This window comes from Eudoraea sp., from assembly GCF_039969275.1.
Lineage (GTDB): Bacteria > Bacteroidota > Bacteroidia > Flavobacteriales > Flavobacteriaceae > Eudoraea.
In genome coordinates this window covers 230,439-422,924 of the sequence record NZ_JBDVOC010000014.1, presented here as the reverse complement: position 1 = coordinate 422,924, position 192,486 = coordinate 230,439, and the positions used below count along the sequence as shown (strand labels likewise).

Below are 192,486 nucleotides of genomic sequence, written 5' to 3'. Positions count from 1 at the left end.
GTATGAGTGGAAGCCATAACAATGTGAGATGCATCAAATTCAGAAGTTGAAATCCTAGATGAAACTTCTTTTCTAATTCTAACTAGTGCGGGATGAAGCATCCCAATACAGTCGTATACAACAATTGCCATTGTATTCTTTGAATCGGACAGAACCATTGCTTTAACATATAAAGAGTCATGTACAGTTGTAAAACGACGATTATTTTTGTCACCGGCAATAAACGCACCTATTTTAGGTGTGATAGATTGGTAAGAAACGCCCACCCTTAATTCTCCATATTCATCTTTTTTTTGATTACAACCAAAGAATAATAGACTGATAAGTAGTAATGTTAATTGCTTCATTTATAAATATTTTATAATCTTTTAGCTTGATAATTAATTATTGAGTAACCGCTAACGGTTTGTGTATGGTTTCGTTGCGTTGCTCTAAGATAGCAAAATGGCAAGAACCCATTGTTAAGCAGCAAAGATTTTCCGATTAGGAAAATCAGAGCAATGAACTATACATGTTGTTGGCGGTAGTTTTTTTATTTAAAGTTTGGAGGTATGGTTTTTTTTAATATATTTGTACCAAAAGAACTAAAATAGTACATATTATATTTATGAATGTTCGAACGAGAATATTAAAGATAGCAAAGAAAAAGTTTTTAAAAAACGGCTTCTATAAAGTTTCAATGGATAGTCTTGTTAAAGAACTAAGAACAAGTAAAAGTAGTCTCTATAATCATTTTGCTTCAAAAGATGAACTTGTAAAAGCTGTTATTGATCAATTAAATATTGATATTAATTCTGCTTTGGATGAAATAGTAAATAATGATAAATTAAGTTTTAAAGGAAAGTTAATTGAAGTATCTGAATTTACTAAAAATCTCCTTAGCAATGTAAGTGAAGAGTTTTTGAAAGATTTAGAGATTAACACTCCAGACATTTGGGACTATTATCAACAAACAAGAATAGAAAGAATCAACAACTATTATAAAAAACTATTTGTAAATGGTGTTGATGAAGGTATTATTAGAGATGACATTAATATTAATGTTATTCTTACGGTATATATGAATTTGATGGAACTGCCTCTAAAAACGCAATATCAAGAATTTTTAGGTCTCCACAATCAAAACATTTATGAGTTAACCACCGATATATTTTTAAATGGAATAATAAGGAAATAATATTTTTTGCCATATAAGTACTAAAAATACCAAAATAGTACATAAATATTAAAATTATGAAAATACTTAAAATACAAACGGGAAAAGTAAGAATTAAAGAAAACCAAATAAGTAAGTCCAAAGGATATGTTCCTCAAATGCTTAAAGTTTTATTTGGTAACAAATGGGCAGATTGGGTGCCTATATATGCTTGGGTTATTGATCATGAAGAAGGGGTTATAGTTGTAGATACTGGTGAAACTTATAAAACGAGTGTAAGAGGCTATCTTCCTAAATGGCATCCTTATTATGCCTTAGCAGTAGATTTTGATGTTAAACCAGAAGATGAAATTGGTCCTCAGCTACTAAAAATGGGAATCAATCCGGATAAAGATGTTAAAAAAGTAATAATGACGCATCTTCACACGGATCATGCTGGAGGATTACATCATTTTCCAAATTCGGAGATAATAATTGATAAGAATGAGTATCAAAATGCGTCTGGATTAAAAGGGATATTAGCCGGTTATTTACCACATAGGTGGCCAAAGTGGCTTAAACCTACATTAATAGATTTACCAAACAATCGTTATTTTACATTTAACAAGAGTATGCCAGTGACTAGAGATGGTAAAGTAATGATGGTTGCAACTCCAGGTCATGTAGAAAACCATATATCTGTGATTGCAGAAGTTGATGGACTGTATTATTTTATGGCCGGAGATACTTCATATACAGAAAAAAACTTACTTGAGTTAACCCCTGATGGTATTGGAACTAAACGGAGTATAGATACATTGAAAAGCATAATATCGTTTTCAAAAATCAATCCAACAATTTATTTGCCATCTCATGATCCTATAGTTCCACAAAGAATGGCCAATAAAGAAATTATTTCATTTTAGAAATGATTAAACTTTCAAAAGAATTAATGTAAAAACATAGAACAATAAGAATAATTGTTAACTATAAAAACAAATATTATGGAACGAATTACCTACCAAGACATTCCAGCTGGAATGTTCGAAAATTTAATGACAACCGAGAAATTTATTAATCAATCTACCTTAGAAACTAAACTACTTGAATTAATAAGGTTACGAGTTGCTCAAAAGAACGGATGTGCATATTGTGTAGATATGCATCACAAGGAGCTTAAACATCTTGGAGAAACCGATTTAAGACTGTCATCCTTATGTGTTTGGAAAGAAACACCATATTTTACAGAAAAAGAAATGGCAGCTCTCAGCTTAACAGATGTGCTTACTAAATTAAGTAGAGATCCTTTACCAGAAATAGTTTTTGATGAATTGATACCTCATTTTAACAAAGAGGAAATCTGTTATCTAACCTTAGCTATATCTCAAATCAATACATGGACCAGATTAATGAAGACATTCAAATTTACACCTGGTAATTATCAGGTCAAAGAATTGGCATAGTTCAAAATATAGATTAATAGTAGCGGTTTTAAAAATATTAAACCGCTATTGCTTTTTGAAAACCATTTCTTTTCTAGGGAACAGCAATTACCGCCAACGGTAAGTAATAAGGGCTTTTTCATTGATCACCGAAGCCTTTCAGCCTTCGTAGCCCAGCTACTTGTGCCTCCGCTAAAGCTTCAGCGATACGCGGTCGGCGAAGTAGGCTGGCGAAGGTGATATGCCATTTATACATTGTTGGCTGTGGGTTAAATTATATAGGATATTTTTCAACTTGCATTCCTAAATATCTTTCTTTGATTACTTTAATATGGCTCAATTCATGACCAGCTATATGATATAGTAGAGCTCTAACAGTTCTCTTGTTTGCCATTTTTCCATTCTCGTCAATCATAGTTCCTGTCCGTATAAAAGCCTCTTCTGGTAAATATTGAAATAGCTTTAAAGTAGAGAGTCTTACATTCCAATATTCGTCAAAGATGCTATCTAGACTTCTTTGATTAGCCATAGAATAAATCGCATAATCCTTTTCCTCAAAACCAGGTAGCGAAGTTTTGTCATTTCTTGCATAACTCAAAGCTCTGTAAGTGAAAATTCTTTCATCATCGATATTGTGAACCAATATTTCTTTAATGGTCCATTTATTTTTAGCGTACCTATAATTCAGCTTTTCAGATGGCAATGAATAGATTAATTCTTTTAGTTTGATGAAATTGTCATGTAGTTCTTGAAGTATGTTTTCATCAGTTTTGATTAGGTCAAAATATGGTTGCGAATAGGGAGGATATTCTGATTTTTCTGGTCTTCGTATTTTTCTAAATTCTTTCATTTTTTTTCTAATTACAGCCAACGGTCTAGTATATGAAAATTAGCAGATTTCCGCACTAACTATTCGGTTTAAAACAAACCATTATTTATGTCGACACACTTGTTTTAGCACTTTCTTCGCTATTTTTTATACATTGTTATATTCAGTTTTTTATTCTAATAATTTCTAGTTCTTCAAAGTCCACATCAAGTAGGTCTTCCTGATCAAGTTTAAGGCCTGTGACCTCATGTTGTGAGTTGAAATTGAAGGTGAGAAATCCATCGGGCACCCGAATATCATACCAATCAATTTTAAAGGTGTCGAACTGCCAATGAATCAATCGTCCTTTGAACAAGGGTGTATGAGAGAAGGAAAGCTCTAATTTATTATTAGAAAGTGAGATGTTGATATCCCCATACATCTTATCGTTATAACTGCCTGCATAATTGCTCAGAGCTAAAGACGGATAAGATTCTTTTGGCCTGACTTCGTTCGCAGCTGCTTTTTTTAATTTCTTTATTAAGCCCTTACGATACTCTATTCCTCGATCATAAAAATCAAAAGATTTATCGTTGAAAATTAGCTCCAGCAATTTGGCTTTTAGTAAAAATGAGGCAGGCTCTTTCGATACATTTGTTAAAATGACAACCCCTATATCAAGATCTTTTACCATAAACAGCTGTGCGGACATTCCATCGATCCCACCACTATGTTCTATGATCTTATGACCATTCCAGGGAGTTAGCCACCACCCGAAACCATAGGAAGAGAACTCGTTACCAAATGGAGGGCCACTATTTTGGAATAATGTCTGAGGTTTAAAGAGTTCATCGACCACGTCCTTGCTCACAATGGTATCGTTCTTAAAAACACCATCATTTAGCAGTAGTCTCATATAACTATTCATATCCTTTGCTGAAGAATATATGAAACCTCCAGGTCCAAGATTATCTCCATTTTCCTGTTTTATAGCAACTTTCTTATATGCTGCATTCCAAATATGAGGTTGGGCCAAATTACTGGTTGCTTCTCTGTCCTTGGATAATGAAGTACTGTTATTCATTGCTAGCTTGTTAAACACTCTTGATTTGAGAAAATCATCCCAGGGCATTCCCGAAACTTCTTTTACAATTTCGGAAGCTACCACAAACATTACATTCTGATAGGCAGGTTTCTCTCGGAAGCCAGAGACGGGTTCAAGATATTTAAGTCGTTTTATGATTTCAACTCTGGAATAGTCAGAGTGATACCAAAGAGTTCCGCCACTAACGTCCTTCAGCCCGCTTCTGTGTGTGAGCAGATCTCTAATAGTAAAGTTTTCCGTTACATAGGGGTCATATAATTCAAAGTAGGGCAGGTAATCCTTCACTCGGTCGTCCCAAGTTATTTTTCCTTCATCTACGAGTATTCCAAGCGTTAATGCAGTAAATGATTTAGAGATTGAGCCTATTCCGAACAAAGTTTGGTTATCAACCTTTTGGGTTTTCCCAATCTCTGTTAGTCCAAATCCTTTTGAGTAAATAATTGAATCATTCTGAACAATACCAATTGAAAGACCAGTTACTTCAAAATCATCCATCAGGGTATCGATAAAAAAATCGAGTGAGTCTAAACGTATGTTTTGAGCATATGATTTGCTCAACATGCCTGCGCAAATTACTATAAAAAAAAGCGTCTTAATTTTCATTTATTAATGTGTATTACAGTTTATACAGGAGCTGTTTTATTGGCTTATATAGGTTGTTATGCCTAGTTTTTATTTCTAATTTCAGTCGTTTTTATTACTTCTAGTATATTATTCAAAGCCTTGTCATTCCCCTTAAAATAATCTATTGAAGATAGACTAACCGGGATATGAGGCGCAACCCATTTACGATTGTCTTCAGCTATAGAAGTTTGATGATATTGTGAAGATACTACTCCCATTAAACCCGAATATGGTAATTTAAACCATCCGGCTTCTCCTATATGGTTGGGCTTTGACCCACTAGGTTCGCCTACTAAAATTGGATTTGTGCGTTTAGTGATTTCCGTTAATAAGTTGTGCCCCGCAGAAAAGGTTCCTCTTCCCATTATTACATAAATGCTTCCCTTAGGATTCATCACTTCAAAACTACTGAGGGTTTTTAGTATTGGAGGTAATAAGGAACCGTCTCCTCCATAATTATGTCTTAAATCTAAAATTACATTTTGTGTTTTGTTTTGTAAAATTTGATTGCGTACTTCGATATTAAAATCCTCAAAAGATTGCTCTTTCTTATTTGTAACTAAGTTATATTGTATATACATTACATTATGCTCAGGCACTATTTTTGACCAATAATAATCTTGTGTTTTTGATAAAAATAAAGGTTGATGTTCTATTTTTAGTTTTGGTAATCTTGGGAAACCAGTAAACCTCCAAGAAATAGGATTCATTGTTACTTTTTCAGACTTTCCTTTTACATCACTTAAAGTTAGTGTTACTTTATTCGCGTTTTTAATAATTCCTAAACCTTTTAATACATCTGGCAATCCCAAATAATAAGGGCCTAACCAAAGTGTTTGCATATCATTATCCCTAGCATTTACGGCATTTGTATTTTGAAGTGCAGCTTCAATAGGTGTGTTTTCAATGAACTCTACTTTATAGCCAATCCATTTTTCGAAGCCTTCGTCAGCGTCAACAATAAATAACCCATCACTAAACTGATAAAACTGAACGGGTAGTTTTTTTAAAGCGCCTTTGTTTGGAGATGAAGGTATGATTACATTATGGCCACTTCCTAAAGCTCCGAATACTCTAATTATTTTGAAAACAATTTGTTCATCAGACAATGAGGCTATAGTTGTTTTTATAGCTTGAAATTCTTTTGATAAATCTGTTTTAGAAATAGCGTGATTAGGGCTATAACGTAGCTCATTAATTCGTTTTTCTAAATAGATAATATCTCTGGACCAAGCTTCTTCTCTGGTGATATCTTTTAGAGTATCATTCCCAAATAACTCTAGAAAATCTTCATCTTCATTGAAGCTTTTAAAAGCAGCACTGCCCCTTATGAAAGGTTTTTCGTCATAACGTGCTGCAAAGCCTTTTCGCAGCCATAACAAGGCATTATTTTTATCTCCATCTTCAGCATATGCTTCAGCAATTTTTATCATAATATCATTTGAAGGTGCTGCACCTGTAGGAATTCCTGTTAAGATAGTTCCGCCAAGGTCAAGGGTTTTCTTTAGTGCCGTAATGGCGTTTTGATACTGCTTAACTTGATAATACGAAAGTCCTAGTACATAAAACAAATCGGAATCGTTTTGATAGTAATCCGTTAGACTCCCTAAAATTGGAATCGCCTCTTGCCATTTTTCATTCTTTACTAAAGTTAGGGCTTCATTTCTCTGATGAAGGTATGCAGCTGAGTTTTCTATAAGGCTATTTTTCACTTGAGAAAAAACGCTGGAAGCAGTTAGAAAAACTAAGAGGATTATACCTAGAATTTTGATCGAATTTGGTTTGATATTAAACTGATACATTCTCTTATTTATATGTTTTTTTTGATTATCAGGTTCTGATACCTAACTCGTTTATCCACTTTGAACATCAAACATTATTTTTCATTTTTATTTCTAATTCCATTTCAAATTGATCTATCGAATTCTTTAACCCAATTAAAATAAGATAGTTCAGTTTATCCGTGAGTCGCTCATCTACATTAATGACTTTTATTTTGTCCGAAAATTCTTTTATTGCTGAAAAAAGACGATTCCATCCTCTATTTTCGGTATTCAATATATCAAATTGAGCCAAATAACCATTTATTCTATTAATTATAAAAAATGACTCTATTTCTCCTTTATTGAAAACCTGAACAAAGGTGTAATTACCCTCTAATAGGGTTTCTTTTTGAAAATCCCATGAATAGTATTGCTGGTTAGGTAATTTTCCCCAGTCTATATCTTTTAGTGCTATTTCTTTTAAATCTAACTTATCGGAACATTTAACTTTAATATCTCCTGTATAGCACTTATATTTTTTTGAAACGATAAACCCAACTTTTTCATAACACCTAATTGCCTTTTCATTCTTTCTTATTACCTCTAACGTACTTTTCTCTACTCCTTCCGTCCATAAATCCTTCAGTGCATATTCATAAATCGAATTCACTATTCCTTTACCTCTATATTCAGGCAGAACTCCTGTGCCTGTATTAAATGCTGTTAATATCCCAAACCTCTTATCTATAGCATGAATTATGAAACCAACTAATTTCCCTTTGTCAAACATGCCATATGAAAAATTCAAGTCAACCTTTGCTGCTTTCCATCTTTCTTTATAATAATTTCTTTCAGAAGGCATTTTAACATAGTAACCTTCAAATGCTTTTAAAAAGCAATCTATTAATTCATTAACTGATATTTTTGATAAATTATTTACTATCATTATCTAATTGGTGGTAATGGTCTTGAGTATAGCTTGTTTCAATTGGCTATACACGGGAAGATATTACGTTATTTCTTCATTGCCAAAAAGTAAGTTCAGGGGCTCATCATTTTTGTTCATCTATAGATTTTGTGATTTCCGTGGACACCTCTCCGGTATGTAAGGTTGTTTTATTTTCTATCAGCATAAGATGGCATTCGTTTTGGGAGCTCACTTTATGATTTACACCTCTTTTTACAATATATAAGTCTCCCTTATTCATTTGAAATGGGGGTTTATTTTCAATTTCCATTTCAAGTGTCCCCTCCAGAATGTAGAAGAGCTCATCTTCATCTTTATGATTGTGCCATGGAACTTTTTCGCCCAATATTTTTACAATCTTGATATAAACATCATTCAACTCACCAATAATCTGGGGAGAAAAATGATTAGAAATATCATTTAAGGCAACTGGTATGTTTATTTTTGATTCCATTTTTATTCTTAAGATAAAAGGACTTAAGCGGCTTTCCAACCACATTTGAATAGAGGCAAACAGATTACTATATCTAGTTTTTTAACTGTTTTATGTTTCTTTATTTTCAATCCCCAGCTTTTTAATAACCTCCGTTTTGTCCAGTTTTTTATAAATCAACAGGCCAATAATAAACAGTGGTAAGAACAATATTATTGGTGCAATGGACACTGTTTCGACAGTCTCAACCTCCTCTGTTTTCAGGCCTGGCAAAAAAGCCAGTGAAAAGAAAAAATTAATAAGTCCGTGGGTAATTGCAATAGGAATTAGCTTATTGGTTTTCAGTAACAATGCCCCAAAAAAGAATCCAATAAATATGGCATAGACCACCTGAACCATCACTTGACCAGTATTATCGTTCTTGGCCAGGTTTAGGAGATGAAATACACCAAAAAACAAAGATGCTAAAAGGATACTCTTAAATATGCCGTTTTTACCTGATCCATATTTCTTTAGGAAGAGCGATTGTAATAAACCTCTGAAAAGATACTCTTCTGCAAAACCAACCATAAGACAGGCAATAAGCAGTAGCATTAAGTTGGTTGGAGCGATTTGTGAAAAGTTTATAGGAAAAATACTGAGAACCCCAATGATGAATAAATAAACCGGGATTAAATTCAAATATTTAAATTTCCATGGGAATTGCTTTGACAAACCAGCAAGCGGTTGAATCTTCAGCTTTCTAATGAAACTGTAAGCTATGAGAAATAGTAAACCCATTTTGAAGGTGAGAGCTACGTACTCTAACACAAAATCATCATTAAAGACTTTGGCGAACATAGCTTCAGTAGGAATAAGCATAATGAGCGCAATAACGGAAAGCATGGCTATTCCTATAATGAATGGGGATTGATTTTTAATGGATGTTATCATATTAAAATGTTAAATCTAATTGCCTAAAAACAATATTGCTGACAGGACATGAATACAAATAACGATATAAAGTATATATTTGACAAGTACATACTTTAATGTACTGTACATACTAAAAGTATACTAATGTTGAATATCAGCGTATTATAATTATAATAAACATGAAAATAAATAATGAAAAGGCACATTGCCCCGTAGATTATGCCTTTAAAAGGGTTGGAGGTAAGTACAAAGGAAGAATCTTATGGGTACTTAGAGATGGTTTTTTACGATATGGAGAATTAAAAAGGGCTATTGTGGGAATCACCCCTAAAATGCTTACACAGACACTCAAAGAATTGGAATCCGATGAGTTGGTTTCAAGAAAAGTATATTTGGAAGTTCCTCCTAAAGTTGAGTACTCACTTACCAAAACAGGTAAAGAATTGATTCCATTAATTAGACAATTGAGGAGTTGGGGAGAAAATCAAATGTCTCGGAATAAATTTTAATTTATAATGAAATAATTCTTTTTTGGTTTTTGTTTTTAGAACTAATCGGTTAGATATTTTGAATTTTATCATTGGTTAGTTGTTTCTAGAAAGGTAGGACAATTAATTAACTCGTGTTTTTATTTCTTAATAAGGCTTTAAGAGTAATGAAATTTGTTGAAAAACCATTTTTAAAGTCTAGCTAGAATAACTCCTGACAAGGTAGGCTAATTCAGTCCAATACTCACAGTTTTCCCATAAAAATGATTGCGGATAATCTTTGATTTCCTCCCATGGAGTAGACGCTAATCGTGGTTCTAATAAATAATTGGCATGAAGTTCATCTAATAAAGAAAAGATTCTGAAAAAGAGTGCCCTTTTTACTCCTTTATCGATTGTGTAGGAAAGTTTATTTTCGATAAGTGAAAAAATATCTTTGGCGATTGTCGCATTACGATTCTCTTTCAATTGCCATTTTTCTCTGAACTCATAACCCATTTTCATCCAAGTGGTATCCACTTTCGGATAGACAAGAGACATTGTTCTTGCATCTTTATAAGTCCATAAGCTCCAAGAAATTCTATGTTTCTCAAATAGATCAATTCCTTCCTTGATCAATTTTATTCCATCATCCAACTTGTTTTTTGGGAAGAGGCCTCCTGTTTCCCCAACCCATAGAGGCATACCGGTCTTTTCTCTTAATGATGTATAAACCAATATTTTCTTTTCAAGATCCAATTTCCTTTTTTCCGATTCTCCAAATAAGGAAACATGCTGTCCAGGATAAAAATGAAAAGACAAGGCAATCTGTTCACCCTCTAGTTTATTAAAAATACTAAAGTCTCTGGCCCAGTTATCCCCTTCAAGAAATAGTATGTGTTTTTTGTTAACTTGGCGAATATTGCTAATCAATGATTCATAGAAATCATTAAATGCGGTTTTACTAGCTACAAAACTAGGCTCGTTCACAAGATCAAAACCTGCAATAATGGTTTCGTCGACATACCTTTCAGCTATATAAACCCATAAATCAATTATAACTTGACGCAAAGCACCATATTCCCAGAATAAAGCGACACCAGTATCACTCCCGGAATGAAAATCAGGATTTTGTCCGCCAGGAGTTGAGTGCATATCCAAAACTGCATAAATTTCATACTTCTTGCATAAGTTTAATACACGATTAAGGTGAGTGAAGGCATCCTCAGAATACGTACTAGGATTTTGGTCATCAATAAAATGTCTATAGTTGAGTGGGATTCGAAGCATATTTACTCCCAGTTCTTTCAAGAATTCAAAATCTTCTTCTGCAATAAAATAAGTTAGGAAGTCATCAAAAAACTGGGAGGCATTTTCTTCACCATATACTTTTGCAAAAATATTTCGAATACTTTTCTCAGTTCCAGGAATTCTGACCATAAAATTCTCAATGTTCATCCATGAACCAATGGCAAAACCCCTAAATAATATTTGATTTCCGTTTAAAATAAAACTTCCATCTTTTGCTTGGATATACATATGGTTATATATTTTCTAATTTATGGTTTCAAGGTCAAGATGCGGCACAACGGTCTAGTATAACCGCCAGATTTAATTACGGTTATACATTGTTGTATGGCGTTTTCTTTTCATTGATTATTCTCAGGTAGTCTATTTCTTTTTACAATCAACCAGATACTTAGTGCAAGTTCCGCAATGGCCATAATAAACATTATACTCATCATAACTGTTTTAGGTAGATTGGTGTCTACAAAAAAAACAATATACGTGAACGATGCAAACATCAATAAGACGCCAAGGCTTTTCGGTATATATCCTGACTTGAAAACCGAATAACCAAGTACAAGAATATGTAGGGCAAAAAATATATATCCAATAAGTTTTATAGACGCATAGCTGTAAACATCGATAATTTGAAATGCCAGAGCAAACAATCCAATTGTCAAAGTGCAAGCATATAGCAGCCTAAGAACTCCTGTCAGCAGCGCAAGGTTCTTATTGGCTGGTTTGAGCACTACATAGAGTGCGAGACCAATAATAGAATCAAGGGCAAGTACGAGAAGATAACCAACAATAGCAAAACCAAATAGCTTCCCGATAGTCTCAATATCCCTGGCTAATGCTGCCGTATCTCCAGGAACAATAAAATTTGCTAAAAGAAAATCATCAATTAGGGTTACTATTACAACCGAGATTATAAAAGCAACCCCTACAACCGTTGCAGCTTTTCTTGACGACATTTTAGAGATAAAAATCTTCATATATAATCCCTCTATTTGAATCGAAGTTTGATGATTTTACGCTTTCAAATTCTATTTAATAGAATGCCATACAACGTGTTCGTGTATGATTTGTGCGGAATCAGACGTTATTCAGATTCGGCTGCAAATCAGAGTTGGATAAAGTTAGGAATTTTATTTGAAGTTAATGTGAAAGCATTAATTACACACGTTGTTGTAGCTAGTTTTATTTAATTTGGCTTATTCTTTAAATTGAATGAGAAAACATCTGGCCTTGAATAATGTCCGACAACATCAAACATTCGTTTAGCTTTTATAATTTGTTGAAGATCAATATCTGCATATAAAATACCTTCTTCAGCTTCTAGAGGACCTGCTAAAAACTGACCATTCGGTCCAATAATAGAGCTGTTGCCAATATTAATCCATTCTCTTCCATCTGGATATAGTTTTTTAAACTCAAACTCATCAGGAATATCATCCATTTTTAAAGCCATACAAGTACTAATTACAAATAGGCCACCTTCTCTTGCAATATGTTGCATTGATTGAATCCAATTTGGACTTTTATCCCAAGTTGGAGATGCTAATATTTGAGTTCCAAATTCATAGATAGTATTTCTAGCTAATGGCATAAAATTTTCCCAACAGATTAATCCTGCTATTTTTCCAGCTGACGTATCATAAGAGCATAATGTGCTACCATCACCTTGAGACCATATAAGACGTTCCCCACCTGTTGGAATTAACTTTCTGTGTTTTCCCAGAATAAGTCCTTTATCATCTATAAAAAGTAAGCTGTTAAATAAACTAGCATTACTCGTTTCAGTATTACGCTCATGCATACCAATTACCACATTAATACTAGCTGTTTTTGCAGCTTTACAAAGTTTTATGGTGCTGTCGTCAGGAACAGAAACAGCATTTTCAACAAGTTTTAAATAAAGTTCATTTAGATCAGCTCCTTTGCTATTTGGAATTAGCCAAACCCAATCTGGATAACCAGAAATAAAAGCTTCTGGAAAAACAATTAATTTCGCGCCATTTTCTCCAGCTTCTAAAATGGCTTTACAGGCTTTTTCGACAGTTTTTGCTTTATTTAGAAATATAGGCGAAAGTTGAGCTGCCGCTACCTTCAATTTTTCATTCATATATGTTGTTTTAATTTGCTATAACGGTCTAGTATATGAAAAGTAAGGGGTTTACGAACTAGATTTTCGGTTTTTAATTGACTTTTAATTTATTACTTGTCTTTTGTTTAAACACTAAAACCGTTATTTTTTATATACGTTGTTAGGCACTGCTTTTTTAATCTTTTTTATTGCATCAATTACTTTTTCATTAGAGGTTGCAATATTCATTCGCATAAATAAAGCTCCTTCTCGCCCAAACCAATGTCCGGCATTAAGTCCAATTTCCGATTTTTTTGTTAAATGATTGAACATTTCCTTTGTGTCGTTATAGACTTTTCTAAAATCTAACCATACTTGATAAGTTCCTTCAGGTTTTATAAGTCCAATTTTTGTATTCACTAATTCCCTTTCTATATTTTTAATATTAATCTCAATTAAATTAATTACATCATTCAACCAAGGTCTTCCATTATTGTATGCCGCTTCTAAAGCAACCCGTGTTAGCGCATTGGTTCTTCCCAAATTGTATTTTTTAAATGTCTTTAAAACTGAGTTTTTAATGTCTTGGTTTGGAATAATTGCCATTGAATCTGCTATTCCGCATAGATTGAAAGTTTTAGCCTCAGATGTACAGACAGCTATTTTATCATAATCACTAATAAATTTTAGAGCTGAAGTAAATTCATTGTCAAAAAGGATGATGTCTTTATGAATTTCGTCTGAAATAAGAAGTAGGTTATTCTCTTTACAAATTTTAACTACTTCTTTTAGTTCATCTTTAGTCCAAACACGACCAACTGGATTATGAGGATTGCAAATAATTAAAACCTTATTGTTTTCTTGTTTTGCTTTATTCTCTAAATCTTCAAAGTCAATTAGATATTGGTTATCTGCTAGTTTTAGAGGATTTTTAGTTATTCTACGTTTTGTATTTCTAATCACATCTCTGAACTCCATAAATACTGGAGGTTGAGTAATTATCCCATCATTTTCTGATGTGAGATTTTCAATCAAAACAGAAATCGTGGTAGTAATACTTGGACTATAAATAAGGTGGTCTTTGTTTAGCTTAATTCCATAATTATATTGATACCAATTATTTTGAGATTTAAAAAAAGACTCAGGTTTATATTCATATCCAAATCCTGAATTAGCAATTCGTTGCTTTAGCGATTCTTGAATGGGTTTAGCAATTTGAAATTCCATATCCGCAACCCACATTGGCTCAATATCAGTTTTTCCAAATAGCGATTCCAATGTTTTTGGATTAGATTTGGTAAGAGGTAATTCCTTTAATTTTTTGTCAATCTCCATTGGTCTGGTAGAGTTGTGCCTAACGGTTTCGTGTATGGTTAGCTGCGTTGCTTAAGCACCTAATTTAGCAAATAGTAACCGACTTGAAAATCCGCAAGGATTTTCAGAAGTAGGCGAGAACAAGCAATTACTTATAATCATTGTTGTGTTTAGTGTTTTTCTTTCAAATTAGTCAATTCTTGACCTCGTTCTGAATCAACTCTAAATAATTTATATCTGTTGTTCATCATTATTTCACCGTCTTTATACATATCCATCCATACTTTATAACCTGTATCAGTTTTAAGTATATGATAACCATGCATATGAAATTCATCATGGTTAGATGTATTACCTACTTCTCCAGTACATAACAGATTTATATCTCCTTCTCCTGAATTAACAGCTATAAGCTTAGGTTGATTTTGTAATTGACAGAAATGACTAGCTTTTAAAGTTTTATGTTCAACGTTATAAACCGTTAACATTTCTGTTGGTATATCAGTTCTTAACCTCTCAATAATTACATTATCTCTTGCACTTAGAATGTATTCAAAACCATATAGGCTATTGTTACCCTCAAGTGTAGCTAACCATTCTCCTTCTAGTCCTCTGAGGTAGCTCATTGCATCTTCTGTATTCGTAATAGAATCTTGGATTTCAGTTTTCTTGTTCGAACATCCGCTAATACCTATTAAGATTAAAAGTAAAATCAAGTGTTTTATTAAACGTGTTTTACTATTCATAGTTTGGTTAATTAATAATTCAAATTATGTTATTTGTCCACATTAAACACAATGGTTCGGCTATGATTTCGCTGTGGTATCATCCTCAAGATTATTCCGCCGAAATCCAGCCGTTTGATTTATAAACTCTAATGTAGGAATTTTTTATAAGCGGAATTGGGTGAAGGGATGAATTATAGGCATTGTTGTGAGCTGTTCTTTATTCCAATCCAATTTCGTAAATCCTTGATTCCGCTTTCCAGGGGTGATAGCCCTGTCCGATATATTCGAAACCATATTTTTCATAGTAGCCAATATGCTCGGTACACAAATACAAGTTGTCATATCCTGATTTTTTGGCATCACTTTTTGCTTTGTTCAATAATAGCGAACCATAGGCATTGCCTCTCTCTTTTTCGTCAATAAATAGTGCACAAACCCAGGGATACAAATCTCCTCTGCTAATAAAGTCATTGGTTATTAGTCCGGCGCAACCAATTATCTCATTCTCAACTGCCAATAAATACCATTGAGGCAAATCATTCTTAGCACCAATACAATGATTAATGGTGTCCTCATATATTATGGGCCACACGCTTTTCCAGTTCTGCTGAAAATATGTAATGGCTATGTCTTTATAACCAGGTTTTTCTCTTATGGATATAATTTGCATTTCTATATCAAGGGAATATTGTAGTCCAATCTAATTGCCCACGACGATCTTGTATATCAGCCGTCCCGGAAGGATATGGGCTATATGAATAGTTGAACTCTGTTATTCTTCTATACGATTGTATTTTTTTAAAGTTTGAATAAGCAGATCATGAGGAATTGCATATGCCTTATTTCCATTAATGCCTTCCATATCTTCTGCTGCGATCATGGCATTTATGATTGCTTCCTCTACTGCCTCCGCAGTACTTTGAAAAAACCAATTCATTTGATCATTTGGCAAACTCTCAATGCCCACAATTTCTTTTCTGTTAAAAGCATTTTCATTGGCAGTTGAGAAAGCAATAAAGATATCTCCCGAACCATTAGAACCCCGGCCGCCTACATTTCCTATTCCAATAGGGATCCTTTGGGCAATCCTCTTTAGTTGATGTGGAAGCAGCGGAGCGTCTGTAGCGATTACAACAATGATAGATCCATCACCTTCCTTTCTTGTAGATTTTGGTGGTTTTCTCATTTCGTAATTCAATGTATCTTTCAATTCACGTCCAACTGGCACCCCAGAAATGGTAAGATTGAATTTGGCCCCAAAATTTGCCTGAACTAAGGCGCCTAAAGTATAGGTTGAATCTGCAATTTTAAATTGCCGTGAAGCTGTCCCGGTTCCTCCTTTAAAGCCCAAGCACATCATTCCTGTTCCACCGCCTACATTTCCTTCTATAATTTCCCCACTCGAAGCATTATTGATAGCCTCCAAAACATGTTCTTCTTTGACATGAAAACCATAAATGTCGTTTAGGAACCCGTCATAAGTTTCCGCTACCACAGGATAGGTATACCACCAATCTTCTCCTTTATACCAATCTGTATCTACGTACCATTTTAACACTGCGTCTCTAACAACCCCAACACTATTTGTATTTGTTATCATAATGGGGGTTTCCAGAAAGCCTGATTCCGTAATCCAGGTTGTTCCTGTCATTTCACCATTACCATTTAAGCTATACCAATTGGCATAAACAGGACTGAATTTTTTTGCTTTTCCTCTTGGAAATATTGCGGTAACTCCTGTTCTAACAGGACCTTCTCCGATAATATTTTCACCTTCTCCGGTGATAATTGTTGAATAACCGACTTCAACCCCCTTGACATCCGTAATTGAATTTAATTTACCTGGTTCACCAAAAAAAGGAACGCCTAAATCTCTTGCCCTTGGTTTTTGTCCGAAGGACTGGAAACAAATGCTCGCTATTATTAAAAGTATAAATATGTTTTTCATAGGGGTTGGTTTTAAAGCGTTACAACGGTTGGTGTATGCTTAGTTGCCTGGTTTAGCCACTAATTTAACAAAAATGAAATGAACCAAAAGAAAATCCAATCTGCCTGGTTTTGAGGGGTGAATTTTCCAGGTAGATTTGAACCTAACAATTAATTATACAAGTTGTTAGCAAATGTTTTTTTTAGATTTTTAACTAATTGAAGGTTTACGTATCATAAATATCCCAAGCCATAAGAACCAAATTATTTGACTTATTCCAAATATTTCTGTAAAAATCTCTATCGGATATATAGTTAAAACTCCTGCTGTTCCAACTAAAATACCAAGAAAAATTAGTGGTTTAGGAAATAGCTGTCCTTTAAGAGCTATAATACTTAGCAACAACACCCAAATTCCACCAACGATTTCGTTTCCACCACCAAGTCCCTCAGAAATGACGCTGACGTTAGACCATATTAACATTGCCTTCTCAGGTTCTTTAGAGCCCATTTCAATTACGGTGTTTAGACCTATGTTTGATATCATTCCACTTGCAATAACCAGTCCAACCCAAATTATCCCAAAAACAGAAGCTAAATTTGATAATGTTGGTGAATAGTTTTTTAGTCTCTGATGAATTGCCAGAACTAATACTGCCAGTATAATTCCAAATAGGACATAGCTGAACAAATTTAATACTGACAAAGTGAAGTAATTATCGGATAGAAAATTCAATTCTTCTATCGAACCAGAATTTTCATTTGGGTAAACCAATATACCGCCATAAACAATGAAAGCTGTTATGTAGATGAACGCTTCAAAAATGGCACATACACCACCAATTTTTTGTAATTTTTTTCCCTCCATATTTTAGAACCTTTTCAATCAAGACGATTTACATCTGATACTGTTACTAGGTTTTATGTTTGCTAACGGTCTCGGCATACGTTGATTCAGAAAGATGACGAAAAAGACAAAGTTTTGTCACGTGTACTTTGGTTTTTAATTGTTGTCAACGTTCCTGGCTTTATTCGATTTTATTTCCCCTTATAATTAATTTCAACCCAATTAATCCAATAATTAATTCCAAAATCAGGTAAACGATCAATAACCAATGCGGGATTCCGTCTAAAACCAGGCTCAAAACTCTACCTGTTGCCAATCCTAGCATAAATACAACCAAACAGTACATTGCAGGTCTTCTAAATTCATTTTTGAAAGCACCCAGAAGCCAAATAACAATTTGGCCAAAATACAGTCCCATTACCGCTCTCATGATGTGTTTTAGATTTATGTTGTCAACAGAAAATCCATAGAGAGGCGTTAATGTCTTTTCTGGCATAAAACCATATCCCAAAGCGATTGGAATTAATCCAATAGCTGCAATAATTAAAAGTGTTTTTTCAGCTTGCTTTCTAGTCATTTTTTATAAGTTTATTTTTATGTATTGTGAATACACCAGTGTGCTGGCTTTTCACTATTCATTTTCAGTCCAAGGGTTGTATGAACCAAAGTTCCAGATATAAAAATCCAGTCTCCATCAACAACTGCTCTGGAATATCCAATTTCTTATTCAAAAGATGATCCTGAACTTATTAATTTTCTTTCCATAGTTGGTTTTTTCGCATTAAAGGTAACGGTTTTGTATATGAGCCGTACTTATGTGATTGCTCATATACGTTGTTGGCTTTAGTTTTTTGCAAATTCTACTAGAGGCTTAATGTTTCCGTTGTCAGCTTCCTTCAAAGTGTTTATATACTCTTTTCTTGTTTTATCTGCTTTGACCATATTTGATCGATGCCAAGTAAACACCTCTTTGTCAAATATAGACTCCATAATTATATCGGCCATCATTCTTGAATGTCTTCCGTTACCATTCGGAAAACAATGAATTGATACTAGTCGATGTTTGAATCTAATGGCAATTTCATCTGGTGAATAGGTATTATTTTCAATCCAATATTTTGTATCATCCAGCAAATTTTTTAATTCAATTCCGATTCGGGTCCATGTAATACCAATGTTTTTTTCAGATTTACGGAATTCTCCTGCCCACTTCCACACATCGCCATACATTTTTTTATGTAAGTCCTTAATAAACTTTTCAGTCAATATTTTCTCAGCTCTTAAATTTGCATGAATAGTCGATTCTACAGCCTTTTCAATGTTCAACTGTTCAAATTCATCCAACTCTTCCTGGGTTGTTATCGATTTTATTTTCAGATCTTCCTTTTCTTCTTTGTCTAAAGGAGTTTGTCCCTCATCATATTTTAACTCTAATCCCATAAAGATTTTCTTACCTCTCTTTTTATTTCATTTGCAAGGTCTTTTATTGTTTTATCGATCTTTTCATCTCCAATTCCCTGGTCCTCCAGCTTCATATTTTGATTGGTCCTCAAAACTATTTTTCGGGCTAATTTTTCCGATTTTAGGCTAATTAAATTTTCAATGGACCCATCATTTGGAACAAATCCATACACAAATTTCATATTTAGGCCCTGGCCTACATCTTTTAATTTATTAATTGTTATTTGACCGGAAGCCTCTCTTTCTTCAATCTTTTGTATTGCTCCTTTAGTCATTCCAAGTTTGGCACCCAATTGGTCCCGAGTCATATTTAGTGTGGTCCGAATAGTGTTTATCCATCCCTTTGTTGGGACCAGGACCATTGCTGAATCTTGAAACTTCACTAATTTCTGGTCCAGTTGTTCAATTAGAAGTTGTTTTTTGTTTCTCATCTTTCTAAAATATACATATATGAATCACTAAACTCATTAAAAGTATACAAATATATATAAAAAATAAACAATAAGAATACTTATATGTATTCTTTAGAAATACAAAGTATACAAATATGTATGCATTTGAATATTAAAAAATAGGCGGTCAAAATTAAAGCCAACTCGTTATATCAACACTAAATATACTTATATCCGGAAAATGGTTCTGGATAATAGTACATTTCTATGCTTTTTATCTCATAATGTAACTACGTTTATTTGCACTTTGACAACAGCCCGGTATTTTCATCAGTTCAATCAAGTAAGCTTTTATTGAGTCAATTACACTTTTCCATAGACGGGGACAATAAAATTCCCGTTTAAAAATCGCTTAGGATCTATTTGGCTTTGCAGGACAACACCACTGCAAGGGAATTCAACCAACAGTTGTGCCGACTGTAACAGGCACACTGCCGTGGTTAATTGGATAGCCCGCAGTTGATGCCTCCCTACGGTTTGCGGGAATATAAGTTTGGTAACCTCTCGTCTGCGCAAAGTACCACGTGTATCCTTACCCTCCACAGCTGCATACAAAATGATCCGGTCATCTTCGTTGTGTGGTATCATCGCCTCCATTTTTTGTTGTAAGGCAGCTATAGCTTCACGAGTATTTCCGAAACCGGCAAGTTGTTCTTCAACCCATGCATAATGTCCGGGATATCGTAATGTCTTGTAGTCGAGCGATCTCACCTTTCCAGCTAATGCATCAGGTAGGTCAGCGGCACCTCCGGAAGTCAGGCCCTCTTCATAGGTAATGCCTTCTATAACTATGCTGGCTCTTTCTGACAGTGCAGGAAGTCTTGTTTTCTTAAAATCTCGAAGCACCAAAGTATCTTTTAAGTATTCGGTAGCCACACCGACCGGACTCCAGGTGAATCCATAATAATGTGGGGAAACAGCATGGTCGGTCAGGGCACCTACTTTAAACTCCAGCTTGTCCACCTTGTCTACTTCAAAATCGCTGCAAAACCGTTGCAAAAGTTGGTTGGCCAGGATATTGATGTAGCCTGGAGCAAGACCGGTTTGAAGAACGAAACCCGTTGTGGCATCCTTTGCCAATACCATTATTTCGGTGGTTTCTGCAACATACTCGGTCATGTTTGCATAATGCAGGTGAAAGTCTTTGGCCAGCCGGGCTATTTTCGGCGCCAGGTAACCAGGGAGGCAATCGAGGAGTACATTACCCTGCCCCAGGATTTCTTTCATTTCCTCTGTAAGGCCTTCCTCGGGAAGATGAAATGCCGTAACGGAACAGGGTTTAATTGTACCCTCTTCTATCCATCGGGCCACCTTTTGTGCTTTTGAAAGTGTTCGATTTCCTATAAAAATAGTAGGCGGCACTGCACTCCATTCCATCAGGAGCAGACCGGCTGCTTCTGCGATTCCGCCCGCTCCGGCAATAATGATGTTACAGTGCTTATTCATTCCAGAAATATAGCATTTTTACTGAGTTTTATTTTCTGCCTGCACCCCAGGTATTGTGTTAAGCCGCTATTCCCTTTTATCTATGGATAGCGGAAGCAATTCCTTTATTTTGAGCGTAATACTAATCGTTGTTTGAACTATCAAGAACTAGACTGGGGTTTTTCATAGTAGTCGTCGCTCTGCATCTTTTTTAATGTCTTTTTATGTTCTATTAGGTACTTTATGATGTTATGCTGATGAAATTGCCTTGCGAAACTTAATGTGGTTTTGCCTTTGTAAGTCGCATTAAGATCAGCGCCCTTTTGTACCAGATATCGGACCATTTCCAATTGTCCGTATTTGGCCGCATACATCAAAGGTGTTTTATCTGCGCAAACGCCCTCTATATCGGCGCCGTTTTCAACAAAATAGCGTAAGGATTTCATCGATTTTAACTTGATGCTTATTGCTAAATAATTATATTTTTTGCTGTCTGCTACTCCCACACATTCATTTATGTGGTCTGCAGTAATTAAATGGTTCAAATTTTCAGTTCGGCCATTCTTTATACTCCATGCAATTTCATTCGTTAATTCTTGCCCATAAGATGCGATTCCTATTAGTGAAATTAATGTTATTAAAATCAGTTGTTTTATACGTGAATTCATGATTGAGATTAATCTATGCACAACAATTGAGTAAAGCGATTTATTCGCTTTATATCTCAAATATAGGGGATAAAGAGCATTATTCCCATCACCTGTTATTTACACTTATGTTAATAGTATAAGAGGGAATTGTTTATTTGAGCTTTTAACAGATCTTCTATGATTTCGTCACACCAGAGGCTTCATGAATTTTAGTATTGCTGAGCGTTCGTGATATTGAGGAGAAATTGACTGGTCTATTTAGACAATGGACCAGCGGTAAAACCCTTTTCAAGTTCAAACGTTGCACCCACGGAACCGACAATAGATTCGCCCCGCTTTAGATCCAACAATTCCCTTATCTGGTACACCGGTTCTATGCCGGTACAGTGTGCACCCATAAAATAGCTGAGACCAACTTTTTTCAAGTGCTCAGCTGTCCACTTGATTTGCTCATCGGTGTTTTCCAACAAATGGAAACCACCAATTGCCGCTATTACAGGCTGCTGTTGTAAATTATTTTGAATATGAGAGATCGTATTGATGAGTCCTGAGTGTCCGCATCCTGCAAGGAGCACCAGCCCATTTTCCGTACGCACAACAAGCGACATGTCTTCCGGAACAATGTCATCAACTATATTCCCCATTGCATCTTTCTTCTTCCTGATGTTACCCCCAATTGTATAATTTTTTTCCGGGTATGGTCTGGGCACAGGGCCAGTAAGAAAAACTCCGGGATGAATTTCAATAAAGTTGTCATGAACCTTAACATGGCCCCCTGCCTCGGTATAAAGGAGTGAATCTTTTTTACGATAACTGTTTTCCTCGCCCCTGGAAGAAATGCGGGTATCAAACAACCCTCTTCCAGCATGCGTAAGCGATAAAGCACTCGGATTTTTGGCTTTCACAGCATTACGTAGCGGAAGCCAGCCACCTGTATGATCTTGGTGGTTATGGCTAAGAACAAGCGTAGGTACCGAAGAGAGGTCAATGCCTAGTTCTTTACTATTTTCCAATACAGTTCTTTCCCGGGAACCGGCATCAAAGAGTATTCGTACTGAATCTGCTTCCACCAAAGCAGAAAAGCCCCATTCACCTATACCCCAATCGCTCAACATTGTGCTGAGAATTGTAATTTTTAATTTTTTGACGGTATAGTTTTCCTGTTGGGCTATAATCTCGCTGGTAACGAAAGTAAGAAGGATCAGTAGCTGAAGTTTTCTCATGGCGGGTGTTTAGCAATTAATTATGGTGCTATTAAAGTTACGTTATTAAATCTAATGCCTCAATACGTCTCGTGTAAAGGCAGCAGCCGAGGAATCCGGTCGATTGACGTTTTACACATTGTTGGGCGATCGTATTTCTATCTGGATTATTAAGCTTTATTGAATTCACTTATTTAAGTTTTTTTATCAATGTTTTGAAGCGTGGCTCATTCCGAAGAGAATCATAATCTGGATCATGCTCAATCCATTCTTTGTTCCCATATCCTTTTTCTATAGTAATTTCCAGCAAGCTCATCGCTTTATCCTTATTGCCATCTTTTGCAAAAAGACATATTCCGTTAAATAAAACTCCACCATCTTCTGGGTACAACTCTAAAGCCTTGTTTATCCATTTTAAAGCTTCCTCCTTTTCTCCACTTTCAAAAAGCGAAACAGATCCCAAAGAAAGTGCTCTTCTATCTGTTGGATTAAGTTCTAATTGTTTCCTGACTCTTTTGAGACCTTCTCTCCTTGCGTCATGTTCTTGATTGTCTCCAAGTATTTTTAATGACTGAGCAAGAAGGAGTAAACTTTGAAAATCTTCCAGGCTAACTTCCGATGCTTTAAGAAACATTTTAGCTGATTTTTCAATCTTACCACGAGCAAAGCACAACCTTCCATATCGATAATATGCATCAAATGAGTTAGGGTTTAATCTTATAGCTTCAACAAATTCCTTTTCAGCTTCATCATATCTTTTATGTAGTAAGAGAACAAAACCATATGACGAATGACTTTCGGCCATGTTTGGAGATAAAGAAAGTGCTTTTACACCATGACTTTGGGCTGTCACCAAATCTGCATTATTTCCTCCATACCATTGATAAATATAGGAATGCACATTTGAAAGACCAGCATATGCAGGAGCATAACTATGATCAATTTCAATCGCTTTTTCAAACATTTTTTTTGATTCCCCCAAATCTAATTGGTGAAGTAATTCACGTCCTTTGAGAAAATATTCATAGGCTTCAATAACTGTTTTCTGAGGCCGGATAACCTCTTTTTCATTCCTGGTTAAGAAGCCCTTTAATTCAGTAGCAACATTTGTTGCAATATCTTCCTGGATTGAAAATATATCTTCAAGCTCACGATTATAACGGTTCGTCCATAATTGAGAACCATCAGAAACTCTCACTAGCTGTGTGGTAATTCGCAACTGCTTACCTGATTTGCGTACACTGCCCTCTAGAAGAGTCAGAACATCTAGAGTTTTTCCAATTTCACGAACATCGAGGTTTTTTCCTTTGAATGAAAATACAGATGTCCTTGCAATAACGCGTAGATTGTTTAATTGAGCTAGTGTATTAATTATCTCCTCAGATATTCCATCGCAGAAATATTCCTGTTCGGGGTCATTACTCATGTTGACAAAAGGCAAAACCGCTATACTGTTATCCACTGTTGGAGCAGCTGATGTAACATGTGCGACAATCTCACTCCCCTCCATCAATACCTGATACAATCGTACAGGTCGGCTGACATTCTTGAGATGCTCCTCCTTTACAAAATGAGTCTTTACATCCTGTTTGTTTGCAAGATTGTTATGAACAGTCTCTGAGATAAAAATAGATCCCGGAGCAGCTGAAGATTGAATTCGTGCTGCGATATTGACATCATTGCCGAATACATCACCATTCTCAAAGACCACTTCTCCCAGATGAATACCAATGCAAAGTTGAAATTCATTTGTAGTATTGCAAACTTCCATTATTTTGATCGCAGCACTGACCGCATCCGATACATTATTAAAGGTGGCCATCACCCCATCACCCAATTCTTTGATCCATCGGCCATTGTATTCCTTGATGATGGGTTTATGGATTTGCCTGTTCTTTTGTAATATTTCGAAGGTCTTTTTTTCATCACTACCCATCAAAGCCGTGAAACCTACGATGTCGGTGAACATAATTGCGGCAAGTTGGCGAGATTGTGACATTTAATATAGGTACATTATTTCTTAAATATAAATATTAATTTATTAGTTAAATTGAAAATTGAATGACGAACAACTCGTTATATCTTAATATTTAATATCGCTTGTCACAAGATTCAAAGAGCTAAGACTTTTTTCAATTTTATTTTGTCTATTGAGGTATTCAAACTCTTAAAGTTAATGTTATTGCGCCAATATAATTAAATGGATAGTATGGTCAGTAACCCGGCTTAGAACTTCTTGCCTTTTTGCAGCCCCTTTGCAGTTGGTGCCCATATATTGTTAAACCAACGGTATTCAAGAAAAAGGAATCAATTTTAGCATTATAGAATTATGAAACAGGTTTTTCCTAAAGAAATCCTGGAAAGTACCGCTGAGGTACACCAGTTTAAGCACAGTAACAAAAGTAAAAGCATATACCTTATCATTCTGCTTATGCTAATAGGTGTTTTTATGTCGCTGCCCTTTTTAAGAGTAGATGTGGTTTCAACAGCCAGGGGCATTATTAAACCCAATAAAGAACGGGTACACATTAGCCTCATTAGTTCCGGCCAGGTTCTTTTTAGTAATCTTGCCAATAATAAGAAAGTAGCAAAAGGAGATACGCTATTAATCTTAAACGACAAGGGAATAGACCAGAAGCTAAACCTTTCAGCTTTTCAAACCCGCGAAACCCTTTCCTATATCAATGATCTAACCCTGCTTTTAAATCAAAAAAGGGTGCGGCTTTCTGAACTCTCTTCACCAGGATATCAAAAGGATTACCTGCAATACAATCAAAAACTCAACGAACTTCAAATTAGGGTGCAAAAGATAAAACGCGACTTTGAGCGCTATAAACTTTTATATGAAAAAGGGGTTATTGCCAGGGCAGATTACGATAATTACAAATTTGAATTTGATCTGTCATTATCCGAAATAGTACAACACAGAAAACAGCAACAAAATTCCTGGCAGGCAGATCTGTCGCAGTACAACAACACCCTAAAAGAGTTGCTTTCAAGCAAAGAACAGCTTATGGAAAGTAAAAGCAGGTTCGTAATCACGGCCCCAGTGAGGGGAACCTTGTTTAGTTTAAATCAGCTGGAGGCCGGAAGTTTTATTACTGCGGGTACGGTACTGGCTCAAATTTCCCCTGACACAGATCTATTGGTGGAGTGCTATATAAGTCCGGCTGAAATTGGTCTTATCGGGGAACAGGACCCAGCTAACTTTCAAATAGACGCTTACAACTATAACCAATGGGGCCTTGCGTCTGGGCGGGTGATTGAGATAGGAAAAGACGTAGAATTTCTGGAAGACAAATCTATCTTTAAGGTGCGCTGTAGTCTGGACCAGAAATACCTTCTGCTAAAAAACGGATTTAAGGGAAACCTAAAAAAAGGGATGACACTGAACGCAAATTTTAAGTTGAGCAGACGAACGTTGTTTGAATTGCTCTACGATAAAATGGACGATTGGTTAAACCCGACCAATAATTCTATCGCTCACCAATAATTTTAAATCTGGATGCAGGTGTTATGCGGTGAATATCATGATCTTAGCATGGATCAGATCATCCAGGTGCGCAATGGAGGGTTTATAGCTAAATGTGTAATTAAAAATTAAAAAAATGGAAGAATTGACTTTATACGAATTGAGAAATACACAAGGAGGAGTACTATTTGGTGCACCACCCAGGTTTATAATAAACGTCGCCATAGCGGTGGGCAAATCTGCTAGTGCCTTTTGGGCAGGATTTAAAAATGGAACGGAATTTATATAAGTTATAAAAGCATAAAGAGCATGAAATATTTAGATAAAAATGAATTGAAAAATATAGTGGGCGGTTATAAGGCGGCCTGGTATGAAATAGCAGCTTTTATGGCTGGCGATATGGCCGGGAGAGGCCTTGATTTTGCCCATGGGTTTTGGGATGGGATTAATGGAGTTGAACGACATTAAATAATTTGACATATATAACTATAAAAACGTAAAAAAATGGGATTAGAATATATGAAATTTGAAGAAGCAATAAGAATTAATGGCGGGGTCAAAAGTGACTACAATTTTGGTCATGCTGCTGGTAATCATATTCGACATGGCGTGCAGACTTTTGGCGAAATAGTATCTTGGTTTGCCGGGCTTATACACGGCTAATAAGTTGGCGTAATCTAAAAGTCACTCTTTAAATTTAGGGTGACTTTTTTGACATACTGATACTGGTCCTTTTGCTCATTAAAAGAATTTTTTAGAAATAAGGTTAATTACCTGATTTAAGAATAAATCCAAATATGAAAGGCAAGGTGTAAATCCTAATGTCAAATAATTAAATTTAGTATTTATCCTTTCTCTATGAAGAATAAAAGTAAAAACTCCGTCAAAGAAGTAATTGTCCAAAAAATTAAGGCAATAGTCAATTTTGTAAAGAATCCTGATAACAAATTGAGCAGATCTTATGATATCAAAAAGAACCTTAAATCTGTTCTCACATTTTATTTAATTAAATTATTTTTTTTATCTCTATGGATTATAGTAATGATCCTGTTTCTCGATTTCGAACCAGCTCCGGTTGTAGAAATAAGAAATAAGATGTCACCTCTAAGTTTTTTATTATATGCTTTACTATTAGGACCTATTCTGGAGGAAGCAATATTTAGATTGTCACTTGTTTTTAAACCATGGTACATTACAATTTCTGTTTTACTTCTTACTTATGTGCTTACCTCTAAATTGGTTTATGGGATTGGTCACCTAAATATTGAAGATCATTTATTAGTAAGAATTCTAATATCAATTCTTTTTGCGTTAATCACCTATTTTTTTGCAAATAAATATTTAAACTATTTTTTAAAATTTTGGAATGTAAATTTTAGATGGATTTATTATTGTTCTATTATCTTCTTTGCTTTACTTCATTTAAATCTTCTTGAATTAACGTTCAACAAATTCCTGCTTTTCCCGTTACTTACTTTTCCTCAATTACTTGGTGGTACAATAAACGGTTATATTAGAATTAAATACGGCTTTATTTATTCTTGCCTATTTCACGGCATTAATAATATTTTGCCCGCTATATCAGTTTTGTAATAAAATGAGAGTTAAATGCGAAGTTTATAGAGTGGATACTATGATATTAGCATAAATGAATCATCACCTTGCTTACTGAAGGATTTATTAATTAATGCTTACTTAATATTAACATATAGAAATAATGACGATAATAGAATTAAAAACAAAGGATCTTCAAAAAATTTATGGAGGCACAGAAAAAGAATATAACAATGGACACGAATTAGGCGCAAAATTACTGAATGTTCTAAAAAACGCAGCTTCTTATCATTTTAGGCATTGTTATTTATATTAAAATATTAGCAGCGTATTAATAAGAAAACGCCTCCTTAAATGGGGCGTTTTTTGTTTTATTTAAAATGCAATTTGCAACCCTTCTGCAGCCAGCCACGCTACCTTATTCCCATAACGATTCCCGCTTATGGCCAGGAGAACAATAAAACAACACGATATTACAGATTGCGGTGCAGCCTGCCTGGCCTCCGTTGCCGCACATTACCAACTGCAGATTCCAATAGCCAGGATCAGGCAATATGCGGGTACCGATAAAAAAGGCACTAATGTTCTTGGCCTTTTGGAAGCCGCCCAAAAACTTGGATTTGAAGCTAAAGGAGTGAGGGGAGATTTTGAAAGCCTTTTTAAAATACCTAAGCCGGCCATAGCACATGTTATAGTGAAAGAAGTATTGCATCATTATGTGGTAATCTATGAGGGGTCTAAAAAGCATATTACCATCATGGATCCTTCCTATGGTAAGCTCCAGAAAAAGACTCATGACGAGTTTCGAAAGGAGTGGACAGGGGTTTTGTTGTTACTACAGCCTGAAGAAAATTTTGTAAAAGGCAATGAAAAAGTCTCCGTTTACAGACGCTTCTGGTTCCTCTTAAAACCTCATAAATGGGTGCTCCTGCAGGCATTTGCCGGAGCTGTTGTTTATACACTTTTGGGGTTTTCTACGTCTATTTATATTCAAAAGTTAACCGATTTTGTTTTTGTTGGCGCGAATACCCGGCTATTGAATTTATTGAGCGTCATCATGCTGGTATTGCTTATACTTCAGCTGTTAATTGGGATATTTAAGGATGTTTTTTTGATAAAATCGGGTCAGCAAATTGATGTGCGACTAATACTGGGTTATTACAAACATCTTTTTAAACTACCTCAACAGTTCTTTGACACTATGCGAGTAGGAGAGATCATATCCCGTATTAATGATGCTGTAAAAATTAGAGCCTTTATTAATGGGGTTTCATTGAATCTTACCGTAAATGTGCTTATTGTATTCTTTTCTTTTGGCCTCATGTTTTCGTTCTACTGGAAACTGGCGCTAATCATGTTAACGGTTATTCCGATATATGCAATAGTCTATTTGGCGGTAAACAGGTTGAACAGAAAAACGGAACGAAAGATCATGGAAAAATCCGCAGAACTGGAAAGTCAGCTGGTAGAGTCTCTGAATTCCGTTGGAACCATTAAGCGATTTGGGCTGGAAGGTTATGCCAATATTAAGACGGAAACCAAGTTTATAAGTTTACTGAAAACAGGGTATAATTCTGCATTAAATTCGGTTTTCTCTTCAGTCAGCAGCGGTTCAATTTCAAAATTATTTACCATCATACTATTATGGAGCGGCTCCTACTTTGTTATTAAGCGAGAAATTACCCCGGGAGAACTGATGTCTTTTTACGCTATTGTAGGTTATTTTACCGGGCCTGTTGCCAGCCTTATCGGCGCCAACAGGGAAATACAGAATGCCCTGATTGCAGCAGACCGTTTATTCGAGATTATGGATCTGCAAAGGGAGGAAACCGAAAACAGGATTTATATTAAAAGGGAAAACCTTGGAGATATACAGTTAAAAAATGTAAGCTTCAGATACGGAACAAGGGTTGAGGTTTTTAAAAAATTAAATTTAATTATTCCAATGGGTAAGATTACAGCCATAGTGGGAGAAAGTGGCTCAGGAAAATCTACGCTGATATCTTTGTTGCAAAACATGTATCCCATTCAAAAAGGAACCATTACTATAGGGGAAATTGACCTGAAATATGCAGATAATACAAGTCTAAGGGATATTGTTTCTGTAGTTCCCCAGAAAATAGATTTGTTTGCCGGTAATGTGATAGACAATATTGCCGTGGGTGAATTTGCCCCGGAAATGGAAAGGATTATTCTTATCTGTAAAAGGATTGGCATTCTTGATTTTATAGAAAACCTCCCCAACGGATTTAACACCTATCTGGGTGAAAACGGCGCAACCCTCTCCGGCGGACAAAAACAGCGGATGGCTATTGCAAGGGCGCTTTACAAAGAACCCGAAGTTTTAGTGCTCGATGAGGCAACTTCCTCTCTCGACAGCTGTTCAGAAAACTATGTACAAAGAGCTATCGCAGGCCTCAGACAAGCTAACAAAACCATAATCCTGATTGCGCATCGGTTAAGTACGGTGCTACAGGCAGATAAAATAGTAGTATTGAATAAAGGCAAGGTATTGGAGGAAGGTTCACATAAATTTCTTTATCACTCACAAGGGCATTATTACCGGCTTTGGAAACAACAAATGCCAGTAGCAGATGTAATGCAACAGCAAGAAGTACCCTTAGCTAAGTTAGAAAGTGAATAGAACCAATAGTTTTTGGTTTATAAGTTAATTGATATGGCCACCACCAGGGCTATCGCACTGAGGATCATTATTACCGAAATAAGTTTTAAAGCAAATTTAAACCAGATATCAAAGGAGATCCCTGCTATAGCCAAAACAGCCATTAAGCCCCCGTTGGTAGGGATGATAAGGTCCATCATCACGGCACCATATTGATAAGCCAAAACACATACTTGCCTGGAAATCCCTATTAGATCAGACAAAGGGGCCAATATGGGCATCGTTAAAACTGCCTGACCCGAGTAGCTGGGTACAACAAAATGAAGTAACGATTGAGACACCATCATGGAAATGGCCGACAAGCTTTTCGGAAGATATTGCATAGGGGTAAAGAGACCGTATATAATGCTATCAATAATCATCCCCCGCTCAAGGATTATAGAAATACTGCTTGATAAGCCAACAATCATTGAGGCAAAAATCATGGCTTTAAAGCCTTCAATATAAGCTCGACTAGTGCCATTTACTCCAAGTTTTCCAATTAACCCCACCACTAAGGCAAGTATAAAAAACTCGGCAGACATTTCATTAAAACCCCAATTATGCTGTAATATGCCTATAATTAAAATCACAAATGCCAATGCTACCAATCCAAGGATTATGGCACTTCGGGGATTCAGGTTCTTTTTTTCAAAAACGTGCTCTTCTTCATCAATAACCTTGTTTTTATTTGCATATCTGATCACCATAAACATCCATAGGCAAAATGCAATGGCCATTATAACCAAACGGAAACCACTACCCGATAAAAACTCCAGGCCTGTTTCTTTTTGCGCGATAACTACGGCAAAGGGGTTAATAGGACTAAAAGCCGCTCCCAATATTGCAGAACCATAACTTATAGCAACTGCCACAAAAGAATTGTAACCCAGTCTGGATGATAAATACAAAAGCACAGGAGTCATAGCAATAATTTCTTCCTGTAATCCGCTTAATGCACCCCCGGTAAGAAAAGCCAGGGAGACCACAATTAAAGCTATTTCTTCCTTTCCTTGCAAAAGCATCGTTAAAAATTCAATGCCGTCTTTTAAAGCTCCGGTTCTTTCTATAACATAAAAACTACCACCAATTAAAAGTATAAGTGCAATTAAATCTGCCCTGGCAATAAACCCTTCCGGAATGGACATGAAAGTATCCCATACAGATACAGATGGCGCATCTATCTCCTGGTAGGAATTGTTTACAACACTGAGCTGATTGGTATCCGGATTGATTACCCTCTGGTATTCCCCCTGGGGAATGATATAGGTTAATATCGCAGCAAATAGAATAAACCCAATCATAATGACAAGGGCATTTGGGAAGTTTTTCATTTATTGGGAAGTTTTAGGATTAAAAAAACAAGCCTTCATTGTCTTATGAAGGCTTGTTCATTTTTTTAAACAAGATAAAATTAATTATTGCTGCTTAGATACATCATCAATCCGGTGAAATCTCCGTAAACCTGTTGCGTTAAGATTTTACCCTCGGCGTCAAAATCGAAAGACTCATATAAATTAATAACGCCGGTTTTGGCTTCGGTTGAATCTGTCGCAGGCATTGTCACTTCCCAGACGCTGTAATGGCGAACGGAACCATCTGGCATTCTGGTATCCGCATTAACTCCAGGCAATAAAACGGGCGGATCAGTTAACATTTTAAAATCCAAAGTTTCCCACATTTGCTTGTCGCTTGCTTTCATTTCATCCAGGGTGATGGATTCTTTTTCAGCTCCAAAGGTAGTTTCGAGCATGGTAAATTCTTTTGCATACATTGAGTAGTCCAAATTTTCATTTTGAAACCCATCCAGATTAGCCAATACCGTTTTTGAATTTGCTTCAAAAGCCTCGTTGGCAGAATTGTCAACTTCAGTTTTGCATCCCAATAAAATAAGAGCAAAACACAGATAAAAAAATAAAATTCTCATAATGTTGATTATTAGGTTGATTTAAGCCAGAAAGTTAGCAATAATAATTTTTGTAATGGAAGTAGCCGATAAAATATTAAGGGAATGCAGTTATTTTCTTTTTAGAATTTTAAACAATTAGCCAGGGAACTGCAAAACCAAATAATATTGAAATTTAAATGATTATATTTAAGAAGGCCGAAAATGGAAATATGAAAAGCCATACAACACTTATCTTTCTCCTGCTTTATTTGTCAACTGGCCATTTCATGTTTCCCCAGCAGGCTTATAACGAAAGTTTTGAAGAAACTACAGAGTTATTTAAAAATCAGGAACAGCTGCCTTTAAAACTAAAATTCTCTACTAAAAACCTCAGGGAGAATACCAACGACAGCACGTATGTAACATCAGTGTTATGGTACAAGGATGCAAATACAGTATGGGATTCAATAGATATAAAACTCAGAGCCAGGGGTAATTTCAGACGGAATAACTGTTACTACGTCCCATTGCGGATCAAACTAAGAAAATCTGAAGCAAAAGGAACCCTCTTTCAAGGGAACAAAAAACTTAAGGTTGTCTTACCCTGCCTGGAGGGTAGAAATGGTAATGACTATGTTATAAAGGAATATTTGGCCTACAAATTATATGAAGATATTTCACCCTATCATTTCAAAACCAGATTATTGGAGCTTGAATTCCTTGAAGAGAAAGGACAGCGAATAAAGAAGCATCAAATACAAGGGTTCCTAATCGAAGACATAGATAATGTAGCAGACCGTGTACATGGAAAGCAAATTAAAAGGGTTATTCATCCGCTACAACATGATGCTACCTATGCGGTAGAAAATTCATTTTTTGAATATATGATAGGTAACACCGACTATTCCACAAGAGTTCAACACAATCAACGGCTTTTGTTCATAGATGATAAAATTATTGCGATTCCCTATGATTTTGATATGTCGGGACTGGTTAATACCCATTATGCCACAGTCTCAAACATCCAGAATATCCCCACTAAAATAGACTATGTTACACAGCGTGCCTATAAAGGCTACGAACGTGATGAAGCGCTATTTCAAGAAGTGCGTAAAACCTATTTGGAGCATAAAGATCAAATATTCGGGACCATAGATAGCCTTAAGACCTACTTTCAGGATCCACAACAGCTATCGACAGCCCGTGAATTTATTGAAGGGTTTTACAAAATTTTAGAGGATGACAAAAAATTCGAGAGAAATATACTTAACCGCAGCAGGGTTAAATAAGAACGATTATCAAAAGCAGAAAGCCGGTGCAGATTTGCTTTTAACTTTCTTTATAGTGTCATAAAAATTAATCTTTTGCAAGCTCCTCATCAATTAAAGCCAGGATATCGTTTATTTCTGTTATAGCTGAACTATAGGTCTGATTTTTTTCTTTCATAACCCTGATCAATAAAATCACAAGGTTTTGAAATTCGTTGGAAAAGACAAGGTCCGGGTCAACGACTTCAGCGGAAGCAAAATTTACGGCTGAAGTTATATTGGGGGCGGCGAAGTTCATCATCACATCGTAATGAATATTTTCCATTCTGTTAATATAATTATAGCGTTGTTCCAGGATTCTAACCTTGTTGATAATCCTTTGGTTGCGCAATAATTGTATTTTCCCACTGTTTACCAAAGTCTCATAAATATTGCCTTCACGATCAAAATCGGAATAATTGGCAAGTTTTGTAGCTATAATGCCCAGGGTATCCATTTTGGTGTGGTCATTGGTCAAAATAATTTCTTTGGCATATTCAAACTGCACCATATAGCGATTGTTATAACCTGTCTGATTCTGAATTAGTTCTTTATCTCCAAGTATTTGGTTTCTGATATTTTCATAGGTTTTTATCTCTGCATTTTTTTTAACCCTGTCTTCATTCCAATTATCTGCTTGAAAGGCAAGAGTTATGCCAATCATCACTAGCAGTATTTCACCAATGGCATATAGCAGGTAATTTTTTACGTTTTTTTCCTGAATCAATTGCTGCCTAATCCCTTGAAATAATTTCATTTTGGTTTAAATTTTAATCTATTCAGTTGAAAGATAAACTTTATGAATTTACTAAAGTATTTTGGGGAACCAAAGTTTTGCTAAGTGGTTTCTTTATAAACAGATAGTTCCGCTTTAACTTTAGAGGATCGGCCTTTAAACTAAACACCCAAAACAATAAACTTCCTGCTCATCTACTTATTTTACCAAAAGTAACAGATTGAAGAAGGGAAAGCAGCCCTAAAAAGGGATAAAAATTTTTGTAAATTGAAATTTGATAACTTGAGTATTTAAGCCTGCAAATTTCATATACCTCAATATTATATTAACGGGTAAAATGTATTGAGCCATTCTGTCATGGATATCGATTTGGACTTCTAAATGGAGAATAGTAACCCTTGTTCTCACAAAAATATTACATTATGTAGCGGAAGGCATGCGCAACCGGGAAATTGCTGAAAGACTTTTCAATTCTGAGGAAACCATTAAGAAACACATTTACCATATGTTTCAGAAGTTGGAGGTAAAGAACAGAATCAGCCTGGTAGCAAAAGTTAAAGAAAAAGGGTTTGTAGTTTGATAAATAGAGATATGATAGCTTATCTTAGTAAAAACATATTGCAAAATGAACTTAAGTTTTAAGATAATGAGCAACTTTCAGTTGTTTGATTTCCTTCCCCTGTGGATTATTTTCTTTTGTCTAATCGGGTTTATTTTGTTATCTACCTGGATTGGTGTAGTATTTGTTCGTTCAAGAAAAGAAAGCCGTAAGAAGAGTACTGAATTCGGTCATTTGAACTCAGTAGTTGGGGCAATACTTGGATTAGTTTCGTTAATTCTTGCCTTTACCTTCAATATTACATTAGCACGTTTTGATGCCAGGAAAGACTATCTTCTTCAGGAAGTGAATGCTATTGGAACAACCTGGTTAAGAGCCGGATTTATCAGTGAACCACGAAGCTCTGAAGTAAAAGATTTATTGCTGGAATATGTCAGGCTTAGGGTTGAAGCGGGAAAACAGACCGAAAAAATTCTGGAAGTAATTCCCCAATCCAATAAAATTGAAACTAAAATATGGTTCCATGTTAACGAACTATCAAAAAATGAACCCCGCAATGATATTTTCAATGCTTTATTTATTGAAGCGGTAAATGAAATGTTCGACGATCAAACCAAAAGAACAACCGCAGCCCTATCTTATCGAATTCCTACATTCATTTGGATTTCATTCTTTTTTCTGATCGGGATTTCAATGTTTGGGGTAGGTTGTATTTTTGGTAAAAAGAAACAAATAAATTGGCATATAATCCTTGTATTAGCTCTCGCTTTGGGAATAGTTATTGTGACCATCATTGATCTTGATAGCACATCAGGGTTAGTTCATATCAACGATGCCCCAATGTTTGATTTGTACCAAGGAATGTTGAATGAATAGACTTCTGATTTTGCTGAATATTTTTTGGGCTATTACTGTCTAAAGTTTTGTTTTGAGGTTGATACTAAAGACCTGGGGCAATCGGTTATCTCTTACTTGATTTTGCCATATTTTTATACAAAATTGAGTATTTCTTTCCGTGATTTTAGCAATCCACCCTGCTTTGTTCCATTTTAAATGAAGCATCAGCTTTAAGGCATCTCTATTTTCAGATCGTATGTGCTTTATTAATATTAAAATACTTTTAAATTTCAATTGAAGGTTTGAACCAAATGAATAATTTGGGATTCTTACTCATCAATCATACTTATTTTCTAAACCTTGGATTTAAACACCTGATGTTATGTTTTAACTAGTTAACTTGCCGTTTTTTATCTTTCTTTTACTTTTGATTTTACAAATTTCCATCCAAACACAAATTTTAGTTTACTGGAATTCATGGACCCCTTATTTCCATAACCAAGTGTCCAAAAATCCAATACATTTTCGGCATGAAATTCCATATAAAACTTAGGAGTATTATAACCCAAAACTATGTTTGCATAGGCAAACATCTCCCATGGTTCATCAGCCTTGTAGCGGATTGTTTCTGTCTGGATATTTGAAAAATGAATTCCGAAACCGGGAGTAAGTACAGCAAGTACATGGAATTTTTTTGAGAGTTTTAGAAAATAGGCATATCCTCCGGAAATGCCTACCGCAAATTTTTCCACATCCACTATTTGCGCCTCATCATTGAAAAGATCTTTAGATGATTCTGTAACAATAGTTGAATCTCCCTTTACTCTATGATAATTGAAATAAGAACCTGCAAGAAAACTGCCGTCACTTTTTGGATTATTGTTCACTCCTGTTTGGATATGATTGAAGGGCTGTACCTCTGAATTAAATATATGCAGGTAACTCAGAGAAGTTACGAATGAACTTATGTCCCTTCTGAAAATACCCGGGTCATTAATAGAAGTATTCCTTACGTTAAAGCCCTTATAGTGCTGTATCTGAAAAACGAAATATTCCTGCTTTAACAGAATATTACCCTGTACATCAAACCGATCAGTAACTTCCTCCTTATTCGATTTTATATTCAGGATCAGATCAAGAACCAGCTTTGAAGATGCAAATCCAACTCCTACGCCACCTGGATTATTGGGAGTATATAATAAGGTGTTTTCGGAGTTGCTTAATTTGAAATTATCATCTTTAAAATTGGCAAGAGCACGGATAGACATATGACTTTTATCCCCGTCAATAAACATAGTATCAATTAAAGCCTTAATTCCTTTTCCTTTTTTATGCTGAAGCGAGTCTTAGCCAAAAAGCATTCTTGGAAAAGGAGTCATTACCAGAATAAAAAACACCAAACATCGATAGAAGCACATGCGACAAACTGTATTTAATGACCATAAATTAAATAAAAAATAGCGCAACCATAACTAAACCGCATAAAATCTACCACTTTATGAGGTTTGCCAATCCCCTGTTAGCAACTATTTTTTCTCTAAGCACGTTACAGAGATTTGCTTTAAAATATTAGAAGATGAAAGTTGAGAAAGAAAATGAATTCAGTTTTATAAAACCAGCTATTTATAAATTAAAGGTATACGGTCGTTTAAACAATAACTGGTCCGAAAAATTAGGAGGAATGCGAATTACTGAAACACGATCAAAAGAAAATAATACAGTTTCCGTACTTGTAGCCAAATTAATGATAAGCAGCGTTCACTTTTGATTTGCACAGAAGGTTTATTGGGAAAAGCATGATTATTATCATAATACATGATAGATATCATAGTAAGAGTGCCATAATCACTACATTTTTGTATTAAATCTTGGGTAATATTATACTGAAAATTAAGTTAAAAATTAACCTTAAATAAATTGAATAATTATTCAATTAACACTAAAACTTTTATCATGAAAATCAAGAAATTTTTTACACTATTATTATTGACAGGACTTGTTTTTTCCTGTAGTGACGATGATCCGCCCCCGCCGCCGGCGCCAGTTCTATCCACTGAAGCAAATATCCTGACTTTTACCCTGACGGATCAGACAGGCCCGGCTACCCTTAATGCCTCCGCTGCGACAGTGGAAATTGAAGTCGAAAACGGCACGGATTTGTCGAGTCTATCTCCTGCCTTTACAGTTTCTGCAGGGGCTTCAGCCTCTCCTGCAAGTGGAACTTCAGGCGATTACAGCAGTGCAGTAACCATCACGGTTACGGCCGAAGACGGTACAACCACCAAGGAATGGACCGTGAATGTGACCGAAGCTCCTGCTAGTACCACTGATATCCTTACCTTCACAATGCCGGGACAAACATCGGCAGCAGACATTAATAGTGATGATCACACCGTGACTATCGAAGTTGCTGAAGGGACCGATGTAACAAGTCTTGCTCCAACATTCACCATTTCCGAAGGAGCAACATCAGATCCTGTAAGTGAAACAGAGGGAGATTATACCAATCCTGTTATCATCACAGTTACAGCCGAAGACGGAACAACCTCACAAGATTGGACAGTAACTGTATCCGTAGCGACTGGCCAGGGTGATGGAACAGATATCCTGACGTTCAACTATGCTCATGAGCAGCAACCTGCGGTTATCGATGCTGTTAACCATACAATCGATTTGGTTGTGAAGAATGACCAGGATTTAACGGACCTCTATCCTTATTGGAGCATGTCTGAAGGAGCAACCTCAGTACCACTCTCCGGCTCATTCGATGACTATAGCAGTCCATTCATCATTACTGTCACTGCCGAAGACGGTACTACTACCCAGGAATGGACCGTGAATGCCAGCATAGCAGATCCTGGTAATGACACAGATATCCTGGCATTTAACATAGCGGAGGAAACGGGAAATGCAATAATTAACGACATTGCTCACACCATTGCCATTGAGGTAGAGAACGGTACTGATTTAACTGACCTCACACCTATTTGGACCTTGTCTGACGGAGCAACCTCCTCTCCAGAAAGTGGTACAACTTCTGACTATAGCAGTGAATTCACCATTACCGTAACGGCTCAAGATGGCACGACCACCCAGGATTGGGCAGTGAATGTAACGGAGGCGCCAGGCGGTGACGCCACTGATATCCTGCTCTTTCTATTGAATGAACAAACATCCCTGGCTGACATTAACGATTTCACCCATACAGTAGACATCGAGGTAGTAAATGGAACAGATCTGACAAACCTGACACCTACATTCCTTCTGTCCCCTGGTGCTACATCTAATCCAGTAAGTGGTACGGCTGGTAATTATAGCAGCCCGGTCACTATTGCAGTGACAGCCGAAGATGGTACAACCACCCAGGATTGGACAGTCACAGTTAATGAGGCTCCTGGGGGTACTATTAGTTCAGAAACGGACATTCTTACATTTGAAGTTCCTGAACAGACCGGTGATGCTGTGATTAATGGTATCAAGCATGAAATCACTGTTGAAGTGGCCAATGGTACTTATTTGGGTATATTAACTCCAACCTATACACTTTCCCCAGGTGCTACATCTGTTCCGGCAAGTGGTACTCCCTACAATTACTTTGATTGGGTCACCATTTTCGTCACTGCTGAAGATGGAACAACTAGGCAGGAATGGTTAGTGAAGGTTACTGAAGCAGATTGATAGTAATTTTAATGCCAGTCTCTTTTGTGATGAAAATCTGTGTGTAGATAATGAAGACTTACAGCAAGAGTGCCAGGATTTTCTCCTGGTACTCTTTGCAACTGAGTCTGGGATTAATTACGATGAATGCCTGATTGGAGCTCTCGCTATATGGAGATATTATTAGGAAAAAAAAGGTTTAAAATGCAAATTTAATTTAACAATATTTCGTATATTTAAATAAGACACATTACTTAAAATAAGGCACATTACTTAACTAAATATAAATAATTATGATAGTTGGAATCGCCACATTATTTGCCATGCTCTTCGGAGGAGGCTCACTTGATTATTACTACATCGACAAAATAGAAGAAGGTGTAAAAAAGGAAATTGTGGATAAAGACCGCAAGAAAGAGTTACAGGCTGAACTTAAAGCCTATACTAAAGTTGTTAAGGAATTTTACAAGGTTAGAAATAAGGACTTCAAGGTACTAAAAACAAAGAACCTTGAGCGGGGTATTAACGAGGATTATTATCTTGACTTTTTTGACAAGCGTATGCAAGAAAGGGTTAAGCTGCAGGAGACAACTCTTGAATCACGGCTGGCACTTCAGGAAAAAATCACGGATGATGAATGGGATGCCATAATGAAAAAAGCATCTAGCGCAGAAACTAAAGAGGAGGAGAAGGCGCAGCGAAAGAAAGCGAAGAAGGACGACAAGAATGCTTTCCGTGAACAGGAAACTGCTATAGTGCAAAATGTTGCAGATCAGGATAGAAGAGCAAATCTATTAGAAGGGTTAGCTATATATGAAGCAACCTATAATCAAATTCATGAATCATATGAAAGTATAAATGTGAATGAAAGTGAAGCCTTAATAGATAAAAACCTAAGCAGGGAGAAAATTATTGCCATAGGCGAACAACTGAACGAACAGCGGATTACACTATATAAGGGCTTTTCGGTATTTATTATTACCGCTAAAGCAAACTCAACAGAAGAAGATTATAAGGCCATTATGAAAGCATTTAACAAGCTGATTAAATAAAATTTATGATATAGGTAAAACAAGAAAAAAGTTCCCAGACACCATATAAATTAGAGGTCATGAAAAAAATAATTCAAATTGTATTAATTAGTATTATGTTTGGGTACAGTTCAATAGCCCAAACTAATGGAGAGCCGGGCAATGGAGAAAATGGCCCCAATCCACTAAAGAACGTGTACTTTGGTGAAGAGCACATGCACACCCGTAATTCTTTTGACGCTTTCACAGTTGGTGTCTCTGCAACTTGGGATGATGCTTACCGGTTTGCAATGGGCGAAGAAATAGAGCTTTCTACCACAGGGGAAAAGCTGAAACGCAGAACACCTTACGACTTTGTGACAATAACGGATCATTCAGAATACTTCGGAGTACTGAAGGACCTCGTGAATCCAGAAAGTCCGCTATCAAAAACAGATTTGGCGAAGCAACTTGCCAAAGGCAAAACAGATCCGGATGCCGCTAAGGCAGCTGTATCTATGTTAATTGGATCTTTGGTTTCAAATTCACCCCTCGAGCAATTTGTTACTCCTGAGCTGCTTTTATCAAATTGGACAAAATTCGTAGCTGTTGCAGATAAATATAACAAACCCGGGGAGTTCACTACTCTTTATGGTTTTGAGTGGACGTCCATCCCAGATGGTCGTAATATGCACAGAAATGTGTTTTTTCGGGAAACGCCTCCTGTGGTGCCATTTTCGTCCTTTAATTCCATCGAACCGGAGGATCTATGGACCTACCTGGAAATCCAGCGTAATCAGGGCATCCAGTGTTTTGCGATTCCCCACAACAGCAATGTGTCGAACGGCTGGATGTTTTCCGATCGGAAATTCCAGGGGAAAGTTGGGACAGATGGAGGAAAGATTGATGCACGTTACGCAAGACGGCAGCAGGAGAATGAACCTTTATTTGAGATGTTTCAGACCAAAGGTGGATCAGAAGCACACCCGCTACTTTCTCCCAATGATGAATTTGCTGATTTCGAACAATTTCCCAACTTGATAAATCTGGGCGTTCCTGCAAAGATCACTTCAGGAGCATTTGCGCGCCAGGGCCTTGTTGTAGGTATGCGAATTGAAGACGAAGTAGGCTATAATCCATATAAAATGGGTATAGTGGCCGGTGCCGATGTACACTCTGGCTACCAGGGCAATGAGGAATTTGATTGGAAAGGGGCTCATGGAAACCAGGATGATACGATTGAAAAGAGACTTTCGCCAGTTCCCAATGCTTCTGGTGACAAAGGGTATGCGGTAAGCTCTGCAGGTACAACAGCTGTTTGGGCAACTGAAAATACCCGGGAGGGTATTTTTGATGCCATGAAAAGCAAGGAGACCTATGGAACATCCGGAACCTTAATCAGACTGCGTTTCTTTGGTGGCTGGGATTATGATGATAACCTGACCATTGATGCTGATTTTGTAAAGAAAGCCTATGAAGCTGGCGTGCCAATGGGGCAGGACCTGAAACAGAAACCTGCTTCAGCTGAAGCACCGACATTTGCGGTTTGGGCACTAAAAGACCCTGAAAGTGGAAATTTAGACCGGGTTCAAATTATTAAAGGATGGGCGGATCCCGTCACAAGTTATCCACGTGAAAAGATTTATGAAGTAGTTTGGTCAGATGACCGTGCCATTGATGCTACAACAGGAAAATTACCTCCGGTTGGAAATACAGTAGATGTAAAGAAAGCTAGCTATAAAAATTCCATTGGAGATTCTCAGCTAAGCGCTGTTTGGACAGATCCTGATTTTGATCCAAAAATGAAGGCAGTTTACTATGTGCGCGTTCTTGAGATCCCGACACCCAGATGGTCAACGTATGACGCTGTGAAACTGGGCGTTGAACCACCAAAGGATGTTCCTGCCAGCATTCAGGAACGGGCGTGGTCATCGCCGATTTGGTATTCACCAGAAAAAAAGTAAAATAGGTAACGACATAAATTGAACTCATAAACTCATGAAAAACAGACAGTCTATATCATTGCTTATACTATTACTCCTTTCTATCGGTATCTCCTATGGACAGGAAAAAAATCCATGGGATCGGGATGTATTTTTTGGAGAACAACATTTGCATACCCAGGACTCTCCGGATGCATTTTCAATGGGTGTCCGGAATAGTCAGGACGATGCCTATAATTTCCTTAAGGGAAAACCCATAGTAAAAAAGGGATTAGGTTATGAAGAAGAAGGGGTGACAGTTCAAAAGAAAACGCCCTATGATTGGGGAGCTACTACTGATCATGCGTTGTGGTTAGGCCTTTTGCCATTGACATTAGACCCCGACAGCCCCCTGGCAAAGACAGAGGTTGCAAAACTAATTTCTCAGGGTACTCCTGAGGCTTTAGACAAGGCTTTCGGATATATCATGGGTTATGCTCAAAAAGGGCAATCGCCTCCAGGCATGGATGATATGAGTCTTCAGAAATCTGCCTGGGAAAAGCAGAAAGAAATTACCAATAAGCACTATGAACCTGGTAAATTTACTACGCTGATTGCCTTTGAGTGGACTTCTATTCCGCAAGGGCAAAATCTACATAGAAATGTATTCTTCAGAGATTCAGAAGGGCCGGATGAGGTATTTTCTCAATTTGATTCCGACAGACCGGAGGATCTTTGGACCTACCTGGAAATGCAGCGCAAGATGGGTCATGACGTATTTGCTATCCCTCACAATGGAAATGTTAGCAATAGTATGATGTATGCTCCATGGACTTCGAATATGGGAGAAATCACCCCAGGCTGGGCAAAGAGAAGACAGCTCAATGAAGTAGCTACAGAAATTATTCAAACTAAGGGACAATCAGAGACACACCCGGCATTATCACCAAACGATGAGTTTGCTGACTTTGAAATGTTTAAGCATTTATTGGGCACAGGAGGTCAGACAGGACAGGTAGATAACAGTTATGTTCGTCAGGGCCTGATCAGGGGAGTTGGCTTTCAGGAAGCGATTGGTGCTAATCCATTTAAATACGGGATCGTTTCAGGAGCAGATGCGCATACGGCATTTTCTGATAACGAAGAATTCAATTACACAGGTGTACATGGTGTAAATGATGACTCACCGGCAAGACGTCTTTCAGGTGCTGCACAAACAGCTGGAGAATCAGCAATCTTGTTTGGTACACCGGGAACAACAGCCGTATGGGCAGATGAAAATACCCGTGAAGGAATTTTTGATGGAATTAAAAGAAAAGAATCATATGGTACATCGGGTACCTTTATTCGTTTAAGATTTTTTGGCGGCTGGGATTATACCAGCGATATGCTGGATGATGAGGACATGATAAAACAAGCCTATCAGAAAGGTGTTCCGATGGGAGGAGATCTTCCAGCAATGTCAACCACGGCAAAAGCTCCTACTTTTGTAGTTTGGGCATTAAAGGATCCTGAAAGTGGCAATCTCGATCGGGTACAGATTGTTAAAGGATGGTATGCCGCTGGCTATGGCTGGGAAAAAGTGTATGACGTCGCCTGGTCCGACGATCGCAAACCCGCAAGTGCTAAAGGTGAGAAGATCAAGATAGTTAGCACGGATGGTGTTAATGTATCTACAAATTATCACACAATACCAGCTGGTAAACTACCTCCCGTTGGTAATACAGTCGACGTAAAAAACGCGACTTATACTAACACAATTGGTGACTCACAATTAAGCGCTGTATGGACAGATCCTGATTTCGATCCTTCCCAACATGCTGTATATTATGTAAGAGTTATAGAAATACCTACACCACGCTGGTCCACTTACGATGCAAAAGAATTGGGCATTGAGATTCCTGAAGGAATACCAGCTTCAATACAAGAGCGGGCATGGTCGTCACCAATCTGGTATACACCTACTCCGGATAAGATAAAGAAGGCAGTTTTTTATCCGGGATTGTACAAAAGAATTCATTGATTAAGTATTTGTACAAAAACGTTTATGAATAAGATAAAATCCATTTTAAAGGAACCGGTATTTCACTTCCTGCTTATCGGCTCACTGCTGTTTGTCACCTACCAGTCGTTCAATAATTATTTGAATCGTGACAAACATGTTATAGTGGTAAATAATGATGAAATTCAAATGCTAGAACAAAGCTGGGAAATGAGATGGAATCGACCGCCAACAGCTCAGGAAAGGGAAGGGATGATCAATGGGGAAGTCAGGGAAAAAGTCTTATACAGAACAGCCATTGAAATGGGCCTGGACAAGCAGGACCGGGTCACCAGGAGACGTCTGGCCCAACAGGTTGAACTTTTAGGGGCCGGTATGATCCAGTCGCCACAACCTTCTGAAGCGGATTTGGTAAAATATTATGAGGATCATAAGGAAGAATTTAGAAATCCGGAAACAGTTACTATTACCCAAATATTTTTTGATCCGGACAAGAGAGGAGATGCAACACTTGATGATGCAAATGCAGCACTAAACAGCTTGAACTTACAGAATGATCCAAACGGCAATTTTTCAGCTATTGGTGATGCATTCATGTTGCCAAAATATTTCCCGAATAAGACAGAAATGGAAATAAGGCGGCAATTTGGCACGGGCTTTACAAAATCGGTATTTGAGCTTGAGGCTGGGAAATGGCATGGACCAGTGCTTTCAGGCTACGGCACTCACCTTGTCTTTGTACACAATCATGAAATAAATGAGCTGCCGGATTATACTATGGTCAGGGATTTCCTCAGAGATGAATGGATGGCACAAAAGAAAACTGAACTGGAAGAACAATATATTGAAGGTCTGATGGCCAGGTACGTGGTAGTTATAGAGAATTAGGGTTCTTAAGCACAATAAAAGTATAATCAGGATTAGCAATGTAATGCAACAGAGGAATATGAAGAACCCTATATGGAAAGTACCTTTTATTTGTATAGCCAGAATCTCACCATCAATCCTTGTCTTCTTTTTGTTTTTAATAGTATGTATCCCCAAAGCTCATGCAGATGACACTGGCATTACCTCCGCCCGTTTAATTCAGGTTTCTGATAATACTTATGTTTTTGAAATTGATGCAATTCAGGCGGTGCTTTGGGCCATTAAAGCCCCGATCTTCCCAGACCGGTTCACAGTTTCTCAAATGGAGTATTCTGAGAATGCAGGGTGGATTGTTGCCAGGGTAACAGCCTCAACCTCTGGAGAAGAACTAAACTACAAGGACAAAATCTTGTTACCATGGGCACGCAATGGAGTCAGCCTCACGGTTCAGTGGAAGGATGGTACTTTGGAACGGGGATTTTTCAAGCGCTCGCTCGAGGGGATTCAAATTCCCATGAGCGTACTTATACAAGCAGAAAAAACTGATCTGGAAATTAGCAGCGAAAGCTTTATCCTTGGATTACAACATATAGGATTTGGCTTTATACATATTCTTCTTGTTGTTGCTCTTTTTCTTATACTTCCCGGAAGGTTGGTATTTATTAACCTTTTATGGTATGCCTTTGGGCAGGGTCTTTCTTTGTTCCTGATTGAATTTGGAATACCGGGTTTTGACTTCATTTTTATAGAGATTTTGATTTTACTTCTGGTACTGATGTTCTCAATCTCAGCTTCCAGGAATAAACATTTCAACTATGTCTCATGGTTGCTACTGCTCCTGGGGTTGCTTCATGGGTTGTCGGCAAACATGGAACTGGCAGACCTTAATTTGGATGTATATCAGAAGACAATTGCGGTATTTATGTTCGACATAGCAGTAGATGTGGTTCAATTTGGGTCTGCTCTTCTGTTATTTCCCATCTTTGAAACCCTGAATAATAGAAAAACGTCATACAAACCTATTATTTATACTGCAGGAATATTTTCCGTGGCATTAGCGATTGGGATATTTAATCAAAAAGTTCTGCCAGGAGATACGGGGGTTATTGAATTTCAAACAGAGACAAATGTCGTTCAAAACTCTTTACCAAAAAGCCAGATTGCACAATCAACGGCCAACCGGCCTCAGGCTGCCACACAGTTAACAACACCGATTATGAGCTACCTTTCGGTGGAACCCTTTGAAGTCAGGCATGAAATACTAGTCAATGCAGGAACCGCTTTGGAGTTGATTGGAATGGAAGAATCGTGGACGGGCAGTATACCCGAGGAAGAACAGGAATTGATTAAGCAACAAGCCCTGGAACTGTTTAAAGGAAACAATCGAACCCTGATAGATGGCAAGGAAGTTACGCCTGTCTTGACACTTATTGACTTTGTGACCTTAGGACAGACTGGCGTCTTTATCCGACCTGAGCCCGTCAGGGAAGGCCTCGAAGATGGTATCATAGGAATAACGCTCGTATATGAAACTGAAACCTTGGCAAAAGACATTTCAATCAATTGGGATTTGTTTACAGAGGATATGGGGCGTTTAGAAGCAACAACTGTCGATCCTTTTGGAGGCGCTACCTACATAATCACAGCTGAAGACAATCTGCTGCAATGGGAACAATCGTTGAGTGGCTATGAGGTGCCCAAAGTGGAAGAAATTGCTATTGAAAAACCAAAGCTACCCGTTGTCTCATTCGTATTATTCATTATTGCGATTGTTCTTTGGATAATATCTGGAAGGAAATATAGAATGACTTCAATAATTCTTGTAGGGATTGCATTGGTCATTTATCCTTTCATAAGATTTTCAATGAATATTAGCTTAATTAACCAGTGGAAGCCATCTGTAGAAAGAAGCACAAGAATTATAGATGGACTGCTCACGAATGTATATCGTTCTTTTGACTACCGAAATGAGGAAGCAGTGTATGACCGACTCGCTATTTCAGTGATTGGTGATCAGCTTGTTCAAATATATATTGAGCAAAGAAAAGGGCTTGAAATTGAGAATCGTGGAGGTGCCAGTGCTAAGGTAGATGATGTGGATGTCATTAAGATTCATAATGTTATTTCAGGGGAGGTAAACCAATATGGTATTGAAACCACCTGGACCATCAATGGATCTGTAAGCCACTTCGGGCACATGCATTATCGCCAAAATCGATATCGGGCTATTATCTGGATAATCCCCAAAGATGGAAGCTGGAAAATCCAGAACATCGAGATGCTCGATGAAGAACGTTTACTATAATTTCTTAAAAGAATTGATCCGGATTAGATTCAAAAGATTGTTTAAATTTATTCATTGTTTTACTGAATTCATCAATCACTTAAATGATTCAATTAAAGAAAATTCAATTTAGATACCCCGAATCAGATTTTGAGCTGTTTATCAGCGATCTAACATTTCCTGAAAGCAGTAAAACAGCCGTGATTGGGCCAAGTGGATTTGGTAAAACAACCATGCTGAATTTGATTGCAGGAATCTTACTTCCCGATAAAGGAGAAGTAATTGTCAATAATGCCATCCTCAATTCACAATCGGATAAGGAAAGAAGAAACTATCGAATTCAAAACATTGGATTCATCTTCCAGGATTTCAGACTAGTCCCATATTTAAGTGTTTTAGACAATATTCTTTTACCTTTTCGAATTAACAGTATAATAAAACCGGATGCAGACGCTTCTTCACGTGCTAAACACATTTCGGAAGACTTAAACATTGGAAAACTCATTAAGAAATACCCTGCAAAACTGTCTCACGGAGAAAAGCAGCGTGTTGCTATCGCAAGGGCTTTGATTAATAAACCAAAAGTTTTGCTGGCTGATGAGCCTACAGGCAACCTGGACCCCGTCAATAAACTGAACATTAAAGACATACTTTTTGACGTTGTGGGGAAGTATAATACCACATTAATTACTGTTACACACGACCATGAAATGCTGGATGGTTTTGATAATGTGATTGATTTTAAAAACTTTAAAAAGGTGACTGAATCATGAAACAGAGTCTCTACCTGGCGTATTGTTACCTTGTTTACCACCGCTTTCGTTCGCTGGTCCTTGTCACGGCAATCGGACTTATCATTTTTCTGCCAATCGGCTTAGAAAAGTTAATATCAGATAGTGAGAAGGAAATGATGGCACGAGCCGAAGCATTCCCTTTAATTATTGGTGCAAAAGGAAGTTCAACCGATCTTGTGATTAATGCTATTTATTTCCAGCAGCAGGAAATGGAACAGTTGAACATGGAGGTGGGTAAGCAACTTGACAAAACCAATTTGGGCCATTCGATTCCGCTATTAACAATTTTCAAATCCCGTAATTTTCCAATTATTGGTACCAGTATTGACTATTTTGAATTCAGAAAACTTGAAATAGCAGAAGGAAAAAATCTTCAATTGGTAGGTGAATGCATCATTGGGTCTTCTGTTTCAGAGCAATTAAATCTTTCTCCTGGTGACAGCTTAGTATCATCACCTGAGAATTACTTCGATATGGCAGGAGTTTACCCATTAAAGATGAAAATTGTTGGTGTATTGAAAGCATCAGGATCAGCCGATGATAAAGCAGTTTTTACTGACCTCAAAACAAATTGGATCATCATGGGCCTCGGCCACGGCCACCAGGATGTCGTTGACTTAAAAGATCCTACCCTTGTTATGCAAAGTGACAGTAGTAATGTGAGAACCACAGCAAAACTTTTTATGTACAATGAGATCGATGGCGAGAATATGGATAGTTTTCATTTTCATGGGGATACAGATAGTTATCCTGTCTCCGCTTTTATTTTTGTATCAAACAATGAGAAATCTTCAACAATCCTCAGGGGACGATTTGTGTCTGGAGAATTGCCTGACCAGGTGGTCGTCCCTGTAAAAGTTGTTGAGCATTTGCTCCAAAGTATATTCAGGATCAAGTATATTTTTAATACGGTCTTTGTTCTTGTTGGAGTGGCTACTTTGTTAATTCTTGTTTTAATCGTTACACTCTCACTTCGACTCCGGAAAGATGAAATTCATACGATGTTTACGATGGGGAGCAGCAGACACAAGACATTTGAAATACTTGGGCTGGAATTGCTAATCCTGGTATTTTTGAGTACGGTTGTTGCAGGAATTCTGTATTTAATAACAGGCTATTTTGTTGATGACTTTATTCGTTATTTTATTTTATAAATTAATTGGACTATGAAAAAATCACTGAACGTTTTACTTATATTATCCCTTATTTTATCTGCTTGTGAGAATGCCAATAAAAAACAGAAAGCTACAAACCCGGATCAGAAATTAAAGGTTTTTACGGTTAATTATCCTTTGTACTATTTTGCCGAAAGAATAGGGGATGAGTTTATTGATTTAATTTATCCAATCCCCAACGATGTGGACCCTGCATACTGGGTGCCTACCCAATCATTGGAGGATATACAGTCATGTGATATAATTCTCGCCAATGGTGCCGATTATGCAAAGTGGATGGGGAAGGTAAGCCTGCCATCAGCTAAAGTTGTTAATACCTCAGAGGCCTTTACTGAAAGTTTCATAAAAATTGAAGAAGGGTCCACTCACAGCCATGGAGCTTCAGGAGAGCATGTGCATTACGGATATGCATTTACAACATGGCTGGATTTTAAGATTGCACTTGGCCAGGCAGAAGCAATTAAGGATGCATTCATTGAAAAATTACCTAAACATAAAGCTGCCATAAGTGAAAATTTTGATGAATTGAAATCTGAATTAACAGAACTCGACAAATCAATGGTTTCAATAGGTAACGAATTACAAGGACAGACCTTGTTTGCTTCCCATCCGGTATACCAATACCTTGCCCAGGCTTATGGTTTGGATATTATCAGTGAACATTGGGAACCGGGTGAAATGCCTGATGATAAACAGTGGGATGACTTTAAACATAATCTTGATCACAATGTATCCAATTTTATGCTCTGGGAAGGTGAACCCGGCCAGGACATAAAAAATAGCTTAAAAAGTCTTGATATTACAACTATTGTATTTGTGCCTTGTTCCAATAAACCGAAGGCTTCAAATTTTATGGAAATTATGCGCGAAAATGTCAAAAATATGATGGCAGTCATTTCCGCTGACATGAAATAAGAGAGGATGTAAGACCCATCAATAACTGAATACCCATTTCCAGCCCTATCTAAGGAAGTTACATGGCATATCTAAGCCTTATTACGGAATAAACGCCTATTAAGTTTTTATCTGTATTAAAAGAAGGATTAATGGTAAATTGAATATCCGGCATTATATTTAAATTTTGAGTGAGTTGAAGGGCATAAAAAATATCAACTAATAACATCTATATAAACAACCTTTTCTGATCATATTCTTTAGGCTACCAGAAATCGTAACCTACGCCTAAATTGAAAGTATTCATAAAACCATTACTGTAATAGCTGTTAGACAAATATGCCCATTCATAATCCAGATTAATGTAGAATTCATCACTAATAAAAAACATAGCGCCCACTGAAGCGCCTCCATAAAAACCGACATCATTATCCTTAAATTCAGCAAGATTACTTATTCGTTTATATGATGAAAAATGCATACCAAGTGCCCCCTTAACAAAAGGTTTAAAGTTGCCACTTCCAAAAGTAAATTTAGGTGCATAATACATGGGCACGTTATTCAATTTATATTCTAATTGTTGACCGTTTGATGAATTTGCCGTGGTACCTATATATCCAATAGAGAAGCCATGTGAAAGTACACCATCGTTAGGGTTGTATTCAAAGAGCCCATTGATACGAAACCCGTTTGCATTAGTATCTGATTCTTCAAGGTTAGCCAGTGCATAACCTCCGGTAAGTGTAATATAGGTTGTCTGAGACCATATCGTCGTAACCACAAACAATCCTAATGTTAAACTAATTAAAGTCCGTTTCATAATTTTAATTTTTTTAAAAGATTTTACTTCTATATTTAAATTACTATATGGCTTGATTTTTAGATTGTAATTGAAATTAATCCACAACCTGAAATAGTTCTATAAAAATAGGAAGACTAAGAGAGATATATATTACCTGAAAGTTGTATAAAAGTTGTATATTCTGGCAGGAATTGCTGTATAAAAAGGGGAAAGAGGGATTCTTAAATTTTATGATTCGTTTTGTTAAAAGTGTTAAGCAGGCCGCCTGTTAAAGTGCAGATTCAATATCAATACCGGCTTCCAGTAAAAGATTAAAAATAAGGCGGTATTCATCATCATTAAACTCTCCATCGGCGTTGGCCATCTCACTCAACATAATTCCTAACGCGTGTTTTTTATTGTCTGGCATGGCCTTGAGGACTTGTATACATTCTTTAGCCGTAATTTTTCTGGCTTCTTCTATGAGAACACGGTCAAATTTTAGAATATCCATTAATTGGGTAAGGAAGTCAATTTCACGTTTATCAACTTTTCCGTCTACCAGAATAACCTCATCAATGGCTTTTACTATGGCTAATTTTTCGGCTAAATTAAATTTCATTATTTCTTTTTCTAGAATTGATATGAAGATTTTACGTTAATAGATTATGTACTACAAGGTAATTAAAAAAAGTTATTTTCACGTCCTTTTTTAACGGCATTCGATCAAAGGAAACAATAAAAAAAGTTTTGTACCTTATCTAATGTAAACCCAAAATAGTATTGCATGTTAAATAAGCTTACGATCCCTTGGACTGCTATCATGCTATGCATATTCCTCATGTTAAGCTGTAATAATCAAAAATCTATCGAGGATAAGGAAAATGGATTAAATGAAGAGATCCAGGTATCTCTTACGAATTCCGAGTTGTTGGATATGGTTCAGCAACAGACCATTAATTATTTCTGGGAAGGCGCAGAACCAGTCTCAGGTCTTGCCAGAGAGCGTTTTCATACAGACAATAGCTACCCCTACCATTCAAAAGATATTATAACATCCGGTGGCTCCGGATTTGGATTGATGGCTATCCTTGTTGGCATTGAACGAGGTTTTATCAACAGGGAAGAAGCTATTGAACGGTATATAAAAATCGTCGATTTTCTGGAAAGAGCAGACCGCTTTCATGGAGCCTGGCCGCATTGGTTGAATCCGGATGGTACTGTCTATCCTTTTAGTCCCACTGATAATGGAGGTGATCTGGTTGAAACCGCTTTTTTGGTGCAAGGTTTGCTTACGGTTAAGGAGTATCTGGATGAGTCTGAACCACTGGAAAAGGACCTGGCTGTGAGGATAATTAAGCTTTGGGAAGACGTTGAATGGGATTGGTATACCAGGGGAGGAGAGGAAGTGCTTTATTGGCATTGGAGCCCTCAATTTGGCTGGGAAATGAATTTCCCAATAGGGGGCTATAATGAATGTCTTATTCTATATGTTCTGGCCGCTGCTTCGCCAACTCATGGAATTGATAAAAAGGTATATGATAATGGATGGGCCAGGTCAGGGGATATTCTTGATGACATTACCTATTATGGACTGGAGACAGAATTGGATCATTATGAGTATAGCAATGAACCGGTTGGGCCTTTGTTCTGGGCGCATTATTCTTATTTAGGATTGGATCCCAATGGGCTACAAGATACTTATGCAGACTATTGGAAATTAAATACCAATCATGCACTTATACATTATAACTATTGTCTGGACAACCCAAAGGGATTTGAGGGTTATGGAGCAAATCAATGGGGGCTAACTTCAAGTTATTCAATAGACGGCTATTCTGGACACAGCCCAACAAATGATCTGGGGGTTATTTCACCCACCGCTGCTTTATCTTCTATGCCTTATACTCCGGAACAAAGTATCGATTTTTTAAGACAACTGTATTCGGAACAGGATTCACTTATGGGAATATATGGACCATATGACGCCTATAGTAATGAGTACAACTGGTATTTGCCCAGGTATCTGGCAATAGATCAGGGCCCTATTCCGGTAATGATAGAGAACCACAGATCGGGCCTGTTGTGGAATTTATTTATGAATAATGAAGCAGTGCAAAATGGCTTGAGGAAATTAAACTTTAGCAGCCCTCACTTGCAATAATATACTTGAATTATGATACGAAGAACCCTTTTATTTCTGATGCTGTTTTTGTTTATAGGACTAAATTCAAACGCGCAAAGTATTACCGTAATGTCCTATAATATCCGTTTGGATGTGGCTTCTGATAGCCTTAATCGCTGGGATAATAGAAAGGATTTTTTAATTGGTCAACTCAACTTTTATGAACCCGAGGTTTTTGGAATTCAGGAAGGCTTACTCCATCAGTTGGAGGAAATTAAGAATGGGATGCCCGGTTATAATTATATTGGTAAGGGAAGAGAAGACGGACTTAAAAATGGTGAGTTTTCGGCAATTTTTTATAATCCCGATAAGTTGGTGTTACTGGAAGAAAATACCTTCTGGCTTTCCGAAACACCCGAAATACCCTCCAAAGGATGGGATGCAGCCATAAAACGGGTCTGCACCTACGGGTTATTTAAATCCAAAGGAGGAAGCCAAAACTTCTGGGTATTCAATACGCATTTTGACCATATTGGAGAGGAAGCCAGAAAGGAAAGTGTATTCTTAATCATAGAAAGAATAGAAGAATTAAATAAGCAGGGTTACCCGGTAATACTAACAGGCGACCTTAACCTGGAGCCGGATCACCCGAGTATTTTATTGCTCTCCAGTGCCATGCAGGATGCCCATATGCTTGCCGGGGATAAGGCTTTTGGACCTGAAGGAACATTTAATGGCTTTAATTTTTCAGAACCCATAATACGAAGAATAGATTATATTTTCCTGTCCAAAACAGGATTTCAGCTTCTTAAATATGCAATTTTGAGTGATTCGAAAGACTTGAGATATCCTTCAGATCATTTCCCTGTTCTCGCTAAATTATCTATTACCGGAACAGAATGAGAATGGCCCCTATGGCGGTTAAAATCAGGATTAATTTCCTGTAAAAATTTTCGCGAATAATTTTAACCAGGCGTACGCCAATAAATAGCCCTAACAGAATTCCGGGGATTAGTTTTAAATCTATCACCAATGTTTCCCAACTAATAGTTTTCCAGACAAAAATGTGAAAAGGTAGTTTTATGGCATTTATAATTAGAAACAGCCATGCCGCGGTACCTATAAATACGTTTTTAGGAAGTCGCATGGCCAAAAAATAGATATTTGAAAAAGCCCCGGCTAAATTTCCTATCATAGTGGTAATACCCGCCATCACTCCCATAAATCCACCGAATGCCCAATGTGAGGGGACAGATTTTGATTTGCGCAGATCCCACCAATACATAAGCATTACGCTCACCAGAATAATACCCGACATTCCAATTTTAAATGTCTTTTCGGGAAGGTCTTTACCAATCAGGACCCCTATCAATAGTCCTAATACCATCCAGGGTAGAAAGCGCAAAATATATTTCCATTGTGCGTGTCTGTTGTAATAAATTACCGCAAAAATATCACCGACCAAAAGCAATGGTACAATGAGACCTGTAGATTCTCTGGCTCCGAATGCGAGTGCCATAAGGGTAACGATAATAATGGCGATACCTTTTAGGCCAGCTTTAGAAATCCCCAGAATTACCGAAGCAGAAAATGCCAATATCCAGGAAGTAGTGGTTATTTCCAATAGAGGAGGTTAAAGAGATTTATAGGTTTATAAAACAAAAAACAAATGTATCCTAAAAAATAATATCTTTATGCCTTGACCAAAACCAAACTATGGAACTAAGCACTTTAGACTACTCGTTTATAATTGTATTTTTCTCGATTGTTCTGCTTATCGGAATTCTTGTTTCAAAAAAATCAGGGAAGAATACCTCAGAATTTTTCTTATCCGGAAGGACTATGCCATGGTGGTTATTGGGACTTTCCATGGTGGCAACCACATTTTCTACAGATACTCCAAACCTGGTGACTGATATTGTAAGGACGAACGGCGTTTCAGGAAATTGGGTCTGGTGGGCCTTTCTTATTACCGGCCTGTTAACAGTATTTGTCTATGCCAAACTATGGAGAAAATCTAATGTAAATACCGATCTCGAATTTTATGAATTACGTTATGGTGGTGCTCCGGCAAGGTTTTTAAGAAAATTTCGCGCTGTTTACCTCGGGGTTATTTTTAATGTAATCACGATGTCTGCAGTTACCCTGGCAGCAATTAAAATAGGGGGAATAATGCTTGGGTTGGAACCCTGGCAGACGGTAATAAGCGCCGGATTAATTACAGTAACTTTTAGTGCACTAGGTGGATTTAAAGGTGTTGTTTATACAGATTTCTTATTGTTTTTTGTAGCAATGGGAGGTGCAATTGGTGCGGCACATTATTTAGTAAATTTACCCGAAGTAGGAGGAATACAGGCACTAATGGCCAATGAAAATGTGGTAGACAAACTCTCTATTCTGCCAGATTTCAGCAATAAGCAGGCTTTGATCACACTTTTTATTATACCTCTTGCAGTACAATGGTGGAGTTCATGGTACCCCGGAGCGGAACCTGGTGGTGGAGGTTATATTGCGCAAAGAATGCTGGCGGCAAAGGATGAAAATCATGCTATTGGTGCTACCTTTTTCTTTAATATTATGCATTATGCTTTAAGGCCTTGGCCTTGGATTCTTGTCGCTTTGGCTTCATTGGTGGTTTATCCCGATATTGCTAGTATTCATGAGGCTTTTCCAAACGTGGCGGATGATAAATTAGGACATGACTTGGCGTATTCCGCCATGCTAACTAAATTACCCAGCGGGCTTCTTGGTCTGGTTTTAGCGTCTTTAATTGCTGCCTACATGAGTACAATTTCTACTCAACTAAACTGGGGATCATCTTATATAGTCTATGATTTTTACAAACAGCAGATCAACCCCAATGCTTCAGAAAAAAGATTGGTTGCGGTAGGGCGATTGTCTACAGTAGGCCTTATGGTGCTTAGTGCTCTTCTAGCTTTATTGCTACAAAATGCACTTCAATTATTTGAAGTACTTTTAGTTTTTGGTGCCGGTACCGGTTTAATTTTTATTTTAAGATGGTTTTGGTGGCGCATTAATGCCTGGAGTGAGATCACTGCTATGTTCGCCTCGGGAATAATATCTATTGTTCTTAAGCTTACAGCCCTGGGGCCATTTTTATTTGCGGCAGATACCGGTGTTTTCCCGGACTGGTCAGAGTATATTTTTGTTGTTTTGGTAACTACAATAATTTGGATGACCGCTACTTTTATGACTCAGCCCGAATCAAAAACAGTGTTAAGAGACTTCTATAAAAAAATTCAGCCAGGAGGGCCCGGCTGGGGTAAGATTATTAAAGATGCAAATGCAGATGGGGTTGTAATTTCCGATCCTAATGAGAAGTGGAGTGTTCCACAGGGAATTTCAGCAATGCTATTAGGTTGTGTGCTTATTTATACCTGTATGTTTGCTACCGGATATTGGATTTACGGGGATACTAAACCAGCAATCATATTAACTGTAATAGCAATTATTTCGGGGGTTTTATTAGCAAAAGTCTGGAATCGAATGAAAGAAAATATATTGTAGTTCTATGAAGGAAAGAATAATATCTGTTGATATTTTTCGGGGCCTTACCATAGTACTAATGATTTTGGTAAACACACCAGGCACCTGGTCCAATATTTATGCACCTTTTTTGCATGCCGACTGGCATGGATATACGCCTACTGATCTTGTTTTTCCATTTTTCCTTTTTATAGTAGGAACCTCAATAGCTTTTTCTTATAACAACAAAAAGGCTACAAAGGCTACCTACAGGAAAATTACGGTAAGGACTTTAAAATTGATAGGATTAGGCCTTTTTCTGGGAACATTTACAATACATTTTCCCTTTTTTAAGGATTTTGAAAGTATCCGGTTTCCGGGCGTATTGCAGCGCATTGGGGTTGTATTCTTTTTTACGGCAATTTTATTCATAAATTTTAACTGGAGAATACTTCTTGGAATTTGCATTACAATATTAATTGGGTATTGGATATGGATGGGTTTTATTCCTGTTAATGGTATGGAGCCAACTTTTGACAGGGCAGCCAATAACTGGGCTAACTATATTGACCTTAATGTATTAGGATCCCATATGTATAAGGAAGACTATGATCCCGAAGGATTATTAAGTACTCTGCCTTCCATAGCAACTTCTTTGATGGGCACATTTACGGGTTTGATACTCTTGTCTAAAAGAACTAATAAGGAAATTTTACTATTTGTATTAGGGGTGGCTCTTGTTCTGGTTGGGCATATTTGGGATCTTGTATTCCCAATTAACAAGGCTCTTTGGACTAGCAGCTTTGTATTGGTCACTGCGGGATGGGCTAATATTTTGCTGGCTTTAATTTATTATATCACGGATGTAAAAGGAATTAAATTTGGGAGTGTCTTCCGTTACGCCGGCTCAAATGCGATTACAGTATATTTTTTATCAAGCTTTGTGACCAAAATATTCTATTCCGTAAAAATAGATGAACAAACCACACTTCATCAGTGGTTGTTTAAGAAGATATACCTTCACGATTTTATGTCGGCTGAGTTATCTTCGCTCCTGTATGGACTAACAGTTGTTTCGTTTTATTTGCTGTTAGCTTATGTAATGCACAGGCGCAAAATATTTATTAAGGTATAAAGTTCTTGGCATACTCTCAATACTGTCTAATTTAGGATGAAGACATGGTATTCATGACTGCAACTCCAGATACCTGGCTACGTACTTGCCAATAACATCGAACTCCAGATTCACTAGAGAGCCAATTTCGTATTCTTTAAACCGCGTATTTTCATGAGTGTAGGGAATTATTGCTACACTAAAGGCATTCTTTTCAGAATTAACGACCGTTAAGCTAACCCCGTCTACGGTAATGGATCCCTTTTCTATGGTAATATTATTGAGCTTCGGATCGTATTCAAAAGTAAACATCCAACTACCATCATTTCTGGTTATTTTTCTACAAACAGCCGTTTGGTCTACATGGCCCTGAACCAGGTGTCCGTCTAGTCTCGAGCCCATAACCATGGCTCGTTCCAGGTTAACCACCTGCCCCTCTTTTAGTTCTGAGAGGTTGGTCTTTTGCAGGGTTTCATCAATAGCTGTAACTGTATAATAAGGGTCTTCTTTTTCAACAACCGTCAGGCATACCCCATTGTGTGATATACTTTGGTCTATTTTTAATTTGTCTGTAATTAACGAACTAACCGTTATGTGTAGATTACTTCCTTCTTTTCGCAATCTGTATATTTTGCCTAAAGTTTCAATTATTCCAGTAAACATGTATCGTTTAAAATAAGTAGTTTTGCTCTGTAAAAGTAGAAATAAAGAGTTTGATAACATGGAGGAAAAGGTAAAAATAAGGATTGGGATATCTATTGGCGATTTGAATGGTATAGGATGTGAAGTTGTCCTAAAAACATTTGAGGATCCCAGAATGATGGATTTTTGCACCCCAATTATTTTTGCTTCAAACAAAACCATATCTAAACAAAAGAACGATCTCGGAATCAATATTAACTACAATGGAATTAAAGAAGTTTCAAGGGCAATAACGGGTAAAGTTAATGTAATTAATGTTTGGAACGAGATTCCAAATATACACTATGGAAAAGCTACTGAAGAAAGTGGCACCTATGCTTTAAAGTCGCTTCGGGCAGCGGTAAATGCATTAAAAAAGAATGAAATAGATTTACTTGTCACGGCGCCAATTAATAAAAACAATATACAAACCAGGGATTTTAACTTCCCGGGTCACACAGATTATCTGGCGAGTGAACTTGAAGGAGAAAGTTTAATGTTTATGGTTACTGAGAGCTTAAGGATAGGATTACTAACAGATCATCTGGCTGTAAAAGATGTACCCGCGGCCATTACACCTGAACTTATACGTAATAAAATCCGGATCATGGAAAAAGCTTTAAAAATGGATTTTGGCATACGAAAACCAAAAATTGCCCTTTTGGGGATTAATCCCCATAGTGGAGACAACGGGGTCATTGGCAAAGAGGATGATGAGGTATTAAAACCTGCTATTCGCCAATTATCGGATGAGGGACACTTGGTATACGGCCCTTATGCAGCAGACAGTTTTTTTGGATCTGAAGGATATAAGAGCTTTGATGCAATTCTGGCAGCTTATCACGATCAGGGTTTAATCCCCTTTAAAACGCTTTCTTTTGGGAAGGGTGTCAATTTTACTGCGGGTCTTTCAAAAGTACGCACATCTCCTGATCATGGCACGGCCTACGAAATAGCGGGTAAAGGTGAAGCTGATCCCGGTTCGTTTAAGGAAGCAGTTTTTATGGCAATAAATATTTTCAGGAAAAGGAAAGAGTTTCAAAAACTCATGAAAAATCCATTGCAAAAACAGAAAATCAAACGAGCATGAACTTAATATAACTCCATTAGTTTATTACATAATACCTGGGAAATATATTTCCTTTTTAATTGGGGTTTTAGAAAAAAAAAGTATCTTTGCACGCCTTAAACTAGTGTATAAAGTGATGAAGAATAAGGAATACAGTATTCCTTTTGCAGGATTAAAACAAGGGAAACACAAGTTTGAATATCAAATAGACAATACGTTCTTTGAATCTTTTGATTACCATGAATTTAATGATGCGAAGATTAAGCTTCACATTGTATTAGACAGGATGTCAACAGTTCTTGAGCTTGAAATGAGGACAAAGGGTACTGTAAATCTCTATTGCGATCTTACTAATGAACCTTTTGATCAAAAAATAAAAGCTTCTTTGAAGCTTTTAGTAAAGTTTGGGGACGTCTACAATGACGAAGATGATGAGATACTCATTATTCCACATGGAGAACATCAGGTTAATATTTCGCAATACGTTTACGAAATGATAGTATTATCAGTACCTTCCAAACGTATACACCCGGGGGTATTAGACGGGACATTAAATTCGGAAGCACTTAAAAAGCTTGAAGAATTGCAACCAAAAGAGAATAAGAAAGACAAAAATAAAATAGATCCCAGATGGGAGGCATTAAAAAAATTACTAACGGATAAATAGATTACAAAATGGCACATCCTAAAAGGAAAATATCCAGAACAAGAAGAGATAAGAGAAGAACTCACTATAAGGCAATAGCGCCAACTCTTGCAAAGGATCCGACAACAGGAGAAATGCATCTTTATCACAGAGCCCATTGGCACGAAGGTAAATTGTATTACCGCGGGCAAGTTCTAATTGATAAGACAGAAGAAGAAACAATATAGTATATCTTGCTATAATTTTAAACTCCCACTTATATTTGATGGGAGTTTTTTTATGGGGTAGACAAAAATCTTTATAAATCAGCTTTTTTGGCAAAAAGTCCTAAAAAATGACTATTTTTCACGGATTTTCGACCATTTTTTAAGGTTTCTTGATAAAAACCACACTTACTATGGGTAGAATAACAGCAGCAATAACAGCTGTAGGGGCTTTCGTTCCGGAATTCAGGTTAACCAATAAAATGTTGGAAACCATGGTGGATACCACAGACGAATGGATAACCACAAGGACAGGGATTAAAGAAAGAAGAATACTAAAAGATAAGGATAAAGGGACTTCTTTCCTGGCTATTAAAGCAGCTGAAAATTTAATTAGTAAGTCTAATTTAGACCCTGCTGAAATTGATCTGGTAATTGTTGGAACTGCAACACCAGATTTACCAGTTGCCTCAACATCAGCCTATGTTGCTTCACAAATTGGAGCTGTAAATGCTTTTTCCTTTGACATGCAGGCCGCCTGTTCAAACTTTTTATTTGGGATGGCTACAGCGGCACGCTATATAGAATCTGGCAAGTATAAGAAGGTTCTGCTGATAGGAGCAGATAAAATGTCTTCTATTCTTGATTATACTGAAAGAACTACCTGTATTATTTTTGGTGATGGGGCAGGAGCGGTTCTCTTTGAACCCAATTTTGAGGGATTAGGTTTGCAGGACGAATTTTTGAGATCTGATGGTACGGGAAGAGAGTTTTTAAAGATTGAAGCTGGGGGATCTTTAATGCCTGCTTCTGAAGAAACTTTAAAAAATAAGAAACATTACGTTTTTCAGGACGGGAAATCGGTTTTTAAATTTGCCGTATCCAATATGGCCGATGTGGCTGCCAAAATAATGGAGCTTAATAATCTCACGCATGATGATGTGGATTGGTTAATACCACACCAGGCGAACAAAAGAATTATAGACGCTACGGCAAAGAGAATGGAATTGGAATCTTCCAAGGTGATGATGAATATTGATAAATATGGGAATACAACTTCGGCAACATTACCACTACTGCTTTCTGATTACGAAAAGAAACTTAAAAAAGGAGATAATCTGGTATTTGCTGCTTTTGGCGGTGGCTTCACCTGGGGATCCATATATTTAAAATGGGCATATAATGGCAATAACGAATCAAAATAGAATTCCATGGATATAAAAGAAATTCAAAGTCTAATTAAATTTGTAGCAAAATCTGGAGCTAGCGAAGTAAAGCTTGAAACTGATGAAATCAAGATTACTATTAGGACTGGAGCATTTAACTCTCCACCTGAAACTACGACCTATGTACAGCAAATTCCGGTAAGTACTGCTCCGGTGGGTCCATCTTTGACTCCTGCATCAACTGATGGCGCAATCGCTTCCGAAACTAATGCCGACACATCCAGCCCGGAGGAAGATTCCAGATATATTACCATTAAATCTCCTATTATAGGTACTTTTTACAGAAAACCATCTCCGGACAAACCGCCATTTATTGAGGTAGGTGATAATATAGGACAGGGAGATGTATTATGTGTAATTGAAGCAATGAAACTATTCAATGATATTGAATCTGAAGTTTCAGGTAAAATCATAAAAGTATTAGTTGAGGATTCTTCTCCGGTAGAATTTGACCAGCCATTGTTCCTGGTAGATCCCTCATAATTTTATTTATAAGAACCCGTAATCAAAAACACTTTTAAGTATTTGAATTCGGCTTCTTGAGAATTCTATAGTAAAAGCTATGTTTAAAAAAATACTAATTGCAAATCGAGGTGAAATAGCCTTGCGTATTATTCGGACCTGCAAGGAAATGGGCATTAAAACTGTGGCTGTTTACTCCAAAGCAGATGAAGAGAGCTTGCATGTTCGGTTTGCGGATGAGGCGGTTTGTATTGGGCCGGCACCCAGTAGTGAGTCCTATCTGAAAATACCCAATATAATTGCGGCAGCAGAAATTACAAATGCAGATGCAATTCATCCCGGCTATGGATTTTTATCTGAGAATTCCAAATTTTCTAAAATTTGTGCAGAGCATGATATTAAATTTATTGGTGCTTCGGGAGAACATATAGATAGAATGGGTGACAAGGCTTCTGCCAAGGAAACCATGAAAAAGGCAGGTGTACCTACAATTCCTGGCTCGGCAGGTTTACTGAAAGATATTGGACATGCCAAAAAAGAAGCAAAGAAAATGGGATATCCCGTAATGCTAAAAGCTACTGCCGGTGGTGGTGGAAAAGGTATGCGGGCCGTTTGGGACGAAGAGAATATTGAAGCGGCTTTTGAAAGTGCTGTGCAGGAAGCAACGGCCGCCTTTGGAAATGGCGGGATGTACATGGAAAAACTTATTGAAGAACCCAGGCATATTGAAATTCAAATTATCGGGGACCAATATGGGAATGCATGTCACCTTTCAGAACGAGATTGCTCAATCCAGCGTAGACATCAGAAACTCACTGAAGAAACCCCATCTCCTTTTATGACAGATGACCTTAGGGAAGCTATGGGAAATGCTGCAGTAAAGGCGGCGGAGTATATAAAATATGAAGGTGCCGGGACAGTGGAATTCTTGGTGGATAAGCACCGGGAATTTTATTTTATGGAAATGAATACACGTATTCAGGTAGAACATCCCATTACAGAACAAGTAGTGGATTATGACTTGATTAGGGAACAGATTCTTGTAGCTGGCGGAGTACCTATTTCAGGTAAAAATTATGTCCCAAAACTTCATGCTATTGAATGCAGGATTAATGCGGAAGACCCATATAATGATTTCAGGCCTTCACCTGGGAGAATAACTACATTACACACCCCTGGAGGTCATGGTATTCGATTGGATACACATGTATACAGTGGATATATAATTCCTCCGAATTATGATTCCATGATAGCCAAACTAATTACATCGGCCCAGACCAGGGAAGAGGCAATTAATAAAATGAAACGAGCACTGGACGAATTTGTAATTGAAGGAATAGCCACAACTATTCCCTTTCACAGGCAGTTAATGGACCATCCTGATTATCTGGCGGGGAATTATACCACTAAATTCATGGAAGATTTTAAAATGGATCCTAAACCAGAAGAATAGAATATGAACTCCGGCCATCGTCGGAGTTTTTTATAGCACGATGAATCTTAGTTATTGGGAATATAAAACTTGGTTATCCAACATTGATTTTACTATTGTTGGGAGCGGTATTGTGGGCCTTAATTGTGCTTATTATTTGAGCAAAAAATATCCAAAAGCGAAAATTCTTATTCTTGAAAAAGGGACTTTGCCCCAGGGTGCAAGCACAAAAAATGCAGGTTTTGCATGTTTTGGTAGTATCTCAGAAATTGTTAGTGACCTTAAAACCCATTCTCAGGAAGAAGTGCTGGAACTGGTGAGAAGCAGATGGGAAGGGATTCAATTATTGCGCAATACTCTAGGGGATTCCAAAATAGATTTTCAACGGCATGGAGGGCATGAACTTTTTTTAAATGAACAAACTAAATTATTTAGTGATTGCTCTGAAGCTCTAAGTAATATTAATAAGTTGCTTAAGCCTGTTTATGGCGAAGATGCTTATTATTTCCATTCCAACACTTTTAACTTTAACAAGATTCAAAATCAATATATCAGCAGTAGGTTTGAAGCACAAATCAATACCGGAGCCATGATGAATTCTTTGCTTTCATTGATCCGTAATGCTGGAGTGAATATATTAAATTCAATTAAGGTTACCTCTTTTGATGACACTCATGGAAGCGTAAAGGTTTGTACTAACCAGTTTGAATTTGAGACAAGAAAACTTATAATCGCCACAAATGGATTTGCAGCTCAGCTTCTGGATGAAGAAGTTAAACCCGCAAGGGCACAGGTTTTGATTACAAAACCAATTAAAAACCTTGAGATTAAAGGGACTTTTCACCTCGATGAGGGATTTTATTATTTTAGAAATATTGATAATCGTATTCTTTTGGGCGGTGGGAGGAATCTGGATTTTAAAACGGAAGAAACATCCGAATTTGGGCAAACAGAACTAATTCAGAATCGCCTGGACAGCATGTTGCAAGAAATCATTTTACCTCACACAGATTTTGAAATTGAACGCAGATGGAGCGGAATTATGGGAATAGGTAATACTAAGAGACCAATTGTAAAGCAACTTTCAGATAACTTAATATGCGGAGTAAGGCTGGGAGGAATGGGAATTGCAATAGGTAGCCTGGTGGGAAAAAAATTAGCTGATTTAGCCTGATATGGAAATTTCAGTAGCCATCAAGGATGAATTGCGCAGATTTTGTGAAACATTCGCAGAGGACAGGATTGGACGCATCCAAAGTAATATAAGCAGCATTAACGATTCTCTAAAATCTGAGACAAAGAGTAGCGCAGGCGATAAACATGAAACGGGGAGGGCTATGATTCAACTTGAAAGGGAGAAGTTGGGGCACCAGTTATATGAAGCAGAAAAGATGAGACAGGCTTTAGCTGGGATTACTATTCTGGCAAGCCAGGCAAATATTCGTCAGGGCAGTCTGGCAATTACTACAGAGGGGGTATATTATATTTCAATTTCAGCGGGGGCCTTCAAAAAGGGTCCCACCAAAATATTTTGTGTCTCGGCACTTAGCCCAATAGGCAAAAAATTGTTGGGGAAATCCGAAGGTGATTCTTTTGATTTTAATCAAAAAACGATTTGCATTAAGAAGGTTCTTTAAACTTTTTTAATAAAGGAATTCCCTAAAACCACTCAGAATTACATATTTTTCAATAAATTGTTCTTTGCCATAGGCAACCTTTAAATAATTACATAATTCATATTGTCATGAAAGTTTATAGGGTATATAAAGGGATTCTGATTGAATACAAAGGAATCTTTTATCTTCTGGAAGGGGAAGATTGGGATTCATTTATTAATGACAATAACCTTTTTATTAAGATTGAGCATCTGATTTCCGGTAAGGAGCCTTTACAAGACCCGGAAGCTTATCTAAAAAAAGGACTCCTTGCCCCAGCGGATAGCCAGGAGATTTGGGCTAGTGGAGTTACCTATTTTAACAGCAAACTGGGACGTGAAGAAGAATCAAAGGAAAAGGGAGGGAGTAATTTTTATGCAAGGGTATATGTCGCAGAACGTCCGGAATTATTCTTTAAGTCTATGGGGTACAGAGCGGTAGGTTCCGGAGGAAAAGTTCGAATAAGAAAAGATTCTACCTGGGATGTTCCGGAACCTGAGTTAACACTTGTAATTAGTTCAACCGGTAAAATTATTGGGTACACCATTGGAAATGATATGAGTTCCAGAAGCATTGAAGGAGAAAATCCTCTGTACTTGCCCCAGGCAAAGACTTATGATGGGTCTGCGGCTATTGGTCCCTGTATTTTAGTTGTTGAGGGACCTCTTCCTAAAACAACAATAATAAGGCTTGAAATACGGAGGGATAATAAACAGGTATTTACCGGTGAGATAGGGATAGATCAAATTAAACGCAAGTTTGAAGATTTGGTAGGTTATCTCTATGCGGAAAATTCTTTTCCATATGGTAGCCTCTTAATGACTGGAACTGGGATAGTACCGTCTACTGATTTTACTTTGCAAAAAGGGGATGAAATAAAAATTGAAATTGATGGAATTGGCACTTTAATAAATACTGTTGATCAATAATATCTTCATTCATCTTCGGGTTTTCTCCGGCTCGTTTTCTTCTTTGCTACTACTCTTTTACTTTTTAATCGTTTTTCTACCGAAGCTTTAGAAGGAGAAGTTTTTTTACGTCTTTTTGGAATTTTTAATGCTTCCTCAATTAGTTTTAGTAAACGGTCTTCTGCAATTTCCCTATTCTTATGTTGGCTCCGGGATTCGTCACATTGAACCAGGAGTTTGTTTTCCGTTGTAATTCGTTTATTGAGTTTTTTATATAAGCGTTCTTTTTCAGATTCATTAAACGCTTTGGAACTCGCCAGGTTTAAAGTAAGTTCCACTTTTGTGGATACTTTGTTAACATGCTGGCCGCCTGCACCACCACTTCGGACTGCTCTGAACTTTAATTCCTGTAAAACCAAGTCTTTGTTCATAGTGCAAAGGTCGATTAGAGTTTTAAACGTTGGTTAATTGTTTCAAGAGAAATATTGAGAAAAACTCTTGTTTCAATCTCCATATCCCGTTCTGAATGAAAGTAGATTATTTGCTCTTCTGCAAACCCTTCAACCAGATAGTGACTTCCCATCGGATATGTTTTTTTTACAAACACAGGAAGACCGGAATTTCGGGATACTTTAAATTCATGGGCGTAGACAATAATTTTTCGTTTGGTATCTGCGTATGATTTGATAATATTGATTGGAACCAGATTAGCTTCACCAAAAAGCGAAGCAATGTAAAGATTTCGGGGAGTCTTATATAATTCAAGAATTGTTTCCTTAGCTAATATCCGTGTATCCTTTAGTACGAGTACGTTATCTGCAAATGGCAGTATATCATTATTGTCATGAGTGGCGGTTAAGCAAGTTATCTTCTCTTCCTTCAGATAGTTAAATAAATTTCTTCTTAGGCTGTTTTTTCTAAAATTATCTATATGACTGAATGGTTCATCCAGTAGCAATACCTCAGGTTTCTGGGCCAAAGCCCTGGCCAGGGCAACGCGCTGTTGCTGTCCAATACTAAGATGCTTTACTTTGGTTTTTGCAAACCTTTTCATTTCGATAATATCTAGCAACTCTTCAGTACGTTCTTTTAGTTCTTTGGGATAAAATACGGAAAGGTATTCAGAAATATTTTCAGCCACGGTAGTAACTGCCATAAGGTCGAACCCCTGCGACATATACTTCATGAAGGACTTTCCGGGAACAAGATTATAAAGAGGCCCCTTAACTTGTTTTTTCCCCCAATATATTTCTCCTTGAGCCGGCTGAAGAGATCCGTAAACTAGTTGTAAAAGGGTGCTTTTGCCACAACCGCTTTCACCCATTATACCCAGATGTTCTCCTCTATCAACAGAGAAGCTAATATCAGTAAGTACCAATTCCTTGTCATAGGCAAAAGATAGACCGGTTATTTTTAACATGATTATTATCTTAAACGACTTCTAAAAAAAAATCCGTTTCTACAGAAACGGATTTTGCTCTGAATTATTGATAGTTACTCTTTAAATTCCTTTATCACTGCCTTATTGGGCAACTCCTTATAGTTCATATTATAAAGGGTAAATGCAAAAATATCGGAATATTGCTCAATTATTTTACTAACAGGTGTTCCGGCTCCATGGCCGGCCTTAGTTTCAATGCGAATAAGAGTAGGGTTAGGACCTGACTGCTTCCCCTGAAGTTCGGCAGCAAATTTAAAGCTATGGGCCGGTACAACGCGGTCATCATGGTCTCCTGTTGTAATCAAGGTGGCAGGGTATTCAACCCCTTCTTTTACATTGTGAATAGGGGAATAGGCTTTCAGGTACTGAAACATTTCTTCACTATCTTCCGAAGTGCCATAATCATAATGCCATCCGGCTCCTGCGGTGAAAGTATGATAACGCAGCATGTCCAGAACACCTACAGCTGGCAGAGCTACTTTCATGAGTTCGGGTCTTTGGGTCATAGTAGCCCCTACTAAAAGGCCACCATTGGAACCTCCTCTTATTGCCAGGTTTTCCGATGAGGTATATTTATTCTCTATAAGATATTCTGCAGCAGCTATAAAATCGTCAAACACATTTTGCTTTTTGGTTTTTATACCGGAATTATGCCATTTTTTCCCATATTCTCCGCCACCTCTCAAATTAGGTACAGCATAAACGCCTCCCTGTTCCATCCAAACGGCATTGACAATACTGAAAGAAGGGGTAAGACTTATATTGAACCCCCCATAGCCATAAAGAATAGTAGGGTTTTTGGAATGGAGTTTTAGTCCCTTTTTATATGTGATAATCATAGGGATTTCTGTTCCATCTTTGGAGGCATAGAATACCTGTTTAGACTCATAATCATCCGAATTAAAATCAATTTTCGGTTTCCAGTAGGGGACATAATTACCTGTTTCCACGTCGTATTTATAAGAGGAACCAGGAGTGTAATAATTAGTAAATGAAAAGTAGAATTCTTTTTCTTCTTTTTTACCACCAAAACCACTTGCACTGCCTATACCGGGAAGCTCTATTTCGCGTACTAGCTTACCATCATAATCATACTGAAAAACTTTAGAAATAGCATCTATCATATATTCGGCAAAGAAGTACCCCCCCCCGGTATTTGGACTAAGAACATTCTCTGTTTCAGGAATAAAATCTTTCCAATTTTCCTGACCTGGGTCTGAAGCATCTACAGATATGATCTTCTTATTTGGAGCATCTAAATTTGTAACCATATAAAGCTTTGAGCCTACGTTTTCGAGAACATTAGTATCAGAATCTTCATGATCTAATATAGTTACCAGCTTACTGTTTGGCTTCCTCAAATCTTTTAAATAAAGCTTATTACCCGAGGTAGAATTTGCAGCTGAAATAAGTAAATAATTATTATCCTCAGTCACACTTCCGCCAATATACCTGTGTTTTTCTTCAGAAACACCTCCATAAATTAATGCATCTGTACTTTGTGGACTGCCCAACTTATGGTAATACAGTTTATGTTGATCTGTCTTGGCAGAGAGTTCACTACCTTCAGGTTTATCATAACTTGAATAATATAAACCTTCATTCTCATACCAGGAAAGGCCACTAAATTTTACATCAATAAGGGTGTCTTCAACAATAGTCTTCCCTTCGGTTTCTATTACAATTACCTTCCTCCAGTCACTGCCTCCCTCAGAAATGGAGTAAGCGGCCATAGAACCATCTTTGGTAAAACTCAACCCCATTAATGAAGTAGTTCCATCTTCCGAAAAACCATTTGGATCTAAAAATACTTCGGCTTCCTGATTCCCCTTTTGACGATATAATACATATTGGTTTTGTAAACCATCATTCTTATAAAAGTATGTGTAATCACCCTCCTTGAACGGGGAACTAAGTTTCTCATAGTTCCAGAGTTGTTCCAATCTGTTCTTCAGATCTTTCCTGAACGGTATTTGATCCAAATAGCCAAAAGTGACAGCGTTTTCTTCTTTAACCCATGCTTCCGTTTCTTCACTCCGGTCATCTTCTAGCCAGCGATAAGGATCGTTAACTGCCGTTCCAAAATAGTTGTCAACGGTATCTGCTTTTTTAGTCGTTGGATAATTCACGGCAATAGTATCTTTTTGTTCTGAATTCTTGCAAGAAAAGGTAATCAAAATAAGAAGTAATAGTATCCAAATATTTCTCATAATAGATAATTATTTAGAGACCAAAAATACCATAAAAAAACCTTTAAGTACTAATGCACCAAAAGGTTTTAACAGATTTTATAATAGAGCCTTCAGAGAAGTTCTTTGTCTACCAGGTATTCAGCTATTTGAACAGCATTGGTCGCAGCACCTTTTCTGAGATTATCCGCAACTATCCACATATTTATAGTGTTTCGCTGCGTTTCGTCTCTTCGTATTCGTCCTACAAAAACATCATCTTTATCATGGGCATAAACCGGCATTGGATAAGTGTTGGTATCCGGATTATCCTGTACAACAACTCCCGGGGTATTATTCAGAATACTTCTTACTTCATTTAGTTCAAAGTCAGATTCAAATTCAACGTTAACGGATTCAGAATGGCCTCCTGCTGTAGGAATACGCACGGCGGTTGCTGAAATTGAAAATCTGCGGTCGTCTAGTATCTTCTGAGGCTCCCTGGCCAACTTCATTTCTTCTTTGGTATATCCATTTTCCATAAAAGTGTCACAATGTGGCAGGGCATTCCTGTTGATAGGATATGGATATGCCATTTCACCCTGTATTCCGGCCATTTCATTCTCCAATTGTTTTACAGCTTTTACCCCTGTTCCGGAAACGGATTGATAAGTTGAAACTACTACCCGTTTCATTTGATATCTGGCATGCAAAGGTGCCAGCACCATAACAAGTTGAATAGTAGAACAATTGGGATTGGCAATTATTTTATCTGCTTTGGTTAATTTATTTGCGTTGATTTCCGGAACAACCAATTTTTTTTCAGGATCCATACGCCAGGCCGACGAGTTATCAATTACAGTGGTTCCAGCTGCTGCAAATTTCGGCGCCCATGTTAGTGATGTATCTCCACCGGCAGAAAAAATAGCCAAATTCGGACGTGCAGCTACAGCATCCGCAAGGCCTATTACGCTAATGGATTGCCCGTTATAGGATATCTTTTTTCCAACAGATCGCTCGGAGGCGACCAATAATAGTTCAGTTATTGGAAAATCCCGCTCTTTAAGCACTTTTAGCATTACTTCGCCAACCATACCTGTTGCGCCAACTACAGCTACCTTCATGTTTTAATTATTTTGTGCTCAAAGGTATTGCAAGCAATGTTGCTGAACAAGATTTTTTATTAGATATATAGAATTATAACAAATTGTTATAATTAGAACAAATATAAAAAAATGACCACCAATTCAGTTTTCGAAAACCTATTGGTGGCCTTTAAGTTAATTTAGTAATGTAGCGGTTACTCCCTTAAAAGGAGTTTTATTTCCTATTATTTTTTCAATAAATCTCTTATTTGTGTTAATAGTTCCTCCTGACTTGGACCAGATGGTGCGGGTGGTGCGGGTGGTGTTTTTGTTTTATTATACGCCTTAACAAGAAGAAACATTACAAATCCTACAATAAGGAGATTAACAATGGTGTTTACCCATGCGCCCCATCGAACGGCATTTTCTGCTACATAGCCCGCTTCTCCTTCGGTCCCTGAAGCCTCGGTGAGGACATATTTTAAATTGGCAAAATCTACACCTCCTGCAAATTCACCCACAATGGGCATAATAATGTCGGCTACAAAGCCATTAATTACAAGACCTATGGCCCCTGCCATAATCACAGCAACTGCAAAATCTATTACATTGCCCGTCATAATAAAATTCTTAAATTCTTTTAGCATGTCATTAGTTTTTAAATGGTTAGGTAATAAATGCGATTACAAGATACTCATAATAACTATTTTTAACAATTTGTTAATTAGTTGATTAAGCTCCCGTAATTACCCTTTTAACTCTTTGAGAAATTCCGCTCAGCAGTTCATAGGAAATTGTGTTTGCTCCGGCTGCAAAAGTCTCTGCGGAATGTTCTTTTCCAAATACAACCACTTCATCACCTTCCTTACATTCAATACCCGTTATATCTATCATGATCATATCCATACAAACATTTCCAATAATAGGTGCTTCCTTACCATTTACTAATACCGAAGCTTTTCCATTGCCATATTGTCTGCCAATTCCATCAGCATGCCCAATAGGCAGGGTTGCAGATTTTTTGTATCCCTGAGAAGTAAAAGCCCTGTTGTAACCTACACTTTCATTAGGCTCTATTTGGTGTATCTGCGATATTATTGTTTTTAATGTAGCCACAGGTCGCAACTTAGCATCATAGCTAGCTTCATTTCCATATCCATAAAGGCCAATACCACTTCGTACCATTTGGAATTGTGCTTCAGGATAATTGAATATCCCGGAGGTATTGAGAATATGCATAAATGGACTAACTTTTAATTTGGAAGCAAATTCCTCGGCAATCTTTTTAAAGGATTCAATTTGATTTTTACTAAATTCTTCTTCAGACTTGTCTTCGGAAGCAGCCAAATGAGAAAATATTGATTTTATTTTCAATTCATCCTTCCCCTCAAGCTCATCGGCAATATGGTCAATATCATTTTCCCGGAATCCAAGCCTGTTGAGGCCTGTGTTGAATTTTAAGTGGACAGGATAAGCCTTTTGCTTTTGTGCCTTTGAAGCCTTGATGAATTCTCGGAGGACTCTGGGGGAATAAAGACTGGGTTCCAGGCAATATTTTATAACCATTGCATAATTAGAAGGCTGTGCATGTAATACGAGTATAGGTGTTTTAATTCCTGCCTCCCTTAAAACCTTACCTTCATAGGTATAAGCCACCGCCATATAATCTACTCCTAGTTTCTCCAGTTTTTTTGCAATGATCACGGAATCACTTCCATAGGCAAAAGCCTTTACCACAGCCAAAAACATGGTTGAAGGATGTATTTTGGTTCTTATATAATTATAATTATGTTCTAAAGCCACAAGATCCAACTCCAGTGTAGTCTCGTTAGCTCTGGGCATCTTTTTTATTTTGCTTTATCTCCTCGGCTTCTACCTTCATTTTATTAATTTTTTCTTTGAGCATAGCTTTGTAGAATGCAGCCCGGCTTAAAGGTTCGTATTCTTCTATTTCCCCCAGTAGCACCAATTTATCATTATTAGATTTTCTAAAGCTATAATTTGCAAGATTGCCCGTGCGTGTACAAATAGCATGAACTTTGGTTACGTATTCCGCAGTAGCCATTAAAGCAGGCATTGGTCCGAAAGGATTACCTTTAAAATCCATATCAAGTCCGGCAACAACAACACGTATCCCCATATTTGCGAGATCATTGCAAACAGTCACAATTTCATCGTCAAAGAACTGAGCTTCATCTATTCCAACTACATCACAGTCGTCTGCCAGAAGTCGGATATTTGCCGCCGCTGGTACAGGCGTAGAGCGAATCTCATTTTCATCATGAGAGATTACCTTCTCTTCATGATATCTGGTGTCTACAATTGGCTTAAATATTTCTACTTTTTGCTTTGCAAACTGGGCTCGTTTAAGCCTGCGAATCAACTCTTCCGTTTTTCCGGAAAACATTGAGCCAGAGATAACCTCTATCCAACCGAATTGTTCCTTATGATTAACAGTGTTTTCGAGAAACATTTTGTAATTTTAAACCAAAGTAAGGGGTTTATTCCCTTATTTATGATAACGAAATATAAAAGTATTAAAAAAGATAGACCTTTACTGTTTAGTCTAAACAAAAAGAAATGAAGCGAAAACTGAAAGAGGAACTAATTAGGATGTCCACAGATATAATTACCTCAAAGGATCTTACGGAGATGGAGATACCTCAATTATATGAGGCTGCGAGAAATCTATACGAGAAATTGGCCGTTCTAAAGTTTATTGATGAAAAACTCAACGATATTGAAATTGATGTTTCCAAAAATGTACTGGCATCCAGATTTGAAAAAATGGCCAATGCCGTGATTAATGAAAATAAATTGGTTCCTGAAAATAATCCGCACGAAGAAGATATTATTACTCAGGGGATTGATACCATAAAAGGGATGGTATCTGAAATGCCAAACGATGAGGATAACGACAGGCTATTTGTAGAATTTGTTGCAAAACCAGAGACCACAAAGGCTGATAATAACAAAGCTACCTCACAGGTTTCTCAGGAAATTAAAGAAGTTTCCAAGACAAAGTCGTTGAATGAAAAACTCACAAATAAGGAAATAACTGTGGGTTTAAACGACAGACTGGCTTTTGTTAAAAATCTTTTTAATGATAGTACAGAAGACTTCAACAGAGTAATTTCCCAATTGAACACCATTGATTCTTATGAACGATCTATGGCCTTTATTGATAATATGGTTAAGCCAGATTACAATCAATGGGCAGGAAAGGAAGAATATGAAATCAGGTTTCTTGCTCTTATAGAGCGTAGATACTCCTAATTTCTAATACCGGATTAACTGCGATTATAAGAAATGTATATTACTCATACTGCTTCGAAAAGAAGGTAAGATCTTAAAACAGTGCTGACAGGCAAGTTATTTATTGTTCCAACACCTATTGGAAATTTGGAGGATATTACCTTTAGAGCAATTAAAGTTCTTAAGGAAGTAAACCTGATATTGGCAGAAGATACTCGTACAAGCAATAAACTTTTGCAGCATTATAATATAAATACCCCAATGCAGAGCCATCATATGCATAATGAACATAAAACGCTAGATGGTATTGTGCGAAGACTTAAAAATGGAGAGCAAATTGCACTAATTTCCGATGCCGGTACCCCGGCTATTTCCGATCCCGGGTTTTTACTAAGTCGGGCCTGTGTTGAACAGGGAATCGAAATTGAATGTCTTCCTGGAGCAACTGCTTTTGTTCCTGCCCTCGTTAATAGCGGACTACCCAACGATCGATTTGTCTTTGAAGGTTTCCTGCCAATAAAAAAGGGCAGACAAACCAGATTAAATGATCTGGCAGAAGAAACTCGAACTATGGTTTTCTATGAGTCTCCACATAAACTTCTAAAGACTTTATCACAATTTGTAACCTATTTTGGCCCTGAACGACCAATATCAGTTTCCAGGGAACTTACTAAGATGTATGAAGAAACCATTAGAGGCAACATATCGGAAGTCTTGGAGTATTTTAAAAGCAAAATACCAAAAGGAGAATTTGTGATTGTGGTTGCCGGAAAAAAATAACCATAATCTTTCAGGAATCTAATAAAAAAGAATAACAAATTTAACGTAAGTAAGGCAGGTTATTTATGTTTCCCCTTTTCCCATCCATATTTACCCAAATAGAACTCACCACTTTCTACAGCTCCATCCTCAATTGTTGTTCCCATAGAATCATTCCAACGGTTTAGGTAACCAAAAAGAGAAATTACTCCTAACATTTCAACAATCTCACCTTCATTCCAATACTTATACAATTGACTCTTGATGTTTAGATCCACCGCATTGGGAACCTGTGCAGCGGCCAGGGAAAAATCCAGAGCGGCGCGCTCAGCTTCCGAAAAGGCAGGATGAGTTCTGTACTCCCAAATATTATCCAATTGTTCCTGCTCTGCACCATAACGTTCTGCAGCCCTTATTGCATGGGCCTGGCAATAGCGACAACCAGTTGCATTACTGCTGACCCAGGCAATCATTCGTTTAAGAGCAGAAGTAACCCTGCCTTCATTGGTCATAACCGCCTTGTTGAGGGTAATAAAAGCCTTGGATATTGCAGGTCTATGTTGCATGGTGAGTACAGAATTTGGACAAAACCCCAGGGTCTCATTGAAGAATTTTGCTAATTCTTTAGTTTGCGGATCATGATTAGGATCAAGAGGTTGTACAAGTGGCATAGCGGTAGTATTTTTGTACTCCACAAGAAACGAAAAATTATGAGCACAACAAATCAAATTACGACCAAATGGTTGGGCAATATGGCCTTTGAAAGTAATAATCCCTCCGGATTAAATTTAATAATAGATGCAGGTCCTGATGATGGGGGCGAGGGCAAAGGCCTAAAGCCTAAAGCTCTTATGCTATCAGCTTTGGCAGGGTGTTCTGGTCTTGATGTTGCAATGCTAATTAAAAAAATGAAGCTTGATGTGAAGGACTTTAGTATAGAGACCATGGCTAACTTAACGGATGAACATCCCAAATACTATGATGCCGTTACCGTAGAATACCATTTTTGGGGTGGCAACCTGGAAGAAAAAAAATTGCAAAGAGCCGTAGATCTTTCAGTTGAAAAGTATTGTGGTGTAATGGAAATGTTCAGGAAGTTTGCAAAGCTTGAAATAAAAACAATATTCCATAAAGATTGAATCCTCTTCTTCAGAGTGATAGAGGTTGATCAAAAGAAAAATAAAAGAGCGTTTTCTGCATTTAAGATGCAGGAATTCGTCTTATATTACCATAGACAGATAAAGTGGTACAATGCGCTGGACATTAAAATCAAAACAAGATCAAGAGCAAATAAAAGCTTTAGCCGAAATACTCAAAGTAGATCAACTGGTAGCTCAATTACTGCTGCAGCGTGGTGTTACTTCATATGAAGAGGCTAAAAAGTTCTTCAGACCACAACTCTCCGACCTCCATGACCCATTTCTTATGAAGGATATGGAACTTGCCGTTAAGCGTATAGAAAATGCAATACTGGCAAATGAAAATATCCTTATTTATGGAGATTATGATGTAGACGGAACTACGGCGGTAGCGTTACTATCATCATATTTACTTACGCTATATCCGAATGTGGCTACCTATATTCCTGACAGATACACAGAAGGCTATGGTATATCTTATGCGGGAATTGATTTTGCAGAGGACAATGATTTTACTCTTATTATAGCATTGGATTGCGGTGTAAAGGCCATAGATAAGGTATCCTATGCCAGGGAAAAAGGAATTGATTTTATTATATGTGACCACCACAGGCCCGGAAAGAAAATACCAGATGCTATAGCCGTTTTGGACCCAAAAAGAAACGATTGCACCTATCCATATGATGAATTATGCGGATGTGGTATTGGTTTTAAACTTATACAGGCACTAAACATAATTAGAGAGGATAGCTTTGATAAACTCATTCCATACCTGGATCTGGTAGCAACTGCAATTGGGGCAGATATTGTACCCATAACAGGTGAAAACAGGGTCCTGGCTTATTTTGGGTTAGAGGTAATTAATTCAGCTCCAAGAACTGGTTTTAAGGCAATAATTAAAAACCTGCAAAAGAAAAAACTTACCATAACAGATGTCGTTTTTATTATTGCTCCCAGAATAAATGCAGCAGGGCGGATGAGACATGGACAATATGCGGTAAATCTATTAATTGAGCAAAATATGGAGCAGGCAGTTAAATTTGCTTCAGAGATCGAAGAATTTAACACCAACAGGAAAGGATTGGACCGGGAGATTACAGAGGAAGCACTTGATATGATCCTCCGAAATAAGGAAGAAGATAGATTTACTTCCGTTGTCTATAAGGACACCTGGCACAAAGGGGTCATAGGTATAGTTGCCTCCAGACTCACTGAAACCTACTATAGGCCTACATTAGTATTCACAAAGAGCGGCGATAAACTGGCCGCATCGGCCAGATCTGTCAAGGGTTTCGACGTTTATAATGCTTTAGAACATTGTGCAGATTCTATTGAGCAGTTTGGTGGTCATAAATATGCCGCTGGATTAACATTAGTCGAAGAACAATATGAAATATTTAAGTCGCAATTTGAAAAGGTAGTAGCTGAAACAATAGACCCAAATCTTTTGACTCCGGAGATCACCATTGATGCAAAACTCGATTTAGATCAAATAAGTCCAAAACTTTTGCGTATAATACAACAATTTGCACCTTTTGGTCCGGGTAATATGACTCCTGTTTTTATGACAGAAAACCTCCGGGATACTGGCTATGCAAAAGGGGTTGGCGAGGATAATAAGCATCTTAAACTTGCAGTAACTCAAAATGGTTCTGGTCCGGTTGGAGCCATAGGGTTTAATTTGGGGGGTAAGCTTTCGGTTGTGCAAAATGGAAAACCATTTAACGCCGTTTTCTCTTTGGAAGAAAATCACTGGAATGGAATTGTTAGCTTACAGCTGAAGTTTAAGGATTTAAGATAAAGTCACTTACTCTTGAAATGTTTCTAAAGAGAGTTTGGTACCATCAAAAACGCCATAGGTATAATAGGAAATCCAGTCGCCGAGGTTTACGTAGGAAGATGTCTTACCTAATGTTATTTCAAGAGGTAAATGCCTGTGCCCGAACACGAAGTAATCTTGGTGCTTTTCTTTTAGTTTTCTTATAGAATATTGCACAAGCCATTCTTTATCCTCACCCAAAAAGTGAATGTCATCCTCTCCGGATATTAATTTGTTATTAATAGAGAAATATTGTGCCAGCTTAACTCCCAGATCTGGGTGTAACCAGCGGAAACACCATTGTGCCAACTTATTTGTGAAAAGTTTCTTCATTCGCTTATAGCCTTTATCACCAGGCCCTAATCCATCTCCGTGACCAATAAAAAAAGTAGTGCTATTTATTTTGAATTGTTGAGGTTTATGATAAACAGGAATGTTGAGTTCATTTTCGAAATACCCGTTCATCCAGAGATCGTGATTGCCTACAAAATAGAATATTGGAATTCCTGAGTCTGTAATTTCAGCTAGTTTACCGAGGGTTCGTGTAAATCCTTTAGGAACAACGGTTTTATATTCAAACCAGAAATCGAATAAGTCTCCTAGCAGGAAAATAGCCGCGGCATCCGTCTTCACTTCATCCAACCATGCTACAAATTTCTTTTCCCGGGGAAGACTTTGTTCCCTTGTTGGGGCACCTAAATGGTTATCGCTGGCAAAATATACCTTTTTACCAATTGGGACAGAGATGCTTTTCATTTAGTGTAAAGATACATAAAGCAACCTAGTTATCAACAGCATGCCATTCGGCAAAGGCAGTGTCTGTTTCGCGAAGTTTTATTGAATGCAACTGTATTTCTTTAGATAAGCGGGCTTTAATTTTGTTTGCGAAATCAATTACCATATTTTCACTGGTGGGCTGATAATCTGCCAGGATTACTTTATGCCCACGGACTTTTAATTCTTTTGCCAATTCTATATGCGGGGTATTTTTGTTAAATACCGTAGCATGATCAAAAGGGTCTACAATTTCTTCTTTTACTATTTTTTTTAAGTCACCAAAATCAATGACCATTCCAAGTTTAACATTGGATGTGTCCGTAATGGGCATGCCAATTACGGTAACCGAAAGTTTATAACTATGGCCATGTACATTTTTACATTTACCATCGTAACCATAGAGAGCATGGCCGGTTTCAAAAGTGAATTGTTTGGTAATCCGTATTTTATGCATTCGTTTTAAATCTGCTACAAATGTATAAAATCTTTATAGGGGAGCATAGACTATTTTGTGACGTAATATTTAAGGGGATAAACCTATTTTTTATATTTTCTCCTGTTTCTAATTCTATTAAAAATATATATAGCTACTACCAAAAGAGCCAGCATTGGAAAGAGAAGATCACCGTTTAGGAATTCAAAAAATTTCATACCCTTATTTCTTAAGACTATTTAACTTCTCTTTGCTGGATGGAGAAAGTGCTAACTTACCGGAAATCTCAGCTCGTTTGGTCAATAATTCGCTCCAGGAAGCAGTATCTTCCCATAGAACTTTTTTTATTGCTCTTAAAGCTTCTGGATTATAGGATGCCAGAGTTGACATAAAAAAATCCAACTCCTTGTCCATTTCTTTAATGGAACTAAAAACCTTGGAATACAGTCCTTTTTCCTGCGCCCAATAGGCATTTTTCCATTCAGTAGGTGATAAGGCCAATTCGGCAAAGCCGGCCATTCCTATTTTACGTTGAACCGCTGGTTCAATTACTAATGGCGCTATCCCAATAGAAAGTTCAGAAAGTCTTATAGAAGCAGCTTCCGAAGCAAAGACATAGTCACAAGCAGCGATAAGCCCAACTCCGCCGCCCACCGCTTTACCCTGTGCTCTTCCTATGATAGGATGTACACATTCTCGCATAGCATTGATAACATTGGCAAAACCACTAAAAAATGTTGTCCCTTCGACTGGGGTAGATATTTCCAGCAATTCATCAAAGGAAGCACCTGCACAAAAAGCCCTATCTCCTTCTGATTTTAAAACTACAATAGAAACTGCCTCATTGGAAGAAATATTTTTAAGTTCGTCAGTTAATCGGTCTAAAAGTTCACTGACAAAAGAATTACTTGCAGGATGGCCAAATTCTATAGTAGCAGTTCTATTCTCAATTTTTGTATAAAGACTACCTGTGGGTCTGTTTGTGCCCATTTGAATTGTTTTTTGTAAAATTAAACCTTTTGTAATAGTGGGCGAAATTTTCTCCGGAACTTCCATACAAGCGCACTACCTCTAATTATCATCCACATGGTAAGCGCAATCCAAATTCCTTGCAGACCAAAACCGAAGGTTTTACTTAATAATAATAAAGGAACAAAACCTAAAAAAGTCGCTGTCAACAGGACATTCCTGAGAAATTTCATTTCTCCCAATCCCTTAAACAAACCATCAAAAACAAAGGCAATAGAATTCATTGGTAATCCAAGGATAAGGATAAAGAAAATGGAATAGAAGGTCTCCAGAACAATGGGGTCATTTGAAAAAAGACGCCCCAAAGGTCTGTAGAAGATAAAACCGTTAAACATTAAAAATAAACTCACCATTCCACCGTATAAAGCGATTTTTTTGGCTAATGACCATAGGGTATTGTAATCTTTTGCGCCAAGTAATTTGCCCCCCATAATATTACCTGCCGCACCATAACCATCTATAAAAAAGGCAGCAAAAAGCCAAAGATTTATAGCTATTGTATGCGCTCCGATATACCTATCACCGAGCGCTGCAGCTTCTCGTACAGCTAGGATAAGAGTAATATTAAGTGCAATAGCGCGGATAAAAAGATGAAAACTCATTACTGCCAGGCGCCCCAACTCCATATGTATTGGAAATCTTGGGATAAGGCTAATATTAGTTTTTAATTGCAGAAGGACAAATGCCATTATGGCCATAACCCCCTGGGAGATAAGACTTGCCCATGCAGCACCTTCCAGGTTATAAGCAGGAATTATATCAGATATACCGTAAACCAAAATAAAATCTAACACGATGTTTAACAGGGCTCCGGTAATTGCTATGAGCATAGGCCAAAATGTATTTTGTAATCCTCTGAAAATTCCCATAACAGCAAAAACGAAAAGTGTTAAAGGGAAACCCCATACGCGAATGGAGTAATAAGTAATACAAAATTCTAATATTTTTCCTGAAGCATTTAATAATTCAAAAATCTCCTCTACAATAAATATGGTAGAAAGCAGTATTAACACACTAAGAGTTACATTAAAAAAAATTGCCTGCGCCGGCAAATTCTTAACCTCATCTAGCTTGCCTGCCCCTAAATATTGAGAGATAATTGCAGATATGGCACTTCGGGTTTGCCCAAGGATCCATATAAGCATAGACAAAAAGGAACCTACAATTCCAACCGCAGCTAAGGACTCCAGACTGTATGTTTGAATATTGCCAACAATAGCAGTATCAGTTATAGATAAAATTGGTTCGGCTATCCCGGCAATAGTTGCAGGAATAGCCAGGCTATTAATAGTCTTGAAACTTACAACTGTTTTCAAAAATAGAATGGATTACAAAACGAGTTCATAACAGTAAAATGGATAATCACTTTGTTTGGGGAAATAGATATTTCCCAGTTTTTGATATCCCCGTTGCTCGTAAAATTTTTGATTCCTTTTGTTTTGACTAAATGTATCCAAACGTATCGAGATATACTTGTTATCCCGCGCATAATTTTCAGCAAAATTCATTAACATTCGGGCATAGCCTTCCCCCTGGTATTCAGGCCCCACAGCGAGCCTGTGAATATATATGTTATTTTCGTTAGGTGTTAGCCATTTAATAGGAATATATTCCTCATCCATAAATGTGGTAATAGTTATACAGCCTATAAGAATATTTACAGATTTAAGCACAAATAATTCCTTTCGGGAAATATCTTCTTCAAAAGCTTCCTTCGAAGGGTATTCTTCATTCCATTGAAATATCCCTATTTTTTCCATTTGTTTGGCACAGGCTTTGGTAAGCCCAAGAATTTCCGGGATTTCCAGTATCTTTGCACATCTAATCATGAATAATTTATTAAATAAGTTGTAAATTTAATTCAATAATACCAAACCTTATGAATAACATATTGGTGCCTATAGGAACTTCTCCCAATGCTCATGAGACCTTACAATATGCCGTAGATTATGCTGCGCAATTTTCTTCAAGTGTTTATGTCATGGAAGTATTTTCGGCCAAGGCAGGGGCAGGTGAGTTAAAGAATATATCAGAGAAAGTGGCAGAAAGCAGTAAGAAGCGTCTCAAGGAAGTTATCGAACAGGTAGATTCCAGGAAAGTAGATATTAAGATTGCCACATATAATGGGGATTTAGTAGATGGAATAAAGGAAATTGACAAAGAACTTGGTATAGATCTTATAATCATTGCCCCAAGGTGTAATGATATTAAAGAGGAATTATATCTGGGACATACTACCGGAAGAATAGTTAAAAGAACAGATATTCCAACTTTAATCGTACCAAGAGGTACTATTTTTAAGCCTATTAAAAATATTCTAACAGCTTTTAAATCTGGAATTTTAACTCAAAGGAGAATCCTTGAACCATTAAGACTAATAAAGAAGAAATTTAAATCAAAAGTAAATTTACTTCTCGTAAAGACTCCTGGTTATTCGGATGAAGATCTCAAAATAAATACTTCTCTTATGGATTTATGTTCGCACTTAACTGTTACGGAGCATGCTACAACCTATTTGGGAGTTTTAGAACATTTCCAGTCCACAAACCCGGATTTGCTTTGTGTATTTAGAAGGAAACGTGGATTTTTTAAAAATTTGTGGGAGAAGAATGCGGTTCTTAAATCTGAGTTTTCAGTGCGTATTCCTGTACTTGTTTTAAGTGTTAAGAAGGATTAGAGTAGATAAAAATTTATTCAGAGGAATTTTGAAACTTATTCAAAAAGTAGTTCCTTTGAACTTCCTTAAAAGACGGGGGATTAGCTCAGCTGGCTAGAGCGCTTGCATGGCATGCAAGAGGTCACCGGTTCGACTCCGGTATTCTCCACAAAAACCCTCCTTCAACTACCGTAAGAGGGTTTTTTATTTTAGTATTTAGGGCTTTTTAATATTTAAGAGAGCGCGGATAATTAACTACAGAAATTTCAATTGATATGATAGATTTAACGGGTAAAGTTGCATATATCACAGGCGGTTCAAAAGGGATAGGACTTGGAGTGGCGAAGAAATTACTGGACTCAGGGATTAAAGTTGCCATAAGTGGCAGAAATAAATCAAGCTTGGATGCAGCTGAACAACAATTAGGATCTGGGCCTGATGTATTGGCTCTTGTGAGTGATGTTACAAAGCTTAACGACGAGCATAAGGCTGTAGCACAAATTATACAAAAATGGGGAAAGCTTGATGTGGTTCTGGCTAATGCAGGCGTTGGACATTTTGCACCAGTTGATGAATTATCCGAAAACGATTGGCATCAAATGATTGATACAAACCTTAATGGTGTATTTCATACTTTAAAGGCATCAGTTGAAGCTTTAAAAGTCTCAAAAGGGTATTATATAACTCTTGCAAGTCTAGCGGGGACAAATTTTTTCCCTACAGCGGCTGGGTATAATGCTACAAAGTTTGGTGTTGTTGGTTTTACCCAGGCGGCGATGTTGGATCTCCGTAAATACGATATTAAAGTTTCTACTATAATGCCCGGTTCTGTAGCTACACATTTCAATAATAACGAACCTACCCAAAAAGATGCCTGGAAAATACAACCAGAGGATATAGGAGAGCTGGTGATTGATTTGTTAAAAATGAACCCGAGAACACTGCCCAGTAAAATAGAAGTAAGACCCAGCAGACCAGACAAAAAATAGTCATTAATCTTCTTTAGCAATAAATGGTATTTCTGGATTTGCAATTTCCTGAATTAGTTTAACCAACTGTTCCTGAAATAGATCTAGGATATCTTTAGTTATGTTGAAATCCTTATTTGAGGTATTCCAGCTAATTTTTGTTGAAAAATAGAATGGACCAGAACTCAAATTCTTGAAGGAAATAATTCCGGCGTTCATTTTTTCAATGTGATTAATATTTTGATACATAAACGAATAACAAAGCAACTGAAATGCTTTGCTACGATCGTAATTCTCAATGATTTCATCCCATAAAACTACTTCTACATTAGACTTTAGAACACTCCCGGTCTTATAATCAAGTATCCTAAGCACGCCATCCTTTTCATCAATCCTGTCTAATGTTCCTTTTAGCACAACTAGGGACTCTATCCCCGGCACGTCTATATTAACTGACAGATCTTTTTCAAGCGCTATTATTTTAATATTATGATGTTTAATGCCTTCAATTTCCTTCAAAATGAAACTATCTATATAAGCCACAATAACATTAAAGGCAATAAGGTTTTTTCCTCTTGAAATATCCTCTTCTGCATAAGTTTTCAGGAGTTCATGTTTAACTACGGCTTTTATTTTAAGTCTTTGTTCTTTTAGTTTTTCTTCTGTCAGTAAAAGACTGAGGAATGGCTCGTACAGAATTTCCATTGCCTTGTGTAAAACAGTCCCAAAGGTTTTTGAAGCAATAGTCTCCTCTATTTCAAGAGCTTCTTCTAATTTTAATATCTTTTGCTTGTAAAAATTAATAGGATTTTTGATATAGTTTGTAAGTGAAGAAGGAGAAAGACCTTTTTTTAAGACGGCATGTATTTTATTCATTATATCGCTATCCTTTTGTATAGAAACGGGAGAATTAACTATTGAGTTTATCTGTGGAACCGAAATTTTAGTTACTATATTTTCTATGTGCTTTTCATCTGTAAGTAATTGTGAAATAAATCTACTTTTTTCACCGCCCTCAATGACATCAGGTTCAGTGTTATAGATAAGATAGATGTTTTTAGCTCGTTGTAACAATCTGTAAAAATGATAAGTATAGACGGCATCTTTCTCTTTGTAAACAGGCAAACCAAATTCTCTTTTTATATCGAAAGGTATGAATGAGTTATTGGTCTTTCCTGCGGGAAGGATACCTTCATTTACTGATGTAATTATGACCGTTTCAAAATCGAGGTTTCTGCTTTCCAACATCCCCATGATTTGTAACCCTTCAAGAGGTTCACCTCTAAAGTTTATTTTTTCAGTGGATATAAGTTCCTTGAAGATACTTTGTAAAGCCCTTAGATCTTTTAAAAACGGATATTTTATAGAAAGCAATTTTAACTCATTAAATAAGGTATAAAAGTTATATAAATACTCTAGTTCTAAATTGTTTTCCAGTAATTGAAATTTCACTTTTAGAAGTTCAATAATTGCAATAACCCTTTCGAGAAAAAGAGAAGGGTCAACATTTTCATCTGAAAACAGGAGCGTTAATCCCTCATTAGTTTCAGGGAATATTGATTCTAATTTAGAAGGGGTTATATAGATACAATTACGCTTATTAATTTCCGTTTTTATTCGTGCAACTATATTTAGATCATCCGTGGAAAGTATTTTCTGAACATACGGATGAGCCAAAAAAGAAACCAAGTTCTTATAAAACCAACCGCGAGAATCTAATTGAATATAAAGGTCGAAGAGATGAGTAAACATGCCTGCCAGGGGCGTTTTATCTAAGGGATACCCCATAGTGATATTTACCTTATTTATTTCAGCCGGGAGGGAGTTTAATAAGGGGTTAAGTAGCGTTTCATCTCCCAATATTACAGCTGTATTCTTTATTTGTTTCGGATCCTTTTTATTTAGATTTGAAATCAAATTCCCAATGTACTTTGCCTGGGATATTTTTTTAGGCACTCCGGAAATTTGGATATTTTTTGTGGTGCAATAAGAATTGCTTAATCCTTTTAATGAATGGTCTTTATAATAGCTCCAGTCCTTATGGTATTGTCTAATAAAAAAACCCGCATCATGAATTTTATCTTCCAGGAAATAGTTGTCTATGTCCCAAAAGATATCAGCTTTACCTTCTTTTAAAAATTCTTTAATAATAAAAATCTCAGCTTTATTCAAAGCATTAAATCCAACAAAAATGTGCTTTTTATTTTTTGATCTATTAATGTACTCAGATAGTTTATTGCATGCTTCCTTATAAACCAATCCCTGATGTCCCAATCCAATTTCTAAAAGATTTTTATTAAAGTTGGAGTGTAATTCTTCAAGATTATTCCAAAAGCTGAGATAATCTTCTATTAATTTAGTTTTATTGGGTTTCAGATGCCATTGGTTCATTTCCTGTACAACCGATAAGTATGAAAAAAGCTTATCAGGGGGCACCAGGTACCTGTCGATTTCGTTAAAATCCTGCAATAGAATTTGACCCCATTTGGAAAAGGAATAAAAACTTTCCTTTTCTTCACTGCCCATATTTATATAGGCATTATATAGTTCAAATAATTGTTGTGTGTTGGTGGCATACGAAAGACCGGAAATAGCTTCAACAAATGTTTCAATGCTATGGATTTCAGGAGCAAAAATTGTTTTACTAACAATTTTGGAGATGCTGTTTTTAAGAAATGTTCCTGCGCGTTTACCGGGAAGTATAAAAATGAGATTATCAAGCGAATCATTCTTTTCCCACAATTCTTCAATAATCTGATTTAAAAAACTCTTCATATCTAAAAATAAAAAAAGCCCCGCATTTGCGGAGCTTTTTTCTATTATATTAAGTTTAAAACCTTATTCTCTAATCAAGTTAATTTCAACTCTACGATTCGTTTTCCTTCCGGAAGCGGTACCGTTGTCTGCTAAAGGTCTGTCTTCACCATAACCCGTAGCTTCCAATCTGTTTGAGGCGATACCGTTCTCAATTAAGAAATTCATTACGGAATAAGCTCTTTCTTCAGAAAGCTTTTGGTTTAATGAAGCACTACCAACGCTATCAGTGTGCCCGTCTATAGTAAACCTTGCAAAAGAATACTCTTCAAGGATAGCTACGATATTCTGCAATACTTCAGCAGAACGATCTTTAATAGTTGCTTTACCAGTATCAAATAAGATAGTCTTAGCGTAGTCGTTTAATGTCTTACGTACGGCTTCAGTAACTTCAGGACAACCTTTATTCGCTACTACACCTGGTATGTCTGGACAAAGATCATCTTTGTCAAATACACCATCACCGTCTCTGTCTGGCCATGGGCATCCATTATTCTCAGCAGGACCTGCTTCGTTAGGACACTGATCATCTTTATCAGCAATACCATCACCGTCAGCATCAGGACAACCAGCTAAAGCAGCTAGACCAGCTTCATTTGGACAAGCATCATCTTTATCAGCAATACCATCGCCATCAGAATCAGGACAACCATTCATTTCTTTAGAACCAGCTTCGTTTGGACAAGCATCTTTGCTGTCTTCAATTCCATCGCCGTCAGAATCTGGACAACCATTAAATGCTTCTAAACCAGGTACTTCTGGACAAGCATCATCTTTGTCATAAATTCCGTCTTTATCTGTATCAGACCCACCAAATCTTATTGAAAGACCCGCCATGTGTTGCCAGTGTGGGAGTAAGTAATCCTGAAAAGAGTGCTTATATTGCATTTGAAGGGTTAAACCAATATTCTCGTTAAACCAAATATTAGTACCAATTCCTCCGTTAAGAGTACCGGCTCCAATATCAGCAACCCAAGTATAACCACCTCCAATTTCAATGAAGGGATCAATAGTGGTATTTTTTATAAAATTGTATTTGATAGTTCCATCCATACCATAGTAAGACAAGTCGTCAACTGCAACGTCACCAATTTTCCTAATACGGTTTAAAGAACCTCTAACGCCAACGGAGATACCATCACCAATATGACGAGAAAGTCCAACATAAGAGATAGATGGTAAGATGTTCCAGTGGTCATTGGCATTAAATAATTCATTTCCGAATGAACTTACTTTACCTGTTGGATAAAAGTCAACTGCGTTAACTCCAAAACCAATTTGCCAAGGATTATCTTCATTTTGCGCTTGTATGCTGTTAGAGGCCAATATTAGTAGGCCAACAACTAATAATCTGCTAAGCTGTTTCATGTTCAAAATTTTAAGTTTAAGTGTTTATTTAGCAGCAAATGTAAGTTGTTAAGAATTATTAACAAAATCAATTTCCTATTTTTTTAAGGTTTTTTTAAGTTAAAACCAGTATTCAGATAATTTTTAACTCTCTGCCTACCTTTATAAAAGCATTGATAGCTTTATCCAGATGCGAAATTTCATGAGCGGCAGACAATTGTACCCGAATTCTAGCTTTATCCTTGGGAACCACAGGATAAAAGAAACCTATAACATAAATGCCATTATCTAGCAACATATTTGCCATTTTTTGGGATAATTTCGCATCATAGAGCATTACTGGTACTATAGCAGAATCCCCATCAATAATATCAAACCCCGCTTTTTGCATTCCATTTTTGAAATATTTTGTGTTTTTTTCCAACTTATCTCTCAAAGAGGTATCCGTTTCAAGCATTTCAAACACTTTAATAGAAGCTCCTACTATAGCAGGAGCAAGGGAATTAGAAAACAAATACGGTCTTGATCGTTGCCTTAACATGTCAATAATCTCTTTTTTACCGGTTGTATAACCTCCCATTGCGCCACCCAAAGCTTTACCCAGTGTTCCGGTAATAATGTCTATCCTGTTCATTACACCTTTTTCCTCTAAGGTACCTCTGCCGGTTTCCCCAATAAATCCGGTTGCATGGCATTCATCAATCATTACCATGGCATCATATTTATCGGCCAGATCACATATTTTATCTAACGGAGCCAATAATCCATCCATGGAAAATACACCATCAGTAACAATTATTTTAAATCGGGCATTATCATTATTAGCCTGGATTAATTTAGTTTCCAGATCAACCATATCACTATTGGCGTACCTATATCGCTTGGCCTTACATAGCCTAACACCATCAATTATAGACGCATGATTTAGAGCATCTGATATAATCGCGTCTTCTTGTGACAACAGCGGTTCAAATACACCGCCATTGGCATCAAAAGCTGCGGCATATAATATAGTGTCTTCGGTACCATAGAATTTTGCAATTCTATGTTCCAATTCTTTATGGATATCCTGGGTACCACAAATAAAACGTACTGAAGACATTCCAAATCCATGAGTATCCAGGGTTTCTTTGGCAGCTTTTATTACTTCGGGATGAGCAGATAATCCTAAATAATTATTTGCACAAAAGTTTATTACTTCCTGTCCGCCGGAAACTCTGATTACTGCACCCTGAGCGGAAGTAATTATGCGTTCTTCTTTATATAGCCCTGCTTCTTTTATGCCGCTAAGTTCTTCTTTTAAATATTCTTTAATTTTTCCGTACATAACTAATTAATGAATTCTGGAGTAATTTTTTTATCAATATAGACTAATATCTTATTTTCAACTAAATATCCCATGGTTTTCAACGCATCGGCATAGGTGTATAATTGTTCATAATATTTTTGAGCTTTTTTTCCGGTTTTATAATCAATTAATGTAACCCTTTGATTATTAATAACCATACGATCTGGTCGTAAAATTAGGCCATTTTCTGTTATAATTTCACTTTCATTCTTAACGTTATTTTCAGCTGTAAAGAAAGATTTCAATTTCGGATGCCAAATGATTTGTTGCACAGTTTCCTTTAATTGAGCTCCTTCTTCAACTTTAAGATCTCCTTTTCTAATCATATAATCAATTGCGGGATCAATATCGCTCTCGGTTTTAATAAGCCCCATAGTATAGTGGATTATATTACCTTTTTTGATTGCTTCTTCTCTCTTGCTGTCCCAAAGACTACCAGACTGGGTAATAATATTGAAATTGGTATTATTCTTTTGAGTACAGATATAAGGGATATATGGTTGCGCTTTTGGGAGCGGTTGTTCTTGATCCTTGGATTCAGCTGATCCAAAGGAATATCTGATTTTGTTCTCATCCCAAATTCCTTGACTAATTAAAAAATGGATAAATAAACCTGAGTAGTTATCTAATTTAAATTCTTTCTTAGCATTAAGAAGCATTTCTGTTATTATAATGAGCCTATCCACTGCGCGTGTAAGTGCTACATATAGCAAGTTAAATGCATCCAATTCGAGTTTATGCTGTTCTTCTTCATAAATTGTTTTGGCTGCTTCCCCATAATGTAACACTTCTGATTTCTTATTTATTAGTACTTCTTTAAATTCTCCAAAATCCTCAACGGGCAACCACAATTTTGGTTCTAGTTCGTCATAAATCTTAGTGTTCGCAAAAGGGTAAATGACAACTGGAAATTCTAATCCCTTTGCTTTGTGTATAGTCATTATCTGAACGGCATTCAAATTTTCTGGAGCTACAATACTGAGCCTCTCTTTTTTCTTTTCCCAATAGTCTAAAAATGAAGCGATACTGGTATCGTCCCTTTGTTCAGAATCAATGACCTCATCCATAAAATAGGTAAGGTAGGCATCTGAATGCTCAACTAACTTGAATTGGTTTATTGCATATTCCAGGCCATCAGGTAAAGAGTTGTACTTTACTTCGCCAATATTAAAGTTGTAAGCCTCATTTAATGCAGAAAGCAAATTGTTTAAATGTTTTTGAATAAACTCATGTTTGTTTTCTCTGTTTGCGGCAAGAAAATATAATATTTCATAGCAAATTTCTGAATCCTCGGGTGCGTTAATGAGTTTTAATAAATTGACTAGAAAATTGACTTTTGGATTATTCTTAAGCAAGAGTGTCTCAGAAGAAATTATTGGAATATTTTGTTCTATTAGAAAATTGGCTAAAATAATACCATGCTTTCGTTTTCTGGTAAGAATACAGATGTCAGCATAATTATACTTATCGGCGCGTGCATCATTGATTGATCTTAGTACCTCATTGCAATACTCTAAGTCCTTATTCTCCTTAGGCATTTTAATAAAATTCAAATCTACATTTCCACCTACTTTATCATTAAAAGCTTGTTTATTTCCATCCGTAAAAAGTAAATTGTATTGTGGACTACCAAGGAATGGGCTTGTAACGGTAAAAAAGGCATTATTAAATTTTATGAGTTCCTCCCGGCTTCTGTAATTTGTTTCTAGTGAGCTAATATGTGGTTCCACCACAAAAGGATTTGTTTTTTTGTTAATCAAGTTCAAAAATTGTTCGGCCCGCCCACCACGCCATCTATAAATAGCTTGTTTAACATCTCCAACCAACATCAAGGTTCCCATATTACCCTGTTCATCTTCACTTTCGAGGGCATTACTTATTAATGGAACAAGGTTCTCCCATTGCATTTTTGAAGTATCCTGAAATTCATCAATAAAATAATGACGATATTTTTCGCCCAATCGTTCATAAATGTATGGAGCGGGTTGGTTCCTTATTTCATTTGAAATAATGGTATTAAATGAAGATATTGGAATCTGATCCCGTTCTGACTCAATGGTTTTAATTTCTTGATGGATTGCATTTAAAACCGTTAATGGCACAATATTTAAATAGGAATTACGCAAAAAAGACCTATGATATATCCTTTTTTTTATTTCTAAAAAATATTTTTGAAGGGCGAATGCCAATTCCGGATTAGGAGCCTGAAATCCTGATTTAAATATTTTACCTTCCTGTAAATTATTTTCTAATTGGTTGTTGTAAAGCTTAGCAGGATTAAATTCGAAATCACAAATTTTAGTAAAGTGGTTGGGAAGCGTTTTCCTGGGAAAGACCTCCAAACCAATACCGGATTGGGATATTGTTTCTAGAGCTTGCCTGGCAAGGTCTTTAACTTCATCCTCTAGAAGGGTGATTTTTTTTTGAATTAATTTTTTGAGAGTTAAAAAATCCTGTGGACTTTTGTTTTTTAGAAGGTCAAGATGATAAGATTGATTTTCCTCAAATAACAATTTACCCATTTTTGTAAGGTCATATGCTATATCCCAGCTTTTATCGTCTTGAATTTTTTCCAAAGCAAAGTCGATCAGAACTTTTGTAAGCACCTTATCCGTTCCTGCTTTATTTATTAAACGGTCAATTCCTTCGCCTAATAAAAGGTCTGTATCCAATATAACTTCAAAATTCTGTGGAATTTTAAGGTCTTTAGCGAAGGTTCTAATAAGTCGGTGCGTGAATTTATCGATGGTCGAAAGCTCAAAAAAAGCATAATTATGAAGAATTTGCTTTAATGTGATGTTGGCTCTTTTTTGCAAATGATCATTTTCAATATTTAGATCCTTAGCTAGTAATCGAAATAAGGGGGAAGTTTTTTTAGGATGGCTAAATTCGAATAGACTATCAAGAATGCGACTTTTCATCTCATTAGCAGCCTTATTGGTAAAAGTGATGGCTAGGATTTGATTAAAAATATTTGAATTTTCTGTAGATAGTACAATTTTTAGATATTCTTGTACCAGTTTAAAGGTTTTCCCTGATCCGGCCGAAGCATTGTAGATATTAAATGAGCTGCTCTGCACTAATTTTTTCTTGCAAATTACGTAATCTTAAAGAGTTCTTAACAAATAATTAGGCCAATATATATGTTAAATAGAGTAACTTTGAGTGACTCTAATTATTAACTTAAAACGTTTAGAAATGGCATTTGAATTACCAAAACTACCATATGCATATGATGCATTAGAACCTCATATTGACGCAAGAACTATGGAGATCCACCATACGAAACATCATAATGGTTACACCGCGAAATTTAATGCGGCCATTGAGAATACAGATCTTGCAAATAAATCTATTACAGATATATTGAAAAATTTAGACATGTCTAATGGGGCGGTCCGCAATAATGGAGGGGGCTATTATAATCATTCCTTATTTTGGGAAATAATGTCTCCCGATGGTGGGGGTGAGCCCACAGGAGACCTTGCTGCAGCCATCAATGAGGCCTATGGTTCCTTTGATGCCTTTAAAGATGTCTTTAGCAAAGCTGCCGCGACAAGATTTGGGTCTGGTTGGGCTTGGCTTTGCGTACATAAAGGGGGCAAGGTAGAAGTTTGCTCAACGCCAAATCAAGACAATTCGTTAATGCCCGGAACCGGATGTGGAGGGCAACCAATTTTGGGATTGGATGTTTGGGAACATGCATATTATTTAAATTATCAAAACAGAAGACCAGATTATGTCAACGCCTTTTTTAATATTATCAACTGGGATAAAGTAGCTGAGTTGTACAGTTCAAATAAGTAAATTACAATTAAACTTTTTTCCAAATTTTATTGGAAATTAAACCTCCTTAATTAATTAGGGAGGTTTTTTATTATATAGAAAAGGGTGGAGAAGTCTCCACCCTTTTCGTCCCAAATCTTACCATAAACTTAACCTACTTATGCTATGGCATTACTAAATTACTGGTATTGTGAGAAATAACAAAGAAATTTTGGTAAATTTTAGGCTTTCAACTAACGATCAAAGCTAAGTCGGGAGGAAAAATACCGATTAAAAAAGTCATAATTTACTGATAATCAGAAATAAAAAAGGCAGGTTTGCACCTGCCTTTTTCCCCAAATCTTACCATGAACTTAACCTACTTATGCTATGGTTCTTCAAATGTAAGTGAATGAGTGGCTGAGAAAAAAGGTTTTGGACAAACGCCATTTTAATAGGTTGAAATGCGTTTTCTGACATTATATTAGAACAGACGGAAAAATAATTCTATGTGAAAGGCGATTATAGGAGTGGGGATATAAAATAAAAAAGGCAGGTTTGCACCTGCCTTTTTCCCCAAATCTTACCATGAACTTAACCTACTTATGCTATGGTCCTTCAAATGTATGCTAACGCGTTGGAGTGCATTAAAATTTTGGTTAAACTTCTTTTTAATTGGTTGAAATACCTTAGACTAGTTATTATACTATAATAGGTGAAGAAAAGTCGTATTAATTGTGAAGTAAAATAAAATAAAATTTGAGGTAAAATAAAAAAGGTGGAGAAGTCTCCACCTTTTTTGCCCCAAATCTTACCATGAACTTAACCTACTTATGCTATGGCAAGTCTAAAGTAACGGCCTTTAATTCGTTGTGACTAAAAAGCCGACAAATAGCATAAATTATCGATGAAATGCACAAATCTGTGCATTTCATCGATAAAAATGTTAATATGCCCTTTCATTTTTACCCTCATAAAAGTTTATAAAGGCCCTATTTACAACTTTGTTACCCCCCGGGGTCGGATAATCTCCTGTAAAATACCAATCGCCTAGGTTCTTGGGGCATGCCTGATGTAAACTTTCGATTGTTTGATAAATTATTTGTACTTCAGCCTTAATGTCTATAGGACTCAGGAGTTCACCAATTTTTTTAGATATCTGATCTGCACTAAAAGGTTGATAAAAATCTTTTACATAATTAATAATATCCTTTTCAGCAGTTTGAATTTGTTGAATACATTTCTGATATATTTCATCTACTTGCTGCATTGAATTCTGTTCCTTATGTAATTCAAGAGCAGCCTTAAAGGCTATAAAATCTTCTAGTTTTGCCATATCAATGCCATAGCAATCTGGGTAGCGAATTTGTGGTGCTGAAGAAACAACAATTATTTTCTTTGGTGATAACCTGTCTAAAATTCGTAAAATACTTTTCTTTAAGGTGGTACCCCTAACAATACTATCATCAATAATAACAAGGTTGTCATTTTTGTTTACCGAGCCGTAAGAAATGTCATATACGTGTGCAACCAGATCATCCCTGTTGCTATCCTGCGTAATAAATGTTCTTAGTTTTGCATCTTTTATGGCTACTTTTTCAATCCTGGGACGAACATCTAAAATTTTGTTTAATTCCTCTCTGGTAATAGTAGGTCCTAATTTAAGTATCTGTTCTTCTTTTTTCTTATTCAAATAATTCTGCGCTTCTTTGATCATTCCTAAATAGGAGGTCTCTGCGGTATTAGGGATATATGAAAAAACCGTATTTTTTATATCCTCGTTTATAGCAGACAATATTTGCGGAAAAATCAATTTACCCAATTCTTTACGCTCCTGATATATTTCTTTATCGCTACCCCTTGAAAAATATATTCTTTCAAAAGAGCATGCTTTTCTTTCCTTTGGCTCTAATATTTCAGTAGCGTTTACAGTACCGTTTTTCTTTATGATTAATGCGTTGCCGGGGTCGAGTTCCTTGACATCTTCATAAACCACATTAAAAACCGTTTGTATTGCAGCTCTTTCCGAGGCTACTACTACTACCTCATCGTTTTTAAAGTAATAGGCGGGTCTTATTCCTGAAGGATCTCGTAGTACAAAAGAATCTCCATGTCCAAACATTCCCGCCATAGTGTACCCGCCATCCCAATTCTTAGCTGCTTTTTTAAGAATTTTGGAAACTTTTAATCTCTCGGCGATCAAAGGAGAAGCCTCCATCTTATTAAAGCCTTCTTTCTTTATTTGCCTGTATAGTTTTGCTACGGCATCATCAAGAAAATGGCCTATTTTTTCCATGACCGTAACCGTATCCGCCATTTCTTTTGGGTGCTGGCCCAGTTGTATCAAATTATCAAAGAGCTCATCAACATTGGTCATATTAAAATTACCAGCAACTATTAGATTTCTATGCATCCAGTTATTTTGCCTGAGAAAAGGATGTACACTTTCAATACTGTTCTTTCCAAATGTACCATATCGGACGTGCCCAAGAAGTACCTCACCTATATATGGGATATTCCTTTTTTGCAACACTGTATTGTCTATATATTCAGGGTTTTCTTTTAATGCGCTATTAATACGGTCATTAATCTGCGCAAAAATGTCTTGTATAGGTTGTGATTCCACAGAACGTACTCTGCTCATGTAACGCTCCCCGGCAGCCATGTCTAATTTAATACTGGCAAAACCGGCACCGTCCTGACCTCGGTTGTGCTGTTTTTCCATCATTAAATACATCTTGTTTACTCCATAAAAAATACTGCCATACTTTTCCTTGTAATAATCCAAGGGCTTCAGTAGCCGTATTAATGATATTCCGCATTCGTGTTTAATGGCATCACTCATTATTTAAATGAATTAAAAAAGCCCCGTTATTCCGAGGCGTGTTTTATTATTGTAATTCAATATCAAATTGTGTCAATTCCCTGAATTGATGTAACCTTCTTTCCACCTCTTCTTTCTTTAAATTTGCCATTCGTTCTGTTCCAAAACGTTCTACGCAAAAGGAAGCCAGATTGGATCCATGGATAACGGCGTTCTTTAAATTGCTGAATGATATGTTTTCAGTCTCTGAAAGATAACCTACAAAACCTCCTGCAAAAGTATCACCCGCACCGGTAGGATCAAAAACTTCTTTTAAAGGAAGGGCTGGCGCAAAGAATATATTATCATTATGGAAAAGTAAAGCACCATTCTCCCCTTTCTTTATGACTACGTATTTTGGCCCCATTGCATGAATTTGCGCAGCTGCTTTTACTAAAGAATATTCATTAGTTAGTTGTCTTGCTTCTTCATCGTTTATGGTAATAATATCTGTATGTTTTATGACATCATTTAATTCTTTCGAAGTATGATTCATCCAATAGTTCATGGTATCAAGGACAATTAACTTTGGTCTAGTCTCCATTTGATTAATAACGCTCATTTGGATGCTGGGATGTAAATTACCCAACATAACCACATCTGCATTTTTATAGTCGTCAGGCACAACTGGATTAAAATCTGCCAACACATTTAGCTCTGTACTCAGGGTATCCCTCGTGTTCAGATCGTTTCGATATTTACCACTCCAAAAAAAGGTCTTCCCTCCTTTTACAATTTCTATAGCCGATATATCAATATCTTTATCTTCTAAAAATTTTAGGTATTCATTGGGCAAATCATCGCCTACTACAGAGACAATGGCTGCGTCTACATCAAATTGCGAAGCCGCCAGACCAATAAATGTAGCAGCTCCTCCCAGAATTTTATCGGTTTTCCCAAATGGGGTTTCGATAGCATCAAAAGCAACAGTACCAACAATTAAAAGTTTTCTCATAACAGGTTTTTGAAATATGCAGCAAATATACACTTTTGATGTTCCAAATAATCCTAATTAAAATTAAAAAAGGCCTTAATTATTTTCTACCGAAATCTGCAGGAATTTCACCCCAGGCTTTCGTTTCCCATTTTACTATCGGCGTATTGTATGAATTGTTTTTTAACCATTCAACTGCCCTTCGAATGAGATTGAATAAGGCTTTGTTTTTTTGGTTCTCTATAAGCTTGGTATTACAACTTTTTTTCCTCACCCAGCTTATAGCAGTCCTTGAATCTGTATAAATAATACGATCGCTATTTTTCTGCTTTAAAAAAGCCAAACCGTGAACTATAGCAAGAAACTCACCTATATTATTGGTGCCTTCTTTGAAGGGACCTTGTTTAAATAGTCTTTTACCCGTTTTAGTATCAACCCCCTGGTATTCCATTATTCCGGGATTTCCGCTGGATGCCGCATCCACAGAAATAGAATGATAATTTGGCTCTCCTATTTTAAGAAGATCTTGTGGGGAAAGCTGAGGGCTGTTTTTCTTTTTTCCTTTATAAGCATCGTAATTGCTGTTATAAGCTTTTTTGGCTATTTCAAAATTGGGGAATGACATATATTGAGCTCCTTTAGCTCCGGAAATTGCCGCTTTGCAATCATCCCAACTTTCATATATGCCGGGTCTCTTGCCTTTCCAAACCACATAAAATTTATTCTTTTTAGCCATTATCCCTTAAATAATAGTTCTTCGATTACCCTTGGATAATGCTCGTATTCCAGTTCATGGACTTTTTGGGCAATAATTTCAGGGGTATCCCCCTCGTCTACAAATGTTTTTACCTGCATGATAATGGCCCCTTCATCATAATTCTCATTGACATAATGAATGGTAATTCCTGTTTCGGGATCTGAATTCCCCTTTACAGCCTCATGTACCCTCATTCCATACATTCCTTTACCTCCATACTTAGGAAGCAATGCAGGATGAATATTTATAATTCTATCTGGAAAATAATCAATTAATCTTCTTGGGATTCGCCATAGGAAACCAGCGAGAACAATTAAATCGGGATTGAGATTATTTAAAAAATCTGAAATTAAGTCAGATTCAATAAAGGCCTGCCTGTTAAAATATAAAGCACTAATCTTAAGTCGCGCGCACCTGTCTAAAACTTTGGCGTCTTTCCTGTTTGTTAGGACAGCGACTATTTCAACTCGTTTATGTTCAGAAAAATATTGGATAATGTTTTCAACATTTGTGCCTGAGCCCGAAGCAAAAAGAACTATTCGTTTCATTTAGACAAAATTATTCTTTTTGAAATTAAGTCCTAAGTTTATTAAAGATATGATGCTAGCGGCCCGAAATTAGCGACTTAATTGACAGAAAAAAACAATCATTATGTTGATTTTAGGCATTTCACGGGCAGAAAATTTATATACAAACTAATATTCTTGAGTTTAATTTTCTTAAATTACGATACATTTTTACGTCAAATAGTGTTATTACACCATAAGTTTTTTATTTTTGCCAACGATTTAAATTTTTAAAACCAAAATTATTATGTCAGACATTGCATCAAGAGTAAAAGCTATCATCGTTGATAAATTAGGAGTTGATGAGAACGAAGTTGTAGCCGAAGCTAGCTTTACCAACGACTTAGGGGCAGATTCATTGGATACTGTTGAGTTGATAATGGAATTTGAAAAGGAATTTGATATTCAAATCCCTGATGATCAAGCAGAAAACATCGCAACAGTTGGCCAAGCTATTAGTTATATAGAAGAAGCCAAGTAAATTTATGAGTTCTTGATAAAGATTTATAATTATCCATGTGGTAATCGTGCTGCATGGATAATTTTTTTTAATTTACACTTGAGTTAGACTTCAATTTAAAATTTGGCTAAATGCAATTAAAGAGAGTTGTGGTTACCGGACTTGGTGCTTTAACACCTATTGGCAATAATATTGAAGAATACTGGAAAGGTTTAACGGAGGGCAAAAGCGGCTCAGCACCTATTACCTATTACGATACAGAAAAATTCAAAACTAAATTTGCCTGCGAATTAAAAAATTTCGATGCACAGAACTACTTTGATAGAAAGGAGGCTCGAAAATTAGATAAGTTTGCTCAATATGCCTTGATTTCTTCAGATGAAGCTATTATAGATTCAGGATTAGATCTGGAAAAAATAGATAAATTTAGAGTAGGGGTTATCTGGGGCGCTGGAATTGGCGGCTTGGAAACCTTTCAAAATGAGGTTTTAAATTTCGCGGCTGGTGACGGAACACCAAGATTCAATCCTTTTTTTATTCCTAAAATGATTGCAGATATTGCTCCTGGTAATATCTCAATTAAGCATGGTTTTATGGGGCCTAATTATACCACAGTATCTGCATGTGCCTCTTCTGCCAACGCTATGATTGATGCATTAAATTATATCAGATTGGGTTATTGCGATGTTGTTGTTTCGGGAGGAAGTGAGGCAGCGGTGACAATTGCAGGGATGGGAGGTTTTAATGCCATGCATGCTTTGTCTACCCGTAATGATAGCCCGGAAACAGCTTCTAGACCCTTTGATGCAACCAGAGATGGTTTTGTACTTGGAGAAGGTGCCGGAGCATTAATTTTGGAAGAATTGGAACATGCAAAAGCGAGAGGAGCCAAAATATATGCTGAATTAGTTGGGGGTGGACTATCGAGTGACGCATATCACATGACCGCGCCAAATCCAGAAGGTACTGGTGTTGTAAGGGTAATGGAGAATTGTTTACGCGATGCGAATCTTAGGCCAGAAGATGTTGATGCCATTAATACACATGGAACAGCCACACCATTGGGCGATGTTGCCGAACTAAAAGCAATTAGTCGGGTTTTTGGTGATCATGCTGCGAACATAAATATTAATTCTACTAAGTCAATGACAGGACATTTATTGGGTGCTGCTGGTGCGATTGAAGCAATAGCTTCAATTTTAGCAATGAACCATAGCTTGGTTCCACCAACGATAAATCACTCTGTGATAGACGAAAATATAGATCCTAAGCTAAATTTAACGCTAAACAAAGCCCAGAAAAGAGAAGTTAATGTGGCTATGAGTAACACTTTTGGTTTTGGCGGGCACAATGCGTGTGTGGTATTCAAGAAATTTAGCTAAAAAGCAAGATGAACTTTCCTTCAAATATATTTAATTCCCATTCTAAAGAGGATGGGGATTTTTTTTTAGGAATTTCAAATATATTAGGGTTTAAGCCCAAAAAACTAAGTGTATATAAAAAAGCCTTTCTTCACAGGTCTGCTAATAAAAAAGATAAAAATGGACTGCCATTGAATTATGAGAGACTTGAATTTCTTGGCGATTCTATGTTAGGGACCATTATTTCCCGATACTTGTACAATGAAGTTCCGAATGGAGATGAAGGATACTTAACCAAAATGCGCTCTAAAATAGTGAGCAGAAAACATTTAAATGAATTGGGTAAGGATTTGAATCTCATATCATATGTTGAAAGTAGAATCCCCAAATCACATTTTGGTGATAATATACATGGAAATGTTTTTGAAGCTCTGGTAGGCGCAATTTATTTAGACAGGGGTTATAAATATTGCGAAAAGTTTATTAACGATCGCGTAATAGATCCTTATGTAGACATTGAACAGCTCGAAGGAAAAGTAATAAGTTATAAAAGTCTGGTGATTGAATGGTGCCAAAAGCAGAAAAAAGAATTCAATTACAAAGTATATGAGGATACTGGTAAAGACCCGCTAAAGCATTTTGCGGTTAAACTTTCAATAGATGAAAGAGTAATGGCTAAGGCAAGGGCTACTTCAAAAAAGAAAGCTGAAGAAAAAGCATCTAAAAGAGCATTTTTTGCACTGCAGGATAAAATGGGGAGGATACAGATATAATAATCTTATATTTACAATTTACTCAAAGAAATGATCACATTACATAAATTTTCTGATGATTTTTGTGAAGAAAATTATGTGCTCATTGCATTACATAGTGGATTGGAAGATTATGCTTTAGCCTATGCCTTGAATAGGACACTTAAAACAAGTTTAAAGAGATCTAAGACGGATCTTGATATATCTAATGAAACCTCCTTTCCTATTTATGAGTGGAAAGATGAACTTAATGATAGGTATTGGACTATGATTGTAAATACCAGTATTAAAGATGAATATTTAGAATTTGACGATCTTTTTAGCAATGAAACATCCTCTACTGTTTATCACTTAATACCTGAATACAAGGATGTTGATTATTTACTGAAAATTGAGCAGGAAGAAGATGAGATAGATAGCGCTTTGTTGGATTCTATTCTTAAAATTCCCAAGATAATTACAGCATACCAAATTGAAACTAATAAACTAAAATCCAAGCAAAACTTAATTATATAGCAGTATGCCTAATACAAAAAAGACAAAAATTGTAGCCACTTTGGGGCCGGCAACGAGTAAAAGAGAGGTCCTAAAGGAGATGATCGAATCCGGAGTAGATGTCTTTAGAATTAATTTTTCCCATGCAGATTATGAAGATGTTTCCAAGCGCGTCGAAATGATTCGCTCACTTAACGAAGAATTAGGAATGTATACAGCCATTCTTGCCGATTTACAAGGTCCTAAATTAAGAGTTGGGGTTATGGGCGGCGAAGTTATTGTCGCACCAGAAGACGAGATTACTTTTGTAACAGGTGAACCATTCGAAGGAAATGGCGAAAAAGTATATATGAATTATTCGAGTTTTCCAAAGGATGTAAACCCCGGGGAACGTATTTTACTCGATGACGGAAAACTAATGTTTGAAGTCCTTACCACCAATAGGGAGAATGAAGTAAAGGCGAAAGTAATTCAGGGAGGGCCATTGAAATCTAAGAAAGGAGTAAACCTTCCAAATACTAACATTAGCTTACCTGCTCTTACTGAAAAAGATATTGAAGATGCCATTTTCGCAATATCTCTCGATGTAGATTGGATTGCCTTGTCTTTTGTAAGATTTAGTCAGGACCTTATTGATCTTCAAAATTTAATAAGGGAACATTCTAAAAACAAGATTCCGATTATTGCTAAGATTGAAAAACCAGAAGCAGTAAAAAATATTGATAAAATTGTTTCCTATTGTGATGGTATTATGGTTGCTCGAGGAGACCTTGGCGTGGAAGTTCCCGCTCAGGAGGTTCCCCTTATCCAAAAGAAATTGGTTCTAAGAGCTAAAAAAGCAAGAATTCCGGTAATTATCGCCACTCAAATGATGGAAACTATGATTACTTCCCTTACACCAACAAGGGCTGAGGTTAATGATGTGGCAAACTCTGTAATGGATGGGGCAGATGCGGTAATGCTTTCGGGTGAGACTTCTGTAGGAAATTATCCGGTTGAGGTTATACAAAAAATGGCCAGTATCCTGCATAGTGTTGAAGGATCTGAATTAATTCAGGTTCCTCAGGAACCGCCACATATTCGAACCAAAAGGTATATTACCAAATCTGTTTGTTATCATGCGGCCATTATGGCAAATGAAATTAAAGCAAAAGCTATATCTACGCTCACTAATAGTGGTTATACTGCATTCCAAATTTCAGCATGGCGGCCAAGTGCTCATATATTGGTATTTACCTCAAACAAACGAATATTAACACAGCTAAATCTACTTTGGGGGGTTAAGACATTTTACTATGATAAGTTTGTTTCAACAGACGAGACCATTGAAGATGTAAATAGCATTGCATGTAAAAAAGGTTTTTTAGATGTTGGTGATATGCTTATAAGTTTGGCTGCAATGCCAATAAAGACCAAGGGAATGGTAAATACACTAAGGGTTACGGAAATTGAAACATGTAGCTTCTAGATCCATATTCAGAAAAATCAATTACTAATTTCTTAAGCCACTTCTCTCTCGAAAGCAATAAAGTTTACGATCTTTCCCTTTTTGTTGAAAATCGGTTCTCCTTTAATCCAACAGTTGTAAGTTGAACCATCTTTTCTGTAATTAAGGATTATTGCTTCAAATGGCTCCCGGTTTTTAACCGCCTTTGCTATGGTTGCGGTAATTTTACTGCTAGTTTCTTCACCCTGAAAAATTTTCGGATTTTTACCCTTTATCTTATTTAAGGTATAACCGTTCATTTTAAAAACATTATTCGTGGCATATACAATTTTTAATTCAGGATCGGTTACAAGTATAACCTCTTCTTTTTCTATGAGTTCCTTATCAAAAGTATTCCTGTATGACCAACGGTTAGCTTGAGCAAGGTTTTTTAGAAATCTAAGATCATCAAAATCTTTGCAAATCTGATCAAAATTAGGCCCTGAATGATCCCAGGAAGATATTGGAAAGCTATTTAGCTTTTTATTGGCATAGAACATAGACGCTGCTCTGTCATAATTGTTTAGTTCTTTCATATACTCTATCTGTGAGTCTAAAGGGCGTAATAATGCCCTTTGGACAATGTTGTAAATAGTGATTAGTCGGTCAGTGTTATGATTACTCGATCCAAAATTCCAGTAAACGCAAAAGGATCACCTTCATAATCCTTGTCAACTTGTGTCCCGGAATCCATTCCGACATCAAACGTTTCAGCAAGCGAATAGGTGGATATATGCATCATTTCAAAATAATCTTCATCAACTTTTTCACCATTCACATAGATTTCGCCTGTTCCTGACCATGGTTTAAGCGTTCCATCTATTTTAGATCTGTCAAGAATAAAATTGAATTTCAGATCGGTTTGCCCTGTCGGTAATTTAGGAGATGTTAAATGATAATGTACACCGTCCAGGAAGTTATAATCAAAGTGTAGCTTGCCACCCTTTATGTACATAGTATATCCTCCGGTCATACCACCGCAGGCAACAATTACGCCTTTTTCATCTCCTTTTAGGTCGATAGTAGTTTCAATTTTATGTGATCTGCCTTTAACAGGAACAGATGCTTTTTCCGCTATGCGGACGGCTCCGGGAGCATAATAAGTAAACTCCTTTTTATCCCCAAAAAGAACATAGTTAACTGCATTTAATCTCGCCAACATATCGTCGTACATGGGGTAAACCTGATTTGCCCATGCCTCTTCCTCGAATATTTTCTTAAGCTCTTCTAATTTTTCTGGAAATTCTTCCGCAAGATCCTTGCTTTCAGAAAAATCCTCTGCGACGTGATATAGCTCCCATACATCATCTTCAAATGGCGCAACTAAGTTAACATCCCATGGCATTCTATTTGCATGCAGGGTGACGGCCTTCCAGCCATCTACCCATATGGCTCTGTTCCCAAACATTTCGTAATACTGACGCTTTTTAGCATTAGGAGCGTCAGCATTATCAAACGAATAATTCATTGGCACTCCTGTAAAAGGTTGTTGTTCTATTCCGTGGTATTCATCTGGTCTTTCGACCCCAGCTGCCTCCATAATGGTAGGCGCAATGTCACTGATATGATGATATTGGCTTCTGACTTCTCCTTTTGACTTTATTCCGTTCGGCCAGTGAACCACTAATGCATCTTGTTGGCCTCCTCTGTGTTCTGATTGCTTAAAGTATGGGAAAGGCGTATTTCCAGCCATTGCCCATCCAGCATGATAATGTGGGTAACTATCCCATTGACCCCAGTTATCGTAATTCCTCATATTAGCATCAAAAGGGGTTTGCATTCCATTTAATACATAGGTTTCATTAAACGTACCTGCAAGTCCGCCTTCTCCCGAAGCTCCATTATCTGCAGTGACCATAATCAAGGTATTATCAAATTCTCCGATTCTCTTCAGGGTTTCAATTACTCTACCAATCTGATGATCCACATGATCCATTTGAGCTGCAAAAACTTCCATTTGCTTAGCATACATTTTTTTTTCATCATCATTTAAAGAATCCCAAGCTGGAATTTCTGCTATTCTGGCGGAGAGCTTTGTATTTCCTGGGGCGATACCCAACTTTTTCTGATTTTCAAGAATCATTTCCCTGGCCTTGTCCCAACCCATATCGAATTTTCCTTTGTATTTAGCTATATATTCATCTGGTGCGTGGTGAGGAGAATGCATCGATCCGGAAGCCCATAACATCATAAATGGAAGGTCCTTGTCTAATGATTTATGACCGGTTATCCAATCAATAGCTCTATCGGCTAAATCTTTATCCAAGTGGTCTGCTTTTCTATATGGCTCTGGATGATGATCATCCCACATCACTGGTATAAATTGATGAACATCTGCAGCCATAAAAGTATAAGCATGCGCAAACCCTTCATCACTTGGCCAACGATCAAATGGACCCACTTGTGAAACTTCATATAAAGGAGTATGATCCCATTTCCCGAGAGCATAATTTACATAACCTTCTTCTTCAAGATAGTTTGCAACTGATTTTGCAGATGGAGGAACTATAGCGTTATAACCAGGAAACCCCATGGCGGTAAGTGCATGACTACCCAACCCAATCATATGTGGATTTCTTCCTGCCATTAAAGTAGCCCTAGACGGGGAACATAATGCGGTGGTGTGAAAATTATTATAACGTAATCCGTTATCAGCTAATTGATCAATGTTTGGTGTTTCAATTAATCCACCGAAACTTCCAACTTGCGCGAAACCGACATCATCTAGCAAGAAGATGATAACGTTAGGGGCATCTTTCGGAGGTCTTTTTTTCTCAGGCCAAGCTTCAATAGATTCTTCATATGTTTTGGCAATTTTTCCTTTGAACTCAACTTGAGATTCTTTTTCGGATTCAGAATTTTGTTGCGATTCGCTACATCCTATAAGGAAGAAAAGAATGGATACGAATAAAATTAGGTTCAGTTTTATTTTCATTTTATAGTTATTTTAATTTCTAATCATTGTTTAAAATTAAAAAACATAATTAAAGAATTCCTGGAATTTTTAAATAATAAGCCGGGAAGACCTATAAAAAGGTGTTCTTTTTTATTGTAATTTTCATCAATAATACTCAAAGAAATTTGAGAAGTAAAATATTTGAGATTCATTAACAGTTTTGTTTAATAATTCTATCGTGTAGAGATTTATTTGCGAAACATCTATGAACAAAAATTAACTAATTTTCCCAGGAATTATGTAGATAAATTAAAAATCAAACTTAAGTTGAACTGTTACAACATCTTTCATCTTATGCGCTTCCCTGCTATCCGTATTCAAATTTGCCAGAGAAATACCTAATAGGCGAACTGAGTTTTCCAGATTTTCCTGATATAATAATTCTTTGGCGGTCTCTAATATCAAATCTTTATCTGATACAAAATAAGGCAAAGTTTTACTTCGTGTATGGAGGCTAAAATCACTATATTTTATTTTTAAGGTAATTGTTTTACCTGCTATTTCGGATTTCTTTAGCCTGTTTTCCAGTTCCTTAGCAATTTGATCTAATCGTTCTAACATGAAAATCTCACTGCTGAGATTTTCGCTAAAAGTTCGTTCTGCACCTACTGATTTGGGAATACGTTCAGCCTTAACCGGGCTATCGTGGATTCCTCTTACTACATGGTAATAATACGTCCCACTCTTTCCGAAATGGCCTTCCAAAAATTGCAGTGATTTGCTTTTCAAATCTTTACCAGTGAAAACACCCAGTTTATACATCTTAGCTGCAGTAACTTTACCAACCCCATAGAACTTTCTTATTTCTAAATCTTCCAGGAATTGAAGTACTTCCTCCGGATTGACTGTTTTCTGTCCATTGGGTTTGTTATAGTCGCTTGCTATTTTGGCCACAAACTTGTTTATAGAGATTCCGGCCGAAGCAGTTAATCCCAATTCGTTAAAAATTCGTTGCCTTATTTCTTGCGCAATTAAAGTTGCTGAAGGGTTTCCTTTTTTATTCATGGTAACATCCAGATAAGCCTCATCCAATGAAAGAGGCTCCACTTTATCTGTATAATCAAGGAAGATTTCTCGTATTTGCTGTGATACTTCTTTGTATCTATGAAATCGTGGTTTTACAAATATAATATGAGGACAATTTTGCCTCGCGAGATAACCACTCATGGCGCTTTTAACGCCAAATTTTCGCGCTTCGTAACTTGCCGCCGATACCACCCCTCTTTTTTCACTACCACCAACTGCAACAGGCTTTCCCTTAAGTTCAGGATTATCCAATTGTTCAACGGAGGCGTAAAATGCATCCATATCTACATGTATTATTTTTCGTATGGGTAATTCATTGTGCATATTCAAATTTAAGGTATATTTAGTCTAATTGAAATGACACAAAAAACGGCTATTATATTAGGTGCTACCGGCTTAACAGGAAGTCTTTTATTACAGATGCTTCTAAAAGATAATAGGTATAAGAAAATAAAATTATTTTCAAGGAAAACGGTGGGTATAAAGAATGAAAAGTTACAGGAGCACCAGATCGACCTGCTAAAATTATCCGATCATGCGGGTAATTTCCTGGCAGATGAAGTTTTTTGCTGTATAGGAACCACCAAAGCTAAAACACCGGATAAAGACCTTTATAAAAAAATTGACTACGGTATACCTGTTTGTGCTGCAGAATTATGTAAAAAAAACAAAATAAAGACATTTGTTGTAATTTCTGCATTAGGAGCAAGTGCTGAAAGCAAGGTTTTTTATAATAAGCTAAAGGGACAAATGGAAAATGCCGTGGTTGCTATGGAAATTTCAAAAACTCATATTTTACAGCCGTCGCTTATTGGAGGTTTTAGGGAGGAGAAAAGACCAGCAGAGTGGATTGCAAAGAATGCGTTTCTTATTTTGAATAATATTTTGGTAGGGCCATTTAGGAAATACAGATCAATATATCCTCAAGCAATTGCCAGTAGTATGGTATGGCTGGCAAATAATACATATGAAAGAGTTAGAATTCCTTCTGATGAAATAGTGAAGTTAGGAGGAATGGAAAACTAAGAGCTATCCTCATCTTAGGCTTAAGTTTGAACGAATATGGTAGAAATAGAACGAAAGTATCTGGTAAATTCAAAGGAATATAGGTCTTTAGCATTTTTAAAGTCACATATTGTTCAGGGGTTTTTAAATTCACATCCTGATAGGGTAGTGCGAATAAGAATAGCAGATGACAAAGCATTTTTGACTGTAAAAGGTAGATCTAACACCGCAGGCACTACCAGATTTGAATGGGAAAAAAAGATACCAATCCATGAAGCTAAGCAACTTTTAGAGCTATGCGAAAAAGAAATTCTGGAGAAAATCCGGTACTATATAAAAATAGGCGCCCATATAATTGAAGTAGATGAATTTCTTGGCTCAAACAAAGGGTTGGTGATAGCAGAAATTGAAATTGAAAAAGAAGAAGATAAAATTGAAGTGCCTTCTTGGGTAGGATTAGAAGTAACTGGGGACATCAAATATTACAACTCTCAATTAAGCAAATACCCTTTTAAAGAATGGAAAGTGTGAAATAAAAATTATTAAACGGAACTTTACTTAAAATGCACTTTTAAATTGTTCAAGGAATCTAACATCATTTTCACTGAGCAATCGTATATCTGAAATTTGATGAAGTAATAAGGCAATGCGATCTATACCCATACCAAAAGCAAAACCGGAATAGGTTTTACTATCAATCCCACAGTTATCCAACACATTAGGATCTACCATGCCACATCCCATAATTTCCAACCACCCCGTTCCTTTAGTCATCTTGTAGTCAGTTTCTGTTTCCAGCCCCCAATAAACATCAACTTCGGCACTGGGCTCTGTAAACGGAAAGTAAGATGGCCGAAGCCTTATTTTGGACTTCCCAAAAAGCTCTGTGGTAAAAAACTGAAGTGTTTGCTTTAGATCTGCAAACGATACTTTTTTATCAATATAAAGTCCTTCTACCTGATGAAAAAAACAATGTGACCTGGCAGAAATTGCCTCATTTCTATACACTCTCCCCGGTGAGATAGTCCGGATGGGCGGTTTATTGTTTTCCATATATCGTACCTGAACAGAAGAGGTATGGGTACGCAAAAGGACATCCGGATTTGTTTGAATAAAAAAGGTGTCCTGCATATCCCTTGCAGGATGGTGTTCCGGCAAGTTTAAAGCGGTAAAATTATGCCAGTCATCTTCTATTTCAGGACCCTCTGAAACATTAAAACCTATTCTGGAAAAGATATCTATGATTTGGTTTTTTACTATTGAAATAGGGTGGCGTACTCCAAGTTCCATTGGCTCTGAAGGCCTGGTAAGATCATTATAGATTCTTTTTTCCTGGCTTCCAAGTTCGATGGCTTTTTTAAGAGTATTTACCTTTTCAGTGGCCTTATTCTTAAGGTCGTTTATGGTCTGACCAAATTCTTTTTTCTCTGACGCAGGGATATTTTTGAATTCAGAAAAGAAATGATTCAACAGCCCTTTTTTACCGAGGTATTTAATTCGGAAAGCCTCAATTTCCTGAGCATTATCTGAAGAGTAGTTATTTACTTCGGCAAGGTGTTTTTTTAGCTGGTCTATCATCCTCCTTTTAATAAATGCATATTTTAAGCAAAGTAATATGCAAAAGAAAAGGCAAATTTATAACAAATATCCATCAAGAAAGCATTTTTGACCTAAAAGCAATAAAGAATTAGGTTTGTTCCATTGCCTCCTCCTGTTCAATCCAGTTAACACATTTATCAAAATTTTCAAAAATATGCTCGTGCGGCACCAGATCAGGGATAATGTCAATTCGTTCCATCATATAACGCGGTTGATTTAAGATGTCTACAAAAAGAGGTAAGATTTCGTCTTTTATCAATTCCTGCAGTACTACTTCCATTGCATAGAGGCCGGATTGGTCCATATATTGCATACGGTCCAGTCTAATGATAATTATGTGGGCTGATTTGGGAATTTGTTCAGCGAGCCGTAGAAAATCGCTTGTAGTTCCAAAAAATAAAGGTCCTTTTATATGCTTTATAAAAACTTCTTTTTTCAGTTTTTTCGGAAAATTTTTCTCATCCGGCCATACATCTTCTTTTAATAAGGGTTTTACATCGGAACGTTCCGCTGTGAGATCTCCCATTTTTTTCATAAACATTAAAGAAGCTATAACAAGTCCTATACCCACAGCATATACAAGATTCCAAAATGTTGATAGCACCATAACAACCAACATAACCATAACTTCAGAACTAAGTTTTAAAGGACCTAATGTTATATCTTTGGGCAAACTTGGAATGGCTTTTAATCCTTTATAATCCATTACACTCACTCCTACAGTGATCAAAATCCCGGCAAGGACGGCAGCAGGTATTTGCGAAGCAACAGGACCAATTAATAGTAAGATCATTAATAAAATTATACCGGCAAGCATTCCGGATAATTTTGTTTTCCCTCCGGAATTTATATTTACCACGGTTCGGATAGTTGCGCCAGCTCCTGGCAGACCTCCAAAAATTGCGGCAATACTATTACCAATGCCCTGTCCTACTAGTTCTTTGTTAGGCTTATGTTTGGTCTTAGTCATATTATCAGCAACAACAGAAGTCAGAAGAGAATCAATAGCGCCTAGCATGGCCAGTGTAAGAGCGGTAAAAATGTAAGGGGAGATATTGCTAATTTTGAATCTGGTAAAGATCTCCATATTAGGCATTGGGATTCCCTCCGGTATTTTTTCTATGGTCCTGTAATCTAAATCAAACCCGTAGGCTACTCCTGAGACAAGGATGAGTGCAACTAAAGTGCTTGGAACTATTTTGGTAATTCTTTTAAAACCATAAATAATAAGGACAGTAGCTATGGCAAGAATAAGTTCAAGCCAATTAATATTTTTCAGTGCTTTTGGAAATACTTTTATTGCGCCAATAACCCCGGACGCATCGGCTGCTGCCAGGGTCTTTGATTCATCTAATATAGCACGAGCCGTAATTTCTCCCGACCTTTCGATCGTTTCTTCGAAATCTTCAAGAACCAGGATACCTTCTCCCGCTTCCTCTCGTAATATGTTTTCAAGGATCAATTCTTCTGCTTGAGGCTTAAATTGCTCCACATAAGCAATATCTTCCTTCGGATAATAACCTATGGCAGGCAGAATTTGGGTGATTATAATTATCACACCTATTGCAGTCATAAAACCCGACACTACCGGATAAGGGATGTATCTTATGTACCTGCCTATGCCAAGGATACCAAGCCCAATTTGAAAGAGTCCGGCCAGGAGGAATACACCTAATATAATAGGTAATGCTTTTTCAACACTACCGTCGTAGATAGCAATGATTGTAGCAATAACCACCATACTTACGGCAGTCATTGGTGCAGTGGGACCCGAAATCTGAGTATTGGTACCTCCAAAGAGCGCTGCAAAAAAGCTTATAAAAATGGCACCATAAAGCCCGGCACTGGGACCTAAACCTGAACTTACTCCAAAGGCAAGTGCTAATGGTAAAGCAACAATACCTGCCGTAATTCCTCCTAGAAGATCACCTCTAAAATTGGAAAAAAGGTTTTTCATAATGACGGTCGATTTGATTGTTATAAAGAGAAAAGATAGTATTTTTTAGTAATAAAAGAAGCCAATGCATACACATTGGCTTTCCTTTAACATTTAGAGCATAGTTTACAAAAACGTAACTTTTCCGTTGTTGATATCATACATCGCTCCAACTATTTTTATTTCACCATTGTCCTCCATTTCCTTTAATACGGGACTCATATTTCGAGTGTTTTCAATGGTCATATGAACATTTTTGACGGCAACTTCGTTTACGAAATCTATGTTTTTAGAATTTCTTTGTCCAGCATCCGATGGCTGGGAAACCGCATTAACTGCCGGCATTATTTTGTCTAACAAAATCGTAAGATTACCTAATTTGGCACCATCACAGGCACCTTTTACTGCTCCACAAGCCGTATGGCCAAGAATAACCAATACTTTTGTGCCCGCTAACTTGCAGGCGAATTCGATACTTCCCAGTAGGTCATCATTTACAATATTACCTGCGACTCGCGCGCTAAAAATATCGCCGACACCTTGGTCAAAAATAAGCTCTGCCGAAACTCTTGAATCAATACAGCTCAAGACCGTTGCAAAAGGGTATTGACCTGAAGCCGTATCATTTACTTGATCTAATAAATCACGATTAGCCATATTGCTGGCAACGAAGCGTTGATTACCTTCTTTTAATAGTTCTATGGCTTTATTCGGTGTAATTGCCGCTTGTGTAATTTTTGTATGTGCTTTCATCATATTATTTTTCTGGTTTACTAATTAGTTACTGCAAATTATATCGCTCTTCACCGGTCAACAATAAAGTTACATTAAGTTTATCAATGATTTTATTAATGTCCGACTTTAATGTATTTATTTTTTTACCGTTTCGCCTTTTAAATCTATCGATATACAAAACATCGATTTTATTTTTGACTAAATAAGTGGAAATACCTCTTATTGCTCCATCCCCCTGTTCAAAAACATATTCAATGGTTTTTCTGTTTGAAGGTTTATTTGAGCCCTCTGAAACATCTGAATTTTGTGCAATCTTAAAAGATATTAAAGGTTGATGCGAATATTCTATCAAGTCTTCTGCAAAATCCAGATTGAAATCTGCCCCCAAATTATTAAACATACCTAGGACTATTTCTTTATTTGGCTCAATTACACTATTATTATTTGCAATCAAGATTACTCCTTTGAATTTGTTTAAAACGAAAGGAATAATGCTATCCCCTACGAATTTTAGCACTTTCTCTCTCCTTTTACCTAAGACAATTATATCAGGTTTTTTTGTATCAATATATTGACCAATTTCACCTTTGATATTACCAATTGAAAAAGAAGAATCAATTCGGATGTCGTACTGTTCTGATATGGGGGCAATTAAATTTTTCATTTTCTTGCGAAATGAGTTATGCCCACTGTTAATAGATCTCATGGCGGATAATTGATTTTCGCTATGCACAATTTCAGAAGCCTTTTTAACACTAAAAACTTCAATTTCACCATCGATAATTTTTGCGAGTCCAATCGCACTTTTAAGGGTTGCACCTGCGTCTCTCTCCAGGTCTGTTAGTACAGTTATTTTATATTTTCTCATGATATAGGATTTATGCTGATTTCGGTCTTAATCTAAAAAACTCCAAAAAACTATTTGGATTTTCGACAACACCTCTTTCAGAGATTAAATGAATGTCAATATTTCTTTCTTTTGCTTTAAATGCAAAGTCATCCAAGATTTCAATGATATCATTATCAAGGTATCTTGTTTTTCGAACATCTAGTTCTAAAAATGTTTCTCTCGGCAGGCTATCCAACTCCTTCAAAATGGCACCCTTGTTAAAGAAAGTAACTTCCTCCGCAAGCGTTATTTTGATTCTATGTTTGCCATTGCTTATATCCTCGATATGAAGAAAATGAGAGTTTTGATAACTTTTAATTAGAATGACTGCAATTCCAACGCCTAAACCCAAACCGATACCAATAAGCAGGTCTGTAAAAATAATCCCAAGTACGGTAACTGTAAACGGGATAAATTGTTTCCAGCCTATCTCATACATTTTTTTAAATAGAGCGGGCTTGGCCAATTTATAACCCACAATGAATAAAATGGATGCCAAAACTGAAAGAGGTATCATATTTAATAGTCTGGGGATGAGAATTACCGAGATCAAAAGAAGGAAACCATGAATGATTGCAGACATTTTTGATCTTCCCCCTGATTGGATATTTGCAGAACTCCTCACTATTACCTGGGTAATGGGCAAGCCTCCAATAAGCCCTGAAATAATATTTCCGGTCCCTTGAGCCAAAAGCTCTTTGTTGGTAGGAGTTACTCTTTTTTGAGGGTCCAGTTTGTCTGTAGCTTCAACGCATAAAAGGGTTTCAAGACTTGCAACCAAGGCAATGGTAAAGGCCGTTATCCATATTTCCGGACGAGTTATAACCTGAAAATTAGGAAAACTAAACTGACCCATAAATGAATCCAGGGTATCAGGAATAGGCACGCTTACCAGATGATCAGAAGAGATACCCCAAAAGGCACTATCTTTTGTTAAATTATAATATAGTATCCCAACAAATACGGCTACTAAGGGTCCTTGAATTAGTTGAAATATTTTAGCTTTCTTGGTAAGAAAATTATCCCAAAGGACTAATATTCCAAGGGCTAGAAAAGCTATCATGGTGGCGCCCGGGTTTATAAAATTCACAGTATTAAATATCTCAGAGATCGTATTTTCTCCATCTATCTGAAAAAATGCAAAATCACCTTCCGGATCTGCATCGTATCCAAAAAAGTGAGGAATTTGTTTTAGAATTATAATGATTCCAATACCGGTGAGCATTCCTTTAATAACAGAAGATGGAAAATAATAGCCGATAATGCCGGCCTTAAGGATCCCGAATATGATTTGAATTGCCCCGCCCAAAACCACGGCTACTAAAAAGTTTTCATAACCTCCTAATGCACCAATTGCAGTTAAAACTATAGCCGCTAATCCGGCGGCCGGGCCACTCACGCCTATCTGGGATCCGCTAAGAGTTCCTACGATAATGCCTCCTACAATACCGGCTATTAAGCCTGAAAATAAGGGTGCGCCACTGGCCAATGCAATTCCTAAACACAATGGAAGTGCAACAAAAAATACCACAATACTGGCGGGTATGTCGTTTTTTAAATATCTCAACATAACTAAATATATATTTCCTTTAATAGAATATTAAAGGTTGATTAGAAATTAATTTGTAAATGGATTTATGCTTGTTTGATTAAAAATTCCGGTGGAGGCAATGGAATTTCAATTGCATGAGAGGAAATAGTTATCTCCAATTGATCTGAAAGAAATGTTCTTTCCTGTGAAGAGACGTGTAGTTGTGCTATCCAATATTCAAGTAATGTTTTTTCTTCACTGTCGTCTTTCTTGCCTTGTTCTTGTGGTTCCTCTTCATTTAAGTTTAAAGAAATAAAAATACCATCCTCATTATTTACCAATGAAATAATAGACGGTGCAAAAACCGCAAACAGCCAAATCGAAATAATTGAAGTTAAAATGGAAGATTTTATCATCCTGAATTTGGTTAAAGGACAAATATAAAGGGAACTACATCATATATTTGTTAAAGAAAAATTAAAAATCTTTCAACAATTTAATTTCTTTTGAAAGCACCCAACCTGTTTTCCCATCTTTCAGTTCTATTTTTTTCCAATCATCTAATTCATCCAATACATATACTTTAGTTCCTTCATGTAATAGGAATGCTTGTGAACTTCTATTATTAGGTTCAGATTTAACTATTAGCTCTTCAGAAAAAACAATGGCTGGTATGTCTGCTTCAAAATCCTGGAATTGAACTAGTGCCAATACTATGCAGAAAACTGCAATAAAGAATGAAGTAATACTAGTTATAAAAGCTATTCGCTTATGGGTTGAGTATCTGAAGTAATAAAATAAAATATAGGCCAGGACAAACAGGAACACAAAAAAAACAGCCGTATATGACCATTGATCAAAAGAGAGCAATCCGGTGATGTTTTTGTATAACTTTGAAAGGCTTGTCTCCGGAAGTGGCTCAAAAGCATCTAAGGTCATGTTTTGGGCATATGTCAGATTATTTTTGATTTCCCTATCATTGGGTTTAAGTAACAAAGCCTTTTCATAATAGTAAATGCTAGGCGCTATCTGGTTTAATTTGTAGTAGCAGTTGCCTATATTATAGTAAACAGCTGCCGAATGCTCGCCGTTCTCTATTATTTTAAAGTAGTTCTCGGAAGCTTTTTCATATTCACCTTCATTGTAATACGTTGTCGCCCTGTTAAAAAGAGCCTCGTTTTGTGCATTAGCTATGAATGAAAGCAACATCATTATTAAGACGACTAAATTCTTCATGACTAAAGTTTTTTGTCTATTGATGAAATTGTTTCACTGGCTTTGTTGTAATCCTGCTGCATTTGGACATCTGAGAAAGGGCTATATCGGGCCATTTCACAATTCTTAAGCAGATCTACAAAAGCGTGGATAGTGTTTTCGTCTATTTCTTTTTTAGATAAGAGAGAGGCTATTTTATCTTTACTAAATTCAGAGGTCTCTATTTTTAGTTTTGCTTTCAGATAGTTGTGTAATGCTTTTTCAAGTGCAATATAGAATGCATCCTTTTTACCTAATGCTTTTTTGGCCTCAGAGAGATATTTCCTTGCCAGTTTATTGGCCTTCTTTATTTTGTTGCCGGCTACATCACTGGCAATGGCTTCCCGCCTTTTACCAAACAACACAGCAATTGGGATAAGCAAAAAGGGTGAAAACAACCAAAAATAAAACCTTGTAGAACCAAAAAAATAATTTGTGCCAATTGCAGTTAAGTTTGGCTTAAGTTTAATAAAATTAAATTGATCATTTGAGCTGATAACCGCCTGCTTATTTACTGAGGAAGGACTGCTTGCTATTGCACCTGATCCCAATGGGCCTTCCATTACATTGATCATAATTTCATTTGAAGTTACTGATTTGTACTGCTCTAATTCCGGATCAAAATAACTGAAAGAAATACCGGGAATAGGATATTTACCTCTGAATGAAGGAACTATTGTATAATTATTGCTCACCTTACCCTTCATACCCGATAGAGTGGTTCTTACCTCTTCATTAAATTCGGGCTCATAAACTTCTAAAGCTCCGGGAAGCGAAGGTTCAGGTAGCTGAAACAGTTTTAAATTACCATTCCCTTTTATCGTAATTGTAGCCTGCAGGGATTCTGAAGCATTTAATGTTGTCTTGCTCGTCGAAACAGAAAATTCAAAATTGCCAACTGCACCACCAAAATCTGCAGGTTTACCTTCAGATGGTAAGGGTTTTACATTTATCACACGCTTTCCAGCAGAAACCGTTTTATTTGTTTGAGAATATATTCTACCACCAAAAAAATCACGTTTGTTGGAAGGCACTTCCAATGTTACATCTAAAGAAAGAGGCTCAATGGTCAATTGGCCGCTCTTTTGAGGATAAAGCACGACTCTTTTAAGAACTACGAAACGATAGGCCTTGCCTTCATAAGAGCCATTTTGGACATCATATCTTGTAAAGGGCATATCCTGGCTCCAGAAATTATTGTATTTAGGATTGTCCAGCGGCCTAAAATTTGAAACATTAATTGAAGGACTGACGTATAATTTGTAAACAACACTGATAGCCTCATTGAGATAGGGCGAAATTTTAGAAACTTCTGCTACCAAATGTAAATTATCATCTGCAATATCATCTACAGACATCTGATCATTTGGTTTATCTACTGCTGCCGTAACCTCTACATTTTTGGATAGGGATTTGTATACTTTTCCGTCTATGGTAATCGTTGCCTGCCTAATAGCAAATTTACCCTGGGCGGTAGGTGCGAGGGTATAAGAATACGTTTTGGAATAGCTTCTGACACCATTTATCCAGGAAGAGCTAATAGATTGAGAAGGCCCCATGAGTACTCTAAAGCCTTGAAAATCGGGAGGAGTAAAATTGTCTCCATCTTTGTTCATGGCAAAATCTACACGCAAACGTTCGTTTATTCCCAACTTGCTTTTACTGAGCTTTACTTCAAACGTAATAGCTTCTTTATCTTGTGCCATTATCTGGTTAGAGGCCAGTAATAGAAAAGAAATACAAATTATATAATATTTAGGTTTATTAAATATCACCAATCTTTCTCTTTTTTTGTTTTGACACCTTTAACTTTCTGGGCATCCATTTTTTCCTTAACTTTTTTCTCTTCGTTTTGCATTGCCTCAAGTAGATTCTTTATTTGTTGTTGAGACAATTGGTTTGGTCTGGGTTTTTTCTGCTGTTGTTGATCTCCCTGCTCCGGTTGCTTTTTTTCTTCTTCTTTTTCATCTCCATCCCCTTTTTTATTTTCTTCTTTTTCTTGCTCACCTTTATCTCCTTCATTACTTTCTTTGTCCTTTTCTTCGTTTTTAGGATCACCTTTGTTTTCGTCTTTATTGTCTCCCTGGTCTTGTTGATCCTGGTTTTTGTCTTTTTTGTCTTCCTGATCCTGATTCTCCTTATTATCGTCTTTATTCTGATTATTCTTATCCTTTTTTAGAAGCTCTTTAGCTAGTGCCAGATTATAACGGGTTTCTTCGTCAGAAGGATCATTACGCAACGCTTCCTTATAAGCTTCGACTGCTTTTGCGTATTCTTTGTTTTTCATAAATACATTACCCATATTATGAAATGCCTTATGTTTAACGGGTTTTTCCGATGTCAATTCTCCTGCCTGCTTAAATCGGCCAAAAGCCTCTGAAAAACTCTCTTCGTTATAGTAAGCATTTCCTAAATTATATGGGGCAGCCGTATTCTCATTACTTTTGGAAATGGCTCTTCGGTAGTTCACTTCCGCATCAATAAAATCGTTATCAGCTAGTTCCTTATTCGCTTCAAAGGTTATATCCGTTGAGGCTTTAAGTGCTTTTTCCTTCTCTTTCAAATCCTCTTGCGGAAAAACGGCAGTACTTATAATAAAGGTAAATAAAACAATCTTTTTCATTTTAGTGAATTTCCTTCTCGTTAAACAAATTCATTTTTTTAAGCCATTGGGTTTTTCGGTCCAGGAGAAAAACCTCCAATAATAGAAACAAAAGACCAATGCCCAGAAACCATTGAAATTGATCTTTATATTCGGCAAATTGTTTGGCTTCAAATTCTTTTTTGTCCATTTGATTTAATTGCTCTTTAATAAAATCCACAGCATCTTCTGTATTTGATCCGTTTACGTATTCCCCATTACCCTCGTCGGCAATTTCCTCTAAGATATCTTCATTTAGTTTAGTGATTACCACTTCACCCTGTGAATCTTTTTTTAAACTTTCTACTATACCATTTCTTTTGATGGGAATTGGACTGCCTTTTGTCTTTCCAACACCAATGGTAAAAATTCTTATTCCTTCGTCAACCGCCAATTCAACAGCGTCTATTGTTGAACCCTCGGAATGATCCTCACCATCTGAAACAATGAACAAAACCCTGTTCGTTTGTTCCTCATCATCAAAATAAGTAGATGCCAACTCAATTGCTTCATTTATAGCAGTCCCTTGTGACGAAAGCATATCTGTATTCATGCTTTGGAGGAACATTTTGGCCGCACCGTAATCTGTGGTTATTGGCAACTGAGGAAACGCCTGACCAGCGTACGCTATAATACCAATTCGATCACTTGCCAATTGATTAATAATTTCGGAAACCAGGCGTTTAGATTTCTCCAGTCTGTTTGGAGCAATATCCTCAGCTAACATACTTTTTGAGACATCAATGGCAAAGACAATATCAACTCCTTCTCGTTTTACTGTTTCCAATTTCGTTCCAATTTTTGGGTTTACCAGCCCCAAAACCAAAAATGAAAGCCCTAATATCAGGAAAATTAATTTCAATACTGATTTGAAATTAGACTTGTTTGGGGATAGTCTTTTTAACAGCTCGGAAGTTGCAAATTTCTTTTGGGTCCTTTTTTTCCAAATTTGGAGCAATACATAAATAACGACCATTACCGGAATAATGGACAAAAGATAGAAATATATTTTCTCGTCTAACTGGATCATATTTTAAATAAAACTTCTGAAGAGGGTATTTCTCAGGAACCATTCAACAATTAGTAATGCCCCTGCCAACAGAATCCATGGTCTGAATTTCTCCTCATATTTATAATACTTAAATTCTTCTATTTCTGTTTTCTCCAATTTATTTATTTCATCATAAATTGCCTCTAATTTTTCATTATCTGTTGCTCTGAAGTATTGTCCTCCTGTTGCATCGGCAATAGATTTAAGTAATTTCTCATCTATTTCAACCTGTCTCATCCCATACCTATAGGAGCCATCTTCATTGTAAGCAACTGGTGAGAGAGCATTTCCGTTAGTGCCCAAGCCAATAGTATACGTCTTGATGTCAAATTCCACAGCAAGATCAGCGGCCGTTTGTGGTTCAATAAACCCGGAATTGTTAACTCCGTCAGTAAGTAAAATAATTACCTTACTTATAGATTTGCTTTCTTTTAACCTATTAACCGAAGTTGCTAAGCCCATACCAATGGCTGTGCCATCGTTCAATTGACCATAGGTAATTTCTTTAAGCGCATTTAATACAATAGATTTGTCACTTGTTATTGGTGTTTTAGTATAGCTTTCGCCTGCATAGGCCACTAAGCCAATTCTATCATTTGGCCTTTGTCTAATAAAATCTGCTGCCACTTCTTTAAGCGCCGATAGTCGGTTTGGTTTTAAATCCCTTGCCAACATACTTGAAGAAACATCTATTGCCATCACAATATCAATACCTTTGGTGGTTTTGGTTCGAGTGGAAATATCTTCAGTTTGAGGACGCGCCATTGCTACTATAATTGCTGTCAATGCTAATAAACGGAACACAAATAATACTGGTTTTAATTTTGGCAAAAGGTCGTTAGCAGTGAACCCATCAACACTCGGAATTTTCAGAGAGGCAGTCTCCTCTTTATGCTTGAAGATATGCCATATCAAAGCCGCTGGAAGCAATAAAAGCAACCAAAAAAGCTGAGGATTTGCAAATTCTATATTATCTAACATTTATGCCTCTGTTTTTACTTCTAATGAACCTATTATCCTATTTACAATTTCTTCAGCGTAAGTATCTTTATCTAACCATGATAAGATTAACTGCTGTTGAAAACCATTTCCGCCAAAAAGAATAATTGTGTATTGTCCGCTAACTAACTCTTTTGAGTTAGGTAATGTAAATTTACCCCGGCCAAAAACTTTAATTCCTTTTACACCAGATACGGTCACGAATTCTTCTTGCTTCGTAATAATATTTTTTGCGCCCTGGTCTTCAAAATTTTGCAATATTTGCTCAACAACCTGATTGAAATCTGGTTCTTCAGGTTTATTTAATGTGGTCGAAGTTGTGCCAATAGTGAGTAAACCTTTTTCACTTCTATACATAAAAGCCTGCAGCTCTTTTATATTGGCCTTTGAATCCGGAGGGAGCTTAACTTGTTGTCTTACTAATACTTCTGGAGTTTCAACAATTATTGGTGGATATCCGTACGAACTGGAAACCCATTCTCCTTCTAAAAGTGTTTTTGTAGGATGGCCTGTCATAGTGTCCCAAACATAAGAAGGACCTAAATAGGTTATAAGGCCACCAAGGGAGACAAGTAATACAATTGCCGCAGCAGACACAATTGATATTATTTTCTTTTTCCGTTTTTTCTGAGCAATTACCTCCTGGTACTCTTCCTGTTCCAACAAATCTTCTTCAGTAGGTTCAGGCAGGGCTTCTTTCGTTTTAACAACGATCTCCTCAATAGCTTTTCTGTCCTGTTCGGCAACTGATGTAAGGGGTTTGGACCTTGCAAATTTTACAAGATCAGCTGTTTGCAGTATTTTTTCAAATTGTTTAATTGTATTATCCTGTAGCGTTAATTCACCTGCATCCCGCAGCAATTCTAATTTTTGAATCAATTCTCTTGTGGTGCTTTCCATCGCTGAAATATGTACCTCTTCTTCAAGATAGGATCGTACTATTGCCGTTAATTCTGAATAATACACTTTGTACTTATCCTGAATTAAATATTTAGAATTTTCTAATCGTTTCAATTCCAAAAGTGCTCTGTCATAAGGAGGGAGCAATGCCACTTTTTCCTCTTCTGTCAATGGTTTTTTTCGAAATATGAACCAATAAATAAGGCCGCCTGCAATTCCGGCAATAAGCAAAACAATCAGGAAGATTTTCCAAAATGCACTATTACTTTTTTGGACGCTTATTAAAGGTTTTATATCATACATTTTTTGGTTCACTGTATCCACGGGTACCGTGGCAACATCAACCTTAAGTGAGTCTGTAAAAAACCCAGCCCCGTTAATTTCAATGCGCTGAGCAGGCAGCACATAAGATCCGGAATCAAATTGTGTTAGCGCGTATATTTTTTGCAGAGTTATCCTATCTTTTTTTCGGGTTGTATCCGTTTTAAAAGCTTCAACAGTTTCCAATGGTGAAAAAGTCTGACCTTCAGGGAAGAATACCTGAGCAGTTGAATCTGCTTCAACTGTAACCGTAAAATGAAGTTGTTCACCAATTTTAATGTTGGTAGTGTCTATTTTTGATGTTATTACGGGTTGCAACTGAGCAATTATAGAATTCGCAAAAAATAAAAGATATAAGAAGAGCGCCGGGCCAGACCAGGAACTAGTAATACGTCTTAATTTCATTGAAAACTTATTCATTTATCCTCTTCGCTTAAAATAACCCAATAACTTTTTAACATAACTCTCATCCACTCGACAATCCAAAATACCACATCCCGATTTATTGAAAGTTTCCTTGAAATAGCCTACCCTGTTTCTATAGTATTCCCCGTAAGCATTCCTAACGTTTTTTGATTGCGTATTTACAAGTTTCAGTGAACCAGTTTCAGAATCCAGCATTTGCACTACCCCTAAATTTGGAATATGCTCTTCCTTTTCGTCATAAACTCGAATACCTGTAACATCGTGTTTTTTACCCGTAATTTTTAGTGTTTGTTTATAATCCGTCGCCATAAAATCTGAAAGCACAAATACAATTGCTTTTTTCTTCATGACATTAGTTAGATATTTAAGTGCTTCCGCAATATTAGTCTTATTGCTTTTTGGAGAAAATTCAAGTAATTCTCTTATTATTCTCAGAACATGACTATTTCCTTTTTTAGGGGGTATAAAAAGTTCAATTTCATCAGAAAAAAGTATAAGACCAACTTTATCGTTATTTTGGAGTGCAGAAAATGCCAGAGTTGCTGATATTTCTGTAATAATATCCTTTTTAAACCTATTCGTTGTACCAAAAAGTTCAGAGCCACTGACATCTACCATAAGCATCATGGTTAACTCCCTTTCCTCCTCAAATACTTTTACAAAAGGTTCGTTATATCTGGCCGTGACATTCCAATCAATGCTTCTTACATCATCGCCAAACTGATATTGACGGACTTCGCTAAAAGTCATCCCACGACCCTTAAATGTAGAATGGTATTCCCCTCCAAATATGTGATCTGAAAGACGGCGGGTCTTAATTTCAATCTTACGAACTTTTTTTAATAACTCTTTTGTATCCATTCGGGTTCAAGCTTTTTAGTTATATAAGCAAATGCCCTTTACAGCACTGAACTACATAGGTTGAACTATTATGGCACTTCAATTTCGTTAACAATCCGGTTGATTATTTCTTCTGAAGTAATATTTTCTGCTTCCGCTTCATAGGTAATTCCAATTCTATGCCTTAGTACGTCATGCACAACGGCACGTACATCTTCCGGAACTACATAACCACGTCTTTTTATAAAAGCATAACATTTAGCTGCATTTGCCAGATTAATGCTCCCACGAGGAGATGCTCCAAAACTTATGAGTGGTTTAAGATCTCCCAAATTATATTTTTCCGGATATCTTGTGGCAAATACTATATCGAGGATATATTTTTCAATTTTTTCATCCATATAGACTTCTCGTACTGCCTGTTGAGCACTAAGAATTTGTTTAAGTGAGATAACAGGTTTAACATCCTGAAGTATTCCCTGAAGATTTTGTCTTATAATAAGTTGTTCTTCATTCATCTTAGGATAATCAATAACCGTTTTTAGCATAAAACGATCCACCTGAGCCTCAGGGAGCGGATATGTTCCCTCCTGTTCCACCGGGTTTTGAGTAGCCATAACCAGGAATGGTTTATCAAGTATAAAAGTTTCGTCACCAATTGTAACTTGTTTTTCCTGCATGGCTTCTAATAGCGCAGACTGCACTTTGGCAGGGGCGCGGTTAATTTCATCAGCTAATACAAAATTGGCGAATATAGGACCTCTCTTTATTGAGAAATCATTCACTTTCATATTATATATCATTGTTCCCACGACATCTGCTGGTAGAAGATCTGGAGTGAACTGAATTCTGCTAAAACTACCTTTAACCGCCTTTGCCAAAGTGGTTATCGCAAGAGTCTTTGCAAGTCCGGGGACTCCTTCTAACAAAATATGACCCTGGCCCAAAAGCCCTATCAACAATCGCTCTATCATATGCTTTTGACCTACAATGGCTTTATTCATTTCCAGAACAAGCAGGTCTATAAAAACACTTTCCTGTGCAATCTTCTCATTAACAGCACTAATATCTACAGTAGTATTTTCCTCCATAAATAATTTTTATTTTTTGGTTTTTAATCTGTTGGTATCACAGTAGTGCGCAAATTGAAAATTTATTTATATAAGTGCTGTTAATGATTGGTTAAAAAATGCCTAGAACCCTAAGTTTTATGAAGTATTTAAGGGATTTATTTTATATTTTCACATACTTATGAAAAACCGGATATCTTATTCAAAAATTATTGCCGGAACCATGACATGGGGAAGTTGGGGGAAGAATCTTACAAAAGATCAAATGACTGACCTTATTGGCTATTGTGTTGAAAATGGAATAACAACTTTTGACCATGCCGATATTTATGGAGGTTATGATAATGAAGAAGCGTTTGGAAAAGCGTTTTTTCAAAGTTCAATACCCAGAGAACGGTTACAACTTATTACTAAATGTGGAATACAATATGTTTGTAAGGCCAGAGAGAATAAAGTAAAACATTATGATTATTCTAAAGAATACATTATATGGTCTGCAGAGCGTTCTCTGTCTAAACTTAAAACTGACTATTTAGACCTTTTTTTACTGCACAGACCCAGCCCGTTAATGCAACCCGATGAAATTGCAGAAGCCATTCTTTATTTGCAAAAAGAAGGTAAAATAAGGGAGTTTGGAGTGTCTAATTTCTCTCCTGCGCAAATTGCCCTAATAGAGTCGGCTTTACCGGTAACCGCTAACCAGGTTGAATTTTCCTTAACAGCCGAAAAGTTAATGTATGACGGTACTTTTGAGGATTGTATCATGCATAATCGGACCGCCATGGCATGGAGTCCCTTAGGGAGCTATTTTAGGGAGGATAACAAAAGAAGGAAGCGAATAAAAAAAGTGCTAAAGCGCCTTAAAAAGAAATATGAGGCAGATGACAGTCAAATTCTCCTGGCATGGATTTTAAATCATCCTTCCAAAGTTCACCCGGTTGTTGGCACAACCAACAAGGAACGATTAAAGGCTTCTGTGGGGGCCACTGAAATTGATTTGGAGTTGGAAGATTGGTTTTTGTTATTAGTTGCATCTCAGGGACATAAGGTTCCCTAATTAGTAATCATTACAATTATTTTAATGAAAAAAACAGCATTTATTACCGGCGCAACCAGTGGCATAGGAAAGGCTACGGCGCTACTTTTCGCATCGAAGGATATCCGATTGATAATTTGTGGACGAAGAGAAGAACTTTTAATAAAATTGCAGAAGCAATTAGAGCCACTAACTGATGTCTATACTTTGAATTTTGATGTCAGGGATAAAAATGCCGTTTCAAATGCGATCAGCTCATTGCCTGAAGAATTTTCTCAGATAGATATTTTGATTAATAATGCAGGGAATGCCCATGGTTTGGACCCCATAGAAACAGGAAATCTTGAGGATTGGGATGCTATGCTCGATATCAATGTTAAAGGCCTGCTATATGTCTCCAGGGCAATTTTACCGAAGATGGTGGAGCGTAATTCGGGACATATAATAAATATAGGTTCAACTGCCGGTAAAGAAGTTTATCCCAAAGGGAATGTTTATTGTGCAAGTAAACATGCGGTTGATGCAATTAATCAGGGAATGCGAATTGATTTGAACACTTATGGAATACGCGTAGGTGCTGTTAACCCTGGATTGGTTGAAACGGAGTTTAGCAATGTCAGATTTAAAGGGGATATTGAAAGAGCAGACAGTGTTTACCAGGGGTTTCAACCTTTAAAACCTGAAGATATAGCAGATATAATTTATTTTGTAATATCACGGCCTTACCATGTAAATATTGCAGATCTCGTAGTTATGCCCACCGCACAGGCAAGTAGTACCATAGTGAAGAAAACAATATGATTAATAAACGCCTACTGGTAAAAAACCTTTTGGCTCATAATGACGAGAATAGTTTTTATGATAAAAAAAGGTTTATCAATATAGGTAAGCGAGAAGGTAAAGCTAAATTCCTAAAACATGTTTGCGCACTTGCTAATAGCAATCCAAATAATAATTCCTTTATTGTTGTTGGTGTTGAGGATGAAGACAATAAAATTGTTGGGGTAGATTTCTTTGATGACAGTAAGATTCAAAACCTTGTGAATGCTTATCTCGATAACCCTCCTTTGATCTCTTATGAAAATATTCCGTTTCCGCACTTACCTGAAGGTAAGGTGGTTGGGTTAGTTACGATAAGCTCTAATGGCCAGGTGTGCGCATTGCGTCGCAATATATGGAAATATTACGGGGGCGCAGTTTTTTTCAGAGACGGAAGTATAAGCATGCCTAAGGCTTTTGGAATTGTATTAAAAGATATCAACTCAGATACTGTTGCTACTTTAGAACAACATGCCAGAAATAATATAGAACTTACCCTTGATGGCGTAATAGATTTTATAAATAACAGACATAAGGATCTGATTAGCAACTATAAAGTTTTTAAAGAACAATTTGTACTCTGCTGGGCGGGAAATCAAAAAAAGGTAAAAAGCGAAGTTTTTTATTCACGTGTGGATATAGAACTTATTAATGAACAGGTTAAACTTTTCTATTCTGCCCTGGATGAAATTTCAATAGACTTTAATGATGAATCTTTTACCATCATGGAGTATGTGAAGTTGGGCTTGGGGAATCAACAAAAATATTATCCTTTGGAAAAAGTGGATATATTTTTCTCAGACAACGGAACCTATCAAATTCAAAGTGATTTAATTTTTGAACCACCACAATATGATAAAAAGACCTTGTATCATATTTTTAATTCAAACAAGGCTATTTTGCAAAAAATTAAAAAGGGTGAATCACTCAAGCGTTCAGAGGAATTGGATTTGGAACATTTACCGGCAACTTATCTTATTTGCTATTTTAATGGTTTTGAAGAGGCGAAAGATCTAATGGAAACAGCTCGGCCTCTATTAAAAAAATACGATATAAACATTTACGAATCCTTGAAGGAGTCTTTTCGAATCTTAAGAAAAGTAAAATATAGCTAAGACTTGCTGAGCCATAAAATTTGATAGGGATTTATTTCTAACAAGCTACTTTTTAAAGTAATGCTTTCTCCTAATACCAGGTCCTTAAGTTTACCTCCTGCCACATAACCCTTGGAGGCAACACCAGCGGTATCTATCATATGCAACTTTTCATCAAAATTGCAAATTACAAGGACATCTTCATCAGAATTATTTCTTCTTTCGAACATAAAAATATGTGCGTTTGGGGTAGGATGCAGTAATAAATTGTTTATGTCAGCAAATACAGGTGTATTTCTTCTAATCCTAATTAGTTTTTTTAGGGAATGGAAGATTTGTGTTTGTGGGGTGTCAATTTTATCTAATCCGGCCACAGTTTTCCAATCTTGTTTAGGTCTGTTAGCCCATCTGTTATCTTCTTTTAAATCTTTATTTTTAAGATAAGAATAATCATTTAATGTCCCTATTTCATCACCGGCATAGATCATGGGAATTCCACCATAGGATAATATAATGGCATGTAACATTAGGATTTTATTTACCGCCAATTTTATCAATTCCTCATCGTTCTGATCTAATCCTTTTTCCAATCCGAGTAAAGAAGCAGCACTGCCGGTAATCCTTCCATCACCATTTTTTGGATTATACATAAAAACTTGCCCCATAGCCGGTGACCAATCTAGTTTTTGACAATAGTAATCCAATAAAAACTTCCTGTGTGAAGACGCATCCCAGCCCACTTCGTATATATAGCGGTCATCAAAACTAAGTCCAATGTCGTCATGGCATCTGATATAATTTATCCAGGTCCCTTCTATGGGCTTACTTGGTAAATTCATGAGATTTTTGTACAAGAGATGAGTCTTTTTTGTAGCGATTGAATTCCAAAGAAGCGCCATCAAAGTGGCATTGTAGGCAATTTCACATTCATTACCTTTATTAATACCTTCTCCAAAATACTTGATAATTTCCTGAGGAGAAACTATAGCTTCAGCTAACAGAACAACCCCGGGAGCAACGACTTGTAAACACATGCGAAAGAGGGTAACTAAGCTATGTGCCTCGGGTAGATTTTGAGAATTTGTACCCAATTTCTTCCATAGAAATGCGAGGGCGTCAAAGCGAATAACATCCACACCTAAGTTGGCCAATTCTACCAGATTAGTGAGCATATCCATAAACACCATTGGGTTTGTATAATTGAGATCCCATTGATAATCATTAAATACAGTCATAACCCACCTATTCATTTTCGTATTAAAAGTGAAGTTTCCAGGGGAGGTTTGAGGAAACACTTCCGGCAGGGAAGATTCAAATTCATCTGGCAATTTCCTGTCCGGGTAGGTATAATAATAGTCCTGGTATTTTTTATCACCGGCCATTGCTTTTTTTGCCCATGGAAATTCATCTGAAGTATGGTTTACAACAAAATCCATCATCAGATGCATATTTTTAGAGCGCAGTTTTTTTGTTAGGTTCAACAAGTCTGCTTTGGAACCATACTTTTTGTCCACTTGGGTGTAACTGTTGACCGCATATCCTCCATCATTTTCTCCTTTAGGCCTTGTTGTAACAGGCATGATATGTAAAAGATTAACGCCTAGTTTTTCAAAATATCCAATTTTAGTTTCTAGACCTTTAAGATTCTTATTGAAGTGATCTACATACAATTGCATGCCAACCATTTTTTCTGATTGATACCAATTAGCATGTTTAAGCCTTCTCAGGTCCTGAATTTTAAGGTTTTCAGGTCTTTTCTTATAAAGTTCAGGTAAAAGTTCCAACAATAAAGGAAATGAATTTTGTAAGGTTGCCTCAGGGTATAGAGATAAGAATAGGTTTTGTATAATTGAAAGGTTTGTGGATAATCTTAAATCAAATAATTCTTTTAGATTCGCTTTCTCCGGATTATCCGGCTTATTTGAAGCCAACATCCTGTGTAATGAGGTTTGGTTCATTCTAATCGTCAAGTTGAATTTGAGTTGGCAATGACTTTATTGCTCCGTAATTCATTGTTGTAATTGCACCGGCTTTATTTGCTTGAGCGATCATTTTAAAAAGCAAATCGGGATTGCTTTTAGCACTCTCTATATTGTCCAAAGTAGAAATTTGTTTTAACAAGCATCCAATAAAGGCATCTCCTGCACCAGTTGTATCAACTGGCTTTACCATAATACTGGGGATTGTATTTGAATGCCCTTGAGAACTTACAAATGTACCTTCAGAACCAAGAGTAATGGTGATGATTTGTGAGCCGGCTTCATGGAAAAATTCACACGCATCCAAAATATTTTCCTTTCCTGAAATTAATTTTGCCTCTTCTAAACTAAACTTACAGAGTGTAGATTTTTCAATAAAGGGCATAGATTTTTTTATAAAAATATCAGTTTTGTTTTTCCATAGGTCGGCTCTGTAATTTGGATCAAAACTGATAAAGGCCTCTTGTGTTATGGCATCAAATAAAAATCGTCCATAGGCTTCTTCTAAACTTCCGCCCAAAAGTGCCGTCGCAGCGCCAAAATGAACAATGTTTTTATTAAATTTTTTCTTAATCGCCGGACTGTATTTAAGTTCCTTATCTGCACCCCTGCTAAAGACAAAATCACGTTCTCCGTCTTCATCAATAGAAACAAAGGCCAGAGTAGTAAAAGTTTCTGAACGTTGAGCTAAAGAAATGTCCACGTCTTCATCTTCCAACACCTTCAATAGAAATGTACCAAAAGGATCATCACCAACACAACCAATAAATGAACTTTTCCCTCCAAGTTTGGCTATAGCACAGGCTACATTGGCCGGAGCACCACCTGCTTTTTTTGTGAATTCACTGGCTAAAGATAAATTACAACCTTGTTTTTCGGCAACAAAGTCTATAAGCAATTCACCTATACAAAACACTTCTTTCATAGATATATACTTAAAGCAATTCCCAAAGTAATGAGAAATAAGGTGTTACTCCAAAAAAAACAGAACTATTTATTAAATCGATTCTCACCATTGTCTTAATCCTTTATATATAGAAAAGACACTTGGTCTGTTTTAAAGAAATGATTACCTTTTTCTGGAATTAAAAATCTAAAAAAATGAATCTATTTGATGAGATTAAAAAGAAACTAAGTCAGGAATTCATTGATATCGTAGAATGGATTGACACAACTAATGATACCATAGTTCACAGATTTGAGCGCTATCAGAATGAAATTAAAAATAATGCCAAATTAGTGGTTAGAGAAGGCCAGATAGCCGTATTTGTAAATGAGGGTCAATTAGCGGATGTTTTTAAACCGGGGACACATACTCTAAATACCAAGAACCTTCCTATTCTAACCACTTTAAAGGGATGGAAATATGGATTTGACAGCCCTTTTAAGGCAGAGGTATATTTTGTTAATACCAGATTGTTTACAGATGAAAAGTGGGGAACAAAAAACCCGGTTATGTTAAGTGATGAACGCTTTGGGTTAACTGAGATAAGGGCTTTTGGAACCTATAGTTTTAGAATTAGCGATGCCGGCAAGTTCGTGGTAGACGTGGTTGGAACTGATGGTAATTTTACAAATTACGAGGTTAACGAACATCTCAAGAGTTTAATTGTGACGCGTTTTACAGATACTGTAGGGGAGGCAAACCTACCTCTGGAATTATACGCCGCCAATACAAGTGAACTTTCCGAAACTTGCCAGGAAGTTATGAAACCGGAATTTGAACGTGTAGGGATAGAGTTGGAAAAATTCTATATAGAAAACGTTTCCATGCCCGAAGAACTGAAGAAGGAGATTTTTGATTACAGCAGATTAGAAAAGTTAGACTTGTCCAAACTCACTCAATTTAAGGCAGCAAAAGCCATGGAAGCTGCTGCCAAAAATGAAGGCGGTACTGCCGGAGCAGGAATGGGTATGGGCATGGGTTTTGTTTTGGCACAACAAATGGGGACTTTAATGGGGCAGCCGGCACAACAACCCTTTACTTCACAACAGCCGCAAGGAGCTGCTTTACCACCTCCAATTCCTGTTCAGGTAATGTATTACTATGCGGCAAACGGGCAACAACTCGGCCCTGTTACTTTTGATAAATTAAAGGAACTCTTTGCTAATAGGACTATTAACCGGGATTCTCTGGTATGGAAACAAGGTCTTATAGGGTGGACAGCACTTAAAGAAATAGAGGAGTTAAAGGCTTTTTTGGGTGGCAGTACACCACCACCATTACCTCAAACGTAGTAACGGAAAGCTTAAATACTCCATGTCAATTTTACGGATTTTGGTGATAATTACAAATGGAAGAAACCCAGTATTCTGAACAGAAAAAGTCCTGTGCCAATTGTGGAGCGGAACTAAAATACAAACCAGGTTCACATCAGGTTAAATGTGAGTATTGCGGATATGAAGAATTTATTGAAAAAACAAAGCAAAGTTTTGAAGAACTTGAACTGCAACATTATATTAAAGCAGTAGGGGATAATGCATATACAGAAACAATAGATCTTCTGCATTGTAAGAATTGTGGCGCTAACCAACATGTTGAAGAAAATTACAAGTCGCTTCATTGTGTTTATTGCGGAGAACCGCTTATTAGAGAAGATATAGAAAGAGAAGGTTGGATACTGCCAGGGGCGCTGGTTCCATTTCAATTTGATAGTAAAAAGGCAGGAAGGATATTCACAAATTGGGTGAAAGGTTTGTGGTTTGCGCCAAATAAACTTAAACGTGCTGCATTAGATCCGGAAGCTATTCACGGTCTTTACCTCCCTTTTTGGACTTTTGACGCGGAACTCTTTGCATCGTACGAAGGTCAAAGGGGTGATTATTATTACGAAACCCAAACATATAGAACTAAAAATGGAACTCAAACCAGGCAGGTAAGAAAAACACGCTGGACACCTGCTTATGGAACGGTAGATGGCTTTGTAGATGATATCCTGATCAATGCTTCGGAAAGAAAACAAAGAGAAGTTCCATCAAATATATCACATTGGAATTTGAAAGAGCTTAGAACATTTAATTCAAAATATCTCTCGGGTTTTGTAACTGAAAAATACACAATTCCTTTGAGAGAAGGGCATCGCAAATCATTTCAAAAAGCCAAGGCGATAGCTCATTCATGGATAAGACATGATATTGGAGGCGATACACAACGGATTCATCATTCTGATATAAAACTTTCAAAAGAAACTTTTAAGCATGTACTCTTGCCTGTTTATATTAGTTTCTACAAGTACAAAGGGAAAGAATATCATTTTTATATCAACGGACAAACCGGTAATATCCATGGTATTCGACCCTATTCCTTCTGGAAAATATTCTTTCTCATACTTTTTATTATTGTCATCATCGGAATTATAGCGAATTTTGCCAAATGAGGACGTTGGTAATCGGAGATATACATTCAGGGCTGAAAGCTTTACAACAAGTTTTAGAAAGGGCTAGGGTAGGTGAAGATGATCTGCTTATCTTTTTGGGAGATTATGTTGACGGATGGAGCCAGGCTGTTGAAACCGTTAATTTTTTGATTGAACTAAGAGCTACACATGAATGTATTTTTTTAAGGGGTAACCATGATGAGCTTTGTTATGAATGGTTGAGAACAGGGAAGGATAGGCCTATGTGGTTGCAACATGGTGGTATGGCGAGCAAAACGTCTTACGAAATTCTGGGTGATGGACCGAAAAGAGTTCATATGGATTTTTATGACAATCTGGATAATTACTACCTGGATGATAAAAACCGCCTATTTGTTCATGCAGGCTTTACTAACTTGAAAGGTGCCAAATTTGAATATTTTCCCCAAATTTTTTACTGGGATAGAACTTTATGGGAATTGGCATTATCTCTGAATCCGGAACTAACGCAAACAGACTTATTTTATCCCGATCGACTCGCCAATTACCGCGAAATTTACATTGGTCATACCCCTGTAACCAGAATTGGGAAAACTTTACCTCAAAGGGCGGCAAATGTCTGGAATATTGATACAGGTGCTGCTTTTAAAGGGCCTTTGTCAATTATGGATGTAGATTCCAAACAAGTTTGGCAAAGTGATCCGGTGCATCTTTTTTATCCGAATGAAAAAGGAAGAAATTAATATTTGCATTATATCTGCGATAATTTCAGAATTTTATTGTCGTACTTTGCAATAAAAATAAATATGTCTACTAAAAATATAAGGCTGGAGGTGATGCAGGCAATTGAACCTAAAGTTGCCGGGTTTATGGATTCATTTTTGATTCCTATTGATGAGATATGGCAGCCCTCGGACTTTCTTCCCGATTCGCGAAGTGAAAATTTTTTTGATGAGGTAGAACAAATCAGAGAGGAATCTAAAGAGTTGGGATATGATTTTTGGGTAACCATGGTTGCAGATACAATTACGGAAGAAGCCTTGCCAACTTATGAATCCTGGTTAATGGATGTTGAGGGAATTAACCAACACACGGAAGAACCCAGTGGATGGTCCAAATGGGTGAGAGCATGGACCGCTGAAGAAAACAGGCATGGTGATGTACTTAACAAATTTCTTTATCTCTCGGGTAGAGTAAATATGAGAGAAGTTGAGATCTCAACTCAGTACTTGCTTAATGATGGTTTTGACATAGGCACAGACAGAGACCCGTATAAGAATTTTGTATACACTTCATTTCAGGAATTAGCTACCAATATTTCGCATAAAAGGGTAGGTCAGATGGCCAAGAAAAAAGGGAATATACTTCTAAGTAAAATGTGTAGCATAATTGCCGGTGATGAAATGCGGCATCATTTGGCATATAGAGAATTCGTAAAGACCATATTTGGACAAGACCCTAATGGGATGATGCTTGCATATGCAGATATGATGAAAAGAAAAATTGTAATGCCCGCTCATTTTTTGAGGGAATCTGGAGAGGGAATCGGACTTGCATTTGAAAATTTCTCCAACTGTGCGCAAAGGTTGGGAGTATATACCTCTCAGGATTATATAGACATCTTTAATAAATTAAATCAATATTGGGATCTGGAAGGAATAAGAAGCTTGTCAGATGAAGCCCAGAAAGCCAGAGACTATCTTGTAGGAATGCCAGATCGATTACAACGTATCGCCGAAAGAATGAGACTAAGTGAGGATCAATTTCGGTTTAAATGGGTAGAGGCCAACGGAATGCTATAATTAAAAAGACCGGATTAAATCCGGTCTTTTTAATTATAATTTACCACGTTTATGTTCTACCTGCCATTTGTGTAATTCTTTCCATTTTCCCTCAGAACACATTTTTGCTTGCATTGGCCACGATGCGGGATCATGAACCTTGTAACGATCACCTCCTGAGTCCAATACTTGCTGACACTTGGAAACAGAAGTTTTAGATAAGGCCTTCCAGGTCTTTATATCATAATTGTGAAAAAGGCCTTCAATTTTGGGACCTATTCCTTCTACCACCTTCAGATCATCCTGTTTTATATTTTTTCCAAATGCCGCCTTGGCGGCACTTTTATTAAATGCAATTTCGGAAGAAACCACAGCTGAACTTTCAGCAGCCAATTTTTTATTACAAGCAGCAAGATCAGCTTCTAATTTTGCATTTTGATCTTTCAGTAAGTTTAGCTCTGAAGAATGGTCAATAGCTGTATTTGCACCTTTACCCAATAAATATCCAAAAATAGCACAAAGAATACCTACGAGTAAGGGGATAAGCCAACACCAGATGTTAATACTTTCTAAAGTCATAAGTTTATATTATTTAATTAGTTCTTATACAATAATTCTTCCTTGCTCTTATCACTGGCTTTTTCAAAATCCATTGCCTTTTGGGCAATAGAAGAATCCACACTTTTTAAGCTGGCAAGGTCATCTTATAATCCACATTCGCTGCAGTACATAACAAAAAAATAAATCCCTGATAATATGGTAATTATAATCCCAAGCAAGTTCGTAGTCTTTTTTGTCATTGGTAATTGACTATTTGTTGTTCTGTATACAATGTATTAAAAAAATCTTAAATTTTGTTAAAATTGAAAACCTTTATGCCTTGAGTTATCTGGTTAACCCTCTAATAATGACTAAGATGCTCCTTATTAACATGAATGAATACTGCACATACCTTAATAACTGCCAATTACACATTTTTTTACGCCATTTATAACTTTCTTTCATTGAATTAAACTACCATTTAGGATATTTGTTAAAAATTAAGCTGCAGCCCTATTTCTCCCGACAAGAATCCGGCATTGAAATAGTGTTCAATTAATACTTACTACTAGTTTGAATTAGTTTGGTTAGTTAAGAATCCCGTTGTTATTTCTTTCATAGATAACAGCGGTTTTTTTATTTCAAAATATACAACCTCTTCTTCCTATTGCATATTTTTTGCCGCAAATGATACATTCTAATGATGTCCCCTTGTTATTATACAATACTTTAAAGGTAAATTGACTTCTCAGTTGAGAATAAAAGATTTAAAAAACCAATTTTGGGAAGATTTCACTTATTGTTGTATGATAGTAGTGCTTGGAGTATTAATCTTAGCGCATGGGAGTTGCAAGATTCACGAACAAAATCAATAGAATCGAAAAATAAGTCTTTTAATTAACCTCTCCCTTTTAATTAAACAAAGGATTTTTTTGTGTTTTATAAATGCCTGCAGACATTTTTGAGTTCCTTAGTAACACTTAAACGGAACCAGCTTTAAGTCCCTGCAGGTTTTATCTTCACAAATCAAATTTTATACCTTGAGCTAAAGGCAATTCAGCAGTATAGTTAATCGTATTGGTTTGTCTTCGCATATAAACCTTCCAGGCATCAGAACCACTTTCACGTCCACCTCCTGTCTCCTTTTCTCCTCCAAAAGCTCCTCCAATCTCAGCACCCGAGGTGCCAATATTTACATTGGCTATACCACAATCACTGCCAGCGGTTGAAAGAAAATTCTCGGCTTCCCTTAAATTATTGGTCATAATGGCCGAGGAAAGACCCTGAACAACGCCATTTTGCAATTTTATCGCATTTTGTACATCACCTGAATATTTTAACAAATAAAGAATAGGTGCAAAAGTTTCATGTTGCACTATTTCATAGTTGTTATCCGCTTCGGCAATGGCCGGATATACATAACAACCACTTTCGTAACCTTCCCCATCCAAAACACCACCTTCCACGATCAAGTTTCCACCTTCTGCTATTACTTGCTCAAGGGCCTTTTTATACATCGTTACAGCATCTTTATCTATTAAAGGCCCTACATGATTATTCTCATCCAGTGGGTTTCCAATACGTAATTGCTTATAGGCAGTAACTATTGAATCTTTTAGCTGGTTATAAATAGATTCATGTATGATAAGTCTTCTTGTTGAAGTGCATCGCTGGCCAGCAGTGCCAACTGCTCCGAACACAGCTCCTATAACCGTCATTTTAATATCTGCATCCGGGGTAACTATGATCGCATTATTGCCACCTAATTCAAGGAGAGATTTCCCTAATCTTGCTGCAACTGCTTGTGCAACAATTTTTCCCATGCGAATAGAACCTGTAGCCGAAATCAAAGGAACTCTATTGTCATTTGTCATCATTTCACCAACTCTATAATCCCCATTAATCAAACAGGAGATACCTTCCGGAAGGCCATTAGCTTTGAACACCTCAGCGGCAATATTTTGACAGGCTATGCCGCAAAGTGGGGTTTTTTCTGATGGCTTCCAAACACAAACATCGCCACAAATCCAAGCTAGTGCGGTATTCCACGCCCAGACCGCGACGGGGAAATTAAAAGCCGAAATTATTCCTACAATTCCTAAAGAATGGTATTGTTCATACATCCTGTGCCCTGGTCTTTCTGAATGCATGGTTAGTCCATGTAATTGTCGAGATAGCCCTACAGCAAAATCACATATGTCTATCATTTCCTGTACTTCACCCAGACCCTCCTGATAAGACTTCCCCATTTCATATGAAACTAACTTACCTAAGGGTTCCTTTAATTCGCGTAGTTTATCTCCAAACTGGCGAACAATTTCGCCTCTTTGGGGAGCGGGTTTTAATCGCCAAATATGAAATGCTTTGGAGGCAGTTTCTATAACTTTATCATAATCATTTTGGGAGGTCCCTTTTACTTTACCAATTAAAGCACCATCTACCGGGGAAAATGATTCGATAACTTCTCCTGAAGAAAAATTATCGGAACCCGTTGAGGTGCCATTATTGATTTCCTTTATTCCTAATCTTTCCAATGCTTGGTCTATTCCAAAATCTACGGCAACTAGTGTCATTTTATAACTTTTAAAAGGTAGTTTGTTAAATTCTGACAAAGCTACGAATAATAGTGATTATGTGACGTGAAAGTTATGGAATCTTAGGCTAGATTAACAAAGATTAGAAGTAGTGCAATCAAGGCAGGTAGTGCCTGCACAAGGAATATTTTTTTATCTGCAGTTAGCGCTCCATAAATACCGGCAATTGCAACACAACTCAGAAAAAAGATAGAAATATTTGCACCCCAAAAGGGATCCTGAATAAAAAAAGTCCAAATAAGGCCAGCAGCTAAAAAGCCGTTATACAGGCCCTGGTTTGCTGCCAGAGATTTTGTTGGTTCAAACATGTCCTCAGGAAATTTTTTAAAGATCTTTTTACCCCTGGTAGTCCAGGCAAACATTTCGAACCAAAGAAAATATAGGTGTAGTGCTGCCACAATTCCGATAAAAATAGTAATCGTAAGTTTCATTTTTTATCTTTCTTCTATAGCGGTAAATCTATCATCAACGGACATAACCGTTCCACAATTATCACAGGTCCTTAACTCTTCCGATCCGTAGAAATATGAAAAATGCGATAAAAAGTCTTTTTCAATATCGTGTAGTGTAAAATAAGCTTCATAAAGTTTATGGTTGCAATTATCGCAAAACCAAAGAAGACCGTCCTTTATTTGCATTTGGTCTCTTCTGCGTTCTATTACCAATCCAATGGAGCCTTCATGCCGAACGGGAGAATGGGGGACTTTTGCAGGATGCAGGTACATATCGCCAGGCCCAAGTTTCATTGTTTTTTTTTGTCTGTCTTCCTGCAAATATATTTCTATATGACCTTCTAATTGAAAGAAAAGTTCCTCCGTTTCATTGTAGTGATAGTCTTTTCGTGCATTTGGCCCGGCAACGATCATAACTATATAATCACCGGCATCTTTATATAAATTCTTATTTCCTACAGGGGGTTTTAGTAAGTCTCTGTTTTCTTCAATCCACTTCTGAAGATTAAATGGAGGTTTTATAGACATTGTTTTCTAATTATTAAGGAATGATAATAGAATGTATTAAAAGTAATACTCCCTATCAAATGTAATAAAAGAATTTTTTCTGGTGTAGATTATCGGTAGAACAACTGAGTAAAATAGAATTTACCACTGGAGTCTTTTTTTACGCTTACAGCCGTATGCGTAAATTCGCCTTCAATTGTTTTACGATGACTAGGGCTCTCAAGCCAATTCTCCAAAGCCGTGGTAGCATCTGGGTAATCTTTGGCAACATTTTCAGCTACGTATTCAGCATTAACCTCGCTCGAAATTTTGGAGGCTCTTGAACTAAAGTTATCATGGCTTAAACTGCCTTTGGCAATCATATAATCGGTATGAGTGTTGGCATACTCATAAGCAACTTCGCTAAAAAGCAATGATGAATACCCCAAGCTGTTTCTATGGTCATTAACTATATCCAAAAGTGCGTGTTCTACCAAAACAGCATTTTCAGAACTCGGAATATTTGTATTTTCTATGGACTCTGTGCTACAAGATCCAGCCAATAATACAAATAAAACCGAGACAGCGATAGGCAATCTCATTTTCATATAGTGTTCTATTTGTAAGTAGGGTAATGAAAGAGTGGGGTGTTCTCTTGGATCCTTATTAAAAAGATCATCTTGGTAATATTAAAGAAATTATGAAAAAAGCACATGAAAAACCCTTTTTTTTCGATGAACGGCACTTTTCATCAATTATCAGTCATTAAATACTTCAATTACATTTCCGAAAACCAGAGCGCCTATATCTCTGACCGGTTTATAAAGAATAGATTCTGCAACCGTCTTATTATCAGTTGGATTAAACGAAGAACTTGAACTTTCAAAAAAATACAAAAGCGTACCAATAATAACCGCAGTTTTTAATATTCCAAATAAACCTCCTGCAAGCTTATTGACTAATCCAAGCATAGCAAAATTTGCAATTTTAGTAAGTATTTTTCCGGACATATTTACCAGAATCACAATAGCCACAAAAGTAATTATGAACGCCGCTATTTTAATGTAATTTTCATCCCAATCCATTTTTAGAGAAAGGTAGTTACCAGTTAAGTAAGAAAATTGAATTGCACCATAAAGGCCAATTATAATAGCGGCGAGTGATGCAATTTCAACAAAGAGACCATTTTTCAGACCCTTGTAAAGGCCATACGCCAGTACTAAACCCAGAATGATATCCAGAAGATTCACGGAAATTTGTTTACACAAATATAGAATTTTGATTTGTACCTTTGAATTTTTCTAAAAGAAGGGTTCAGGATTAATTTCGAATTTTAAATCTTTTATGATAATAAAAATGAGTAGAGATAGTCAACTAAAAGATAGGTGGGAGGAGCTCAATAAGAAATTATCTTCCAAGTTTTCAGATGGAGATCCAATGGATTTAGATGGGATTATTTACCTTATTGGCGTCCAGGAGTTAGGTCAATACCACAGGATGTACAAAAAGGAAGAGAAAGTTAATCTGATGCACATAGCCATATGCAAACTATTGGAACCTTACGGATATTATGAGTTTGAGTTTTTTGATGAGGAAGGTTGGCCTCATTATATTGTAAAGGAAACACTTCCACCATTAAAGGCAGGAGAGCAATCTGTATTAATGAAAGAAGCTATTGTGAATTATTTTATAGAACGAGCTTTTATTTTATAAACGATCATGAAAAAACCCTATTATGCCGTAATCTTCACCAGCACCAGGACTTCCGGGGATAAAGGATATGGCCTAATGTCAAAACAAATGGAAGAATTAGCCAAAAAACAATCGGGTTACTTGGGATTTGAAAGTGCAACAGGGGAGTTAGGGATATCTGTAAGCTATTGGGAAAACCTGGAATCTATATCAAGATGGAAATCTAATCTAAAACACCTGGCTGCACAGGAAATAGGGAAAAACGAATGGTATAAATGGTACAAAATAAGAATCTGTCTTGTTGAAAGGGAATACGAATTTACAGCCTCACATTAAAACAAACTACCATTTTTTTTATTCAACACTTCAATAGTAAATTAAATTAATGATAACATTTGCTTAAAACCTTGGCATTTGTATAGGGGGTATAAACCTTTACATTTGTAATAGGGCGAAAAAAATTATAACCCTTGAATTACAAAAACATGAAGGAGAACATACCATTTTCAAACCTGGATCGGAATGAAATCATTCAAAACCTAACCAAAACGAAATTCGATCTTGTAATTATTGGAGGTGGAATTACTGGAGGTGGTATTGCCCTTGACGCTGCTGCCAGAGGCCTAAAAGTGGCCCTGCTAGAAAAAGGGGATTTTGCGTCAGGAACCAGTAGTAAATCTACTAAGTTAATTCACGGTGGCCTTCGATATCTCAAGCATTTTGATTTTTGGTTGGTAAAAGAAGTGGGATCTGAACGGGCTATAGTTCATAAACTCGCACCGCACCTTGTGCTTCCCGAAAAAATGTTACTTCCTTTAATTGACGGCGGGTCTTATGGAAAATGGCTTACATCTATTGGATTAAAGGTCTATGATCTTCTGGCGCAGGTTTCAGGCGATGATAAGCGTAAAATGCTTGAAAAAAAAGAGGCATTAGATCTGGAGCCGTTATTGCCAAAGAAGAAATTAAAAGGGGCCGGTTATTATGCTGAATATCGCACAGACGACGCCAGGCTTACAATTGAAAATATAAAGACCAGCCTTACTTTCGGCGCTATTGCCTTGAATTATGCAAAGGTTACAGCTTTTGATTATACTGGTGATATTATTTCCGGGGTACATTTTAAGGACGCTTTATCCGGTCATGTATTTACTATTAAATCAAAATATGTGATAAATGCTGCCGGCCCATGGGTAGATGAATTGCGAAGTATAAATAATTCTAAAAAAAAGAAACGCCTTCATCTTACAAAAGGGGTTCATTTGGTATTTCCGCATGCAAAATTACCGGTAAAACAATCTGTTTATTTTGACGTTCCCGACGGGCGAATGATTTTTGCAATCCCCAGAGGTAGAATTACCTATGTGGGCACAACCGATACTAACTATGATCAGGATAAAGATGATGTTAAACCGGATTTAGTTGATGCCCTTTATTTAATATCGGCGGTTAACAATATGTTTCCTAAGATAAATTTGGAATTGGAAGATATAATCTCTTCCTGGGCAGGTTTACGACCCTTAATCCATGAAGAGGGAAAATCTACTTCCGAATTATCCCGAAAAGATGAGATATTTATTTCAGATACCGGCCTTATTAGTATGGCCGGAGGCAAACTTACCGGGTATAGAAAAATGGCGGAAAGAGTTGTAAATCTGCTATCTAAAAAAATGGAAGAGGAGGAAGGAGTTGAACTCGAGGAATGTACAACTGTTCAGATCCCTTTATGCGGTAATGATTTCAAAAAAACTAAATACGTCAATAAGTATATTTCAGAAATATTTGAACGAATAGTAGCAGATGGTTTTACAGAATATGATGCATGGTATCTGGTAACAACTTATGGCAAGCAAGCTGACACTATTTTGGAGGATTATTCCATTCTAAAAGATAAAGATCCATACATAAGAATTGCCAAAGCCGAACTTCATTACGGAATTAATTATGAAATGATAACTTCACCCATGGACTTTTTTATCCGCAGAACGGGTCGCTTATATTTCGATATTGAAAGCATACCCTTTCTACTGGATCCGATTCTGGATGAATTCAAGTCAATTTTTAAATTGGATGATTCGCAAATCCTTTCCTGGAAAGAAAATATGATACAAGAAATACATGAGCATTCCAGTTATTCTGTAGATCGGGTTTAATATTGTTTTTTCAAAAAGTAATGCGTCTGAGACAGAGATTAATCTATAAATCAGACTGTTGTTGGCACCTCTTTTCTATTCTTCTAATACTTCTGTCACTCCAGGTATTGGAATTGGGTAATAGCCATTCTCATCTGGTGATACCGGAGGCATGGCGTCCCAACTATATGCATTGGGCATCAGGCTCCTCCCTTTTTCTAAGGCGTCCTCGAAAGTGATTAGCTGCCCTGAATAGGTGGCCATTCTCCCAAGAATTGCGGTCATAGTCGTTTTTGCTGCATGTTCCGTATCACTTATAACTCCTCCGGCTTTTATAGAAGCGAATAAAGCATCATGTTCTGTCTGATAAGGATTCGGATCATTAGTCCCCTGATGTTTATAGATGGTACTGCCATCATAGCTAGTAATTATACCTTTATTCTGTGAATCGGTGTAAATTTTACCCTTTGTACCCATAAAACTTTCAGATACATTGTCTAAACAACCTTTTTGATGTCTACACTGGCTGGAAATTACTGCGCCGGAGGGATAAGTAAATTCAACAAAATGGTGGTCAAATATTTGGCCGAATTCTTTTCCTTTTCTCACTTCTCTGCCACCCATGCCCTGGGCATGTATTGGGAACTCCCCAATAAACCAATTGGCTACATCTATATTGTGAATGTGCTGTTCTACGATATGATCCCCGCATAACCAGTTAAAATAATACCAATTCCTCATTTGATATTCCATTTCTGTTTGGTTTTCCTGACGATCTTTGACCCATACCCCAGCACTGTTCCAATATACCTGTCCCGAAACGATCTGGCCCATTTTACCTGCTCTTATCTCTTCAAGGCATGCAAGATAATTTCGTTGATAATGCCTTTGTAATCCAACCACAACATTCAGTTTTTTTTCTTTAGCAATTTTCGCTGTTTTTAGAACACTTCGTATACCACTGGCATCTGTAGCCACTGGCTTTTCCATAAATACATGCTTACCTTTACTTATGGCGTACTCAAAATGAACTGGCCTGAAACCTGGTGTAGTGGTTAGTAATACTACATCTGCTTTGTCAATAGCAGCTTTATAGGCCTCAAAACCCAGATATTTATCTTCATCCTTAACGGCAACTTTATCTGTATCAATAAATTTCTTGGATAATATTTCATAGCAGTTATCCAATCGATCCTGAAATGCGTCGGCCATCGCCACCAATTTTACATTTTCTTTAGTGCTCAATGCCTGTGCTGCGGCGCCGGTACCTCTGCCACCACAACCGACCAGGGCGATTTTAATAGCATCGTCACCGAGGACGTGTGCTGAAGCTGCTACATCTAAAGGAACAGTTAATATTCCACCTGCTGCCAGAGCAGTGTTTTTGCAAAAATTTCTACGGGTAAGAGCGTGATTTTTATTTTCCATTTTTAGAGTTTTTAATAGTCATCTATTGCTGTAAGCCAATAAGCCTCCATTTCTTCCTTTGGAGGGGTTTCTTTCGGACGAATAATTCTAAAACCAACATTTGGGGCATTAGTAAACCACCACTGGCTTTTAGGAATCTGGGGGTCAATTCTTTTCCATTCTGCTGAGGAGCCTATCCTGGCAGATGATCTGAGCTCGATAGCGGGATCCATCCAGGAGCCGCCACGAACAGATCTTGGATATAGTTTTGTGGGTTTTATCCATGGGTTGTCTGAAGTTTCCCCTGATCTATTAGCATATGTATCTGTAGCGTATTTGTCCATGGTCCATTCAGCAACATTTCCGTGCATATCATAAAGGTCATACTTATTAGGTTGCTTAGTACCTACTTTATGATATTTTCCTTCACTATTATGATCATACCAGGCATATAAATTTAATTCTATAGGATCATCACCAAAATAATAGGAGGCAGTACTACCAGCCCTGGCTGCATATTCCCATTCTGCTTCTGTGGGAAGCCTATAGAAATTTCCTGTTTTTGCACTAAGCCATTTGCAAAATGTTATTGCCGCATATTGGGTAATATTTACAACCGGAAAACCTTTTTTACCCATGCCGTGACTCATATCTACATACGGGGTTGTTGCGGAAGATATGGCATCAATATCTATTGTAACTTCTGTATCCAAATCTTTCTGCCCAAAAGTATCGATCTGTCTCTCTAAAAAAAGTTCATATTGATCCCATGTTATTTCAAATGCACTCATCCAGAAATCATCTACCAAAACCTTGTGCTGAGGTTTTTCATCTTCTTGATGGTTATTGTTTCCCATCAAAAATTCACCTCCTTTTATAGGGTTCATTTTAATGGTAATCTCACTTCCGGGAATTTCTTGTGAATAAGCAATGAAGGAATCTATATTCTTTGTTATTTCTGACGATTCGGGACTTCCATTGGAGGTGAAAGCCATGGATAAAAAAATGACAGATATAACCATAAAAAGAAGGATATTTTTTAGATTCATTTCAAAATATTTAGAAATAACATGGCGCCAAAATATTTCTAAAGTATTCATTTAGAATCTAATAAAAAAATTTCAGGGTCAATCCAATTTATCTGTAAGTGCTTTGAAAGTTACTTTGGCGCTCTTTTGGTTATACAGAATATCATACACTGCATCTATAATTGGGGTCTTAACTTTCTTTTTAAATGTTGATTTTAACTTATAGGCACTTTCCGTTGCGTAATAACCTTCAGCTATCATTTTCATTTCCATCATGGCACTTTTTACTCTATATCCTTTGCCAATCATATTTCCGAACATCCTGTTTCGGCTAAAAATTGAATAGCCCGTAACAAGTAAATCCCCCAGATAGGCAGAATTGTTAATATTTCGTTTCATCTTGTGAACTCTCGAAATATAACGCTTCATTTCGCGGATAGCATTGCTCATTAAAACAGATTGGAAATTATCGCCATATCCTAATCCGTGAGCTATACCTGCTGCCAACGCGTAAATATTTTTAAGCATTGCCGCATATTCGGTGCCTATGATATCATCGGAAATCTTGGCCTTAATATAATGGCTGTTCAGATGTTCAGAGAGCATCCTGGCTTTAGCTGTATCTGCACAGGCAACCGTTAAATAGGACAAGCGCTCTAAGGCCACTTCTTCGGCATGACAAGGACCGGTAATCACTCCAATATTTTCAATGGGGATATTATACTTTTGATGAAAATGTTCTCCTACAATTAAACCTGTTTCAGGAACAATTCCTTTGATAGCTGAGAATATAATTTTATCCCTTATAGGGATAGTAAGTTTTTTGAGTTCACTCTCTAAAAAAGCAGATGGAATGGCAAAAATCAACAGATTAGCCATAGAAACCGCCTCGTCCATATTATTGGTAAGAACTAACTGTTTTAGTTGAAACTCTACTGAAGTAAGATAATTAGGGTTGTGTTTGTTGGCTTTTATATATTCTAAAGCATCCTCATTGCGCATATACCAGATTACTTTATCCCGGTTTTCAGTAAGCATTTTTACAATAGCTGTTGCCCAGCTTCCACCACCTAGAACTGCAATTTTTAATTCTTTTTCCATCAAATTAAATTAGTCCATCAAATGTAATTAAAAAAAATAACGACTTACTTATTTGAAAGTCATAGAGTTATAATATTTTACGAGTAAATTGGCCATAACAAGGACTATCAAACTCTCAATCTAGAAAACGATGAAATGCATAAAATTTTAACACTGGTTTACCTGTTTCTGCACAATGAAAACTTTGAATTATGCGTTAAAGACAGTAGAGAATGGTATGAGAATGAAAAATTATTTTTGGTTGGTTATTTAGTTAGAAACCGCCCCGGAATTAATTCCAGGGCGGTTTTTTTTATCATTAATTATTTTGGTTACCATCAGTAAAGAAAAGCTATTTAAAGGGGTAGGATGAAAGTAAATTTTCTGGGTTGAGGACACCAATAAGGATTACCTTTTCAGATATCTTTTTTTAAAATCAGATGGATTTTCATTGGCAATTTTTTTAAAAATACGATTAAAATAGGAAAGACTTTCATAACCACAGTCGTAACAAGTCTCGCTGATATTTCTTCCTTTCAAGAGTAATCGTTTGGCCTGGCTAATGCGATATTGGTTTAAAAAGGATGTAAAAACACTTCCTGTGGCACCTTTAAAATAGCGGCAAAAAGCTTCTTTACTTAAATTGGAAAGTGCTGCCACTTCTTCAAGCTCTATTTTCCTTTGGTAGTTTTCGTCTATAAAGGCATAGATGTTTTTTAGGCGGTCCTGTTGTTTTTGATTGTATTTATTTATTACCGGATAATCATGCAATAATACATACTCCTCAGAGGCAGCTAAAATGGAGAAAATATGCAGTACTTCCAGAAACTGTGAAAAGGGCGCCAAAACATGAAGTTTTTTGAGCCTCGAGCCAATATTTACCTTTGTTCTTCCGGTGAATGCTATTCCTTGCTGAGATTTTTCAAAGAGCTCAAATACTTCAGTTAGCTCTGGTATTTCTGTAAATATTTTGTTCTTAAACGCCGAACTAACATGCAAAACTTCTTTTTTGTACTCGGTCTGTATGCCAAAATCAAAGTTTAGATGAGGTATATTGGACCCTATTAATACCAGATCACTATGCTCATATTGAGAGATATGATCTCCTACGTGCCTGGTTCCGTTAGTGCCTTCTATGTAGACCAATTCATATTCCGGGTGAAAATGCCAATAGAATAAATCATTCAATCTCGGATTGTGGAGTAATCGGAATGAGCTTTTGGCGTCTGGATTTATTTGTTCTAATTGTATTTTCAACTTAATAATTTAACTTAATTGTTATTATGGTCTTAAATAATGATATAAAAGATCAATATAATTCAAATAATGATCAAAATCAAGGAGGTGATCTACATTTGATCTATTTAGATTTGACAATCTTTTAATCACAATACAGAATTATCATGGAAAAATCAGCATCCAAACTGGAAATGGCTAATAAAGCTCATAAGGATATTCCGGGAAACCCCTCAACTGCTACAAGCAGCAAATTAGAATTAAATGATCGGTCTAATAAAGTTCCATTAAGGGTTCTTAGCGAAAAGGACTGGGAGTTTTGGAAGCATAACGGCTATATAGTAATTAAAAATGCCGTCCCCGCATCCCAGGCAAAGACAACAGCAGATTTTTTGTGGGAATTTGATGAAAAGGATCCTAACGACAGTGAAACCTGGTATGCTCCCCCAAGGGCTGAAATGCAAATGAAAGAACTAACAGGAACAGGTATGGTTGAGGTATACAATAACCAGCACCTATGGAATAACAGGCAAATGCAACGTGTTTATGATGCTTTTGTGGATGTTTGGGGAACTGAAAAATTATGGGTAACAATTGATAGAGCAAATCTCAATTTTCCTCAAAGGCCTGGATTTGAAAGGAAAGGTTTTATTCATTGGGATTATGACCCTGAAACCAAACCGCAAAATGTACAGGGAGTATTGGCCCTGGCAGACCAAACCGATGAGAATATGGGTGGTTTTCAGTGCATTCCATGGTTATACAGAAATTATGATAGTTGGAAGCTTACCCAACCTGAAGATCGGGATCACTTTCAACCGGATATTTCAGAACTTGAAGATAAGATTGTAAAAGTAAAACTAGAAATTGGTGACCTGCTTATTTTTAATAGCACGGAGCCCCATGGCATCAGGCCAAACAGATCTGAGAATAAAGTTAGGATTGCCCAATACATTTCTATGATGCCGGCAGAGGAAGAAAATGAAGAATTAAGACAATGGCGCATTAATTCCTGGAAGAACAGAATAGCACCTGAGGGTTACGCATTTCCCGGTGATCCAAGAAATTGGGAGCAAGTCAGATATGATACTGCTAAATTATCTGAACTTGGAAAGAAATTATTAGGGTTGAATCGCTGGTAATTTATGAAATCCATAATTCTTTTCAATTAAGGCTATTAACAGTTAATAAGTGCTATTTTTGCCCCCTTAAAATAATAAGGGTTTGAAGAAGTACTTAAATCTATTTGATTTTTCGCAAAAAGTAAATTACAGAACTGAAGTCCTATCAGGATTAACGGTTGCACTGGCTTTGGTCCCGGAAGCCATAGCATTTGCTCTTATAGCGGGCTTATCCCCTTTAACCGGTTTATATGCAGCATTTGTTATGGGGCTGGTTACTTCTATTCTGGGAGGAAGACCTGGAATGATTTCCGGAGCGACCGGGGCCGTAGCCGTAGTCATAGTTTCGCTTGCCGTGGATTATGGGGTCGAATATGTGTTTGCCGCGGTGATATTGGCCGGAATCATGCAGTTAGCAGCCGGATTTCTTCGTTTAGGCAAATTGATGCGCCTTGTACCTCATCCCGTAATTTTTGGATTTGTAAACGGTCTAGCTATTATTATTTTTATGTCGCAGTTAGACCAGTTCAAGTCGTCTGATGGCTTATGGATGTCTGGCAGTTCCTTGTTTATTTTTTTAGGATTAGTTCTAATCACAATGCTGGTAATTTGGGGATTACCCAAATTAAGCAAAGCAGTTCCTGCCTCATTAATTGCCATCCTGGCTGTTTTTGGACTCGTACTTGCATTCAATATTGATACAAAAACAATTGGGGATATAGCATCTATTCAGGGCGGTTTTCCACCCTTTCATATCCCACAACTGCCTTTTACTTTAGAAACCCTGCAGATCATTTTTCCTTATGCGGCTATAGTTGCCGGGGTTGGGTTAATAGAGAGTTTATTGACCCTTAATATTATAGATGAAATTACGGAAACACGAGGGCGTGGTAATAAAGAAGCAGTAGCCCAGGGAACTGCAAACATACTTTCCGGACTCTTTTCCGGAATGGGTGGTTGTGCCATGATAGGACAGAGTTTAATCAACACTTCCAATGGTGCACGAGCAAGATTATCCGGTATAGTGGCTTCAGTGATGCTTCTTGTCTTTATTATGTTTGGGGCTAATTTGATTGAAAAAGTGCCTATGGCCGCACTTACAGGATTAATGATTATGGTTGCACTAGGAACATTTGAGTGGGCCAGTTTGCGTACCTTCAGAAGAATGCCGAAATCTGATGTCCTTGTAATGATATTAGTAACCCTGGTTACCGTTTTTCTGCATAATCTTGCACTTGCTGTCTTGGTTGGTGTAATTATCTCGGCCCTTGTATTTGCATGGGATAACGCCAAGAGGATACGCGCCAGAAAATATATTGACGAGAATGGAATTAAGCACTATGAGATCTATGGACCGTTATTTTTTGGATCTGTGACTTTGTTTAATGAAAAGTTCGAGGTACTTGAGGACCCGGATGAAGTTATTATAGATTTTAAGGAAAGCAGAGTGGTAGATATGTCTGCCATTGAAGCGTTAAACAAAATAACGGGACGCTACCATAAAGTTGGGAAGAAGGTACATTTAAGGCATTTAAGTGAGGATTGCCGGCGTTTGTTAACGAATGCAGATGCCATAATTGATGTAAATGTCTTGGAGGACCCTACTTATAAACTAGCAATAGATAAAGTCTGATTGTTACTGTATTGCGAATTTAACGTTCACAGTACTCTCTACTTTTATCTTTTCAAATTCAATTTCAATGGGTTGATCTTCATCTGCCTCCTTAGACATTTGTACCCTAACCATTCTTTCTTCCATCCTATATTGTACCCCTGTGTTTAGATCAGATATAAAAAGAGCATGTCCAAGCTTTTGATCTAAAGGTAGAACCATTGCTTCTGCCTGGTTTTTTGCCGCACCTACAGCTCTTTTTCTTAGATCAATTTTGAGCTTTTCCAGACTCGAATATTCGGTTTTTGTCAGGTTTAGATTGGAGATTCCGATAGATTCAAGACCCATTATTACTCTGCCTGCAGTTACGGCATCATACACTAATAATGAATATTCTTTGTCTTTTTGAACATCCACTTTCCTGAGAAAGTACTTTTTAAAATTACTCCCCAAATCAGTAAGGGTAAGTTGTTTCTCGATATCAATGCCTAGTGTTTTCAGTTTGTCGGCCATTTTATTTTCCAATTTTTCAACTGAAGTTTTTCCTTTTGTGTCTGCTTCTGTGATTAGGATTGACAAATAAATACGGTCTGGTATAACCAAGGTATCTACTCTTGCAGTGGTTTCTAAATAGGGTTGATCAATAAAATTTTTACTTTGCCCGTAACTTGTGAGACTTGATATTATTAAGAAAAGTGTAATCAAAAATCTCAAAGCTATTTTTTGTCGGATTAAATATTTCATGTTTTCAATTTGTCTGTGCGAAACTAAAACTTTCTTATTGGTTTTAAAAGATATAATGAGGGAAGTCCTAACTTCTGTGAGTGTTTATTACCAATAAGAAAGTAACTACTACTCTATTGATTAAATTCTGTAAAAAGCAAAAGTGCCGCACTCGTCAATTTATTAACTGAGAACAGCACTTATTAATATTCTTAATCCGGTTTTAAAGGGTACGTAAGTACTCTGCAACTGCCCGGGCTTCTTCTTCAGTTAGATTTTGATTGAGCATGATGGCATTGTTGTACTCTTTTAATAGGGCTTGAGCAATAGGATCTTCTTTAATCATAACATCCGGGTTTAGGATCATATTCATTACCCATTCCGGACTTCTACGATCATAAACACCCGCTAAGGCAGGTCCTATCATACGTTGGTCAGCCATATGGCAAGCAGTACAAATAGTGTTGTATTTTGCTTCACCTGCAGCAGCTAGTTCCGAATCTATCTCAGAAGCAAATTCTACGGAGGTTATAGGTCCAACTCCCTTGTTATTCAAATCAACCGGAACGGTTTCAGATTTAGTTTCTACCTTCACCTCCTTTTTGGCACGGTTCATTTCAAAACCCTCTTCTTTTTTCTCTCCTTTTTTTTCGCCGCAGCTCACTAGCAGGGCACAAATTCCAATTATGGCAAAAATTTTTCGCATGTTGTTTAGATTAGAAGCACTAATATATGAAATAGCACGGATCAAAATAATTCCTTTATAAATTTTAAACCAATTTTTTCAGAATAAGATATGTTTAGCGGACCAAAGAATCCTACATGTCCACCATGTTTGGGCATATCAAGATAAAGAAGTGGATTATTTTTAGCTTCTTCAATCGGGTAGCAATCCCGACCTAAGAATGAGTCGTCCCGGGCATTGATAATCAAGGTTGGAATTTTTATCCTGGGTAAAAACTGAAGACTACTGCACTGTGCATAATAATCCATAGCATTTTTGAACCCATGAGCCCTACTGGTATAAATATCATCAAAATCTTTTAGGTTCCCGATGTTGTTTATTTCTTCTACAGATATTAATTCCGGGAATTTCTGCTGTTTTAAATATAATTTCTCCACCAAATGTTTTTTAAATCTTTTGGCATAAAGTGTATTTTTCAATTTTAGCAATTGAATTAGAGAATCGTGTAAACTACATGGAACGGATACGGTTACAGCCCCTTTTATTTGATTTGCTACAGGCCCTTCTCCCAAATATTTTAATGTCAGATTGCCTCCCAGGCTGAATCCTTTAATATAAATACTGCTATATTTCCCGGTAGAAAGGATATGTTGTATAACCTCTTTGAGATCATCTGTGGCTCCTGAATGATAGGATCTGAATAGACGGTTGGTTTCTCCGCTGCATCCTCTGAAATTAACTGCACAACTATCCAGTCCATTGGAAGTAAAATGCTTGGCGCTTCCTGTTATATAGGGGCGTTGCCCATGTCCTTCAAGACCATGTAAAAGAATAACTACAACAGTACTGGGCGCAGCGGCAAAGCTCCAGTCAAGGTCGATAAAGTCTCCATCCTCAAGTTCCAGACGCTCCCTTTGCTGGTTTAGGTTAGAAACCTTTCTAATCAGGCCGGAATAAATAGTAGATACATGGCCATTTTTAAATGGGAGGGGAGGATTGTAATGAGATTTAACCAAAGGCATTAGTATAGTACATGGTCTTTAGGTTTAACAGGATCGGGCAGGTTTTCTTCGTCCAGCATATCTCGTAAATCAATTTCAATTGTTCGGCATAAGGCGGTCATGGGCACATCATTTATTCGGCCTTCAAAGGGATCTTCACTATAATCCCCAATTTTCTCCATAGTAATAAATATCCATGAGATCAGAACCGAAAACGGAATCATTAAAAATACGTACCAGGCTTGCATAGAATCAATTGATATTAAGGTATCATCTTCAAAAACGTCGAGTAGACCAAAAGGTAATATCAAAATAAATATCCAGGTAAAAACCCTTGAAAAATATCCATATTGTCTGGGAAAAGGAGTGTTTTTTATTCGTTCACTTTTACCTTGAAGATTATAGAGCTCTTCTAAAACAGACTGCATCTGATCTTCCTGAAAACCATCAATAACATCTTTTTCTTTTAGAGCAACTATATCCATGGCCTGGTTTTTGACCAAATACGTAGCCGGATTTACCCTTTTTTTAAGGTCTATAAACTCTCTTTTATTTACATATTTAAAGGCCTCATTACAGGAAGGGTTTCGCTCTCCATGCTTATCAAACATTCTTTCAACTGATCTGTCCTCTTTTAAGGACCATGGTCTTGGTTGCCTGAGTTGTACTCTAAGTGCGTTAATCCATCCAATATGTCTGTAAATCAATTGGGCTTGCATCTTTTTTTCGTACGTTTTATCCTCAGTGCGTACAAAACTTAATACCTGAATTCCCCAGGTTCTGCTGTAATTAACTATGCCACCCCAAATTTTTCGACCTTCCCAAAAACGATCATAGCTTTGAGAGTTCTTGAATCCAATATAAAATGCAACAGCAATACCAATAACACTTATTGGCTGAAAGGGAATATCAATAAAATTCCATCCCAGAAAATGGTACACATAAAATATTAGGCTTGCATATAGGCTGAAAAAGATAAGGTTTTTCCAGGCATATCTAAGAATAACTCCCCAGCCTATGTTTCTTTTTACGTACATATGTATTTACAGATTTTTTAAGTATCATTTTGGATAATTGTCCAATAAGGCAATTTGTGATTCAATCGCTGCTTTAAATTCAGATTTAAGTTTTTCTGTGAGTTCAGCAACGGTAAGTACATTTTCTACAGTAGCTGCTCCCTGACCTGCAGACCAAATTGTCTTCCAAGCTTTGGCTTCCGTATCTAATTCCTTTCCAAAATCAATTTTAACATCTTTTTTCAGGTCTTCTTCTGTAATTCCTGCCGCGGCAAGACTCGCTCCTAGAAAATTAGCATGCACTCCCGATATTGCTGCAGTGTAGGTTATATCACTGGCCCCTGCTTTTATGATCATCTGCCGGTATTCCTCCGGTGCTTTACTTTCAAGAGTGTTAATAAATCTAGTACCCATATAAGCCAAATCCGCGCCCATTTGTAAGGCAGATGCAATATCCCTGCCGGTACTTATACAACCTGAAAGGATTATGGTTTTATCGTAGAACTTTTTAATTTCTGCCACAAGGGTCATAGGATTAATCGTACCTGCATGACCCCCTGCCCCTGCAGCAACCAATATTAGGCCATCTACGCCTGCTGCTGCTGCCTTTTCTGCATGTCTTTTTTTAATTATATCGTGAAAAACCAGCCCGCCGTAACTGTGCACAGCATCAACTACTTGCGATACTGCACCCAAAGAGGTAATAATGATGGGAACTTTATGTTTAATGCATAATTTTAGATCTGCTTCCAGTCTTGGATTTGTAGGGTGAACAATCAGATTTACACCAAATGGTGCTGCTTTAACCCCTGTTTTTTCTTCAAAAGTGTCTAATTCGGATTTTATTTGAATTAGCCATTCTTCAAATCCTTCACTTGTACGTTGGTTAAGAGCGGGAAAAGTTCCTATAATTCCATTTTTGCAACATTCAATAACCAATTGGGGACCAGAGATGAGAAACATGGGCGCTGCGATAGCAGGTAAAGAAAGTTCTTTGATAAATGCGGGTTTATTAGCCATAGTTGTATTTTGTGGTTTTAAAAATAGGGATAAATTTTTAGCCAACACAAGCCCCTGGAAATCAAAACCAACTTTTTTTAATTTCCTATTCTTGTGAGGGAACTCACAGCGATAGAATAATATTTCTAAAGAACTTATTTAAGTAATTACATCTTTGTTACATTAGATGTCTCAATCACTGTTTATTATGTGATTCTCTTTAAAGCAAATTGAAATATTTAGACACGACTTGAACATCATATCTTAGTTTTATGAAGAATAATTTATATATAATTCAGATCCTTTTTTTACTTTTTTTCTATAGAATAGGATTCACACAAAATGATCATAGGCAATACCAACCGGTAATATTGGACTTTAAAATTGAGTCTACCAGTGAAACTTCGTCAGTAAATCCTTTTACCGATTATCGTTTACAGGTAGATTTTGCACTTGGGGATAAATTATTTTCAATACCCGGATATTATGCGGCCGATGGAAATGCAGCCGAAACCAGCGCTTCTTCTGGAGGTATCTGGAGGGTAATATTTACACCAAATACTGCGGGGAATTGGAAATACAGAGTTTCATTCAAAAAAGGAAGAAAGCTTGCTTTAGATGAGGACACTTATACAGGGCTGTCAATTGCTCCACATGACGGCAAAACGGGAGTTATAGAAGTAGTTTTACCAGATGAAAACGCATCAGGCTTTAGTGCAAGAGGGAGACTTTGTTATGCCAATAACAGGTATCTGCATACAGAAAACGGGGAACCTCTTTTGAAATTCGGGACTAATTCACCAGAGAATTTTTTGGCATATGCAGATATTGATAGCACCTATTCTTATGACAGTGAAAAATCGTTTATAAAAACCTGGAATCCGCATAGACAAGACTGGAAAAATGGAGACCCTACATGGCAGGGGACAAAAGGTAAGGGAATAATAGGGGCACTGAACTATTTAGCCTCAAAAGGCATGAATAGTGTCTATGCACTCACCCTGAACATAGAAGGTGATGCACAAGATGTTTGGCCATTTCTGAGTCATAGGAAAAGCGATTTTAAGAGGTATGATGTGAGTAAACTTGGGCAATGGGACATTATTTTCTCACATGCCGAAAATTTAGGGATAATATTGAATTTGGTGACTCAGGAAAAAGAAAACGAGCTAATACTTGATGATGGGTACACCGGAGAAGAGCGCAAACTATATTACAGGGAACTTATATCAAGGTTTGGGTATCACAAAAATATCATCTGGAATATGGGAGAGGAAAATGGTTCAGCACCATGGTGGCCTAATGGACAAAACGACCAACAAAGATATTCTATGATTCGTTATATAAAAGACCATGATCCATATAAGAATCCTGTGGTAATACACACCTTGCCGGATAAAGAATCCAGAAATCCTATTCTTAGTAAGTTACTTCATTTTGATAAATTGGATGGACTTTCAATGCAGGTATCCAATATAGAAAATATTCACAATGATATTATAAATTGGATTCATAAATCTGAGGAGGCAGAAAGGCCATGGATTCTAATGATGGATGAAATTGGCCCATGGCATACGGGAACCAAAACGGATGAAGATGATCCTGCACATGATGCGCTGAGGCAAGATGCACTTTGGGGTACACTAATGGCTGGAGGTGCCGGAATAGAGTGGTATTTTGGGTGGTTAAAACCACCTCACGACTTAAATGCAGAAGATTGGAGAAGCCGAAATAATATATGGGAGCAATCTGCTATAGCAAATCATTTTTTTAAAGAACTCCCCTATAAGGAAATGTCTGATCTTGACAAAAAAATCAGAAACTCCAACAATTATTGTTTTGGCAAAGAAGGGGAAATCTATGCCTTATATTTAAAAAATGGTGGCACAGCCAGTTTAAATCTGGAGGGGCAAAATGGAAAATTTGAAATACTTTGGTATAATCCCAGAATTGGAGGAGACCTTCAATCAGGATCTATTCAAATTATTGATGGTGGGACCTGGGTTCAAATAGGGAGTCCGCCTTCAGATAATGATATTGATTGGGCTGTTATAGTTAAAAGACTTAAATAAGGAATAGGGGCTCAAAATAAATGTTAACCTAAATGAATTTCTTGGTTATGCCTTAGAAACAGTTCCTTAATCTGTTATTTTCCCTGGTTTTGGCTTTTTGCTTACCAGATAAACTCCTAACAAAACCAAACATGCTGCAGCTATTTTTACGGTGGTGAGTTTGTCTCTGCCACTTAGAACGGCAAAAAGAATCCCAATTACAGGTTGTACATATACAAATGCACTTACGGTAGATGCTTTTAATTGAGTTAATGCAAATACATTAAACAGATAAGCGCAAAAAGTAGTCCCAATCACCACAAATGCCATTTTCCATATCGCTTCAAATGGCAGGGTTGACCATGAAACTTCTAAAAATTCTGGAAGGGCAATTGGTAAATTATAAAGGATACCAATCAGAAACATCCACTTTAAAAGTGTAATTGGATGGTATTTTTCAAGCAACTTTTTTACAAGAATGAGATATAGCCCAAAAAATAAAGCGTTCAACAAAAAGAGGGTATTGCCTAAAGGAATATTTGATGCGTCTTGTCTAATTTCATTGCCATAAAGAACTAGAAAAAGGGCACCTGTAAGACCAATCACTATACCGACGATTTTGTGCGTCCTAATTTTTTCTTTAATTAAAAAAAAAGATAAAATAACTACTATGATTGGGGTGGTGGTTACAAGAACTGCGCTATTTATGGGAGTTGATAAATCTAAACCTTTAAAAAATGCCAGCATATTAATTGCCATGCCAAAAAGCGAACACAGTATTACCCTGCCCCAGTCCTTCCATTCGATTCTTTCTTTAGGCCCTAAAAAAGAAATACTCCAAAACAAAATGGTGGCTCCTAATACCCTAAGCATTATAAAACCGAAAGGCGTAATATACATTGGCATTACCCCTTTGGCAATAGTATGGTTTAATCCATAAATTGTTGTAGCGCCCAGTGCGGCTAATATGGCGAGATTTCGCTTACTCAAGAATGAATAGTTTCTTTGGCAGCAGTAATTACCTTTTTGCTATTCCCAATAAATATTTGATTGTTAACCAAAATAACAGGCCTCTTTAAGAATGTGTAATGTTCCAATATCAGTGCCTGATAGTCCTTTTCTTCAAGTTGCTGGTCTTTTAATTGGCGTTCGCTAAACAGGCGTGCCCTTCTGCTAAACAAGGCTTCATAACTACCTGCTAAATTTCGCATTGCCTTCAGCTGTTCAGGTGTAATTTGATCTGATTTAATATCCTGAAGTTCAATATCGCCAAGAGGTTTCAGTTCATTTAATATACGTTTACATGTATCACAACTACTTAAGTAATAAATTTTCTTCATGACTATTTTTTATTGAATTCAAAATTATAATAACTACTGCTAATTAGTTAAAATGAATATGCTATTTTTATTATTTATTACGGTATTGTTACTAATTGTAAAATAGGCACACATTGGAAAAAATATTTGACATTACAATTCAAAACAGGAAGATACTATACAAAATATTAAAACGTACTCCTCATGAACTTCTATTTGAAATTCCGGAAGGCTATCGCAATAATATTTGGTGGAATATAGCTCATGTTGTTGCGACCCAACAAATACTTGTTTACAAATTTAGCAATCTCCCTGCACGCATTGATGATTCTCTAGTTCAAAAATTCAGAAAAGGGACCTTACCCGATATTAGTCCTACAGATGAAGAGATAGATCATATTGGCGCTTTTTTGCTTTCCACGGCAGAATGGGCCCAGGAAGATTATGAAAATGGGGTATTCAAGGAGTTCAATGAATATAAGACCAGTACAAAGGTCATATTGCGCAATATTGAAGACGCATTGGCGTATAATCTATATCATGAAGGTTTGCACCTTGGAGTTATACTTTCTTTGGAAAAAATTCTATTAAAAGAAGGGGCGTTCTAGGTTTTGATGTTCCCTGATAAAAATTGTTGGATATCCTTATAAGGAAGTGTGAGTTCTATAGGCCCATCGGCATAGGAAGCCACTTCATATTGATTATACAATAGTTTGAGCCCTTTCTCTGTAAAACCAATATTTTCAGGTAAATAAAAATGGTCTTGCTCAAACATAAAACCAGTACTATTGATGGGCTTATTTACCGGAATATCTTGTTGTAATCTAAATTGGGTTTCAGCGTACCTTTCAAACCCTTCCTTATCTTCGAATAACTCCCAGTCATCCATTTCCTTCCCTCTTTTTTTACTAAAATTTAAAAAATTTGTTGATCCATAACCATGAGCTCCACCGGTAAACAAATAAGATTGCAGTTCAATAGTTAGGAGTTCATTATCTTCATAGGTAACCATCCCATTTATTTTTGCCTTCCATCCAATAGTTTCATCAGGATAGATCTTTTTTAATTCAAAATAGCCATTCGTAAATGACTCAATGGCTTCCTGAATAGTCTCATCATTAATTTCATCTTCAAAAGTTAATTTAGAAATAACTTCTTCCTGTAAAGTGAGATTAATAGATTTGGCCAGTTTGTTATTACCTAATGCATGAGGTATTTCAATGGAAACCTCCGGACATTCCTTACATTTAGTACTGGCAAGAGTTAAGGCTTCAAATGTAATATTACCGCTGTCCTGACAGCTAACAATAAGGACTAGAAAAAAAAGGTAGGTTACAATACGCGTCATTGAGTTGAATTTGGATCTATTGCAAAACTAACGATTCATTGGTTTCTCCAAAAGATAACAATACATTTGTGTACATAAATTATTAGTATGAGTGAAAAAGAATTGAGATTTAATAGCAAGGTAATACATGGGGGACAAAAACCTGATAAGGCTTATGGTGCTGTGATGCCCCCTATTTATCAGACATCTACCTATGCTCAAACGAGTCCGGGTGAGCATATGGGGTATGAATATTCCCGTAGTGCCAACCCAACAAGGAGTGCATTGGAAAATGCGCTTGCCAGTATTGAAAACGGGAATTTCGGATTGGCATTTGCCAGTGGATTAGCAGCCATGGATGCAGTTATTAAACTTTTGGGGCCAGGTGATGAAGTGATATCAACTAATGATCTTTACGGTGGAAGCTATCGTCTTTTCCGACAGATCTTTGAAAAGTATGGAATCAAATTTCACTTCATAGGTATGCAGGAAGTATCTAAGATTGCTGAATTAATCAACCCAAACACAAAACTAATTTGGGTTGAGACTCCAACAAATCCAATGATGAATGTTATTGACCTTAAGGCGGTTTCAGAATTGGCCAAAAGTAATAAGTTGCTTATGGCGGTAGATAACACTTTCGCAACACCATATTTGCAACAGCCTCTCGATTTAGGGGCAGACATAGTCATGCATTCTGCTACTAAATATCTGGGCGGGCACAGCGACGTGGTCGTTGGAGCGTTAGTTGTGAAGGATAAGGTATTAGCAGAGAAATTATATTTTATTCAGAATGCCAGTGGCGCCGTATGTGGCCCTATGGATAGTTTTTTAGTGCTTAGAGGAATTAAAACATTACATGTAAGAATGCAGCGGCACTGTGAAAACGGGAAACATATAGCCGAATATTTGCTTACGCATCCTAAAATTGAAAAAGTATACTGGCCCGGCTTTAAGGATCATCCCAATCATGAAGTTGCCACAAAACAAATGAAAGCATATGGTGGAATGATATCTTTTGTCCCCAAAGGGAGTAGTTTTAAGGATGCCATTGCAATAGTAGAAAAGCTAAAGGTTTTCACACTTGCAGAATCATTAGGAGGGGTGGAGAGTTTAGCGGGTCACCCGGCAAGTATGACCCATGCCAGCATTCCTAAAAAAGAACGGGAAAAAAGCGGGGTAGTTGATTCACTTATTCGACTTAGTGTAGGAATTGAAGATGTTCAGGATCTTATTTCTGACCTGGAACAGGCAATCGGATAATTTTTATCATATTTTTAAAAAAAGCTACTTTTAATTGCAGAAAAGATATAATTTTGCGGTTGAATTTTTAATTCAATAATAATCTTAGCTAATCAATTTTAATATGAATACAAATATCGAAGCATTTATGGACGAGGTAAGGACCCGAAATGGTCATGAACCGGAGTTCATACAGGCCGTACAGGAAGTAGCAGATACAGTAATTCCTTACATAGTCCAACATGAAATCTATTACGGTAAAAACATCTTGTTAAGAATGGTGGAACCGGAGCGGTTGATTTCCTTTAGAGTTTCTTGGGTAGATGATGAAGGTGAGATACATGTAAACCGAGGTTATCGCATACAAATGAATTCGGCAATAGGGCCTTATAAAGGAGGACTTCGTTTTCATCCATCAGTTAATGCGAGTATTCTTAAATTTCTGGCTTTTGAACAGGTATTCAAAAATAGTTTAACTACACTTCCAATGGGAGGAGGTAAAGGAGGTTCAGATTTTGATCCTAAAGGAAAATCTGACGATGAAGTTATGCGGTTTTGCCATGCTTTTATGACAGAATTATCCAGGCATATAGGACCTAATACAGATGTTCCGGCGGGGGATATTGGAGTAGGAGCAAGGGAAATTGGATTCCTTTTTGGGATGTATAAGAAAATAAGAAATGAGTTTACCGGTGTTCTTACAGGCAAGGGGTTATCATGGGGTGGATCTAAAATTCGTCCTGAGGCAACCGGATATGGCACTGTATATTTTGCCCAGAGCATGTTAAAGACAAAGAATGAGGAAATTAAAGGAAAAACGGTCGTTGTTTCAGGATCTGGAAATGTTGCTCAATACGCAGCAGAAAAGATTTTACAATTGGGCGGAAAAGTTTTAACATTATCTGATTCTGGAGGATTTATTTATGATAAGGATGGGGTTGACAATGAAAAATTGGACTTTGTTATGGATCTCAAGAATAACAAACGCGGGAGAATATCTGAATATGTGAAAAAGTATAAATCTGCAACATATCATGAAGGCAAACGCCCATGGTCAGTGAAATGTGATATTGCCCTGCCATGTGCTACTCAAAATGAACTGGACGGAAATGATGCTAAAGCATTAATAACCAATGGCTGTATTTGTATTGCTGAAGGGGCTAATATGCCTTCTACTCCTGACGCAATCCACGCTTTTCATGATGGAAAAGTCTTATTTGCACCTGGTAAAGCTTCTAATGCCGGTGGAGTAGCCACTTCTGGTTTGGAGATGTCTCAGAATTCATTAAGAATTAGTTGGACAAGAGAGGAAGTAGATGAAAGGTTACGCGGAATTATGGAAGATATTCACGATTCCTGTATTGAATATGGAATAGAAGATGATGGATATTGCAATTATGTAAAAGGGGCTAATATTGCCGGCTTTGTTAAGGTTGCAGATGCCATGCTCGCACAAGGTGTGATCTAAATAATAATTAGAGGATTGGCAATTATTGAAACTAAATCTTTCGCAAAATTGAAAGCTCGGTTCCTGTAATTGCCAATCTTATTTTATTGTAATTCAACCTATCTTTGCTTTACTCTAAGCGCAATAGATGCAAATTACCACTAAAGCTTTAATTCTATCTTCTTTAAAGTATGGAGATACAAGTTTAATTGTAAAAGCATTTACATACTCAGATGGATTAAAATCGTATCTGCTCAAAGGAATCTTAGCCTCCAAAAAAGGTAAATTGAAAACCGCCTACTTTCAACCCTTAACGCAACTGGAAATTGTTGTGAATCACAAAAACAAGGGGACCCTGGAGCGACTTATTGACGCTAAAGTCAATTATCCGTACCAAACTGTACATACCGACATTGCTAAAAATGCAATGATCTTATTTTTGGCGGAAATGCTGGCCAATAGCATTTTTGAAGAAGAACAAAATAAAGACTTATTCCATTTTCTGGAAGCATCACTTCAATGGCTGGACACACACGATAACATAAGCAATTTTCATTTGTTTTTTCTGTTGGGATTATCAAAATATTTGGGGTTTTATCCAGACACCGGGAAAATAAATTACCCGTATTTTGATCTGGTGGAAGGTGCGTTTATTGAGTTCCCGGGTATAAATCCAATTCTTAAAGAGGAAGCCCTTGATCTCTTTAAAGTATTTTTGGGCATAAATTTTGATGCAATTCATACGGTCGGGATGGGCAAAAAAACCAGGCAAGAACTATTACAATCCCTTGTACTCTATTTTGAAGTACATTTGCACGGATTTAAAAAACCCAGATCACTCGCTATTTTGAACGAAGTTTTTAGCTAAAATGCATAGGGGAATTTTTCTTATTACACTTCTTTTTATTAACGTTATATCTGGTCAGGAAATAACGATTCTTGATGTGGAAACACAGGAACCAGTAGTAAATGCAGTGCTTTACAACAATGATAAGTCAAAGACTGTCCTGTCGGATTTTGATGGAAAATGTGATATTTCTGTTTTTAACAGGAATGAACGTATTACGTTAAGGCACCTTAGTTATCAAACCAAAAGATCCACCAAGGAACTACTAATTAAAAGGGGCGGAAAGGTTTATCTTAGTCTAAAGCGCGAACAACTGGATGAAGTGGTGATGTCTATTTCCAAATGGGAACAGCAAAAAAAGGACATACCGCAAAAAATAGTTTCCATTAACGCACAAGCAATAGCATTTACAAATCCTCAGACTTCAGCAGATCTTTTACAAAACAGCGGGAAAATTTTTGTCCAGAAAAGCCAGTTGGGTGGTGGAAGTCCTATGATCAGGGGTTTTGCAACAAACAGACTTGTGTTATCAGTTGATGGGGTGCGTATGAATAATGCCATTTTTAGGGGTGGAAATATTCAGAATATAATATCCATAGACCCTTTTACTGTTAAGAATACCGAGGTTGTTTTTGGACCTGGTTCCGTAATATACGGAAGTGATGCCATTGGGGGAGTAATGAATTTCATTACCAATAAGCCACGATTTTCGACCACTGATAGTTTAGATATTTCCGGAAATATGAACTATCGATATGCTTCGGGGAATGATGAAAATACAGGGCATTTCGATATAAACCTGGGGTTGGATAAATGGGCTTTTTTAACCAGTGCTTCGTATAATAATTTCAATGATCTAAAAATGGGTCAACATGGTCCGGATTCTTATCTCAGAAAACAATATGTAAAACGATTGAATGGACTCGATGTATTGGTTGAAAATGAAAATCCCCGTATCCAAATCCCAACAGGGTATGATCAGATTAACCTTATGCAAAAGATATCCTACAGGCCAAATAATAATTGGAGTTATGATTTAGGACTGTTTTATTCTAGTACTTCAGATTATTCCAGATACGACAGATTAATAAGACCAAGCAGTAGTGGAGCCGGATTACGTTCCGCAGAATGGTTTTACGGACCACAAAAGTGGTTTATGGGAAATTTACAGGTCTATAAAAAGGGTAGGGGAAAGTTTTATGATGGATTAAGAATTACAACGGCTTTTCAAAATTTTAAGGAAAGCAGAAATGACAGACGATTTCAGGATTCTATACGCTATACAACAAATGAAAATATAGATGCACTTTCCTTAAATGTTGATTTTGAAAATAAAAAAATTGGAAATTTAAGATTGTATTACGGAGCTGAATATATTTTTAATGAAGTGGGGTCTGTTGGGAGACAAGCCAATATTGAAACCGGATTTGTTGAAGCCGCCCAGTCCAGATATCCCGATGGTTCTACCTGGCAGACTCTGGCAGCTTATGTGAATAGTGAATTGAAAGCTAAACCAAATTTCACCTGGTTGGCAGGTATTCGCTACAGCCATGTCTGGATCAACGCAGATTTTGATACAACTTTTTATCCTTTTCCTTTTGATAATTCAGATTTAAATAATGGAGCATTGACAGCAAACATAGGATTTAGCTGGTTTCCAAAAGCAGACTTACAGTTCACACTTAACGGGGCGACAGGTTTTAGAGCTCCAAATATTGATGACATAGGTAAGGTATTTGATTCTGAACCGGGGTCTGTTGTAGTACCAAATCCCTTTTTGAAACCTGAATATGCCTATAACGCGGAATTTGGAGTGCAGAAGAATTTTAAGGATAAAGTAGTGCTAAAAGGTGCGGCTTATTATACTTATCTGGTAGATGCTCTGGTTCGCAGGGATTATCTGTTTAACGGGGAAGAAGAAATCATATATAATGGGGAATTAAGTAATGTACAGGCTATACAGAATGCTTCCAATGCATATGTGTATGGCTTCGAGTTTGGTTTGGAGGCATTTCTTTCAGATAATGTATCCATCTTATCTAATCTCACTTTAACCGAAGGAAAAGAAGAGGACGAAAATGGCAATGACACTCCAGCTAGGCACGTACCACCAACTTTCGGCGATTTTCACCTCATTTGGAGGAACCAAAGGTTGAAAACAGATCTTTTCCTGAATTACAATGGTCAAATATCATTTAACGACCTTGCGATTTCTGAAATAAATAAGAGCTATATCTACGCTAAAGACGCAGATGGAAATCCTTATTCGCCTTCATGGTACACCTTAAATTTAAGATCTCAGTATCAAATTGCCAATCCTTTAAAACTAACATTTGCTATTGAGAATTTTACCAATCAGAGATATCGATCCTATTCATCCGGAATTGCAGCGACAGGAATTAATTTTATTCTGGGCTTGAGTTTTCGTTTTTGATCTTTAAAAAAAGCACATTAGTTAATTAGCCAACTGTTTCATGATCTTGCCTCTTTATCTCGAATATGTTGTGGTTATTGATTTTAGGGCCGCTGCTAATACCGAAAATATCTACTGCAATTATCACATAAGGACATTTTTGTGAAAGACCCATAATTTCATTCTAATTCATTAATTTTGCAGCCTTAATTTATATCAAAGGAAACTGTTTGTATGAAGTTTGCGGAATATAAGGGGTTAGATTTATCTGAGGTTGGGGAAGAAATGCTTCAATTTTGGAAAGCCCAGAATATATTTGAAAAAAGTATTACCACAAGAGAAGGGCAGGACAGCTATGTATTTTATGAAGGCCCGCCCTCAGCAAATGGGATGCCCGGTATTCATCATGTAATTTCCCGGACAATCAAAGATTTATTTCCCAGATATAAAACCATGAAAGGTTTTCAGGTAAAACGAAAAGCAGGCTGGGATACACATGGTCTGCCTATTGAACTGGGAGTGGAAAAAGAGCTGGGAATAACCAAAGAGGATATTGGGGTAAAGATTTCCGTAGAAGAATACAATGAGGCATGTAAAAAAGCAGTAATGCGCTATACAGATGCCTGGAATGATCTTACGGAAAAAATGGGGTATTGGGTGGATATGGATGACCCTTATATTACCTACAAGCCCAAGTACATGGAAACTGTTTGGTGGCTGTTAAAACAGATTTACGATAAAGGACTTATTTATAAAGGATACACAATTCAGCCCTATTCGCCAAAAGCAGGTACAGGTTTAAGTTCTCATGAATTGAATATGCCCGGAACTTATCAGGACATAACCGACACAACGGTGACCGCTCAATTTAAAATTATAAATAGTTCATTGCCTCAATTTCTGGAGCCGTTTAAAGACGAACTTTATTTTCTTGCCTGGACTACTACACCCTGGACACTTCCATCAAATACAGCGCTGTCTATCGGGCCAAAAATTGAATACGTATGGGTAAAAACATACAATCAATATACTTTTAAACCTATTACTGTCATCTTGGCAAAAAACCTCGTAGGCCAGCAATTTTCAGGTAAATTTATAGAGGTTGATAATGAGGAAGAACTGTTATCTTTTTCTCAGGAAGAAAAAAAAATACCTTATTACGTAAACGGATCCTGTAAAGGTGAAGAATTATTAGGAATAAAATATGAGCAGCTAATAGATTATGCAAAACCTTACAGTAATTCTGAAAATGCCTTCAGAGTTATAGCAGGGGATTTTGTTACTACGGAAGATGGTACAGGGATAGTGCATACTGCACCCACTTTTGGCGCAGACGATATGCAGGTGGCACAAAAGGCAGACCCACCTGTGCCTCCTATGTTGGTATTGGATGAAAATGGGAATGCTGTCCCGCTGGTGGATTTACAAGGCAGATTTCGAAAAGAAATGGGAGATCTGGCAGGCAAATATGTCAAAAATGAATACTACGAAGATGGGGAAGCTCCGGAACGCTCTGTTGATGTCGAAATTGCCATTAGACTTAAAGAAGAGAACAAAGCATTTAAGGTTGAAAAATACGTACATAGCTATCCTAATTGCTGGCGCACAGATAAACCAATTTTATATTATCCTTTGGATTCGTGGTTTATAAAAATTACGGATGTAAGAGAACGCATGTATGAACTCAACCAAACCATCAATTGGAAGCCTAAAGCCACAGGGGAGCGAAGATTTGGTAACTGGCTTGCGAGCGCAAACGATTGGAATCTTTCAAGATCCAGATTTTGGGGAGTACCATTACCTATTTGGAGAACTGAAGATGGGAAGGAAGAAATCATCATAGGTTCTGTTGAACAATTGAAAAGCGAGGTGACCAGATCTGTTGAGGCAGGTTTTATGGAATCTGAGGCATTCGGGGATTTTGAAGTAGGAAATATGACTGAAGAGAACTATGATAAAATAGATCTTCACAAAAATATAGTAGATCAGATTGTCCTGGTTTCAGATTCAGGGAAACCAATGAAGCGAGAAAATGACCTTATTGATGTTTGGTTTGACAGTGGGTCCATGCCCTATGCACAATGGCACTATCCTTTTGAAAATAAAGAACTTATTGATAAGTGGGAAACTTTTCCGGCAGATTTTATAGCAGAAGGTGTTGACCAGACCAGAGGTTGGTTTTATACATTGCATGCCATTGCGACAATGGTTTTTGATTCCGTGGCCTATAAAAATGTGGTCTCCAATGGGCTGGTGCTTGACAAGGAAGGAAAAAAAATGTCCAAGCGCCTTGGAAATGCTGCAGACCCATGGATGACTATAAAAGAATATGGACCAGATGCCACACGTTGGTATCTCATTTCAAACGCCAACCCATGGGATAACCTTAAGTTCGATACCGAGGGGATTGCGGAAGTAAAAAGAAAATTTTTCGGAACACTATACAATACCTATTCATTCTTTTCTCTGTATGCCAATATTGATGAATTTAATTATTCTGAAAAGGAAATACTTTTGGAAAATCGCCCGGAAATTGATCAATGGATTTTATCAGAGTTACATACCCTGATAAAAAGAGTGGATGAGGCTTATGATAATTATGAACCTACAAAAGCTGCCCGGGCCATAGCAGATTATGTACAGGAAAACCTCAGTAATTGGTATGTTCGTTTGAGCAGGAGAAGGTTCTGGAAAGGGGATTATCAGGAAGACAAAATATCTGCTTATCAGACACTATATACTTGTTTGGTTACTATCGCTAAACTCTCTGCGCCAATTGCACCTTTCTTTATGGACAGGCTGTTTATAGATTTGACCAGAACCACAGGGATAGATCATTTTGACAGTGTTCATTTATCTGACTTTCCGGAATATAATTCTTATTTTGTAAATAAGGAATTGGAAAGTAAGATGCAAAAAGCACAAACCATATCTTCTCTTGTTTTATCTATTCGTCAGAAGGAAAAGATTAAGGTGCGCCAACCTTTGCAAAAAATTATGATCCCCGTTTTGGATGAAAAACAGCGCTCTGAAATTGAAGCCGTGGCAGATTTGATTAAAACCGAAGTTAATGTAAAAGAAATTAAACTTTTGGATGACGCTTCTGGGATATTGGTGAAACGTATTAAGCCCAATTTCAAAGTACTGGGCCCTAGGTTTGGTAAAGACATGAAACTGATAAGTGCCGCGGTTAATAAGCTGGATCAGAATGATATCCAAAAAATTGAACATGAAGGCAAAATTTCACTTGAAATAGATAATAAATTTATTATATTACAGTTACAGGATGTAGAGATTTCTTCTCAGGATATAGAAGGTTGGCTGGTCGCCAGTTCGGGTACTCTAACAGTGGCATTGGATATCACCATTGATGAGGAGTTAAAACAAGAGGGGATAGCTCGGGAACTTGTAAATAGAATTCAAAATCTGAGAAAAGATTCTGGTTTTGATGTAACAGATAAAATAGATATTAGAATATTAAAGGACGGTTTAGTCGAAAAAGCAGTTAAGAGTAATATTAGTTATATAAAGAACGAAACCTTAACCTCTGAACTTAATTTTGAAGAACAAATGGAAGATGGCGTGGCCATTTCCTTTGATGATGTAAATACAAAATTGTCTATCCAAAAACACTAAAATTATGGGACAAGATTTAAAAGTAAGGTATACCGATAAAGAATTAGAAGGATTCAAGGTACTTATAGAAGAAAAGATAGAGAAAGCTCAAAGCCATCTCGAATTACTCAGGAGTTCCTACATGAATGATGGGAATAATGGTACTGATGATACCTCTCCAACTTTCAAGGCATTCGAAGAAGGTTCAGAAACAATGAGTAAAGAAGCCAACACTCAATTAGCTATACGGCAGGAAAAATTTATTCGGGATCTTAAAAATGCTTTGCTTAGGATAGAAAATAAGACCTATGGTATTTGCAGGGTAACCGGGAAGCTTATAAACAAAGAACGGCTTAAGCTTGTACCTCATGCTACGCTTAGCATTGAGGCTAAAAACATGCAAAAATAGAGAGGTAAGATACTTTTATCCACTGTTTATTAATTTTAAAGTGAATTTATATTGCTTTTGATTCACGACGCGTATTCTATTGTGCGATAGCTTTTCTTACCAATTCCAGCAGAAATTTTATGTAATCTGTTTGAACGCTGGAGTATTCTTATGAAGAATATCAATTCATATTTTCCATTGGTTTGTTTTAATTGAATATCCTGGCCTTTTGTTGGTGTAATAATCCCTATTTTAGCCAAATCTATTTTGAAAAAGAATGAATATTAAGAGGTCAATGCTGATTATAGTGCTTGTTTTACTTGTAGATCAGCTTAGTAAAATATATATAAAAACCCATTTTGAACTAGGAGAATCAACGGAAGTTTTTTCCTGGTTTAGAATTCTTTTTATTGAGAACGAGGGAGCCGCCTGGGGCGCCAAATTAAGTGATATTTTACCGATATCAGACAAAATCGGTAAATTGGTTCTCACTGTTTTTCGCCTTTTTGCAATTGTCGGAATTGGATATTGGCTTTACGACATTATTAAGAAGAAAACAACGGCAACTCTTATTACTGCTGTTTCCCTGATTTTTGCCGGAGCACTTGGAAATATTCTAGATTCTTTATTCTATGGGATACTTTTCAACGACAGTTACAACCAGTTGGCGACACTATTTTCTGAAGAACCATATGGGAGCTTATTTTATGGTAAAGTAGTTGATATGCTCTATTTTCCACTAATTGATGCGAATTGGCCGGAATGGGTTCCTTGGATTGGAGGTGATAATTTTCGATTTTTTGAACCGGTGTTCAATGTGGCCGATACAGCCATTAGCACTGGGGTAGGGATATTAATCGTATTTAACAAAAAGGCTTTTGAAAAAAAAGCAACTTAAAAAACATAGACTTTCTCAGGAGTAACACAGTAATCCATTGGAATATCATGTTTTTGCGTATCACTAATTTGTTCCACTGGCTTAAATAAGGAAAGACCAATTTTAATCACATCTTCACGGCATTCCTTTAGAAACTTATCGTAGAATCCTTTGCCATAACCCACTCTGTATCCAAGTTTGTCAAATGCCAAAAGGGGGATAAATACAACATCTATTTTAAGCGGAGTTACCTCTAATCCATCCACGGGTTCCGGAATGTTCCATTTGTTTTTTCTTAAAATAGTATTATCCGTAAGTAAATAATGAACCAGATTAGTATCATCAAACACTTTTGGGAGTACAATATTTTTATCTTTTCCCTGTAGAATAGACATAATGAAACCGGTATCAATTTCATTTTTCTCTGCAATTGATAAAAAAAGGTGATAAAAATCGAACGTCCATACAGGTAATTCCAATACCCTGTTTGCAATTTCTAAACTGTAGTTCGAAATTGTTTCTGAAGACAATCCATTTCTAAATTGAAGGTAGTTTAATCGAAGCTCTTTTTTTAGCATAAACACCGATTAAACCTGTAGCTAGTTTGGGGAACTATTTTAAAAAACCTAATCTTTTGCAGCAACAGCAAAATATATTTTAAAAAATAGCATCAAAATGAGGTACATACCTAAAGTGATGACATAATTTTCCATGCAGTAAATAAATTTTCTGGTTAAATATAAAGAAAAATATGTCAGTTATCCTATAAAGAGCACATTTTAATCGATGAAATGCACAATATTTACAATTCTCTTAACATATTGGCTACTATTAAATAATGCAAGATCCTTAAGTATATGAAGTTAAAAAACTGATATTCAAATGATTATATTACAGCATGAGATATGATTATTTTTTGTTGCAATTAGTTGTCAATAGTAGTCATTAATAAATTATCAATTTTGGTCCTTGTGATGTCAATCTTAACAAAAGGGTTACGCGGTTTATAATAATTGAATTGTAACTTACCTTTGTATTGAAGAGAACCATTCTGGACACAAATTTATGCCCGAAATACCATTAGAGATTAAACTGAGCACATTACCTGACAGTCCGGGAGTGTATCAATTCTATGATGCGGATGGTAAAATATTGTATGTAGGTAAGGCAAAGAATCTTAAAAAAAGGGTTTCTTCTTATTTTCATAAGACGCATGAGTATGGAAAGACTCGTGTAATGGTAAAGAAAATTGATTCCTTAAAACATATTGTTGTAAAAACTGAGTCCGATGCATTACTTCTGGAGAATAACCTGATAAAAAAATATCAGCCAAGGTATAATGTACTGCTGAAGGATGATAAATCCTACCCATGGATTTGTATCAAAAATGAGCGCTTTCCAAGAATATTTCCCACTCGAAAGCTAATAAAGGATGGTTCCGAATATTATGGTCCTTATACCAGTATGAAAACCGTAAAAATTTTACTTGAACTTATAAAAAGTGTATATCCTTTGAGGACTTGTAATTATGATTTGTCCCCTGAAAAAATAAATGCCGGAAAATATAAATTATGCCTGGAATACCATCTTGGAAATTGCAAAGGCCCATGTGAAGGACTTCAAAATTCTGAAGAGTATCATAAACAGATAGATGATATAAGAGAGATAGTCAAAGGTAATTTTAAGTCATCCATTCACTATTTTAAAACGCAAATGAAGACACTTGCGAAGGAGATGCAATTTGAAGAAGCACAACGCGTCAAGGATAAAATTGAAGTCCTGGAAAATTATCAGGTTAAATCTACTATAGTAAACCCCAAAATAAACAATGTTGATGTATTCAGCATTATTTCTGATGATGCATTTGCCTATGTAAATTTCCTTCAACTTTCCCACGGGTCCATAGTGAGGTCACACACCATGGAAATAAAAAAGAAATTGGAAGAATCCGATAAAGAGCTTTTGCAATTGGCGATTATTGAAATTCGACAGCGTTTTAACTCTCAATCCAAAAGTCTTTTCCTTCCATTTTCATGTGCTGTAGGCGATGATTTAAAAATCACGGTTCCTAAATTAGGCGATAAAAAGAAGCTCTTGGAGTTGTCTGAAAGAAATTCGAAGTATTACAGGCAGGAAAGATTTAAACAAGTAAAAATTACAGATCCGGACAGACACACAAACCGGATTATGGCACAGATGAAGACAGATCTTCGCCTTACTGAAGAGCCAAGACATATAGAATGTTTTGACAATTCAAATATACAGGGAAGTAATCCCGTTGCTGCATGTGTGGTTTTCAGAAATGGAAAACCGAATAAAAAAGAGTACAGGCATTTTAATATTAAGACTGTAGATGGCCCTGATGATTATAAATCTATGGAAGAGGTGGTGCACAGGCGCTATAAAAGATTATTAGAGGAAGATTTGGGGCTACCACAACTTATAGTGATCGACGGAGGTAAAGGTCAACTGTCTTCCGCAGTAAAGAGCCTCGATTTATTGGGTCTTAGAGGCAAAATAGCAATTATTGGGATAGCGAAAAGACTCGAAGAAATTTATTTTCCGAATGATTCAATACCCTTATATCTCGACAAAAAATCTGAATCCCTAAAGATAATTCAACAATTGAGAAATGAAGCTCATAGATTCGGGATTACTTTTCACAGAAATAAAAGAAGTAAAGCCGCTATTGATTCTGAATTGGAACATATTAAAGGAGTGGGTAAGAAAACGGCAGAAGAGTTGCTCAAAAACTTTAAATCTGTCAATAGAATAAAGAAAGCTTCAATTGAGGATCTTTCAAAAACTGTTGGACATGCTATGGCAAAGAAAATTTATGAAAACTTCCATTAATCCCATATCTTAACCTGATGCAAAAATTGACTTTGATTCTTACGTTTGTTCTATGTTTCGGAGTTAGTCATGCGCAGTTAATTGAGCCAGATCAGCCAGTAAAAGTAGGCTTAGTTCTTAGTGGTGGAGGGGCAAAGGGGATGGCTCATATAGGCGCCCTAAAGGTAATTGAAGAAGCTGGTATAACTATTGATTATATTGGGGGCACGAGCATGGGAGCCATTGTGGGCTCATTGTATGCCTCGGGATATTCTGCAAATGAACTGGATTCCATTTTTAGAGAAGCTGATTTTAGTGATCTTATTCAGGACAATCTTCCAAGGGGTGCAAAGACTTTTTATGAAAAAGAAGATTCTGAAAGATATGCACTTACACTTCCTTTTAATAAATTTAAAATATCGTTCCCAAAGGCCATTTCAGGAGGTCAAAAAATTTACAATGAACTCGTACGGTTGCTATATCATGTAAAGGACGTGAAGGATTTTAATAACTTACCTATCCCTTTTTTTTGCATCGCGACAAATATGGAGACCGGTGCCGAGGTCTTACTTAACAGAGGATATCTTCCTGAGGCTGTTATGGCAAGTGGGACATTTCCTTCATTATTTGAACCTGCAGAAGTAGATGGTCAGATTTTAATCGATGGTGGGGTATTAAACAATTATCCAATAATGGAAGTAAAGCAACTAGGAGCCGATATTATTATTGGAGTGGATGTGCAGCATGGTCTGAGAGACCGTGAATCTCTTAAATCAGCGACGGATATATTACTTCAGATTAATAATTTCCGGACGATTAATGATATGAAAGCCAAGGTCAATGAAACGGATATTTATATTAGACCCGATGTGGACGATTTTTCTGTTATTGATTTTGATTTAGCAGAGAACATTATAGAAAACGGTAAGTTGGCTGCCCTTGAACATCTCGAGGCCTTAAAGGAATTGGCGGCAAAACAAAAAAGTATTAGAAAAAATGCCAGGAATATAGAACCCAAAGATTCCATTTTTATTAATAAATTAGTCATAGAGGGTAATATTAATTATTCCCGGGCATATGTCAAGGGGAAATTGCGGATTGATTTACCGGCCAAAACTACGTTTCAAAAGCTACAACAAGGGGTTAGTAATCTTGCTGCTACAAATAATTTCACTTCAATTCGTTATGAACTGGTCTCAGATGAGGTAGGCGAAGAATTGATTCTTAAGTTAAGGGAAAACCCCAATAAGGCTTATTTAAGGCTAGGTGTGCATTATGATGATTTGTACAAAACGGCCGCACTAATAAACCTTACAAAAAAGAATTTGTTCATGAAAGATGATGTGGCTTCAATTGATTTTGCCCTTGGAGATAACATAAGATATAATTTTCAGTACTATCTGGATAAGGGTTCCTACTGGAGCTTTGGGGTAAATTCCCGACTCAATGATTTTGATAATGAAATTGATTTAGATGTAATTAGATCTAATTTTAGGGTAGCAAATGTTGCAGGGATAAATGAAATAAATCTGAATGTATCAGATTTCACAAATCAGCTGTATCTCCAGACTGTTTTTAAAGAGGAATTTGCTTTTATAATAGGCGCGGAACATAAACTGCTAAAGTATAGCACCCGTACTTATAGCAACCTGGATAGTATTGTTTCACCTCCTGAAGGGAACGAGCGACTATATTTTGAAAACAGCAATTATTTTAGTGCTTATGGCAAACTAATACTGGATACATATAATGACAGATACTTTCCCTCTAAAGGGCTGTATTTTAATGGGGATTTCCATTTGTATTTATTTTCCTCAGATTTTAATGATAATTTCAAAGAGTTCTCTATTGCCCAGGCAAAATTTGGGGGAGCTTTCCCTATAGTGGGAAAACTTTCTGTGAACCTCGCAACTGAAGGTGGATTTAAACTAGGTAGTTCTGAAGTGAAGGCTTTAGATTTTGTTTTAGGAGGCTATGGAAATGATCTTATAAATAATTTTACACCTTTTGTTGGGTATGATTTTCTGAGTTTACCCGGAAATAGTTATGTTAAGGCATACGGGCGGTTGGATTTTGAGTTTATTAAAAAGCATCACGCTATGTTTTCTGCTAATTTCGCTAATGTTGAAGATGATCTTTTCAGAACAGGGGAATGGTTTACCCTGCCTGATTTTTCAGGCTATGCATTGTCTTATGGTTGGGAATCTTTTATAGGCCCGGTGCAGGTAATGTATTCCTGGACTCCTGAAATAAGTGATGGTAATTTTTTCGTCAGCATTGGTTATTGGTTTTAGATTTATAAAGAACTTTCCTTCGGCTGGAAATGCGTTTTGTTTTTAGCTGAAATTGCCAGTTTTTTCCGATATTTGTAGGGTTCAAAAGACATAATGTTGGAAAACAGAATTGATATTTCTGCCCATCTTAGGGCAATGTGGTAAATACACCGGAACTCTGGCGGGAATTAAGCTTTCCCAAAATACTTTTAGTTACTAATCAATTCAAAAAGGAATCATGGAAATATTAGATAAAACATCATTAAGATTGCCAAAGGAAAATCCCGACGCTGAAGATTTTTTACCTCTATTGGGCACAGACCATGTAGAACTCTATGTGGGTAATGCCAAGCAGGCGGCTTACTACTATATGTCTGCCTGGGGCTTTCAACCTTTGGCATACGCGGGTTTGGAAACTGGACTTAAGGACCGAGTTTCTTATGTGATAGAACAAGATAAAATAAGGCTTGTACTTACATCATCTCTTGTTCCGGGAGGCGAAATAAACAAACATGTGGAATCCCATGGGGATGGAGTAAAAGCTATTGCGTTGTGGGTAGATGATGCTACTCAAAGTTATAAAGAAACTACCAGTAGAGGTGCAGAGAGTTATTTTGAGCCTAAAGAACTTAAAGATGATAATGGTTCAATTATTTTGTCCGCAATACACACATATGGGGAAACTGTTCACGTATTTGTAGAAAGAGGTCAATATAGTGGGGTTTTTATGCCTGGATATATTAAATGGGACCCGTATTACAAACCTACCGATGTTGGGCTCAGGTATATAGATCATATGGTTGGTAATGTAGGATGGAATGAAATGAATAAATGGTGCGAATTTTATGCTAAAGTTATGGGGTTTGCACAATTGATTTCATTTGATGATAAGGACATCTCAACTGATTATACCGCATTAATGAGCAAGGTGATGAGTAATGGCAATGGCAGGATAAAATTTCCAATTAACGAACCGGCAGAAGGCAAAAAGAAATCTCAAATAGAAGAGTATATTCAATTTTATAACGGGGCAGGAGTTCAGCATATGGCAATGGCGACTGATAATATTATAAATACCGTCACATCTCTCAGGGATAGAGGCGTTGAATTTTTGACAGTTCCCTCCAGTTATTATGAAGATGTACTGGATAGAGTGGGAGAAATTGATGAGGATCTTGCGCCTTTGCGGGAACTGGGTATTCTCATTGACAGGGACGATGAGGGATATTTGCTTCAAATTTTTACGAAACCCGTTTTGGACCGACCCACAATGTTTATAGAAATTATTCAGAGAAAAGGGGCTAAGTCTTTTGGCAAAGGTAATTTTAAGGCACTTTTTGAGGCTATTGAAAGAGAACAAGCTTCCAGAGGCACACTTTAATGTATTTTTCTTAAGATTTTGTCAAAATTTGACTTGCTTTTATAAAGTATTGTTAATAGCCTAGTTAAAGTAAGTTAAAAGATTTTCAAGGGAAATAGTTATTAAGTAAATTTGGAAGACATAAGGGGTGGTTCCCTTATAACTTTAAGTATTGGTTTTTCATAATTTAAAGTTTGGTTGGTTATTTAGGAAAAGCCCTGATTCTTAATCGGGGCTTTTTTTTGAATTAAATTGAAGTAAAAGATGAATCTACTTATATGTCGGTTTTATGTCCAGTACCTCATTCAAACAGATAAAATTGACAGGTATTTTCTTTAGCCTATATATAAACTGGATAGACTGAATGATATATAGAATACAATACTTTGGAATAAATTTTGTTTATGTAATTGTAAATTAAAATTATTTATCCTCATTTTTTAATAATTTTGAATTGAAAATTAGATATGAAAAAGATCATTGTTCTATTTTTTGCCGCTATAACCCTGTCACTAGCAGGGCAGTTTGATGTTGTTGAGTCCTACAAAAATTACGACGATAACTTGGTTAAGGAAGTTTCTCTGCCCTCGGCATTCAAACCGGGAGAATGGCTGAAATTCAGGGTGCACTATGGCTTTTTAAACGCAAGTTATGCCACATTGCACTTGAAAAATAATATGATAGACAGTATTCCGGTATATCATGTAGTGGGCAGAGGAAAAACAACTGGTTTTGCAAGTATTTTTTTTAAAGTTGATGATACCTATGAAAGCTATTTTGACAAAGTAGACGGCAAACCTTACCGGTTTGTCAGAAAGCTAAATGAAGGGGGCTACACAAAGGATGTTGAAATAAATTTTGACCACGAAAAAGAAGTAGCGGTTCTAAATGATAAAAAGAACGATAAAAAACTTAATTTTACCTTAAAGGACAGTGTTCAGGATCTTATTTCAGCATTTTATTATTTAAGAAATAACTATGAATTTGATGATTTGGTCTTAGGAGAGGCTTTAGAACTTAAACTTCTTTATGACGATGACGGTATATATAAGTTTAGACTGAAATATTTAGGTAAAGAAATACTTAAAACAAAATTTGGTAAAGTAGAATGCCTTAAATTTAAACCTTTGGTGCAATCTGGACGCGTTTTTAAAGAACAGGAAAGTTTAGCTTTATGGGTGTCAAATGATTCGAACAAAATACCAATAAGGATTAAAGCGAATCTCGCTGTGGGAGCAATTTCTGCAGATTTGGATGGGTTCAATGGTTTAAAGTACCAGTTCAAAATAATAATGGACTAAACAAATATGAAAAATAAGGAGCGCTTAGAATCCCAAATATTAAAGCTAGAAGAAAAATATAAGGATTCAGGTCAGGATTTAAGCTCTTACTTAGATGGTTTATTGTACCAACGTTACCTCACCTACTGGGATTATATTCACCTCGATACACTTTTGAGTTTACAGGTTCCCCGTACACATTTCCCCGATGAGGAAATATTTATCATGTATCATCAAATCACAGAACTATATTTTAAGTTAATACTTCATGAAGAAAAACAAATTGTAGATGATAAATCTCAAAATGTGGATTTCTTTATTGAAAAATTGAATCGCATTAATAATTATTATAAAGCATTAATTTCTTCCTTTAGTATTATGATTCATGGGATGGAACGTGAACAATTCCTTCAATATAGAATGGCATTGTTGCCTTCAAGTGGATTTCAATCTGCTCAATATAGAACCATAGAAATTTATGCAACGCCCCTTGAACACTTAGTGTTTCCCTCAAAAAGGAAAGATTTTTCAAAAAAAAATGGGATTGAAGAATTATATGAACAAATCTACTGGAAAAAAGGAGCGACTGATAAGAAAACAGGGGGAAAGACCCTAACCCTTAAACAATTTGAATATAGATATACTCCCAGATTTATTCGAATTGCCAAACAGTTGAAAAACAATACTATATATCACAAATATTTAAATTTACCAGAAGAGAGTAAGCATAATAAAGTGCTTATTGAGGCGTTAAAAATAATGGACATAAATGCAAACATAAATTGGCCTTTGATGCATTTGGGATCAGCCCATAGATATCTAAACAAAGAGAACACTTCAATTGAGGCCACTGGGGGGACTAATTGGAAGGAATATTTGCCTCCAAGTTTTCAAAAGGTTGTATTTTTTCCAAATTTGTATTCAAAACAAGAGTTAAATAATTGGGGAAAGCAGTGGGTGGACCATATCTTTAACCCAGAAAAAATTGAAAACTGACCATGTATAAATATTGGGGCACATTTTTATTAATTAGTATATTTATTTCCTGCAAGCAAGTTCAAACCGACAAAGAAGTTAATGAGGTTGAAGATATCGCAATCTCAAATGAATTAACCTCTGATAAACAGTACGGATTTAATCTTGAAGACTTCTTAGTCGTAAGGGATACGGTAAAACGCGGAGATAGTTTTGGGGAATTGATGATTCAAAATAAAGTGAACTATCCTAAAATTGCTAAACTATCTGAAGAATATAGAGATACTTTTGATGTTCGCAAAATTAGAGTAGGCAAACCTTATCTTATTCTCAAATCTAAAGACACCACACAAGCGGCTCAGGTTTTTATTTACCAGAACGACCTTATAAACTATACTGTTGTTGACTTTCGCGACTCCGTTCTGGCTTATAAAGATCGTAAGCGAGTAAAATATGTTCAAAAAGAAGCGGCAGGAATAATTGAGACTTCACTTTCTGAGGCAATTTTGGATCAGGGAATAGATTACAATGTTACCAATGACCTCTCTGAAATTTATGCCTGGACCATAGATTTCTTTCGATTGCAAAAGGGAGATAAATTTAAGGTTATCTATAAGGAAAAATATATCAATGATACTATTTATGCGGGAGCCGAACCTATTGAATCAGCCTACTTTGAGCATAATGGCACACCTTTGTATGCTTTCGCCTATGAATCTGATTCCCTTAAAAATATAATTGATTACTTTGACGATGAGGCAAATAATCTTAGAAGGACTTTTTTAAGGGCTCCGGTTAAATTTAGTAGAATTTCATCCCGTTATAATCTAAAGAGAAAAATTCGCTACTATGGATATAAAGTAAGACCACACCGAGGTACTGATTATGCTGCACCTGTAGGCACCCCTATAATGTCAACTGCCGATGGTACTGTAACTGAATCTACAAGAAAGGGAGGTAATGGAAAATATGTAAAAATTAGGCATAACGGCACCTATAGTACTCAATACCTCCACATGAGAAAGCAGAAAGTAAAGAGAGGAGAATTTGTCAGACAGGGAGATGTAATTGGATGGGTTGGCATGACAGGTAATACTGGAGGCCCGCACGTGTGTTATCGCTTTTGGAAAAATGGCCGTCAGGTTGATCCGTTTAGGGAAAAACTTCCTGCCGCAGAACCTCTTCCTGAAGAGGTAAGAACAGATTATTTCAAATTTATTAGTCCTCAAAAAACCCAATTAGACTGTATTGAATTTCCGAAAAAACCTGATGAAGAATTGCTAACACTTAACTAACTCAATGCCATTACTGAACACTAACCCAACAACCACTGCAGCCTGGAAACTGCTTGGAGAGAACTTTAAGGAAACAAAAAGCTTACAACTCAAGGACCTCTTTGCAGCCGACAAGGAACGCGCCACAAAATTTACATTAAGATTTCAGGAGTTTATTGTTGATTATTCCAAGAACAGAATAACTGATGAAACCTTATCACTTTTAATGCAACTTGCAGAAGAAGTAAATTTAAAAGATGCTATTGAAAAGGTATTCAATGGCGACCTTATTAACCAAACTGAAGGCAGATCCGTACTTCATACAGCCCTTAGAGCAAAAGAAACAGATACGACAATGGTATCAGGGGTTAATATTATCCCTGAAGTTTATCAGGTAAAAGACCAGCTACGTCAATTCTCAGAAGATGTAATAAAAGGAGAAAGGAAAGGGCATACGGGGAAAGCGTTTACAGATATCGTAAATATAGGTATTGGAGGATCTGACTTGGGACCCTTAATGGTCACGGAGGCTTTAAAATATTATAAAAATCACTTACGGACTCATTTTGTTAGTAATGTAGATGGAGATCATGTCCATGAGACATTAAAAGAACTGGATCCGGAGACTACTCTGTTCATTATAGTTTCCAAAACTTTTACTACCCAGGAAACACTTAGTAACGCTAATACAATTAGAAAATGGTTCTTAAAATCTGCTACACAAAGAGATGTCGCAAAACATTTTGCAGCCGTTTCTACAAATACTAAAAAGATAAGCGAATTTGGAATAAGTGATGAAAATGTATTTCCCATGTGGGATTGGGTAGGAGGAAGATTTTCTCTGTGGAGTGCTGTAGGCTTGTCTATTTCGTTAGCTATAGGATATGAGAATTTTGAAGCTCTTTTGGCCGGAGCAAATGAAATGGACACCCATTTTAAGACTGCCAATTTTGATGAAAATATTCCTGTTATTCTTGCCCTTTTAAGCATTTGGTACAATAATTTCTACGAATCGGAAACAGAGGCCATTATTCCGTATTCCCAATACCTAAATAGATTTTCTGCCTATTTACAGCAAGGTATGATGGAGAGTAATGGCAAGAGTGTGGACCGTGACGGGAATTTTGCTGATTATCAGACGGGAACAATTATTTGGGGTGAACCAGGAACAAATGCACAGCATGCTTTTTTTCAATTAATACATCAGGGCACAAAATTAATTCCTGCAGATTTCATTGGTTTTAAGCATTCACTGCATGGAGATTCGGATCATCACAATAAATTGATGGCCAATTTTTTTGCTCAGACCGAGGCACTAATGAATGGCAAAACTGCTAATGAGGTCAGACAGGAATTAGAAGCTAAAGAAATGCCTGAAGATGAAATCGAAGCGCTACTTCCTTTCAAAACTTTTGAAGGAAATAAACCTACCAATACTTTATTGATAGATAAACTTACCCCCAAAACTTTAGGAATGTTAATCGCCATGTATGAACACAAAATATTCGTACAGGGGATTGTTTGGAATATATTCAGTTTTGATCAATGGGGCGTGGAATTAGGAAAGCAACTGGCTTCCAGAATATTGACAGACATTAACAATTCAGATATTGTCAAACACGATAGTTCTACATTAAGTCTATTGCATTTTTTCAAGAATTAAATGAGCTCTTTCATAATTCAGTCTTCCAGATGGTAAATGCAACTTGGATTGCGATATTTATTTAATTAAGATTATCAAAATTTATCAAGATAAGCCCCAACATTTTTGTTGGGGCTTTTTAATTCAATAAATTCCGTATTTTTAGCAAAAATAATTCAACATGGAAATTTTACAAACCGCGCATTCTTACCTTGCCTATGTAGTTCTGGCAGTTCTTTTTATTGCAGTGGCCAATGCAATTACGGGCTTAATGAGTAACAGAATGTTTACATTGGAAAAGGATTTTAGGATAAGTCTTTTTACCCTTATTCTTTCGCATATACAATTGGTTTTGGGTCTTATCCTGTTTTTTGTTTCATCCAATGGGTTTTCAGCAATAAAAGAACTTGGAATGGGTGGTTTAAGTTCGGCCGCAAGACTTTTGGCGGTGGAACACCCTTTTATCAACATTATAGCCATAGTTTTAATCACTATTGGCTGGTCTCGACATAAGAAATTCATGGAGGCCAAAAAGAAATTTAAAGCAATTGCCATTTTCTATGGTCTTGGTCTTGTACTCATTTTGAGCAGAATTCCCTGGGGGCAGTGGTTTAATTAAACAATATAAATTATGAAGCTAGTAAATACTCTAATATTCCTGTTTTGTAGCATAGTAGTTCTTGCGCAGGAGCAATCTTTATTTAATGGGCAAGATCTTTCCGGGTGGACCATTTACGGCACAGAAAAATGGTATGTGGAAGATGGATTATTGGTTTCAGAAAGTGGTCCGGACGCTCAATATGGTTATCTGGCAACCGATGAACATTATAAAGACTTTGTACTTACACTTGAATTTTTTCAGGAAGCTGACGGTAACAGTGGAGTGTTTGTAAGATCTACCGTTGATGGAACTAAAGTTAGTGGCTGGCAGGTGGAAGTTGCTCCAAAAGGACATCATACCGGAGGGGTTTATGAATCCTATGGCAGAGGCTGGTTAATAAAACCTGAAGCCGAAAAAGAGGAGGTACTTAAAGAAGGGACCTGGAATACGATGAAAATTAGAGTTAAGGGAGATGAGCTTGTTTCCTGGCTAAATGGAGTGGAAATGGTTTCCATTAAAGATGAAAAAATTGGCGAGGGTGAAGGCTCTATAGCACTTCAAATTCATGATGGAGGAGGAATAAAGGTGAAGTGGAGAAATATTAAAATAACCACTTCAGAGTAAATACTAATTCACTTTTTTTATTAGAAAAGCATAAACCGGAAAATGATCGCTATACCCACCGCTATACCTTCCGGCTACATGGGTGCGAAACGGATAGCCTTTGTAGTTACCTGTTTTATTCTGTAAGAATGAAGGGTGATAAATGCCAGCTTTCCAAAATGTATATGAAACCCTATTTTCATTTATAAAATTTTGAGAGAGTAGAATTTGGTCGAACACGCTCCATTGGTCTCTATAGGCCAGAGAACCATCACCTTTATTATATAAGGCTTCCATTGGATTAAAGAGAGCAGGACTTTTTGTATTCTCCTTATAGGAAGACGTCAGCATATTTTTTATACTGCTATCAGTAGGATTATCATTTAGATCCCCCATACTAATTATTTTAGCATCAATGTTAAGCCTCAACACGGAATCTATTATTCTTCTGTTGAGTCTGGCAGCAGCTTTTCTGTAGGGCCTGCTTCTTGCTACTCCTCCGCTACGCGAAGGCCAATGATTAACTATAATATATAATTCTTCGCCTTCCAATAACCCTCCTACTACGAGCTGATCTCTGGTGTAGTCTCGTTGTTCAGAATCGTTAAATATCAAAAGTCTGTGACTTTTAAATGACATTGGTATAAATCGGGTTTCTTTATATACTAATGCCACGTCAATACCTCTTTCATCAGGGGAATCATAATGAATAATATTAAAACCGTATGGCCTGAGAAATGGATGCTTTACCAAGTCCTGTATTACTTTCAAATTCTCAACTTCACAAAGACCTATTATATCAGGGCAAGTCTGTGTAGTTGACTTTCCAATTTTTGAAAGTACTTCAGCTATATGGGTTATTTTTAGTTTATAACGATCCAAGGTCCAGTTATAATTTCCATCTGGTGTCATTTCATCATCAAAGTACAGTGAATCGTTGACCGTATCAAAAAGGTTTTCAACATTGTAGAACGCAATGGTACGTATATTATAACGGTCCTCTTCTTGTGATTGAGCAATAGTTGATACAAGAATAAAAATCAAAAATAGTTCCTTTAAAATCATAATGTTCTATGGTCTCTGCCCATTACATGAATTTCTTATTGCCAAGTTATACCGGAGTGCCGCAAGCAAAATGCAGCGGGTAAGAATACTTTAGGTCTGAACCTTATGGCAATTTGAATGCGATTTATCTACTGTATTTTTATGGTCTTATTATTTTTTCAAATACTTAATGGCCAGCAAATAAGTATAAAAGGGAGTATAGGGGACGCACAAAGTCTCCTGGCAATTTCTTATGCAACTATAGAAATTGAGGGTACTTCATTAAAGGTAAATACTGATAATGAAGGGAGATTTGAAATAATCACAACTTTAAACGGGACATTCGTATTATCCATTAAGGCCAGGGATTATAGTGTAAAAAGACTTCCTATATATATTTCTCTTAACGAATTAAATTTAGGGCGAATATTAATAGAAAAAGATGTCTCTATTGATCAAATTGAAGTTTTAATAACACTAACAGATACCCAAATTATTGACGGGGAATTGGAGGGAGGAAGTTTAGGGATGTTAACTGCTACGCGGGATGTCTTTTTAAACCGTGCTGCTTTTGATTTTGGGCAGGCATTTTTCAAAGTGAGGGGCTACGACTCCCGAAATGGTAGTGTATTAATAAATGGAGTCCTGATGAATAAATTGCGTGATGGAAGGCCACAATGGAACAATTGGGGCGGTCTTAATGATGTACTGCGGAACCGGGATTTTTATTTAGGATTACAGGCATCTCCATATCGGTTTGGAGGACTTCTTGGAACTACTAATATAGACACAAGGCCATCAGGGCTTCGCCCCGGATTTAGATTGTCTGGTTCTCTTTCTAACCGGACTTATTCAGGACGTATTATGGCAAGTTACACCTCCAGGAAGAATAAAAGCAATTTTATCTATTCTCTTGCAGCCTCAAGAAGATGGGCAAAGGAAGGTTTTATAAACGGAACACTATATGATACCTTTTCAATATATGCAGCTATGGAGTATCAATTCAATGCTAATAACAGTTTGCTTTTTACGGGAATTCTTTCTTCCAATCGCCGTGGCAGTTCTGCAGCCATAACTGAAGAGGTATATCACTTAGCCGGAAATACATACAATCCCTATTGGGGATTTCAAAACGGATACTATCGCAATTCAAGGGAACGCAAAATTATGGAGCCCATAATTATGCTTAACTATTACGGCAAATTTGGAAAACTTGGTATCAATGCGGGAATGGCTTACCAATTTGGCAACTTTTCAAAAAGTAGGATAGGATATTTTAACGCCCCCAATCCGGAACCCACCTATTATAGATATTTACCCAGTTTTTACATAAACAGCCCAATTGGCGCAAATTTTTTAAATGCTGATCTGGCTAAAAAAGCTTTTTTGTTAAAACCACAAGTACAATGGGAAAACCTTTATAGAGCGAATTCAACAAACTCATCTGATGGGATGGCCGCATATGTTTTGTACGACGATGCTAGCGCTGACAAACAATTGACTCTAAATACTACCTTCAATATTAAACCCAATCAGGTGATTTCTATAGATACGAATTTGTCTTTTAGGAAGACCATTTCCAATAATTTTGCTAAAATTAATGACCTGTTAGGTGCAGATTATCATGCAGATAGAGATCCTTTTTCAAATACCCGAAATGATGAAAATGGTCAATTGAAAAAGGGCAAGGGAGATATCTTTAATTATAATTATACTTTCAATTATCAAGTATTTGATGCTTTTGCACAGATAAGTATCGATAAAAGTAAATGGAATTCTTTTGTAGCTGCCAACTATACACATTCGACCTATCAGAGGACCGGACATTTTTTAAATGAACGCTTCCCCGAAAATTCATTCGGGATAAGCAAACCTGTGCACTTCAGCAACTATGGGGTCAAGGCGGGATTTACCTATAAAATAAATGGAAGGCAATGGATTAGTACTAATGGAATACTCTTAAATAGGGCCCCGGTGGTCATAAATACTTTTATAAACCCAAGGGAGAACAATGCAATTGTTCCCAATTTAAATAACGAAAAAGTCACAACTATTGATATAAATTACTTTACCAGGTTTCCTAACCTTATTGGAAGATTAACCGGCTTCTATACTCGTTTTCAAAAGCTTACTGATATAAATTTTTTCTTTGTTGATGCCGGTGTAGGTTCAGATTTTGTGCAAGAAGTAATTACTAATCTTGATAAGCTCCATATGGGTATTGAGTTAGGGTTGTCATATCAGCTTTCATCATCTGTAAATTTATCTGCTGCCCTTGCTTTGGGTAAGTATATTTTCGCAAGTGACCCCAATCTGGCAATAAATTTTGATACCTCCGGGAATGAAGAAGATTTTATAAGTATTGAAGGCACAAAAGATTTAGGAATAGCAGAAATTAAACACTACAAACTACCAACAGGACCTCAAACAGGACTTTCATTGGGAGTAGAATACAGAGATCCCAAATATTGGTGGCTAAGCGCAAAAATTAACTATCTCGCTGATAATTATGCAGGTATATCAACAATAAGAAGAACGCAGAGTTTCTTTTTGAATCCCGATACAGGTCAACCATTTGATAACGCTACTCCGGGTAATGTTGATAGAATCTTAAAGCAAAATCCCTTGGATGATATATATCTCCTAAATCTGGTTGGAGGTAAATCCTGGTTGCTAAATGGTAAATACCTAAGTGTATTTGCAAGTATAAACAATGTATTTGATACTGATTTCAGAACCGGAGGTTATGAGCAAAACAGGAATGGCAACTACGGTCAATTAGTTCAGGACAATCTAAGTGGGTCACCGTCATTTGGTCCGAAATACTGGTTTGGTTATGGAAGAACATATTTTTTGAACCTGGCCATAAGTTTCTAAAATTAAACAGAATCAACTAATGCGATATGAATAGCTATTAAAAATGAAAAGTATAAAGAAATTAAGGCTGGGTATTTTAATAAGATACTGTTGTATGTTTTTCATTATCAACTGCGTTAAAGATGCTAATTTTAAATCTCCAGAAAGCTTTTGTAATAATCAATTAGTTGCCAATATTTCTTTCAATGAGGTTAAAAATTTGTTTCAAGGTGAGGTTATTCAAATACAGCAAGATTTAGTAATTGAGGGCTATATAGTATCTTCAGACCAGGCCGGAAATTTTTTTAGCACACTTCATATACAGGACTATCCAATAAACCCTACAGCTGGCTTTCAAATAGAAATAGACCTCAGGGATTCTTACTTGTTTTATGAATTGGGTAGTAAGGTTTTTATTAAGCTGAAGGGGCTATATCTCGGGAAGAGTAAAGGTGTTTACAAGCTAGGGGGTGTATTCACGTCTTTTGGAAATTTAAGTGCAGGAAGGTTACCAGCCCGTGCAGTAGGGGATCATCTGTTTCTTTCATGTGATCCTATTAGTAATTTGGCTCCTAAAATTATTTCCATACCTGAACTTAGCGAAGAATTAATAAGCACTTTAATACAACTAGAAAGCCTGGAATTTATAGCAGAGGAACAAAACTTAACTTTTGCTCTTCCGAAGGAGGAAACGATAAGGAATCTTACTAATTGTAATGGTGTTTTGATTGAATTACTAAATAGTGGATATTCTGATTTTCAGGATACAATATTACCTTCGGGGAATGGATCTGTTACTGCTGTTCTTTATAGAGAAAATAATGATTATCAGTTAATCATTCGCACATTAAATGATATGGATTTGAGAAATAAGCGTTGTGTAAATTCAGAAGTTCTTTTGACATCTGACCAAATATTTATATCGGAAATAGCTGACCCCAATAATAATGCTGAGGCCCGATTTATTGAACTTTACAACGCAGCTAACGAGCAGATTCAATTAGATGGTTGGCTTTTATTAAGGTACACTAACACAAATGTTACTTCAGGATCAGAAATAGATCTATCAGGGATAATAATTGATTCAAATAGTACGTTAGTTTTCTCGCCTAATGCAATGGAATTTGAAAGTATATACGGATTTCCTCCTGATTTTGAACTAGGAAACAATAGCCCGGCAGATTCCAATGGTGACGATAATTTAGTGCTGATAGACCCTTTTGGAACCGTTATTGATGTCTTCGGACTTGTAGGAGAAGATGGTTCAGGGACAAATCATGAATTTGAGGATGGAAAAGCCGAAAGGAACATAAATATTGTGACCGGGAATCCTGTCTTTACATTTAATGAATGGACAATTTATAATGATACCGGAGGTTCTGAAACTATTAATTTACCACAGAATGCTCCTGAAGATTATTCACCTGGAATTCGTTAATTTTTAAAATTTATGCAACTTCTTCTTTCTGTATAGCGGCCAGATCATTCGCTGTTACAGGTTTAAGAATATAGTTTTTCACAATTGAGTAGTTTTTAATACGAACCAAATCTCTCGGATCAACGGAAGAGCTAATGATATAAACGACTGTGTTATCTAATTCTGATTCACTTATTTTACAAAAATCGTCCAGAAAATCCCAGCCATTCATAATAGGCATATTTAAATCCAAAAAAATAATTGAAGGTAATTTCTTTCCGGCTTCTGAATTTAATCTAAGACCATTTATGGCATCCTTTCCATTATCATAAACGAGAATGTCATCACCAAAATTAACTTCCTTCATCAGGCGTTTAATACCATAAATAAATATGTGATCATCATCAATGACACAAACATTTTCGAATTTCTTCATTGTTGAGCAGATTAAACATTAATAGCTTCAAAAAACAAGCGGAAATTAGTGCCCTTATTTACCTGGCTATCCACTTCAATTTTACCATTCATGGATTCAATTTGATTTTTTGTAATAAATAAGCCAATTCCTTTTGCATCCTTATGCTTATGGAATGTTTTATACATTCCAAAAATCGCATTGCCATGCCTTTTCAGATCTATTCCCTGTCCATTATCGGAAAAGGTGACCAATGTATGATCATCTTTTTGCTCAGCTGTAATTTTAAGAGCCAGTGATCTTTTGGGAGAACTATATTTAATGCTATTTGTAAACAAATTCAAGAGAATACTATCCATATAGGCCGGGATAGCGTTAATTTGGAGTTTTTTTCCCACTTCTATTTCACATACTGTATTTTTTTCCTTTAACAGGACGGCTAGGTTTTTCTCAACACCTATTATAGTCTCATATAAGTTTACCGGGCGCATTTTATCAAGGGTATCAATTTTTACCTGTACCACTTCGGTGAGATTTTGTACTGTCTCATCTAAACTTTCAGAAGCTTCGCATAGCATTTTTATCAGCCTTTCCTTTTCATTATTATCTCCTTCCTGATCGAGAAACCCCGTGAGCATCGATAGATTACTGGAATGAGATCTTAGATTATGGGAAACAATATGAGCAAAGTTCATCAGACTGTTATTTTGTTCACTAGTGATCTCCAATAGATTTTTTAGTTTTTTTTCAGCATTTTTGTTCTTTGTAATGTCCCAATTGGTGCCAATCATTTTCAATGCATTTCCATTATTATCCCTATGTGTAAAAGCAATTGCTTTAATATGTCTTATTTCACCATTGGGCCAGAGCACACGAAATTCGGGATCAAATTCTGCCTCCCCATTTAGTGCACGCTGCAATAGTTCTTGGGAAGGCGCTATATCATCAGGATGAACACTAGCTTCCCAGGCTTCAACAACCCCACTAAAATTCTTTTTATTCAGGCCATATAGCTCATACATATTATCATCCCATACCAGGATATTATCAACAACATTATACTCCCAGATTCCAATTTGGGCAGCTTTAGTGGCCATCGCCAGCCTGTCTGCAACTTCGTTGTATTTTAGTTCTATTCTCTTTTTTTCATCAATATCTTGAAACGTACCATAAATGCGAACACATTTATCATCAACAATTTCTACTTCTCCTTTGGCCCTTACCCATAATTCTTTTCCCTTGGCAGTAATAATTCGTAACTCGGTATCCCATGGCAGGCCTTTATTTATGGCATCACTTACCAAAATGGAGATTTTATCACGGTCTGTCCCTTCTTTATAGAAATTAATACCTTCTTCTAAATTAGGGACATAATTCTCTGGGACTTCATGAATTTCCTTGGTCACCTGAGTCCAATACACTGTATTTGCCAATAAATCTACTTCCCATCCCCCTATACGGGCAATACTTTTAGATTTTAGTAAAAGTTCTTCTCTTTTTTTGGTTTCGGTTATATCATCCTTAACTATAATTAGGCCATTGATCTTTTCGGGATTTTCTGTCCATGGAGAAATCGTCCATTCCAACCACTTTGTATTAAGCTTAGGTTGATTCAATTCTTGAATAAACTTCACTTGTTCACCTCCTACAAGACATTCTTCACAACGTTTAGAAAATTCCTTGCTTGTGTAATTGATTACATCATAGATAGGAAGTCCAATTGGACTGCCGTTGAGGTTCTCCAATTCTTTTAGCCAAAGCTTAGAATGGTCAATAATCTGCATTTCAGAATTTACAATGACTACAGATGCAGGGTAGTCTTTAATAAAAGAAGAAGTTAAAAGTGTTTCCAAATGATGTATTTGTATTGAAGTTACGTTTATTTCTTACATAACGTAAGAAAATACACTAAAAGTATATCATATAATACATCTTTAGTCATAATTGTCTGGATCTTAACAACCTGTGGTAGGGAAGACAAATATTTAAATGGCATTAATTATATTAATTTCTTCTTCGCATTTTTAAGTGTCAATTTCTTAATAGTGTTTAATGGCACCGCTAGAAAATGCTTACAATGACATTTTTTTTATACATTTAATTTCCATGCAAGAGAATATAAATACTTTTTTTAATGAAATAAGAACTGGTAATATTGAAGCCGTTAAGGAATTGGTTACAGAATTCCCCGACCTTGTAAATTCTGTGGACCAGAGAGGGTCTACCCCTTTAATTCTTGCGACTTATTATGATCATAGGGAGATGGCGAATTTCCTTCTGGACCAGGGGGCCAAAATTGATGCTAAGGATGCATCCGGTAATACTGCGCTAATGGGGACTAGTTTTAAAGGCTTAGTGCAATTAGCTGTGGTTTTAATAAGCAGAGGGGCTAACGTAAATGTGAGAAATGCTTTGGGCGCCACTTGTCTAATTTATACTGCTACCTTTAATAGAAAAGAATTGGCCGAGCTGCTGCTGGAACATGGAGCCGATACAACCGTGAAAGATGCGGGAGGAAATACGGCTTTGGACCATGCTCAAAAGCAGGGATTTTCAGACTTGATAACGCTTTTAGAAAAGAATGGATAATTAATGATTATTATGCAAAGTGAGCTTAAAGTAGCGCTGATACAAACCACATTGATATGGGAGAATCCCATGGAAAATAGAAATATGTTTTCCGAAAAGATAAGGGAGATTCCAAGCGATACGGATATGATTATCTTGCCAGAAATGTTCACAACCGGATTTACCATGACCCCGGAAAGAGTAAGCGCTAAAGAGGGAGAAATTACCCTGAAATGGATGAAGGAAACAGCCAGAGACCAAAATTCAGCTTTGGTTGGGAGTATTTCATTTAATGAAAAAAACAAATTTACTAACCGACTCTTTTTTGTACAACCTGATGGTACTATTAAGAGTTATGATAAGAAACACACTTTTACATTTGCCGGAGAGGATGAAGTATATAATTCCGGTAAGGAGAGATTGGTGTTTTCTTATAAAGGATTCCGGATTTGCCCTTTAATATGCTATGACCTTCGATTCCCAGTATGGGCTAGATATAAAGGAGATTATGATCTTTTGCTTTTTGTGGCCAATTGGCCTGAACCCAGAATTGCTGCCTGGGATACTTTGTTAAAAGCTAGGGCCATAGAAAACATGAGCTATTGTATTGGGGTTAATAGATTGGGTGAGGATAATAATGCACTTAGATACCCTGGTCATTCGGCCATATATGACCCTATGGGGAGTCAGATAGTTTTCTCTAAAAAAGATGAGGTGCTCTATGCTTCTTTAAGCCTGAAACACTTAAAAGATTTAAGGGCGCAATTTAAATTTTTAGAAGATAGAGATCATTTTAGTCTAAGACAGTAAATGTTTCAATTTTTTCCCAATTGGCCCGCATTTCAATAACACCTGGGTAGTAGATTACTCTTTCTGGCTGAATCTTCTTTAGATAATTTCCTGTATCCCATATACCGTTTGAATTGCTATCAAAAATAATCCGAATAAGATAATTTCCGGGTTCAACTGTATTAAAATCTAAGGCTTTCGCGTCGGATAGATATATTTCCCTGTATAATTTCTCTTTTTCATCGGTTAATTGTACAATAATAGGATAGGTTATTTCACCTGCTAAATTCAAGCGCAAATTGCCAAAGTCAGCATACCCTCCGGTAGATAATCTATAATTAATCGTATCATTGGTTTCCCCAAAGAAGTCAGTAATAAAATTAGGAAGTAAATTTAGATAATAGGTCTCATCAGCCTCTTTTTCAAAGTTCATGAACATCCGGTTTTTTGTGGTGTCCAATTCGGCTTTGAAATTAACCGCTAATGTATCCTTGTTGAAAATAGTTATCCTTGTTGTGTCCATAGCAGCAATCGGAATACTGGATGTGAGATAGAATTCATCAGCGAAGTTTATGGAGTTTCGATGACTGGGAGTCAGCATCAAAGAATCTGCAGCCAGTTTTCTTGTTTTTACCGTAAACGTATCAATTTTCTTTAGGTTCTCATTGGTCACTTTAAAAATGATAGAATCTATTTCAAAAGGGGTGAACCAATAGTTTAGCGTATCTTTTTCAGGATCTTTGGCGACGAGAGTATTTATAGAATCAGGAATTTCTGTTAAAGCTTCAATATCTAATTTTACATCTCCACCCGAATAGCCAAAAATAATTTTGTTTGCAGCCGCATAATTTGGTGTTTTTAAACTATAATTAGGGATCTCTTTAAAAAGATTAAGGAGAAAAACAGTATCCGTTGGCAGATAGACGGTGTCTTCAATAAAGCCTATTTTATCTGTATTCTGATCGAATACATTGTTCTTAGATTCATCCTTGATAGCAATAATGGCATATTTTCCGGCCTTGAGGTGTTTAAGTTGGAATATAATTGTGCTGTCCAGCGTA

Annotated in this window: 177 protein-coding genes and 1 tRNA gene (1 of these 178 cut by a window edge); 85 read left to right on the top strand and 93 right to left on the bottom strand. The window is 36.7% G+C overall.

Going from position 1 to position 192,486, the window contains the following annotated elements; genetic code table 11:
* A partial coding sequence (locus tag ABJH90_RS14060) for a hypothetical protein (protein WP_348338108.1) occupies positions 1-347 on the bottom strand: 347 nt, incomplete at its 3' end.
* A gap of 260 nt (positions 348-607) precedes the next feature.
* Here ABJH90_RS14060 and ABJH90_RS14055 point away from each other — a divergent pair.
* The 3 genes from ABJH90_RS14055 (at position 608) to ABJH90_RS14045 (ending at position 2,598) form a co-directional block, all read left to right on the top strand.
* Entirely contained in the window at positions 608-1,177 is a 570-nt protein-coding gene (locus tag ABJH90_RS14055; RefSeq protein WP_348141021.1) for a TetR/AcrR family transcriptional regulator, read from the top strand.
* Positions 1,178-1,233: 56 nt separating this feature from the next.
* Positions 1,234-2,061, top strand: a complete 828-nt coding sequence (locus ABJH90_RS14050) for an N-acyl homoserine lactonase family protein (RefSeq protein ID WP_348141023.1) — start codon at positions 1,234-1,236, stop codon at positions 2,059-2,061.
* A gap of 78 nt (positions 2,062-2,139) precedes the next feature.
* Positions 2,140-2,598 carry a carboxymuconolactone decarboxylase family protein gene (locus tag ABJH90_RS14045; RefSeq protein ID WP_348141025.1) on the top strand — a complete coding sequence of 153 codons (459 nt, stop codon included), beginning with the start codon at positions 2,140-2,142 and terminating at the stop codon, positions 2,596-2,598.
* 253 nt (positions 2,599-2,851) lie between these two features.
* Here ABJH90_RS14045 and ABJH90_RS14040 read toward each other — a convergent pair whose 3' ends face one another.
* From ABJH90_RS14040 to ABJH90_RS14015, 6 genes are all read right to left on the bottom strand, one after another.
* Positions 2,852-3,427 carry a DinB family protein gene (locus ABJH90_RS14040; RefSeq protein WP_348141027.1) on the bottom strand — a complete coding sequence of 192 codons (576 nt, stop codon included), beginning with the start codon at positions 3,425-3,427 and terminating at the stop codon, positions 2,852-2,854.
* Positions 3,428-3,569: 142 nt separating this feature from the next.
* Positions 3,570-5,093, bottom strand: coding sequence for a serine hydrolase (locus tag ABJH90_RS14035; RefSeq protein ID WP_348141028.1), 1,524 nt, complete (start codon positions 5,091-5,093; stop codon positions 3,570-3,572).
* Positions 5,094-5,155: 62 nt separating this feature from the next.
* Positions 5,156-6,916, bottom strand: coding sequence for a CDC27 family protein (locus ABJH90_RS14030; protein WP_348141030.1), 1,761 nt, complete (start codon positions 6,914-6,916; stop codon positions 5,156-5,158).
* A 67-nt stretch (positions 6,917-6,983) separates the two neighbouring features.
* Complete coding sequence (locus tag ABJH90_RS14025; RefSeq protein WP_348141032.1) at positions 6,984-7,823, bottom strand: GNAT family N-acetyltransferase; 840 nt, start codon at positions 7,821-7,823, stop codon at positions 6,984-6,986.
* Between the two features lie 106 nt (positions 7,824-7,929).
* A complete protein-coding gene (locus ABJH90_RS14020) occupies positions 7,930-8,298 on the bottom strand; it encodes a cupin domain-containing protein (protein ID WP_348141034.1) in 369 nt (122 codons plus the stop codon).
* Positions 8,299-8,388: 90 nt separating this feature from the next.
* The gene (locus ABJH90_RS14015; protein WP_348141036.1) at positions 8,389-9,210 is read right to left on the bottom strand and encodes a type II CAAX endopeptidase family protein; all 822 of its coding nucleotides are present in this window, start codon (positions 9,208-9,210) and stop codon (positions 8,389-8,391) included.
* A gap of 161 nt (positions 9,211-9,371) precedes the next feature.
* On the opposite strand from ABJH90_RS14015, the gene ABJH90_RS14010 reads away from it, so the two are divergent.
* Positions 9,372-9,701: a helix-turn-helix domain-containing protein gene (locus ABJH90_RS14010; RefSeq protein WP_348141038.1), complete on the top strand. Its 330-nt coding sequence runs from the start codon at positions 9,372-9,374 to the stop codon at positions 9,699-9,701.
* Between the two features lie 177 nt (positions 9,702-9,878).
* Here the strand turns inward: ABJH90_RS14010 and ABJH90_RS14005 are convergent, their stop codons facing one another.
* From ABJH90_RS14005 to ABJH90_RS13935, 15 genes are all read right to left on the bottom strand, one after another.
* A complete protein-coding gene (locus ABJH90_RS14005; RefSeq protein WP_348141039.1) occupies positions 9,879-11,198 on the bottom strand; it encodes a cellulase family glycosylhydrolase in 1,320 nt (439 codons plus the stop codon).
* A 110-nt stretch (positions 11,199-11,308) separates the two neighbouring features.
* Complete coding sequence (locus ABJH90_RS14000) at positions 11,309-11,941, bottom strand: DUF4386 domain-containing protein (protein ID WP_348141041.1); 633 nt, start codon at positions 11,939-11,941, stop codon at positions 11,309-11,311.
* 209 nt (positions 11,942-12,150) lie between these two features.
* Complete coding sequence (locus tag ABJH90_RS13995) at positions 12,151-13,071, bottom strand: carbon-nitrogen hydrolase family protein (RefSeq protein ID WP_348141043.1); 921 nt, start codon at positions 13,069-13,071, stop codon at positions 12,151-12,153.
* A 123-nt stretch (positions 13,072-13,194) separates the two neighbouring features.
* Positions 13,195-14,367, bottom strand: a complete 1,173-nt coding sequence (locus ABJH90_RS13990) for a PatB family C-S lyase (RefSeq protein ID WP_348141045.1) — start codon at positions 14,365-14,367, stop codon at positions 13,195-13,197.
* A gap of 149 nt (positions 14,368-14,516) precedes the next feature.
* A complete protein-coding gene (locus ABJH90_RS13985; RefSeq protein ID WP_348141047.1) occupies positions 14,517-15,092 on the bottom strand; it encodes a hypothetical protein in 576 nt (191 codons plus the stop codon).
* Between the two features lie 199 nt (positions 15,093-15,291).
* The gene (locus ABJH90_RS13980) at positions 15,292-15,744 is read right to left on the bottom strand and encodes a GNAT family N-acetyltransferase (protein WP_348141049.1); all 453 of its coding nucleotides are present in this window, start codon (positions 15,742-15,744) and stop codon (positions 15,292-15,294) included.
* A gap of 102 nt (positions 15,745-15,846) precedes the next feature.
* Positions 15,847-17,022, bottom strand: a complete 1,176-nt coding sequence (locus ABJH90_RS13975; RefSeq protein ID WP_348141050.1) for a P1 family peptidase — start codon at positions 17,020-17,022, stop codon at positions 15,847-15,849.
* Positions 17,023-17,211: 189 nt separating this feature from the next.
* Entirely contained in the window at positions 17,212-17,868 is a 657-nt protein-coding gene (locus tag ABJH90_RS13970; protein ID WP_348141052.1) for a DUF4386 family protein, read from the bottom strand.
* A gap of 160 nt (positions 17,869-18,028) precedes the next feature.
* Positions 18,029-18,424, bottom strand: coding sequence for a DUF4345 domain-containing protein (locus ABJH90_RS13965; RefSeq protein ID WP_348141054.1), 396 nt, complete (start codon positions 18,422-18,424; stop codon positions 18,029-18,031).
* 266 nt (positions 18,425-18,690) lie between these two features.
* Positions 18,691-19,287, bottom strand: a complete 597-nt coding sequence (locus tag ABJH90_RS13960) for a mobile mystery protein B (protein WP_348141056.1) — start codon at positions 19,285-19,287, stop codon at positions 18,691-18,693.
* Entirely contained in the window at positions 19,278-19,739 is a 462-nt protein-coding gene (locus tag ABJH90_RS13955) for a mobile mystery protein A (RefSeq protein WP_348141057.1), read from the bottom strand. The genes ABJH90_RS13960 and ABJH90_RS13955 overlap by 10 nt, the downstream gene beginning before the upstream one ends.
* 324 nt (positions 19,740-20,063) lie before the next feature.
* Positions 20,064-21,206, bottom strand: a complete 1,143-nt coding sequence (locus ABJH90_RS13950) for a saccharopine dehydrogenase C-terminal domain-containing protein (RefSeq protein ID WP_348141059.1) — start codon at positions 21,204-21,206, stop codon at positions 20,064-20,066.
* A gap of 140 nt (positions 21,207-21,346) precedes the next feature.
* Complete coding sequence (locus ABJH90_RS13945) at positions 21,347-21,853, bottom strand: ankyrin repeat domain-containing protein (RefSeq protein ID WP_348141061.1); 507 nt, start codon at positions 21,851-21,853, stop codon at positions 21,347-21,349.
* 236 nt (positions 21,854-22,089) lie between these two features.
* A complete protein-coding gene (locus ABJH90_RS13940) occupies positions 22,090-23,058 on the bottom strand; it encodes an MBL fold metallo-hydrolase (RefSeq protein WP_348141062.1) in 969 nt (322 codons plus the stop codon).
* Between the two features lie 169 nt (positions 23,059-23,227).
* A complete protein-coding gene (locus ABJH90_RS13935) occupies positions 23,228-25,036 on the bottom strand; it encodes an adenylate/guanylate cyclase domain-containing protein (RefSeq protein WP_348141064.1) in 1,809 nt (602 codons plus the stop codon).
* Between the two features lie 330 nt (positions 25,037-25,366).
* On the opposite strand from ABJH90_RS13935, the gene ABJH90_RS13930 reads away from it, so the two are divergent.
* The 6 genes from ABJH90_RS13930 (at position 25,367) to ABJH90_RS13905 (ending at position 30,707) form a co-directional block, all read left to right on the top strand.
* Entirely contained in the window at positions 25,367-26,530 is a 1,164-nt protein-coding gene (locus ABJH90_RS13930) for an HlyD family efflux transporter periplasmic adaptor subunit (RefSeq protein ID WP_348141066.1), read from the top strand.
* Between the two features lie 115 nt (positions 26,531-26,645).
* The gene (locus ABJH90_RS13925; RefSeq protein ID WP_348141067.1) at positions 26,646-26,798 is read left to right on the top strand and encodes a hypothetical protein; all 153 of its coding nucleotides are present in this window, start codon (positions 26,646-26,648) and stop codon (positions 26,796-26,798) included.
* A gap of 20 nt (positions 26,799-26,818) precedes the next feature.
* Positions 26,819-26,977, top strand: coding sequence for a bacteriocin (locus ABJH90_RS13920; protein WP_348141069.1), 159 nt, complete (start codon positions 26,819-26,821; stop codon positions 26,975-26,977).
* Positions 26,978-27,013: 36 nt separating this feature from the next.
* Positions 27,014-27,172: a hypothetical protein gene (locus ABJH90_RS13915; RefSeq protein WP_348141070.1), complete on the top strand. Its 159-nt coding sequence runs from the start codon at positions 27,014-27,016 to the stop codon at positions 27,170-27,172.
* A gap of 195 nt (positions 27,173-27,367) precedes the next feature.
* Positions 27,368-28,102 carry a hypothetical protein gene (locus ABJH90_RS13910; RefSeq protein WP_348141072.1) on the top strand — a complete coding sequence of 245 codons (735 nt, stop codon included), beginning with the start codon at positions 27,368-27,370 and terminating at the stop codon, positions 28,100-28,102.
* A gap of 403 nt (positions 28,103-28,505) precedes the next feature.
* A complete protein-coding gene (locus ABJH90_RS13905; RefSeq protein WP_348141074.1) occupies positions 28,506-30,707 on the top strand; it encodes a peptidase domain-containing ABC transporter in 2,202 nt (733 codons plus the stop codon).
* 17 nt (positions 30,708-30,724) lie between these two features.
* On the opposite strand, the gene ABJH90_RS13900 is transcribed toward ABJH90_RS13905, so the two are convergent.
* Both ABJH90_RS13900 and ABJH90_RS13895 read right to left on the bottom strand, forming a co-directional pair.
* Positions 30,725-32,059, bottom strand: a complete 1,335-nt coding sequence (locus ABJH90_RS13900; RefSeq protein WP_348141076.1) for a Na+/H+ antiporter NhaC family protein — start codon at positions 32,057-32,059, stop codon at positions 30,725-30,727.
* 80 nt (positions 32,060-32,139) lie between these two features.
* Complete coding sequence (locus ABJH90_RS13895; RefSeq protein WP_348141077.1) at positions 32,140-32,652, bottom strand: hypothetical protein; 513 nt, start codon at positions 32,650-32,652, stop codon at positions 32,140-32,142.
* 158 nt (positions 32,653-32,810) lie between these two features.
* Here ABJH90_RS13895 and ABJH90_RS13890 point away from each other — a divergent pair, with 158 nt between their 5' ends.
* Complete coding sequence (locus ABJH90_RS13890) at positions 32,811-33,902, top strand: hypothetical protein (RefSeq protein ID WP_348141079.1); 1,092 nt, start codon at positions 32,811-32,813, stop codon at positions 33,900-33,902.
* A 67-nt stretch (positions 33,903-33,969) separates the two neighbouring features.
* Here ABJH90_RS13890 and ABJH90_RS13885 read toward each other — a convergent pair whose 3' ends face one another.
* Positions 33,970-34,677 carry a DUF6090 family protein gene (locus ABJH90_RS13885; protein ID WP_348141081.1) on the bottom strand — a complete coding sequence of 236 codons (708 nt, stop codon included), beginning with the start codon at positions 34,675-34,677 and terminating at the stop codon, positions 33,970-33,972.
* A 604-nt stretch (positions 34,678-35,281) separates the two neighbouring features.
* On the opposite strand from ABJH90_RS13885, the gene ABJH90_RS13880 reads away from it, so the two are divergent.
* The gene (locus ABJH90_RS13880) at positions 35,282-36,091 is read left to right on the top strand and encodes a hypothetical protein (protein ID WP_348141083.1); all 810 of its coding nucleotides are present in this window, start codon (positions 35,282-35,284) and stop codon (positions 36,089-36,091) included.
* A 371-nt stretch (positions 36,092-36,462) separates the two neighbouring features.
* Here the strand turns inward: ABJH90_RS13880 and ABJH90_RS13875 are convergent, their stop codons facing one another.
* Complete coding sequence (locus ABJH90_RS13875) at positions 36,463-37,347, bottom strand: DUF4421 family protein (RefSeq protein ID WP_348141085.1); 885 nt, start codon at positions 37,345-37,347, stop codon at positions 36,463-36,465.
* Between the two features lie 281 nt (positions 37,348-37,628).
* Here ABJH90_RS13875 and ABJH90_RS13870 point away from each other — a divergent pair, with 281 nt between their 5' ends.
* The 10 genes from ABJH90_RS13870 to ABJH90_RS13825 all read left to right on the top strand — a co-directional run bounded on the left by ABJH90_RS13870 (position 37,629) and on the right by ABJH90_RS13825 (position 50,678).
* On the top strand, positions 37,629-37,820 hold the full coding sequence (locus ABJH90_RS13870) for a hypothetical protein (protein ID WP_348141087.1): 192 nt from the start codon (positions 37,629-37,631) through the stop codon (positions 37,818-37,820).
* Positions 37,821-38,005: 185 nt separating this feature from the next.
* Positions 38,006-39,730, top strand: a complete 1,725-nt coding sequence (locus tag ABJH90_RS13865) for a hypothetical protein (protein ID WP_348141089.1) — start codon at positions 38,006-38,008, stop codon at positions 39,728-39,730.
* A gap of 272 nt (positions 39,731-40,002) precedes the next feature.
* Complete coding sequence (locus tag ABJH90_RS13860; protein ID WP_348141091.1) at positions 40,003-40,761, top strand: hypothetical protein; 759 nt, start codon at positions 40,003-40,005, stop codon at positions 40,759-40,761.
* Positions 40,762-40,820: 59 nt separating this feature from the next.
* A complete protein-coding gene (locus tag ABJH90_RS13855; RefSeq protein WP_348141093.1) occupies positions 40,821-42,683 on the top strand; it encodes a DUF3604 domain-containing protein in 1,863 nt (620 codons plus the stop codon).
* 34 nt (positions 42,684-42,717) lie between these two features.
* A complete protein-coding gene (locus tag ABJH90_RS13850) occupies positions 42,718-44,664 on the top strand; it encodes a DUF3604 domain-containing protein (protein WP_348141095.1) in 1,947 nt (648 codons plus the stop codon).
* Between the two features lie 24 nt (positions 44,665-44,688).
* Entirely contained in the window at positions 44,689-45,531 is an 843-nt protein-coding gene (locus ABJH90_RS13845) for a peptidylprolyl isomerase (RefSeq protein ID WP_348141097.1), read from the top strand.
* A 58-nt stretch (positions 45,532-45,589) separates the two neighbouring features.
* On the top strand, positions 45,590-47,815 hold the full coding sequence (locus tag ABJH90_RS13840) for a HupE/UreJ family protein (RefSeq protein WP_348141099.1): 2,226 nt from the start codon (positions 45,590-45,592) through the stop codon (positions 47,813-47,815).
* 83 nt (positions 47,816-47,898) lie between these two features.
* A complete protein-coding gene (locus tag ABJH90_RS13835; RefSeq protein ID WP_348141101.1) occupies positions 47,899-48,567 on the top strand; it encodes an ABC transporter ATP-binding protein in 669 nt (222 codons plus the stop codon).
* Complete coding sequence (locus ABJH90_RS13830; protein WP_348141103.1) at positions 48,564-49,742, top strand: FtsX-like permease family protein; 1,179 nt, start codon at positions 48,564-48,566, stop codon at positions 49,740-49,742. The genes ABJH90_RS13835 and ABJH90_RS13830 overlap by 4 nt, the downstream gene beginning before the upstream one ends.
* Before the next feature lie 12 nt (positions 49,743-49,754).
* Positions 49,755-50,678 (top strand): metal ABC transporter substrate-binding protein, encoded by a 924-nt coding sequence (locus ABJH90_RS13825; protein ID WP_348141105.1) that lies wholly within the window; start codon positions 49,755-49,757, stop codon positions 50,676-50,678.
* A 244-nt stretch (positions 50,679-50,922) separates the two neighbouring features.
* Here ABJH90_RS13825 and ABJH90_RS13820 read toward each other — a convergent pair whose 3' ends face one another.
* Positions 50,923-51,477 (bottom strand): outer membrane beta-barrel protein, encoded by a 555-nt coding sequence (locus ABJH90_RS13820; protein WP_348141107.1) that lies wholly within the window; start codon positions 51,475-51,477, stop codon positions 50,923-50,925.
* Between the two features lie 250 nt (positions 51,478-51,727).
* Positions 51,728-52,060, bottom strand: a complete 333-nt coding sequence (locus ABJH90_RS13815; protein WP_348141109.1) for a TerB family tellurite resistance protein — start codon at positions 52,058-52,060, stop codon at positions 51,728-51,730.
* A 165-nt stretch (positions 52,061-52,225) separates the two neighbouring features.
* Here ABJH90_RS13815 and ABJH90_RS13810 point away from each other — a divergent pair, with 165 nt between their 5' ends.
* Both ABJH90_RS13810 and ABJH90_RS13805 read left to right on the top strand, forming a co-directional pair.
* Positions 52,226-53,602, top strand: a complete 1,377-nt coding sequence (locus ABJH90_RS13810) for a glucoamylase family protein (protein ID WP_348141111.1) — start codon at positions 52,226-52,228, stop codon at positions 53,600-53,602.
* Between the two features lie 12 nt (positions 53,603-53,614).
* Positions 53,615-54,466 carry an endonuclease/exonuclease/phosphatase family protein gene (locus ABJH90_RS13805; RefSeq protein WP_348141113.1) on the top strand — a complete coding sequence of 284 codons (852 nt, stop codon included), beginning with the start codon at positions 53,615-53,617 and terminating at the stop codon, positions 54,464-54,466.
* On the opposite strand, the gene ABJH90_RS13800 is transcribed toward ABJH90_RS13805, so the two are convergent.
* Positions 54,450-55,187: a sulfite exporter TauE/SafE family protein gene (locus ABJH90_RS13800; RefSeq protein WP_348141114.1), complete on the bottom strand. Its 738-nt coding sequence runs from the start codon at positions 55,185-55,187 to the stop codon at positions 54,450-54,452. The genes ABJH90_RS13805 and ABJH90_RS13800 overlap by 17 nt on opposite strands.
* Positions 55,188-55,279: 92 nt before the next feature.
* On the opposite strand from ABJH90_RS13800, the gene ABJH90_RS13795 reads away from it, so the two are divergent.
* On the top strand, positions 55,280-57,091 hold the full coding sequence (locus tag ABJH90_RS13795; RefSeq protein ID WP_348141116.1) for a sodium:solute symporter family protein: 1,812 nt from the start codon (positions 55,280-55,282) through the stop codon (positions 57,089-57,091).
* A 4-nt stretch (positions 57,092-57,095) separates the two neighbouring features.
* A complete protein-coding gene (locus ABJH90_RS13790) occupies positions 57,096-58,184 on the top strand; it encodes a heparan-alpha-glucosaminide N-acetyltransferase domain-containing protein (protein ID WP_348141118.1) in 1,089 nt (362 codons plus the stop codon).
* A 51-nt stretch (positions 58,185-58,235) separates the two neighbouring features.
* Here the strand turns inward: ABJH90_RS13790 and ABJH90_RS13785 are convergent, their stop codons facing one another.
* Positions 58,236-58,826: a riboflavin synthase gene (locus ABJH90_RS13785; protein WP_348141120.1), complete on the bottom strand. Its 591-nt coding sequence runs from the start codon at positions 58,824-58,826 to the stop codon at positions 58,236-58,238.
* A 58-nt stretch (positions 58,827-58,884) separates the two neighbouring features.
* Here ABJH90_RS13785 and pdxA point away from each other — a divergent pair, with 58 nt between their 5' ends.
* From pdxA to ABJH90_RS13740, 9 genes are all read left to right on the top strand, one after another.
* Positions 58,885-59,934: a 4-hydroxythreonine-4-phosphate dehydrogenase PdxA gene (pdxA, locus tag ABJH90_RS13780; RefSeq protein WP_348141122.1), complete on the top strand. Its 1,050-nt coding sequence runs from the start codon at positions 58,885-58,887 to the stop codon at positions 59,932-59,934.
* Between the two features lie 115 nt (positions 59,935-60,049).
* On the top strand, positions 60,050-60,580 hold the full coding sequence (locus ABJH90_RS13775; protein WP_348141124.1) for a DUF177 domain-containing protein: 531 nt from the start codon (positions 60,050-60,052) through the stop codon (positions 60,578-60,580).
* An 8-nt stretch (positions 60,581-60,588) separates the two neighbouring features.
* Positions 60,589-60,786: a 50S ribosomal protein L32 gene (rpmF, locus tag ABJH90_RS13770; RefSeq protein WP_348141126.1), complete on the top strand. Its 198-nt coding sequence runs from the start codon at positions 60,589-60,591 to the stop codon at positions 60,784-60,786.
* A 170-nt stretch (positions 60,787-60,956) separates the two neighbouring features.
* Complete coding sequence (locus ABJH90_RS13765; protein WP_348141128.1) at positions 60,957-61,967, top strand: beta-ketoacyl-ACP synthase III; 1,011 nt, start codon at positions 60,957-60,959, stop codon at positions 61,965-61,967.
* 6 nt (positions 61,968-61,973) lie between these two features.
* Positions 61,974-62,471, top strand: a complete 498-nt coding sequence (gene accB, locus ABJH90_RS13760) for an acetyl-CoA carboxylase biotin carboxyl carrier protein (RefSeq protein ID WP_348141130.1) — start codon at positions 61,974-61,976, stop codon at positions 62,469-62,471.
* A gap of 79 nt (positions 62,472-62,550) precedes the next feature.
* Positions 62,551-63,903 (top strand): acetyl-CoA carboxylase biotin carboxylase subunit, encoded by a 1,353-nt coding sequence (accC, locus tag ABJH90_RS13755; RefSeq protein WP_348141131.1) that lies wholly within the window; start codon positions 62,551-62,553, stop codon positions 63,901-63,903.
* A 40-nt stretch (positions 63,904-63,943) separates the two neighbouring features.
* Positions 63,944-65,056, top strand: coding sequence for an FAD-dependent oxidoreductase (locus ABJH90_RS13750; protein ID WP_348141133.1), 1,113 nt, complete (start codon positions 63,944-63,946; stop codon positions 65,054-65,056).
* Between the two features lies 1 nt (position 65,057).
* On the top strand, positions 65,058-65,519 hold the full coding sequence (locus tag ABJH90_RS13745; RefSeq protein WP_348141135.1) for a 3-oxoacyl-ACP synthase: 462 nt from the start codon (positions 65,058-65,060) through the stop codon (positions 65,517-65,519).
* 107 nt (positions 65,520-65,626) lie between these two features.
* Complete coding sequence (locus tag ABJH90_RS13740) at positions 65,627-66,466, top strand: fumarylacetoacetate hydrolase family protein (RefSeq protein WP_348141137.1); 840 nt, start codon at positions 65,627-65,629, stop codon at positions 66,464-66,466.
* A gap of 5 nt (positions 66,467-66,471) precedes the next feature.
* Here ABJH90_RS13740 and arfB read toward each other — a convergent pair whose 3' ends face one another.
* From arfB to ABJH90_RS13705, 7 genes are all read right to left on the bottom strand, one after another.
* Positions 66,472-66,876, bottom strand: coding sequence for an alternative ribosome rescue aminoacyl-tRNA hydrolase ArfB (arfB, locus tag ABJH90_RS13735; protein ID WP_348141139.1), 405 nt, complete (start codon positions 66,874-66,876; stop codon positions 66,472-66,474).
* 14 nt (positions 66,877-66,890) lie between these two features.
* Entirely contained in the window at positions 66,891-67,865 is a 975-nt protein-coding gene (locus ABJH90_RS13730; RefSeq protein WP_348141141.1) for an ABC transporter ATP-binding protein, read from the bottom strand.
* 74 nt (positions 67,866-67,939) lie between these two features.
* Positions 67,940-70,096 (bottom strand): prolyl oligopeptidase family serine peptidase, encoded by a 2,157-nt coding sequence (locus ABJH90_RS13725; RefSeq protein ID WP_348141143.1) that lies wholly within the window; start codon positions 70,094-70,096, stop codon positions 67,940-67,942.
* 92 nt (positions 70,097-70,188) lie between these two features.
* Positions 70,189-71,178 carry an aspartate-semialdehyde dehydrogenase gene (locus ABJH90_RS13720; protein WP_348141145.1) on the bottom strand — a complete coding sequence of 330 codons (990 nt, stop codon included), beginning with the start codon at positions 71,176-71,178 and terminating at the stop codon, positions 70,189-70,191.
* A gap of 206 nt (positions 71,179-71,384) precedes the next feature.
* A complete protein-coding gene (gene mscL, locus ABJH90_RS13715; protein ID WP_348141147.1) occupies positions 71,385-71,786 on the bottom strand; it encodes a large conductance mechanosensitive channel protein MscL in 402 nt (133 codons plus the stop codon).
* Positions 71,787-71,871: 85 nt separating this feature from the next.
* Entirely contained in the window at positions 71,872-72,981 is a 1,110-nt protein-coding gene (alr, locus tag ABJH90_RS13710; protein WP_348141149.1) for an alanine racemase, read from the bottom strand.
* On the bottom strand, positions 72,968-73,612 hold the full coding sequence (locus ABJH90_RS13705; protein ID WP_348141150.1) for a thymidine kinase: 645 nt from the start codon (positions 73,610-73,612) through the stop codon (positions 72,968-72,970). The genes alr and ABJH90_RS13705 overlap by 14 nt, the downstream gene beginning before the upstream one ends.
* A gap of 107 nt (positions 73,613-73,719) precedes the next feature.
* Between ABJH90_RS13705 and ABJH90_RS13700 the strand changes: the two genes are divergently transcribed.
* Both ABJH90_RS13700 and rsmI read left to right on the top strand, forming a co-directional pair.
* Positions 73,720-74,415: a hypothetical protein gene (locus ABJH90_RS13700; protein WP_348141151.1), complete on the top strand. Its 696-nt coding sequence runs from the start codon at positions 73,720-73,722 to the stop codon at positions 74,413-74,415.
* A gap of 81 nt (positions 74,416-74,496) precedes the next feature.
* Entirely contained in the window at positions 74,497-75,174 is a 678-nt protein-coding gene (gene rsmI / locus ABJH90_RS13695; RefSeq protein ID WP_348141152.1) for a 16S rRNA (cytidine(1402)-2'-O)-methyltransferase, read from the top strand.
* Positions 75,175-75,233: 59 nt separating this feature from the next.
* Here rsmI and ABJH90_RS13690 read toward each other — a convergent pair whose 3' ends face one another.
* The gene (locus tag ABJH90_RS13690; RefSeq protein ID WP_348141153.1) at positions 75,234-75,824 is read right to left on the bottom strand and encodes a carboxymuconolactone decarboxylase family protein; all 591 of its coding nucleotides are present in this window, start codon (positions 75,822-75,824) and stop codon (positions 75,234-75,236) included.
* 39 nt (positions 75,825-75,863) lie between these two features.
* On the opposite strand from ABJH90_RS13690, the gene ABJH90_RS13685 reads away from it, so the two are divergent.
* Together ABJH90_RS13685 and recJ are read left to right on the top strand one after the other, a co-directional pair.
* Positions 75,864-76,292 (top strand): OsmC family protein, encoded by a 429-nt coding sequence (locus ABJH90_RS13685; protein ID WP_348141154.1) that lies wholly within the window; start codon positions 75,864-75,866, stop codon positions 76,290-76,292.
* Between the two features lie 112 nt (positions 76,293-76,404).
* Positions 76,405-78,093, top strand: a complete 1,689-nt coding sequence (gene recJ / locus ABJH90_RS13680) for a single-stranded-DNA-specific exonuclease RecJ (protein ID WP_348141155.1) — start codon at positions 76,405-76,407, stop codon at positions 78,091-78,093.
* Between the two features lie 6 nt (positions 78,094-78,099).
* On the opposite strand, the gene ABJH90_RS13675 is transcribed toward recJ, so the two are convergent.
* The 5 genes from ABJH90_RS13675 to ABJH90_RS13655 all read right to left on the bottom strand — a co-directional run bounded on the left by ABJH90_RS13675 (position 78,100) and on the right by ABJH90_RS13655 (position 82,179).
* Positions 78,100-78,867: a UDP-2,3-diacylglucosamine diphosphatase gene (locus ABJH90_RS13675; RefSeq protein ID WP_348141156.1), complete on the bottom strand. Its 768-nt coding sequence runs from the start codon at positions 78,865-78,867 to the stop codon at positions 78,100-78,102.
* 25 nt (positions 78,868-78,892) lie between these two features.
* Complete coding sequence (locus ABJH90_RS13670) at positions 78,893-79,342, bottom strand: 6-carboxytetrahydropterin synthase (protein ID WP_348141157.1); 450 nt, start codon at positions 79,340-79,342, stop codon at positions 78,893-78,895.
* A 201-nt stretch (positions 79,343-79,543) separates the two neighbouring features.
* A complete protein-coding gene (locus tag ABJH90_RS13665; RefSeq protein WP_348141158.1) occupies positions 79,544-80,311 on the bottom strand; it encodes an enoyl-CoA hydratase/isomerase family protein in 768 nt (255 codons plus the stop codon).
* Between the two features lie 20 nt (positions 80,312-80,331).
* The gene (locus ABJH90_RS13660; RefSeq protein WP_348141159.1) at positions 80,332-81,666 is read right to left on the bottom strand and encodes an MATE family efflux transporter; all 1,335 of its coding nucleotides are present in this window, start codon (positions 81,664-81,666) and stop codon (positions 80,332-80,334) included.
* Positions 81,667-81,678: 12 nt separating this feature from the next.
* On the bottom strand, positions 81,679-82,179 hold the full coding sequence (locus ABJH90_RS13655) for a GNAT family N-acetyltransferase (RefSeq protein WP_348141160.1): 501 nt from the start codon (positions 82,177-82,179) through the stop codon (positions 81,679-81,681).
* A 50-nt stretch (positions 82,180-82,229) separates the two neighbouring features.
* On the opposite strand from ABJH90_RS13655, the gene ABJH90_RS13650 reads away from it, so the two are divergent.
* The 3 genes from ABJH90_RS13650 (at position 82,230) to ABJH90_RS13640 (ending at position 83,995) form a co-directional block, all read left to right on the top strand.
* Entirely contained in the window at positions 82,230-83,027 is a 798-nt protein-coding gene (locus ABJH90_RS13650) for a universal stress protein (RefSeq protein ID WP_348141161.1), read from the top strand.
* Between the two features lie 74 nt (positions 83,028-83,101).
* Positions 83,102-83,175 (top strand) — tRNA-Ala (locus ABJH90_RS13645).
* A gap of 106 nt (positions 83,176-83,281) precedes the next feature.
* Complete coding sequence (locus tag ABJH90_RS13640) at positions 83,282-83,995, top strand: SDR family oxidoreductase (protein WP_348141162.1); 714 nt, start codon at positions 83,282-83,284, stop codon at positions 83,993-83,995.
* 3 nt (positions 83,996-83,998) lie between these two features.
* Here the strand turns inward: ABJH90_RS13640 and ABJH90_RS13635 are convergent, their stop codons facing one another.
* From ABJH90_RS13635 to ABJH90_RS13620, 4 genes are all read right to left on the bottom strand, one after another.
* Positions 83,999-86,749, bottom strand: coding sequence for a PD-(D/E)XK nuclease family protein (locus ABJH90_RS13635; protein ID WP_348141163.1), 2,751 nt, complete (start codon positions 86,747-86,749; stop codon positions 83,999-84,001).
* 63 nt (positions 86,750-86,812) lie between these two features.
* Entirely contained in the window at positions 86,813-88,156 is a 1,344-nt protein-coding gene (locus ABJH90_RS13630; RefSeq protein WP_348141164.1) for an OmpA family protein, read from the bottom strand.
* A gap of 112 nt (positions 88,157-88,268) precedes the next feature.
* On the bottom strand, positions 88,269-89,462 hold the full coding sequence (kbl, locus tag ABJH90_RS13625) for a glycine C-acetyltransferase (RefSeq protein ID WP_348141165.1): 1,194 nt from the start codon (positions 89,460-89,462) through the stop codon (positions 88,269-88,271).
* A gap of 2 nt (positions 89,463-89,464) precedes the next feature.
* Positions 89,465-92,563, bottom strand: a complete 3,099-nt coding sequence (locus ABJH90_RS13620; protein ID WP_348141166.1) for a UvrD-helicase domain-containing protein — start codon at positions 92,561-92,563, stop codon at positions 89,465-89,467.
* 118 nt (positions 92,564-92,681) lie between these two features.
* Between ABJH90_RS13620 and ABJH90_RS13615 the strand changes: the two genes are divergently transcribed.
* Complete coding sequence (locus tag ABJH90_RS13615) at positions 92,682-93,290, top strand: superoxide dismutase (protein ID WP_348141167.1); 609 nt, start codon at positions 92,682-92,684, stop codon at positions 93,288-93,290.
* A gap of 904 nt (positions 93,291-94,194) precedes the next feature.
* Here the strand turns inward: ABJH90_RS13615 and ABJH90_RS13610 are convergent.
* From ABJH90_RS13610 to ABJH90_RS13595, 4 genes are all read right to left on the bottom strand, one after another.
* Positions 94,195-96,093, bottom strand: coding sequence for an amidophosphoribosyltransferase (locus ABJH90_RS13610; protein ID WP_348141168.1), 1,899 nt, complete (start codon positions 96,091-96,093; stop codon positions 94,195-94,197).
* A 46-nt stretch (positions 96,094-96,139) separates the two neighbouring features.
* A complete protein-coding gene (locus ABJH90_RS13605) occupies positions 96,140-97,066 on the bottom strand; it encodes a PfkB family carbohydrate kinase (protein WP_348141169.1) in 927 nt (308 codons plus the stop codon).
* A 79-nt stretch (positions 97,067-97,145) separates the two neighbouring features.
* A complete protein-coding gene (locus tag ABJH90_RS13600) occupies positions 97,146-97,781 on the bottom strand; it encodes a ribonuclease H family protein (protein WP_348141170.1) in 636 nt (211 codons plus the stop codon).
* Positions 97,781-98,350, bottom strand: a complete 570-nt coding sequence (locus ABJH90_RS13595) for a phosphoribosylglycinamide formyltransferase (RefSeq protein ID WP_348141171.1) — start codon at positions 98,348-98,350, stop codon at positions 97,781-97,783. Before ABJH90_RS13595 ends, ABJH90_RS13600 begins: the two co-directional genes overlap by 1 nt.
* 265 nt (positions 98,351-98,615) lie before the next feature.
* Between ABJH90_RS13595 and ABJH90_RS13590 the strand changes: the two genes are divergently transcribed.
* The 5 genes from ABJH90_RS13590 (at position 98,616) to pyk (ending at position 102,904) form a co-directional block, all read left to right on the top strand.
* Positions 98,616-98,849, top strand: coding sequence for an acyl carrier protein (locus ABJH90_RS13590; protein ID WP_009778413.1), 234 nt, complete (start codon positions 98,616-98,618; stop codon positions 98,847-98,849).
* A 110-nt stretch (positions 98,850-98,959) separates the two neighbouring features.
* Entirely contained in the window at positions 98,960-100,210 is a 1,251-nt protein-coding gene (gene fabF, locus ABJH90_RS13585) for a beta-ketoacyl-ACP synthase II (RefSeq protein WP_348141174.1), read from the top strand.
* 8 nt (positions 100,211-100,218) lie between these two features.
* Complete coding sequence (gene rnc, locus ABJH90_RS13580) at positions 100,219-100,962, top strand: ribonuclease III (protein WP_348141176.1); 744 nt, start codon at positions 100,219-100,221, stop codon at positions 100,960-100,962.
* 30 nt (positions 100,963-100,992) lie between these two features.
* The gene (locus tag ABJH90_RS13575; RefSeq protein ID WP_348141178.1) at positions 100,993-101,457 is read left to right on the top strand and encodes an IPExxxVDY family protein; all 465 of its coding nucleotides are present in this window, start codon (positions 100,993-100,995) and stop codon (positions 101,455-101,457) included.
* 4 nt (positions 101,458-101,461) lie between these two features.
* Positions 101,462-102,904, top strand: a complete 1,443-nt coding sequence (pyk, locus tag ABJH90_RS13570; protein WP_348141180.1) for a pyruvate kinase — start codon at positions 101,462-101,464, stop codon at positions 102,902-102,904.
* A 32-nt stretch (positions 102,905-102,936) separates the two neighbouring features.
* Here pyk and ABJH90_RS13565 read toward each other — a convergent pair whose 3' ends face one another.
* The 3 genes from ABJH90_RS13565 to dinB all read right to left on the bottom strand — a co-directional run bounded on the left by ABJH90_RS13565 (position 102,937) and on the right by dinB (position 107,228).
* Positions 102,937-103,458: a PAS domain-containing protein gene (locus tag ABJH90_RS13565; protein ID WP_348141182.1), complete on the bottom strand. Its 522-nt coding sequence runs from the start codon at positions 103,456-103,458 to the stop codon at positions 102,937-102,939.
* A 62-nt stretch (positions 103,459-103,520) separates the two neighbouring features.
* Positions 103,521-105,857 (bottom strand): arylsulfatase, encoded by a 2,337-nt coding sequence (locus ABJH90_RS13560; protein ID WP_348141184.1) that lies wholly within the window; start codon positions 105,855-105,857, stop codon positions 103,521-103,523.
* 270 nt (positions 105,858-106,127) lie between these two features.
* A complete protein-coding gene (gene dinB, locus ABJH90_RS13555) occupies positions 106,128-107,228 on the bottom strand; it encodes a DNA polymerase IV (RefSeq protein WP_348141186.1) in 1,101 nt (366 codons plus the stop codon).
* Between the two features lie 33 nt (positions 107,229-107,261).
* Between dinB and ABJH90_RS13550 the strand changes: the two genes are divergently transcribed.
* Together ABJH90_RS13550 and ABJH90_RS13545 are read left to right on the top strand one after the other, a co-directional pair.
* Positions 107,262-107,930 carry an NAD(P)H-binding protein gene (locus tag ABJH90_RS13550; protein WP_348141188.1) on the top strand — a complete coding sequence of 223 codons (669 nt, stop codon included), beginning with the start codon at positions 107,262-107,264 and terminating at the stop codon, positions 107,928-107,930.
* A 36-nt stretch (positions 107,931-107,966) separates the two neighbouring features.
* On the top strand, positions 107,967-108,440 hold the full coding sequence (locus tag ABJH90_RS13545) for a CYTH domain-containing protein (RefSeq protein ID WP_348141190.1): 474 nt from the start codon (positions 107,967-107,969) through the stop codon (positions 108,438-108,440).
* Positions 108,441-108,467: 27 nt separating this feature from the next.
* Here the strand turns inward: ABJH90_RS13545 and pheS are convergent, their stop codons facing one another.
* The 14 genes from pheS to ABJH90_RS13475 all read right to left on the bottom strand — a co-directional run bounded on the left by pheS (position 108,468) and on the right by ABJH90_RS13475 (position 124,122).
* Positions 108,468-109,487, bottom strand: coding sequence for a phenylalanine--tRNA ligase subunit alpha (gene pheS / locus ABJH90_RS13540; protein WP_348141192.1), 1,020 nt, complete (start codon positions 109,485-109,487; stop codon positions 108,468-108,470).
* Positions 109,488-109,596: 109 nt separating this feature from the next.
* Positions 109,597-111,465 (bottom strand): SulP family inorganic anion transporter, encoded by a 1,869-nt coding sequence (locus tag ABJH90_RS13535; RefSeq protein ID WP_348141194.1) that lies wholly within the window; start codon positions 111,463-111,465, stop codon positions 109,597-109,599.
* A 105-nt stretch (positions 111,466-111,570) separates the two neighbouring features.
* Positions 111,571-112,197, bottom strand: coding sequence for a carbonic anhydrase family protein (locus ABJH90_RS13530; protein WP_348141676.1), 627 nt, complete (start codon positions 112,195-112,197; stop codon positions 111,571-111,573).
* Positions 112,198-112,225: 28 nt separating this feature from the next.
* Positions 112,226-113,047: a universal stress protein gene (locus tag ABJH90_RS13525; protein WP_348141196.1), complete on the bottom strand. Its 822-nt coding sequence runs from the start codon at positions 113,045-113,047 to the stop codon at positions 112,226-112,228.
* Between the two features lie 10 nt (positions 113,048-113,057).
* Positions 113,058-114,638: a SulP family inorganic anion transporter gene (locus ABJH90_RS13520; RefSeq protein ID WP_348141198.1), complete on the bottom strand. Its 1,581-nt coding sequence runs from the start codon at positions 114,636-114,638 to the stop codon at positions 113,058-113,060.
* 65 nt (positions 114,639-114,703) lie between these two features.
* Positions 114,704-115,015 carry a hypothetical protein gene (locus tag ABJH90_RS13515; protein ID WP_348141200.1) on the bottom strand — a complete coding sequence of 104 codons (312 nt, stop codon included), beginning with the start codon at positions 115,013-115,015 and terminating at the stop codon, positions 114,704-114,706.
* Positions 115,016-115,076: 61 nt separating this feature from the next.
* Positions 115,077-115,835: a tetratricopeptide repeat protein gene (locus ABJH90_RS13510; RefSeq protein WP_348141202.1), complete on the bottom strand. Its 759-nt coding sequence runs from the start codon at positions 115,833-115,835 to the stop codon at positions 115,077-115,079.
* Between the two features lie 2 nt (positions 115,836-115,837).
* Positions 115,838-117,559, bottom strand: a complete 1,722-nt coding sequence (locus tag ABJH90_RS13505; RefSeq protein WP_348141204.1) for a BatD family protein — start codon at positions 117,557-117,559, stop codon at positions 115,838-115,840.
* A gap of 65 nt (positions 117,560-117,624) precedes the next feature.
* Positions 117,625-118,476 carry a tetratricopeptide repeat protein gene (locus tag ABJH90_RS13500; protein ID WP_348141206.1) on the bottom strand — a complete coding sequence of 284 codons (852 nt, stop codon included), beginning with the start codon at positions 118,474-118,476 and terminating at the stop codon, positions 117,625-117,627.
* Between the two features lies 1 nt (position 118,477).
* Complete coding sequence (locus ABJH90_RS13495; RefSeq protein ID WP_348141208.1) at positions 118,478-119,524, bottom strand: VWA domain-containing protein; 1,047 nt, start codon at positions 119,522-119,524, stop codon at positions 118,478-118,480.
* A 3-nt stretch (positions 119,525-119,527) separates the two neighbouring features.
* Complete coding sequence (locus tag ABJH90_RS13490; RefSeq protein ID WP_348141210.1) at positions 119,528-120,526, bottom strand: VWA domain-containing protein; 999 nt, start codon at positions 120,524-120,526, stop codon at positions 119,528-119,530.
* Positions 120,527-122,185 carry a hypothetical protein gene (locus ABJH90_RS13485; protein WP_348141212.1) on the bottom strand — a complete coding sequence of 553 codons (1,659 nt, stop codon included), beginning with the start codon at positions 122,183-122,185 and terminating at the stop codon, positions 120,527-120,529.
* The gene (locus ABJH90_RS13480; protein ID WP_348141214.1) at positions 122,186-123,052 is read right to left on the bottom strand and encodes a DUF58 domain-containing protein; all 867 of its coding nucleotides are present in this window, start codon (positions 123,050-123,052) and stop codon (positions 122,186-122,188) included. It lies immediately after the preceding gene.
* A 68-nt stretch (positions 123,053-123,120) separates the two neighbouring features.
* The gene (locus ABJH90_RS13475) at positions 123,121-124,122 is read right to left on the bottom strand and encodes a MoxR family ATPase (protein ID WP_348141216.1); all 1,002 of its coding nucleotides are present in this window, start codon (positions 124,120-124,122) and stop codon (positions 123,121-123,123) included.
* A 160-nt stretch (positions 124,123-124,282) separates the two neighbouring features.
* Here ABJH90_RS13475 and ABJH90_RS13470 point away from each other — a divergent pair, with 160 nt between their 5' ends.
* The 3 genes from ABJH90_RS13470 to ABJH90_RS13460 are packed head-to-tail and all read left to right on the top strand — an operon-like array spanning position 124,283 to position 127,071.
* On the top strand, positions 124,283-125,158 hold the full coding sequence (locus ABJH90_RS13470; protein ID WP_348141218.1) for an aldo/keto reductase: 876 nt from the start codon (positions 124,283-124,285) through the stop codon (positions 125,156-125,158).
* Between the two features lie 24 nt (positions 125,159-125,182).
* On the top strand, positions 125,183-125,938 hold the full coding sequence (locus ABJH90_RS13465) for an SDR family NAD(P)-dependent oxidoreductase (protein ID WP_348141220.1): 756 nt from the start codon (positions 125,183-125,185) through the stop codon (positions 125,936-125,938).
* A complete protein-coding gene (locus ABJH90_RS13460) occupies positions 125,935-127,071 on the top strand; it encodes an ATP-binding protein (RefSeq protein ID WP_348141222.1) in 1,137 nt (378 codons plus the stop codon). Before ABJH90_RS13465 ends, ABJH90_RS13460 begins: the two co-directional genes overlap by 4 nt.
* On the opposite strand, the gene ABJH90_RS13455 is transcribed toward ABJH90_RS13460, so the two are convergent.
* Both ABJH90_RS13455 and ABJH90_RS13450 read right to left on the bottom strand, forming a co-directional pair.
* Positions 127,068-129,008, bottom strand: coding sequence for an alpha-amylase family protein (locus ABJH90_RS13455; protein ID WP_348141224.1), 1,941 nt, complete (start codon positions 129,006-129,008; stop codon positions 127,068-127,070). The two genes, ABJH90_RS13460 and ABJH90_RS13455, sit on opposite strands and share 4 nt — an antisense overlap.
* A 1-nt stretch (position 129,009) precedes the next feature.
* Positions 129,010-129,954 (bottom strand): carbohydrate kinase, encoded by a 945-nt coding sequence (locus tag ABJH90_RS13450; RefSeq protein ID WP_348141226.1) that lies wholly within the window; start codon positions 129,952-129,954, stop codon positions 129,010-129,012.
* 176 nt (positions 129,955-130,130) lie between these two features.
* Here ABJH90_RS13450 and ABJH90_RS13445 point away from each other — a divergent pair, with 176 nt between their 5' ends.
* The 4 genes from ABJH90_RS13445 to ABJH90_RS13430 all read left to right on the top strand — a co-directional run bounded on the left by ABJH90_RS13445 (position 130,131) and on the right by ABJH90_RS13430 (position 134,187).
* Positions 130,131-131,267: an SPFH domain-containing protein gene (locus ABJH90_RS13445; RefSeq protein WP_348141228.1), complete on the top strand. Its 1,137-nt coding sequence runs from the start codon at positions 130,131-130,133 to the stop codon at positions 131,265-131,267.
* A gap of 56 nt (positions 131,268-131,323) precedes the next feature.
* On the top strand, positions 131,324-132,406 hold the full coding sequence (locus tag ABJH90_RS13440) for a DNA helicase PriA (protein WP_348141230.1): 1,083 nt from the start codon (positions 131,324-131,326) through the stop codon (positions 132,404-132,406).
* The gene (locus ABJH90_RS13435; RefSeq protein WP_348141232.1) at positions 132,403-133,128 is read left to right on the top strand and encodes a metallophosphoesterase; all 726 of its coding nucleotides are present in this window, start codon (positions 132,403-132,405) and stop codon (positions 133,126-133,128) included. Before ABJH90_RS13440 ends, ABJH90_RS13435 begins: the two co-directional genes overlap by 4 nt.
* Before the next feature lie 63 nt (positions 133,129-133,191).
* On the top strand, positions 133,192-134,187 hold the full coding sequence (locus ABJH90_RS13430; protein WP_348141234.1) for an acyl-ACP desaturase: 996 nt from the start codon (positions 133,192-133,194) through the stop codon (positions 134,185-134,187).
* Positions 134,188-134,220: 33 nt separating this feature from the next.
* Here the strand turns inward: ABJH90_RS13430 and ABJH90_RS13425 are convergent, their stop codons facing one another.
* The 6 genes from ABJH90_RS13425 to ABJH90_RS13400 form a co-directional block, all read right to left on the bottom strand.
* Positions 134,221-134,745 carry a hypothetical protein gene (locus ABJH90_RS13425; protein ID WP_348141236.1) on the bottom strand — a complete coding sequence of 175 codons (525 nt, stop codon included), beginning with the start codon at positions 134,743-134,745 and terminating at the stop codon, positions 134,221-134,223.
* Positions 134,746-135,725: 980 nt separating this feature from the next.
* Positions 135,726-137,279, bottom strand: a complete 1,554-nt coding sequence (locus ABJH90_RS13420) for an aldehyde dehydrogenase family protein (protein WP_348141238.1) — start codon at positions 137,277-137,279, stop codon at positions 135,726-135,728.
* A gap of 83 nt (positions 137,280-137,362) precedes the next feature.
* On the bottom strand, positions 137,363-137,731 hold the full coding sequence (locus ABJH90_RS13415) for a DUF1304 domain-containing protein (RefSeq protein WP_348141240.1): 369 nt from the start codon (positions 137,729-137,731) through the stop codon (positions 137,363-137,365).
* Between the two features lie 3 nt (positions 137,732-137,734).
* Positions 137,735-138,280 carry a 3-hydroxyanthranilate 3,4-dioxygenase gene (locus tag ABJH90_RS13410; RefSeq protein ID WP_348141242.1) on the bottom strand — a complete coding sequence of 182 codons (546 nt, stop codon included), beginning with the start codon at positions 138,278-138,280 and terminating at the stop codon, positions 137,735-137,737.
* A gap of 89 nt (positions 138,281-138,369) precedes the next feature.
* Entirely contained in the window at positions 138,370-138,846 is a 477-nt protein-coding gene (locus ABJH90_RS13405) for a CAP domain-containing protein (protein ID WP_348141244.1), read from the bottom strand.
* Positions 138,847-138,996: 150 nt separating this feature from the next.
* Positions 138,997-139,506, bottom strand: a complete 510-nt coding sequence (locus ABJH90_RS13400) for a CvpA family protein (RefSeq protein ID WP_348141246.1) — start codon at positions 139,504-139,506, stop codon at positions 138,997-138,999.
* An 88-nt stretch (positions 139,507-139,594) separates the two neighbouring features.
* Here ABJH90_RS13400 and ABJH90_RS13395 point away from each other — a divergent pair, with 88 nt between their 5' ends.
* From ABJH90_RS13395 to ABJH90_RS13385, 3 genes are all read left to right on the top strand, one after another.
* On the top strand, positions 139,595-139,951 hold the full coding sequence (locus ABJH90_RS13395; RefSeq protein WP_348141248.1) for a hypothetical protein: 357 nt from the start codon (positions 139,595-139,597) through the stop codon (positions 139,949-139,951).
* A gap of 6 nt (positions 139,952-139,957) precedes the next feature.
* Entirely contained in the window at positions 139,958-140,266 is a 309-nt protein-coding gene (locus tag ABJH90_RS13390) for an antibiotic biosynthesis monooxygenase (protein ID WP_348141250.1), read from the top strand.
* A gap of 149 nt (positions 140,267-140,415) precedes the next feature.
* Positions 140,416-142,083, top strand: a complete 1,668-nt coding sequence (locus tag ABJH90_RS13385) for a glycerol-3-phosphate dehydrogenase/oxidase (RefSeq protein WP_348141251.1) — start codon at positions 140,416-140,418, stop codon at positions 142,081-142,083.
* A gap of 75 nt (positions 142,084-142,158) precedes the next feature.
* Here ABJH90_RS13385 and ABJH90_RS13380 read toward each other — a convergent pair whose 3' ends face one another.
* The 3 genes from ABJH90_RS13380 to ABJH90_RS13370 all read right to left on the bottom strand — a co-directional run bounded on the left by ABJH90_RS13380 (position 142,159) and on the right by ABJH90_RS13370 (position 145,598).
* The gene (locus ABJH90_RS13380; RefSeq protein WP_348141253.1) at positions 142,159-143,490 is read right to left on the bottom strand and encodes a Gfo/Idh/MocA family oxidoreductase; all 1,332 of its coding nucleotides are present in this window, start codon (positions 143,488-143,490) and stop codon (positions 142,159-142,161) included.
* 11 nt (positions 143,491-143,501) lie between these two features.
* Positions 143,502-144,518, bottom strand: a complete 1,017-nt coding sequence (locus ABJH90_RS13375) for an SUMF1/EgtB/PvdO family nonheme iron enzyme (protein WP_348141255.1) — start codon at positions 144,516-144,518, stop codon at positions 143,502-143,504.
* Between the two features lie 78 nt (positions 144,519-144,596).
* Positions 144,597-145,598, bottom strand: coding sequence for an NAD(P)H-dependent glycerol-3-phosphate dehydrogenase (locus ABJH90_RS13370; RefSeq protein ID WP_348141257.1), 1,002 nt, complete (start codon positions 145,596-145,598; stop codon positions 144,597-144,599).
* 135 nt (positions 145,599-145,733) lie between these two features.
* Here ABJH90_RS13370 and ABJH90_RS13365 point away from each other — a divergent pair, with 135 nt between their 5' ends.
* The gene (locus ABJH90_RS13365) at positions 145,734-145,922 is read left to right on the top strand and encodes a hypothetical protein (protein ID WP_348141259.1); all 189 of its coding nucleotides are present in this window, start codon (positions 145,734-145,736) and stop codon (positions 145,920-145,922) included.
* Positions 145,923-145,985: 63 nt separating this feature from the next.
* On the opposite strand, the gene ABJH90_RS13360 is transcribed toward ABJH90_RS13365, so the two are convergent.
* Complete coding sequence (locus ABJH90_RS13360) at positions 145,986-146,834, bottom strand: AraC family transcriptional regulator (protein ID WP_348141261.1); 849 nt, start codon at positions 146,832-146,834, stop codon at positions 145,986-145,988.
* 146 nt (positions 146,835-146,980) lie between these two features.
* Between ABJH90_RS13360 and ABJH90_RS13355 the strand changes: the two genes are divergently transcribed.
* Positions 146,981-147,955, top strand: a complete 975-nt coding sequence (locus ABJH90_RS13355; protein ID WP_348141263.1) for a phytanoyl-CoA dioxygenase family protein — start codon at positions 146,981-146,983, stop codon at positions 147,953-147,955.
* A gap of 82 nt (positions 147,956-148,037) precedes the next feature.
* On the top strand, positions 148,038-149,567 hold the full coding sequence (locus ABJH90_RS13350; protein ID WP_348141265.1) for a SulP family inorganic anion transporter: 1,530 nt from the start codon (positions 148,038-148,040) through the stop codon (positions 149,565-149,567).
* 3 nt (positions 149,568-149,570) lie between these two features.
* Here ABJH90_RS13350 and ABJH90_RS13345 read toward each other — a convergent pair whose 3' ends face one another.
* The 5 genes from ABJH90_RS13345 to ABJH90_RS13325 form a co-directional block, all read right to left on the bottom strand.
* Complete coding sequence (locus tag ABJH90_RS13345) at positions 149,571-150,290, bottom strand: SIMPL domain-containing protein (RefSeq protein WP_348141267.1); 720 nt, start codon at positions 150,288-150,290, stop codon at positions 149,571-149,573.
* Positions 150,291-150,492: 202 nt separating this feature from the next.
* Complete coding sequence (locus ABJH90_RS13340) at positions 150,493-150,975, bottom strand: cytochrome c (RefSeq protein WP_348141269.1); 483 nt, start codon at positions 150,973-150,975, stop codon at positions 150,493-150,495.
* A gap of 41 nt (positions 150,976-151,016) precedes the next feature.
* Complete coding sequence (locus ABJH90_RS13335) at positions 151,017-151,976, bottom strand: alpha/beta fold hydrolase (RefSeq protein WP_348141271.1); 960 nt, start codon at positions 151,974-151,976, stop codon at positions 151,017-151,019.
* A complete protein-coding gene (locus ABJH90_RS13330; RefSeq protein WP_348141273.1) occupies positions 151,976-152,992 on the bottom strand; it encodes a bestrophin family ion channel in 1,017 nt (338 codons plus the stop codon). The genes ABJH90_RS13335 and ABJH90_RS13330 overlap by 1 nt, the downstream gene beginning before the upstream one ends.
* A gap of 24 nt (positions 152,993-153,016) precedes the next feature.
* Positions 153,017-153,991, bottom strand: coding sequence for a nitronate monooxygenase (locus ABJH90_RS13325; RefSeq protein ID WP_348141275.1), 975 nt, complete (start codon positions 153,989-153,991; stop codon positions 153,017-153,019).
* Between the two features lie 251 nt (positions 153,992-154,242).
* On the opposite strand from ABJH90_RS13325, the gene ABJH90_RS13320 reads away from it, so the two are divergent.
* Positions 154,243-156,042 (top strand): DUF5060 domain-containing protein, encoded by a 1,800-nt coding sequence (locus tag ABJH90_RS13320; protein WP_348141276.1) that lies wholly within the window; start codon positions 154,243-154,245, stop codon positions 156,040-156,042.
* 66 nt (positions 156,043-156,108) lie between these two features.
* On the opposite strand, the gene ABJH90_RS13315 is transcribed toward ABJH90_RS13320, so the two are convergent.
* Complete coding sequence (locus ABJH90_RS13315) at positions 156,109-157,011, bottom strand: DMT family transporter (RefSeq protein ID WP_348141278.1); 903 nt, start codon at positions 157,009-157,011, stop codon at positions 156,109-156,111.
* Positions 157,008-157,361, bottom strand: a complete 354-nt coding sequence (locus tag ABJH90_RS13310; RefSeq protein ID WP_348141280.1) for an ArsC/Spx/MgsR family protein — start codon at positions 157,359-157,361, stop codon at positions 157,008-157,010. Before ABJH90_RS13310 ends, ABJH90_RS13315 begins: the two co-directional genes overlap by 4 nt.
* Before the next feature lie 113 nt (positions 157,362-157,474).
* Here ABJH90_RS13310 and ABJH90_RS13305 point away from each other — a divergent pair, with 113 nt between their 5' ends.
* Entirely contained in the window at positions 157,475-157,948 is a 474-nt protein-coding gene (locus ABJH90_RS13305; RefSeq protein ID WP_348141282.1) for a DinB family protein, read from the top strand.
* Here ABJH90_RS13305 and ABJH90_RS13300 read toward each other — a convergent pair.
* Positions 157,945-158,688, bottom strand: a complete 744-nt coding sequence (locus ABJH90_RS13300; protein WP_348141284.1) for a DUF3298 domain-containing protein — start codon at positions 158,686-158,688, stop codon at positions 157,945-157,947. The genes ABJH90_RS13305 and ABJH90_RS13300 overlap by 4 nt on opposite strands.
* An 87-nt stretch (positions 158,689-158,775) precedes the next feature.
* On the opposite strand from ABJH90_RS13300, the gene ABJH90_RS13295 reads away from it, so the two are divergent.
* The 7 genes from ABJH90_RS13295 (at position 158,776) to ABJH90_RS13265 (ending at position 169,517) form a co-directional block, all read left to right on the top strand.
* Positions 158,776-159,930 (top strand): cystathionine gamma-synthase, encoded by a 1,155-nt coding sequence (locus tag ABJH90_RS13295; protein ID WP_348141286.1) that lies wholly within the window; start codon positions 158,776-158,778, stop codon positions 159,928-159,930.
* 103 nt (positions 159,931-160,033) lie between these two features.
* The gene (gdhA, locus tag ABJH90_RS13290) at positions 160,034-161,377 is read left to right on the top strand and encodes an NADP-specific glutamate dehydrogenase (RefSeq protein ID WP_348141288.1); all 1,344 of its coding nucleotides are present in this window, start codon (positions 160,034-160,036) and stop codon (positions 161,375-161,377) included.
* Positions 161,378-161,504: 127 nt separating this feature from the next.
* Complete coding sequence (recO, locus tag ABJH90_RS13285) at positions 161,505-162,224, top strand: DNA repair protein RecO (protein ID WP_348141290.1); 720 nt, start codon at positions 161,505-161,507, stop codon at positions 162,222-162,224.
* A 1-nt stretch (position 162,225) separates the two neighbouring features.
* Positions 162,226-164,637, top strand: coding sequence for a TonB-dependent receptor (locus ABJH90_RS13280; RefSeq protein WP_348141292.1), 2,412 nt, complete (start codon positions 162,226-162,228; stop codon positions 164,635-164,637).
* 213 nt (positions 164,638-164,850) lie between these two features.
* The gene (gene ileS / locus ABJH90_RS13275) at positions 164,851-168,252 is read left to right on the top strand and encodes an isoleucine--tRNA ligase (RefSeq protein ID WP_348141294.1); all 3,402 of its coding nucleotides are present in this window, start codon (positions 164,851-164,853) and stop codon (positions 168,250-168,252) included.
* A 4-nt stretch (positions 168,253-168,256) separates the two neighbouring features.
* A complete protein-coding gene (locus ABJH90_RS13270) occupies positions 168,257-168,640 on the top strand; it encodes a TraR/DksA C4-type zinc finger protein (protein WP_348141296.1) in 384 nt (127 codons plus the stop codon).
* Positions 168,641-168,896: 256 nt separating this feature from the next.
* A complete protein-coding gene (locus ABJH90_RS13265) occupies positions 168,897-169,517 on the top strand; it encodes a lipoprotein signal peptidase (RefSeq protein ID WP_348141298.1) in 621 nt (206 codons plus the stop codon).
* Here the strand turns inward: ABJH90_RS13265 and ABJH90_RS13260 are convergent.
* The gene (locus ABJH90_RS13260) at positions 169,514-170,074 is read right to left on the bottom strand and encodes a 5-formyltetrahydrofolate cyclo-ligase (protein WP_348141300.1); all 561 of its coding nucleotides are present in this window, start codon (positions 170,072-170,074) and stop codon (positions 169,514-169,516) included. The two genes, ABJH90_RS13265 and ABJH90_RS13260, sit on opposite strands and share 4 nt — an antisense overlap.
* 487 nt (positions 170,075-170,561) lie before the next feature.
* Here ABJH90_RS13260 and uvrC point away from each other — a divergent pair, with 487 nt between their 5' ends.
* The 9 genes from uvrC to ABJH90_RS13215 all read left to right on the top strand — a co-directional run bounded on the left by uvrC (position 170,562) and on the right by ABJH90_RS13215 (position 182,357).
* Positions 170,562-172,349, top strand: coding sequence for an excinuclease ABC subunit UvrC (gene uvrC / locus ABJH90_RS13255; protein ID WP_348141302.1), 1,788 nt, complete (start codon positions 170,562-170,564; stop codon positions 172,347-172,349).
* 17 nt (positions 172,350-172,366) lie between these two features.
* The gene (locus ABJH90_RS13250; protein WP_348141304.1) at positions 172,367-174,622 is read left to right on the top strand and encodes a patatin-like phospholipase family protein; all 2,256 of its coding nucleotides are present in this window, start codon (positions 172,367-172,369) and stop codon (positions 174,620-174,622) included.
* A 217-nt stretch (positions 174,623-174,839) separates the two neighbouring features.
* A complete protein-coding gene (hppD, locus tag ABJH90_RS13245) occupies positions 174,840-175,982 on the top strand; it encodes a 4-hydroxyphenylpyruvate dioxygenase (RefSeq protein WP_348141306.1) in 1,143 nt (380 codons plus the stop codon).
* Between the two features lie 446 nt (positions 175,983-176,428).
* On the top strand, positions 176,429-177,262 hold the full coding sequence (locus tag ABJH90_RS13240; protein ID WP_348141308.1) for a DUF3108 domain-containing protein: 834 nt from the start codon (positions 176,429-176,431) through the stop codon (positions 177,260-177,262).
* Between the two features lie 6 nt (positions 177,263-177,268).
* A complete protein-coding gene (locus tag ABJH90_RS13235; protein WP_348141310.1) occupies positions 177,269-178,237 on the top strand; it encodes a tryptophan 2,3-dioxygenase family protein in 969 nt (322 codons plus the stop codon).
* A 2-nt stretch (positions 178,238-178,239) separates the two neighbouring features.
* Positions 178,240-179,511: a peptidoglycan DD-metalloendopeptidase family protein gene (locus tag ABJH90_RS13230; RefSeq protein WP_348141312.1), complete on the top strand. Its 1,272-nt coding sequence runs from the start codon at positions 178,240-178,242 to the stop codon at positions 179,509-179,511.
* A 4-nt stretch (positions 179,512-179,515) separates the two neighbouring features.
* The gene (gene pgi / locus ABJH90_RS13225; RefSeq protein WP_348141314.1) at positions 179,516-181,153 is read left to right on the top strand and encodes a glucose-6-phosphate isomerase; all 1,638 of its coding nucleotides are present in this window, start codon (positions 179,516-179,518) and stop codon (positions 181,151-181,153) included.
* Positions 181,154-181,313: 160 nt separating this feature from the next.
* Complete coding sequence (locus ABJH90_RS13220) at positions 181,314-181,751, top strand: hypothetical protein (protein WP_348141316.1); 438 nt, start codon at positions 181,314-181,316, stop codon at positions 181,749-181,751.
* A gap of 12 nt (positions 181,752-181,763) precedes the next feature.
* Positions 181,764-182,357, top strand: coding sequence for a DUF1080 domain-containing protein (locus ABJH90_RS13215; protein WP_348141318.1), 594 nt, complete (start codon positions 181,764-181,766; stop codon positions 182,355-182,357).
* A gap of 3 nt (positions 182,358-182,360) precedes the next feature.
* Here ABJH90_RS13215 and ABJH90_RS13210 read toward each other — a convergent pair whose 3' ends face one another.
* Complete coding sequence (locus tag ABJH90_RS13210) at positions 182,361-183,401, bottom strand: endonuclease/exonuclease/phosphatase family protein (RefSeq protein ID WP_348141320.1); 1,041 nt, start codon at positions 183,399-183,401, stop codon at positions 182,361-182,363.
* A gap of 141 nt (positions 183,402-183,542) precedes the next feature.
* Here ABJH90_RS13210 and ABJH90_RS13205 point away from each other — a divergent pair, with 141 nt between their 5' ends.
* Both ABJH90_RS13205 and ABJH90_RS13200 read left to right on the top strand, forming a co-directional pair.
* Complete coding sequence (locus tag ABJH90_RS13205; RefSeq protein ID WP_348141322.1) at positions 183,543-186,257, top strand: TonB-dependent receptor; 2,715 nt, start codon at positions 183,543-183,545, stop codon at positions 186,255-186,257.
* Between the two features lie 94 nt (positions 186,258-186,351).
* Positions 186,352-187,674 carry a DUF5689 domain-containing protein gene (locus ABJH90_RS13200; protein ID WP_348141324.1) on the top strand — a complete coding sequence of 441 codons (1,323 nt, stop codon included), beginning with the start codon at positions 186,352-186,354 and terminating at the stop codon, positions 187,672-187,674.
* A gap of 10 nt (positions 187,675-187,684) precedes the next feature.
* On the opposite strand, the gene ABJH90_RS13195 is transcribed toward ABJH90_RS13200, so the two are convergent.
* Both ABJH90_RS13195 and ABJH90_RS13190 read right to left on the bottom strand, forming a co-directional pair.
* Positions 187,685-188,089 (bottom strand): response regulator, encoded by a 405-nt coding sequence (locus ABJH90_RS13195; protein ID WP_348141326.1) that lies wholly within the window; start codon positions 188,087-188,089, stop codon positions 187,685-187,687.
* A gap of 11 nt (positions 188,090-188,100) precedes the next feature.
* Positions 188,101-189,921, bottom strand: a complete 1,821-nt coding sequence (locus ABJH90_RS13190) for a PAS domain-containing protein (RefSeq protein ID WP_348141328.1) — start codon at positions 189,919-189,921, stop codon at positions 188,101-188,103.
* A 199-nt stretch (positions 189,922-190,120) separates the two neighbouring features.
* On the opposite strand from ABJH90_RS13190, the gene ABJH90_RS13185 reads away from it, so the two are divergent.
* On the top strand, positions 190,121-190,657 hold the full coding sequence (locus tag ABJH90_RS13185) for an ankyrin repeat domain-containing protein (RefSeq protein WP_348141330.1): 537 nt from the start codon (positions 190,121-190,123) through the stop codon (positions 190,655-190,657).
* Between the two features lie 12 nt (positions 190,658-190,669).
* Positions 190,670-191,446: an amidohydrolase gene (locus ABJH90_RS13180; RefSeq protein ID WP_348141333.1), complete on the top strand. Its 777-nt coding sequence runs from the start codon at positions 190,670-190,672 to the stop codon at positions 191,444-191,446.
* Here the strand turns inward: ABJH90_RS13180 and ABJH90_RS13175 are convergent.
* Positions 191,430-192,486, bottom strand: the 3' portion of a protein-coding gene (locus ABJH90_RS13175; RefSeq protein ID WP_348141335.1) for an Ig-like domain-containing protein. The gene runs 563 nt beyond the window's last position; the window shows 1,057 of its 1,620 coding nt (coding positions 564-1,620); its start codon lies beyond the right edge, outside the window — the gene reads right to left on this strand; it ends in the stop codon at positions 191,430-191,432. The genes ABJH90_RS13180 and ABJH90_RS13175 overlap by 17 nt on opposite strands.

Coding starts and splice junctions, on each gene's coding strand:
- ABJH90_RS13785 (WP_348141120.1), bottom strand. CDS start 58,826: ATGTTTACTGGAATAATTGAAACTTTAGGCAAAATATACAGATTGCGA.
- ABJH90_RS13340 (WP_348141269.1), bottom strand. CDS start 150,975: ATGCGAAAAATTTTTGCCATAATTGGAATTTGTGCCCTGCTAGTGAGC.
- ABJH90_RS13970 (WP_348141052.1), bottom strand. CDS start 17,868: ATGGAGGGAAAAAAATTACAAAAAATTGGTGGTGTATGTGCCATTTTT.
- ABJH90_RS13470 (WP_348141218.1), top strand. CDS start 124,283: ATGAAAAACCGGATATCTTATTCAAAAATTATTGCCGGAACCATGACA.
- ABJH90_RS13790 (WP_348141118.1), top strand. CDS start 57,096: ATGAAGGAAAGAATAATATCTGTTGATATTTTTCGGGGCCTTACCATA.
- ABJH90_RS13775 (WP_348141124.1), top strand. CDS start 60,050: ATGAAGAATAAGGAATACAGTATTCCTTTTGCAGGATTAAAACAAGGG.
- ABJH90_RS13600 (WP_348141170.1), bottom strand. CDS start 97,781: ATGGCTAAAAAGAATAAATTTTATGTGGTTTGGAAAGGCAAGAGACCC.
- ABJH90_RS13675 (WP_348141156.1), bottom strand. CDS start 78,867: ATGAAAAGCATCTCTGTCCCAATTGGTAAAAAGGTATATTTTGCCAGC.
- kbl (WP_348141165.1), bottom strand. CDS start 89,462: ATGTACGGAAAAATTAAAGAATATTTAAAAGAAGAACTTAGCGGCATA.
- ABJH90_RS13670 (WP_348141157.1), bottom strand. CDS start 79,342: ATGCATAAAATACGGATTACCAAACAATTCACTTTTGAAACCGGCCAT.
- ABJH90_RS13990 (WP_348141045.1), bottom strand. CDS start 14,367: ATGGAGATTGACAAAAAATTAAAGGAATTACCTCTTACCAAATCTAAT.
- ABJH90_RS13940 (WP_348141062.1), bottom strand. CDS start 23,058: ATGAGAAAACTTCAGCTACTGATCCTTCTTACTTTCGTTACCAGCGAG.
- ABJH90_RS13535 (WP_348141194.1), bottom strand. CDS start 111,465: ATGAAAAACCTTTTTTCCAATTTTAGAGGTGATCTTCTAGGAGGAATT.
- ABJH90_RS13840 (WP_348141099.1), top strand. CDS start 45,590: ATGAAGAACCCTATATGGAAAGTACCTTTTATTTGTATAGCCAGAATC.
- ABJH90_RS13595 (WP_348141171.1), bottom strand. CDS start 98,350: ATGAAACGAATAGTTCTTTTTGCTTCGGGCTCAGGCACAAATGTTGAA.
- ABJH90_RS13355 (WP_348141263.1), top strand. CDS start 146,981: ATGGAAAAATCAGCATCCAAACTGGAAATGGCTAATAAAGCTCATAAG.
- ABJH90_RS13900 (WP_348141076.1), bottom strand. CDS start 32,059: ATGAAAAACTTCCCAAATGCCCTTGTCATTATGATTGGGTTTATTCTA.
- ABJH90_RS13180 (WP_348141333.1), top strand. CDS start 190,670: ATGCAAAGTGAGCTTAAAGTAGCGCTGATACAAACCACATTGATATGG.
- ABJH90_RS13415 (WP_348141240.1), bottom strand. CDS start 137,731: ATGAAACTTACGATTACTATTTTTATCGGAATTGTGGCAGCACTACAC.
- rpmF (WP_348141126.1), top strand. CDS start 60,589: ATGGCACATCCTAAAAGGAAAATATCCAGAACAAGAAGAGATAAGAGA.
- ABJH90_RS13890 (WP_348141079.1), top strand. CDS start 32,811: ATGATTATATTTAAGAAGGCCGAAAATGGAAATATGAAAAGCCATACA.
- ABJH90_RS13560 (WP_348141184.1), bottom strand. CDS start 105,857: ATGAAAATAAAACTGAACCTAATTTTATTCGTATCCATTCTTTTCTTC.
- ABJH90_RS13930 (WP_348141066.1), top strand. CDS start 25,367: ATGAAACAGGTTTTTCCTAAAGAAATCCTGGAAAGTACCGCTGAGGTA.
- ABJH90_RS13965 (WP_348141054.1), bottom strand. CDS start 18,424: ATGACTAGAAAGCAAGCTGAAAAAACACTTTTAATTATTGCAGCTATT.
- ABJH90_RS13520 (WP_348141198.1), bottom strand. CDS start 114,638: ATGTTGAGATATTTAAAAAACGACATACCCGCCAGTATTGTGGTATTT.
- ABJH90_RS13960 (WP_348141056.1), bottom strand. CDS start 19,287: ATGGGATTAGAGTTAAAATATGATGAGGGACAAACTCCTTTAGACAAA.
- ABJH90_RS14040 (WP_348141027.1), bottom strand. CDS start 3,427: ATGAAAGAATTTAGAAAAATACGAAGACCAGAAAAATCAGAATATCCT.
- ABJH90_RS13650 (WP_348141161.1), top strand. CDS start 82,230: ATGAATAACATATTGGTGCCTATAGGAACTTCTCCCAATGCTCATGAG.
- ABJH90_RS13210 (WP_348141320.1), bottom strand. CDS start 183,401: ATGATTTTAAAGGAACTATTTTTGATTTTTATTCTTGTATCAACTATT.
- ABJH90_RS13550 (WP_348141188.1), top strand. CDS start 107,262: ATGACACAAAAAACGGCTATTATATTAGGTGCTACCGGCTTAACAGGA.
- ABJH90_RS13280 (WP_348141292.1), top strand. CDS start 162,226: ATGCATAGGGGAATTTTTCTTATTACACTTCTTTTTATTAACGTTATA.
- ABJH90_RS14030 (WP_348141030.1), bottom strand. CDS start 6,916: ATGTATCAGTTTAATATCAAACCAAATTCGATCAAAATTCTAGGTATA.
- ABJH90_RS13820 (WP_348141107.1), bottom strand. CDS start 51,477: ATGAAACGGACTTTAATTAGTTTAACATTAGGATTGTTTGTGGTTACG.
- ABJH90_RS13480 (WP_348141214.1), bottom strand. CDS start 123,052: ATGGATACAAAAGAGTTATTAAAAAAAGTTCGTAAGATTGAAATTAAG.
- ABJH90_RS14050 (WP_348141023.1), top strand. CDS start 1,234: ATGAAAATACTTAAAATACAAACGGGAAAAGTAAGAATTAAAGAAAAC.
- ABJH90_RS13805 (WP_348141113.1), top strand. CDS start 53,615: ATGATACGAAGAACCCTTTTATTTCTGATGCTGTTTTTGTTTATAGGA.
- ABJH90_RS14035 (WP_348141028.1), bottom strand. CDS start 5,093: ATGAAAATTAAGACGCTTTTTTTTATAGTAATTTGCGCAGGCATGTTG.
- ABJH90_RS13860 (WP_348141091.1), top strand. CDS start 40,003: ATGATAGTTGGAATCGCCACATTATTTGCCATGCTCTTCGGAGGAGGC.
- ABJH90_RS13915 (WP_348141070.1), top strand. CDS start 27,014: ATGGGATTAGAATATATGAAATTTGAAGAAGCAATAAGAATTAATGGC.
- ABJH90_RS13270 (WP_348141296.1), top strand. CDS start 168,257: ATGGGACAAGATTTAAAAGTAAGGTATACCGATAAAGAATTAGAAGGA.
- accB (WP_348141130.1), top strand. CDS start 61,974: ATGGATATAAAAGAAATTCAAAGTCTAATTAAATTTGTAGCAAAATCT.
- ABJH90_RS13365 (WP_348141259.1), top strand. CDS start 145,734: ATGCATAAAATTTTAACACTGGTTTACCTGTTTCTGCACAATGAAAAC.
- ABJH90_RS13640 (WP_348141162.1), top strand. CDS start 83,282: ATGATAGATTTAACGGGTAAAGTTGCATATATCACAGGCGGTTCAAAA.
- ABJH90_RS13230 (WP_348141312.1), top strand. CDS start 178,240: ATGTATAAATATTGGGGCACATTTTTATTAATTAGTATATTTATTTCC.
- ABJH90_RS13725 (WP_348141143.1), bottom strand. CDS start 70,096: ATGAGAAATATTTGGATACTATTACTTCTTATTTTGATTACCTTTTCT.
- arfB (WP_348141139.1), bottom strand. CDS start 66,876: ATGAACAAAGACTTGGTTTTACAGGAATTAAAGTTCAGAGCAGTCCGA.
- ABJH90_RS13920 (WP_348141069.1), top strand. CDS start 26,819: ATGAAATATTTAGATAAAAATGAATTGAAAAATATAGTGGGCGGTTAT.
- ABJH90_RS13220 (WP_348141316.1), top strand. CDS start 181,314: ATGGAAATTTTACAAACCGCGCATTCTTACCTTGCCTATGTAGTTCTG.
- ABJH90_RS13495 (WP_348141208.1), bottom strand. CDS start 119,524: ATGATCCAGTTAGACGAGAAAATATATTTCTATCTTTTGTCCATTATT.
- pyk (WP_348141180.1), top strand. CDS start 101,462: ATGCCTAATACAAAAAAGACAAAAATTGTAGCCACTTTGGGGCCGGCA.
- ABJH90_RS13240 (WP_348141308.1), top strand. CDS start 176,429: ATGAAAAAGATCATTGTTCTATTTTTTGCCGCTATAACCCTGTCACTA.
- ABJH90_RS13855 (WP_348141093.1), top strand. CDS start 40,821: ATGAAAAAAATAATTCAAATTGTATTAATTAGTATTATGTTTGGGTAC.
- pheS (WP_348141192.1), bottom strand. CDS start 109,487: ATGATAGACCAGCTAAAAAAACACCTTGCCGAAGTAAATAACTACTCT.
- ABJH90_RS13705 (WP_348141150.1), bottom strand. CDS start 73,612: ATGTTTCTCGAAAACACTGTTAATCATAAGGAACAATTCGGTTGGATA.
- recO (WP_348141290.1), top strand. CDS start 161,505: ATGCAAATTACCACTAAAGCTTTAATTCTATCTTCTTTAAAGTATGGA.
- ABJH90_RS13850 (WP_348141095.1), top strand. CDS start 42,718: ATGAAAAACAGACAGTCTATATCATTGCTTATACTATTACTCCTTTCT.
- ABJH90_RS13740 (WP_348141137.1), top strand. CDS start 65,627: ATGAAAGTTTATAGGGTATATAAAGGGATTCTGATTGAATACAAAGGA.
- ABJH90_RS13250 (WP_348141304.1), top strand. CDS start 172,367: ATGCAAAAATTGACTTTGATTCTTACGTTTGTTCTATGTTTCGGAGTT.
- ABJH90_RS13615 (WP_348141167.1), top strand. CDS start 92,682: ATGGCATTTGAATTACCAAAACTACCATATGCATATGATGCATTAGAA.
- ABJH90_RS13630 (WP_348141164.1), bottom strand. CDS start 88,156: ATGAAACAGCTTAGCAGATTATTAGTTGTTGGCCTACTAATATTGGCC.
- ABJH90_RS13430 (WP_348141234.1), top strand. CDS start 133,192: ATGTCTACTAAAAATATAAGGCTGGAGGTGATGCAGGCAATTGAACCT.
- ABJH90_RS13995 (WP_348141043.1), bottom strand. CDS start 13,071: ATGAATGAAAAATTGAAGGTAGCGGCAGCTCAACTTTCGCCTATATTT.
- ABJH90_RS13195 (WP_348141326.1), bottom strand. CDS start 188,089: ATGAAGAAATTCGAAAATGTTTGTGTCATTGATGATGATCACATATTT.
- ABJH90_RS13980 (WP_348141049.1), bottom strand. CDS start 15,744: ATGCAAATTATATCCATAAGAGAAAAACCTGGTTATAAAGACATAGCC.
- ABJH90_RS14025 (WP_348141032.1), bottom strand. CDS start 7,823: ATGATAGTAAATAATTTATCAAAAATATCAGTTAATGAATTAATAGAT.
- ABJH90_RS13465 (WP_348141220.1), top strand. CDS start 125,183: ATGAAAAAAACAGCATTTATTACCGGCGCAACCAGTGGCATAGGAAAG.
- ABJH90_RS13370 (WP_348141257.1), bottom strand. CDS start 145,598: ATGGAAAAAGAATTAAAAATTGCAGTTCTAGGTGGTGGAAGCTGGGCA.
- ABJH90_RS13375 (WP_348141255.1), bottom strand. CDS start 144,518: ATGAATCTAAAAAATATCCTTCTTTTTATGGTTATATCTGTCATTTTT.
- ABJH90_RS13490 (WP_348141210.1), bottom strand. CDS start 120,526: ATGTTAGATAATATAGAATTTGCAAATCCTCAGCTTTTTTGGTTGCTT.
- ABJH90_RS13870 (WP_348141087.1), top strand. CDS start 37,629: ATGAAAGTTGAGAAAGAAAATGAATTCAGTTTTATAAAACCAGCTATT.
- ABJH90_RS13300 (WP_348141284.1), bottom strand. CDS start 158,688: ATGACGCGTATTGTAACCTACCTTTTTTTTCTAGTCCTTATTGTTAGC.
- ABJH90_RS13700 (WP_348141151.1), top strand. CDS start 73,720: ATGAAGCGAAAACTGAAAGAGGAACTAATTAGGATGTCCACAGATATA.
- ABJH90_RS13435 (WP_348141232.1), top strand. CDS start 132,403: ATGAGGACGTTGGTAATCGGAGATATACATTCAGGGCTGAAAGCTTTA.
- ABJH90_RS13575 (WP_348141178.1), top strand. CDS start 100,993: ATGATCACATTACATAAATTTTCTGATGATTTTTGTGAAGAAAATTAT.
- ABJH90_RS13485 (WP_348141212.1), bottom strand. CDS start 122,185: ATGAATAAGTTTTCAATGAAATTAAGACGTATTACTAGTTCCTGGTCT.
- rnc (WP_348141176.1), top strand. CDS start 100,219: ATGAACTTTCCTTCAAATATATTTAATTCCCATTCTAAAGAGGATGGG.
- ABJH90_RS13515 (WP_348141200.1), bottom strand. CDS start 115,015: ATGATAAAATCTTCCATTTTAACTTCAATTATTTCGATTTGGCTGTTT.
- ABJH90_RS13975 (WP_348141050.1), bottom strand. CDS start 17,022: ATGAAAAACATATTTATACTTTTAATAATAGCGAGCATTTGTTTCCAG.
- pdxA (WP_348141122.1), top strand. CDS start 58,885: ATGGAGGAAAAGGTAAAAATAAGGATTGGGATATCTATTGGCGATTTG.
- ABJH90_RS13880 (WP_348141083.1), top strand. CDS start 35,282: ATGAACTTAAGTTTTAAGATAATGAGCAACTTTCAGTTGTTTGATTTC.
- ABJH90_RS13895 (WP_348141077.1), bottom strand. CDS start 32,652: ATGAGAATTTTATTTTTTTATCTGTGTTTTGCTCTTATTTTATTGGGA.
- ABJH90_RS13565 (WP_348141182.1), bottom strand. CDS start 103,458: ATGAAAGAACTAAACAATTATGACAGAGCAGCGTCTATGTTCTATGCC.
- ABJH90_RS13590 (WP_009778413.1), top strand. CDS start 98,616: ATGTCAGACATTGCATCAAGAGTAAAAGCTATCATCGTTGATAAATTA.
- ABJH90_RS14005 (WP_348141039.1), bottom strand. CDS start 11,198: ATGTATATCCAAGCAAAAGATGGAAGTTTTATTTTAAACGGAAATCAA.
- uvrC (WP_348141302.1), top strand. CDS start 170,562: ATGCCCGAAATACCATTAGAGATTAAACTGAGCACATTACCTGACAGT.
- ABJH90_RS13720 (WP_348141145.1), bottom strand. CDS start 71,178: ATGAAGGTAGCTGTAGTTGGCGCAACAGGTATGGTTGGCGAAGTAATG.
- ABJH90_RS14055 (WP_348141021.1), top strand. CDS start 608: ATGAATGTTCGAACGAGAATATTAAAGATAGCAAAGAAAAAGTTTTTA.
- ABJH90_RS13390 (WP_348141250.1), top strand. CDS start 139,958: ATGAAAAAACCCTATTATGCCGTAATCTTCACCAGCACCAGGACTTCC.
- ABJH90_RS13685 (WP_348141154.1), top strand. CDS start 75,864: ATGAGCACAACAAATCAAATTACGACCAAATGGTTGGGCAATATGGCC.
- ABJH90_RS13380 (WP_348141253.1), bottom strand. CDS start 143,490: ATGGAAAATAAAAATCACGCTCTTACCCGTAGAAATTTTTGCAAAAAC.
- ABJH90_RS13460 (WP_348141222.1), top strand. CDS start 125,935: ATGATTAATAAACGCCTACTGGTAAAAAACCTTTTGGCTCATAATGAC.
- ABJH90_RS13610 (WP_348141168.1), bottom strand. CDS start 96,093: ATGAGTGATGCCATTAAACACGAATGCGGAATATCATTAATACGGCTA.
- ABJH90_RS13405 (WP_348141244.1), bottom strand. CDS start 138,846: ATGAAAATGAGATTGCCTATCGCTGTCTCGGTTTTATTTGTATTATTG.
- recJ (WP_348141155.1), top strand. CDS start 76,405: ATGCGCTGGACATTAAAATCAAAACAAGATCAAGAGCAAATAAAAGCT.
- ABJH90_RS13320 (WP_348141276.1), top strand. CDS start 154,243: ATGAAGAATAATTTATATATAATTCAGATCCTTTTTTTACTTTTTTTC.
- ABJH90_RS13475 (WP_348141216.1), bottom strand. CDS start 124,122: ATGGAGGAAAATACTACTGTAGATATTAGTGCTGTTAATGAGAAGATT.
- ABJH90_RS14000 (WP_348141041.1), bottom strand. CDS start 11,941: ATGAAGATTTTTATCTCTAAAATGTCGTCAAGAAAAGCTGCAACGGTT.
- ABJH90_RS13795 (WP_348141116.1), top strand. CDS start 55,280: ATGGAACTAAGCACTTTAGACTACTCGTTTATAATTGTATTTTTCTCG.
- ABJH90_RS13265 (WP_348141298.1), top strand. CDS start 168,897: ATGAATATTAAGAGGTCAATGCTGATTATAGTGCTTGTTTTACTTGTA.
- dinB (WP_348141186.1), bottom strand. CDS start 107,228: ATGCACAATGAATTACCCATACGAAAAATAATACATGTAGATATGGAT.
- ABJH90_RS13835 (WP_348141101.1), top strand. CDS start 47,899: ATGATTCAATTAAAGAAAATTCAATTTAGATACCCCGAATCAGATTTT.
- ABJH90_RS13935 (WP_348141064.1), bottom strand. CDS start 25,036: ATGTCACAATCTCGCCAACTTGCCGCAATTATGTTCACCGACATCGTA.
- ABJH90_RS13335 (WP_348141271.1), bottom strand. CDS start 151,976: ATGCCTTTGGTTAAATCTCATTACAATCCTCCCCTCCCATTTAAAAAT.
- ABJH90_RS13440 (WP_348141230.1), top strand. CDS start 131,324: ATGGAAGAAACCCAGTATTCTGAACAGAAAAAGTCCTGTGCCAATTGT.
- ABJH90_RS13445 (WP_348141228.1), top strand. CDS start 130,131: ATGAATCTATTTGATGAGATTAAAAAGAAACTAAGTCAGGAATTCATT.
- ABJH90_RS13845 (WP_348141097.1), top strand. CDS start 44,689: ATGAATAAGATAAAATCCATTTTAAAGGAACCGGTATTTCACTTCCTG.
- ABJH90_RS13955 (WP_348141057.1), bottom strand. CDS start 19,739: ATGAGAAACAAAAAACAACTTCTAATTGAACAACTGGACCAGAAATTA.
- ABJH90_RS13525 (WP_348141196.1), bottom strand. CDS start 113,047: ATGAGAAAATATAAAATAACTGTACTAACAGACCTGGAGAGAGACGCA.
- ABJH90_RS13730 (WP_348141141.1), bottom strand. CDS start 67,865: ATGTTAAAAATAACCGGTCTATCTTTTGCCTATGACAAGGAATTGGTA.
- ABJH90_RS14015 (WP_348141036.1), bottom strand. CDS start 9,210: ATGATAACATCCATTAAAAATCAATCCCCATTCATTATAGGAATAGCC.
- ABJH90_RS13605 (WP_348141169.1), bottom strand. CDS start 97,066: ATGAGAAAACTTTTAATTGTTGGTACTGTTGCTTTTGATGCTATCGAA.
- ABJH90_RS13395 (WP_348141248.1), top strand. CDS start 139,595: ATGAGTAGAGATAGTCAACTAAAAGATAGGTGGGAGGAGCTCAATAAG.
- ABJH90_RS13215 (WP_348141318.1), top strand. CDS start 181,764: ATGAAGCTAGTAAATACTCTAATATTCCTGTTTTGTAGCATAGTAGTT.
- ABJH90_RS13500 (WP_348141206.1), bottom strand. CDS start 118,476: ATGAAAAAGATTGTTTTATTTACCTTTATTATAAGTACTGCCGTTTTT.
- ABJH90_RS13325 (WP_348141275.1), bottom strand. CDS start 153,991: ATGGCTAATAAACCCGCATTTATCAAAGAACTTTCTTTACCTGCTATC.
- ABJH90_RS13765 (WP_348141128.1), top strand. CDS start 60,957: ATGGGTAGAATAACAGCAGCAATAACAGCTGTAGGGGCTTTCGTTCCG.
- ABJH90_RS13385 (WP_348141251.1), top strand. CDS start 140,416: ATGAAGGAGAACATACCATTTTCAAACCTGGATCGGAATGAAATCATT.
- ABJH90_RS13830 (WP_348141103.1), top strand. CDS start 48,564: ATGAAACAGAGTCTCTACCTGGCGTATTGTTACCTTGTTTACCACCGC.
- gdhA (WP_348141288.1), top strand. CDS start 160,034: ATGAATACAAATATCGAAGCATTTATGGACGAGGTAAGGACCCGAAAT.
- ABJH90_RS13200 (WP_348141324.1), top strand. CDS start 186,352: ATGTTTTTCATTATCAACTGCGTTAAAGATGCTAATTTTAAATCTCCA.
- ABJH90_RS13690 (WP_348141153.1), bottom strand. CDS start 75,824: ATGCCACTTGTACAACCTCTTGATCCTAATCATGATCCGCAAACTAAA.
- ABJH90_RS13545 (WP_348141190.1), top strand. CDS start 107,967: ATGGTAGAAATAGAACGAAAGTATCTGGTAAATTCAAAGGAATATAGG.
- ABJH90_RS13505 (WP_348141204.1), bottom strand. CDS start 117,559: ATGGCACAAGATAAAGAAGCTATTACGTTTGAAGTAAAGCTCAGTAAA.
- pgi (WP_348141314.1), top strand. CDS start 179,516: ATGCCATTACTGAACACTAACCCAACAACCACTGCAGCCTGGAAACTG.
- accC (WP_348141131.1), top strand. CDS start 62,551: ATGTTTAAAAAAATACTAATTGCAAATCGAGGTGAAATAGCCTTGCGT.
- ABJH90_RS14020 (WP_348141034.1), bottom strand. CDS start 8,298: ATGGAATCAAAAATAAACATACCAGTTGCCTTAAATGATATTTCTAAT.
- ABJH90_RS13950 (WP_348141059.1), bottom strand. CDS start 21,206: ATGAATAAGCACTGTAACATCATTATTGCCGGAGCGGGCGGAATCGCA.
- fabF (WP_348141174.1), top strand. CDS start 98,960: ATGCAATTAAAGAGAGTTGTGGTTACCGGACTTGGTGCTTTAACACCT.
- ABJH90_RS13910 (WP_348141072.1), top strand. CDS start 27,368: ATGAAGAATAAAAGTAAAAACTCCGTCAAAGAAGTAATTGTCCAAAAA.
- mscL (WP_348141147.1), bottom strand. CDS start 71,786: ATGCTAAAAGAATTTAAGAATTTTATTATGACGGGCAATGTAATAGAT.
- ABJH90_RS13875 (WP_348141085.1), bottom strand. CDS start 37,347: ATGTTTATTGACGGGGATAAAAGTCATATGTCTATCCGTGCTCTTGCC.
- ABJH90_RS13750 (WP_348141133.1), top strand. CDS start 63,944: ATGAATCTTAGTTATTGGGAATATAAAACTTGGTTATCCAACATTGAT.
- ABJH90_RS13235 (WP_348141310.1), top strand. CDS start 177,269: ATGAAAAATAAGGAGCGCTTAGAATCCCAAATATTAAAGCTAGAAGAA.
- ABJH90_RS13825 (WP_348141105.1), top strand. CDS start 49,755: ATGAAAAAATCACTGAACGTTTTACTTATATTATCCCTTATTTTATCT.
- ABJH90_RS13455 (WP_348141224.1), bottom strand. CDS start 129,008: ATGAACCAAACCTCATTACACAGGATGTTGGCTTCAAATAAGCCGGAT.
- ABJH90_RS13205 (WP_348141322.1), top strand. CDS start 183,543: ATGGTCTTATTATTTTTTCAAATACTTAATGGCCAGCAAATAAGTATA.
- ABJH90_RS13185 (WP_348141330.1), top strand. CDS start 190,121: ATGGCACCGCTAGAAAATGCTTACAATGACATTTTTTTTATACATTTA.
- ABJH90_RS13345 (WP_348141267.1), bottom strand. CDS start 150,290: ATGAAATATTTAATCCGACAAAAAATAGCTTTGAGATTTTTGATTACA.
- ABJH90_RS13450 (WP_348141226.1), bottom strand. CDS start 129,954: ATGAAAGAAGTGTTTTGTATAGGTGAATTGCTTATAGACTTTGTTGCC.
- ABJH90_RS13745 (WP_348141135.1), top strand. CDS start 65,058: ATGGAAATTTCAGTAGCCATCAAGGATGAATTGCGCAGATTTTGTGAA.
- alr (WP_348141149.1), bottom strand. CDS start 72,981: ATGCCCAGAGCTAACGAGACTACACTGGAGTTGGATCTTGTGGCTTTA.
- ABJH90_RS13925 (WP_348141067.1), top strand. CDS start 26,646: ATGGAAGAATTGACTTTATACGAATTGAGAAATACACAAGGAGGAGTA.
- ABJH90_RS13530 (WP_348141676.1), bottom strand. CDS start 112,197: ATGAAAGCACATACAAAAATTACACAAGCGGCAATTACACCGAATAAA.
- ABJH90_RS13905 (WP_348141074.1), top strand. CDS start 28,506: ATGGCCAGGAGAACAATAAAACAACACGATATTACAGATTGCGGTGCA.
- ABJH90_RS13420 (WP_348141238.1), bottom strand. CDS start 137,279: ATGACACTAGTTGCCGTAGATTTTGGAATAGACCAAGCATTGGAAAGA.
- ABJH90_RS13945 (WP_348141061.1), bottom strand. CDS start 21,853: ATGAATTCACGTATAAAACAACTGATTTTAATAACATTAATTTCACTA.
- ABJH90_RS13985 (WP_348141047.1), bottom strand. CDS start 15,092: ATGAATAGTAAAACACGTTTAATAAAACACTTGATTTTACTTTTAATC.
- ABJH90_RS13425 (WP_348141236.1), bottom strand. CDS start 134,745: ATGACTTTAGAAAGTATTAACATCTGGTGTTGGCTTATCCCCTTACTC.
- ABJH90_RS14010 (WP_348141038.1), top strand. CDS start 9,372: ATGAAAATAAATAATGAAAAGGCACATTGCCCCGTAGATTATGCCTTT.
- ABJH90_RS13635 (WP_348141163.1), bottom strand. CDS start 86,749: ATGAAGAGTTTTTTAAATCAGATTATTGAAGAATTGTGGGAAAAGAAT.
- ABJH90_RS13510 (WP_348141202.1), bottom strand. CDS start 115,835: ATGAAGAATTTAGTCGTCTTAATAATGATGTTGCTTTCATTCATAGCT.
- ABJH90_RS13310 (WP_348141280.1), bottom strand. CDS start 157,361: ATGAAGAAAATTTATTACTTAAGTAGTTGTGATACATGTAAACGTATA.
- ABJH90_RS13885 (WP_348141081.1), bottom strand. CDS start 34,677: ATGAAATTATTTCAAGGGATTAGGCAGCAATTGATTCAGGAAAAAAAC.
- ABJH90_RS13810 (WP_348141111.1), top strand. CDS start 52,226: ATGTTAAATAAGCTTACGATCCCTTGGACTGCTATCATGCTATGCATA.
- ABJH90_RS13815 (WP_348141109.1), bottom strand. CDS start 52,060: ATGAAATTTAATTTAGCCGAAAAATTAGCCATAGTAAAAGCCATTGAT.
- ABJH90_RS13295 (WP_348141286.1), top strand. CDS start 158,776: ATGAGTGAAAAAGAATTGAGATTTAATAGCAAGGTAATACATGGGGGA.
- ABJH90_RS13330 (WP_348141273.1), bottom strand. CDS start 152,992: ATGTACGTAAAAAGAAACATAGGCTGGGGAGTTATTCTTAGATATGCC.
- ABJH90_RS13665 (WP_348141158.1), bottom strand. CDS start 80,311: ATGGGCACAAACAGACCCACAGGTAGTCTTTATACAAAAATTGAGAAT.
- ABJH90_RS13655 (WP_348141160.1), bottom strand. CDS start 82,179: ATGATTAGATGTGCAAAGATACTGGAAATCCCGGAAATTCTTGGGCTT.
- hppD (WP_348141306.1), top strand. CDS start 174,840: ATGGAAATATTAGATAAAACATCATTAAGATTGCCAAAGGAAAATCCC.
- ABJH90_RS14045 (WP_348141025.1), top strand. CDS start 2,140: ATGGAACGAATTACCTACCAAGACATTCCAGCTGGAATGTTCGAAAAT.
- ileS (WP_348141294.1), top strand. CDS start 164,851: ATGAAGTTTGCGGAATATAAGGGGTTAGATTTATCTGAGGTTGGGGAA.
- ABJH90_RS13410 (WP_348141242.1), bottom strand. CDS start 138,280: ATGTCTATAAAACCTCCATTTAATCTTCAGAAGTGGATTGAAGAAAAC.
- ABJH90_RS13865 (WP_348141089.1), top strand. CDS start 38,006: ATGAAAATCAAGAAATTTTTTACACTATTATTATTGACAGGACTTGTT.
- ABJH90_RS13260 (WP_348141300.1), bottom strand. CDS start 170,074: ATGCTAAAAAAAGAGCTTCGATTAAACTACCTTCAATTTAGAAATGGA.